This is a genomic window from Achromobacter sp. ACM01, assembly GCF_014851745.1.
Taxonomy (GTDB): Bacteria; Pseudomonadota; Gammaproteobacteria; order Burkholderiales; family Burkholderiaceae_B; genus Achromobacter; species Achromobacter aegrifaciens.
On the sequence record NZ_JACVAF010000006.1, the window covers coordinates 54535 to 277594 of the forward strand.

The window sequence follows — 223060 nt, forward strand, 5'->3', positions numbered from 1 at the left end:
TCCTGCTGCGGGTGGACGCTAACCGCAGGCATCGTCGTCTTCCAGCTTGGAGGCGCCCGCCTTGGAGCGCTCTTGCACGCGGACCACACTGAACTCTCCTGTTGCCTCCAGATAGGCTCTTTCGACCTCAGCCAGGTTGGCGACGCCTTTCAACCTTAGTTGCTCCATCAGTTCGCTGCGGGTGATGTGCTCTTTCCTGAGTCCATGGACCAGCACTTTGCCGGACCGGATCAGGCAGACGCGCTGTGGCTCAAGCAGGCGACGCAAGGGAGGAACGTAATAGCCCACCCGATCCAGCAGGTAGCTCCAGCCGACTATGGTGGCGACAACGATGATGCCGTCCCCCATGGAGTACGAATCGCCCGACATGGCATTGCCCGCGGCATCCGCCACCAAGACCAGCACCAGCATGTCCGCCATTCCCAGGGAGCCCATGTCACGTCTGCCGGAAATACGCAGCAACGCGTACAGCACCCAATACATGGTCGTGCCGCGGATGATCATTTCGGCAAAGCCCGCCTGCAACTCGAAGATTTGGGCGAATTTTTCCATGGCGTTTCGATAGCAAGCGCCGTGCCGCGTGCGGGCAGCGCCGGCACAGACGCAGTGGGGGCATGGCATTTGCTGAGAGGTAGTGATCCATCACGAGGACGACCGCCATGAAACCCAAAGACCGCAAACCCAATCCTTCGGCCGATGACACCGACCGGGAACTCCAGGCCAGCCACCGCGATGGGCAGAACCGGACCAAGAAGGAGGGCCATGTCAGCCAAATAGGCACCGGACAGGATCAGCAAAGCCGACGCAATCGAGGCGCTGGGGCGCGCAGCAAGGGCTGAGCGGCCGCTGCGTACCGTCCCGCCAACGCGTACGCCAGGCGGGACGTCTTCGAGTGGCCGGATGGGCATGGCGCTTGCTGAATAGGTCCACTCGGATCGAGCGCAAGAAATGGCGTAGCGATACAGCCATGACCGTGGTTCAACGTGGGGATGGTCCCCGCATAGGAGAGACGTATGGAGCATCAAACCAATATCGTTGGCGGCCCCAAGGATTCCGCTACCGGGCCTGGCCCCGAGATCATGGCGGCGGACACCCTTGACGGCAACGACGTCGTCAACGCCTCGGGAGAAAGCCTGGGGTCGATCAAGGACATCATGATCGACGTGCCCCGGGGACGCGTGGCCTACGCCGTGCTGTCGCGCGGCGGCATCCTGGGCATGGGCGACAAGCTCTTCGCGATTCCGTGGGCGGCCTTGACGCTGGACACCGACCGCAAGTGCTTCATCCTGAATGTCGACAAGGAGGTCTTGAAGAACGCGCCGGGCTTCGACAAGGACGACTGGCCCAGGATGGCGGACGAAAGCTGGGCGTTGAGCGTGCACAAGTACTACAACCAGGATCCCTACTGGTAGGGCGCAGCTCGGGAGGGCGGCCGCGAGCCGCCCTTTTTCCCCTCCATTTTTTTCCCTTTCTTCTTCCCATGCCGGTCGGCCGGCCCTTCCCATGCATACTCCTCTTACCCACGATGCTGTTCAGGCAATACGCCCGGCCCGGTTTTTGGGAAGACGCCACGGCGAACGAGCCCCTGTCTCCCTGGGCCGTCAGGCGGCGCTCAACGGCTTCAGCTTCCAGGCGCCGGCCGGTCTGGCCGCGCGTATCCGCCAGCGTATCGAGCAAGCCGAAAACGAAGCCTGGATGGCGCGTCTGTGGCAACGCGACGCCACGCTGTGGACCGGGACCGATGAGGATCGCTGGCTGGGTTGGCTGCAACCGGGCATGGCGCCCCGGGCGCTCGGCCGCATGACGGCAATCTGCCGCAGGTTGTGCGTGGCCGGGTTCTCCGATGCGGTGTTGCTGGGCATGGGGGGCGCCAGCCTCGGCGCGGAGGCGCTGGCCCGCACGCTGGGCGTGGCCAGCGGAGGCTTGCGCCTGCACGTGCTGGACTCCACCGACGCGGCCCAGGTGCGCGCGGTGCAGTCCGCGGTGGATCTCACGCGTTGCCTGTTTGTCGTCTGCAGCAAGTCCGGATCGACCCTGGAATCGCGCATGCTCGCTGCCTACTTCCATGAACAGGTGGCGCGGCGGCTTGGACGGCAGGAGGCGGGGCAGCGCTTTGTCGCCATTGCCGATCCGGGGTCTCCGATGCTGGACCGCGCGCGGGCGGACGGTTATGCCGCCGTCTTCGAGGGCGAGTCGTCCGTGGGCGGGCGCAACTCCGTGCTGTCGCCCTTCGGACTGGTCGCGCTGGCGCTGCTGGGGCACGATCCAGCGGCATTCCTGCGCAGCGCCCGCCCCATGGTGCGGGCATGCGCGGGGCAGGCCCAGGCGCGCACCAATCCGGGGTTGCTTCTGGGAGCGCTGCTGGGCGAGGCCGCATTGGACGGCCGCAACAAGCTCACCATCCTGGCCGCGCCCGGGCTGGAGTACGTGGGGTGTTGGCTCGAGCAATTGCTGGCCGAATCAACCGGCAAGAATGGGCGGGGCATCATTCCCGTGGCCCACGAGCCGGCCGGGGATGCGTGCGATTATGGCCGCGACCGCATGTTCGTCCATCTTGCGCGCAGCGATACGCCCGGCGCCGAGCTGGACACGCGCATGCGGCGGCTGGCCGCTGCGGGATTCCCGGTGGCGCGTTGCGAACTGCCGTCTGCCCAGTCGCTCGGCCAGGAGTTCTTTCGTTGGGAAATGGCCACCGCCGTGGCCGCCGCCGTGCTGCGCGTCAATCCGTTCGATCAGCCGGACGTGGAAGCCAGCAAGGCGCGCACGCAGGCCCTGGCGGCGCGCCACGAAGCCGGCATCGGCGTAGCCGACCTTATGCCCCGGCTGGTCGAAGGCGCGCTGGCCTTCCATGGCGAGGCCGAGGGGGCGACCGCGATCGAGCTGCTGGCGTCGTACTTTGCGGGAATGGATCAGGGCGACTACGTGTCGCTGCTGGCCTATGTCGCCCGGAATCCGGTCCATGACGCGCGCCTCGCCGGGATGCGCTGCCGGCTGCGCCAGGCGACCGGCGCTGCAACCATGGTCGGGTTCGGTCCGCGCTACCTGCATTCCATAGGCCAGCTGCACAAGGGCGGCCCCGCGGGCGGACGATTCCTGTTCATTACCGCGGACGCCGGGGAGGAGCTGGAAGCGCCCGGCCACGCCCTGGGTTTCGCCGCCATGCAGCGTGCGCAGGCCTTGGGCGACATGGAAGAGTTGGCCTCGCGGGGCCGGCCGTGCTTGCGCGTGCACATCTCGGGGCCGGTGGAGGCGGGGCTCGCCCGCCTGGCCGCGCTGCTGGACCGCGCGTTGGTCCCACCGGCGCTCCGCTAGCCGGCTTGCTCATCGGCGTCCTGCCGGGCGGGCGCCGGCAGGTGCACGATGCGTTCGGGGAGCGCCAGCGCGATGCCTGCCGTGTCCAGCTCGCGCATGATGCCCAGGTTGATCTCCTGTTGTATGTCCATGTAGCGGTTGTAGTCCGCTGTCATGACGTAGTAGACGGCTTCGTACTCCAGCGCGTTATCGCCGAAACGGGCCAGGTGCGCCCGGTCGTAGCGGGTGCCGGATTGGCGTTCGATCTGCTGTCGGATCAGCTCCGGCACGGTGGCGGCGCGGTCCACCGGCGTCATGTAGGTGATGCGGACGGTGAAGATGATGCGCCGTTGCTGCATCCGCTTGTAGTTCTGGATGGTCTGCTTGAGCAGCTCCGTGTTGGAACACACGATCTGTTCGCCGCCCAGGCTGCGGATGCGCGTCGTCTTCAGGCCCACGTGCTCGATGCTGCCCGCCACCTGTCCGAAGACGATGAAATCCCCAGCCTCGAAGGGCTTGTCGAGCCCGATCGAGATCGAGGCGAACAGATCGCTCAGTATGGTCTGGACCGCCAGCGCGACGGCGACGCCGCCGATGCCCAGGCTGGCCACCAGCGCGGTGATGTTCACGCCCAGATTGTCCAGCATGGCCAGCAGGGCGATGACGGCAACCAGTGTGCGCAGCAGGAACCGGAACAAGGTGGCGGTGACGGCATTGACCTGGCCGCGCGCGGCCAGTGCATGATCCAGTCCCACCTCGACTGCCCGGTCGAGCCACAGGGCGAGCTGAAGCGTCAGCAGCACGAACCAAAGATGCTGGGCTTTGCCCGCGCTCCAGGGCAGTGGGGCGCCGATGAATTCGGCGCCGATCAGGATGGACAGCAACAGCAAGATGACACTGTTGGTGCGCCGCAGGACCTCGGAGACCGAGCGCGCAAGAGGGTGGCCTGGCGTGTCGGCGCGCTGCCGCAGCCGCGACCGCGTGATCCGCAACGCGGCGCTCAGCGCGAAGAACAACGCGGCGCCCGCCGTCAGCGCCAATGCCCACAGCATCAGCGGATGGTCCGAAAGGCCCCGGACCTCAGGCAGCCAGTTTGCGAGCATGCCGTCTCCTGGAGGAAAGCCGCAACGCAGCAATTGCCGTGCCGTCCGCGCGGGCACGTGGTTTGCTGATAGCGAGGCGGCGGCATTCCGCCCGCCTTCAGGAGCAGCGTCATGGACAAAGAGCGCGATACGACGGCGGCGCCCGCCGAGATCTTGAGCGAAGGTGAACTGAGGGCGCGGCGCACGCTCGAAGCAGCGCGGCGCTTGCTCGATCCGCAGGCGGAACCAGCTGCCGCCGTCTCTTCAGTTGAGGCAGAACTCAAGCGCTACGTCAGGGAGGCGTACCACAGGCGCTCATATGGCTCCTATGGTTGAGCGTTACGGCTGCGGTTCGTCCCAGACTGACGCGTGCCGATATTGTTCGGCGCGCGCCAGCGTGCGATAGAAATCCGCGCCAACCCGTATCAGCCTTTCCAGCTCTTCGGGCTGCAGCCTGGGCTGCAGCGCCATCAGGCATTCCGCATAGTTGGCCAGCACCTCGGGCCAGTCATGGAAGTCCCGGTCGACCGCTGGCGTGGCGATCATTTGTGCCAATAGTTCCTCGCGATCCATATGCATGTTCCGCAGCAAGCGCACTGGTTGCAGATGCGCCCGCAGGTATGCGCATCTGTTCCTTCGCTGGTACTAATCCTCGGGAAGACTCCTATTTCTTGGCGGCATCCAGGCGTTGCTGCATGGCTGTCGCCATTTCCAGGTGTTGTTGCAGCACCGGCAGGGTCTCGATCGCGAATTGCTTGACGTCGGGATCCTTCACGTCGTTCGAGGCTTTCTCGAAGAGCTTCACCGCGTCCTGGTGCGCGGATACGCCAATCTCGTCCACATAGGCCTTGTCGAAGCTGTCGTCGCGCAAGCCCAGCGCCTTCAGTTTTGCCTGCTGCACCAGTGAGGGTTCGGTCGGCGCCTGATAACCCTTGCCTTGCGCGAGCGTGGCCAATTGCTGGCCGGCCTTGCCGTGGTCGTCGATCATTTTCTGGGCAAACGCCTTCACGTCCGGATCGCGGGCTTTTTCAAGAGCGAGCTTGCTGCCAGCGACTTCCAGGTGGCCGGCCTGGGCTGCGTTCTCCAGGAAGTCCCGGTCGGCGCTGTCCAGTTTCGCTGCCGCGGCCGTGGGAGGCGCGGCGGGCGCGGTTTGCGCCTGCGCAGCATGGGCGGCAGCCAACGTCAGCGAGGCGAGGATCGTGGCGGTCAGATAGCGGGTTTTCATGGAAACCTCCAGATTTGGGCGCGGTGCGCCGTTATGGGTGGGAGCCTGCAGCCACCAGCAATCGCTGTTCCCGCCCGTCAGCGACTTCAGCGGGGCTTGGGCTTGCCCGTCAGTTCGGCGTGGTACTCCACCAGACGCTGCAGGGCATAGCGGGCGCTGGCCAGGCGTATGCCGTTGCGGTTGCCGGAGAAGCGCCGGGTTTCGGCGTAGATTGCCGGCGCGGCATCGGCTTGGCCCGTCTTGAAGACCCAGGCATAGCACTGCGTGCCAGCGGGAATGTCGTCGTCGACCGAGTCGGTGACGCCTGTATTGGAAATGGCGATCAGCGCCGGGCTTTGCCGCGATGCGCCCAGCGCCATCTCCCGCGCTACCGGCTCGCTCGTGAGGTTGTGCCGCGCCAGGGTCGCAGGCGTCACCCCAAGGCAACGCATCTTTGCCTGCGGGGAATAGACCACGAATGCGCAGTCCAGCAGCGAACCTGCACCCGCCACATCCGCCAGCGTGGCGGCGATGAGGCCGGCCGTGCATGATTCCGCCGTGACCAGCGTCAAGGCGTGTTCATGCATGTACGCGGCGATGCGTTCGATCGCGTCCATGGCGGATGGCCCTTTCCGGTTGACGATCGCCTGGCCTAGCCGCCGTTGCGCACCGGGTCGGGCGGCTTGCGCGATACGCCGGCATGGTCTGCATCGGTGACCCGGTCCGCGCCTATGTCGGCGCCTTCGTGGTCGCGGTCGCGCGGGTTGGCGCTTTCGCGGTCGCCTGTGCCTTGAGCATCGCTATCGGTATGGACCAGGTCCTGAGGCAGGTCGCTGGCCGAGTCCGACGAATCGCTGGGACCCAAGTCGGGGCGGGGGGAGGGATCGGTCTGGGGATCGGGCAGGGAGTTGACGGGCGTGCCAGGCATGATGATTCTCCGTAGGGCTGCAATGGGCTCTATGAGACGTTGCGCAGCAAGCCGCGTGCCCGGCTGGCCCATCCTCCCGAGCGCCGCCGCGCATTACTGCGGATTTCGCACCTGGATGTTGTTGCGGATCTCCTTCACGCCCGCCACGCCCCGGGCCGCGCCGACGGCGGAGGCCGCGCTGTCTTCGTTGTCCGCAAAGCCGCTGAGCTGGACCACGCCCTGGTAGGTTTCAACCTGTATGGTGTTGGACCGTAAATTGGGCGTCTTCAGCAGCGCCTCCCGCACGCGCGCCGTGGTAGTGACGTCATCGGTGTACTGGCCCGTGCTGCGATGGCCGTCCTGCGCCGCGCAGCCTGCCAGCGCCAAGGCGAGCATTGCTGCGCCCAGGCCGTGAACTATGGATTTTCTGACCATGGATAGTGCTCCTTTGCCGTGGATGGCGGCAGGAAATGCCGCCCCGCGGGAAGCGAGCAACTCGCATGCCTGTGAGGGCCGCGCCCAGGCTCTCGCACCGATCATGCCTGGGCGGCCTCCCAGCGGCTGGCCGAGAACTTCTCCGCCATGATCAAGCCGCCGCGTCCCATCGCCATTTCGGCGATGACCTCGCCCACCGCCGGCGCGATCTGAAAGCCCCCGCCCGAGAAGCCGAAAGCATGCAGCAGCCGCGGCACTCTGGGGCTGAAGCCGATGACCGGGTTCTTGTCGTTGAAATAGCCTTCGATGCCTGACCAGCAGCGGATCACGCTGGCGCAGGCCAGCGCCGGGACCACGGTCGGAGCGATGCGGCCGAGTTCGGCGAGCGCGGCGCGGCCCGGCCGGCTGCGGTCTCCCGGCAGCGCGCTGCCGTAGCCGCCGCCCATGACCACATTGCCGCGCGCGACCTGGCGGGCATAGAAGCCGCCGCCTTCCACGCCCAACGACACGCCGATCTGCGGCGTGAGAGGCTCAGTGACCAGCATGGTCGGATACTTGACCTGCAGGGGCAGGTCGTCGCCGAACCAACGGGCCACCGCCGCGCCCCAGGCGCCCGCCGCATTGATGACGGTGTCGGCGCGTATGCGCCGGCCGTCGGCGGCGGTCAGCAGGAAGCCGCTACCCTGGGTGTCTGCCTGCGTGATGGCGCAATGTTCGAGCAGGCTGGCGCCGGCGCGCGCAGCGGCATGGGCGAAGGCGGGCGCGACCAGTCGCGGATTGGCCTGGCCATCCTCCGGACATAGCGAGCCGCCGGCAATGCCCGGACCCAGCGCGGGAAAGCGGCGACGCAGCTCGGCGGCGTCGATGATCTCCAGGCCCAGGTCGAAGTCGCTGACCTTGTCGCGGTAGGCACAAAGCTTGTCCAGGTCGGACTCGGAGCGCGCCAGCTTCAGGTGGCCGCTGCGCACGTATTCCGCATCGGTGCCGATGAGGTCCGGCAGGCGCGACCAGATGCCGTGTGCGCGCTGCGCCAGATACAGCTGCTCGATCGAGCGTCCCTGGCGGCGTACGCCACCGAAGTTGACGCCGCTGGCGCGTGCGCCGCTTGCGCCGCCGTCGATCAGCGCCGTGGCGACCCCCATGCGGCGCAGCGCCAGGGCGGCGCTGGCGCCCACCAGGCCGGCGCCGATGATGGCGACTTCCGTGTGCAGCGGGTTCATGGTTCCACCTTGCCGAGCATGGACAGGTTCAGGGGCTTGACGGGCGCCTGCCCGCGTAGCCGGCCTATGTCCGCCAAGGCCAGTCCGCGGCAGTCGGCCAGCAGCTCGGCCGCGCCCGCCTGGCACATGCGTCCCTGGCACAGGCCCATGCCGATGCGCGTCAGCGCCTTCAAGCGGTTGAGATCGTGGATGGCGTATTGCGCGGCCGCGGCGCGCAACGTGCCGGCGCGCACTTCCTCGCAGCGGCAGACCATGACGGAGTCGTCGCAGTCGGCGCCCGCGCCCGGCAGGGGAAAGGCCCGGTCCAGGCCGCGGCGGAATTGCGCCCAGCGCGCCTGGCGGCAGGCCAGCCACTGCACCCTGGCGGCGCTGACGTCGATGCCGCTGTCTGCCAGCATGGCCAGCGCGGCGCGTTCGCCCGCAAGCTCGGCCAGGACCGCGCCGCCGATGCCGGCGCCGTCGCCGGCCAGATAGACGCCGGTCGCCGTGCTGCGGCCGTCCGGGTCGCGGCGCGGCAGCCAGGCGCGCTGCGCGGCATCGAAGTCGAAGGCGCAGTCCAGCAGGTCGGCAAGCTGCGTTTCCGCGCGCAGCCCGTGGCCCACCGCAAGCGCGTCGCAAGCAATGGCGCGCTGCTTGCCGCCCAGGGTCGCAAGCGCGCGCTCGACGCGGCCCGCGCCCTCGGCCGCATCCAGCCGTGCGCCATGGTGCACCGGCACGCCGTGGGCGCGCAGCCAGCCCAGGTAGTACATGCCTTTGGCCAGCATGCCGGGCTGGCTCAGCAGCGCCGGCGCGGCGCGGACCTGGCTGCCTGGCGGCGCGCAGTCCAGCACGGCCTGCACCTGGGCGCCGGCGCGCGCATATTGGTAGGCGACCAGATAGAGCAGGGGGCCAGTGCCGGCGAACACGATGCGCGGCCCAAACGTACAGCCCTGGCTCTTCAGCGCGATCTGCGCGCCGCCCAGCGAGTAGACGCCGGGCAGGGTCCAGCCCGGGAAGGGCAGGACGCGGTCGGTGGCGCCGGTGGCGAGCAGCAGCCGTGAGTAGGGCAGGGTTTCCAGTTCGCCGTCGCGGACCAGGTCCAGGCAGCCCGGGGCGGCATTCCACACCGCGGTGGCGGCGCGATAGTCGGCGCGGGAGGCCAGGTCCGCGCCCGCCGCGTGGATGGCTTGCGCGCGCTTCCATTCGAAGCCATAGCGCTGGCGCGCGGTGCCGCGAGGGGCCGCGCCCTGGCGATAGATCTGGCCGCCAGGCAAGGCGGCTTCGTCCACGATCACCGGACGCACGCCGTGGCGCAGCAGCGTCTGCGCGGCGCGCACGCCCGCGGGCCCGGCGCCCACCACCACCATGCGCGGCGAGTCATCGGCGCCGGGCGGGTTCATTTGCATGCGAGTTCTCCGGGCTGGGCGCTGACCAGTTCCATGCCGTCTTCGACTGCGGTGGAACAGGCGCGCAGGCGTGCGCCGTCCGCCGTCTGCACCCAGCAATCCTGGCAGGCGCCCATCAGGCAGAAGCCGGCACGCGGCGCGCCTTCGCCCAAGGTGACGCGCAGGTGCTGCGCGGCCAGCAGCAACGCCGTCAGCACGGTGTCGCCCTCATGGGCTTGCAGCGGCAAGCCGTTCCAGGTCAGGCGCAGCGGCGTCGAGGCGGGCGCCGACACGCGGCGCAGCAGCGGTTTCATGCGGCGGTCTCCGCGCGGCGCAGTTGCGACAGGGTGCGGTCGGGCAGGATGATGTCGGCGTCGTAGCGCAGTTCCACGATGGCCGGCATGCGATGCTCCCGGGCATACGCCAGCGCGGCATCATAGGCCGGCGCAAAATCCTGCGTGCGCTCGACCGCAGCGCCGTAGCCGCCATAGCTGTGCGCGAGCCGCGCGAAATCGGGGTTGACCAGTTCCGTCGCCAGGGCGCGTCCGGGATAGGCGCGCTCCTGATGCAGGCGGATGGTGCCGAACAGGCCATTGTTGAAGACCAGCACCACAATGCCCAGCCGGTACTGCGCCGCGGTGGCCAGCTCCTGCATGGTCATCTGGAAACAGCCGTCGCCGGCGAAGCAGACCACGGCCGCATCTCGGTCGCGCAGCTTGGCCGCGATGGCTGCGGGCAGGCCGTAGCCCATGGCGCCGACGGCGGGCGCAAGCTGGCTGCCCGGTCCCTTGAAGGCAATGTGCCGGTGCGCATAGAGCGCGTAATTTCCCGCGCCCACCGTGACGCAGGAATGCGGCGGCAGCGTGGCCGCGACGTGGCGCGCCGCCGCGTTCAGGTCCAGCGGGCCGGGCGTGGGCGGCAGCGCAGGCGCTGGGGCGGCCGCTACAGTGCCCCGGCGGCGCGGCTGCCAGCCCGGCGTCGGCGCCAGTCCCGATGCGGCCTGGGCGAAGCCGTCCACACTGGCGACCATGCCCAGCGCCGGCGTGCACAGCCGCCCGATCTCGTTGGCGTCCGGGTGGATGTGGATCAGCGTCTGGCGCGGCGTGGGCGAGGCCAGCCATTCATAGTTGATGGTCGTCGGTTCGCACAGGCGGGTGCCCAGCGCGATGACGAGGTCGCTGTCCATGACGGCGCGCTTCTGGTGCGGCGGCATGCTGGCGCTGACCTGGCCCACGAAATTGGGATGGTCGTTGTCGAACAGCTCCAGGCGTCGCCAGGCGGTGGCCACGGGCAGGTCGAAGCGCAGCGCGAAGTCGCGCACGGCCTCGCGCGCGGCTTGCGGCCAGCGCGAGCCGCCCAGCAGCAGCAAGGGCCGCTCCGCCGCTTCCAGCAAGTCACGCAGGCGCAGCATGTCGGCGTCGGCCGGACGGGCGCAGGGCGGCTGTGGCGTAGCGGCCAGAGCCACGTCGGCGACGCTGGACAGCATGTCTTCGGGCAGGGAGAGGACCACTGGCCCGGGGCGTCCGCTAGTGGCGATCGCCCAGGCGCGCGCCAGGTATTCGGGAATGCGGTCGGCCCGCTCGATCTGCGCGACCCATTTCGCCAGCGGCGCGTACATGGCGCGGTAGTCCACTTCCTGGAAGCACTGGCGGTCGGCGGTGTCGCCGCCGACCTGGCCGATGAACAGGATCATGGGCGTGGAGTCTTCCCTTGCGGTGTGCACGCCGATCGCCGCATTGGTGGCGCCCGGACCGCGCGAGACAAAGCAGATGCCCGGCTGGCCGGTCAGCTTGCCATGCGCCTCGGCCATGTAGGCGGCGCCTCCTTCCTGGCGGCAGACCACCGCTTCGATCGCGTCGCGCCGGGCGTAGAGCGCATCGATGCATGGCAGGAAGCTTTCGCCCGGCACCATGAACACGCGCTCCACGCCATAGGCCTGCAGCTGCGCGACCAGCAGTTCGCCGCCGCTGCGGGGGCCGGGGGCAGGCGCGTTCATGCCGCGTCTCCTTGCAGCGCCAGCGCCACCCGTTCCGCGCCATAGTCGCGTTCGGCCGCGGCCCGGCTGACCTTGCCGCCCAGCACGTCGTTGCGGATGGCGGCCACGCTACGGTCAGCGGGCGCGCCGTAGCCGCCGCCGCCGGGCGTTTCCAGGCGCACGGACTGGCCGCTGGCCAGGCCGTGGCTGGCGATCTTGTTGGGCAGGCGCTGCTCGTCGGCGCGGCCGGGGTTCTGGATCACGCGCGAGGTGCCTCCCGCCAGGCCGCCGTTCAGGCCGGCCGCGCCAAACAGCGCGGCGTCGCAGCGGATGGTGCAGATCAGCTGATCATGCAGCGAACGGATCTGGCGCGCGATGCCCATGCCGCCGCGGTGGCGGCCCGCGCCGCCGCTGTCGTTGACCAGCGCGTACTCCTCGACCAGCAGCGGGTACTCGATCTCCAGCGCTTCGGCGGGCAGGTTGGAGGTATTGGTCACGTGCACCTGGATGCCGTCCATGCCGTCGCCCTGCGCGCGTCCGCCCGCGCCGCCGCCCAGCGTTTCCAGGTAGACGAAGGTGCCCTTGCCGTCCTGCATGGGCACGGAGAACAGCATGGAAGGCATGACGTCGTTGCACGAAGCCATGGCGCGGTCTGGCGGCAACAGCTGGCCCAGCGCGCCGATCACCGTGCCGGCCACGCGCTGCGCGGTGGTGACGCGCGCGCCCACCGCCGCCGGAAAGCGCGGGTTGGTAATGGTGCCCTCGGGGGCGGTGATGGTGATGGGCTGGAACAGGCCGTTGTTGGGCATGAGCTCGGGGTCGAGCATGGCCTTCACCGCGAAGTAGACGCTGGCGTTCAGGGCGCTGGCGGGCAGGTTGAATGCGCCGCGCGCCTGCTTGCTGGTGCCGGTGAAATCGACATGGAGCTGGCCGTCGCGCGCCTCTACGTTGGCCTGGATGGTGACGGGATCGCCGCCCATGCCGTCGTCGTCCATGCGCTCGGTGAAGGTATAGGTCCCGGTCGGCAGTTGCGCGATGCGGTTGCGCAGGCGTCTTTCGGTGTACACCATGATGCTGTCGATGGCGGACAGCACGGTCTCCAGGCCCGACTGCTGCACCAGTTCCAGCATCAGCCTGGCGCCCTTGTCGTTGGTGGCGATCTGGGCGCGGATATCGTGCATGCGGTTGTCCGGTTCGCGCGTGTTGTGCGCAATCATCTCCAGCAGGTCCATGTCCAGCTCGCCCTCGCGCACGATGCGCATGGCCGGCAGGCGGATGCCTTCCTCCCAAACCGTCTTCAGATGGTGCGACGTGGAGCCGGGAACGGCGCCGCCGACGTCGGTATGGTGGCCGATGTTTGCCGCGAAGAAACGCAGCACGCCTTCGTGAAAGATGGGAGTGATGACGGTGATGTCGGGCGCGTGCGTGCCGCCAGCCAGATAGGCGTCGTTGCACAGGAACGCGTCGCCCGGGCGCACGCCGGCCGCGCCGTAGCGCCGCAGCACGGCGTCTATGCCGCCGGACAACGATCCCAGGTGCACCGGCACGTGGGCCGCCTGCGCTACCAGGCGGCCGGCGGCGTCGAACAGCGCCACGGAGCAATCCTTGCGTTCCTTGATGTTGGTGGAAAAGGACGAACGGATCAGCGTGTTGCCCATTTCCTCGGTAATGGACAGCAGGCGGTTGCTGAAGACCTCCATTTCGATGGGGTCGAAGGTGTCCGTGCCGGCAGCGGAAGTCGATCGATTGGTCATGGCGTACGCCTTAGCTGTTGAGGTTGACGACGAGGTTGCCGTATTCGTCGGCGCGCGCCTGCTGGCCCGGCAGCACGACGGTGGTCGAGCTCATTTCCTCGATCACGGCCGGCCCGTCCACGGGCACGCCCACCGGCAGCAGGGCGCGGCGCAGAATGGGCGTGTCCACCCAGCCCGCCCCTTCGAAGTACACGTTGCGGCGTTCCTTCAGGGCGCCGGCCACGCTTTCGCCGCCTTGCACGCGGGCCAGGGGCGCGCGTGGCACCAGGCCGATGGCGCGCACCCGGCAATTGACGATCTCCACCGGACGGCCGGCGGCGTCATAGCCATACTCGCGCACGTGCGCCGCGCTGAATGCCGCGACGAACTCATCCAGCGGCATCAGCTGCATGCCATCCAGCGGCACGGCGATTTCGAAGTTCTGGCCCTGGTAGCGTGCGTCGATGACAGCGGACAGGCGCTGCTCCGAGTCGTTCACGCCTTCGCTGGACAGCCAGGCGCGCGCCTTGCCGGCCAGGGCTTCCAGCGCCTGCCGCACGGCGGTCCAGCCGTCCGCGGTGGCGTGCGCCATCAGCGTCTGCACGAAGTCCATGGAAATGTCGGACAGCAGGATGCCGCGCGCGCACATGGTGCCCGGCTCCTGCGGAATCAGCAGGGTGCCGATGCCGCAATCGCGCGCCAGTTCGGCGGCATGCAGGCCGCCCGCGCCGCCAAAGGCGCAGAGGGCGAACTTGCGGATGTCATGGCCCCGTTCGGTGGAGACCGCGCGTACCGCGCGCGCCATGTTGGAGTTGGCGATGCGCAGAATGCCGTAGGCGGCTTCTTCCACGCTCAGTCCCAGCGGGCGGGCGATCTGCGCCTCCAGCGCCTCGCGCGCCTGGCGCGCATGCACGGCCATGCGGCCTTCCAGCAGCGCGACTGGATTCAGCCGGCCCAGCACGACGTGGGCGTCGGTGATGGTCACGACCTGGCCGCCCCGGTTGTAGGCGATGGGGCCGGGCACCGCACCCGCGCTCTGCGGGCCGACCTTGAGCGCGCCCGCGTCGTCGATGCGCGCGATGCTGCCGCCGCCCGCGCCGATGACGTGCACGTCCACCATCTGGGTCTTGACCGGATAGTCGGCCACCAGGCGGCTGGAGGTGAACAACGGCCGCAGTTCGGCCACCAGCGACACGTCGGTGCTGGTCCCGCCCACGTCAAAGGTGATCAGGTTGGGCAGCGCAGCCACGCGGCCCAGTTCGGTCGCGCCGATTACGCCGGCGGCGGGGCCCGAAACGCAGGTGCGCACCGGAGCCGTCAGCACCGATTCCACCGACATCAGACCGCCATTGGAATGCACCGTGGTCGGCTCGGCCGCCACGCCCATGGCGCGCACCGAACTTACCAGGTTGCGCATGTAGCCAGCCATGCGCGGGCCGACATAGGCATTGAGCGCGGTGGTGGACATGCGTTCATATTCGCGGAACTCCGGCAGGATCTCGCTGGACACGCTCAGATAGACGCCCGGCAGGTGTTCGGCCAGGATGTCGCGGGTGCGGCGTTCGTGGGCATCGTTGCGGTAGCTGTGCATGAAGCAGATGGCGACCGATTCGACGCGGGCTGCAGCCAGCTCGCGCGCCACCGCCACCACCTCGTCTTCGTCCAGCGCCTGCAGCACGGAACCGTCGGCGCCGACGCGCTCGGTCACTTCGAAGCGCCACTCGCGCGGCGCCAGGGGTTGCGGCTTGGTGACGTTGTAGTCGTACAGATGGGGGCGTGTCTGCCGGCCGATCTCCAGCACGTCGCGAAAGCCGCGGGTGGTGACCAGCGCGCAGCGCGAACCCCTGCGCTCGATGACCATGTTGGTGGCCACCGTGGTGCCGTGGCCCACGTGCGCCAGCTCGGAGCCGGCGATCTCGTGTTCGCGGATTAGATGGGCCAGGCCCGTCTGGATGGCCTCGGACGGATCGTGCGGTGTCGAAGGCACCTTGAAATAATGCAGTTCACCGGTGTGCTCGGCGAGCAGGGTGAAATCGGTGAACGTGCCGCCTACGTCGAAGCCGACGCGAAAACGGCGGGCGCCCGGGGCGGATGCGGTCTGGGTCACGCTGGTCTCCAGGATGCTGGCGCGCAAGGCGCCGGGAGTGGGATGACCAGAATGCTATTGACGCACCATCATTCGGTCCAATCAAAGATTGGTATCAGTGATTATCACTGTTGTGAATGATTTGTCGGTACGGATCAGTACGGATGGGACTCTGCCGGCTGCGCCTGGTCGAACACCATTCCTTGCGCCTGGCAGACCTTGAGTATCTCTTCGCGCAGCCAGCGATGCGCGGGGATGTTGTCCGAGCGTTCATGCCAGATCAGGTTGACCGTGCGCGGCGCGAACGGGAAAGGCGCCTCGACGGCTTCCAGCAGATGGCTGTAGGGGCTGTTGCGCACGGTGTTCAGCGGCACCACGCAGATCAGGTCGGTTTCGGCCAGCAGGCGCGGCGCCAGGGCGAACTGGTTGATGGTGAGCACCACGTTGCGCTTGTAGCCGTGGGGCGCGAGCTCATGGTCGATCAGGGTCGGCGTGCCCAGCAGGCTGACCATCAGATGGCGCGCGCGCAGGAAGCTGTCCAGCGTGAAGCGTGGCTGCGCCAGCAGCGGGTGGCCCTTGCGCATGGCGCAGACGTAGGTCAGCGTTTCCAGCGGCAGGGTGCGCAGGGACGAGCCGAAGTTCGAATACACGCCCGCCGCCATGTCGACTTCGCCTTTTTCCAGCAGCACGCCGGCGTTGTCCAGCGAATAGGGATGCAGATGGATGCGGACATTGGGCGCCACCGTCTGCTGCTCCACGAACAGCGGCCGGATGACCTGGTCCGCCACGTAGTCGGACATGGCCATGCGGAACACGGCCTCGGAACGCGCCGGGTCGAAATCGTTGCGCTCCAGCGTGTCGGCGATGCGGGCCAGCGCGTCGCGGATCGGGGGCCACAGCAGTTCGGCGCGCTGCGTGGGCAGCACGCCGCCCTGGATCTTCACGAACAGCGGATCCTTCAAGGTCAGGCGCAGCCGGTTGATGGCGTTGCTGACCGCGGGCTGGGTCATGTGCAGCGCGGAGGCCGCGCGCGTGACGTTGCGTTCGGTCATGACCGCATCGAAGATGCGCAGCAGGTTCAAGTCCATCGAGGTCAGCATCGCAGTCCTGGGTGATTATCAACATTGGTGATAGAGATCTATTTTAATTGTTGATTAGCCATATAACGCGGGACCGCTTAATCTTCCCCGGGTGCAAGCGCAGTCGATACACCACGAGGGGAAATCATTGATGGTCAAGCATCTGAAAACTCTGGCCGCTGCCTGTCTGGCGGCCGGGATCGCCGCGCCCGCGATGGCCGCGGACACCTATCCCAGCAAGCCGATCACGATCGTCCTGCCCTACGCGACGGGCGGGTCCGCCGACATGCTGGCGCGCTTCGCCGCGCAGGCTTTACAGACTGAACTGGGCAAGCCGGCCATCGTCGAGGCCAAGCCGGGCGCGGGCGGCGTGCTGGGCACCGAGTTCGTCTCGCGCGCCGAGCCGGACGGCTACACGCTGGCGTTGACTGCGAGCGGCACCATGGCCGTCAACCCCTACGTCTACAAGCTGCGCTACAAGCCGCTGGAAGACTTCAAGCAGATCACGGTACTGGTCGACCTGCCTTTCGTGGTGGTCACGAACAATGAATTCCCCGCCAAGAATCTCAAGGAATTCATCGACTACGGCCGCAAGAACCCGAACAAGATCACCTTCGGCAATGCCGGCCTGGGCACCCAGCAACACCTGACCCAACTCATGTTTGCGCGCGCCGCCGGCATGCAGGTCAACATCGTGCCCTACAAGGGCAGCAGCCCGGCCATGAACGACCTGCTGGGCGGCCATATCGACGCGGTGCTGGACAATACCGGCGTGCAGACGCCCTTCATCAAGGCAGGCAAGGTGCGGCCCTTGTTCGTCACGAACCCGGAACGCGTGGCGGCCTTGCCCGATGTGCCCACCGCGCCAGAAGCCGGCCTGCCCGGGTTCTCCGCGGTCGCCTGGTTCGGCCTGGCCGCGCCCAAGGGCACGCCGGACGAGATCGTCGACAAGATCCAGCAGGCCCTGGCGCGCGAGTTCGCCAAGCCGGAAATGAAGCAGCGCCTGCTGGACCTGGCGATGATTCCGCGCGTGTCCACGCCGGCCGAGACCACGGCCCGGGTGAAGAGCGACCTGGAAACCTTTGGCAAGATCGCCAAAGAGGTCGACCTGAAGCCGATGTGACGGGACGGCTTTGCCGCGTCAGCGGCATGGCCTTCTTACACGCCACGGCGGATGGCGCGCGCAGCGTTCAAGCGCGCCGATCCGCCCTGATCTCACCGATCTCCAGTCCGTAAAAACCCGGGTTCCTTGGCTTTTTATATCGTACTACGATCTATTTTCGTATGACGATAAAAACACCAAGGAGCGGGGATGGAACTTATCGATAACCTCATGCTGGGGTTCTCCGTGGCGTTCACGCCGGAGAACCTGCTGTATGCGCTGTTGGGATGCGTCCTGGGCACGCTGGTGGGCGTGTTGCCTGGCTTGGGCCCTGTGCCCACCATCGCGATGCTGCTGCCGATCACCTATGTGCTGCCGCCCGTTGCGGGGCTGATCATGCTGGCGGGCATCTACTACGGGACACAGTACGGCGGCTCGACCACCGCCATACTCGTCAACCTGCCAGGCGAGACATCGGCGGTCGTCACCGTGCTCGACGGCCACCAGATGGCCCGCAACGGCCGCGGCGGCGCCGCGCTGTCGCTGGCCGCCATCGGCTCCTTCTTCGCGGGCTCTGTGGCCACCATGCTGATCGCGGCATTCGCGCCGCCGCTGGCCGAGGTCGCGTTCAAGTTCGGGCCGGCCGAGTACTTCTCGCTGATGACGCTGGGCCTGGTCGGGGCGGTGGTGCTGGCCTCGGGCTCGCTGGTCAAGGCGATCTGCATGATCCTGCTGGGGCTGCTGCTCGGCCTGGTTGGCACGGACGTCAATTCGGGCGTCGCCCGATATGACTTCGGCATCCCGGAGCTGCAGGACGGCATCAATTTCGCGATCGTGGCGATGGGCGTGTTCGGCTTTGCCGAGATCATGAACAACCTGGAACTGAAGGACAAGCGGGTCGAGATCACGGACAAGGTGGGTTCGCTGTATCCCAACCGGCAGGAGGTCCGCGAGGCGGCGCCCGCGATCGTGCGCGGCACCGCGGTCGGATCGATGCTGGGCATCCTCCCCGGGGGCGGCTCGGTGCTGTCGGCCTTCGCTTCCTACACTCTGGAAAAGAAGCTGTCCAAGGAACCCGGGCGTTTCGGCAAAGGCCACCCGGCCGGCCTGGCCGGCCCGGAGTCGGCCAACAATGCGGGGGCGCAGACGTCGTTCATCCCCTTGCTGACGTTGGGCATCCCGGGCAACGCGGTGATGGCGCTGATGGTGGGCGCGATGACCATCCACAACATCCAGCCCGGCCCCCAGGTCATGACCAGCCATCCCGACCTGTTCTGGGGCCTGATCGCATCGATGTGGATCGGCAACCTGATGCTGGTCATCCTCAACCTGCCGCTGGTCGGGCTTTGGGTCAAGCTGCTCAAGGTTCCCTACCGCGTCCTGTTTCCGGCGATTCTGGTGTTCTGCACGATTGGGGTGTATTCGCTTAACTACAACACCTTCGATCTGTACATGACGGCCTTCTTCGGGGTCGTCGGCTACATCTGGAGCAAGCTGCGCTGCGAGGGCGCGCCGCTTCTGCTTGGCCTGGTGCTCGGCCCGATGATGGAAGAGAACTTCCGCCGCGCGCTGCTGCTGTCGCGCGGCGATTTCACGACATTCGTGGAACGGCCGCTGTCCGCGTCCCTGCTGGGCGCGGCTGTGGTGCTGGTCGTGCTGGTCGCGCTGCCGAACATCCGCAAAAAGCGCGAAGAAGCGTTTGTCGAAGAGGACTGAGGCCGGGCCGCTTCCGCCTTTCGGCGGACCGGCCGTACTTTAGGCTGAAGACGTCCGGCTCCTGCGATCCGCGGTACAGATTGTCCATGCCCGGGCGCTTCCACAGCGCCAATCAGGTTTCTATACTGTCGGCCGCCGCGATGCTGAAGCCTATGGCGGTGGTCCGGTTGGCCGATCTGGCGTAGCTGCGGCCGCCGTGCATGCGGGCGATGGCGGCGACGATGGCCAATCCCAGTCCATGATGGTTGGCATCGAACTCGCGGGAGGTGTCGCTGCGGTAGAAGCGGTAGAAAAGCCGTGGCAGATGTTCTTCCGGTATGGGTTCGCCGGTGTTGCGCACGGCGATCAGGATTTCGCCAGCGTCGCCGCGGGAGATATCGACCTCGATCACGCTGCCGGAAGCGGCATAGCGTACCGCGTTCGAGACCAGGTTCGACACGGCGCGCTGGAACAGCGCGCGATCGACTTGTGCCGACGCATCGCCCACCACCGCGATATCGACCCCCGCGTCCAGGGCCTCGGCCTCGTGGTATTGCGTCACCTCCTGGACGATGGCGGCCAGGCTGGCCTGCCAGCTGCCCCGGGCCTGCGCGCCGCGGTCGGCCTGCGACAGGAACAGCATGTCGTTGACGATGCTGGAGAGACGCTGCAGTTCTTCCAGGTTGGAACCCAGCGTTTCGCGCAAGGCCTGCGGCGACGGGCGCGTGCTCAGCGCCAGCTCGGTCTCGCCGATCAGCGTTGCGAGTGGCGTGCGCATCTCGTGGGCCACGTCGGCATTGAATCCCTCCATCTGCACGTAGGCGCGCTCCAGCCGCTGCAGCACGGCGTTGAACTGGCGCACCAGGGGCCGGATCTCGCAGGGCTGGCCGCTTTCGTCGAGCCGTTCGCCGATGCGGTCCGGGGCTAGCTGCGCGGCCTGCTTGCCCAGCGCGTCCAGCGGCGCCAGCCCTCTGCGCACCAGCAGGGTTCCGACCGCCGCCACGACGATGGCGCCGGCCAGGGCGCAGGCGAACAAGGTCCAGGCCAGCGCCTTGCGCAGGAGGATATCGCTGGAGATGTCCAGCACCAGTTCGGCGTTCATGGCGTCGCCGGGCGCGCCGGGAAAGGGCAGCGTGAAAGCGATGCGCCGCTCATGCTTGAAGTCGTTGTCGCCGGCGATGGGGCTGCCGTAGTAGACCTTTTCGCCGTCGATCTCCAACACCAGCGAAAAATCGGGGCGGCCATAGAAGAAGTCGCTGAGCTTGTGGCGCAAGCGGGTGGAGTCCTGGCTGGCGGCGTTTTCCTCGACCAGGTGCCGTACGACCTCGACCTTCTGCTGCAGCAAGGCTTCCTGGCGGCTGGCCAGGTTGAGGTTGGTCGCGTAATAGACCACCGCGCATACCAGGCCGAGCGCGATGAAAGTCTGGATCGCCAGCCAGCGCGACAGCCAGCGGTGCAGCGATTTGGGGCGCTGCCCGGGCATCAGTCGCTCCGCGGTTCCAGCACGTAGCCCATGCCGCGCACGGTGTGCAGCAGTTTCTTGTCGAAGGGTTCGTCGACCTTGCCGCGCAGGCGGCGGATCGCGACTTCGACCACGTTGGTGTTGCTGTTGAAGTTGATGTCCCACACCTGTTCGGCCAGCTCCAGCCGCGACAGGACTTCGCCTTGCTTGCGCATCAGCAGGGCCAGCAGGGTGAATTCCTTGGCGGTCAGGTCCAGCCGCACGCCGTCGCGGCTGGCGCGCCGGCGCAGCAGGTCCAGTTCCAGCCCGTCGATGCGCAGCACGTTCTGGGCGATGGTCTCGGTCTGGCCGTGGCCGCTGCGCCGGCCCAGCGCCAGCACGCGGGCCAGCAGTTCCGACAAGGCGAAAGGCTTGGCCAGGTAGTCGTCGGCCCCGTCGCGCAGGCCCTTGACGCGGTCTTCGAGCTTGTCGCGCGCGGTCAGCATCAGGACGGGGACGCGGCTGGTCTTGCGGATCTCGGCCAGCACCGAAAAGCCGTCCATGGCGGGCAGCATCACGTCCAGCAGGACCAGGTCGTACTGGCTTTCACGCACCAGATGCAGTCCGGTGACGCCGTCCTGGGCCACGTCGACCACGTAGTTGTGTTCGGTCAGCGCTCGCCGCAAGTACTCGGCGAGTTTTTTTTCGTCTTCGATTACGAGTACTTTCATGTCAGCGGAAATAAAAAGAGTGCGCGGAAGTCCTCGGATGCTGCGTCTATTCTAGGCGGAATCGTTCTGGGGAATAAACGCAAACAGGGCGGCCCAGCCGCCCTGCGCAGCGCCGGCGGGCACGCGGGGCGCGTGCGCCACGGGCCCGGCGCTCAGCCCGGGGTGTAGATCTCGTCCAGGCGGGCGCGTTCGGCCGGCGTCATGGCTTCCAGCTCCGCCATCGCGTCGGCGCGGGTACGGGAGGTGCCCTGCTTGGCCCAGCCCGGCTTGGCGGCGTTCAGATTGGTCAGAAACCACTGCTTCGGGTCGGACTTGGCCACGGCCAATTCGGTCTTCACCTCGTCGCGCGTCTTGCCGCTGACGGCGTGGTCCGGCGCGATGGCGTAGCCGATCTCCGTGTTGGTCTGGTGCCAGGTGCTCGATGCGCTGGCGGCAAAAGGAAGGGCCAGGGCGGAACCCAGGGCGAGGGCAGCGGTGACGGTTTTGGTCTTCATGGATATCTCCCAGGTTGAGCGCGGCGCCGGTCGCGGTGTTGCGTCAGGCGCATACACGCTGTTTGTGTAGCGACGGTGACACTCTACGGACCCGTGCCCGTCAATTCGCCGACGCCCTGATTACGTTTTCGTAAGGCCGCGAACCTTACGGAAATGTCATTTTTCTGTCGCTCGATTGACGAACCCATCTGGATACATTGCCGGCTCGCCCCTTTCCTGGTTGAACCATGCATGTATCCGCTATGCCGCTGATCCTGGCGGCCTCGATGATCGCCGCGTCTGCTGCCGCATCCGCGCAGAACGCGGGCGCAGCCCGAACTTCCGTACCCCCGGCGCAGAGCGAGAACGGCGTCGTGCTGACGTTGGAGCGCGCCCTGGCCGCGGCGCTCGAACGGAATCCCGGCTTTGCCGCGGCGAAGAACGAGGCCGCGGCGAGCGAGGGCCTGCTCACGCAGGCGGGCGTGCTGCCCAACCCTTCCATCGACGTGAGCGTGGACGACACGCAATCGGCCACGCGCACCACCACCGCCATGTTGAACGTCCCGCTGGAAACCGGCGGCAAGCGCGCCGCGCGGGTCAAGGCGGCTGAGCTGTCCAGGGACATGGCGCGCCAGGGCGTCGCGGACACGCGGGCCGGCCTGCGCGCGGCAGTCATCGCGGCCTATTTCGATGTGGCGGTGGCGCAGGAGTCCGTGCGCGTGACGCGCGGCACCGTGGATATCGCCAGCGGCGCCTTGCGGCTGGCGGAGAGGCGCGTGGCCGCGGGCAAGGCGCCGCCACTGGAGGGCAGCAAGGCCCAGGTCGCGTTGGCCAACGCGCGCATCGAGGCGCGCGCGGCCGAGGCTGCGCTACTGGGCGCACGCCGCAAGCTCGGCCTGCTGTGGGGCGAATCAGAGCCGGGTTTTGCCAGCGTGGGCGCGGATCTGAACGCATTGCCGGAACGGGCGTCGATAGACGAGTTGCGGGCAGGCCTGGCCGCATCGCCCAGGATGCAGGGCGGCAAGCTTGCCGTCGACCTGGGGCAGGCGCAGCTGGAAGTCGAGAAGAGCAAGCGCTATCCCGACATCACGCTGAGCGCCGGCGTGGCCCGCGACAACGAAGCGGGCCGCGACAAGGCCCAGCTTGGCGTGTCCATTCCGCTGCCGATCTTCGACCGCAACCAGGGCAATGTCTACGCCGCCACCATGCAGGCCTACAAGGCGCAGGACCAATACCGCGAGCTGGAATCCGGCCTGATGGGAGAACTGTTGCAGGCCGTGACCCGATTCGATCTGGCAGCGGGTTCCGCGCGCGAGTATCGGAGCGCCGTGCTGCCGGGGGCCACCCAGGCCTATGAGGCTGCGCGCAAAGGCTTCGAGGCGGGGAAGTTCGGCTTCCTGGAAGTGCTGGACGCGCAGCGCACCCTCTCCGACGGAAACATCGCCTACCTGACGGTGCTGGCATCCGTGTACCAGGCTTCCGCGGATATAGACCGCATTCTCGGACGTTGAAACGAGCATAAGAAAATGGCAAAGCACAAGAGCAAGCAACCCCCCAAGATGTGGACCGCGGCCGGCCTGTGTGCGGCGCTGCTGTTGGCGTCCGTGTGTCCGGCGCAGGCGGCAGGCGAGGCGGAACACGGACATGCCGAGACCGGGCAGGGCGAGCAGGCCGAGAAGGAACAGGAAAAAATCGCGCTCACGCCCGAGCAGATCGCGGTGGCCGGCATCAAGTCCGAGGTCGCTGCGCCCGCCGCGCTGGCGACATCGGCGCAGTTCCCCGGCGAGATCAAGTTCAATGCGGACCGGACCGCGCACGTGGTGCCGCGCATGGCCGGCGTGGTGCAAAGCGTGTCGGCCGACCTGGGCCAGCAGGTCAAGAAGGGCGAACTGCTGGCCGTCTTGTCCAGCTCGGCGCTGTCCGAGTTGCGCAGCGAATGGCTGGCGGCGGCCAAGCGGCGCGACCTGGCCGCCCAGACCCACAGGCGCGAACTGCGCCTGTGGCAGGAAAAGGTATCAGCGGAACAGGACTACCAGGCGGCCCGCACCGCGCTGCAGGAGGCGGAAATCGCCGTGCAGAACGCGGAGCAGAAATTGCGCACCGTGGGCGCCGAGCCGCGCTCCAAGGACCTGGGCAGCCTGGAGATCCGCGCGCCCTTTGACGGCGTGGTGGTGGAAAAGCACATCGCACTGGGCGAAGCCTTGCCCGACAACGCCAGCATCTTCACCTTGTCGGACCTGCGCACCGTCTGGGCTGAATTCGTGATCGCGCCCAAGGATTTGCAGGATGTACGCGTGGGCGAAGCGGCCAGCGTGAGCTCCGCCGCGTTCGCCGGCAAGGCCGAGGGCACGGTCTCGTACATCGGCTCGTTGCTGGGGCAGCAGACGCGCACGGCCACTGCGCGCGTCACGCTGGAGAATCCGGACATGGCCTGGCGTCCAGGGCTTTTCGTTTCCGTCGACGTGGTCACGCGGATGTCGGACGCCGCGGTGACGGTGGCGGCCGACGCGGTCCAGACCATCGACAACCAGCCTGCCGTGTTCGTGGAGGCGCCCGGCGGCTTTGTGGTGCAGCCGGTGAAGCTGGGCAAGGCTTCGAATGACCGGGTAGAGGTGCTGTCTGGGCTTGCCCCCGGTACGCGCTATGCCGTCGAGAACACCTTCGTCCTCAAGTCGGAGCTGGGCAAGGCCGGCGCCGAGCACGCACACTGAGCCGGGGCGGAACATGTTTGAACGCTTGATCCGTTTCGCTATTGAGCAGCGCTGGCTGGTGCTGTTCGTCACCCTGGGCATGGCCGCCATCGGCGTCTACAACTATTCCCGGCTCGCCATCGACGCGGTGCCGGACATCACCAACGTCCAGGTCCAGATCAATGCCGGGGCGCCTGGGTACTCGCCGCTGGAGACCGAGCAGCGCATCACCTATCCGATAGAGACGGTGATGGCCGGCCTGCCGGGGTTGCAGCAGACGCGCTCGCTATCGCGCTATGGCCTGTCGCAGGTGACCGTTATCTTCAAGGACGGCACCGACATCTATTTCGCCCGCCAGCTGGTGAACCAGCGCCTGCAGGAAGCGAAGGAAAACCTGCCCGAAGGCGTGACGCCCATGATGGGGCCGATATCCTCGGGCCTGGGCGAGATCTACTTGTGGACGGTGGAGGCGCAGGACGATGCCAGGAAACCCGACGGCACGCCCTACACCCCCATGGACCTGCGCGAGATCCAGGACTGGATCATCAAGCCGCAGCTGCGCAATATTCCCGGGGTCACCGAGATCAACGCCATCGGCGGCTATGCCAAGGAGTACCAGGTAGCGCCCAGCACCGAGAAGCTGGCCTCCTACGGCCTGGCGCTGACCGACATCATGGCCGCGCTGGACAGGAACAACGCCAACACCGGTGCGGGCTACATCGAACGCAAGGGGGAGCAGTACCTGATCCGGGCGCCCGGGCAGGTCCGGTCCATGGACGACATCCGCGACGTGGTGCTGGCAACCGTGGAGGGCCAGGCGATCCGGATACGCGACGTGGCCGAGGTGTCCATCGGGCGCGAGCTGCGCACGGGGGCGGCGACCAGCAACGGCGAGGAGGTGGTGCTGGGCACGGTGTTCATGCTGATAGGCGAGAACAGCCGCGCGGTGTCCCAAGCCGTGTCCGTCAAGCTGGAAGCCATCAATAAATCGCTGCCGGCGGGCGTGCAGGCGGTGACGGTCTACGACCGCACCACCCTGATCGACAAGGCCATCGCCACCGTCAAGAAGAACCTGCTGGAAGGCGCGGCGCTGGTCATCGTCATCCTGTTCGTGTTCCTGGGGAACATCCGCGCGGCGCTGATCACGGCGATGATCATCCCGCTGTCCATGCTGTTTACCTTCACCGGCATGGTGAGCTACAAGGTCAGCGCCAACCTGATGAGCCTGGGCGCGCTGGACTTCGGCATCATCGTCGACGGCGCGGTCGTCATCGTGGAGAACTGCGTGCGGCGCCTGAGCCACGCGCGGGCGCACCATGGCAGGCCGCTCACGCGCAGCGAACGCTTCCACGAGGTGTTCGCGGCCGCGCGCGAGGCCCGCAGGCCGCTGCTGTTCGGCCAGTTGATCATCATGGTCGTGTACCTGCCGATCTTCGCCCTGAGCGGGGTGGAAGGACGCATGTTCCATCCCATGGCGCTGACCGTGGTGCTGGCGCTGCTGGGGGCGATGATCCTGTCCGTGACCTTCGTGCCGGCCGCCGTGGCGCTGTTCATGGGGAACAACGTCTCCGAAAAGGAGAATCGCCTGATGGCCTGGGCCAAGCGCCGCTACGAGCCCCTGCTCGACGTCGCGCTGCGCCGCACGCCGCTGATCCTGGCGGGAGCAACCGTCTTGGTGGTGTTGAGCGGGGTGCTGGCGGCGCGCATGGGCAGCGAGTTCATCCCCAACCTGAACGAAGGCGACATGGCGATCCAGGCGCTGCGGATCCCGGGCACCAGCCTCACGCAGTCAGTCGAGATGCAGAAGCAACTGGAGACCAGGCTGAAGCAGAAGTTCCCGGAAATCGAGCGCGTGTTCGCCCGCACCGGCACGGCGGAGATCGCCTCCGATGCCATGCCGCCCAGCATTTCCGACGGCTACATCATGCTCAAGCCGATGGACCAGTGGCCCAGCCCCAGGAAGACCCGCGCCGAACTGCTGGCGGCGATCCAGGAGGAAGCCGGCCAGGTTCCCGGCAGCAACTATGAGTTCTCCCAGCCGATCCAGCTGCGCTTCAACGAGCTGATCTCGGGCGTGCGCAGCGACGTGGCGGTGAAGGTGTTCGGCGATGACAACGATGTGCTGAATCGTACGGCAGCAGAGATCGCCGAGGTCTTGCAGACGATACCGGGCGCTTCGGAAGTGAAAGTCGAGCAGACCACCGGGCTGCCGATGCTGACGGTCAACATCGACCGCGCCCGCGCCGCGCGTTACGGGCTGAGCATGGCGGACGTGCAGGACACGCTGGCCATCGCCGTGGGCGGCCGAGAGGCGGGGACCTTTTTTCAGGGAGACCGGCGCTTCGACATCGTGGTGCGTCTGCCCGAAACCGTGCGCGAGAACCTGTCCGCGTTGAAGAAGCTGCCCATTGCCCTGCCCAGGCAGGACGGGCAGGCGCAGGCCGCCTACATCCCGCTGAGCGAGGTCGCCACCTTCGATCTGGCGCCGGGCCCCAACCAGATCTCGCGCGAGGACGGCAAGCGCCGCATCGTGGTCAGCGCCAACGTGCGCGGCCGCGACCTGGGCACGTTCGTGTCCGAGGCCACCGCGGCCATCGGGCAAAAGGTGCAGGTGCCGGCGGGCTACTGGACCTCCTGGGGCGGCACCTTCGAGCAGTTGCAATCCGCGGCCAAGCGCCTGCAGATCGTGGTGCCGGCGGCGCTGGTGCTGGTGTTCGCGTTGTTGTTCGCGATGTTCGGCAACGTCAAGGACGGGCTGCTGGTGTTCACCGGCATCCCCTTCGCGCTGACCGGCGGCGTGATCGCCTTGTGGATGCGCGGCATACCGTTGTCCATAACCGCCGCGGTGGGCTTCATCGCGCTGTGCGGCGTGGCGGTGCTGAACGGCCTGGTGATGCTGTCGTTCATCAGCGGCCTGCGCGTGGAGGGCAAGTCCGTGGCCGAGGCCGTGCGTATCGGGGCGCTGACGCGCCTGCGTCCGGTGCTGATGACGGCGCTGGTGGCCTCGCTGGGCTTCGTGCCGATGGCGATCGCCACCGGCACGGGCGCCGAGGTCCAGCGTCCGCTGGCCACCGTGGTGATCGGCGGCATCATCTCTTCCACCATCCTCACGTTGCTGGTACTGCCGGCCCTTTACCGCCTGGCGCACAGGAACGACGACGCCGACGAACTTGAACTGTCGAAACCGGCCTTGGCCCGGGAGTAGGTCCGTTACGGAGGCGATCCGATGAATGCCAGACCCGATCTCGATATCGCTGTGCTGGGCTCAATTAGCCCGATACAGCTATCCGTCATCATTCCATTCCTCAACGAAATGGAGGTGCTGCCGGCCTGCCACGAACGCCTGCGGCGGGTCTTGAAGACGTTGGGGCTGTCCTACGAGATCGTGTTCGTCGACGACGGCAGCAGCGACGGCAGCGCCGAATACCTGCAGACCCTGCTGCGCGAGGAACGCGGCATCAAGCTGGTCAGGCTGAGCCGGAATTTCGGCAAGGAGGCCGCGATGACAGCAGGGATAGAACATGCGGCCGGAGCCGCGGTCATCATGCTGGATGCCGATCTGCAGGATCCGCCCGAGGCCATCCCCGCCATGGTGCGGGCCTGGAAAGAGGGCGCCGACGTCGTCAGCATGCGGCGGCGCAGCCGCGCGGGGGAAAGCGTCCTGAAGCGGTTTTCCGCCTATGCCTACTACAGGCTGCTGAGCCGCTTGAGCAAGGCCGCGATCCCGCCCGACACCGGCGATTTCCGGCTGATGAGCCGGCGCGCCGTGACGGCGCTGCTGCAGCTGCCCGAACGGTGTCGCTACATGAAGGGCCTGTACGCCTGGGTGGGCATGCCGACCCGGATCATCGATTACGACCGCGAGCCCCGCGCCGCTGGCGTCACCAAATGGAGCTACCTGGCGCTGTTCCGCCTGGCCATGGAAGGCATCACCTCGTTCTCCACCGCGCCCCTGCGCTGGGCGACGGGGCTGGGAGCGGCCGCGGCCCTGGGCGGCGCGGTCTTCGGCGCCGCCATCATCTTCAAGACCCTGATGTTCGGCGATGACGTCGCCGGCTACCCCTCGCTGATGGCGATGATGACCTTCATGGGCGGCGTGCAACTCATCACCATCGGTCTGTTGGGCGAGTACGTGGGCAAGACCTATATGGAAAGCAAGCAGCGGCCGGTCTATCTGGTGCGCGACGTGCAGCACAGCGGAGCGGCGGGCATGGCGGCATCGGGCCATGGGAGGGATGCGGCTTGCAGCTGAGCGCGCGGACCATGGCCGCCGGGCTGGCGGCGATACTGGGCGTGCGCCTCTTGGCGATGGTCCTGGTGCCATTCGCCGACACGTCCGAGCCGCGCTATGCGGAGATCGCCAGGCTGATGGCGGAAACGGGCGACTGGATCACGCCCTGGTTCGCACCGGGCGTGCCGTTCTGGGGCAAGCCCCCATTGGGGTTCTGGGCCGAGGCGCTGTCGATCCGGTTGCTGGGGTTGAGCGAATTCAGCATCAGGCTGCCGTCGCTGCTGGCCACGGCGGCGACGCTTGCCATTCTTCATGCGCTGGGGCGCCGCCTGTTTACGCTACAGGCCGCCAGATGGACCGTGCTGGTGTACGCATCCATGTTCCTGCCCCTGGTCGCGGCCGGGGCAGTGTTGACCGATCCGTTCCTTGCCCTGGGCGTCACGCTGAGCATGGCGTCATTCATCCTGGCGCGCGGGCCGGCGGCGGGGTTTTGGCGCTACGGATTTTTCCTGGGACTGGCGATCGGCCTGTTGTCCAAGGGACCGCTGGCCGTGGTGTTGGTGGCGGGCGCCATCGTGCCCTGGATGCTGTGGCATGGGAACGTCCTGGCCAGCCTGCGGCGCCTGCCATGGGCAGCGGGAAGCGTGATGACGGCGGTCCTGGTGCTGCCCTGGTACGTGGCCGCGGAGATCAAGACGCCGGGCTTCATCCAGTATTTCATCGTAGGCGAGCACGTCCTGCGCTTCGTGGATCCGGGCTGGACCGGCGATCTCTACGGCTCGGCGCACAGCCGGCCCTACGGCGCCATCTGGCTGGACGGGATCGTGGCGTCGTTGCCTTGGGGAGTGTTCGGCGTCTGGCTGCTTGCCCGACGCTGGCGCGGGCCGGTGCGGCGGGCCGGCAGATGGCTGCGCCGGCCACGCTGGACCTATCTGTTGGCCTGGGGCGCGGCCACGCCGCTCTTCTTCACCCTGTCGGGCAACATCCTGTGGACCTACGCGCTGCCGGCCTTGCCGCCGCTGGCCTTGGCGATAGGCGCATGCCTGAGCCGCGCCCGCGCCCTGGCGCCAGCCCGCGTGGCGACGGCCTGCATGGCGTTGGGGCCGATTGCGGTGATTGTTTTCTGCGGCTTGCTGCTGGCCAAGCCGGAGCGGCTCAAAACGGAAAAACACCTTGTCGCCCGGGCCGACGCGCTGATGGCGCCCGGCGAAAAGCTCTACTTCGTCGACAGCCTGCCGTTCTCGGCGCGCTACTACTCGCGGGGCGCGGCCGCACGGGTGCCGCTGGAAGGTTTGGAGGCCGTATTGCCCAAGGACGGCAGGGTATTCCTGGCAGTGGAAAAAGCGGATCTGCGGCGAGTGCGCGAGCAGACGGGCGTGGAGCTTGAGCCGGTCTACACCAGCCGGCGCTACGTCTTGGTGATCGCGGGTACGCCGGCAGATCGCCGCCGGAGGCCGGCGGCGATGGTTTTATCGTCAAGGGCCGGGCCTGGATCCGGGCCCGGCCAGACTCAGAAGCCCACGGCCTGACCGTCGCGGCGCGAGTCGGACGCCGCCACGTAGCCGCCTTGCGGCAGGCGGCAGATCAGCTGCGCCGAACCGAATTCCAGGCTGTCGGCGGGCGCCACGGCGACGTTGTGGCCGCGTGCGCGCAGCGCGTCGACCACGTCCGCCGGCAAGTGCGATTCCACATTGACCACCGGGCCTTTTTCCACGCGGAAGCGCGGCGCGTCGCTCATGGCCTGCGGGTTCTGGCCGAACGCCGCCAGGCGCGTGACCATTTGCAGATGACCCTGGGCCTGCATCGATCCGCCCATCACGCCGAACGACATCAGCGGCTGGCCGCCGCGCGTGACGAAGGCGGGGATGATGGTGTGCATCGGCTTCTTGCGCGGCGCGACCTGATTGGCGTGGCCGGGCGTCAACACGAAGTTCAGGCCGCGGTTGTGCAGGCTGATGCCGGTGTCGGGCACCACCACGCCGGAACCGAAGCCGTGGTAGTTGGACTGGATGAAGGACACCATGGTGCCGCTGGCGTCGGCCGCCGTCAGGTACACGGTGCCGCCGGTGGCGGGCGTGCCCGCGACCGGCACGCTGGCGCGGTCCATGGAAATCTGGCGCGCGCGCTCGGCCAGGTAGCTGCGGTCCAGCAGGGCGGCGGCGCTGGTGCGCATGTGGCGCGGATCGGCGACGTGGTGGTGCAGGTCCGCGAAGGCCAGCTTCATCGCTTCGATGCTGACGTGATAGTAGTCCGCGCTGTCGCGGCCCATGCTTTCCAGGTCGAACTGTTCCAGCATGCCCAGCGCCATCAGCGCCGAGATGCCCTGGCCGCTGGGCGGGATCTCGTGCAGTTCGTAGCCGCGGAACGATTGCGAGATTGGCGTGACCCATTCGGGACGGTGCTCCGCCAGGTCCTCGGCACTGAGCGCGCCGCCGGTCTGCCGCGCGAAGTCGGCGATCTTGCGGGCGAGCTCGCCGCGGTAGAAGCTCTCGCCGCCGCTTTCGGCGATGGCGCGCAGCGTCTTGCCCTGCGCGGGAAAGCGCCACCATTCGCCGGCCTGCGGCGCACGGCCCTCGGGCAGGAAGGCGGCGGCAAAGCCTGGCTCCTGCGCCAGCTTGGGCGCTTGCGTGGCCCACTGGCGGGCGATGGTGGGCGATACCGCGAACCCTTCCTCGGCATAGGCGATGGCGGGTTCGAACAACTGCGCGAAAGGCAGCTTGCCGAAGCGCTCCGACAGCGCCTTCCACCCCGCGACCTGACCCGGCACGGTCACCGTGCCCCAGCCGGTGCCGGGCATGGCGTCGCGGCCGGCGAAGTACTCCGGCGTCCACGCGGCGGGCGCGCAGCCGCTGGAGTTCAGACCGTGCAGCTGGCCGTCATGCCAGACCAGCGCGAACATGTCGCCGCCGATGCCGTTCATGACGGGTTCGACCACTGTCAGCGCGATGGCGGTGGCGATGGCGCTGTCCACGGCGTTGCCGCCGGCCAGCAGCATGCGCAGCCCGGCTTGGGCCGCCAGCGGCTGGCTGGTGGCGACCGCGTTGGCGGCCAGGACCGGCATCTTCCGGGATGCGTAGGGGAAAGACCAATCGAAGGGTAAGGACATGGAAACGGGGAACTCGTAGTGAAAATTACTGCGGCGTGATGCCGGCCTGATCGATCAGCTGCTTGGTGCGCGGGATTTCGGCCTTGATGAAGGCGGCGAATTCCTCGCGGCTGCCGCCGCGGGGCTCCGCGCCAGCTTCCGCGAGCTTACTGCGCAGCGCCGGATCGGCAAGCACTTTGTTGACGGCGCGGTTGAGCTTGTCGAGCACCGGAGCGGGCGTGCCTTCGGGCGCGACCAGACCGTACCACGGCGCGATGTCGTAGCCGGCGTAGCCCTGTTCCGCGATCGTGGGAATCTCGGGCGCCAGCGCCGAGCGCTTGGCGTTGGACATGCCCAGCGCCAGCAGCGCGCCGCTCTTGGCCTGGGGCAGGCCGGTCATGATGGTGTCGAAGTACATCGAGACCTGGCCGCTGAGCAGCGCGGGGATGGCTTCGCCGGCGCCCTTGTACGGCACGTGCAGGATGTCGATGCCGGCCACGGACTTGAGCATTTCGCCCGCCATGTGCGAAGTCGTGCCGGTGCCGAACGAGGCGTAGGTCAGTTTGCCCGGGTTGGCGCGGGCGTAGGCCACCATTTCCGGCAAGGTCTTGAACGGCTGCGACGGATTGGCCAGCAGGATGTTGGGGGTGTACGCCACCATGGACACCAGCGCGAAGGCGTCGGGGTCGTAGGACAGGCGCTTTTGCAGGAAGCGGTTGGTGACGATGGCGGCGGGGCCGCCCATCAACAGCGTGTAGCCGTCGGGCGTTGCGCGTGCCACCGAAGCGCTGCCGATAGCAGCCGCGGCGCCCGGACGGGCTTCGACGACGAAGGGCTGGCCCAGTTCCGTCGACAGCGCGGCGCCCAGCTGGCGCGAAATCAGGTCGGTGGCGGAACCGGCCTGGAAGGGCACGACGATGCGCACCGGATGCTGCGGCCAGTCGGTCGCCTGGGCGCCCGCTTGGGCGGCAAAGGCCACGGCGGCGGCGCCTGCCAGCGCCCGGATGAAACGAAACTTCATGAATTCCCCTTGATCGCGTTATGGAGTGCGTGCAGGGATTAGACGCAAGCGGGCGCTGCAAGACCATTAGGATTTGCATCCATGGATCACTGGATCCAATTTGTGTTATTTTTGTGGTTATCTATCATGGCGGCTTTCGTGGGCCTATCCGTCGGCCCTAGCCCCGGGACTCCAATGCTGCAATTCCAAAAGACAGCCATCAGCGCCGAAGACGAGGCCTACCTGCATCTGCAGCGCGAAATCCGCCTGGGCCGCTACGCGCCCGGCCAGCGCCTGGTGCCCGAGGTGGTCGCGGCCGAAATCGGTACCAGCCGCATGCCGGTACGCGGCGCGCTGCGCCGGCTGGCCTCGGAAGGATTGGTCGAGATCCGCGCCAACCGCGGCGCGGTGGTGCGCGGCCTGAATCAGCAGGAAATGCTGGAAGTGTTCGAAATGCGGTCCGTGCTGGAAGGCCTGGCCATGCGTAACGCGGTGCTGCACATGGGCGCCGAGCATATCCGCCGCCTGTCGCTGCTGCTGGAACAGCTGGAGCAGGGGCCGGGCGAACACCTGGACTGGATCACCGCGCATCGCGAATTCCACGAATACCTGTGCAGCTTCTGCCAGCAGCCGCGCCTGCTGCGCCAGATCTCGGAGCTGCATTCCGTCGTCGAGCCCTATATGCGCCTGTGGGTGGCCCAGCCCGGCCGCGTCCTGCGCGTGCGCGAATCGCACCAGGAATTGATCGCCGCGTTGCAGACGCGCGACCCGGCGCGTTGCGAAGCGGCCATGCGCCAGCATGTGCTGAACACGGTGCCCGCCCTGCAGGCGTTTCTGGAGCAGGCGGCCTAGGACGCGCGGCTTTGCTCTAGACTGGCGCCATCCTCTACGCGCCCGTCCCGTCATGACCGCATCCGCCGATCTCATCCGCCGCCTGGACCTGCTGCCGCACCCCGAAGGCGGCTACTACCGCGAAACCTATCGCGCCGCCGATGCCGTGACGCGCGGCGACGGCGCGCGCCGCTCGGCCAGCACCGCCATCTACTACCTGCTATGCGACGGCGCCTGGTCGACCTGGCACCGCATCCGGTCCGACGAACTCTGGCATTTCCATGCGGGCGGGGCGCTGCTAGTCCACGTGCTGGCGCCGGACGGCGCTTACCGCTGCCTGCGGCTGGGCGACGCGCTGAAGGACCCTGAGGCCGCGTTCCAGGCGGTCGTGCCGGCCGGCAGCTGGTTCGCGGCAGAATTGGCCGACCCCGCCGGCTATGCGCTGGCCGGCTGCACGGTGGCGCCTGGCTTCGAGTTCAGCGAGTTCGAGTTGGCCGACGCCGCCGACCTGCAACGGCTGTACCCCGCGCAGGCCGGGGTGATCGCGCGCCTGGCCCGCTAGTCGGCGCCCTGTGCTTGCGGTTTTTTCCTGCGGGTGAACTTGGCCTCGCTTGCCAGTACGCCCGCCACGATCAGGCCGGCGCCTACCAACGCCAGCGCCGGGAGCCGGTCGCCGGCCAGGCGTCCCACGATGCCGCCCCACACAGGCTCGCCGGCATAGATGACGGTGGCCCGGGTTGGAGACACCGACTTCTGCGCCCAGTTCATGGTCAGCTGGATGATGGCGCTGGCCAGTCCCAGGCCGATGGCCGCGCCCGCCCACAGCCATGAGAATTCGGGCACCGCCTCGCCCATCACGGGCATCAGCGCGAACGACACCAGGCCTGCCGTCAACAACTGCACGAAGGTGACGCGGCGGCTGTCGACCTTCTTGGCATAGTGGCCGATCAGGATGATCTCCGCGGCGATCGCCGCGGCCCCGGCAAGCGTCGCCGCTTCGCCCACGCTGAAATTCAGCGCGCCCGCCTGCGGACCCGCCAGCAGGATCAGGCCCGCGAAGGCCAGCGCCACGCCCACCCAGCTCATCAGGCCTGGCGGCTTCTTCAGCACGGCCCATTGCAGCAGCGGCACGATGGGCACGTACATCGCCGTGATGAAGGCGGACTGGCTGCTGGTGATGGTCTGCAAGCCGTAGGTCTGCAGGAAGTAGCCCAGGAACAGGGCGCAGCCGATGGCGATGCCGGCGCCGACCTCCTGGCGGGTGATCGCAGCCATGTGCTTGCGGAACATCAGCAGCGCCATCAGGCCGGCGATGGTGAAACGCACGCCCACGAAGAACAGCGGTCCGCTGTGCTGCATGGCGATGTGGATGATGAGGAAGGTGCTGCCCCACAGCATGGTGACCAGCACCAGCGCGATTTCCTGGCGGGACAGGGCGAACATCGAGGTCTTGGACTTCACGGTCTGCTTCGGGCGCGACGAAATGGCGAGCACTATACAGCGCTTCGGTGACCGCTCACCGAACAGATTCCCCGATTCCGGGCGGAGCAGGCATATAGCCAGGAGTAATATGACGCGTCCGGCGTCGTCAGGCCGCCGGAGACGACAAGCCGGTGCACGCCTCGTTCTTCCCGCTCCCGCCGCGCCTTTTTGGGCGGCGCTGGCGAACCTGGGCGCGCCAAGCGGCCACAAGAAGATATCGAGGAGAAGCGCAAGTGGAGAAGCAAGAGTCGGGCGGCTGGTATTTCGGCTGGAACATCGTAGGCGCCGCTACGGTACTCACCCTGTTGACGGTCGGCCTGCGCATGGGGGTCGGGCCGTTCTTCCTGCCCATCGCCGACGCCCTGGGCTTCACGCGCAGTACGCTGTCCGGCATCGTCGCGATCGGCATGCTCTGCTATGGGCTGGCCATGCCGGTAGCAGGTTATCTGGTCGGCACGCGCGGCACCCGCTTCGTGCTGCTGACCGGCACCGCCATCGTCGTGTTGTCGATCATCTGGACGGTCTACGCGCGCGGCCCCATCGAATTCCTGCTGTCCTTCGGCGTGGCGCTGTCCATCGGCCTGGGCTTCACCAGCCCGGTAGCGTTGACGCCGGTGATCAGCCGCTGGTTCACGCGCCAGCGCGGCATGGCGCTGTTCTTCCTGTCCACCGGTTCCATGGCCGGCATCGCGCTGATGACGCCGACCCTGACCTTCGCGATCTCGGCCGTGGGCTGGCAGGAAACGCTGCTGGGCTTCGCCGCGCTGTTCGCGCTGCTGACCGTGCCGATGGCGCTCTTCGTCATGCGCGATGAAGCGCCCGAGCACACCGACCTGCTGCCGCACCAGATCATCGACAAGGCGGGACCGGCCAAAGCTGCGGCGAAGCAGCCGGCGCCCAATGTGCGCGCGGCGCTGAACTCGCTGCCGTTCTGGCAGGTGGCGCTGGGCCTGTTCGCCTGTGGTTTCAGCATGAACCTGCTGGGCACGCACGGCGTGCCCATGCTGATGGACCATGGCTTTGACGCCACCACCAGTTCGCTGGGCATCGGCCTGATCGGCCTGGTCGCCATCTTCAGCACCCTGGTGCTGGGGCGCATGTCCGACCAGGTCGAACGGCGCGCCATCCTGGCCGCGATCTATCTGGTGCGCGGGCTGGGTTTCTTCGCGCTGGTCATGGTGGGGGCGCATTGGGAACTGTACGCAGCGGCCACCCTGGGCGGCATCGCGTGGGCTGGCAGCATCGCCCTGTCGTCGGCCATTCTTGCGGACGTCTACGGCGTGCGGCTGGTGGGCGTGCTTTACGGACTGGTCTACCTGGGCCACCAGGTCGGCGGCATGATCAGCTCATGGCTGGGCGGCTGGGCCTACGAGACCTTCGGTACGCATTGGGTGGCCTTCGGGGCAGCGGGCGCGCTGCTGTTGGCGGCGGCCCTGATTTCCTTGCGCCTGCCGGCGCGGGGCCTGCCGCGCGCGGTAGCGGTGGCCGGCCGTTGATCCCCGCGGACTGTGGGCGATGCCGTCCGCAGCGTTTGCCATCGCATCCGTGACGCCGGATGCGATGGTCTCCAGGACCGTCCTAGCGGTCCTTCAACAGCGATACCAGTTCCGGCACGTAGCGGTCGCCGCCGCCCTGAGTGACGGCCTGGTCGAACGTGTGCTGCACGGCCGCGCCGATTTCCCGTACCGCGCCCGTTTCCGCGGCCATGGTGTTGTAGTAGGACAAATCCTTCTGCGCATTCGACATGAAGAACCGCAGCGAGGACGGATCCTGTTCCAGCAGGTAAGGCTTGATGCGTTCCAGTGCCACGCCGCCGCCGCCGCCCTTGGCCAGCACGTCGGCGAACACCGCCGGATCGATCTCCGCGCGCAGCGCGCAAGCTGCGGCTTCCGACAGCAGCGCGACCACGCCCAGCGACACGTAGTTGTGCAGCAACTTCATGCGATGGCCGGCGCCGATCGGGCCGGCGTGCGTGATGTTCTCGGCGAAGCAGGCCAGCAGCGGCTTGCATTCCTCGAACAGCGCGGCGTCGCCGCCCACCAGCAGATTGAGCCGGCCCTCGGCGGCTTCCTTGGGGGTGCGCGTCATCGGCGCATCGAGGAAGCGGCCGCCGGATTCCGTCACGGCCTGCGCCACCTTGACGGTGGAAGAGGGGATCGCCGTCGAGCAATCGATGATCACCGTACCGGGACGCAAGCCCGCCAGCACGCCGCCCTCGGACAGCAGCACGGCCTCGACCTGCGGGCTGCCGGTAACGCAGAGGATGATCACGTCAGACTGGGCCGCCAGCGTGGCGCCATCGGTCACGCTGGTTGCGCCCGCGGCCTTCAGCGCGTCCAGGGGCTGATTGCCCGGGTGCTCAAGCACGGTCAGCGCGTGCCCGTGCTTGACCAGATTGCTTGCAATGCCATGGCCCATGAGGCCGATACCAACCATGCCGACTTTCGCCATCTTCCACTGCTCCTGCCATGTAGGGGTTTGTTATGGCGTAAATCTTACTCTGACTTGCGGATCGTCCGCGCCGCGATCACAGGTCTGCGGATAGCGGTGCCGGCAGCAGACTTCTTTGCGATACTCGAGGTATTCCGCGTGAAAAAACCAGGCTTGAGCATGACAGACTCCATTCCTTCCGGTTTCGCGCCTTGGCGCCCCAGCAGCCCCTTCATGGAACATCTGGCCGACCTCGGCGCGCTCTACAAGCGCGATGCCGATTGCGTCCTGGCCCTGCGCGTGGGGATGGCGCACACCAATATGCACGCCATCGCACACGGCGGCCTGCTCGCCACGCTGGCCGACAGCGCGCTGGGCCATACCATCGCCGAGCAGGCGCAGGCCTCGGTGGTCACGGTGCAGATGTCGGTGGAATACCTGAACCCGGTCAAGCCCGGGGACTGGCTCGAAGCCCATGTCCGCATCGACAAGCAGGGCCGCCGTCTGATCTACGCCACCTGCCTGCTGCAGGTCGAAGGCCGCGTCATGCTCAAGGCCAACGCGGTCTTCGCGGTGCGCGCCGCGCCCGCGCCGGCTTCCGACGGTTGAGCTTCTTGCGGGTCTACAAGTAAGGCGTAGCCAGCCAGATCACCTTGTTGCGCAGGCGCTTGGCGAACGGCGCGCGCAGCAGGTTCTCCAGCGTCTCGCGCTGGCCCTGCGCGATCAAGCCGTCGACCCGTGCGCCGATCCAGCGCGCCACGCCGGGGTCGTAGATTTCAGTATCCAGCTCGAAGTTCAGCCGCAGGCTGCGCGGATCCAGGTTGGACGAACCCACATAGGTCCACGCGTCGTCCACCGTCATCAGCTTGGAGTGGTCGAACGCGCCATGCGAACGCCAGACCCGGCAGCCCGTGCGCACCACCTGGTCCAGCTGGGCCGTCATCGCGTAGTCCACCAGCCGCAGGTTGTTCTTCCCGGGAATCACGATGTCCACCACCACGCCGCGCCGCGCGGCCGTGGCCAGCGCGCCGATCAGCGTCTGGTCCGGCAGGAAGTAGGGCGACTGGATGCGCACGTGGCGCTGCGCCACCGCCAGCGCGCCCAGCAGCATATTGTGCGTGCTGCCCAGCGCGCGGTCCGGGCCGGACGGCACGCAGCGCATCGGCACGTCGCCCGTCGGCGGCAAGGCCTCGGGATCGAACCAGGGCCTGGCCGGCAGCGATTCGTGCGTCGTGAAGTTCCAATCGTGCGCAAACACCGACATCAGCTGCGTCACGATCGGTCCTTCCACCCGGAAGTGCGTATCGCGGTTGGTGCCATCGCCCGCCAGCGCGCTGACGAAGGCCGCGCGCACGTTCATCCCTCCGGTAAAGCCCAGGCGTCCGTCCACCACCAGCACCTTGCGGTGGCTGCGCAGGTTGGCATAGGGCATGCGCAGTACGCCCAGCGGATTGGTCATGAAGCGCGCCACTGGCACCCCGCCGCGCGACAGCATGCGCACGATGGGCGGCCGCGAATACTTGGAACCGATGGCGTCGATCAGCACCCGCACCTCGACCCCGCGCTCGCGCGCCTCGATCAGCGCCTGCGCCATCTCCCGCCCGATCGCGTCGTTGTCGAAGATATAGCTCTGCATCGCCACCGCGTGGCGCGCTTCGCGGATCGCCTGCAGCATCGCCGGATAGGCCTCGTCACCGCCGGCCAGCGGCCGCACCGCGTTGCCGCCCAGCAGGCGGAAGCGGCTGACGCGGTCGCCCAGCACCTTCAGCGACGCGAACTGCTGGCCCGAGATCGGCGCCACGTCCACCGGCGCGGTCTCGACCTGCTCCGCATCCACCACCATCGCCTCATCGCGCTGCTGCGACAGCCGCGTCTTGCGGATCCGGTTGATGCCCGCCACGAAATAAAACAACGCGCCGAACAGCGGCGAAAACAGCGCCACCCCCACCCAGCCTATGGCCGCCCGCACGTCCTGTTTGGTCATCGCGGCATGCACCGCCGCGCCCGTTCCGGCCACGATGCTGATGGCAAACACCAGATGGGGCCAGTAATCGATCAAGATTGCGTGTATGCGGTCCATGGCGATGGCGTAAGCGCGGCCTCCGTAGATGATCAATGGCGAAGGATAGCAAGGTGGCCCGCGCTGGCAAGTGGGGCGGCAGGGCCGGTTTCACACGGATTAAAAAAACGTGCTAGAATTCGGCCTCTTCGTTGTTGAGCAGCTTTCAAAAGCAGCGCAGCAAGGAAGAAAAGCAGTATCAGAGGTGGCTGTAGCTCAGTTGGTAGAGTCCCGGATTGTGATTCCGGTTGTCGTGGGTTCGAGCCCCATCAGCCACCCCAAAGAATTCAATGAAGATAAGGCACTTTCGCGAAAGCGAAGTGCCTTTTTTCATTTGCTGGCGCTTTACGCTTTCGGCGCATCTTGTGCTTCGCTTGCTCCGCAAGCGCGGGCTGAATTCCAGTCAAGAAAAAGCCATCCGGAGATGGCTTCTACGACTACCCGCAAGGCGAGGCCCCGAGACTTTCCATCACTCAGCCCGCCACTGCCCCGCCTCATCATCCCGCAACCTTGCCCCCGCCCACACGACCCGCCCCAACACCCGCACCGATGCCCCGTTCTCCAGCGGTATGTCATCGTGCAAGGAATTGAACGACCGCGCCACCCATTGCCCGGTTAGCCGTTCCCTGGCCACCGTCTTCACGATCATCTTGCCGTCGTAGTTGATGGCATAGACGCCGCCGGCGGCGATGTCCTGCAGCGTCAGGCTTTCGTTGGGGACCACCAGCAACGCAGCTCCGTCCCGGATGACGGGCTCCATGCTGTCGCCCTTCGCATACACCACGCGGCCTCGGCCGTTGTCCGCGCCTACCGACCTGAGGAAGGACTTGCGGAACTGGATCATGCCGGTCTGTTCTTCGGCATGGTTTTCGATGGGGTCGCCCGCAGCCAGGCGCACGTCGGACAGTTCCGGGACCTTCTCGAATCTGTCGTTGGCCGCGGGCGGTTCACCCACGCCCACATTGGCGACCACGCCTTTCTGGGTGCTGATCCGGACCCTGCCTTCGCGTTCGGTCTGGCGCGTGGTCTTGCCGCCTTCCCAGGGCGCTGCAGGCAGGCCATCGATGCGCATTGGGAACTCGTCTCGGGACAAGTAGGTGTCCACCAGCGAGTCGCTGCGCAGGACCGTCGGCATTCGTGGCGCGGCGGTAGCAGGGGAGACGTCAATCCCCAGCTTCAATTGCGCGATTGCCAACGCAATTGCGCCCTGTAATTTGTTCAGCTGATCCGGGGGCAATGCCCGCACCTGTTCTTCCGGGATGCCGGGGAAGGGCCACGGAGGGGGCGCCGGCACCGCTGCGGCCAGGGATCCATCGCTCGCAGGCAGTTTCGGGGCGGTGCCGTCATATAGCCATTGCGCGTTCACGCGCAGCAGCGGGGCGACCTTGATGCAGGTCGCCATATCCATGCCGTTGGACCCATTGAACCAATGCGTCGCCGCGCCGGAAGAGGCGCCGGCTGCCTTCCATAGGTCTGTCTTGGTAAGGCGCGGTTCGGCCGCGTCCGCACGACGGGCCGCTTCCTCGTTGAACGCCTGTGTGATTCGCTTCTGAAAGGTCATCTTAGGATGCTAAACAAAAACAATCTTAGTTGGCTTGCATTTAGAATCTTAGCATTCTAAGATTTAAAAATGATAGCGAGGTAAGACTGGCGGGGATGCAAAAACACGCATGAACTACTACAGCCACAACATCGGTGATTACGCGCAGGCCACAGCGCATCTGAGCTTGCTTGAAGATGCCATCTACAGCCGCCTGCTGCGCCGGTACTACGCCGAAGAGCAGCCCATCGTGGACAACCTGCAGCAGGTATTCCGGTGGGTGGGGGCCCGTAGCGAAGAAGAAAGAGAGGCGGCCGCGCAGGTGCTGGCCGAGTTCTTCGTGTTGCGCGATGGCCATTGGCACAACAAACGGGCGGACGTGGAGATTGCCGCGTATCACGTCAAGGCCGAGACCGCCAAGGCCAACGGCCGGCGAGGCGGCAGGCCCAGGCTGGCAGAGCGCAATCCGGAACAACCCAGCGGGTTTCCCATGGGTTTCGACGAGAAAGCCGGCCATGGCCCGGCAGATGGCGGATCGGAAGCTAACCAAGAACCAGGAACCAAGAACCAGGAGCCAAAAGAACACACCTCCCGCAAGCGGGGGACCGGATTCGACGCGTCCGTGATCGAACTGCCGGATTGGCTGGACCGCGAGGACTGGGTCAGTTGGATTGCCGACCGCAAGGCGCGCAAAAAGCCGGTGACGCAGGAGGGCGCCAGGCGTCAGCTGCAACAGCTTGCCGCCTATCTGGCCGCAGGGCATCCGCCAGGGGCCGTGATCGCGAACAGCATCGCGGGCGGGTACCAGGGCCTCTTCCCTCCGCGCACGCCTGCTACAGCGGGCCATCCGGCAGGCAGGGCGCAACGCCTGGCCGACTGGACCGAGGAGCTGCGAGAAGTACTGGCCGACGACGGCCGGCCGCGCGAGCGGTTCATGGGGACGATAGATGCAACCCGCTGACATTCCTTCCGCCGCCATGGGCGCGCTGGTGGTCAATGAAATGCTGCTGATGTACGGCGCCAAGTTCGCGCAGCAATGGCAGGGCCTGACTGCCCGTGAACTGAAGGATTCATGGAACCAGAAATTGGCGGGCCTGGACGAGGTGCAGGTGCGTCGCGGCCTGGTCGCCTGCCTGACCCAGGAATGGCCGCCGACGCTGCCGCAGTTCATCAAATTATGTTGCCCGTGGATGGTTCCCGAAGTGGCCTATCACGAGGCCGTGCGTGGCTTGTCAGCGCGCAGGCGCGGCGAGCCCGGTGTCTGGTCGCATCCGGCGGTGTACTGGGCCGCGGTGGGCGTCAGCACGGTGGATCTGCTGGGCTGCACCTACGGCGCCATCAAGGCGCGCTGGGAGAAGACGCTGAACGAGGAGCTGGCGAAGGGCGTGTGGGCGGATATCCCGTTGCCTCGTCCGGCGCTGCCCGCGCCCGGCCAGACGCTGGCCACGCGCGCCGAGGCCGAGGCGGCACTCAAGAAGATGGGCGCGCAAAAGGTGCTGCGGGACCGTGGGTGCCCGCCCCGGAGCTGGATCGAAAAGTGGGAGGCGCGCATCGCGCGCGGCGACCACCCGAGCAAGGGCATCGCCGACATGCTCAAGCGCGCCAAGGGCGAAAGCCAGGATACGGAGGGCCGTCTGCAGAACGGTTCCAGCGGCAAGACAGGTAAACAATGCGAGGTGGCTGATGAGTAAATTGACGGGTGACGATCTGATCTGGAACTGGGCCCGCTGGACCTGGTCCGGCGCTACGGTGGGAAACATGGAGGTGTACCTTTCCGAAGAGGAGGACTACCGGCCCATCAACCATCACCACGCCATGGAGGTCGAGGCGATGCATGCCGCGCTGCCCTGGCACGAGCGCATGATCATCATTGCCGAATACCCGCAGAAGAATGTGATGTTCGGCCAGCTGGATGGCCGCGCGCGCCGCGCCAAGGCGCTGGACTGGATTGCCGATACGACCGGCGTGGCCCTGACCGAAACCGAATACAAACTGTACCTGGGTCTTTTCCGCAGCCTGGTGGAAAGGAGGCTGGCGTGAAGTACGCACACGAGGTGATGGATCTGATGGCCTGCTATCCCGGCCGCTCATTCCGTTTGATGGAGCTGGTCCGTCATGTGTCGCGCGGCCGGCCTTTGTCTGTTCCTGAAAAGACGCGCCTGCAAAGAGGCATCCAGCGGGCCATGGATGCGCTGCAGGATACCGGCAGCGTGCTGATTCAAGAGCCCGAGAAAGGCGGGCACGGGCGAACCTACGCGTGGCGTGTGACGGTTCCGTCACAAGACCGCGCCCCATAGGTCACGCAATCGGTCACAATGGGTCCGGGGCATTGCGCCCCAAGCAAATGCAGCCCTGGCCACGCGCCGGGGCTTTTTGTTTTGGGCGCGTGGCCCCGGCTTTTTCACTGCTGGGGCAGGGGGCGAACTTCTTTGCACTGCATGTGACGGAACCGTCACAAGACCCCGCCCCAACGGTCACGCAATCGGTCACAATTTGTCCGGGGCATTGCGCCCCTGACAAATGCAACCCCGAAATGCAGCCCCGGCCACGTGCCGGGGCTTTTGCATTTGGGCGCGATGTTTCGGCGCCAGTCTTCTTCAGCAGGAATCCAACTCCATGAGCGTTCAGATCAGCATCACTGAAAACCAGCTGGTAGAGGACCTCGCCGCATTCTTCAAGACCTTGGTCGACTGCGACGTTGTCCGCGGTCTACCCGGTTGGGTTCCCGCGCCACCGCGCGAGTGCGTCGTCATCACTCCGCTGGCGGCGCAGGGACTTTCCGTGCCGGTCATGGCCTATGCCGATCCGTCGCCCGCGGCGGGGAAGCGGATCATGACCCAGGCCACGCAATGGTCTGCCCGCGTGGATGGCTACGGGGCGCGGGCCCTGGACCTGGCGCTTACGCTCTCGATCGCCCTGCGCAGCCAGTACGGGTGCGAGTTCCTGGGGAATCTGGGACGAACCCAGCCGTTGTACGCGGGCGAGCTCAAGCAAGTGCCCTTCGAGAGCGGGGAAAGCCAGACCTTCGAGCGGTGGTGGTTCGACGCCGTCCTGCAGTTCAACCCTTCCATCAGCGTGCCGCAGCAGTTTGCGGATCACCTTCACGTGGGCCTCATCGAGGCCGACACCACCTACCCTACGGGAGCTTAATCCTATGTCCATTCCCGCCAGTGAAATCGTCCAGGTAGTGCCTGGCGTGATCTCCGCCGGCGGATCGGCGCTCGATTTGAACGGCCTGATCCTGACCCACGATACCGCCGTCCCCATCGGCACCGTCCAGAGTTTCGCGACCCCGCGCGACGTACAGCGCTTCTTCGGTCCGACCTCGACCGAGGCCGCCCTGGCCGACGTCTACTTCAACGGCTTCGACAACTCGACCCGCAAGCCGGGCAATCTGTTGTATGCCCAGTATCCGGCGGCAGCGGTTTCCGCCTATCTGCGCGGCGGCTCGATGGCCGCGGTGACGCTGACCCAGCTGCAGGCGCTGTCCGGCATCCTGACGGTGACCGTGGACGGCGTGGCGAAGACCTCCGCCAGCATCGACCTGTCGACGGCAACGAGCTTCTCGAACGCCGCCACGATCATCGAAGCCGGGTTCACCGCCATGGGCGCCACCTGCACCTACGATGCGCAGCGTGCCGCTTTCGTGATCGTCTCGGCCACCGATGGCGTCGCCAGCACGATCTCCTATGGCAGCGGCACCCTCGCGTCGGGCTTGAAGCTGACGCAGGCCGCTGGCGCCAAGGTGTCGCTGGGCGCCGCGGCCGGCATTCCAGCGGTGGACATGGGCCGGATTACCGACCTGACCCAGAACTGGGCGGCGTTCATGACGACCTTCGAGCCCGATACGGCCGGCAAAGTGGCGTTTTCGGCGTGGACGAATGCCCAGGGCGACCGCTACGCCTACGTCGGCTGGGACACCGATATCACCGCTACCCAGCAGGGCAACACGTCCAACTGGGCGGCTGTCGTAAGCGCCAATGAATACTCGGGCTCCGTGCCGGTCTACAAGGACGTGCTGCATGCAGCCTTCGTCCTGGGCGCCGTTGCATCGCTCGACTTCGAACGTACCAACGGCCGCGCCACCCTGGCGTTCAAGGGCCAGTCGGGCCTCGCGTTCTCCGTGACTGACGCGACCACCGCTCAGACGCTGATCGACAACGGCTACAACTTCTACGGCGACTACGCCACCAGCAACGACCGCTTCCGCTTCCTGTACCCGGGCCAGATCAGCGGCAACTGGAAATGGGTCGACACCTACGTCAACCAGATCTGGTTGAACGCGGCGTTTCAGCAGGCGCTGATGACGCTGCTGACCCAGGTGAACGCCATTCCCTACAACATCGACGGCTACACGCTGATCGACGCTGCCTGCCTGGACCCGATCAACGCCGCGGTCAACTTCGGCGCCATCCGCGCCGGCGTGACGCTGTCGAGCCAGCAGAAGGCGCAGATCAACAGCCAGGCCGGTGTGGATATCTCCGACACGCTCCAGACCCGCGGCTGGTATCTGCAGATCAAGGACGCGACGCCGCAGGTGAGAGAGGCCCGCGGCACCCCGCCCATGACGTTCTGGTACCTGGACGGCGGTTCCGTCCAGCAGATCACCCTGGCCTCGCTGGCCATTCTTTAAGGATTCAACATGGCGACTTTGACCAGTGCCAACTCGGTTCTGATGCTTGCGGTGGGCGGCGTTTTTCCGGTGCCGCAGAAGATCGAGGGCTACGCTTCCGACAGCGCCTTCACCTTCGACGCTGCCCAGCCCGCGCAGGTAACCATGGGCGTGGACGGCCGCATGTCGGCCGGCTACGTGCCGGTTCCCCGCGTGCAGACCATCACGATCCAGCCCGACTCCCCGTCCATGCGCGTCTTCGAGATCTGGATGGCAGCCAGTGAAACGGCCCGCGAAGTGTTTTATGCAAACGGCACCCTCAACATCCCGTCGATCGACCGCAAGTACACGCTGACCCGCGGCGTGCTGACGCAGATTCCGCCGGCGCCGGATGCCAAGGCGATGCTCCAACCCATGGCGTTCCAGATCACCTGGCAGAACGTCTCTCCGGCGCTGGTGTGACATGGCCAGAAAGCAAATAACCCTGACCATCGGCGCCGAAGGGCGCGACAAGGGCAAGGTGTTCATCCTGACGGAGCTTTCTGCCTACGACGCCGAGGAATGGGCCGGTCGGGCGCTGTTTTCGTTGATGAACGCCGGGGTGGAAATCCCGGACAACATCGCAGAGGCCGGGCTGGCCGGCGTGGCCGCCATGGGCATGAAGGCCATCGCCAAGCTGCCTTTCGAGAGCGCCAAGCCGTTGCTGGACAAGATGATGGATTGCGTGCAGATCCAGCCCAGCCCGAACGTGACGCGCGAGCTCATGTCAGGCGATGTCGAGGAGGTGGCGACGCTGTTCACGTTGCGCAAGAAAGTCCTGGGCTTGCACCTGGATTTTTTTACGGCCGCCGTCCCATCGACTTCGGGCTCCAAGTCCACGACGGCGGCGCGCGCCTGATTCGCTACGCCAATATCCCCCGGATCATTGGCGTGGTGATTTCGCGGCACCCGGGCCTGCTGCACGACCTGCAGACGGTCTACGGTGCCGAAGACCTGTACAACCTGCTTGAGGTGATTGCGGTGGACGCACACAACAGGCGCGTCCTAGCTGAACCGAGGTAATTGCATGGCCACCATCATCGACGCCTTGCTCGTCACCGCGGGTTTCGATCCGAAGCGTTTTGCGGCGGATAGCTACTCCGGTGCGGCCGGTCTGAGCCAAACGGCCCAGAATCTGGATATGAGCACCGAGCGGCTGTCCGCGTGGCAGAAGGCGGCCGAGCGGGCAGGCGGAACTGCGGAAGCCATTTCCGCCCAATTGAGGGAATCCTCGGTCGAGGTAGCCAGATTCAACCGCGGATCCGCCGCGGACTCGCTACCCGGGTTCTTCCGCAACGGCGGCAATGTCGGCGACCTCAAGGACGGGAACACCTACCTTCTGGCCAGGTCGAGGATCATTGCCGATCTTTACCAGAAGGACAGGGCCCAGGCCGCGCTGGCCGCCCAGGACATGGGTATCAACGAGGGCCTGTTCAATCTGTTCAAGCGCGGGCCCGATGAGCTCGAGCGGTTGCTTCAGGTCCAGGAGAAGCGCGCCGCCATCTCCGGTAGCGATGCGCAAGCTGCCTCGCAGCTGCGCAACCGTTACCTGGATCTGCGCGATACCTTTGAATCGGTGAGCGTCAAGGTGCTGCTGGCGCTCATGCCGGCGTTCGAGCGGCTTATCTCGCTCGCACAGGGCTGGGGCGATTATCTGCTTGAGAACCGAGACGAAATCGTCGAGTGGGTCGACGGCGCGGCGCAGGCCATCGTGAAGTTCATTGATGCAGTCGATTCGGCGGCGCAGGCGGTGGGAGGATGGCAAAACGTCCTGCTAGCGCTGGGGGCGCTCAAGATTCTTTCCTGGGCAAATTCGCTGCTGAGCCTGGCATCTGCCTTGGGGGCCGTGGCTACGGCTCTCGGAACCCTTGGTGGCGCTGGCGCGGCGCGTGGACTGGGTGCGTTGAGAGGCTTGGGACCTGCGGCGTTGAAGTTGGCTGGGCGTGCGGCGGCTGGCGCTGCGCTGTTCCTGTTTAGCGAAGATCTGAATGGGGGCGAGCAAGAAGACCTGGCTGCGATGAGAAATCCCGCGCTGAAGCGCAAGGAAATTCTCGACGCAGTCAGGTACTTCGAGGCCAAGGACTACACCCGGGAGGCGGCCGTGGGGGTGGTGGCCAACCTGCAGGCCCAAAGCAACCTGGACCCCAGGGCCGTGGGCGCTGATGGCGTTTCCGCCGGCATCGGACTATGGAATCCGCGACGCCAGGCCGACTTCAAGCGCATATATGGCATGGACCTGCGCGAGTCCACGGTTGAACAGCAACTGGATTTCGTCGCCAGTGAGTTGGAGAGCACCAGGCGCAGGGCGGGAGTACATCTGGCCGCTGCCACCACCCCGGCCCAGGCCAGCGTGGCCGTGTACCGCCACTTCGGATTGAACAAGTCCGAAGGGGCCAGCTCAAGCGAAGAGCGCAAGCTCGCAGCCGCTGCCGGGGCAATTTATGGGACGCTTTTCCTCGAAGATCAGGAACGAGGCGCCGCAGCTGCAGCTATGACGGTCGCGGCAGCCCAAGCCAGCGCTGCCGCCATCCCGAGCAGCACCGCAACCACCAGCAATACGTCCGAAACCCATATCCACGGCCCCATTACGGTTATGACGCAGGCGACGGACGGCGAGGGAGTCGCTCGCGATTTGGGGCGTGTGGGGCGCTCCCAGAATCTCGTCCAACAAGGCAATACGGGGATGTTCTGATGCCGCTTATTCCTTTTCCCGATGTTCCGAGCAGTCCGGGCGTCCCCGCAGTCTTCCGCGCCGCGTTCCTTCCTTCGGTCTCCGAACCGGCAAGCTTCGAGCTTGCGGCGCTGACCGACAGGATCTTCGGTCCTCCTCGCTGGGGGCTGTATGGCGTCGATGGGCAGCAGATGCTGGTCTTCGAGACGTTCCTTGGAATCACCTTCAATCAGAGCGGCCAGATATCCAGCTATCCGGTTGAGCAGGGCGGATTCTCGTCCTTCAACAAGGTCGATGCGCCGTTCGAAGCGACCATCAAGCTGGCGCATGGTGGCGATCCAGTGTCACGCAAAGTCATGTTGTCCGTGCTGGAGCGCATCGTCGGCAGCACGGAACTGTATTCAGTGGCGACGCCAGAGATCGTCTATCCGTCGGCCAACCTGGTGAAGTACTCATACACCCGCGCCGACAAGAACGGCTCCAGCCTCCTGATCGTTGAACTGACTCTGCAGGAAGTCCGGCAGACGGCCGTCCAGCTATCGCCGGCCACGCAGGACCCCAGCGGCGCGAATGAAGTGAGCAATGGCCAGGTACAGGCGTTCGAGATTGACGCCTATCCCCGGCGCGATCAGAACAAGGTGGCCGATCTGGAGCCCATCCAATGAAGAGAATTCCCTTGAGGCCCGTTCCTGCACAAATGCTCAGCGTCGTGCTGTCCGGGCAGAACTGCCAGATCGCCGTCTACCAGAAGTCGACGGGACTCTATCTGGATCTTGAACTCGACAATGCGCCCATCGTGACGACGGTGCTTTGCCATGATCGAGTACGGCTGGTGCGGTCTGCTTACCTGGGCTTCGTTGGGGATCTGGCCTTTGTGGACACCCAGGGCCACGCCGACCCGCAATATCAGGATCTCGGATCGCGCTTCGTCCTGGCCTACCTGGAGCCGCTGGAACTATGAGCTTCATCAAGCGCCGGTTGGACGTGACCATCAGCCTGGGTAAAGGAAAGTTTGGCGACGAGCAGGGGCCGGAAGTAACGCTCAGCGGCTACCGGATGTCGGTGACCATTCCTGCCTATACGACCTTCGAAAACAGTCCGATGACCCTGCTGATCCACGGACTGAATCAAGACCTGATGAACAAGCTGACGACGATAGGGCCCGTCATGACGGAACGCCGGGGAAAGAATCTTGTCCGGATCGACGCAGGGGGGGAATCCGGTGCTCCCTGCCTGGTCTACGAGGGGGACATCGTTGAGGCCTGGGCTGGCTACGGAATGGGTGCAGAGGGCAAGGCGGCCGCAGGGGGCGTATTCACGGTCAAGGCCGAGGTGGCCGGGGCCAAGCAGGTGAAGCCCGCATCCGCCAGGTCGTTTCCCGGTGCGAAAAAAGCGCAAGAAATCATGTGCGATATCGCTGAATCGATGGGATACAAGGGCGAAAAAAGCGGGGAGGACTATGTGTTGGCCGATCCCTATTTTTCCGGAACCGACATGGACCAATTGCGCAGCTGCGCGAAGGCCGCCCGGGTCAACTTCACGATAGACCGCGGCGTCCTGTCGGTCTGGCCGGAGGGCGGATACAGAAAGGGCGATCCGATTCTCGTGGCGCCGGAAACGGGGTTGAGCGGATATCCGGCTTTTACGAGCAAGGGGCTCCAACTGACGACGCTCTACAACCCGCATCTGGGATTGGGAAAAAGAGTGCAGGTCATCAGCACCGTCGAACCCGCGCATGGCGAGTGGATCATTGTGAGCTTGTCCCACAAGCTGGATGCGGAGGTCCCCGGCGGCGTCTGGCAGTCGGTGGCGGTGTGCAAAAGGAACCTCAATGCCTGAGCAATACGGATACGCAGGGCTGGCGCAAGCCGGCCAGGGTGACAGCGAGTTCGGCGCCTTGCAGTTCCTGATCAGCCAGGCGCTGATCCGAGTCAGCACGGCGACGCTGGTCAAGGTGGTGTCGGTGACGAATGCAGGCGGGCTATCGCCCGTGGGCTTCGTCGATGTGCAGCCGCTTGTCAACCAGCTCGATGGCGCCGGCAATGCCGTGCCGCATGGCGTCCTGCATCGTCTTCCCTACTTTCGCCTTCAGGGCGGAGCGGACGCTGTCATCCTGGACCCGAAGGTCGGGGATATCGGGATGGCGGCTTTCGCGAATCGGGACATCTCGCTGGTGAAGACCTCGAAGGCGCAGAACAACCCCGGTTCCTGGCGGTCCCACGACATGGCGGACGGGCTGTATTTCGGCGGTCTGTTGAATGGAACCCCGGTGCAGTATGTGCAGTTCACGGCGGACGGCATACACATCGTGTCGCCCTCGAAGGTGACGGTGGCCGCGCCCAATATCGAACTGAACGCCAGCGCGCAGTGCGCATTGAATTCTCCACGGATCGTGCTGAACGGGACGGTGCAACAAGGCGGTGGATCCTTCGGCGGCACGTCTACCTGGCAGGGCGACATGCACACGCTGGGTACGCTGCGCAACAACGGCAAGGACGTGGGCAGCACCCACACGCATTCCGGCGTGCAGAGCGGGCCGGCAAACACAGGAGCGCCCAATTGAACACGATGCTGCTAGACCGGACGGCCTGGGACCTGGTGCTCGATGCCGCGGGGAATATCGCACTGGCGTCCAAGCCCTACGCCGTGGCGCAAGACGTCGCCAGCGCCATCAAGCTCTTCAAGGGGGAGCTGTTCTACAACACCGCCTCGGGCGTTCCGTACTGGGAAGAATTCCTGGGCCATCAGCCGCCGCTGGCGCTGGTGCGGGAACACGTCCGGCGAGCCGCGTTGACGGTCCCGGACGTGGCCGACGCGGCCTGCACGCTGACCTCCTATACCGACCGCGCCCTGGCGGGCTATGTCGCAATCACCCTGCAAGACGGAACGACGCAAACCGTCAGCTTCTGAGGAAACCATGCCGAACATCTCGAAAGTGCCGCGCGTGCAGTTCACGCCGGAAGGGCTGGTGCTGCCCAACGAATCCGCCATCCTTGCCGGCGTCCTGTCCGACATGGACGCGGCCTTCGGTGGCGGGCTGAATCCCGCGCTGGAAACGCCCCAGGGCCAGCTGGCCTCCAGCACCACCGCCATCATCGGCGACAAGAACAACGAGTTCGCGTCCTACGTGAACCAGGTCGACCCGGCTTATGCGCAAGGGCGGATGCAGGACGCCATCGGGCGGATCTACTTCCTGGACCGCAAGCCCGGTACGCCCACCGCCGTCATCGCCACCTGCACGGGCCTGGCGGGCGTGACGATACCGGTGGGCGCGCGCGCGCAGGCGGTGGATGGCAATCTGTACCTGTGCACGCAGGCGGGAACGATACCGGCCAGCGGACGCGTCGACCTGCCATTCGCCTGCTCGGTCGACGGGCCGGTGGATTGCGCGCCTGGCGCACTGAACCAGATCTATCAGGCCATTCCCGGTTGGGACTCGGTGTCGAACGCGGATGCCGGGACGGTGGGCAGCCATGTGGAAAGCCGGGCCGAGTTCGAGGAGCGCCGGCGGCAGTCGGTGGCGCTGAACGCCCGTGGTTCGATCCCCGCAATCTACGCCAACGTGGCGAACGTGGAGGGCGTCATCGACGCCTACGTGACGGAGAACGATCTCTCCGTGCCGAAGACGGTAGGCGGCGTCGTCCTGCGTCCACACTCCATCTGGGTCGCGGTGACGGGCGGCGAGGCGGCGGACATCGCGGACGCCATCTGGCGCAAGAAGAGCAATGGCTCCGACTACAACGGCAACACCTCGTACACCGTGGAGGACAAGGAGGGATATGCCTATCCCTACCCGTCTTATGTCGTGACATGGGAAACCCCTGCCGCGTTGCCCGTGCGTTTCGCGGTGCAACTGGCGGACAACCCGGCCCTGCCGTCGGACATCGTTGCCTTGACCAAGCAGGCGATCATGGACGCCTTCAACGGCGGAGATGGCGGGCAGCGCGCACGCATCGGATCGACCATTTATGCCAGCCGCTACTACGCGCCCATTTCGGCGCTGAGCCCGGTGGTCTCCATCCTGTCCCTGCTTCTGGGCTCCGATACGCCATCGGCCGCCAGCCTGGCCGTTCCGATCAACCGCCGGCCCACGATCACGGCCAACGATATTGCGGTGACATTGATATGAGCGTCGTGCCTAAGCCGGGGCTGGCGGTCCGGACTCTCATCAGCCAGTATGCCAACAGCCCCACCCTCGTCCAGTTGATCAACAACATGGACGACTACATCAACCCCGACGCCGATTTCGACGCGTTCCACGACTTCGTCTGGAACGTCGAGACCGCGCAGGGCTTCGGGCTGGACATCTGGGGCAGGATCGTCGACGTCGGCCGGATGCTGACGATACCGGGAGACGTCACCTATCTGGGGTTTGACGAGGCGCTGAATTGGCAGCCCTTCAATCAAGCGCCGTTCTACACAGGCGAGCAGGCCACGCAGACGTATCGGCTTGCCGATGACGCGTATCGCACGCTGATCCTGGTCAAGGCGCTGGCCAATATCTCGGATTGCACATCGCCCAGTTTGAACCGGCTGCTGTCGAACCTCTTTGCGGGGCGGGGGCGTTGCTACGTGTCGGACACCGGGAGGATGGAATTCCGCTACGTGTTCGAGTTCGCGCTGGCGCCGCACGAAATCGCCATCCTGACTCAGTCAGGCGCGATACCCAAGCCGGCCGCGGTGCTGGCGAACATCCTGCAGGTCGATCTTTCTACTACGTTCGGATTCAACGAGGCGCTGATGCAGCCGTTCGGCTCGGGCGTACTTTTCACTTCTTCGGGGCTTATCAATGCAAGCTAGCAATGCACCTATCAAATCGGCCGTCCCGTTTGCAGAAAGCGGGACGAAGAACACTATTCCGGTTGAGTCGCAGATTGGCGTGACGCCGGGGGCGGCGTCTTTCACGGATGGCTTTCCGCCGCTGACGATGACACCGTTGGCTGCGGGTGGCGTCCCGCCATACGGTGCTGACTTCAATGGCATCCTGAACTTTCTTAGCGCTGCCGCACGATGGCAACAGGCAGGAGGGGCGTATCCCTATGACTCTGCATTCAGCACAGCCGTTGGCGGGTATCCGCAGGGCGCGATGTTGAGAAAGTCGGTCGGCGCAGGCTACTGGCTGAACCTGGTGGAGAACAACACCGCAAACCCGGATGCGGGTGGGGCGAATTGGATCGCGCTGCCTGCGGGGATAGCCTCCACCGCGGAAGCAGAGGTAGGCACGGATGACACAAGAGCGATGACGCCGTTCAAGGTGTTCCAGGCCATCGCAAGAAAGGTGGTGCAAGCCACCGAAAGCGTGATAGGCGTCGCCAAGGTTGCCACGCCGGCGCAGACGAATGCCGGTGCCGATGACGCGACCATTGTGACGCCGAGAAAATTACGGCTCGGCGTGGCGATGTCGCTGGGCATCAACGGATACCTGGCGCTGCCTTCCTGGCTTGGTGGTGTCATTATCCAGTGGGGACGCGGTAGCGTGAACATGGGTACTGCGACCGGCAGCTACTACTCCGGATCTGCTTCTGTCTCGTTTCCATTGGCATTTCCGACGGCCGCTTGGGTGGCAATACCGCAAATCCAAAACAGTCCGAATGTCATGGATAGCATCAGCGTCGCGTCTTTCACCAACTCCTCGCTGCAGGTAGTCGGGTGCACCAGCTATGAAACCGGACAGGCGCCGGAATTCTATTTCATCGCCATAGGAAACTAGCATGGCCGAGACCTTCCAACCAATCCAGACCGAATTCCTGGACTACGATCCCGCTCTCCCTTATGTCTTTGATGCCAACACCCGAGCGCTTTATGCATTCGTCCTTCGGTCCCGCTATCGGGAGTCGGGTTCCTGGCCCGTAGACGGCCTGCCGGTACCGGAAGAATCGGCCCATGCATATATGAATGACCCGGAAAGGGACGTGAAAACCATTACCAAGTCCGGCAGCTCATTCACTATCACGGATGCGTAGCTGCGTCGTTCAGGTTCAACCGGTATCAAATGCCAGTCCGCCGCAAGGCGCTTTTTTCCATGAGGGAGGCGAAATTGGACCTCCAAGATTTCGACGCCCTTGCGGCAAAACTCGCAGGCGTGCTGGGCGCGGTGGTATCCATGCGCTACCTGCAGGGGTCGTGGCCGGCGCGTCTAAGCATGGCGGGTAGCGGCTCATTGGTCGCCTATTACTCATCGCCGTATCTGGCACTGCTGCTCGGCATCCCAGAAGGGTTGGCCGGCTTTCTGACCGGCATGTTCGGCATGGCCATCGTCTCCCGCGGATGGGAGGTGGTACAGACGGTCCCCATCGGCGCGCTGTGGCAGGCTGTAATCGACCGGGTACGCGGAAAAGGGGTTTGAGGTGCATGGTTCCATTCGTCCGGAGACTACATCCGTGGGCATGTTTCAGCTGTCCCAACGTAGCTTGAGCCGTCTGGTTGGCGTACATCCTGACCTGGCCGCAATCGTCAAATTGGCGATTCAGCGCACGCCGATGGATTTCACCGTGGTGGAAGGCGTTCGAACCCTCGCGCGACAGCGCGAGAACGTAGCCAAGGGTGCCAGCCAGACGCTGGCCAGCTACCACTTGCCGCAGGCGGATGGTTTGAGCCATGCCGTCGACCTGGCGCCTTTGATCGCTGGAGCGATTCCCTGGAACAACTGGCAGGCCTTCGCCGATCTGGCTCAGGTGGTCAAAGCCTGCGCGGCCGAGCTCGGCGTGCCGGTGGAGTGGGGCGGCGACTGGAAAACGCTCAAAGACGGCCCGCATTTCCAGATTCCACGCAACTGGAAGGGTCGCGCATGAACGCATCGCTGCGCGCGTTGGCGCCGTATCTGATCGGCGCCGTCCTGGTGGCCGCCGTCTTCCTGTGTGTGCGCTGGTATGGCGCCGTTCAGTACCGCGCCGGAGTCGATCGGGCAAACGCCGACTATACGCTGGCCGAGCTCACCGAGTTCCAGCGCCAGACCGCGCGCCTGGGCGGAATCTCCGAATCCCTGGAAGTCGCGCTTGCCGCGCTGCGCGACGCCAGCCCCAAGATCATCGAAAGGTACACCCGTGTCGAAGTCCAGAGTCCCTTACCTGCTGGCTGCCGCATTGACGCTGAGCGGCTGCGCCACATCAACGAGGCCGGCCGCCTGGCCAATTCTGCCGGCCAACCTGGCGCAGCCGTGCCCGCCAGTGCCCGAGGTGACGAGCGATAGCTGGGACGATCTGGCGCGCAGCTATATCGCGCTGGTTGCGTTGTACGGAGAGTGTGCGGCACGGCAACGTGCGGCGGTGCAGAGCTGGGAGAAATCCCGGTTCGGCCCGTCGTGAGACTGCGATCCGATAGGTCATGCTGCAACAGATAGCCCGCACTCCGCGGGCTTTTTTTCGTCCATCCAGGAGAAAGCCATGTAGACCTGATACGCGAACAGAGAATGCCCCCTAGCCCAGCAGCGGCAAATTTCCCGGAGATATCACATGACGATCAGAACTCTTTCCCTACAGCAACTGAAGCGCTCGGCCGAGAATTCGGCAGCAATGAAGCATCATGTCGATGATGATGCAACCGTTCTTCCGGAACCTCGCACTTCCAGTTCTCCGGGCAACATGACTGGGTATTCTGTTCAAGTCCAGGACCATGGCCCGATCGCGGATGGCACGCTCCATACGCTCGCGGAGCGTTACGCCACGTTGTCGGCCGCCCAAGTCGATTACCCATTCGTCACCTCCCTGGCCGAATCCATCGACGGTGCGGCCATTCAAGCCGCATTGGACGTGGCTTTCAACAGCGGGCTCGGTCAGGTGCAGTGCGCCGGCGGAACCTACGTCATCAATTCGTCTATCCAGATGCGCGCCGGCGTGGAACTGGTTGGCGACGGCAAGACCGTTATCACGCAGCCGGACGGTCTGAATCTGCTTATTCTGATCGACTTCGGTTTCGCACATGGCGCCGGGCTGCGCGGATGCACGGTCAACGGCAACCGCGGCACCAATGCTGCAGACTACAACGCGGTTCTCGTGCATGTGCGTGGGGCCGATGACGCAACGGTCCGTGACAACGTGCTTGTTGGCAGCTGCGGATACGGCATAACATGCAGCGCAGCGCGCATGAGCGTCGTCGGCAATCACATCGAGGACACGTTCATGCATGCCATCGGCGTGTATGGATTCGTGGGGCAGGAGGCGAGGCATCTGATTCTTCAGAACAGGATCGTTCGCCCGGGCGCGGGAGCGATACTGCTCGGAGCCGCGGACTACACCATCATTTCAAACAATACGATCTATTCCCCCATCATCGGCGGACGCGATGCCAGGCTGCGCGTGAACCTGACCGGCGCCACCGTGACGTGGCTTTCGGGGCCGAAGTTCACGAATGTGCGAATAGGCGAAGTGCTGGTTATCGACGGAGGCAGGGAATTCCGGATCATGGCGAGAATCAGCGACACGCAATTGACGATAGATCCAGAAGGTAGCTCCCCGGCGCTGACAAACGAACTGGCGACTATTGGGTGTGGCGACCTGATCGGCGTGATGAGTCAATTTTGCAGGATCACGGACAACGTCCTGGTTGGCGGCGCCACGTTCGGGATTGGTTGCACGGTGGGCGGCAACGCTGTAAGCACGGTCGGCAACGAGATCGTGGGAAACACCCTCAGGGGACAGGGTAAGCATGCGCTGGTCGTGGGCTGGGACGTGGGTGCAGGCGGCGTGTATGACACCGTTCTGCGCGGCAACATGGTCTACAACGCGGGCGACGCCGGAGGAAACAGCACATACGACCGCATCCCGATTTTTCTGTCTGGCCAGACGCTGGGAAAAGTAGGCGGCGTCTTGGTGGAAGGAAATTACATCGTCGGCCCGGATGGCGACAGCCGCTGCCCACACTGGATGGGCACGGACCTGAAGCTGGAATACGGATCAGTGCTGGTTGGACGAAACCACTCGATTCGCATGCTGAATCCCGGAATCTTCAATGACGTGGTGGCTGTGTCACTGTCCGGTTGGGGCGACGCGGCAAGCGCTACCGAAATTGTTTCCTACGGCCACTCCGTCCGCATGACGATCAATTGTGCTGGCTCCGGATTCACCGCCGGTCCGTCCTTCACGATTCACAAGATCTGCGACAGCGCGGAGCAACCCGCAATGGTCAAGGCCGACATTACGACCACCACCGGAACGCTGGGACAGATGTGGGGCGAACAGAGCACCGCGTCGGGGCAGTGGCGAGCCACGTACTACGGTACGCCGGCCGCTGGGAATACTTTCGTCATCACCACGCGGGCTTGAGCATGGCCTGAGTGCCACGTTGTGGCGGGCAGTTGCCCGCCTCCCAAACAAAAGCCCGCAGGCGCAAGCCGCGGGCTTTTCTTCGCTACCCTTCAAAAGGACTCTTTTTCTTCCGCCGATTCACTGGCCTGAGGATTTCGCCTGACTTCAGCCGGTACACATCTTTCCCTTCCCAGATCACGGCGCCGCCGGTGGACAGGCGGCATTGCAGCACTATGTGTGGATCGGGACTTTCGTCCGTCGCGGGTTCTTGAATGATATGTCGCTCGATCCGGTACTGGTCTCCTGCTGCCGAGACCGCAATCACATCCTCCAGTCGTCTGCATGAGATTGACATGATGAGCCTCCTTCACTGGCGCCACGTTGAAACCTGTGGCGCTGAGGTCATCGTCTCGACTGGCAAAATTCCTGTCAATGCTGCTGCGGCCCATCATCCAAGCGCATGCGCGGCGCGTCCCAGGGAAGCGTCGTGCAAAAGCATGAGGCGATGCATGCGTATGGTCTAGGCTATTTTCGAGGCCGCGTGCGCGTTGAAATGCTGCGGCGGTTTGAGGTATTGATCGATGGCCGCAGCAAGACCTGGATCAAAGGCTATTCAAGCTTCACGTTGGCGGACTGGATGACGCCGCGCCACTTCTTGTAATCCGCGGCGATGGTCTGGGAGAACTGCGCGGGGGTGGTCGGCATGGCGGTTGCGCCTTGCGCGGCCAGCGCATCCTGGACGTCTTTCATTGCGAGGATCTTGTTGAGCTCCGTGTTCAGCGTCTGGATGATGGGCTTGGGCGTGTTGGCGGGTGCAAGCAGTCCGTACCATACGCGCACGTCGAAGTCCGGATAGCCGGATTCTGCGACGGTGGGCACATCCGGCATGGCGGGGCTGCGCTTGAGGGAGGTCACGGCCAACGGGACGGCGCTGCCGGCCTTGATCTGCGGCGCGGCCGAGGGGATGGACGTGAAAATGACGGGGACCTGCCCGCCCAGCAGGTCGGCCATGGCCGGACCCGATCCCTTGTAAGGCACATGCACGAGCTTGATGCCCGCCTGGAGCTGCAGCAGTTCAGCGGCCAGGTGCGTGATGGTGCCTGCGCCGGGCGAGCCGTAATTGATGGTCCCGGGCGCCTTCTTGGCGGCGGCGATCAGGTCCTTGAGGGATTTGTACGGCCCGTTCTTGCTTGCGACGACCACCAGGGGGGCTTCGCCGACGATGCCTATGGGTTCGAAGTCCTTGGCCGGGTCATAGGCCAGCTTGGTGTAGAGCGAAGGCGCCACGGCCAGGTTGTCGACCTGGCCCATGACGATTTCGTAGCCGTCGGGCTTGGCGCGCGCGGCGGTGGTGATGCCTATGGTGCCGCCCGCGCCGGGCCGGTTCTCGGCGACGACGTTCCATTTGACCGAGTCGGACAGCTTGGCGGCGACGGTGCGCGACAGGAAGTCGGTGCCGCCGCCAGGCGTGAACGGCACAATGACGCGGATGGGCTGGTTCGGGTACTGCTGCGCGGCGGCGGGGGCGCAGGCGGCGAGCGCGCAGGCCGAGAACATTAGGGCACGTAGCATGGTTGTAGTCTCCATTCCTTGGTGGGCGCGTCCGGTCGTGATCGCCAGACGTCGGTTGCTGCGGATGCTGCTGACGCGTACTGCGGATTCGGTTGCGGCGGGCGGTTTCAAGCTCCCTGTTTGGCTAGACGGTTCCTTGTTCGCGTAGTTCCCTGATTCGGTCGCGCGACAGGCCCAATTCCTCCAGCACCGCATCGGTGTCCGCGCCCAATGCGGGCGCGGCGCTGCGGACCTGGCAGGGCGCTTCGGCGAACTTGATCGGAAAGCCCAGCATGCGCACCTGCTGGCCATCGGGATGGGCGACGTCCATGGCCATCTGCTGGTCCGCTACCTGCGGGTCGTCGAATACTTCCTGCAGGTTCAGCACCTGCCCGCAGGGCACGCCGTACTGGTTAAGGCGTTCGATCCAGTAGTGGCTGTCCTTCTGGCGAGTGCGGGCCTCGATGGCAGCCTTGATGGATGCGCGGTTCAGCATGCGGTCGGCGTTGGCCTGGAATTCCGGATGCACGCGCAGTTCGGGCAGTTCCAGCGCGTCCAGCAGCTTCTCGTACATGGCATCGTTGGACGGAGCGATCGCGACCTGGCCGTCGGCCGTCTCGAACAGCCCGTAGGGCGCGACGATGCCGTGGTCGTTGCCGGTGCGCGGAGGCAGCTCGCCGCTGGCGAAGTAGTTCGATGCCTGGAAGCTGAGCAACCCTATCATGCTGGAGAGCAGGCTGACGCTGATGGAGTCGCCGCGGCCGGTGCGCTCGCGGCGCAAGAGCGCGGCCACCACGCCCAGCGCGCCGTTCAGGCCGGCGGCCAGGTCGCTGATGGGCGGCCCCGCGCGCATGGGCGGATCGTCTTCGCCGCCGTTCAGGCTCATGAAGCCGCTCATGGCCTGGGCGATGAAGTCGAAGGCGGGCCGGTCGCGATAGGGACCGGACGCGCCGAAGCCGTTGATGCTGCAATGGATGATGTCCGGCCGCAACGCCTTCAGCGCTTCATCGCCGAAGCCCATCTTGTCCATGATGCCGGGCCGGTAGTTCTCGATCACGACGTCGCAGTGGGGTATCAGCTGGCGCAGGATGTCCTTGCCTTCGGCGCTGTACAGGTCCAGTGTCACTGACCGCTTGTTGCGGTTGTAGTTGGCGAAGTACCAGCTCAGGCCGTCCTTGAGCACGCCCTGGCGGCGAATGGGATCGCCTTCGCCGGGCGCTTCGATCTTGATCACTTCGGCGCCCATGTCGGCCAGTATGGATGTGCAGTAAGGCCCGGAGATGATGCGGGTCAGGTCCAGGACGCGGATTCCGGTAAGTGGCATGGTTTGCATCTGCTTGGATTTTGGTCAGCCGCCCAGTCGCGGCAGCCACAAGGTCAGGGGAGGAAAGGCGCAGATCAGCGCGAGCACGATCAGCGACCAGATGAAGAAGGGCACGATTTCGCGCACGATGGGGCCTATCGGCGTGCGGCCCACGGCGGACGTGACGAACAGCAGGATGCCGACCGGCGGCGTCAGCATGCCCGTCATCAGGTTCAGGATCAGGATCATGGCGTACTGGATGGGGTCCATGCCGAGCTGGGCGCCGATAGGCAGCAGCGCCGGCAGCGTGATGATCATGGCCGGCAGCGGCTCCAGGATCTTGCCCACCAGGATCAGGAACACGTTCACCGTCAGCAGCACCACCCAGGGCTGGTCGGAGATGCCCAGGATGCCCTTGGCGATGGTGGCCGCGACGCGCGATTCGCTGATCAGCCAGCTGAAGGGACCGGCGGCGGCCAGCAGGAACAGCACCACGGCCATGGTGCGCCCGGCCGAGTAGAACGCCGATCCCAGCTCGCCCGGCTTCAGTTCCCGGTACACGGCCAGACCCACGAGCAGGGCGTACACGGCCACGAACGCCGCGGCCTCTGTATCCGTCAGCAGGCCGAAGCGTATGCCGGCGATGATCAGGACGGGCATCATCAAGGCCCAGATGGACGCGCGCGTCACCCTGGCGCGCTCAGGCCAACTGGCCCGCGGACGCGATTGGTAGCCGTGGCGCCGCGCCTGCCAGGCGCATATGGCCATGTAGCCCGCCAGCAGCATGAAGCCGGGAATGATGCCCGCCAGGAACAGGCGGATGATGGACAGGTTGGCCAGCACCGCATAGACGATCATCGGGATCGACGGGGGCAGGATGGGACCCAGCATCGCCCCGCAGGCGATGACCGCCTCGGGGTAGCCGCGCCGGTAGCCCTCGCGCTTCATCGAAGGGATCATGGCGGTGCCGATGGCGCTGGCGTCGGCCACGGCGGAGCCGCTGATGCCTGCCATGACCAGGTTGGTGGTCAGCGAGACTTGCGACAGGCTGCCGCGCATATGCCCGACCATGGCCATGGACCAGTTGATGAGCCGCAGCGTGACGCCGCCGCGGTTCATCAGTTCGCCGGCCAGGATGAAGAGGGGGATCGCGACCAGGGCGGTCTCGTCTATGCCGCCCAGCATCGACAGCGGCGCCTGGGCGATATCGACCCCGCCGCCGCCCTTGAACAGCATACCTATCAGGGCGGCGGTGATCATTGCGAAGCCTATGTCCAGACCGGCCAGGATGAGCACGACGAAAAGCACGACGGAGAAGAGGATCATGGATGCGTTCCCGGGGTGTCGGACTCGCCGCGCGCGAAGGCGTCCTGCGGCGCGGGGGCGTCGGGGATGAGCAGACGCAGGGCCAGGAACAGCATGAAGAACACCATGCCCACGGTCAGCGAGGCGTAGCTGACGGCGTAGGTGAAAGGCGTTCCGACGATGTCCTGGAAGTTGCCCACGGCGACCACGTCCAGGCCCTTGTAGAACAGGGTGGCGGCCAGCGCCAGCAGGCAGGTGTCGAACAGGCGGTCGCGCGCGCGCCGCACGCGTTCCGGCAGATGGCGGTCGATGATGTCTATGACCACGTTGCGGCGCTCGCGCAACGCCATGGCCGCGCCGACAAACGCGCACCACAGCATGCCGATGCGCGCGACCTGGTCCCAGGCGTCGAACTGCGTCTTCAGCAGATAGCGGTCCAGAACCTGGGCGAAGCAGAACACCAGCACCATGGCCAGGGTCAGGGCGACCGCCAGCCGGCCGATCCAGCACACGGCGCGGTCGGCGCTCAGCGCCAGGCCGCGCCAGCCGGAGGCCGCGTGGGACGAGGCGCGCACGGTCGGCGCGGGCATGGGCGCGGCCATGGCTTACTCCTGCATCTTCTGGATGCGTTCGACCATGCCGGCCGGCCAATCCTTGCCTTCGTACTGCTGGTAGACGGTAGCCAGCGCCGCCTTGAACGCGGCCTTGTCGGGCTGCGTGTAGGTAACGCCGGCTTCCTTCAGGAGCTTGACTGCGTTGTCGTCCAGCTCCTGGTCCAGGCGGGTGGCGACCTTGCCGCCCGCCTTGGCCGCCTCGGTCAGCGCCTGGCGCTGCCTGGCGTCCAGGCCTTGCCAGACGCGTTCGGAAATGAACCAGCCGGTCAGCTCATAGGCGTGGTCGGTCGCCGCCCAGTATTTGGCTTCCTCGTGGAAGCGCAACGGGATCGACAGGTCGAAGCCGTTGTCCTGGCCGTCTATCATGCCGCGGCCCAGCGCGGTGTAGATTTCGGTCATACCTAGCGGCACGACCTGCGCACCCAGCTTTTCGAAGGTGGACTTCAGGATGGGAATGGCGGGAATGCGCAGCTTCAGGCCCTTGACGTCTTCGGGCTTGTTGATGGGCCGCGATACGGTCTGCAGCGCACGCGGCGAGCGTATGCCGAAGGCCGCAAACACCCGCACGCCGGATTTCTTGGCCACGTCGTCGAAGATCTGCGCGAACTCGTCGCTGTTGATGATGCGCTCGGCCTGCTCGCCGCTCTTGAACAGATAGGGCGCATACAGGATGTTCAGCGGTTGGGCGCCGCGCAGGAACACCACGGACCCGAGGCCGAAGTAGCCCATGTCCAGCGTGCCCAGCTGCATGGATGAGAGGATCTTGCTGATGTCGCCCAATTGCCCGTCCGTGTAGACGTGCACCTGCAGTTCGTTCTGGGATTGCCTGGCGGCCTCTTCGGCAAAGGCGCGCATGGCATGGTCCCAGGGACTGTTGGAGGCGGCGATGGTCGCGATCTTCATTTCCCGCGCCTGCGCCTGGCCTGCGGGCGCGAACGCGCCGGCGGCGGTGATCGAAAGCGCCAGCAGGGCTGCCGAGGCGCGGACCAGTTGCTGCGATATTTTCTTGTGCATGATGTCTCCTCCGGGATGCGGATCCGGCCTACCAGTTCCAGTGCACGGGCTTGAGCCCGGCGACCGGCGAATCGAACACCGCCAGGCGGGACCCATTGATGCAGCCCATGTAGGCGGTCTTGCGCTCTGGGCCCCCGAACGCCAGGCTGGTGATGTTCTGCAGCCGCTTGCTATGGTTGTCGTAAACCATGGGGCGGCTCAGGCGATTGGCCAGGTATTCGGCTTCCAGCCTGTCGATGTGCGCGGCGTCGCCGTCCTCCAGCATGAGCTGCTGCTGCCCTTGCGGGCTGACGCGTATGACCCGGTTGGAGACCACGCTGACCACCCAGATGTGGCCCTCTTCATCGACCGCCATGCCGTCGGGATAGGTACCCTTGCCGAATTCGGTGATGACGGCGCGTTCGCTCAGGTCGCCGTTGGCGCCGATGCGAAAGCGCAGCAGGCGCCGGCCGAAGGTTTCGTTGACGTACAGGTGCGTGCCGTCCGGATCGGTGCGGCATTCGTTGGTCCAATGCACGTCCTGGGCCACGACGCGGGTGCCGCGCTCGTCGCGCACGGCGATGAAGCCGTCGGCGATGTCGCGGCGGAACTGATGGTCGCCGCGACGCACGGTGCTGACGCAGATCCACAGGCGTTCGCGCTCGTCCAGCCAGACGAAGTTGACGCCGGGCAGGGCCACGCCGTCGATCTCCATGATGTAGGGCTCCGCCGTGCCGTCGCGCTGTACGCGCCAGACGCCGCCGTCGTCGGCCAGGTTGGCGACGGCAAACGAGCCGTCGCGCAACAGGGCGAAGCCGTTGGGTATCAGTCCGGACTGGGCGCCGATCAGGCGCGCGTCGCCGTTGGGCAGGATGTGGCTTATGCCGCCGGCCTTGTCCGACACGTAGAGATCGCCCGCGGCCGTGCTCAGCACGCATTCGGGGCGGTTCAAGTTGACGCCGGTCTCGCGCACCGCCGACAGGTCCAGGACCGCGCCGCCATTCGATTTGCTGTCCATGGGGGCTCCTCAGCCGATCGCGCCGGCGGCTACGGCATAGTCATGCAGGCGCAGGCGCGGCCCTGCCTTCATCAGCTGGCCGGGCAGGCCACGGCCGACGATGCCTTCCAGCCGCTGGGCTACCTTGATCAGCGCGCCCAGGTCGATGCCGCTGTCCACGCCCATCTCGTCCAGCAGGTAGACCAGGTCTTCGGTGCAGATGTTGCCGGTGGCGCCCGGCGCGAACGGGCAGCCGCCCAACCCAGCCAGCGAGGATTCGTAGGAGGTGACGCCGGCGCGCAGGCCTTCCACCACGTTCACCAGGCCGATGCCGCGCGTGTTGTGGAAGTGCAGCGATATCTTGACGCCGGGATGGTCGGCCCGCAGCGTCTCGACCGTGTCGCGCACCAGCCGGGGCGTGGCCATGCCGGTGGTGTCTCCCAACGTCACGGCGTCAAAGCCCTGGCGTGCAAAGTGGTCGAAGATGGTCCGGATGCGGCCCAGGTCCACGTCGCCCTCGAAGGGGCAGCCGAAGGCGACGGCAATGGCGCCCTTGCGCTTGATGGGGTGGTCTTTCAGCAGCTGCGCGATGTCCTCGATGTCGCGCAGCGACTGTTCGACCGGGCGGTTCAGGTTCTTGGTGTTGTGGCTCTCGGTGGCCGACAGGAACACGACGATCTCGTCGGCCTGCGACTGCAGCGCGCGTTCGACGCCCTTGCGGTTGGGCGCCAGCGCGCCCAGCACCACGCCCGGACGTTTGCGCACGCCCTGCAGGACTTCCTGCGCGTCGCGCATCTGCGGCACGGCGCGGGGTGAAACGAAGGAGGTGGCTTCGAAGTGCCGCACGCCTGCGTCGATCAGCGCGTTCAGGATCTGGATCTTGGTGTCGGTGGGCACGAACTCGGATTCGATCTGCAGTCCGTCGCGCATGCCGACTTCCACGATTTCGACTCGGTCTGGAAGGCTCATGGCTTGTCGTCTCCTGGCGCCCGGATCCTGCGCCCGCGAGGGCTTTGCGCGGCGATGTCCGGGACATGGGTGGTCGGCCACCATCTTCTGCGATGGACCCTGGCAGGACAAATCGTCAATCTTCGGCGGGGGATCGCGAAACGCGATGGCTCGGGGGCCAGGCGTCGCGCATGGGCAGGCTCGCGCGTCCTATTGCTGCGTTGCGGCTTCGGCGATCAGATGATCCAGCAGCAACCGGGCGGCGCCCGATAGCGATTCATTGCTGCGCACGCACAACTTGAGCTGGCGGTGCGCCCAGGCGTCAGTCAGCGGAATGATGCAGAGCGCGTCGCACACATAGGCGGACAGGGCCTTGGTGGGCACGATGCCGACTCCCAGGTCCGCGCGCACCATGGACACCAGCGCGTCGTAGGAGGTGACCTGGAAGCGCAGCCGCAGAGAACGGTTCATGGACGCGGCTTCGCGCGTGAACAGGTAGTTCGCGGCGCTGCCTCGGTGCATACCGACGTGGTCATAGTCCAGCGTATCGGCGAACGATACCTGCCGGTGTCGCGACAAGGGGTGTCCCGAGGGCGTCACCAGCGCCATGACGTCGCGGTGGTAGGGATATATGTCCAGCCCGTTTTCGTCGTCGGATTGGGTGTAGACGCCGATGTCGGCGGCGTTGTCGATCACCGCGCGGGTGACGCCGGCGCTGACGGACTCTTCCAGGTCGATCTGCACGTTGGGGTGCTGGGTCAGGAAGCGGCGCAGTTCCATCGGCAGGAACTGCGCAATGGAAGACAGGTTGGCCGCGACGCGCACGCGGCCGCGCAGGCCGGCGGAGTAGTCGCGGATTTCGGCGGCCAGGTCCTGGGTTTGATGTAGCAGCGTGCGTGCGCGCCGCGCCAACGCGTGTGCGGCGCTGGTCGGTTCGACGCCGCGCGCATGGCGCTGAAACAGTGGGACGTCCAGGACGCGTTCGAGTTCGGACAGGCGCTTCGATAGCGCCGATGCCGCGATATGTTCGCGCGCGGCGGCCGCGGCGATGCTGCCTTCTTCCAGCACGGCCAGGAACACCTGCAGGGTATACAGATCCAGACGAGGGGTCATGGGAAGTCGCGGATAGATACGTCCGCGAGGATAGCGGCAGTCGCGGGCCGCGGGCCTAGGGGATTACGCTTAGCCGATTTCCACCCATTCCTGCGCCGCGCCGCGCGCCAGCAGTTCGTCGACCGCGATGATGGAGATCCGGCCATCTGCCGTTCCCAGAGCCAGTTTTTCCTCATGGGCGTCCAGCGCGAAGACCAATGCAGGCAGGCCTTCCAGCCGCATCCTGGCGCGCAACCGGATCTCGCCCGACGCGGCATCCAGCAACAGCAGCCCGCCGTCCAGGAACGCGGCGGCGATCAGCCCGGGGCAGGGCATGAAGACGACCGCGCTGGCGGAGGCAGTGGTGGAATGTCGCCAGAGTTCGCGGTCACGGTCCAGCGGTTTGCGGTAAATGAAGCCGGCGCAGGCGACGTTGACGGCGGGAGCGTAGTGCCGCCCGCTGATGACCAGGCCAGCGCCTTGCGCGTCGTCGACGTAGCAGCCGGCAAGCTCCATGGCGTGGCTGTCGGGCTTGCCGTTGGCCTTGAGCACCGGCCACAGCGGCTTGGTCCGGCCGTCGGGCATGACCATGCACAGGCGTTTGGCCTCGTGGGAGCTTGCAGGCGTGCCTTGCACGCAGAACGGCGACGGCGCGCCGCTGATGCGGATGTAGTGATTGAAGCAGTCGTAGTGGCCCAGGTCCACGCGCCGTTCGGCGCCCGAGCCCAGGTCGCGCAGCAGGTCGCACGCGTTGCGGGTTGCGGGGTTGCGGTTCCTGCGGCCCAGCAATACGCCTTGCGAGGAGGCCGAGAACGTGTATTCGCCGTCGTACTCGCCGACGAGGTCCAGCCGGTCATCCGTCAGCGTATACAGCCGGGAATCCTGGTGCCACTTCATGTCGGGCCGCTTCGAGGCTTCCACGACGTGCACATGGATGCCCGCCGCCCGGATGATCTCGGCGCCATGGCCGGCGCCGGCGTATGCGGCGACCAGGCCGTCTTCGACGTCTTGGATTTCCAGCAGGCAGCCGCCATGCGCTACCGCGATGCGCTTGGCGTCCAACCACGCAAGATCATGGATGGCCTTGCGGCTTCCCAGTTGCGGCAGCCCTAGCCATTGCGCGAGGCGGGACTCTGGCGCCGGCGCGGGGGGATCTGCTGCCGGCGCGATGTCGTCGCCTGACAGTTCCAGTTCGCCGGGACCGGCATCGGACCAGGTCGCGGCGTCGTAGGGCGTGCGCACGACGAACAAGGTATTGAATGCGGCGTCGGGCGGATCGTCGGGCAGCCCTTCCCATTCTTCGTCCCAGGGCCGCACCCACGCCTCGATCCCGTCGCCCGAGGGGGTGAAGGCGCAATGCGCAACTTCAGGGATGTTGCGGAAGAACCGGCGCGAGAGCCCGCTGCGCCAATCCCAGACCAGCAGGTCGCCTTCGAACAGATAGCCGCCGTCATAACTGCCTGCGCCGATCGCGACCACGGATTGGGCGGGATGGAAAGCGATGTGGTTGACGGGATGGCGCAGTTGGTCGAAAGCCGCGAACGGGATGGGACTGCCGCGGCGGTACAGCGCCACGCGATAGCGCAACGTCTGGCCGCCATACGCCGCGCGGGCGCGAGGGTTCGCGAGCAGGGGAAACTCGGAGGCCACGGCCGCGATTTCCCCTGCAGGGTCGAAGAACACTCCGGTAATCTTGCCGCTGCCTCGCAGCGGCGGATCGGCGATCATGGCCATGCTGGTTTCCGCGAGACGCGCGCCATTGATCGCGAATGCGGGCGCTGGGCCATGGGCAGGCGGGATAAGCTTATTCGAGGAGCAGGCCGGGGCGCCCGGCCGGGCTCATGTGCGAGCCCGGCTGGCGGCCGGCGTCTCCTTCTTCGCGCGTGGCTTGGGCGCGGGTTTCGGGTCTTGGGCAGGAGCGTCGAACTCCTGTTTGTTGCGTTCGCCCCGCGGGGTATTTTCCGGATGCGGCTTGGGAAAAGCCCAGGGCTTGGTTTTCTGATCCATTGCATGTACTCCTTGCACAGGCGGAACAGTAGCATTAGCCGTGGCACTGGGTAAGTGAGGGTTGACGTCAATATTCATCACATCGTGATTTTCGGTTGAAAAACGCGATGAATTCGACCCGCTTTGGCCCGTTCTGTTCCGCCTTGATGGATCAAGACCTGTCAACTCTGACAGGAAGTTCCCGTCGGTGCGAGCGCAGCCTCTAACCGGCTTCCGGCTGGTCTTCCTGCCAGATGCGGTCGAACTGTTCGCGCGCGTTGCGCGCCCAGTCATCGATGGCGCTGCGCACGTCGTCCGCGGTGGGCTTGCGGTCAGCGGGGAGGTTGCCGCCCGTGACCGTGCCCAGCGAAGTGATCAGCAGCTCGTTGGTATTGGCGTCGCGCAGGGCGGCCTCGAGCAGCAGGCGCGCGGACTGGTCGCGGTAGCCGGCCGCCTTGACGGTCTGGCCGATCACGAAGCCGATGGGGATGTATTCCATCATCCTGGGGTCGCGCTCGTTGCGGAAGGTGCCGGTGATGGCGGCGCTCAGGCGCATTGCGTGTGGCGCGGGCCGTGTCAGCAGTTGGTAGCCGGCTTGTTCGAACTCGCGCCGGATCGCTTCGTTCAGGTAGGCCAGCGCGCGCTCGCGCATGGCGCTATCGGCTTTCATGTCCAGCTCGTCCGGTCGGTCGCCCTGGATGTATTGCACCGGTTCCAGAATGAGTTTTTTCTGGTACTGGCTGCCGATGGGCGGACCGGGGCGCACCCAGACCATGCCAGCGCTCCAGTCGGGATCCTGCTTGAGCCGGCTCTGGTTTTCACCCAGGGACGTGGAATAGTTCTGCGGCTTGGGCAGGTTGGTGCAGCCGGCAAGGCCGATCACTGCACAGCAGGCGGCCAGAGCGAGACGGATCTTCATATTCTTCTCTTCCTGAAAATGGCGCCCGGCGCGGCAGATGGAAAGGCCGTGCGCGTGTCGCGGGCGGCCCAATTATTGCCCCGTTTCGCGCCGCATTTTCCGCTTTGGCAGGGGTGGAAGCCCCGTTTCGCTGCAAAGCAGAATTCCATTTTGGGAAAACTGAAACGAAAGATCGGCGGGGCGTGGAAGACTCCATTGCGGGTAAGCCGTAATAGCTGCCGCGGAAAGCCGCCGCGGGACTACGATGGACGAGTGAACATAGGGAGACAACTATGGACACCGCCAAGCAATGGTATGCCGCCGTCAAGGACTGGCAGCGGGCCCGCGACGAGCTCACCGCCGCGATCGCCGCGATCAAGTGGCCGAATCCCACCCAGGATTGCCTGGACAACTATGACCGCGCCTACGCCAACGAAACCGGGGCGCGGGATCGCATGAACCAGGCATACGAACGCGTGCGACGATAAGCGCGCGCATCTCCTTGGGAGCGGCATTGCTACACTGCCGCGCATGACGGACCAACAACAGAAATTCATGATCAGGCCGAGCCGGCCTGAGGACGCAGTCTTGCTTGAAGACCTGCTGATGCGCACCTACGAAAGCACGTGGATGCCGGAAATGACGGCGGAAAGGGACGCCCAGTTTCGCGCAAGCGGCAAGACGGGCCAGTATGTGAGCGCCAGGGGCAGCCTTTTCATGGTGTGCGAAATCGACGGCGTGCTGGCGGGCATGGCGGATTGGGAAAACGACTTCATCTGGGCCTTGCATGTGCATCCCGCAAGGCAAGGGCAGGGTGTCGGCGGCGCATTGCTGGCCTGGATGGAAACGGCCATCCGCGCTGCGGGATTTGCTCAGGCGCGGCTGGAGACGGATTCCTTCAATATGCGCAGCCGCCAGTTCTACGGCAAGCACGGCTATGCCGAGATCGATACCTATCCTGACGAGGAATGGGACAGCGGCTTCACCACCATCCTGCTGGAAAAGCGCTTGCCAGCCTGACCGCTGGCTCCATGAAAAGAACCTGAGCTGGTCCTGGAAATGGAGCCACGATGGCGGTATGTTGTGGTTTTCAGCCGCTACCGCCGAACCCGCCATGTACCTGCCGTCCGCCTTTCGCGAAGACTCGCTCGAAGTCCAGCACGATTTCATCCGCGCCCATCCGCTGGGCGTGCTCACGACCAGCGGGGAGGGCGGGCTGATGGCGAACCACATTCCCTGTCTGCTGTATCCGGAAGGACCGCAGGGCTTATTGCGCCTGCATGTGGCCCGCGCCAACCCGCAGCTTGCCGACCTTGCTTCGGGCCGCGAATGCTTGGTCGTATTCCACGGGCCGCAGGCTTACGTCACGCCGTCGTGGTACCCGACCAAGGCCGAGACGCACAAGGTCGTGCCTACCTGGAACTTCGTTGCCGTGCACGTCTGGGGCGCGCCGGTGATTCAGGATGATCCGGCCTGGCTGCGCGCCCAGTTGGATGCGCTGACCGCCAGCCAGGAGAAAGCGCGCGCGCAGCCTTGGCGCGTGGCCGACGCGCCGGCGGATTTCATCGCGGCCCAGATGCGCGCCATCGTCGGCGTGGAGATTCCCATTGCGCGCATCGAAGGCAAATGGAAGGTCAGCCAGAACCGAACGGTTGCCGATAGGCGCGGCGTGGCCGAAGGCCTGGCCGGCGAAAACGGCGATGCCGTCATGGCTGGGCTGGTTGCCCGCCGCGGCGGGCTGGAGTAACGCGCCCCAGCGCGAAACAGGCGATGGCGGCGGCCTGCAGGCTGGCCGCCGCCGCCAGGAACCAGAGCAGTGGCTGCCCGGCCTGTTCGGACCATGCCCGCAGCATGCCGAACGACGCGGGCGCGAAGGCGTAGGCGCCTTGCGACATGGCGACAATCAGCGGGACCACGCGTTGCGTGTCTTCGCGGGCGAACTCAGTCTGCGCGATCAATGGCGGCAGCGAGGTCGCGTTCCCTATGCCTGATCCGAACAGCAGTACGCCCAGCCAGATGGCCCAGGCGTGCTCTGCGGCCAGCATCAGAACCAATGAACCGGCGATCTGGATGGCGTAGGCCAGGCAGGCCACTTTGCGCCGGTCGGTGCCGGCAGGCATCAGCCAACCGACGAGCGTGCGCCCGCCGATGGCCGCGGCCGTAGCCAGGCCCATTGCCAGGCCTGCGGTCTGTGCGCCCAGCAGCGGCGCCAGCAGGGACAGCAGATGCGCGATCAGGCCGATCTGGGCGAACAGGCCCAGCGCCATGCCGGCGGCCAGGGTGAGAAAGGCGCGGTTGCGCCACAGGCCCGCCAGCGGCGCGGGCGAGGCGATGCCTGCCGTGGCCGCCGGCGCTTGCGCTGCAGCGCAAGCGCCATCAGGCTCCTGGCCCAGCTGTTGCGGCGTCAGGGCAAACACCTTGCGCGACAGCACGGCGATCACGGCCACCATCGCCGTGCCTACCCACAAGGCCGCCTGGGCAAATCCTGCCTGGCCGATCAGGTAAACCCATAAGGGCGAAAAGACGATGCCGCCGACGCTGGCGCCGTTGTAGGCCATGCCCAGCGCGGCGGGGCGGCGGCGGACGAACCAGGGTGAGATCAGCGCATTGACGGCGGCGGCACCCAGCGTCACCCAGCCCATGCCCGAGAGCAGCGCCGCCGCATAGAGCTGCCAGGGCTGTGCGGCCGCGGCCCAGCCGCTCACGCCGAACGCGAGCAGCACGGCGCCGCCCAGCGTGACCGCCGGCACCCCGCAACGCCGGTACAGCCGCGGCAGGTTGGCGACCACCAGGGTGCCGCAAAGAAAGTGCAGCGTGACGGCGCCGGATACCAGGGCCACGCCCCACCCGGTACGCTGCGTCACGGCATGCAGGAACACGGGCGGGCCGTAGAAGCCGACGCCCCAGCCGAAGATCGCCAGCACGAAGGTGGCGTAAAGCACTGTCCAGCCAAAGAATTTCCGGGATGCGCGCATGGGTGTCCGGGCAGGCCGGCCGCTGTCTTGTTGCGTTGAGTCGCAGTATGCTTGACTCTGCACACAACACTTTGGTCTGTGACGAATCATGGAATCCGAGTTCGCCGACATCAATCTTTCCGCCGTGGCTGGCGCCATCGCCGATCCGGCCCGGGCGCGCATGCTGTGCGTGCTGCTGGACGGCCGCGCCCGCACCGCGACCGAACTGGCGGCCGCCGCCGACATCGGCGCCTCCACCGCCAGCAGCCATTTCCTGCGACTGCGGGAACAAGGGCTGGTGGAAATGGCCGTGCAGGGCAAGCACCGCTACTACCGCCTGGCCAATGGCGAGGTTGGACATGCGCTGGAGGCCTTGCTGGTGGTGGCCGGCGCGGAGCGCGTGCCGTTCAAACCCAGCACGCCCTCGGCGCTGCGCGAGGCGCGTACCTGTTATGACCACATGGCGGGCACCCTGGCCGTACGCATCCATGACGCGATGCTGTCGCGCCAATGGCTGACGGCGGACGGGCGCGATTACCTGCTGACGCCTTTGGGCGAGGCGGCCCTGGCGCAGATAGGCGTGGACGTGATGCAGGCGCGCCAACGCCGGCGGCGTTTCGCCTGCTCCTGCCTGGACTGGAGCGAGCGTCGCTCGCATCTGGGCGGCGCCTTGGGCGCGGCGCTGCTGGAGGCGCTGACGCGCCGCGACTGGATCAGCAAGGACTTGGATTCGCGCGCGTTGAGCGTGACGAAGAAGGGCGAAAAGCAGTTTCCCGCCTTCTTCGGGCCAGCGGATGAGCAGCCCGCCGCGAGCGCTGCGCGCCGGGACCGGAATGTCGCCGCATGAGCCTGCAATAAGGTGTGCATATGCAACAGATCTAGGGAAATCCCCGTGAACCCGGGTGGGGACGGGTTGCGGCAGCGCCCCGCGTTGCGCCGCAAGCCGCGTCAACCCTGGACATGCGGCGCGCGGATGGGCCGCGCGTAGCGTTCCTGGGAAACGGGGACGTACCTATCGCGATGCAACAGTGTTTCTATTTTCTGCCATCGTTACAAAACATATCCGAACTGTCATAGTCAAGCGGGGTATGCTGGATCGCACAAAGAGGGCATCCGAAGTGCATCAGAACAACTTGATCTACAAGGGATACCGGCTGACGGCCAAAGTGTCCCGGGGCGCAGACGCCGAGGTTCAGGCGCAATCCAGCGGCCCCGTATTCATAGCGTCGGTGATGGTGGTCCAGGCAGGCGCCGTGCTCGAAGGCGGCGACGAATATCCGGTTCCGCGTTTTGCCGAGGGTGGTTTTGTCTACAGTCCGCGTGAAGCGGTGCATGCAGCGATCCTGCACGGCCGCGAAATCGTCGACGGCCTGACCAACCTGCCAGCCTGACGCCGTCCTAGCCGGAAAAGACTTCCCGCCAATCGCGCGTCTTGGCCAGCGTCTGCACGGTCGCGGACTGTTCCAGGATGGTCACGGCCTTCTTGAATTCCTCGGCCGAGGCGCCGTCCTCCAGGATGACCATGCGCGAGTTGCGCGCGTCCGCCATTTTCACGTCCGACATCTTGCCGTGGGTCTGGTAGACCTGCGTCCAGTCCATTTTCTTGCCGGCCTTCAGGGCGATCGGTTCGATGTACGTCAACGCGGTGCTGCTGGCGGCGCGTACCGCGAAGGCGAAATCGGCCGTGTGGCCGCTGCTGCCCTTGGCGCGCGCGCCCTTGACCATGCGGTTCACGCCCACGCCCGCCGCCAGCGCCCGCCCGACCTGGGCGCGAAAGCGCAACTGGCTGAACTTCGGCATCCATTTGGCGCACTGGAACGACAGCGCCATCGCCAGCTTGACCGCGTCCCACAGCGCTTCCTGCAGCTGCTCGTTGGGACCGCTGGCGACGATGGCGCCGTCGCGGTCGAAGTGCGCCAGGCTGACGCCCGGGGTTTCATTCAGGATGTCGATGCGCTTGGCCGCCAGGTCGATGCCGTAGCTGGACGCGTGCATCGCGGTCTCACAGGCGTCGGTCAGGTAGAACGTGGACTCGTCGGGATGCGCGATGAAGAAGGCCGCGTGCTGCCCGTCCAGGCCCAGTGTCATGGGCGATATGGCGCGGATGGCGTGCTCGCCCGCCGGCAGGACGGTCCAGCCGGAGGCTTCCAGGAAAGTGCTCATAGGATCAGTTCGATTTGGCGGCCTTTGAGGGGATGCGCGAATCCGCCGGTGAGCGTCAGGTTCGCCCGCGGCAGGAAGTACTGCATCAGCGCGCCGATATTCTGCAGGGCGGGCACGATGGGCTCGGCATAACCTTCGCCATCATCCACCCAGATGTGTTCATGGCTGCGGTCCGCAAGCGGCTTGCGGTACTGAGGCCGGCCTTCGCCCACCAGGCTGGTGTGGAAGGAGTCGTCGGTGTCCACGCCGAACACGCGGTGCGGGCCTACGAAGAGGCTGGCGCAGAACGCTTCGGCCAGGAAAATCGTGGCCTGGCCGTGCACGGCCGTGCGCGCGCCGCGATAGGTGGCGCGGAAGATCACGTCTTCGCGCACTTCGCCCTTGACCCGGCAGGCACAGGCGAATTCCATCCATTGGAGATTGCTGGCGGCGGGCTTGGGCACCCAGGCGATCGGTTTTACGGTTTCCTTGGGTTCGGCAAGAATCTCTTGCACCTCATCAACGGTGATTAGCGGTTCGAACTTGTTGGCCATGGAACTGATCTAGGGTCTTGGAAATGCGCGCGCCGGGCAGCGCGCCTGGCAAGCGCCGCGCGGCGGCGGGCGCACGCGCAACACTGCGAGGGGGCGTAATCTTACAAGATGAAGACTGCGCCGCCCTTTTTGCTGTATGGATGTACAGCCCAAGGGCGGCGCGTCGCGGCTATAGCGAGCTGGCGCCGAACGTGTCGCACTGCTTGATGCTGCCGCTCTCCAGACCGCGCTTGAACCAGCGCACGCGCTGGGCCGAGGAGCCATGGGTGAAGGAATCGGGCACCACATAGCCCTGGCTCTGCTTCTGCAGGCGGTCGTCGCCGATCGCGGTGGCGGCGGTCAGGGCCTCTTCCACGTCGCCGCTTTCCAGGATGTTGCGGGCCGCGTTGGCGCGCTGCGCCCACAAGCCGGCGAAGCAGTCGGCCTGCAGTTCCATGCGCACCGACAATGCATTGGCCTGCGCAGGATTGCGGCGGCGCAGGTTGTCCACCTGGTCGGAGATGCCCAGCAGATGCTGGACGTGGTGGCCGACTTCATGCGCGATGACATAGGCTTGGGCGAAATCGCCCGGCGCCTTGAAGCGGTTCTGCAATTCGTCGAAGAACGCCAGGTCGATGTACACCTTGCTGTCGCCCGGGCAGTAGAACGGCCCCATGGCCGACTGTCCGGTGCCGCAGGCCGTGGGCGTGGCGCCGCGGAACAGCACCAGCTTGGGCGCCACGTATTGGCGGTTCAGGTCCTTCTGGAAAATGGCGCTCCAGGTGTCTTCGGTTTCGCCCAGGACCTTGGAGACGAACACTGCCTGTTTGTCGTTGGCGGGCGGACGCGTGGCGGGCCCCTGCTGTTGCTGCACGGGCGGGCCTTCGGCCATCTGCAGGACCACGCTGGGGTCCACGCCGAAATACATGGCGACCAGGGCCAGCACGATCGTGCCTATGCCGATGGTGCCGCGGCCGCCGATGCGTGGGCCGCTGGAACGGCGGTCTTCCACATTGTCGCTTTCGCGCGAGTCATCAAGGCGCATACTGTTTCTCCGGGCGGGTCGGCGTTCCCGCCATTTTGCATCGCCGCTCTGTACTGAGCGGCCTTCAAGAGTGTTAGGATAAACCCATGGCCTTGTATTTCGATATTCATCCCGCGAATCCGCAACCGCGCCTGCTGAAGCAGGCGGCCCAATGGCTGGCCGATGGCGGGCTGGTCGCAGTGCCTACCGATTCGAGCTATGCCGTGGTCGCGCGGCTGGACGACAAGAACGCCGCTGACGGACTGCGCCGCCTGCGTGGCCTGGATGAACGCCATCATCTCACGCTGCTGTGCCGCGACCTGGCTGAAATCGGCCACTTCGCGCGCGTCGACAACCGCCAGTACCGGTTGCTGAAGGCCGCGACGCCGGGACCCTGGACCTTCATCCTCGAAGCGACCAAGGAAGTGCCGCGGCGCGTGTCGCATCCGTCGCGCAAGACCATCGGCATCCGTGTGCCGGACCATCCCGTCATGCTGGGCCTGCTGGAGCAGGTGGGGGCGCCCTTGCTGTCCACCACGCTCATCCCCAAGGACGAGACCGAAGCGTTGAACGACGCGGAAGAAATCCGCGAACGCTACGAACACTCCCTGGCGGCCATCATCGACGCGGGCGCTTGCCCGCAATCGCCCACCACCGTGATAGACCTCACCGGCGACGAGCCTGTGGTCGTGCGTGTCGGACGCGGCGATCCTGCCACCCTCGGTCTTGCCTAGCGCGCCCGCCGCGCCGACCTGCACGCCGGCATGCGCCGGCGCGCGGCTCATCTACAATCCGGTTCGCCATGAATGACATCATCCAAACCATTGCGGTCTACGCGATACCGGTCATCTTCGCCATCACCTTGCACGAAGCCGCGCACGGCTACGTCGCGCGGATGTTCGGCGATCCCACGGCCTATCAGGCCGGACGCATCAGCCTGAACCCTGCGCGGCATATCGATCCCGTCGGCACGCTGCTGGTGCCGGTGGCGATCCTGCTGGCCTCCAAGCTTTTGGGTAGTCCGGGCATGCTGTTCGGCTGGGCCAAGCCTGTGCCGGTGGATTTCGGCCGCTTGCGCCGGCCCAAGCAGGACATGCTGTGGGTGGCGCTGGCGGGGCCTGCCGCCAACCTGTTCATGGCGGTCCTGTGGGCGTTTTCGCTGCGCATCTTCCTGGAGTCCGGCCTGCAGGAATCGTTCTGGTTCGAGATGGCCGTGGCCGGCGTGAACGTCAACCTCGTGCTCATGGCCCTGAATCTGCTGCCCATCCTGCCGCTGGACGGGGGACGCATCCTTTTCAGCCTGCTGCCCAATCGCCTGGCCTGGCAATACTCGAAAATCGAGCCTTATGGCCTGGTGATCGTCGTCATCCTGCTGGTGACGGATGTGCTCTGGCTATTGATGCGGCCGGTACTCTCTCTGGGGACGACCATCGTCCAGTGGTTTCTGTAGGATTTCAGCCAATATCCGTTAAACTCATCGGTTTCATTGATTCTGGCCCCGGGGCATCCCGCCGCGGGGTTTTGGAGCCCTACATTTATGGCATCCCCTGCAACCGCCGCAGGCGTTAATTTCCAAGGCAGCATGGTGGCTCTGGTCACTCCCATGCAGCCCGACGGCAGTCTGGACTACGCGGCCTACCGGTCGCTGATCGACTGGCATATCCAGGAAGGAACCGACGCACTGGTGGTGGTCGGCACCACCGGGGAGTCGCCCACGGTCTCCATGGAAGAACATGCGGAGCTGATCCGCGTCGCGGTCGAACACGCTGCGGGCCGCATTCCGGTCATCGCCGGCGTGGGCGCCAACTCCACCGACGAAGCCATCCACCTGACGCGCCACGCCAAGGCCGTGGGTGCGCAGGCCGGCCTGTCGGTCGTTCCCTATTACAACAAGCCCTCGCAAGAGGGTTTGTACCGTCACTTCCGCACCATCGCGGAAGCCGTCGATCTGCCCACCATCCTGTATAACGTGCCGGGCCGTACCGTTGCCGACATGAGCAACGAAACGGTCCTGCGCCTGGCGCAGGTGCCGGGCATCATCGGCATCAAGGACGCCACGGGCGACATCGCCCGCGGCGGCCTGCTGCTGCGCGAAGCGCCGGCCAGCTTCCAGGTCTTCAGCGGCGATGACCCCACCGCCGCCGCCCTGATCCTGCTGGGTGCGCGCGGCAATATTTCCGTTACGGCCAACGTGGCGCCCAAGCTCATGCGCGAGCTCTGTGCCGCCGCCCTGGCCGGCAATGTGCCCAAGGTGCGTGAACTTAACGCGCACCTGGCGCGTCTGAACAAGGCTTTGTTCGTTGAAGCCAACCCCATCCCCGTGAAGTGGGCGTTGGCCGAAATGGGCCGCAGCGCACTGGGTTACCGGCTGCCGCTGGTTGAACTGGGATCGCAGCACCACGCAACCGTGCGTGCCGCGCTCCAGGAAACGGGCCTGCTCTAAATATCGTGAGGATACGTATGAACAAACGTCATGCCGGTTTGTCGGCATTGATGTCTCTGGTGTTGTTGGCCGGCTGCAGCGAGGTCAATCAATTCCTGGGCAATGAAGAGTCCGTCAATTACAAGAGCGCAGTCACCCAGCGTGGAGAGCCCCTCAGCATCCCGCCCGACCTGACCCAGGCCAACAGCGATCCGCGCTATCGCGCGCCGGCTTCGGGCTCGACCACCTATTCGCAGTTCCAGCAGCAGGGCCAGGCGCAAGCCACCCAGCCCAAGACGAGCAACGTGTTGCCCGGCCGCCAGGACATGCGCGTCGAGCGCGACGGCGACCTGCGTTGGCTGGTGGTGGACCGTCCGCCGGAAGACGTGTTCCCGCGACTGGTGGACTTCTGGACCGAAAACGGCTTTACCGTCGCCAGCAACAATCCTGGCGCTGGCTTGATCGAAACCGACTGGGCTGAAAACCGGGCCAAGATTCCCGAAAGCTGGCTGCGTCAGGCGCTGGGCATGATTCTCGAATCGGCCTGGGACAGCGGCGAACGCGAGAAATTCCGTACCCGTGTCGAACGCGTCAATGGCCATACCGAGGTCTATGTCAGCCACCGCCAGATGCTTGAAAAGCGCGTGGGCAGCGACGGCATGCAGGTGCAGTGGCAGAACGGCAAGGAAGATCCGGGCCTGAACGCCGCCATGCTGGCCCGCATGATGGTCTACCTGGGTTCCGACGTCGACAACGCCCGCAAGCTGGTGCAGCAGGCCGAGGCCGCGCCGCAGAAGCCTGCCGTGCAGCAGGACGTCCGCGCACAGGGCGCCTCGCTGCTCGTCAGCGAATCGTTCGACCGCGCATGGCGCCGTGTTGGCGTGGCGCTGGACGGCGGCGGCTTCGCCGTGGACGACCGCGATCGCTCCGCTGGCGACTACTTCGTCCGCTATGTCGATACCGACACGGGCGAGAAGATCGACCAGCCGGGCTTCTTCAGCCGCATGTTCTCGGGCGACAAGAAGGCCGAGGCGCCGCAGTACCGTATCCACCTGGCTGCCAACGGCGACCAGACCGTGGTGACCGTGCTGGATGCCAATGGCGCGCGCGACAACAGCGCCACCGCCCAGCGTCTGCTGAGCGTGCTGAAGGACAAGATGTAAGACCAGACGGTTCTGCGCTCACGCGCAGCACCGCGCAAGAGAGGCCCCTGCGGGGGCCTCTTTTTTTGTTGGGCGCTTTGAAGATCTTGCGAGCCGGCAGGAAGGGCGAGCTTCCCGCCGCGAAGGCTTGCGGTTGCTGCGCCTTGCGCATATGCCCTCTGGACGCAAAAAAGCCCCGGCTGCAGCAGCCAGGGCTTTTTCTTGCGTCCTCAGAGCGGGGGTTCGTCGCTGAGTTTTTATTAGGACGCGGGGGTGGTCGAGCCGCCCGGGGTGGTCGAACCGCCACCCGGCGTGGTGTTGGGCGTAGGCGCCGGAGCCGGCGAAGTGGCCGGGGGCGTCGTGGTGGGGGCAGGCGTGCTTGCGCCCGGAGCGGGGTTGGTCGCGGGCGCCGGGGCATCTTCCTTCTTGTTGCAGGCGCTCAGCGCGACGGCCAGCACCGAGGCAATAATCAAGGTTTTGCTCATCATTTTTAGACTCCTGTAGATGACGACTCTTGAAACCCCATTAGGGGAAACCAGAGGTCAGGCTACAGGAACACGCGGGCGCAACGCGTATGAAAGTTAAAAAGGTCGCATCCTAACGGCAACAAACCTTTCAGCTTCGTGTTATCTCTTTCTTGATGTGTCCCGCGTATCAGACCTGATTTCCTTCTGTACAGGACTGATACGGGGCCGTGTCGGGATGCTACGCCGCGACGTAGCGGATCCAGCCGGAATCCAGCCAATCCGCCAGGCAGGAGCGGGCTTCGTCGCTCAACCGAGCGCAGGATGGGTCTGAGCAATCCAGGCTGCGCGCATCCGCCAGCGTGCGCAGGGCGGCGTCGGCGGGCACCATGGCGGTTTCGCCATTGATGAAGAGCTGCTTGCCGCGATAGAGCATGCGGCTGCGGCGGTCCAGCACCAGCCGGCCTGCGGTGGGCCAGTCTTCTTCCAGATCCACGTCCATGCCTTCGGGCGCGTCGAACACGCTGAGATTGCTGGGCTCGGTCAGCCAGCAGCCCAGGAAGCGCGAGGCCAGCGCATCGTCGAAGCGCAGCTTTTCCACGGTTTCCAGCGTGGCGGCCACCAGCGCGTCCGGCAGCGCGGCGGGGGTGTCGACCGCGGGCTGGCCGGGATCGCGATAGACGGCCGACAGCTTCGGGCCGGGCAGGGCGGGCTCGCCATAGGGGCCGCCCAAGAGGCCGACGCGCGCCATGACCTGATCCGCGGCCGCTTCGAGCAGCCCGCGCGCCAGCGTCGCCTGCGTGGGTGCGCGAAAACCGATGGAAATCGTCATGCAGCCGTCGCCCACGGCGACGCCGTCGTGGGCCGCCTGCGGCGGCAGGTAGAGCATGTCGCCAGGCGTCAGCACGGCCGTCTCTTCGGGCTCGAAACGGCTCAGGATCTTCAGCGGCAGGCCCGGTTCCAGCGACAGGTCCTTCTGGCGGCCATAGCGCCATTCACGCTCGCCCGCCGCTTGCAGCAGGAACACGTCGTAGCTGTCGAAATGCGGACCCACGCCGCCGCCATGGCTGGCGATGCTGATCATCACGTCGTCCAGGCGCGCATCGGGGATGAAGCGGAACAACTGCATCAGTTCGGACGCGGCATCGCTGTGCAGGTCCACGCTTTGCACCAGCAAGGTCCAGTCGCCTTCATTGTCCTTGGGCAGGCGCGCGAAGGGGCCGTTCTCCATCTGCCATTCGCCGTTCTCGCGCCAGATCAGGCGCGATTCCACATCGTCGCGGCGCGCCAGCTTCTTGATGGCGGCGATCGTGACCGGCGGCTTGAAGCCGGGAATGGCCTGGCGGATCAAGAGAGGCTTGCGCTGCCAGTAGCGGCGCATGAAGTCGTTGGGGCTCTGGTTGCCCAGCAGGGCCAAGGGATGGTCGAGGTTCATTGCAGGTGCTTCTTCAGGCGGTAGAGGGCGTCCAGCGCTTCGCGCGGGGTCAGGCTGTCGGGGTCGATGGCGGCGAGTTCCTCGCGCAGGGCGTCCAGGGCCTCGAGGTCGTCGGAACGGTCGGCTTCCGCATAGGCCTGGGCGTCGGCGTCAGCCGCGGCCGCGAACAGGCCGAGCTGCGGCGTGGGGGCGCCTTGCGCCTCCAGGCGTTCCAGTTCGCGCGAGGCTTGGCGGATCACGGCGGCGGGCACGCCCGCGCGCTGCGCCACCTGGATCCCGTAGCTGCGGCTGGCGGGGCCTTCGCGCACTTCGTGCAGGAACACGATGCCGCCGGCCGATTCCGCCGCGGCCAGGTGCACGTTGGCCGAGGCCGGCTGTTCCGCGGGGAGGCGGGTCAGCTCGAAATAGTGGGTGGCGAACAGCGTCAGCGCGCGGTTGTGGGCAAGCAGGCGGCAGGCGATGGCCCAGGCCAGCGCCAGGCCGTCATAGGTGGACGTACCGCGGCCGATTTCGTCCATCAGCACCAGGCTGTTGGGCGTGCTGGCCGACAGGATGGCGGCCGCCTCGGTCATTTCCATCATGAAGGTCGAGCGGCCGCCCGCCAGATCGTCGGCCGCTCCGATACGGGTGAAGATGCGGTCGATCTTGCCGATGCGGGCGCGCGAAGCGGGCACGAAACTGCCGATGCGCGCCAGCAGCACGATCAGCGCCACCTGCCGCATATAGGTCGATTTACCGCCCATGTTCGGACCGGTGATCAGCAGCATCCGACGCGCCGGCTCCAACCGGCAGCCGTTGGGCGTGAAGCGCTCGATGGCGTGTTCCACCACCGGGTGGCGGCCGGCATCGATGTCGATGTCGGCCTGCTCAGACAGTTCGGGCGCGATCCAGTCGTGGCGGCGCGCGTGATCGGCCAGCGCGGCCAGCGCGTCCAGTTCGGCCAACGCGGCGGCGCAGTCCGACAGCGGCCGCACGTGTTCGGCCAGCACATCGAGCAATTGCTCGAACAACCATTTTTCCCGAGCCAGCGAACGGTCCTGGGCGGACAGCACCTTGTCTTCCCAGGTCTTGAGTTCAGGCGTGATGTAGCGTTCGGCGTTCTTCAGCGTCTGGCGGCGGCGGTAATCCTCCGGCACCTTGGCGGTCTGGCCCTTGGTGACTTCGATGTAGAAGCCATGCACGCGGTTGAACTCCACGCGCAGGTTGCTGATGCCGGTGCGTTCGCGTTCGCGGGCTTCCAGCTGCACCAGGAAGTCGCCGCCGTCGGCCGCGAGGCCGCGCAGTTCGTCCAGTTCAGCGTCGAAGCCCGCCGCCAGCACGCCGCCGTCGCGGATGGCGACAGCGGGTTCGGCGGCAATGGCGCGCACCAGCAGGGCGGCCAGGGCCGGGTCCACCGACAGGTGCGAGACCAGTTCGCCCAGCCGCGGCGAATCCGCCATCGGCTCGACCTGGTCGCGCAGCGCCGGCAGGGCCTGCAGCGCGTCCCGCAGGCTGGCCAGTTCGCGCGGGCGCACCGAACGCAATGCCAGGCGGGCGGCGATGCGTTCGATGTCCGGGAAGGCGTTCAATGCGCTGCGCAAGGACTCCAGCAGCCCGGCCGAACCGAAGCCGGCCGCGCCGAAGGTCTGTTCCATGTCCATGCGGCCCGCCAGCAGCGCCGAGATGGCTTGCTGGCGCGCCAGCGCCTGTTCGTTCTCGCGTAGCGGATGGTGCAGCCAGCGGCGCAGCAGCCGGCTGCCCATGGGCGTGCGGCAGCCGTCCAGCAGCGAGAACAGCGTCGGCGAATCTTCGCCCGACAGCGTCTGCGTCAGCTCCAGGTTGCGGCGCGTGACCGGATCCAGCAGCACGTACTGCCCGGGGCGTTCCGCCGACAGGCTCTGCACGTGGGCCAGGGCCTGCGACTGGGTGCGTGCCGCGTAGCGCAGCAGCGCGCCCGCGGCGCAAATGCCGGCCGGCATGTCTTCGATGTCGAAGCCCGCCAGCGTATCGGTCTTGAAGTGCGCCAGCAGATGGGCGCGGGCGCTGTCGGCTTCGAAGTGCCAGTCGGGCACGCGGGCCCGCGCGCCTTCGAAGGGGAAGTCGAACTCTGCGCTGTCGGCGCAGACGATCTCGGCCGGCGCAATGCGGTGCAGCTCGGATTCCAGCTGCGCCGGCGCGCATTCGGTCACGCGGAATTCGCCGCTGGCCAGGTTCAGCCAGGCCAGCCCGGCGCGCGGCGCGCGCGCGGTGCCGCCCACGAACACGGCGGCCAGCGCGCGGTCCGCCTTGGCCGGCAGCAGCGCGTCGTCGGTCAGCGTGCCGGGCGTGACGATGCGCACGATGCGGCGCTCGACCGGACCCTTGGAGGTCGCCGGATCGCCGATCTGCTCGCAGATGGCGATGGACTCGCCCATGGCGACCAGCCGCGCCAGGTACTGCTCCATGGCATGCACTGGCAGCCCGGCCATCGGGATCGGCGTGCCGTTGGAAGAGCCGCGCTTGGTCAGCGTCAGGTTCAGCAGACGCGCGCCGCGCTCCGCGTCTTCGTAGAACATTTCATAGAAGTCCCCCATGCGGTAGAAGAGCAGCAAGGGACCGGCCTCCGCTTTCAGGCGGAGGTACTGCTGCATCATGGGGGTATGGCCCGGGTGGGCGTCGGCGGCGGTGTTTTGCGTTGCGGAATTCATGCCCGTGATTGTATCGGGCGCGTGAGGCGGATGAGAAACCAGAGTGTCGGATTTCTTCTCGGTTTCCTCGTGACACTGCGCACCCACGCAGAACCGACGGGACAGGCGGCGGCTGCCTGCGCCCGGAACGCTATTCCTCTTTTCTTGGTATCCGACGTAGCAATGCTTCCATTTCGGCCTTCATGTCCTGTCTATGTTGCTTAAGGCTGTGCTGGCCTTCTGGCGTCAGGACCCAAGCATTCCCTGCAAGGTAAGGGTCGTCCGGACTGACTGCAGCCAATCCGCCGGTGGCCATGAAACCCAGGAATTCAAATAGGTTTTCTTCAGCCAGCCCTGTAGGCGACCAATTGCCCCGGTGGTAATAGGTCTGTTCCTCGTCGACATAACCACACTCCACATAGCACTGGACAACGAACTCGGAGCAGAAATAGCCTTTACGGATGGTGCTCGCCCACGTCGGCTTCCGAGGCCTGCGCTTATCTTGTTTCCAATAGAAGAAATAATGCTTGCGTAGATTTAGATATTCGCGCAAGGGGACCAGGATGGCTCCCAAGAGGTTGTATCTAAGCCGGTATTCAACGCAGCGGCGGGCGAACTGGACGATCTTTTTCGACCGCTCCTCGTGCGCGCCGTGGCTGCGTGTGACGGCTATATAGCTGTAATCGGCGACAAACTGCTCCAGTGAGGTTTCGCGCATCCCGTTGCTTCGGGCATCCACTACGCTGCCGTTGCCTATATAGACTCCGCAGTGAACGTAAACACCGTCAGTGGTCTTCTGGATCAGTTCGGTACGCTTGTCCTGTTTGGATTGGCCGCAGAATAGTACGTCTCCCGCAAGAAGCCTCTCTCGAGTTAGCAATTCAGGCGCGTCACCCATCCAAAGCCCTTGGAACCGGCGATCGGTCGCTCTCTTCAACCTGTCCTGTTTCTTGCGTGTCCATCGATACATATGCGTTTTCATCTTTGTCTTTTAGCTGTGATGGATGGGGGGCGCGTTGCAGTCTTGGCGATGAGGAGAGCCGGGTTGGTAGTCGGTGAAGAATAATATTGCTCAGGGAAGCAAAGAGGTTTCCTGTGCCACCTCAAAAATCTAATGGAGAACCAAGCCGTGTCTACCCAGAAAGCCTCCGCGCTCAAGATTCCAGACGCCGTTCCCACCGGCGAAAGCCTTAGTTCAAAGAGTATCGACTGGCGCGAAGAGTTTCGTGCCGCGGCCGGTTTTCTCCGCGATCACTGGGCGTTGCTTGGTCTCACAGGCTTGGTGCTATCAGTCGTCGCCATGCACAGCTATTTGGTGCAAGAGGCAATTCCGCTGGGCATCGCATCACAGGAGATCATTACCAGCCTGCCGATGTTGTTCATTTTGGTCGTGATTGCGGTCGTGTCCCTGGGCGGCTCTATTATGCTGCCTACCGCTGTCATGGTCGGCCGCCACAAGGAGTTTTCGCAAAGTTTGCTGGATGAGGTTCTCCGGCAGGCGGGCGATGCCAAGGAGCGTCAGCGCGCGGCAAGGATGCGATTGCTGGCATGGTGGACATTTGGGCTCGTCACTCCCTCGGTTCTCGTCGTGCTTATCTTGCAATGGGACGGTTGGCAGTCCAACCCGATGGGCTATTTTGTCTTGCTCCCTTTGGCGACGCTGCTCTTCATGGGGAGCGTAGTGGTGGTGGTCAGTAGGACCGTGCCGGATACATGGCGTCAACACGTGCAGAAGCGATGGGGCGTCATTCTTTCCTGCGGATTTGCCCAGATGGTTGTCGTGGTGAGTCTGAGCGCCATCTTGGAAACTCGCTTTTTCAGTAGCGCTACCCCGAAGTTTTTCTTTTTGTTGCTGCTTGTGATGGTGCTGCTGGCCTTGGTGCAGGCGGCATTTGCGTGGATCGTGCGCGATCTTATCCAAGGACCTGGTGTGCTGATGCGCGCAATGGGAACTGCCGGCTTTGTTATGTTCACCGTGTGCATGTTGCCGCCGTTGAACCATTTTCTAGTTGGTTACGTCATGCAGAGTTCCGCGACGGGCGGAAGAGGCTGTACGGTCTTCACCTGGAAGGAAAAGGCTGATGTGTTGAAGGGCCTCAAACAGTATGGGCAAGGCCCGCAGAGCGTGCCATTGCGTGTTCCCATGGCGATTCCGGGCATTTACTTTGTGCGCCCCTGGGATGGCAGTTGGAGTACGGATATTGCGCTTGTCTCGGTGACCGACGTGGCCAAAGCCTCCAAATGCTCCCGATGACTGGGACGGCGTCCACCGTCCCAGTGCCGCGTGCCTCACTTGTTCATGATATTCCCCAACTTCTTGATTACCTCGCGCTCCGTCTCCGCGCTGGCGTGGGCGGCCTTGGTGTAGGCAGCCGTATCCATGTACTGCGGCGACACACCAGACTGGCGCAACAGGGCCAGGAAGGCTTCATCCTTGAGCGTGTCGCGGAAGGCGCCGTCGAGCTTGGCGATCACGGCCGGGTCCATGTCCTTGGGGCCGGCGATGCCGAAGGGCGAGGTGTGCACCACGGGATAGCCGGCTTCCTTCAGGGTGGGGACGTCCGGCAGGTCGGGGGAGCGCTTGTCGCCCAGCGACGCGAGGATGCGGACCTTGCCCGAGGCTACGTAGGGCAGGATGGTGCTGGCGCCGACCAGCACCTGGATGTGGCCGCCCAGCATGGCGGTCAGCGCGTCGGCGTCGCCCTTGTACGGCACGTGGGTCCATTTGGCCTGGGCGGCTTCGCCCAGTTGCACCATGGCGATGTGCTGGCTGCTGTAGGCGCCCGGCGTGCCGTAGGAGATCGTGTCGGGCTTGGACTTGGCGTAGGCGACCAGGTCGTCCAGCGTCTTCCAGGGCGAGTCCGCGGCGACCGCTACGTAATAGTTGTAGCCGGCGATCATCGAGATGTAGGTCAGGTCCTTGACCGGGTCGTAGCGCGTGCCGGTGATGTGCGGCATGCGGAAGATGCCGATGGGCACCATGGTGACGGTATAGCCGTCGGGTGCGGTGTTGAGCATCTGGGTCGCGCCCAGCGTGCCGTTGGCGCCGGTCTTGTTCTCGACCACCACGGTCTGGCCCAGGCGCTTGCCGGACTGCTCGGCCAGGGCGCGGCCGACCACGTCGGTGACGCCGCCGGCGGAGTACGGGATGATCAGGCGGATCGGATGGTTGGGAAAGTCCTGCGCCAGCGCGGGGGCGCTGCCTGCGCTTGCCAGGACCATCATGCCTGCTGCCAGGATCTTCTTCATGTCATTCCTCCTTTGTGTGCCGCCGGCTTGCCGGCCGTCTCCAGGTCTAGCGGGATGCCTGGTATTGAACGTCAATCGGTGATGCGCGCGCGGCTTGCGCCGAAGCCGATGCGCTGGAAACCCTCGCGGCTGCAATGGGCCGTCAGGGTGATTTCGTCTCCGGCCTCCAGGAACAGCCGGGTTTCGCCCGAGGGCAGGGTAATGGGTTGCGTGCCGCCGTGCGTCAGTTCGAGCAGGCTGCCGTGGCCGCTCTCGTCGGGCGTGGAGATGGTGCCCGAGCCCAGCAGGTCGCCCGGGCGCAGGTTGCAGCCGCCCAGCGTGTGCTGCGCGACCATCTGCGCGGGCGTCCAGTACAGGTGGCGCGCGTCGGATGCGGACAACTGCCGCGGCGCCTGCGCGCGTTCGCGCATGAGCGGCGTGGACAGCCATGCTTGCAGTGCGATCTCCAGCCCGCCCGTGGCAGCGTCCTCGGCGTTGCGCAGGTAGGGCAGCAGTTCGGGATCGGCGTCGCCGCGCGCCATTGCGGCGCGGCGGAACGGGGCCAGCGCCTCGCTGGTCACGATCCAGGGCGAAACCGTCGACGCGAAATTCTTGCCCTGGAAGGGGCCCAGCGGCTGGTATTCCCAGGCCTGGATATCGCGCGCGGACCAGTCATTCAGCAAGCCGTAGCCGGCCACGTGGCCAGCGGCGAGTTCCAGCGGCACCGGTTCTCCGAGCGCGTTGCCGGGACCGATCCAGATCGCCAACTCCAGTTCGAAGTCCAGTTGCGCCGAGGGCCGGAAGGCCGGGGTATCGACGCCGGCGGCGGTCCTGACCTGGCCGTGCGGCCGCCGCACGGGCGTGTCGGACGGGCAGATGGAGGATGCGCGGCCATGATAGGCGATGGGCACATGCCTGTAGTTCGGCATCAGCGGGTTGTTGGGGCGGAACAGTTTGCCCACATGGCTCGCGTGATGGATGCCGGCATAGAAATCGGTGTAGTCGCCCACGTCCGCGGGCAGCAGCAGTTCGCACTGCGCCTGGGGATGCAGCAGGCGCGCGCCCTGGACCTCGTGCCGCGCGCGGCCGGGGTTTGCGGCGTCCAGCAGGGCGAACAGCGCGTGCCGCACGGCCTTGCGGGTGGCGGCGGGCAAAGCCATCCAATCGTTGAGCCTGCGCGCCGACAGCGCCTGGCGCGTGGCCGGGTCCAGCCCTTCCAGCAGGCCCAGTTCCACGGCGGCCCGGACATCCAGCACCTGCTCGCCGATGGCGACGCCGATTCGTGGCGCGCCGCCATCGCGGCGGAACACGCCCATCGGCAGGTTCTGCACCGGAAAATCCGGATGGCCGTCTGCGCTGTCGACCCAGCTCTGGGCGGTGGGCGCGTGGGTGTGGTCCAGCATCTTGTACTCCTCGCGGGCGTTATCGGTATCGCTGCGCGCTGTGGCCCGGCCTGCGCGCATATTCAACTAAGGCCGTCGTTGCGGCTTCAGGCCGCGGTGGTGCCGCCGTCCATGGCCCAGGCCACGCCCCGGACTTCGTCGGCGTCGGGCGAGCAGAAGAATTCGCACAGCCCGGCGATCTGCTCCAGGGTGACGAACTTGCCCGAAGGCTGGCGCAGGCCCAGCAGCTTGTTGGTGGCTGCGGCATTGTCCAGGCCTTCGCGCTCGGCCAGCGCGTCGATCTGCTTCTGCACCAGCGGCGTATGCACCCAGCCGGGGCAGATGGCATTGCAGGTGATGGCGGTCTGCGCGGTTTCCAGCGCTACCGATTTGGTCAGGCCGATCAGGCCATGCTTGGTGGCGTTGTAGCCGGTCTTGCCGGCGCGGCCGCGCAAGCCGCTGATGGACGCCATGTTGACGATGCGGCCCCAGTTGCGTGCGCGCATGGCAGGCAACGCGGTGCGTATGGTGTGGAAGCTGGCGGACAGGTTGACCGCGATCATGTCGTCCCACTTGTCGACCGGAAAGGCTTCGATCTGGCTGACGTGCTGGATGCCGGCGTTGTTGACCAGGATGTCCAGCGCGCCGTAGGCCTGGTTCAGCTCGGCCATCATGGCCTCGATCTGGGCTGGCTTGCGCAGGTCGCAGGGCTGGAAACGGACCGGAACGCCATAGGTATCGCGGAATTCGGCGCAGAGGGCGTCGGCCGCCGAGGCGTCGGCCAGGCCGTTGAGCACCAAGGTCGCGCCGGAGCGCGCCAGGCGCCGCGCTACCGCCAGGCCGATGCCGCTGGTCGAACCGGTTACCAGGGCCACGCGCCCCGAAAGATCAGCCATGCTTGTCTCCACGCTGTGTCGTTATGGAATGCGTGGCAGGTTAGGACGTGGAGATTGAGTCGTCCAATTTATTATCGATGCATGATTTATATTTAGTGGATATAAATAGCCAGCAGCCTTGGAACCACTCATGGAATTGCGCCACCTGCAGAGCTTCGTGGTCCTTGCCACGGAACTGAATTTCACTCGGGCCGCCTTGCGCCTGCACATCGCCCAACCGCCCTTGAGCCAGCGCATCCGCGAACTTGAAGACGAGCTGGGCGTGAAGCTGTTCGACCGCAGTACGCGCAAGGTGACGCTGACGGTGGCGGGCCGCGTGTTCCTGGATAGCATTCAGCCCATGTTCCGGCAGCTCGATGGCGCGGTGGAGGCCTGCCGCAAGGCTGGCCGGGGCGAGACCGGCAGCCTGCGGCTGGGCTATACCGGACGCGCCAGCCATGTGCGCCTGCCGGGGCTGGTGCGCGATTGCCGGCGCCATTACAGCGATATCGCGCTGGATATCCAGGGGCCGCTGCCCACGGGTGAACTGCGCCTGAAGCTGCTGGACGGCACGCTGGACGCGGCCTTGTGTTTTCTGCCGCTGGAGGGCAAGCACATCGTGTCGCACGAGTTCATGCTCAGCGAGTTTTCCATTGCGCTGGCCGACGCGCATCCATTGGCCGCCAAGGCCAAATTGCGTGTCGCGGATCTGGCGCAGGAGCCGTTCATTGCCTATCCCTCGGGCAAGGGCTTCCACTTGCGCGGCGCCATGGATGCGATCTGCCTGGAGGCGGGCTTCCTGCCGCGCGTGGTGCGGGAAACGGAGGCTTCCCAGACTTTGCTGTGCCTGGTCGCGGCCGGCACCGGCGTGGCCATCATTCCGCGCGACATCGAATCCTTCAACATGGAGGGCGTGGTGTTCCGGCCGTTGCCCGCGGACGCCCCTAAGCTGCAGCACGGCATTGCGTGGCTGCAGACCAACCAGAATCCGGCGTTGGGGCGGCTGCTGGCATTGTGCGGCGTTGCCGCTGCGGCAGGATGAGCAGGCCGGCCTGCTTGCCCGCGCCCGTCCGCAAACGGCACAATCGCAGCGCGCGGCCCTGTTTCCGCCGCCGGAGTTTCTTATCCATGCAGGTTCTATCCGTCCCGGCCACGCTGGACGCCAGCGAGCGCATCACCATCTCCAGCGGTCCGCACCAGGCCGAATTCGCGCCGGGCGGCGGCGGCCGCCTGACGCGGTTGTCCACCGGCGGCCATGACTGGATCGTGCCCCTGACCGACACGCAGTGGCCCGCGGGACGCTGGCCGCGGGCAGGCTCCTATCCGCTGGCGCCTTACTCCAACCGCATCCGCGATGGCGTGTTCACCTTCAACGGCGCCAGGCACGCGCTGCAGTCGGTAGCCGGCCGGCCCCATGCGATCCATGGCGCGGGCCTGTACCAGCCATGGAGCGTGCGCAGTCACGGCCCGGACAACGTCGACCTGGTGCTGGAGCAGCCCGCCGGCGTGCTGGGCTGGCCTTGGCCTTTCGAATGCGTGCAGCGCTATCAGCTGGACGCGCGCGGCCTGAGCGTGGCGCTTGCCATCGTCAATCTCGGCGACACGCCCATGCCTTGTGGCCTGGGCCTGCACCCCTACTTCACGGCCGAGCGCGTCACGCTGCATGCGCGCCGCGAGTGGACGGCGGACGCCGACGGCCTGCCCAATGGCAGCAAGTCCGTCCATGTGCGCGAGCTGCGGCGTTCGGCCAGCGGCTGCGATACCTATCTGTCGCAGTGGGAGGGGCGAGCCACCCTGTATTGGCCCGATGGACATCAGCTATCGCTGCACGCCGACCCGGCGTTTGCGCACCTGGTGGTCTATACGGCGGGCGGGTCGGAGTTCCTGTGCGTCGAGCCGGTCACCAACGTGGCGGACGCGTTCAACCTGGCGGCGGGCGGCGAGACCCGCACCGGCATGCGGACGCTCGAGCCCGGCGCGCGCTTTACCGCGACCGCGTTGTTTGGCCTGGAGCCGCCCCGGGCCGCGCGTTCCTGACGCCCGCAAGCGGCGCTTTGAAAGCGCCGCCGCCTGCGGCGATAATCCGGGCAAACCAAGTCCAGGAGTCCTTCGATGAAAAAGCTCAGCACCGAACAATTGCAGGCCGCGGCCGAAACGCTGCGCCGTGTGCAGGCAAGGCTGGCGCGCGCCGGCAATCTGCCGCTTGAGCCCACCCTCTATGCCTGCGCGCAAGGATTCCGCCGCAACGTGCCCGACTATCTGTGGTCGTGGCTGTCAGGCCTGCTGGCGCCGCACAAAAGCCTGGGGGCGTGGATGGACGCACACCAGCCAGGCTGGCGCACGGGCAAGACGCCCGCCGCGGTGGTCTACGCGCGCAGCGAAAATGGCTGGTTGGAATGGCTGATCGCCGAACTGGAAGCCGAGATCAATGATCCCCACGCCCGCGCCAAGCGGGAAGGGCGCGCCTAGACCGGTGCATTGCCTGCGCATCCAGCGTCCAGTCCGGACCGGATGCCGGCCGGGCGCTTCAGGCCCGCTCGGCTCGCGAGCGGCGCAACAGAAGGAATAGCGTCTCCAACACGGCGGCCGCCAGCAGGGCGGCCAGCACCGAACCCAGCACTTGCGAGTCCCATAGGCGCGGCGGCCCTACGCGGAACTGCACCGTGTCGAAGACCAGTCCGGCCGTGATGCCGGCGACGATGGCGGCCTTCCATCCTTGCAAGGGAGCCAGCCGCAGCATCAGCAGGGTGAAGGCCACCATCCCCCAGAGCACGGGTTCAAGCGCCTGATTGAGAATGTGGTCGAGCAGAAGAGACTCCCGATTGGGTCGCGCATGCGTTTGCGCGCAGTCGAGTTTGTACTGCTTTCTGCTTGCAATTGCGAGATGCCCCGCCGCCGCGAGCGGCGAGGCATGGCCCACGGGTCCTAGAACCCTTCCAGCACGATCTTGCCCTGCGCCTTGCCGCTTTCGATGAAGGCGTGCGCCCGGCGCAGGTTTTCGGCATTGATCTTGCCGTAGTGCGCGCCCAGGGTGGTGCGCAGCGTGCCTTCGTCGATCAGGCGGGCGGCCTGGTTCAGCAGTTCATGCTGCGCGATCATGTCGGGCGTGCCGTGCAGCGGACGCGCGAACATGAACTCCCAATGCAGCGAGGCCGACTTGGACTTGAGCAGGCGCACGTCGATGGCTGCGGGGTCGTCGATCAGGGCGATCTTGCCTTGCGGCGCAATCGCTTCGGCCATCTGCGCGAAATGCTGGTCGGTCTGGGTCAGGCCGGCGATATGACTGACGTGTTCGAAGCCGATGCGCTTGAGTTCGGCGGCCAGCGGCTGGCTGTGATCGATCACGTGATGCGCGCCCAGCTCGCGCACCCAAGCCTGGGTTTCCGGACGCGAGGCGGTGCCGATCACCGTGAGTCCGGTCAGCTGGCGAGCCAGCTGCACCAGGATGGATCCCACGCCGCCCGCGGCGCCGATGACCAGCAGGCTGCCCTGGCTGGGCGCGGCGTTGTCCAGCACGCGCAGCCGGTCGAACAGCAGCTCCCACGCGGTGATCGTGGTCAGCGGCAGCGCGGCGGCCTGGGCGTAGTCCAGGCTGTCGGGCATGCGGCCGACGATGCGTTCGTCTACCACGTGCAGCTCGCTGTTGGCGCCGGGGCGGTTCAGCGCGCCGGCATACCAGACGCGGTCGCCCGGCTTGAACAGGCTGGTCTTTGCGCCCACGGCGCGCACCACGCCGGCGGCGTCCCAGCCTATGACTTCGGCCTGGCCATCCTTGGGCTTGCGGTTGGCGCGGATCTTCACGTCCACCGGATTCACCGAAATGGCGCGGACTTCGACCAGCAGGTCATGGTCGCCGGGCACCGGGTCGGCGACGGTGATGTCTTGCAGCGCCTCCGGGTGATCGGCGGGCAGGTTCTTGAAATAGGCGATGGCTTTCATGGCGGCTTGTCCGGATCAGATGATGGAACGCACTACGCCGCCGTCCACGCGCAGCGCCGCGCCGTTGGTGGCGGCGGCTTGCGTGGAGCAGGTGTAGACGACCATGTTGGCCACTTCTTCCACGGTGGCCAGGCGGCGCAGCAGCGAAGTGGGGCGGTGCTGGGCGATGAAGTCGCGCTCCATCTGGTCCTGCGTGACGCCTTGTTCCTTGGCCATTTCGGCAAAGAAGTCCGACACGCCTTCCGAGCGGGTGGGGCCGGGCAGCACCGCGTTGACCGTGACGCCGGTGCCGGCGGTCAGTTCGGCCAGGCCGCGCGACACGCCCAGCAAGGCAGTCTTGCTGACGCCGTAGTGGATCATTTCCGCGGGGATCTGCACCGCGGACTCGCTGGAGATGAACACGATGCGGCCCCAGCCGGCGGCCAGCATGCGCGGCAGGTAGTAGCGCGACAGGCGCACGCCGCTCATGACGTTGGTGTCCAGCATGTACTGCCAGTCGTCATCCGTGATTTCAGTGAAGGACTTGGGCGCGAAGTAGCCGGCGTTGTTGATCAGGATGTCGACGTCGGGATGGGCGGCCGAGATCGAGGCCGCGCCGTCGGCAGTGGCGAGATCAGCCTGCACGGTGCTCACGCGCGCAGCGGGAAACTGCTTGGCAAGTGATGCGGCGGCCTGGGCCAGCTTGTCGGCGTTGCGGCCGTGCAGCACGACTTCGGCGCCGGCCTCGGCCAGGCCCGCGGCGATGGCCAGGCCAATGCCGCCGGACGATCCAGTAACCAGGGCTTTCTTGCCGTTCAATTCGATTTTCATGAAGGGGACTCCTTGCGTGTCGGGGAATGGAGCCATGATTACCCAGCCCAAACCAGCGAAAAAGCGGCTAGCATCGCAGTCAGTTTCAATAATTTTTTGAAAATGAGGCCGGCATGGTGCGGTTCGAAGATCTGAAGATATTCATGGCGGCGGCGGACCAAGGCAGTTTTTCCGCCGCCGCGCGCGAACTGGATCTGACGCCCGCAGTCGCAAGCGCCGCGCTCAAGCGGCTGGAGCAGGCCCTGGATGCGCGCCTGTTCGTGCGTACGACGCGCAGCCTCAGGCTGACCAGTGACGGCGCACGCTATCTGGAGCATGCCCGCGCGGCGCTGTCGGCGCTGGACGCGGGCAGGAACGCCGTAGCGCGCAACAAGACGGAGATCTCCGGCACGCTGTCCTTGTCGATCCCGTCCGACCTGGGCCGCCACGTGCTGCTGCCGTGGCTGGACGAATTCCAGGAACAGCATCCGCGCGTCAATTTCCAGGTGCGCATCAGCGACCGCCTGGCCGACCTGTACCGCCAGCCGGTGGATCTGGCGGTGCGCTATGGCACGCCGAACGACTCGGGACTGGTGGCCCTGCCGCTGTCCGAGCACAACCGCCGCGTGGTGTGCGCCTCGCCCGCATACCTTGCGCGCCATGGCGTGCCGCAGGTGCCCGATGACCTGCGCCGCCACAATTGCCTGTCCTTCGTGCTGGGCGAAACCCTGCACGACCGCTGGGCCTTCCGGCACGAGGGCGCCGCGCTCACCATACCGGTCAAGGGCGACCGCGTCGGCGACGACGGCGAACTGGTGCGCCGTTGGGCCCTGGCTGGCCATGGCCTGGCCTACAAGTCGCGCTTTGACGTGCTGGCCGACCTGCGGGCGGGCAGGCTCATCGAAGTCCTGGCCGACTACACCAGCGAGCCCTCGCCGTTATACCTGCTGTGCGTGCACCGCATGCTGCTCTCGCCGGCGGTAAAGCGGCTGCGCGAATTCCTGCACGAACGCTTCAAGGCCTTCGAGGCGGGCTAGCCGGCCTTCTGGGGCTTCAATGCGCGTGGCTGGCCCGTTGGTTTGCCGCGCGCGTGCGGGCGGCTTTCTTCGCGGCAGCGGACCGGCCTGCAGCGCCCTTGGTGGCGGCAGCCTTCTTGGCGGCGGCCGAGCGGGCGGCGGCGCTGCGCTTGGAGGCCGATGCGCTGGCCTGCCGCGACAATGCGGTGCGCGAAGCGGGCTTGGCGCTTTCCTTCTTCAGGGCGGTGGTGGTGGCCTTGGCACGTTTGGTGGACTTGGCATGCCCATCATGAGACGCGTCGCTGTCCTGCTTCGCCTTGCGCTTGGTCGCCGCGCTGGCCTTCTTCGGCGTAGGCAGGGCCACGCCGGCGCGGCGCGCCTTGGACAGTCCGATCGCGATGGCCTGCTTGGTGGACCGCACGCCATGTTTGCCTTCGCGCACGTGGTCGATTTCCTCGCGCACGAATTCTCCGGCCTGCGTCGAAGCGGATTTTCCTTGCCGTTTGTCGCGCGCCGCTCGTTCCAGGGTTTTTCGTTCAGGCATGACGACACCTCCTTGCTTGCGTTGCGGGAACGGGCTCCGCCGCGCCGAGGCCGGTGCGACGGAACTCGTAACACCACTCTAACGCCGTGGGCGTATGCTGTGTGTTCGAATGGATTGCCGGTCGTAAGCGCCGGAACACCGCCGCCAGACCGACGATGCACGACTCACCCCCTAAGCGGAGACGAGCTATGTCGAATCATGTCTACAAGCAAATCGAACTGGTGGGCTCTTCCACCAAGTCCACCGACGACGCCATCACGCAGGCCATCGCGCGCGCTTCCGAGACGCTGCGCAACCTGGATTGGTTCGAAGTCACCGAAGTGCGCGGCCATATCAAGGATGGCAAGGTGGCGTACTGGCAGGTCGGCTTGAAGATAGGCATGCGGCTGGAAGGGAACGAGTGAGTCCGCTTGCTGCTTCTTTCTTGAGCACGCCTTCCAAGTGATTGTCGGATAAGGAGTTTTTCAGCTTGTTATCCGACTGTTCAGAGGCTTGTCCACATTCGGTGGGGACAAGCCTGTCTCGCTTGTGGCTGCGGCGCTCAAGGTCCGACGTGGCATCGTGAACCCGCCGGCTGTGGGCGTTTCTTGAGCGGCCCCTCCAAGTGCTTGGCCCACAAGGCTTTTTGCGTCCTGCCCTCATACTGTCCTCAGGCTTATCCACATTTGGCGGGGACAACCTCGGCGCCTCGATACAGCATTTGGGCCATTTTTGACCACCCCTTGCAGGCGCTTGATATGCAAGGGAATTTCCGACCTGCCCTCATACTGTCCTCATGCTTCTCCACAGAACGCGGGGACAAATCCACATTCAGGCGAGACCGCCGCGGAAGTCTGCCCGGGCATCCTGATTTCAGTGGATAAGTGCGTCAAAAATCATCCAAAAGGATGATTGCGCAATTTTTGACCGGCCCTTGCAAGTGCTTGGCGGGGCACGGATTTTTCATTCTGCCCCAAGGCTGTCCTCAACCTTCTCCACAGTTGGCGGGGATAAGTGTGAGCCCCCACGCCGCACTCGCTGCGCTCGCTTGCTGCCCCCCGAGGGGGCTGGCCCGCCTTGGGGCGGCCCGGCGGCGGGCCGGTGCCCTGGCGGCATTGGATGCGCCAGCGGCGACCGTCGTCGCTGAAAAAAAAGCCCCCCGACGTATCGGGGGGCTGGATCGCCCGGAGGTAGACGGGCGATCTCTGCCGGCCGGGAGGAGCCCGCGCCGGCAGCGGCGGCGATCAGGGGTTGAACTTCTTGATCCAGTCCACGTAGCGGTCCACCCAGCCTTGCAGGAATTTGCGGGTGCCTTCGTTGGTGATGTTGTACTGGTCATCGACCAGGCCTTCCGTGTATTGCAGGAAGACCTCGGGCGTGGTCAGGGCGTTGGCGCCCTCGGCGGCCAGGATGTTGCGCAGGTGTTGCTGCATCAACGCGGTGCCGGCAGCGCTGGGCGAAGTGCCGACGATGCCGACGGCCTTGCCGGTCCAGGAGTTCTGGCCCCAGGGACGCGAACCCCAGTCGATGGCGTTCTTGATGGCGGCGGGCACGGAGCGGTTGTGCTCGGGCGACACGAACAGGATGCCCTGGGCGTCGGCGATCTGCTGCTTGAGCTTGGCGGCGGGGCCGGGCAGGTTGTTTTCGTTGTCCTGGTTGTAGAGCGGCACGTCGCCCAGGCTCACGTATTCGAACTTGAAGTCCGCGGGCACCAGCTTTTCCAGCGCGCGGGCCAGCCGCAGGTTGAACGAGGCAGCGCGCAGGCTTCCGACGAAAACGGCAATCTTGTAGGTGCTCATGGGGCGCAGGCTCCAAGGGGTGGACGGGAATGTCAGTGTAGACCTGTAAGCAAGCCCGCTCAATCTCGATCGCGGATATGTTTATTCATGATCATGACGCGCTGATGTCGGCTGCGCGCGGGCTGGCGCATCAGCTCATCAGGCTGACATGGGCAGCGACCACGCGCCATCCTTCAGGCGTGCGCATCCAGGTCTGGCTTTGCCGGCCGATACGGTCGCTGCCGTCGCGCTGGAACTCCAGATTGGCCGTCGCGAAATCCTGCCCGTAGGTGGTGACGACCGTGCGCAACACGCGGCGGGCCAGGCCTTGCGGCGAACGCGCCGCGCGAAAGGCGCGGATGGCATCGTAGCCGTAGAGGTTTTCGCCGGCGCCATAGCGCAGCGTGTGAGGGCTGTTCCAGAAGAGCGCATCCAGCACTTCCACCTGGTTGTTCACCAGGGCGGTTTCGTAGCGGTCCAGGGCGGCTGTGACCTCCGCCACGACGTCGGGCAGATTGATATCCATGCGTGCGGCTCCAGTTGGCACCGTTCTGGTGCGAAATATAGGGGTAATCACCAATGTGGTGTGTCTTGCGGTGCGGCGCACCCATCTCCGCGGCCGCGGTCTTTCGGCCTCGTCGGGGGAGCGAGGCGCGACGATCCTGGCATGCCGCTTGCTAGGGTTAATACTGCATAACAAGCTACGCGCCGATCCAGGAGTTCCGCCATGTCCCGTTCCACCGTTCCCGCCCCGGTCACCATGCTGGTCACCCGGCACATCGCACCCGAACGCTATGGCGATTTCCTGTCCTGGATGCGCCAGGGGGAGATCCTCGCGGCAGGTTTCCCGGGCTTTCTCGGGTCCGGTGTGCTGCAGCCCGCCGAAGGCGGCGACCAGTACCAGATAGTCCTGCGTTTTGCCGACGCGGCCAGCCTCGCCCGCTGGGAAAACTCCTTGCCGCGCCGCATGTGGCTGGAACGCGGCGCGTCGCTGGTGCGCGCCAGCCACGAGCGCCGCGTCAGCGGCACGGATGACTGGTTCGCGCCCAGGACCAGCGCGCCGCCGCGCTGGAAGCAGGCCGTCAGCATCTGGCTGGCTTACTTTCCGGTGTTGCTGGCGTTTTCCGTGCTGGCCAGCGAACCGTTGAGCCTCTTGCCGGTGTTCTGGCGGGTGCTGATCACCAGCGTAGCGTTGACGCCCGTCATGGTGTTCATCTGCATGCCCCTGGTGGCGCGCATGCTGCAGCGCTGGCTGCGGGCGAGCTGAAGCAGGCATGCGCGGCCGGTTCAGGCCGCGCGCGCGCTGCGGGAGGAATACAACCGGTGCAGCGTGATCTTGCGCACCGCCGCCTGGCTGCCCTGGATATGCGCGTTCAGCAGCGCAACCGAGCGTGCGGCGTCGCCGGCCAGCGCCGCGTCGAGTATGGCCGCGTGCTCTTCGTAGGTCTTGCCGATGCGTTCGGGTAGCGTGAAGTCCAGGCGCCGCACGATGCGGATGCGCTCGGTGGCTGCGCGGTGCACGCGCGCGATCTCGGGGTTGCCTGCGGCGGCCACCAGATCGATGTGAAAGCGCTCGTCCAGGTCCGCCAGCCGCTCGCTGTCGGCGGATCGTTCGCTTGGGTCCACCAGCCAGATGTCGGCCAGCGGGCGCAGCGTGCGCTGGCGTTCGGCGGCGTTGGCCGTTGCGCACAGCGACTGCACCGCGGCCGCCTCCAGCACGCTGCGCAGCTCGTAGAAATGGTCCAGCGTGTTGAAGTCCAATGGCTTTACCAGCCAGCCATTGCGCTGGCGCACCTCCAGATAGCCTTCCCGCTCCAGCCGGAACAGGGCCTCGCGTACCGGCGTGCGGCTGACCTGCAGGCGGTCGGCGATCTCGGTTTCAGTGAAGCGGTCGCCCGGCGCCAGCCGGAAGTCCAGGATGTCCCGCTTCAGCGTGCCGTAGGCGGTGTCGGCCAGCGTGCGCGGTATGTCGATGACGGCGAAGGCGGTTCCCATGTAGTGGCCTCGGAGCGGTGGTTAAAGAGAGCGGAGGCGGGCAATGCCGGCCTGCTGCAGCGCATGAGCAGCGCGCAGGCAATCGGCTTCGCGCCATGGCGCGCCGATCAGTTGCACGCCCAACGGCAGGTGATCGTCCTGTCCGGCTTCGGGCCAGACCGGCGCGGCGCAAACCGGCAGCCCGATGCACGACACCGGCTGCGTCAGGATGCCCATGCTGGCGCGCGCCGGCAGCCGCTGGCCGGCCAGTGTCAGCCAGTCTGCGCCGATGGGCGTGGCCGGGACCGGCGTGGCGGGGGCGATCAGTACGTCGTAGTGTTCGAACAGCGTCAGCGCTTCGCGATAGACGCGATGGCGGATGCGCTGCGCCTGCTGCGCCCAGGTTGCGGGCACAAGGCTGCCTGCGACCAGCCGGTCGCGCGACAGCGGTTCGTAGTAGTCGTAGTGCGTAACGAGTTTGCGGCGGTGCAAGGCGCCGCCTTCCGCCGCGCTGATGACGAAGGCCGCGGCGCGGGCTTGGGCCGCGCCCTGGAGTTCGACGACGGCCGTGGCGTCCAGCGCGTGCGCCGCGATCTCGACGGCACGGCGGGCCTGCGGTCCGGCCCATTCGGCGAAGTAGCCGCCCAGCACCGCCACCCGCAGTCCGCGCATGCCGCCGGCCAGCGCCGCCAGCGTGGGTTCGGCCGGGCGTTGGGCGCAGGCCACGTCGTCGGCGTCCATGCCCTGCAGCGCGTCGTAGGCGGCGGCAAGGTCGCTGGCGCTGGCCGCGAACGGCCCCAGGTGGTCGAGGCTGCCGACGAACGGAAACGAGCCTGCGCGCGACAAGCGGCCGAAGGTGGGCTTCAGGCCGAACACGCCGCACAGCGAGGCGGGCACGCGGATCGAGCCGTTGGTGTCCGAGCCCAGCGTCAGCGGCACCAGGCCGCCCGCGACCGCGGCGGCGCTGCCGCCGGACGAGCCGCCGGCGATGCGGGTGGTGTCGTGAGGGTTGCGGCAGGGGCCGTAGTGGCTGTTTTCCGTGGTGAAGCCATAAGCGTGCTCGTCCATGTTCAGCGCGCCGACCAGCACCGCACCGGCCTCGCGCATGCGTTCGACCAGTCTGGCGTCGCGCCGCGCGGGCGGGTTGGAGGCGTTGACCCGCGCGCCGGCCAGGGTGACCTGGTCGGCGATGTCGAACAGGTTCTTGACCGCATAGGGCACGCCGGCCAGCGGCGGCAGCGGCTCGCCGCGGGCGCGGCGTGCGTCGATGGCCGCCGCTTCCTGCCGCGCCCGGCTTTCGGTGATGGCGGTGAAGCAGTTGTAGCGCGGATCGCGCTCGCGCACGCGCGCCAGCGTGGCGTCCAGCACCGCCATTGCGCTGCGTTCGCCGGCGCGGACCTGGCGCGCGATATCCTGCGCGGGGCCGCTCACGGGCGGAACACCGCGGCAGATTCCAGCTCCACGGCCAGCGGCTCATCGACGAAGCCGGCCGCGATGTCCTGGATGCGCGCGAACTGCTGCGCCACGTCGGCCACGGCCTGCTCGCGCAAGGCATAGCCGGCCAGCGCCAGGGCGCTGCGCACGTATTGGTCGATGGTTTCCTGGGTCATGGCGGACTCTCCGGTACGGGTGATTTACTTGCGCACTTCGCGCTGGAAGATTTCCAGGCTGAGCTTCTTCATTTCGATGAAGCTGGGTTCTGACAGCGTCGCCACCGTGCGGGGGCGCGCGTCGCGGTAATCCAGGATCTCCGCGACCCGGGTGGGCCGCTTGGTCAGCAGCAGCACCTGGTCGGCCAGGTACACGGCTTCCTCCAGGTCGTGCGACACCAGCAGCATGGTGGTGCCGGTCTGCATAAAGACCTCCTGCAGCTTTTCGCGGATGAACAGCGTCATCTCGAAGTCCAGCGCGGAGAAGGGCTCGTCCAGGAACAGCACCTCCGGTCCGGGCGCCAGCGCGCGCATGATCGAGGCGGTCTGCTGCTGTCCGCCGGACAGTTCATAGGGGTAGCGGTTCAGGTCGAACTTGACGTCGAACGAGGCCACCAGCTCGGCGACCCGCGCATCCACCTCGGCCTTGCTGCGGCCTTCCAGGCGCAGCGGATAGGCGATGTTGTCGATGGTGCGCAGCCACGGGAACATGGCCTCGCGGTAGTTCTGGAAGACGTAGCCGATCTTGGTCTGAGCCAGAGACTTGCCGTCGAACAGGATCTCGCCCGAGTCGATCGGAATCAGGCCGGCGATCATGTTGATCAACGTCGACTTGCCGCAGCCGTTGGGGCCGAACACCGAGATGATCTTGCCCTTGGGGATGTCGAGGTTGAAGTCCTCGTACAGCGGCCAGCCGGCGAAGTACTTGGTCAGCCCGCGTATGGTGATGTGGGTGCCCAGCGGGCCGGGCTCGAACGGCGCGGCGGCAGGGCCGGGGGCGATGACGGGATTGAGGACGGTGGACATCAGCGGCCGCTCCAGTGGACCACGCGCTTTTCCAGCACGAGAAAAAGAATGTTCAGCACATAGCCGAGCGCGCCGGCGGCGAGGATGGCCGCATACATGTCGCGCACGTTCAGCACCTGCTGCGCATTGATGATGCGATTGCCCAGGCCGCTGTCGGAGCCGATGAACATTTCGGCCACGATCACGATGACCAGCGCCATCGACACGCCGCTGCGCAGGCCCACGAAGGTGGGCTGCAGGCTTTCCCAAATCAGCACGTCCTTGAAGATGCGCCAGCGCGACGCGCCCATCACGCGCGCCGCCATGACACGCTGCTTGCGGGCGTTGATGACGCCGTAAGCGCTGTTGAACAGGATCACCAGCACCGCCGCGAAGGCCGCGATGGCAATCTTGTTCATGTCGGTGACGCCGAAGATCATCAGGAACAGCGGAATCAGCGCGGAAGAGGGCGTGGAGCGGAAGAAATCAATCAGAAACTCCACGCTGCGATAAGCCTTTTCGTTGCTGCCCAGCAGCACGCCCAGCGGCACGCCGATCACGCCCGCGATGAGGAAGGCCTGCAGTGTGCGGTTCAGCGACGCCAGGAAGTCCGCCAGCAGCGGGCCGCCCGCCATGCCCTTGACCAGCGCCGCAAGCGCCGCGCTGGGCGTGGGCAGCAGCACAGGGCTGACCAGTTGCAGGCGCACCACCAGGTCCCACACCACGAAGAGCGCCAGCGGGCCGATCAGCGGCAGCAGGCGGCTCGTGTCGAATTTGCGCAGGGGCCGCGCTGTCGCGGCCGGGCCGGCCGCGGTTGTTGCAGTGGTTGCGGTCATGGCTTAGCCCTTGTAGAGCATGGTCGAGACGTCGACCTTCTGGGCGAAGACGCCCTTGTCGGCGAACAGGTCGAAGAATTTCTGGAAGTGCTGGATGTCGCCGGGCGTGAACTCGTTGTAGAGGGTGTAGGCGGCCAGCGGCACTTCCTCGGTCATCGGACCTTCGATGGCGGTGTAGCCCTTGAGGTAGGGGCGGGCCTCTTCGGGCTTGCTGCGGATCAGTTCGATGCCGCGTGCATAGGCGGCGATGAATTTCCTGCTTTCCTCGGGATGCTTCTTCAGGAAGGCGGTGGTCAGCGATGCCGACCCGCCGAACCACGGCGCCATCGGATCGCCCAGCACGTACTTGGCGATGACGCCCGATTCCAGCACGCGGGTGGTGCCGTTCAGCCTGCCCACCGTGCCCGTGGGCTCCAGCGTGTAGCAGGCGTCCAACTGGCCGGCGGCGACCGCGGCGACGTGCTGGCTTATCGCCAGCTCGACCACGGTCGCCCCGGTTGCGCCGGCGCGCTCCAGCACTGCTTTGGCCAGCGTGGCGTTCTGGATGCCGGGTCCAGATCCGACCTTTTTCCCCTTGAGGTCTGCGATGGATTTGATGGGACTGTCTTTCGCGACGATGAACTCGTCCAGCACGTGCTTGGCGTTGCTGGGATTGGACGCAAAGATCTTGAACAGGCCGGGCGAGGCGATCTCGCCGATGGCCAGGTTGGCCGAGCCGGTGCCGTTGGCGCTGCCGTCCGCGCGGCCGGCCAGCATGGCTTCCATGACCTGCTGCGCGCCCGCGAATTTCAGCGGCTCGACGTTCAACCCGGCCTCCTTGAAATAGCCCTTTTCCAGCGCCGCGTAGAACGGCAGGCCGGCCGCCACGGGCCAGAAGCCGATGCGGATGACGGGTCCCGACTGCGCGCGCGTCAGCGCCGGCGCGGCCAACGTCGCGGCGCCCAGCGCGGCGCCCTGGATCAGCCGGCGGCGGGTGGCGTTGAAGGCATGGGGCGCGTTGCGGTAGATCATGAGGGAGCTCCTGGTGTGCAAGGAAAGTGGCGCTTGTAGACAAGCTGGCATACCAGGCATCAAGCAAGAGCCGTGCCAACTTCGTCCGGGGCGGCAGGCGCCCAGGGAGCGTGGCGGGCCGGCCTCGCGCTGGTGCCTCGCCTGAACCACATTGGTGCACGGCGCACCATTGAAGGGGACATAACCGGCCCTGTGTCGCGCTGCGCGCGATGGCGTAGCATGTGGGCGGATCGGAGCGTGCTGCTCCGGGTTCGTGAACCCTTGCGCGACGCCCTGGCTGCGTCATACCGAGATGAATACGCGTTTTGTCGAAGCCTTTCTGTGGTCGGCGCGCCTGGGCAGTTTCCGGGCGGCGAGCGACCGTCTGCACATTACCCAGGCCGCCGTGGCCAATCGCATCGCGTCGCTCGAAGAGGACATAGGCGCGCGCCTGTTCGAGCGCGACGCCAAGGAGCTCAGGCTGACGGCCACCGGCACCCGGCTGCTGGACTATGGCGAACGACTGCTGGAGATCCGCCAGCAGATCCTGTCGCTGGGCAAGGGCGGCGACGAGGTCTTTGGCCTGGTGCGTATCGGCGCCATCGAGACCGTGGTGCACACCTGGCTGATCGGCTTCCTGACCAATCTGCGCTCCACCTACCCGGGCATCGAGGTCCAGCTCACCTCCGAAACCACGCGCGCGCTGCACCGGGGCTTGCGCGAGGGCACGCTCGATATCGCGCTGCAGACGGACCTGCTGAACGACAGCGGCATCATCAGCACCGCCTGCCTGCCAATGGAGATGGGCTGGGTCGGACCGGCCGGCGACGAGGACGCTCTGAGCGCGCAACAGCTGCTGAGCGAGCCGGTGCTGACCATGAGCCCGGGATCGCAGCCGCACGAAGCGCTCAAGGCCCTGTACCGCGAAGTCGGCATGCCGCAGGGCAAAGTGCACTGCGTCAGCTCGATCTCCGCGCTGGCGCGGCTGGTGCGCAGCGGCTTCGGCCGGGCGCTGGTGCCGCTGCCGCCCATCTATGAATATGTGGCGCGAGGCGAGGTGCAGATCATCCGCTGCGACATCCCCGTGCCGCCCCAGCTGCTGGTGGTGAGTTATCTGGAAAGCGCCGGGTCGGACGCGATCCGCTTGGTGGCCGAACTCGCCAGCCGCGCTTCCGACCAGTTCACGTCCTCGGTCACTGCGCCGCGATTGGGTTCGGCGCAATAGTGTTATCCCTAGGGCGTCTTTCAGTAATTTTATTGCCGCGCAGAAGAATTACTCGTTTGTCCCGGGGCAGCCGGCCGGCTGAAGATGGAGCCTTCCGTAATCGAAGGAATTTCCTGTCTTCCGCCCATGAGCACGCGCACCGAATCCACTCTCCCGCCGCACGGCCTGCTGTTCGTCGCCACTGACGCCGACCCCGCCCACGAAGCCGATTTCAACCGCTGGTACGACCGCGAACACGTGGAAGAACGTGTGCGCATCCCCGGCTTTCTGTCGGGCGCGCGCTACCTGTCGCGCGCAGGCGGCCGCAAGTATCTGGGCCTGTATCGCACCGAATCGCTGGCCGCCTTCACCACGGCGGACTATCGCAAGGCGTTCGAGCGCCAGACCGAGTGGTCGGTGACCAACCTGGACCGCATGCGCGACCCCATGCGCCGCGTGTGCGCCGTGCGGGCCGTGACGGGCTTTGGCTCCGGCAGCGAGATCGCGGTCCTGCCTCTGCCGGCGACGAATGACAGCGAAGCGCTGGTGGCGCGGGCGCAGGCGCTGGGCGCCGAACTGGCGCAGGCGGACGGCTTCGTGCAGTCCTACCTGCTGGTGCCGGACGCGGCGCTCAGCACGCCGCTGCCGCGCGAGTCCGCCGAAAACCGCGTGCTGGCGCCGCTGTTCGTGGCGGAAGCGAGTTCCGCGGCCGCCGCTCGCGTCCTGCGCGACCGGGCTTGCAGCGCGTTCGATACCGATCCGGCGGGCGCCTGGCTGCTGGAACTGGGCTGGAAGCTGACGGCCGCCGACCTGCGCTGAGCCCATTGCGGCCAGTCACCAAACATCCGATTCAAGGGGAATCCCATGGCTGAACAAACGCTATACGGCGCCGCGGCGGTCAAGACCGCGGCAGCGCCCAACAAGATGCGCAGGCTGGCCCTGGCCAGCTCGGTCGGCACCACGCTGGAGTGGTACGACTTCACCATCTACAACCTGATGGCTGCGCTGGTATTCAACGCCATCTTCTTTCCGTCCTTCGACCCGCTGACGGGCACGATCCTGGCGTTTTCCACCTATGCCGTGGGCTACGTGTCGCGGCCCCTGGGCGGCTTCGTCTTTGGCCACCTGGGTGATCGGCTGGGACGCAAGTTCGTCCTGGTCGCCACCCTGGTCATCATGGGCGTGTCCACCGGCCTGATGGGGTTGTTGCCGACCTACGCGTCCTGGGGCGTGTGGGCGCCGGTGGCCCTGGTGGCCTTGCGCTTTGTACAGGGCGTGGCGCTGGGCGGCGAATGGGCTGGCGCGGTGCTGCTGTCGATGGAGCATGGCAAGCCGGACCAGCGCGGGCGCAACGCTTCCTTCACGCAGATCGGTCCGTCCTGCGGCACGCTGATAGGCACGGGCTTCATCGCCGCGGTCTCGGCCTTCCTGAGTCCCGAGGACTTCCAGGCCTGGGGTTGGCGCGTGCCCTTCGTCTCCAGCGTGGCGCTGGTGCTGTTCGGCCTGTGGCTGCGCCGCGGCGTGGAGGAAACGCCCGTGTTCCTGGAAATGGAGCAGAAGCGCGAAACCGCCGCCACGCCCATCAAGGAAGTGCTGGGCCAGTACTGGCGGCAGTTGCTGATCGCGGGTGGCTCGCGCATCGGCTCCGACGTGCTTTATGCGCTGGTGGTGGTGTTCACGCTGACCTACGTCACCACGGTGCTGCACCTGTCGCGGCCCATGGCGCTCACCGCGACCATGCTGGGCGCCGCGCTCAACGCGATAGCGGTGCCGCTGTGCGGGCATCTGTCAGACAAGATCGGCCGCCGTCCGGTGTATCTGGCGGGCGCGGTACTGGGCATGATCTGGGCCTTCGTCTTCTTCGTGCTGATGGACACCGCGCATCCCATCGCCATCTGCGCTGCCGTCGTGGTGGGCCTGCTGATCCACGCGCTGATGTACGGCCCGCAGGCCGCCTTCATCACCGAGCAGTTTCCGGGCCGTGTGCGCTATGCGGGTTCGTCCCTGGCCTACACCCTGGCCGGCATCGTCGGCGGCGGGTTCGCGCCGCTGATCATCGCCAGTCTGTTCAAGTCCTGGAACTCGACCTTTGCCATATCGCTGTACGTGGCGGCGGCGCTGATCGTGACGGCGGTGGCGGTGCTGGCTGCCAGGGAAACGGCGAAATCTCCGTTGCAACGCTGAGGCGCATCTAGGCCGGCCAGGCGCCGCCCGGACTGGAGTCCGGACGGCGCCTTACGGTTCAAAGAAATGTCAGGTATCTGACTTTATTCTGAACACCAAACGAAAATTGTTTACACTCTCATCCTCAAAATTCGAGGTTGAGCGGGCCGCCGTGGGGGCGGGATCCGTTCCTGTTACGGGAGAGAGTCGATGCGCAAGTTGTTGTTGGGAGCGGTGTTGGCCGCTGCGGTGTTCGGGGGGACGGCCCAGGCTGCGGCCGAGCCCAAGGCCGTGGTCGCCACGTATTCGGATCTGGCGCTGGCCGGCTACGAAGACTCGCTGACTTCCGCCAAAGCCCTGCGCACCGCCATCGACGCCCTGATCGCCAAGCCCAGCGCCGAAACGCTGAAGGCCGCGCGCGAGGCCTGGCTTGCGGCGCGCGTGCCGTACCAGCAGACCGAGGCGTACCGCTTCGGCAACCCCATCGTCGACGATTGGGAGGGCCGTGTGAACGCATGGCCGCTGGACGAAGGCCTGATCGACTACGTCGACGCCTCCTACGGCACGGAAAACGACGAGAACGCCTACTACGCCGTCAACGTCATCGCCAATTCCAAGATCTCGGTGGGCGGCAAGACCGTCGACGTCAGCAAGATCACGCCCCAGCTGCTGTCCGAAGTGCTGCATGAAGCCGACGGCAACGAAGCCAACGTGGCCACGGGCTACCACGCCATCGAATTCCTGCTGTGGGGCCAGGACCTGAACGGCACCGGCCCCGCGCCGGCAGACCGCAAGGGCACGCCGCAGGAACGCCATGCCGGCAACCGTCCGTACACCGATTTCGATCCGAAGCAGTGCACGGGCGGCCACTGCGAACGCCGCGTGCAGTTCCTGAAGGCCGTGACCGATCTGTTGGTGACGGACCTGGAAGAGATGGTCGGCAACTGGAAGAAGGACGGCGCCGCGCGCAAGGCCGTCGAAGAAGATCCGAAGGCCGGCCTGATCGCCATGCTGACCGGGCTGGGCAGCCTGTCTTACGGCGAGCTGGCCGGCGAACGCATGAAGCTGGGCCTGATGCTGCATGACCCCGAAGAAGAGCATGACTGCTTCTCGGACAATACGCACAACTCGCACTACTACGACCAGATCGGCATCCGCAACGTCTACCTGGGCAGCTACACCCGCATCGACGGCAAGACCGTCTCGGGCGCCAGCCTGTCGGAACTGGTGAAGGCCCGCGATCCCAAGCTGGACGCCGAGGTTCGCGCCAAGCTGGACGCCACCGTGGCCGCCATGCAGGCGATGAAGACGCGCGCCGAAACGGTCGAAACCTACGACCAGATGATTTCGGACGGCAACAAGGAAGGCAATGCCGTGGTCCAGGCCGCCATCGACCGTCTGGTCGACCAGACCCGCAGCCTGGAGCGCGTGATCGCCCTGCTGGACCTGGGCAAGGTGGCCATCGAAGGTTCCGACAGCCTGGACAAACCTGACGCCGTATTCAAGTGAAACTCGTTTTAGCCGCCGTACTGGCGGCGTCGGCCCATGCCGGCGCCGCCGCCGCTCCAACCGGGCGTGACGACCTCACGCCCGAAGATCTGAAACGCGTGACCGCCATCACGGCGCCCACGCGCGATTTCTCCAAGGTCGAGACCTTCGAGACCATGCAGGCTGGGGCCGCCACCACCAACAAACTCATCAACGCCGACATCTTTTCGCAGCCGTCGGCCAACATGAGCTTCGAAGGGCGCCAGGAATTCCAGGTCGGCAACGGCCTGTTCCGCAAGGACTGGGTCTCGGCGCCGGCTTCCACGCAGGCGTCCGATGGCCTGGGCCCGCTCTTCAATGCGCGTTCCTGCCAGGCCTGTCACACCAAGGACGGACGCGGCACGGTGCCGGGCTTCGATCCTTTGGAACGTACCGATGCGGTAGCGCTGTTGCTGCGCCTGGCGGTGCCGCAGGGCGCCGACCGCGGCCACCCCAAGCTCGCGCCGGGCGAGATCGCGGCCTTGCCCGAACCCGTTTACGGCGTGCAACTGCAGAACTTCGCGGTCGCGGGCCTGCCCGCCGAAGGCCGCATGGAGATCGAATACCAGCCGGTCCCGGTCGCGCTCAACGGCGGTGAAACCGTCACGCTGATGAAGCCGGCCTACCGCATCGAGAACCTGGGCTATGGCCCGATGCGCGCGGACACGCAGATCTCGCCGCGCCTGGCGCCGCCCATGATAGGCCTGGGCCTGCTGGAATCCATCCACGAAGCCGACATCCTGGCCAACGTGGGCGCGGACAAGCGCGACGGCATTGTCGGCAAGGCCAACTGGGTCACCGACGCGCGCACTGGCGCGCGCGTGCTGGGCCGCTTCAACCTGAAGGCCGGCCAACCCACGGTCGAGCAGCAGAGCGCAGCCGCTTTCTCCAACGACATGGGGCTGTCCACGCCTCTGTTCCCTCAGCATTCCGGCGACTGCACGCCTTCGCAGAAGCAGTGCCTGGACATGCCGCACGGCGCGCAGCCACGCTTCGGCCCCGAGGAAGTGCCGGCCAAGCTGATGGACTTCGTCACCATCTATTCCACCAACCTTGCCGTGCCGCAGCGCCGTGACGCCGACGATGCGCGGGTGCTGGCCGGCAAGAAGCTGTTTTACGAAGCCAATTGCGTCGCCTGCCACGTGCCCAAGTACGTCACCAGCCGCAACGCCAAGCAGCCCGAGCATCGCTTCCAGCTGATCTGGCCTTACACCGACATGCTGGTGCACGACATGGGCGACGATCTGGCCGACGGCGTATCGGACGGGCTGGCCAATGGCCGCGAATGGCGCACGCCGCCGCTGTGGGGCATCGGCCTGACCAAGACCGTGAACCCCAATGCCACCTGGCTGCATGACGGACGCGCGCGCACCTTGCTGGAAGCCGTGCTGTGGCATGGCGGCCAGGCCAAGCCGGCGCGCGATCGCGTGGTGGCGATGACGCCGGAAGAACGCGCCGATCTCATTCGTTTCCTGGAGTCGCTGTGATGGCCGGATTTGCAAAGCTGATGTTCAAGCGCGCCGCGGCCGCGACGCTGGTCCTGGCCGCACCCTCGGCCGCGCTGGCCGCGCCGCCCTCCGACCTGGGCGAGCGCCTGGCGCGCGATTACGCCCGTCCCGCCGTGGCCAGGATGGTTGACGCGGCGTCGGCGCTGGACGGCGCGCTGGGCGGCTGGTGCGCGCAGCCCGGCGCAGCCGACGCGAAGCGCGTCAAAGAGGCTTTCGAAAATCTGGCCCTGGCGTGGTCCGGCATCGAGTTCCTGCGCTTCGGCCCGCTGGTGCAGGCCAACCGCTACGAGCGCCTGGCGTTCTGGCCCGATACGCGCGGCGTCATGCCCAAGCAGGTGCAGGCGCTGATCACCGCCCAGGACGGCGCCTTGCTCGTGCCCGGTGCACTAGCGGGACGCAGCGTGGCCGTGCAGGGCCTGCCCGCGTTGGAATACGTGTTGTACGGCGAGCCGGCCTTGCTGCGGCAGGATGGCGGGCAGGTCGGCACCTACGCCTGCGATTACGCCCGGGCGGTGGTCGCCAACGTCAGGCAGATCTCGCGCGATGTAGCCCAGGCCTGGAGCGCCGAAGGCGATTTCGGCCGGCACTTTGCGCAACCCAAGGCCGGCAACGACCTGTACCGCGACCAGCAGGAAATCGCGGCCGAGGCCATGAAGTCGCTTTCCACGGGATTGCAGTTCGCACGCGACGTGAAGATCCTGCCGGTGCTGGGCGACACGCCGGAAGCGGCGCGGCCCAAGCGCGCCGCATTCTGGCGCAGCCAGCTGTCCACGCGCCTGCTGGCGGCCAACCTGGAAGGGCTGCAGGCCTTCTACCAGGCGGGCGCCTATGCGCTGCCCAAGGGCGATGCCTGGATGGCCGAGTCCGTGCGCGGTGAACTGGCCAGCGCGGCGCGCACGCTGCTGGATGTGCCAACGCCGTTGGAGCAGGCCCTGGCTCAGGAGGACGGGCGCAGGCAACTGACGCTGGCGGCGCTGACCCTGAAGAACGCCAAGGCCATCGTCGACGAGAATCTGGCGCCGGCCCTGGGCGTCACGATCGGATTCAATGCGCTCGATGGCGATTGACCGGCGCCGCTTCCTGTCGCTTGCGGCCGCGCTGGGCCTGGCTCCGGCGGCGGCGTTGGCGGCTGCGCCCAAAGACGGCGAAGTCCTGTACCTGAGCGCGCGCAAACGCGGCGGGCGCGACGAAACCGCGCTGCTGGACGCGGCCGGGCATGACCGGCTGGTGGTGCCGATGCCCGCGCGCGGACACAGCTTCGCCATCGATGCCGCGGGGGAACGCGCGGTCGTCTTCGGCCGCCAGCCGGGCTTCTTCGCGCTGGCCTTCTCGCTGCGCGGCGGCGAGCCCCAGGCCTTGCCCATGCACGAGGAACGCCACTTCTTCGGCCATGGCGCCTACGTGGACGGCGGCCGGCTGCTGGCCGCCACCGAAAACGATTTTGAAGCGGGCCGGGGCGTGCTGGGGCTGTACGACGCCTCGCCCGGGGGCGCATACCGCCGTATCGGCGAATTCGACAGCGGCGGCATCGGTCCGCATGAAGTCGTGCTGATGCCCGACGGCAAGACGCTGTGCGTCGCCAACGGCGGCATCCTGACGCATCCAGACTATGGCAAGCTGGAACTCAACCTGGACACGATGCGGCCCTCGCTGGCCTACATCGACGCGGCCAGCGGCGAGCTGCTGGAAAAAGTGGAGCTGGAGCCCGCCTTGCACCGCCTGTCCATCCGCCACCTGGCGCTGGCCGCCGACGGCTGCGTCTGGTTTGGCTGCCAGTACATGGGTCCGGCCTCCGACCGGCCGGCGCTGGTGGGACGGCACAGGCGCGGCGCGCAGCTGGAACTGTTCGAAGGACCCACGCAGGCGCTGCGCCAGATGCGCAATTATGTCGGTTCGGTGGCGGTGGATGCCGCGGGCGCCGTGGTCGCGACATCCAGCCCCGTGGGCGGGCAGGTGATCTACTGGGACGCGGCCAGCGGCCGTTGCCTGGGCACGACCGAACTGGCCGATGGCTGCGGCGTGGCGCCGGCCGCCGGAGACGGCTTCCTGCTGAGCAGCGGCCTGGGAGCGATGCTGCGCACCGACGCGTCCGGCAAGGAGCAGCCCGTGCTGGCGCCGTCGCGCGAGGTCTCCTGGGACAACCATTTCCGCAAAGTTCCGGCGCGGGCCTGAACCCGCGTGCTTACAAAGCTTGACACAACGGGGCCGCGATGCGGCCCTTATCGCAAGCGCCATCTGATAAAGTTTTCGGCTGCTTTTTTCAGGCCGCCAGGCGTCCGTTGCCGGGACGCTGCGCGGCCTCAACTTTTCCGCAGGAGTATCCATGGAAGAAGCCTTGAAAGAATTTAACGCCTGGGCTCCCAAGCTGGTCGACCTGGGCCTCAATCTGGCGGTTGCGCTGCTGATCCTCATCATCGGCTGGTGGGTGTCGTCGCTGCTGGGCAGCTGGGTCCGCCGCGCCGCGACGCGCTCCAAGAAGATCGATCCGACCATCGTGCCCATGTTCTACAGCACGGTGGTCTGGACGGTGCGCATCTTCACCGTGATTGCGGTGCTGGCGCGTTTCGGGGTGCAGACGGCCAGCCTGATCGCCGTGCTGGGCGCAGCCGGCCTGGCCGTGGGCCTGGCCTTGCAGGGCACGCTGCAGAACATCGCCGCCGGCATCATGCTGTTGATCCTGCGCCCGATACGCGCGGGCGAATACGTGGCGCTCAGCACCGGCGTGGACGGCACGGTGGAAGAGGTCGGCCTCTTCCTGACGCGCCTGATCCAGGTCGACGGCATCCATCTGACCTTGCCCAACAGCACGGTGTGGAACGCCACGATCACCAACTACAGCCGCAACAAGACGCGCCGCCTGGATATCCCGGTGCCGGTGCGCTATGGCGACAACCTGGAAGTGGTGGTGGCCAAGCTGCGCGCCATCGTCGACGCACGCCCGGAAACGCTGAAGGATCCTGAGCCGCTGGTGAAGGTGGTCGACTACAAGGAGAACGGCGTGGTCGTGAACGTGCGGGTATGGACCGAGTCGGCCAAGTACTGGGACCTGCGCTGGGGCTTGTACCAGGACATCCGCAAGTCGCTGGAAGACGCGGGCTTCCTGCCGCCGATCCCCATGCGCGAGATCCAGAACGCCAAGCCGGGAGCCGCGGCCTGAAGCAGGTGGCCTTCCCTGGAATGACAATGGGCGCCCCGCTGGGCGCCCCTTTTTTTTGCCGGCGGCAAGCAGGTCTCAGGCCTGCATCGACAGGCGCGCCAGTTCGTTCTTGATCCAACCGGCGATTTCGCGCTGGCGCTGGGCCGGCATGCGGTCGATGATGGCCGTGACGCTGACCGCCAGGATAGGCGCGCCCTGCGCGTCCAGCAGCGCGCAGCCCACGCCGAGCGCGCCGCGCACCGCGTGGTTGCCCACCACGGAATAGCCGCGGGCGCGGGTGTTTTCGATCAGGCGGAACATTTCCTGCGGCGTCATGCCGCCGTATTCGTCCAGCCGGCCCGAGTTGCGCTCGACGATGCCGCGCGCAACGTCGTCGGGCAGGGCGGCCAGCAAGGCCATGCCGCCCGATCCCACCCCCAGCGGCTGGCGCTTGCCGGCGTAGGTGGCCAGGATCTGCACCGGATAGCTGCCGATCTCGCGATGCAGGCTGATGGAGTCGTCCTCTTCGCGCACTACCAGGAATACCGCGTCGCCGGTGCGATCGGCCAGGCGCCGCAGCACGGGCAGCAGCTGGCGCACGCGCGGGTCGCGCGAGCGCGTGTCCGGGTCCACCGCCAACTGGGCGCGGTACTTCTTGGTGCCGGTCACGGCCAGCACCAGCCCGGCATCCAGCAGGGCGGCCAGCAGGCGGTAGATGGTGGGACGCTGTATGCCCGTGAGGCGGGCGATATCGGTCACGCTCAGGCCGTCAGGGCCCTGGTCCCGCAGGGCGGCCAGGACGGCCAATCCGCGCCGCAATGTGCGTGGGCCCGCGGCCGCGGCGTCGCTATCTTGCATGAAAATCTCTGAAAACTCGGGTTATTACGGAATATTCAAGGGAAAACCACTGTCCGTGCTGTGGACTCTACCTTGATGCAGTGCATGTGTATAGCTCAGAATGCTGCATCGAACAATTCAAATCGTCCATTCAATGGACAGTACCTGCACGGAGACTCTATGACTACAGGTCAAAAGCCTGGACTGCGGCGCATTGCCGCCACCCTTCTGGCTACCGCCGCAAGCGCATTCGCAATGGGTTCGGCCCATGCCGCCTATCCCGACAAGCCCGTCCGCATCGTGGTCGGTTTTTCCGCCGGCGGCACCACTGACGTGATCGCCCGCATCATGGCCAAGGAGCTGACCGAAAGCCTCGGCCAGTCCTTCGTGGTCGAGAACAAGCCGGGCGCCGGCAGCAATATCGCCACCGACCAGGTAAAGCGCGCAGACCCCGACGGCTACACGCTGCTGTTCGTGGCCGTGACCAGCGCCATCAACCAGACGCTGTACAAGAACGTCAATTTCGACCTGACCAAGGATTTCACGCCGGTGGCGCTGGGCGCCAAGGTGCCGAACATCCTGGTGGTGAACCCGACAGTGCCCGTGAAATCGGTGCAGGAACTGGTGGACTACGCCAAGAAGAATCCCGGCAAGCTGGCGTTCGCCTCGTCCGGCAGCGGCACGTCCATCCACATGGCGGGCGAGCTCTTCAAGATGCAGACCGGCATCGACGTGCTGCACGTGCCCTACAAGGGCAGCGCGCCGGCCGTGACCGACCTGATCGGCGGCCAGGTGCAGTTCATGTTCGACAACATGCCGTCGGCCTGGCCCCACGTGCAGTCGGGCAAGCTGCGCGCCCTGGCCGTGACCACGACCGAACGCTCCAAGAGCGCGCCTGACGTGCCGACCATGAAGGAATCCGGTTTCGCCAACTTCGACGTGTCTTCGTGGTTCGGCCTGATCGCGCCCGCCGGCACGCCGCCGGAAGTCGTGAACAAGCTCAACGCCGCCATGGTCAAGGCCCTGGACAAGCCCGAAGTGCAGCTCAGCTTCGAGAAGCTGGGCGCCGTGGGCGTGAAGACGACGCCGGCCGAATTCGGCCAGTTCATCAAGTCGGAAGTGGAAGGCTGGGCCCCCGTGGTCAAGGCCTCGGGCGCCAAGGTGGACTGATGTTCGATTTCCGGGCGGCAAGCCGCCCGGCAAACCTTGCTGGGGGACAGGCGTAAGCCTGCGCCCCTATTTTTTTGCCCCGCCGTTGCGGCGCGCCGTGGCCAGCATGGCGGTGCAGACACCGCGCATCATGTCCACCTCGTCGCGGCTCAGCGCAAGGCGGGAGTACAGGTGCCGCATGCGCGGCATCAGCTTCTTGGGGTGGGCAGGATCCAGGAACTGCACGCCGACCAGCGCTTCTTCCCAGTGCGCCAGGAAGGCCTGCACTGCCTCGCCCGAAGCCGGCGCCGCGCCGCGCGGCGCCTCTTGCGCGGTGGAGGCCGGCAGCAGCGCCGCGCCCTGGTCCACCAGCAGCGCGTAGCGCAGCTCCCAGGCGGCCAGCTGCAGGGCCTGGGCCACGTTCAACGAGCTGTACTCGGGGTTGGCAGGGATATGGCAGATGCGGTGGCACAGCGCGATCTGGGCGTTGGTGAGCCCGGCGCGTTCGGTGCCCAGCACCACGGCGGCCACGCCTTCGGCCGTTTCGCCCAGGTGGGCGCGGGCCAGTTCGGCCGCCTGGCGGATGTCGCAGGGCGGGGGGCCCAGGTCGCGTACCCGCGCGGTCAGCGCGAATGCCATGGTGACCGGCGCTAGCGCTTCTTCCAGGGACCCGTAGATGCGGGCGTTTTCCAGCACGTCCAGCGCGCCGCTGGCGAGCGCCACGGCCTCCGGCTGGCTTGTTACATCTGGAAATTTAGGCTCGACCAGGACCAGTTCGGAGAAGCCCATCGTCTTGATGGCGCGGGCCGCCGAACCCACGTTTCCGGGGTGGCTGGGGTTCACCATAACGAAGCGAACACGTGAAAATGCTTGAGTCATTTAAAATGGCACGTTTGGCTTAGTGCCTTCCTGGTTTTTTGGGTCGATTTCCCCCTGTCGGGGAACGGCGGACCGGGGGGCGGCAAGCGGCCTATCATCAAGCCAACTCATCGCATTCGTACGGAATTTTATGCACCCGATGCTCAACATCGCCATCAAGGCGGCCCGGCGTGCCGGCACCATTATCAACCGTGCCAGCATGGATTTGGAACGACTCAGCGTGGCTCGCAAGGGGCCGCGGGATTATGTCACGGAAGTCGATCGCGCCGCCGAGGAGTCGATCGTCGAGACGCTGCGCGCGGCTTACCCGGACCACGCCGTGCTGGGCGAGGAATTCGGCCTGCAAGGCCCCGACCAGGCGGAATTCCAGTGGATCATCGATCCCCTGGATGGCACCACCAACTTTATCCACGGCCTGCCCAACTACGCCGTGTCGATCGCGCTGACGCAGCGCGGCCAGGTCACGCAGGCGGTCATCTATGACCCGACCCGCAATGAACTATTCACGGCCAGCCGTGGCAGCGGCACCTTCCTGAACGACCGCCGCGTGCGCGTCTCGGGCCGTACCCGCTACCACGAGGCCCTGCTGGGTGCGCACTGGCCCAACTCCGGCGATCCGGAACAAGGCTCCGCGCGTTTCCGCCAGATGGCCGAAGGCAGCACCGGCGTGCGCCGCCTGGGCTCCACCGTGCTGGACCTGGCCTACGTGGCCTGCGGCCGCCTGGACGGCTTCTGCGGCGTGGGCCTGAAGGCCTGGGACCTGGCGGCAGGCAGCCTGATGGTGCTGGAAGCCGGCGGCCTGGTGGCCGACTTCGACGGCGAGCAAGGCTGGATGGACAGCGGCAACGTGCTGGCCGCCAGCCCCAAGATCTTCACGCAGATGCTGTCCTCGCTGAATCCGCCTTCGGCGGCTTGAGGCGGAACGCTTCCGCCAGAATGAAATAAACCGGCCATGGCCGGTTTTTTCATGCGCGGGCGCAGGCTCAGCCGGCCTGACCCTGCAATACCAACTGCCCATCCTCCGCCACAAACCACGCGCGCAGCCCCAGCTCCCGCACCACCGCCTGCGTCGTTTCCAGCGGCATGTTCGAGAAAGCCGTCGATAGGGCATCGGCCATGGTCGCGGACGGCGCCATGACGGACACGCTCAGGTATCGCGGTCGCGCGCGGCCGGTGCGGGGATCGAACAGATGCGTGTACCGGCCCGCGGGGTCGATGGCGGTGCCATAGCCGCCGGAAGTCGCCAGGGCCTGGTTCGTCATGCTGGCGCTTGCGAGCAGGCGCGCCGGGTCGCGCGGGTCGGCGATGCCGACCTTCCAGGGCTGCGGCGTAGCGTTGCCGTCCAGCCCCTGTATTTCGCCCATGTCTACCAGCGCCCGTTCCAGCCCGCCGCGCCTGAGCAGATCGGTGATGCGGTCGGTGATGTAGCCCTGGGCGATGCCGTTGAGCGTGATGCCCATGCCGGGCCGCAGCAGTTCGATGCGGCTGTCGTCCAGCATCACGTCGGCATGCGACACGCGCGATAGCGCCTGCGCGATGGCCTGGGCCGGCGGACCGTCGGCGGCGGCGCCGGGCTGCGAGAAGTGTTCGGCATACAGCTGCCACAGCGGCTGCACGGTGGGATCGAACATGCCTGAGGTCAATTCGCTGTAGCGCCGGCTTTCGCTCAAGAGCCGCAGCAAGTCGGCCGGCGGATTGTCCAGGAAGCCCTGGCGGTTCAAACGCGAAAGCGCGCTGTCGTCGCGATAGAGGCTGAAGATGGCTTCCAGCCGCCGCAGTTCCTGCAAGGACTGCGCGATCAGGCGCTGGGCCGCTGCGGCGTCGGGATGGTAGAGACGCAGCTCGGCATCGGCCCCCAGCGCCGTGCCTTGCCAGGTGACGGGTGCAATCGAGGCGGCGGCGCGGCGCGCGGCGACGGGGGCCAGTGCCAGCGCGCTGGCTGCGGCGGCGATGCCGATGAAACGGCGGCGGGTAGGGTTCATGGCGATAGGCCTGTAGAGGCGCGGGCTATTGGGCGAAGACATAGCTTTCCGGCACGTCGGCAAAGGTGACGACGCGGCCGCCGTGGGTATCGGCGAAAGCCTGCGCATGGTCGCGGCGGGAGAAGGGGATGGCATCTTCGGCGCCCATGCCGCCGATGTAGCGGCCTTCGATGACGTAGTACGCCTGCCGCGCGTCGATCCAGGCCGCCGGGTCCGGCGCGCCGCCCGCGCCCGCGGTGGACATGTCGTTGACGTAGATGGCGCTGATGCCCTTGGGTTCTTCGGGCAGCAGGGTGTAGGCGAAGACCTGCTTGATCGAGGAGAACCACACGGGCGCGGCCTGCCCCTTGACGAATATCTGTCCCTTGGGACCGTTGTGTTCGCTCAGCGCCATGCCGCAGTAATGGCCGACGGACTCCGTCGTCACGGCCTGCGGCGGAGGCGCGGTTTCGGGCGCGGCGCCGCTGCCGCAGCCCGCGGCCAGCAGCACGATGGAGGCGGCCAGCATGAGTCGCAGGGATTTCATAGCGGTTTGTTCCTGAAAGCCGCGGTCGCCAGCAGGAACGGCACGGCGATCCACAGCAGCAGCGCCGCGACCAGCGCGGCGAGCGGCAGGCTGGCCTGGTCGCTCACGCCCGCCATGCCGGCGTACAGCGAAATGTTCTCGAAGCCCGTCAGGTTGAGCAGGCGGTATACGTCGGACGGGTTGAGCAGCAGCAGCGCGTTGAGCAGGCCGGGGCTGACGTGGCGGCCCTGGTCGGCCGCCAGCACGCCCAGCAGCGCCATGTCGTAGATCACCACGAAGAACAGCCAGACGCCGACGGCGATGCCGGCGGCCGTGGCGCGCTCGCGCACCAGCGAACTGATCAGGTAGCCCATGGCGAGAAAGCTCGCGCCCAGCAGCACGCTGGCGCCGATCAATAGGGCGAACGGCTGCCAGGCGCTGGCGTCCAGGCCGCCGTAGGCCCATTGCAGCGCCAGTCCGGCGGAACCGTAGCCCGCGCCCGTGGCCAGCGCCAGGATGGCCAGGTGGCCGATGAATTTGCCGATCAATACCTGGCCGCGCGAAACCGGGTAGCTGAGCAGCAGCGCCATCGTGCCCCGGTCGACCTCGCCGACCACGGCGTCATAGGCCAGCAGCATGGCAATGAGCGGCACCAGGAAGATCGACAGGCTGGACAGGCTGACCACCGTGACGGTCAGCGGCTCGGCCTTGACGGTGCCCGTGGGCGAGCTGCCCAAAAGGCCCAGCGCCAGCGCCAGCGCGGCCAGCAGCAGGGCGGTCGCCAGCACCCAGCGATTGCGCAGGCTGTCGCGGATTTCCTTGCCGATGATGGTGCATACCGCGTTCATACGTCTTCCCGTTCAAGCAGATGTGCATAGATGTCGTCCAGGCCCGGGACCTGGATGTCGAGGTCGGCGATGGCCGACGACAGTGCGCCGATGCCGCGGATCGCTTCGACCTTGCCGCTCTCGGGGCAGGCCAGTTCAAAGCGCCCGGCATCGATGCGGCGCCAATCGCCGCCGGGCGGCGGCGCGCTGGCATCGGCAAAGGTCAGACGGATGCGGATGGGCAGCCCGGTGGAGCGCCGCAGCGCCGACATCGCGCCGTCGGCGATCTTTTTTCCCGCCTTCATCACGACGATGCGGTCCGCATGGCCGGCCAGTTCGGACAGGGCGTGCGTGCTCAGCAGTATCGTGGCGCCGGCCGCGCGCAGTTCGTGGACGATGTCGTAGAACATCAGGCGCGACGCGGGGTCCAGGCCGGTGGTGGGCTCGTCGAACAGCAGCACGCGGGGCTGGCCCAGCAGCGCCTGCGCCAGCGCCAGGCGCTGCCGCATGCCCTTGGAGTAGCCGCCCACTCGGCGGCGCGCGGCGCCGGCGATGCCGACCTTCTCCAGCAGCGCGGCGTTGCCCGACAGCGGCTGGCGCTTGAGCCTGGCGTAGAACGCCAGGGTTTCCTCGCCGGTCATCGAGGGATGCAGCGCCACGGTCTCGGGCAGGTAGCCGATCCGGCCGCGCAGGCGCGCCGCGGCGGGGCTGTGCGCGTCCTGGCCGAAGATCGCGACGCGGCCGCGGGTGGGACGTATCAGGCCCAGGATGAGCTTGATCATCGTGCTCTTGCCGGCGCCATTGTGTCCGGCGAGCGCAACGCATTCGCCTTCGCGCAGCTGCAGGTCCAGGCCGTCGATGGCATGATGCGCGCCATAGTGCTTGCTGACGCCGGTAAGCGCCACCAGGTCGGTGCTCATGGGGATTCCTTGGTGCTTGCGGTGGGCGGAGGCTGCATCAGCGGGGCGCTGTCGATCACGCCGCCTGGCAGGATGGCGGGAAACTGCGACTGGGCCCAGCGCACGATGGAAATCGACGGGCTGTTCAGCAGGATGCGGGCCGCCGGCGCGCGCCACAGCAACTGGTCGACCACGTCGTTCGGCCGGTAGGCGGTGTCGGCGATGCCGTCGCCGTCCAGGTCGAACGCGGTGTTGTCGCTCCAGTAATTGCCGCGCCCGTCCACCGACCAGTCCAGTGTGCGCGTGCCCACGTACTTCACCTGGTTGCGGTTGTTGATGAAGGCGTTGCCCGAGATCCGGTTGCCTTCGGACCCGGCCGTGAAATGCACGCCGATGTCGCAGTTGGAGAAATGGTTGTCCAGGAAGGTGTTGCGGTTGGCGTTGTAGATGAACACGCATTTCCCGGCGCGGTCCACCGTGTTGTTGGCGATCGTGGAATGGTTGGCGTAGTTCAACATCAGGCCCTGCTCCTGGCTGTCCAGCGCGACGTTGTCGCGCACCACCAGCCGGTGCGAATACATGATGGCGTAGGCGATGTCGGTGCCAGTGGATACGTTGCCGCTGATCTCGCTATCGTTGGTGTACATGTAGTGCACCGCGTAGCGCAGGTCGTGGAAGCGGTTGCCGCTGAACGTGTTGAGCTTGCTGGTGTTGACGAAGATGCCATCGCGGCCGGCGGATATGTCGTTGTCCAGCACGCGCGTGCCTGGCGTGTTCCACAGCGTCACGCCGTTGCCTCTCTCGGCCACGCGCAGCTCCTTGTTGCCCACGATGCGGTTGCCGCGGACGGTAGCGTCGGCTGGCCCCCAGACGTGCACGCCGACCAGGTTGTCCAGGACGTCGTTGCGCTCCACCAGCGCGCGGTGCGCCTCGCGGTCCAGGAAGATGCCGGCGTCCATGTCGGACAGGCTCAGGCCGGAACGCGTGACGGTCAGGTTGCGCAGCGACACGTCGGCGGCCGTGACCCAGACGGTGCGCCCCTGGCGCGTGCCGGCGATGACGGCCGAACGGTCCTGGGGGCCTTCCAGCGTCAGGGGCTTGTCGATGACGATGCCGCCGGCGTAGGAGCCGGGCGCCAGCCGCAGCACGTCGCCGGCCGCGGCAGAGGCGATCGCCGCCGTCAGGTCGGCGCCCGCGGCGATCTCCACGGTCGCCGCGGCCGCCGCGCCCGACAGCGCCAGCCCGGCGGCCGCCAGCAGCGCGGCGCCGGCGGTCCTGCTTGCGCTCATCCCAAGGATTGCGGCGAGCTTCATATGCGCTACGCGGTCTTCTTGGGATGGACGACCATCTGGCCGGACATCTCCATGTGCAGGGCGTGGCAAAACCACTGGCAGTAGTACCAATACACGCCCGGCCGGTCCGCCGTGAAGGTGACCGAGGATGTGGCCTGCGGCCCGATCTCCATGGCGATGCCATGGCCTTCGAGCGTGAAGCCGTGCGTCAGGTCCTCGATCACTTCCATGTTCGTGACCACCACGGTGACCTCGTCGCCCTGGTTGACCTCGAACTTCTTGATGCTGAACATGGGCGCGACCGCCATCATGTACACGCGCACCTTGTTGCCGTCGCGCACGACCTTGGCCGCATCGTCCAGCGAAACGCCGTCCTTCTTGGCCATCTGGCGGGCGTCTTCCCACATCGGGTCGTCGCGCTTCCAGACGCTTACCGGATGGACCTTGGAGCGGTGCACCAGGCACATGTCGTGCGGCTCGGCGAAGCTGGGGCCGTCATGCACCAGTTTCATCTCGTCGCCGGAAATGTCGATGAGCTGGTCGTTCTCGGGCTTGAGCGGGCCGACGTTAAGGAAACGGTCCTTCGAGAACTTGTTCAGCGACACCAGCCATTTGCCGTCGGCCTCGCGGGTCTCGCCCATGGTCGAATGGTTGTGACCGGGCTGATAGTGCACGTCCAGCTTCTGGATGATCGGGTCGACCTTTTCGCCCTTGTAGGCGCGCTTTGCCTTGTCGATGTTCCACTTGACCATCTGGCTGTCGATGAACAGCGTGGTGTAGGCGTTGCCGCGGCCGTCGAACGCCGTGTGCAGCGGCCCCAGGCCCAACTGCGGCTCCGCCACCACGCAGTCGCGCGGCTTGATCTTGTCGTCGAACAGATCGTCCAGCGTGCGCACGTCCAGCACCGTGACGGTGGGCGAGAGCTTGCCGTTGAGCACCAGGTGGATGCCGTCGGGCGCAGCGTTGCAGCCGTGCGGCGAGTTCGGCACGGGGATGTAGCGGGTGTACTTGGAACCGTGGCGTCCGTCGACGACCGGCACGCCGCCCATCATCTTGAAGTCGCCATTCTTGACGGCTTCCTCGATGCGCTTGATGTTGAACACCACGACCCAGTCCTGCTCGTTGGCCGAGGCTTCTTCCACCGTGACGCCCTTCTCCGAGTTGTAGCAGGTGGAGAACGAGTACTTGCCCTGGTAGTCGGCGTCGCCGTTGTCCAGGTTGCCGTCGACCAGCACCTGCCAGGCGACCTTCATGGTGTCGCCGTCCAGGGCGGTGTAGATGGCGAAGAAGTTCTTCTTGGGATCGTCCGTCACCTTGCCGTCGTTGGGCAGCGGGATGATGTGCTCGCCGTTGGCGAAAACGTAGCCCGTGCGCGGGTAGCGCTGCGGCCGCAGGCCATGCACGCCGGAGACGTTGGGTAGCTCGGTGATCTTGTCCGTCTTCATTACATCCAGGCGGATGCGCGCGACGCGGTTGTTGGCCTTGTCGTTGATGAACAGATAGCGGCCGTCGTAGGTGCGGTCGGTGAAGGACAGGTGCGGGTGGTGCGCGTCGCCGTTGATGAAGACGCCGCCCTTGTCCTTCAGGTACTCGCGGGTTTCGGGCGTGAGGCCTTCGGTCAGGATCTTGCGGCTTTCATTGGTGCGGCCCCAGCCGGTGGCGCTGCAATGGTTGAAGACCGGGATGCGCACCAGTTCGCGCATGGAGGGCAGCCCCAGCACGCGCACCTCGCCCGACTGGCCGCTGGAATTGAAGGCATAGTATTCGTCCAGCTCGCCGGGCGCGACGTGGCCCAGCACGCCGTTCGCGCCGCCCTTTGCATCCTTGCCGTGGGCGGTGGAGATCTGCGCCCCGGCCACCAGGCCGGCGGCGCCCGTGATGGCTGCGGTGCCGAGGAAGCTGCGGCGGGTGAGGCCGGCCTTGTCGGGATTCTTGTCTGACATGGATAACTCCTTGGTAGGGACGGCGCCCCGGGCGCCGCGGTGCGGAAAGCGGGATCAGGCGCCAGGTTCGCTATTCGGATTCGGCGCGCGGTGCATGACGATGACCTGCTCGGCGGGTTCGGCGGCGGGCGCGCGGCGGCGCTCCCGCTTGGCCTTCTTCTGGATCAGGTGTGGGCACTTCTGTTCGTGGTGGTAGAGCATCTGGCAGTGCAGGCATTGGATGCACTCGTTCGGATTGATCTCGCCGGTGGGGTCGATCGCCTGTACCGGACATTCGAGATTGCAGCGTTGACAGGGATTGCCGCAGTCGCGGTAGCGGCGCAGCCAGTTGAAGATGCGCAGCCGCGCAGGGATTGCCAGCGCGGCCCCCAGCGGACAGAGATAGCGGCAGAAGAAGCGCTCCACGAACAGGCCGGCGGCCAGCAGCGCCACGGCGAATGCGACGAACGGCCAGTAGCGCATGAAGCGCAGGATGATCGCGGTCTTGAAGGGTTCGACCTCGGACAACTGTTCGGCCAGCGCCAGGTCGTACAAGGAGAAGCCGAACAGCAGCAGGAAGATCACGTACTTCAGGGTCGACAGGCGCTGGTTCACGCCGTGGCTGATCTTGAGCTGGCGCACACCCAGGCGGCGGGCGACGCGGTTGCTGAGTTCTTGCAGCGCGCCGAAGGGGCATAACCAGCCGCAGAAGGCGCCGCGGTTCCAGAAGACCATGGAGATGGCCGTGGCGCACCACAGGATGAACACCAGCGGGTCCATCAGGAAGTATTCCCAGCGGAAGTCGCTGCGCATGGCCGAAAAGAAAGTCAGCACGTTGACCACCGAGAGCTGGGCCTGGCCGTACCAGCCGATCCAGAACAGTGCGAACGCCAAGAACGCCAGCCGCAGGCGGTCGTGCAGCAGCGGACGGCTGGCGAGCTGGTCCTGGAAGAAGAAGACGCCCACCAGCACCAGCAGCGCCACCGTCAGCACGGCGACCTGGCCGGCCTTGCCGCGCCAGATCTGTTTCCATAGCGCGGGCGCGGCGTCTTCTTCCTGCGCAGTCTGGGCCGGGGCGGCTTGATCGGCAGTCGGCGGGGGCGCGGCGGATGCCTGCGCGCCCGCCACCGGCCGGGTATAGGCCGCAGGCAATTCATAGCTCAGGTCGAAGGTCACGAAGGCCTTGTCGCTGACGCTGAGCACGCGTTGCACCATCAGCTGCAGGCGCCAGGGCGCGACCGGATCCAGCGCGGCGTCCTCGGGCACGACGAACAGGGCTACCTCGCGGAACGCGGGCGCGCCCTGCGCGGCCACGTCGGCCAGGCGCTGGTGATTGCGATCGCGGAAGCGGAAGCTGCTTTCATCCTGGATGATCTCGATGCGGTCGAAGATGCCGCCGCGCACGTAGCCCGAGCCCTTGAACGAGTAGGCGCCGTTGCCGGCCACCAGCACGGCCTGCTGGCCGGGCTTGAGCCTTTCCTTCAGGCGCTGCCATTCCGTGTCGCCCAGCAGGCTGCGGCCGATCGCGGGTACGCTGACCAGCGCGGCGTACAGGTCGATGAAGCCGTCCGCGTCCGTGCTGCCTTCTGTATTGGCTGCGGCGTCGTTCCTGCCCGATGCGCGGAAGGCCTGGTTCACGTCCTCGGGGTTCAGCCGCAGATTGCGCACCGCTCCGGCATCCAGCAGGTCCTGCCAGGACTGGACGGCATCGCGCGCATCGTCCACGACGCGGGCGGCAACGGGCGCGGCCGACGGCGCCACCGTGGCGGTCTTGTCGATGCCATGGGCGCGCGCCACGGCGATGGCCGAGCGCGTGATGCTGTCGCCGATCACCATCAGCGTGACGGTCGCGCCGCTGATGATGTCCACGGGCGGCGGGGCGCCATGGCGGGGAGGGGAGTCCACGAAGTTCAGCCCGACGTAGCCGCTGATGAAATGGTCGACCTTGGACTGCGGAATGCCGATGAGCACGATGGGCTCGTGGTGCTCCACGAGGCGCGCGCCGACGATGCGTCCGTCATTGGCCAGGCCGACCAGCACGTCGATGGGCTTGCTGGAGTAGCCGCGGGTGTTGACGACGTCGGACGTCAGATAGACCACGCCCAATTGGCGCGCGCCCGCATACACCTTGGCAACCATGGGCTTGCCGGCGGGCGGGTCGGCGCGGTCCGCGCCGGGGAAGATCTGTCCGATGGGGATGCTACCCAGGAAATCCGGCAGGCGTTGGGCCTGAGCGGCGCTGAAGACCCCCGAGCACAGCAGCAGCAAGAAAAGAAAGACTGCATGCACGAACCACTTGTACCGACTGAACCCGCGCCCCGCCGCTGTGCTGCCTTGCATTTTCGTACTCTGCTGATTGTGTTTGTTTGCAGGCATCCTAAGAATGCTTGGCATCGGTCGTATTGCGGTTTGTCAATCGGCGTACGCGCGCGGACCGTGCGGAGGCAATGCCCCTGCGTTTTGTAGGGGATATCCCCGTTTTGGAGAGGTTGAACGAGGCGCTATTGATGCCGGTCAATAGCGCGCTTTGCGCTGCGCCATAGACTTGTGCGTGGCGGCAGCGACGCTAGGCATGTGCCTCGCGCGTGTCGGAAGAGCCGCCAACGTTTACGGAGAATCTCCATGCTGGCAAAAGCCACCCTCGCCATCGCCCTGTCCGCAGCCAGCCTGCCCGCGTTGGCCGCTCAGTGCGAAGCAACCATAGAAAGCAACGACGCCATGCAGTACAACCTGAAGGAAATGGTTGTCGACAAAAGCTGCAAGCAATTCACCGTGCATCTCAAGCACGTCGGCAAAATGGCCAAGGTCGCCATGGGCCACAACTGGGTGCTGACCAAGGAAGCCGACAAGACGGCCGTGGCCACCGACGGCATGAACGCCGGCCTGCCGCAGGATTACGTCAAGGCGGGAGACACCCGCGTCATCGCCCACACCAAGGTCATCGGCGGCGGCGAGTCGGATTCGGTTACGTTCGACGTTTCCAAGCTCACCCCGGGCGAGGCCTATGCCTACTTCTGCTCGTTCCCGGGCCACTGGGCCATGATGAAGGGCACGCTCAAGCTCAGCGACTGATTGGCTGTCCTGGACCTGAAAGCCGGCTGCAAGCCGGTTTTTTTTTGTCCGCTCCGGCAATGGCGCCAGACCCCGGATGTCCTGGTTCTACAGGCCTAAACCGCGTGCGCCTCAGGCATAAGGACGGGGTTCGTCACCGGCGTGTCACGGATTTTCCATGTACGATTACCGGTCGTGTAACTTCTGGAGCTCCTGATGGAGTGGCTGCTGGACCCTACTGCGTGGGTCGGCTTGCTTACCCTGGTCGTCCTTGAGATCGTCCTGGGGATCGATAACCTGATTTTCATCGCCATCCTGGCGGACAAGCTGCCCCCTGCGCAACGCGACCGCGCGCGCATCATGGGCCTGAGCCTGGCGCTCATCATGCGTCTAGGCCTCTTGTCGGTCATGTCATGGCTGGTCACGCTGACCACCCCCCTGTTTTCCATCGGCCCGCTGTCGTTCTCGGGCCGCGACCTGATCCTGATGATCGGCGGCCTGTTCCTGCTGTTCAAGGGCACGATGGAACTGCATGAGCGCCTGGAGGGCTCCCAGCACGGCGGCTCATCGGGGCCGCGCGTGTACGCGAGCTTCTGGGTGATCGTCACGCAGATCGTGGTGCTGGACGCGGTGTTCTCGCTGGACTCGGTCATCACCGCGGTCGGCATGGTGGACCACCTGGCCATCATGATGATTGCCGTGATCATCGCCATCGGCATCATGCTGCTGGCGTCCAAGCCGCTGACGCGCTTCGTCAACGCCCACCCCACGGTGGTGGTGCTGTGCCTGGGCTTCCTGCTCATGATCGGCTTTTCGCTGCTGGCTGAAGCCTTCGGCTTCAAGGTGCCCAAGGGCTACCTGTACGCGGCTATCGGCTTCTCGGTCGCCATCGAGGCGCTCAACCAGGTGGCGCGCCGCAACCTGCTCAAGCTGGATGCGCGCCGGCCGATGCGCGAACGTACCGCTTCCGCCGTGCTGCGCATGCTGGGCAAGCGTCCGCCTGCCGACGAACCCGACCTGCCCAGCGCGAACGGCCCGGCCATCCCGGCTTTCGGGGTCGAGGAGCGCAATATGGTCAGCGGCGTGTTGACCCTGGCCGAGCGGTCGATCCGTTCGATCATGACGCCGCGCACGGACGTGTCGTGGATCAACATCGACGACGACCCGGAAACCATCCGCCGCCAGCTGACCGAGGCGCCGCACAGCTTTTTCCCCGTTTGCCGGGGTTCCCTGGACGAGGTGCTGGGCATCGGCCGCGCCAAGGATCTGGTGGCCGACCTGATCACCGAGGGCAGGGTGCGCCGCAACCGTCTGCGCGACCCCATCATCGTGCACGAGTCCATCGGCATCCTGCGCCTGATGGACACGCTCAAGCGTTCGCGCGGCCAGCTGGTGCTGGTGGCCGACGAGTTCGGCGCCATCGAGGGCCTGGTGACGCCGATCGACGTGTTCGAGGCGATCGCCGGCGAATTCCCCGACGAAGATGAGCTTCCCGACATCGTCGCCGACGGCGAGAACACCTGGAAAATCGACGGCGCGGCTGATCTGCACCATGTCGAGCAGGTGCTGGAAACCGAGGGCCTGGTCGATGACGCCCAGGATTTTTCAACCCTGGCGGGGTACCTGCTGTCGCGCTTCGGGCACCTGCCCAAGCCGGGCGACGTCTGCGAGTACGAGATCCACCATGAGCATTTCCGCTTTGAAGTCCTGGAAATGGACGGCCGCCGCATCGCGCTGGTGCGCGTCGAGAAGCGGCCGCAGGAAATGCTTGCGGACGACGAATCCCTAGCCAACGACTAACTGGACCGACCTGTCATCGTGACCGAAAACACCCTATATCTGATCAAAGCTTTCGTCCTGGGCATCATCGAGGGCCTGACGGAATTCATTCCCGTGTCCAGCACCGGCCACCTTATCCTGGTGGGCGACTGGATCAATTTCGAATCCAGCCAGGGCAAGGTATTCGAGGTGGTGATCCAGCTGGGCTCCATCCTGGCGGTGATGTGGGTGTTCCGCGCGCGCCTGCTGACGCTGATCCGCGGCACGCTGACCGGGGTGCCCACCGAGGTCGCTTTCACCCGCAACCTGATCATCGCCTTCCTGCCGGCCGCCGTCGTCGGCGCCATCTTCATCAAGTCCATCAAGAGCATCTTCTATCACCCGGCCGTGGTGGTCGTGACCCTGGTGCTGGGCGGCCTGATCATGCTGTACGTGGAGCGCAAGACGCACCATACGCCGGGTGACATGCCGGGCGCGGCCGACGATACCGCCTCGGATGAGCGCGCCACGGCCCGCACGCTGGAGCAGATCTCCTGGAAGCAGGCCCTCGGCGTGGGCGTGGCGCAATGCCTGGCCATGATCCCGGGCACCTCGCGCTCGGGCGCCACCATCATCGGCGGCATGATCGCCGGCATCCAGCGCAAGACGGCCACCGAGTTCTCGTTCTTCCTGGCCATGCCCACGATGCTGGGGGCGGCCGTGTACGACATGTACAAGAACTTCGGCGTGCTCACCCAGCACGACCTGTCGGGCATCGCGGTGGGCTTCATCGCCGCGTTCCTGAGCGCGATGGTGGTGGTGCGCGCGGTGCTGCGCTTTGTCGCCAACCATACCTACCGCGTATTCGCCTGGTACCGGATCATCTTCGGCGGCGTCGTCGCGGCCTGGATCTTCACGCGCTGATGGCGTGGCCGGCGGTTCGCCGGCAGCAGCAATGACAAGGGCCGCTTGCGCGGCCCTTGCTGTTTTCCGTCACGGTGCGCCCGAGGGCTACGCTTCCGTTTCCAGGTCGTAGAACTGCAGGCCGTCCTGGTCGATGACCAGCCAGCCGCCGCGGGCGGGCGACACGTGGTCGCAGTCCCAGTCGGGCAGGACCCAGCGCTCGCGCTTCTTGCCGTCCACTTCCAACACGTGGCGGGCGGGGCGATGGGTGTGGCCATGCACCAGCACGCGCACGCCCGTCTCGCGGAAGACGGATTCAATGGCGGCGGCGTTGACGTCCATGATCTCCATGGACTTCATCTGGTTGGCGGCCTGGCTTTCGCCGCGGGCCTGCTGCGCCATCGCCAGGCGTTCGGGGATCGTCTTGGCCAGGAATTCGGCCTGCCAGCGCGGATCGCGGACCATCTTGCGGAACTGCTGGTAGGCGGCATCGTCCGTACAGAACTCGTCGCCATGGGTCAGCAGGATTTGCCCGTAATCCGTTTCCAGCAGCGCCGGTTCGGGCAGCAGCTTGGCGCCCAGGGCCTGGGCCAGTTCTTCCCCGATGAGGAAGTCGCGGTTGCCGCGGCCCAGCCAGACCGGAATCCGGCTGGCGGTGTCGCGCAGCGCCGTCAGCGCCGTGGCGAGCCACGGCGGCGCGGCGCGGATCACGTCGTCGCCGATCCAGGCGTCGAAGATGTCGCCCGGCAGCAGCAGGGCGCCGGCTTCCTCCCGCGCGGCCTCCAGGAAGGCCAGAAAGGCCTCCGAGGTGGCCGGCGTGGCCGGTCCCAGATGCAGGTCGGATGCCAGCCAGATGGGGCCGGACAGCGCGATCTTATTCAAGAACTTCGGCCTTCTCGATGATCACGTCTTCGTTCGGGACGTTCTGGTGGAAGCCCTTGTTGCCGGTCTTCACGCCCTTGATCTTGTCGACCACGTCCGTGCCTTCGGTCACGGTGCCGAACACGGCATAGCCCCAGCCGTTGGGCGTGGGCGCGGTGAAGTTCAGGAAGTCGTTGTTGGACACGTTGATGAAGAACTGCGCCGTGGCCGAGTGCGGATCGCTGGTGCGGGCCATGGCCAGGGTGTACTTGTCGTTCTTCAGGCCGTTGTTGGCCTCGTTTTCGATGGGGGCATGGGTCTGCTTCTGCTTCATGCCGGGCTCAAAGCCGCCGCCCTGGATCATGAAGCCATCGATCACGCGATGGAACACCGTGCCGTTGTAGAAACCTTCCTTGACGTAGGTCAGGAAGTTTTCGACGGTCTTGGGCGCCTTGGCGGCATCCAGGGTGATGACCATGTCGCCTTGGTTCGTTTGGAGCTTGACGCGGGGGTTGGTGCTCATGGCTTTTGTGCCTTCAGAGGTGGAGGTGGAGGAATTGGCCGCGGGGGCGGCGCTGACGAGCGCTGGGGCGAATGCAGCCAGCGCGAACGAGCACGCCGTCAGGCGCAGCAGGTGTAGGGGGGAGTAGCGGGACATCATTTGCCGTGTTTATCCTTCAGCATGGTTTCGACTTCGCGGACCTTTTCCTGCATGCCGGGCACGCCATCGCGGGCGGCCTTCTTGTAGGTGTTCAAGGCCTGCAGAAGCTGCAGATCGCCCATATTGGCGCGGGCGGCGGCATAGTTGGGATCGGCGCGCAGGGCCATCGACAGGGCGTCCTGTGCGCGGTCGAGTTCGCCGCGCCCTGCATATAGAGCCCCCAGGTTGTTCCAAGGTTCCGGCAGCTCCGGAAAGCGGTTGGTCATCTCGGTGTAGACGTCGATGGCTTCGTTGGTGCGGTTCAGGGCCGCCAGCGCGCGGGCGTGCTGGAACATCAGTTGCACGTCGGTGCCGCGCTGGTCCTTGATCTGTTCCTGGCGCTTTTCGATCATGGCAAGCGCTTCTTCGTTGTCGCCGTGGTTCAGCAGGCGCTCGATGTAAGTCGTGATCTGCGAGGCCGAGGGCGTCAGGCGGGTGTCGACGCTGGGCTTGGCGGCTTCCAGCAGCTTGGCCAGACTGTCCCAGCCACCCTCGGGCGGGATGGGGTCCAGGGTGGTGCGGCTGGCGTTGGGGTTGGTTCCCCCGCCGCCGGCCATCGACTGGGCCAGAGAGGCTCCAACCGGCGCGCCCGCAAGGGCCAGGGCGAGCAGGGCGACGCGAAAGCGCGGCTTGATAGTCACTTGGGCATCCGTTAAAAGTCTTGGCAGGCCGACGCTTACGCGCGCGACCGGGCCGCTTGCTATACTTGACGACCGCCATTTTAGCCCCGGTTGAGTTTTGGCTCGACATCGGGGACGAAGCCCCGGGATATCGTTGATGGAATGCGGGCTCGGAATGCGGGTTCGGGGCGGTCGGCGCCAGTGGGATTATGGCCCGAGGCAGAGATCGGGATCGAAACCGCGGGACCGAAATCGCAGGACCGAAATCGGCGGGATTGGAATCCGACCCGGCGGCACGCGCCGAAGGTATTTTCCTTCGGCAGCAACTTTCCGCAACCGCCACGGAAAACTTAGATAAAGCCTATAAGCGCCATGCTGCAAATCTACAACACGTTGTCGCGTACCAAAGAACCGTTCAAGCCGGCCCAGGCTGGTCAGGTGCGCATGTACGTGTGTGGCATGACCGTCTATGACTTCTGCCATCTGGGCCACGCCCGCATGCTGGTGTCGTTCGACGTCGTGCAGCGCTGGCTGCGCGCCAGCGGACTGGCGGTCGACTATGTGCGCAATATCACGGACATCGACGACAAGATCATCCGCCGCGCCGTCGAGACCGGCCGCCGCATCGGCGAAGTCACCGACTTCTACATCGACGCCATGCACGCCGACGAGCGTGCGCTGGGCGTCCAGACGCCGGACCGCGAACCGCGCGCGACCGAGTACGTCGGCGAGATGCTGGACATCATCGGCAAGCTCGAGCAGAACGGCCTGGCCTACCAGGCCGACGACGGCGACGTGAACTACGCCGTGCGCGGCTTTCCCGGCTACGGCAAGCTGTCCGGCAAGACGCTGGATGACCTGCGCGCCGGCGAGCGCGTGGCCGTGGGTTCGGCCAAGCGCGATCCGCTGGATTTCGTGCTGTGGAAGTCCGCCAAGGCCGACGAGCCTGCCGACACCAAGTGGGAATCGCCGTATGGCCTGGGCCGTCCGGGCTGGCACATCGAGTGCTCGGCCATGAGCAAGTCGCTGCTGGGCCTGCCGCTGGACATTCACGGCGGCGGTCCGGACCTGAAATTTCCGCACCATGAAAACGAGATCGCCCAGACCGAGGGCGCTTTCGGTGGCGCGCTGGCCAACATCTGGATGCACTGCGGCCCGCTCATGGTCGACTCGGACAAGATGTCCAAGTCCCTGGGCAATTTCCGCACCATCCGCCAGACCATCGCCCAGGAAGAACCGGCGGCCGATCAGGCCGTCTACCGCGTCAACCCGCGCGAAGCGGAGATGGTGCGTTTCTTCATCGTGCGCAACCATTACCGCAGCTCGCAGAACTACACGCCGGACAACCTGATCGACGCGCAGAACGCGCTCGACCGCCTGTACCAGGCGCTTCAGAATGTGCCCGCCGACACGCAGGGCATCGACTGGAACGAGCCGCAGGCCCAGGCCTTCAAGGCGGCCATGGACGACGACTTCAACAGCTCGGGCGCGGTCGCGGCCTTGTTCGAACTGGCCTCCGACGCCAACCGCAACAAGAGCGCGCGCAGCGCCGGCCAGTTGAAGGCGCTGGCGTCCCTGCTGGGCCTGCTGCAGCAGGATCCCGCGGCCTATTTCCAGTCGCCCACGCGCTATTCGGCGGCCGCCATGGAGCAGGGCGAGCGCCGTGCGCTGGACGCCGAGGCCATCCAGTCCCTGATCGACGCGCGCGCGGCCGCCAAGGCCGCCCGCAACTTCGCCGAAGCCGACCGCATCCGTGCGGAACTGCGCGAAGCCGGTATTGAACTCGACGACAAGCCGGGCGGCGTGACGCAATGGCGTCGCGCTTGAACCCGCAGGACCCGCCCGCCATGTCCACCGTCGACCTCGAGATTCCCAAGCCCGAGTACTGGGAAGCCGCCGTAGCCCACCTGATGCGGCGCGACCGCATCCTGAAAAAGATCATTCCCCAGCATCCCGAAGTCTGGCTGACTTCGCGCGGCACGCCTTTCGTGACGCTGGCGCGGGCGATCATCGGGCAGCAGGTGTCCAGCAAGGCGGCCGACACCGTCTGGACCCAGTTCATCGAGGCCGTGGGCAAGCGCCCGACGCCCGTCGCCGTGCTGCGCGTCGGCCTGGAGGGCCTGCGCGCGGCGGGGCTGTCGCAGCGCAAGGCCGAGTACGTGCTGGACCTGGCCGTGCATTTCGGCGAACGCCGGGTCCATCCCGAGAAATGGGCGGCAATGGACGACGAAGCCGTCATTTCCGAATTGACCGCCATCCGCGGCATAGGCCGCTGGACGGCGGAGATGTTTTTGATTTTCAATCTGCAGCGGCCTGATGTCCTGCCGCTGGATGATCCTGGGTTGCTCAAGGCAATCTCGCTACACTATTTCAGCGGCGAGCCTGTCTCTCGCTTCGAGGCTCGCGAAGTCTCGTTGGCGTGGCAACCCTGGCGTACCGTGGCGACCTGGTATCTGTGGCGCAGTCTGGATCCGACTCCGGTCCAATACTGACGCAAGCCAGGCAGCCCATCTACGGAACCACACTACATGCGCAATACATTTCTGGAATTCGAACAACCGCTCGCCGAGCTTGAAAACAAGATCGAGCAGCTGCGCTACGTGCAGGCCGATTCGGCCGTAGACATCTCCGACGAGATCGGACGTCTGCAGCAGAAGAGCCAGACCTTGGCCAAGGAAATCTACGCCAAGCTCACGCCCTGGCAGACGGCCCTGGTCGCCCGCCATCCCCAGCGTCCCTACACGCTGGACTACGTGCGCGAAATGTTCACCGACTTCCATGAGCTGCACGGCGACCGCATGTACGCCGACGACCAGTCCATCGTGGGCGGCCTGGCGCGCTTCAACGGCACGCCCTGCATGGTCATCGGCCACCAGAAGGGACGCGACACCAAGGAACGCGCCGCGCGCAATTTCGGCATGCCGCGTCCGGAAGGCTATCGCAAGGCCCTGCGGCTGATGCGCCTGGCCGAGAAATTCGGCATCCCCGTGTTCACGTTCGTGGACACCCCGGGCGCCTATCCCGGCATCGGCGCCGAAGAGCGCGGCCAGTCCGAAGCCATCGGCCACAACCTCTATGCCATGGCCGAGCTCAAGGTCCCCGTGATCTGCACCATCATCGGCGAAGGCGGCTCGGGCGGCGCCCTGGCCATCGCCGTGGGCAATGCCGTGCTGATGCTGCAGTACGCGACCTACGCCGTGATTTCTCCGGAAGGCTGCGCCTCGATCCTGTGGCGCAGCGCCGACAAGGCGCCCGAAGCCGCCGAGGCCCTGGCCATCATCGCGCCGCGCCTGAAGGACCTGGGCCTGGTGGACCGCGTGGTCAACGAACCGGTGGGCGGCGCCCATCGCGACCCGCGCGTCATGGCCCGCCTGTTGCGCCGCGCGCTGGGCGATGCCCTGCGCCAGCTCCAGGGCATGACGCCCGAGCAGCTCGTGGAGCAGCGCGTCCAGCGCCTGCTGTCCTACGGCGCCTACCAGGAAGTGCGCGCCTGAAGCAGGCAGCGCGCCGGCATCCCCGCCGGCGCCGCGGCCTAGCGCCACGCGCCATCCCGCCATGAACGCCCGCCCAGCGTCCGATCCTCCGCATCGGGCCTCGGCGGGCGTAGTTCATTCCCTTCCCGTGTCGGCCGAGCTTGCCGCGGCCTTGCGCCGCGCCTTGCTGGCCTTGCCCGAGCGTCCGGCGCGCATCGCCGTGGCGTTGAGCGGCGGCGCCGATTCGGCCATGCTGGCCGTGCACGCGGCTCCCGTGGCGCGAGAACTCGGCATGGATCTGGCGTTGTTCCATGTGCACCACGGCTTGCAGGACGCCGCCGACGCATGGACGCAGCATGCGCGCACGCTGGCGGACATGCTCGCGCTGCCGCTGTCGGTGGCGCGCGTGGAGGTGGCGCAGGCCGCGGGCAAGGGCATCGAGGCGGCCGCGCGCGACGCCCGCTACGCCGCACTGGCGCAATTGGCGCGAGAGCAGGGCGTGACGCATATCCTGTTGGCCCATCATCGCAACGACCAGGCCGAAACCGTCCTGCTGCGTCTGCTGCGCGGCACCGGGCTGGTCGGCATGGCAGCCATGGCGCCGCTGTCCCGGCGCGATGGGCTGGTCTACCTGCGACCCTGGCTGGAAATCGGCCGCGAGGCGATCCTGCATGCGGCGGACGAGGTGGCGCAAGCCAGCGGCTGGAGTCCGGTGCAGGACCCCACCAATACCGATCCGCACTACACCCGGGCTGCCCTGCGCGAGCTGCTGGCGCCGGCGCTCGATGCCCGCTGGCCCGGATGGCGCGCCATCGTCGCGCGCCACGCGCGCCACATGGGCGAGGCGGCGGAGATCTTGGACGAGGTGGCGCGGGAGGATTTCGCCGCGCTCGATCCTTCTGATGACGGCGCCAGCTTTTCGCTGCAGGCGTGGCGCGGGCTGTCCGAGGCGCGGCAGGCGCACGTGTTGCGCCATTGGCTGGAACGCAATGGCGCCCGCATGCCGACCGACGGCAGGATGCGCGATCTGCTGCGTCAGCTGCGCGGGTTGCACAGCCTGGGCCATGACCGCCAGTTGCGGGTGGAACAGGCTGGCCACGTCATCCGCTGCCACCGGGGCAGGGTCTGGGTCGAACCCCGGGAATAAGCGGATCAGCGCCGCCAATGTCCCCAAATAATCGCGCTGTGGACAGAATTTTGCACAAGCTGCGCAAATTTTTACCGCCGCGCTAGAATATACGGCTTTGCCCGTCAACCTTTTGCGGCGGGTTCCCAGCCAGAGTACGAGATGTCCCTGATCGTTCACAAATATGGCGGTACTTCGATGGGCTCGGTCGAGCGCATCAAGAACGTGGCGCGTCGCGTCGCGAAGTGGCACGCTGCCGGCCACCAGGTTGTCGTTGTTCCGTCGGCGATGGCGGGCGAGACCAATCGCCTGCTCGGCTTGGCGCGCGAGATTACGCCGCAGCCCGACAGCCGCGAGCTCGACATGATCGCCGCCACCGGCGAACAGGCCAGCAGCGGCCTGCTGGCCATCGCGCTGCAGGCCGAAGGCGTGCCGGCGCGCAGCTATGCCGGTTGGCAAGTGCCTGTGCGCACCGATTCGTCGTTCACCAAGGCGCGCATCTCGTCGATCGACGACGAGCGCATCCGCGCCGATCTGGACGCCGGCCGCGTGGTCATCGTTACGGGCTTCCAGGGCGTTGACCCGGAAGGCCACATCACCACGCTGGGCCGCGGCGGTTCCGACACCTCGGCCGTGGCCGTGGCGGCCGCCATCAAGGCCGACGAATGCCTGATCTACACCGACGTGGACGGCGTCTACACGACCGATCCGCGCGTGGTGCCCGAAGCGCGCCGCATGGCCGTCGTTTCCTTCGAGGAAATGCTGGAAATGGCATCGCTGGGCTCCAAGGTCCTGCAAATCCGTTCGGTTGAATTCGCCGGCAAATACCGTGTGCCGGTCCGGGTCCTGTCCTCGCTGACCGACCCGCTTATCCCGCTCGCAGAAGAAATGGTCTCGGGCACGCTGATTACTTTTGAGGAAGACGAAAAAATGGAAGCCGCCGTTGTCTCCGGCATCGCCTTCAGCCGCGACGAAGCCAAAATCACCTTGCTGGCCGTTCCGGACAAGCCCGGCATCGCCTTCTCGATCCTGGGCCCGGTCGCCGCCGCCAACATCGACGTCGACATGATCGTGCAGAACCAGTCCGTGGCTGGCACGACCGACTTCTCGTTCACGGTCAACCGCAACGAATTCGCCCGCGCCGTTGATCTGCTCAAGCGCGAAGTCATCCCCGCCGTGGGCGCGCGTGAACTGTCCACCGACGAGAAGGTCGCCAAGGTTTCCATCGTCGGCATCGGCATGCGCTCGCACGTGGGCGTGGCCAGCCTGATGTTCCAGACGCTTTCGCAAGAAGGCATCAACATCCAGATGATCAGCACCAGCGAGATCAAGACCTCGGTGATCATCGACGACAAGTACATGGAATTGGGCGTGCGCGCGCTGCACAAGGCCTTCGGCCTGGACCAGGCGCCTGCCGAAAAGGCCTGATTCAAGACTCCGGCACGATTTTTTTTGCAATGAGTGCCCGATAGCGGGCAAGAGTGAAAAAAGTCGTGCTAGAATCTCGTTCTCTTCGGAGATGTGCCCGAGAGGCTGAAGGGGCTCCCCTGCTAAGGGAGTATGTGGCTAAAAACTGCATCGTGGGTTCGAATCCCACCATCTCCGCCAGATTCTCTCCGATCTGGCTTCGGTCAGCACCGGAGATAAAAAACCCGCAATCGCGCAAGTGATTGCGGGTTTTTTCATGGGCTCGCGGCGGGTCTGCGCCGCATGAGAAAATCGCTGATTCCCTTCCAGGCGCAGATTCCTTGAAACACCTGCTTGCCACGCTAGACCGGCTGAACGATTTCGATGAAGTCATCGATGTGCGCACGCCGCTCGAATTCGCCGATGACCATATTCCCGGCGCGATCAACGCGCCAGTGCTGAGCAATGAAGAGCGCGTGGTGGTGGGCACGCTGTACAAGCAGGTCTCGCCCTTCGAAGCCTCGCGCGTCGGTGCGGCGCTGGTGGCGCGCAATATTGCCGCGCATCTGGATACGAACTTTGCCGACCGGCGCCAGGGTTGGCGCCCGTTGATCTATTGCTGGCGCGGGGGCACGCGTTCCGGCTCCATGACGACGATGTTCAACATGATAGGGTGGCGCGCGCGGCAGCTGGACGGCGGCTACAAGACCTATCGGCAGGCCACGCTGGACGCGCTGGAAAGCCTGCCCGCGGGCTTGCGCTACATCGTGCTGGCCGGGCCCACTGGCAGCGGCAAGACGCGCTTGTTGAATGCATTGGGAGAGGCCGGCGCGCAGACGCTGGACCTGGAGCGCCTGGCCGCGCATCGCGGGTCGCTGCTGGGCGCCTGGGCCGGTGTTGCGCAGCCCTCGCAAAAGGGTTTCGACACGCGGCTTGCTCAGAGCTTGCGGGCGTTCGATGCGTCGCGGCCGGTGTTCGTCGAAGCGGAGAGCCGCAAGATCGGCGCGGTCGCGCTGCCCGCCGCGCTATTGAAGGCGGTGCATGCGAGCCCCTGCATCGAGGTCCGTTCCAGCCGCGAGGATCGCGCGGCCTTTCTGCAGCAGGACTACGCCCATCTGTTCGACGACCCTGCAACGTTCAAGGCGCAGCTTCAGCGCATGATCGGCCTGCACAGCCGCGAGCGCGTGAACGGCTGGCTGGCCTTGGTCGACAGCGGCGCGCGCGCCGAGCTGGCGCAGGAACTCATAGACCGGCACTACGATCCGGCCTATGCGCGCAGTTGCCATGCGCACTTCACGCAATTGCCGCAGGCGCTGCGCTTGGAATTCAGGCCCAATGACGGCGACGTGGTGGAGCAGGCTAGGGCGTTGCTGGCAAGAATGGATGCAAGGGCGGACGCCGCCTGACTGCGGTTCGTCGTGGGCGCCGTGGTCGGATAAATCGGTGCCCAACTTGCGCGCTTCACGAAATAACGCTATTATTCAAGGCTTGCTTTTAAACGCGAATGCGCCCGTAGCTCAGCTGGATAGAGTACCTGGCTACGAACCAGGGGGTCGTAGGTTCGAATCCTGCCGGGCGCGCCAAGTTTGAAGTAAGTGCAGTAGAAAACGCAGTAAAAACAAACGCAGTAAAAACGGCAAGATTTTCTGATATAATTTTGCCTCTTTGCCGGAGCGCCCGTAGCTCAGCTGGATAGAGTACCTGGCTACGAACCAGGGGGTCGTAGGTTCGAATCCTGCCGGGCGCGCCAAGTTCACTTGGCCAATACAGCAAAGAAAAATGGAAAGGCCTTTGATCTTGCATCAAAGGCCTTTTTGTTTTGCGCCGCCATCTAGAAGCGGATCGTCAGGCCCGCCATCGGCCCTTGCAGCACGGCGTCGAACTTGAAGCCGCCGCTGCTGTAGTCCACGCCCACTGCGCGATAGCCTATCGCCGCCGAGACATTCTTGCTGAAGTTGTAGCCGAGGCCGAGGCCGACATCCCAATCCGCTTCTGCGCCGCCCGCGCCGATCAGGCCCCAGCCGGTGATGTAGTACTTCGAGCTCAGCATGTAGTTTCCGCGCACGCCCACCAGGCCGTCGACCCAGGTGGCGCCGTCGCTGCGCGTTCTGCCGTTCAGGTGCGAGCCCTTGAGCGTGATGTCGGTGTCGACCGACCAGACGCGCAGGCCTGCGACGACGTCCAGCTGATGCGGTGAATTTTCCAGCAAGGAATAGCCGACGCCGAGCAGTCCCGCGAACGTGGATGCCTTTACGTCCGCACTGGAGGCCAGGATGCCGCGCGGCGTATCTCCCTGTGTGCCGATCTTGGTGTAGATCAGGTCGCCGAATACGCTGTAGCGTCCTTTGCGCGCCTCGCCGATGAGCATCGCGCCGAAGTCGAGGTTGTCGAACAGCTCGTCGAAGTCCGAGTGGATGTCGATGACGGGCGAGCGCGAATGGGATACCTTGCCGGAGAGGCCGGCAGCCCAGAAGTAGGGCGTGACCGAGAATTGCCATTCGTTCGAAGGCACGGTACCCGCTGCGGAAGCGGGCTCCGCTTCGGCGCCCAGCGCAGTCCCGGCTTGCAGCAGCCCGCAGATCAGGCAGCCCATGATTTTCTTTTTCATTGCAAACCCTCCCCAAACGGCAGGCGTGATGAATCGCATCCATCACGCCTGCGGTGAGCGCAAAACCGGCCAGGGGCCGGTGCGGCGTAACCCAGGTATCAGGTGACCCGTCTTACGGGAGGGATGGTCCAGGAGCCGTCGATGATCGACGGGTTGCTTTCATTGGGCCAGTAAAGACGCATCATCAGGATGAATGGGCCCTTGGGCGCAGGCAGCCAGTTCGACTCCATGTCCGGTCCGGGCGATTCATGCTGTATGAACAGGTCGATCGAGCCGTCGGGCTTGGCCTTCAGGGGCTGGCGCGCGCTGATCGAGTAGCGGTTCAGCGGGTTGTCGACGAAAAAGTAGCGCGCGTCATACATCGTCAGCGACCAGAAGCCCGACACTGGCGGCGTAAGCCCCTTCTTGAAGGTCAGCACGTACTTCTCCGAGCCGTTGTAGGTGCGCTTGATGGCGCCGGTGTCTGACTTCAGGGACGTGGGATAAACGGCGTCCTGGGGGCGGTTGGCGCCCAGGCCGATCGCGGTGACCAGCGCCCGTTGGAGGTAGTTGGTGCCGTATATGCCCGTCTTGGTCGTGAAGCCCCAGCCATCCACGTCCTGGATGTCGCCGCCGCTGGACTTGAAGTGCGTCATGATGCGTCCGAAGCCCACCTGCGGAACGCGCTTTGCAATGTCCGGGTCGAGCTTGCTCTTGTCGAAGTCCTGTCCTGGCACGATGCCTATCGAAGCCATCTTCGCGACGATGGGCGCGTCGGCGGCGCTGGGCGGATTGCGCTTGAGCAGCTGCGCAAACAAGCTGAAGTACTCGACCGCGTCCATGTTGTTGACCTGTTCGCGCACCGAGGTCTTCATGTCTATCGCAGGGTCGACCTTGCCCGCGGGCGGAGTCCAGTCCTTGCCCCATGCGCTCAAGGGACAGAGCTTCACTTCGTCCTGCAGCTTGTGCACTTGCGCATAGTCTTCCGGCGTGCCGGTGCAGTAGATGCGGCCCAGCAGCCACACGATGCTGGTGGGAGATTTGTACTGGACCATGCCTTGCGGAATCGAGCCCTCCCATCCGGGGCCGCTGACCACGAAGGTTTGCGCACCCGTGCCCGTGGTGCGCTTGCCAGGCACATCGAACACCGTGGTCCAACCGTCCAGCATCGGAAACAGGGCATAGCGTCCATTCATGTCGGGCAGGCTGACGACCCAGGGTTCGTCGCCGACGTCAAAGAAGGAAGTGGTGTACAGCGTGTCGGCGTTCGGCGCGGTCACGTCGCGGAACTTGGCGTCGGGATACTGGCGCAGCTTGATGAGATTCCCCATCGGCGCTCGCGTGCCCTTGGGCTCCGCAACGTTGGTGATGACTCTTCTGGTCATCTCCATGGTCACCAGGGGATAGGCGTAGATGTAGACATCGGTCGCCAGTCCGAACTGCTCGTCGCCTTCGGGCAGATCCGCGATCAGGCCATCGGCGGCCCGGGCGGCGGCGCCCAGGGCGCTGGTTGCGAGCAGAGCAAGACCACCTGCATTCAATGTGCGGCGCGTTAGCTTCATAGGATCACTCCAACGGACTCATGGGTTGAAAATCACGAAGTGCCGCGGCACAGGCCAAGCTGTGCCGCGAGATGCCTTGCTCTAGCGTTGTCGTACGTACTTGCCGATTTCCCGGGCTGCGCCCGAGGTCCATTCATCGATCAGCGGCTGCAGTTTGGACAGGCGGACGCCGCCCGCGCCCTGGGTGGCGTTGGCGACCTTTTCGCCCGTGCCACCCCGCACGGACGCATACAGCAATTCATCCGACATGCTGTCCGTGACCCGCGACTCGATGGCGACGCTGGCGTTGCGCGCCATGCCTCCTTCCATGGCGGCGCGGGCCTCGGTCATTACCAACGCGACGGGAATGTATTGATAGGCTCGCAGCGCCTGCTCCGAGGTTCCCACCGCGGTGATGGCGATGCGGATACGGGCGACGCCGGGCCCGGCGCGATCGACCAGCCTCACCTGTTCGCCGACCTTGCGCCGCAGCGTCTCGTTGACCGCCACGCGTATCTCCGTGAGGGTTTCCATGGAAACGTCCGCGGATGGCTGAGGCTCCGGGTAGTACTCGATCGGATCAAGCCACACCGCGGTATAGCGAGACGCGTTGAAATCAGGATTCAGGTAGACCAGGCGGGTTCCGCCGTCGGGGGCGGGCATCTGGTGCAGAAGCGAGTAATCCGACAGGAAGCCGGACTCCGTTGTTTTTGGTGCGGTGGAACAGCCTGTGGCCAGGATCGCGGCAGCGAGGCCCAGAACGAACGCGCCCGAGGAATTCTTGGTGTCCATGCAAGTTCCTTCTGACAGATGGGGGGCAGGAGAGCCCCGACTGCAGGCGTCGGCGAGAGGTCCTGTGCAAAAGCTGCTTCTCCGCTCGTGGGCGCATTTTTTGTCCTATATGCACAGGAAACCAATTATTTTTCCAAGCGTGAAATTTCGCAACGCGGACGAGTGAACCGGGCTTTCTGAACTATTCCCTTTGTGCGCGTTTTGTGGAAGGAATCGCGCGGCCGAGGCGGGCCACGAATCGCGGGCGCGTGATTCGGACGCGGCGCGGACACAGGCTTCGGCCTGTCCGATTTGCGCACCCTTAATTTTTCATGGTATAAACACGCCTCTTTCGGAGCGCCCGTAGCTCAGCTGGATAGAGTACCTGGCTACGAACCAGGGGGTCGTAGGTTCGAATCCTGCCGGGCGCGCCAAGCTTCTTGCTTGGATGAAATGGAAAGAAAACGGAAAGGCCTTTGATCTTCGATCGAAGGCCTTTTTGTTTTGCGGCGCGGATTGCGCTTCAGTGCGTGGAGGCTGGTGCCGCGGCCCGGACCTGGTCTCGGGCCTTGTCATCTTCGTCGTCGAATCCCCAGTCTCCAACCGTGTACCAATCGTCTCCCAGGGTCTCTGCGGGATGCATGGTGCGGCCGGACCCGTTGCCGCAGGCCATCGAGTCGGTGGCGCAATAGCGGTCGCAGCCCCAGCATATGCGTTCGGGGTGCTTCGGGTGCAAGGGAAACTTCTTGGCCATGCGAAATGCCTGTTGACGGAGGGCGCCGCGATGGCGGCGCCGATCTTTCCGGATATATGTCCAGCGTACTGCCGGGCGCGCCCGAAATTCCTTGATCTGGCTCAAGCGCAGAGCCTGCGGCCCGATGCGCGCAGTATTGCGCGTCGGGCCGCGGTTCTGGGGAATTGGGGTGGAGAAAGCGCCGCCCGGTGAGGCGCGGCGCCGGTCTCATGCGCCTAATGGCGTCGTCGGTCCACCGCCGTCAAGGATGTGCCGCTCTTGAGCAGCTGGTAGGTCTGTCCGCCCAGCCACGCGACTTTTTCGCCCGTGCTGGTGCGGCATACGCAATGCGTCTTCGGATCGAAGCGCGAGGTGCCCAGCGCGGAATACGCGTCGGGGTCTGAGACGAATCGTTCAATGCGGTAGAGCGTGCCGTCCGGCGCGGTGGCGAGGACGTCGGTCAATCGTCTTGCGGTGCCGAGCATATGCGATACCTCCATGCGCGGGCCATTGGATATACGGCGCCAAAGTCGTTCAGGCACTTCAGTATGCCAGGGCGGGAAGCTTGATGTTCCCGCATCAGGCGCTAATGAAGGTGCCCTCCAAACAATGAATCGTCGAGCTGGTCGGGAGTGACGCCCAGGGCTTCGGATACGCGGTCCAGGATAACCTGCCTGGGCCGCGGGCGCGGCCGTTCCAGTTCGATATAGATGGAGTGGTCCACCCCCAGTCGTGCAGCCATATCAGCGGTGCTGATTTTGAGATGCTCACGCCAGGCGCGTATCAGGCTCCAGTCGTTGCCGGTTTTTAGATTGACGACAGCTAATGGTAAATGACTCTGCCCCTGCGCGGGTGTTTTGCGCGGGGCGGATTTTCTGCGGGCGTCGCGCAGGCTGCTCTTGGCGGCAGCGCTCTTGCGGGAATCGCCGCGAGGCGTGGTGGTAGCGATTTCGGCGGTGAAAATGGCGCCGCCGTTCAATTGGCGATACTGGTTGTCGCCGATCCAATGCAGGGCTTCACCGTTGTCGAGCATGCACTCGCAGTCCAGGTGATAGTTGCTGGGCATGCTCTCGAGTTGGGCGATGGTTTCCGCGGTCGTGGCGTGGCGCACCACGCGGTGCAAGACACCGTCTGGCGAGCGCACGAATACGTCGGGAAGTCTCCAGGAAAACGGAATGATAATCTCCACGGCCAAACCTATCCCGCCACTGTATCCCGGGGTGCGGGTGGTGGGATTTGGGGTTTCCCCTCGCCTGACTTGAGCGGATGATTGTGCGCCACATCAGCCCTCAACATCTTCACAAATCTTCACGCCGCGCGAGGCTATCATCGCCGCGTTGCCCGGGGTTTTGGGCGTACTGTCCGAGTGTTGCCGATGTCTCTGGCCGCGGCTGGAATCGTGGATGCGCGACCGCGCGCGAGCAGGGCGGCGTGGTGGGCCGTGCTGGCGTCGTGCGCGCTGCATGCGATGGTGGCGGGGCTGTGGTGGCGCGACCGGATAGAGCCCGCAGCGCGCGCGCCGGAATTGCCGTTCTACGTGGATCTGTTGCCCGCCCGGTCGCCGCCCCTGCCACAGGAACAGCCGGCGAAGGACGAGCCTGCGTCCGGATCGGCGCCTGCTCAGCCTGCCCGCGTCGACACGCCGTCGCCGGCCGTGGCTGCAGGGCAACGATCCGGCGCGCGCAGGACACCCGCGCCATCCGCGCCGAGGCTGGACAGGACACCCGTGCCACCGTCGGGCGCTGCGGATCTTTCGCGCGATTTCGGTTGGCGCCCCGAAGATGCGCAAGCGGCGGGCATGCCGCGCGCACGTGGCGAGCCCGTCGTGCGACTCGGACCCAAAGCGCCGGTCGAACAATCCGAGATCGCGCGCGGCATCGCCAAGAGCGCGCGGCCGCCATGCAAGAACGCCCATGCGGACATGGGCTTGCTGGCCTTGCCGCTTCTGTTGGCGGATACCGTTACGGATCGGGGCTGCAAGTGGTGACGCCGAAGCCCTCGCTGCCTGCACGCGCGCCGCGGCGGCGCTGGAGGAATATCGAGATGCGTGCTTTTCATTTTCAATCTTGCCGCCAGTCCGATACGCTGCTCGCGCGGCCCGGGGCCTGTCAAGAATAGCCAAGCGCGATTACCTGGGTAGCGGCAGGGGCAAGCATGCGCGTCTGTCCTGAATCGTGGATACTATTTTTTCAATCTGGGATTTCCAGAATTCATGGAGAGACGCAATGCCCGAATCTCAAGGCGGCCTGGACAGGCTGCGCCGCTTCATCGCCGCGGCGACCCGGCTGGCCACGCCCACAGGCCTGGCGCAGACGCCGGAGTTGCAGGCTGCATTCGCCGACCTGGTGCGCCATGACGATTGGCTGCCCGAGGCCTGTACCGCGCCCCATCCGCAGTACTACCAGCAGTATCTGCTGCACTGCGATCCCCTGGAGCGCTTTTCGCTGGTGAGTTTCGTGTGGGGGCCGGGCCAGTTCACGCCGGTGCATGATCACGAGGTCTGGGGCTATGTGGGCATGCTGCGCGGGGCCGAGGTCAATCAACGCTATGTCCGCGGCAAGGACGGCAGCGTCGCGCCCGCGGGCGCCGCGACCACTTTGCAGCCGGGCGACATAGAATGCCTGTCGCCCGCCGAAGGCGACATCCACCGGGTCTCCAATGCCCACGCGGACCGCGTATCGATCAGCGTGCATCTCTACGGCGGCAACATCGGCGCCGTTTCGCGCCATGTGTATGACCCCGCGACCGGGCAGGCCAAGCCTTTCGTGTCGGGGTATTCGTCGGCCAGCTTGCCGAACCTGTGGGACCGCTCGGAAGCCGTGCGGGCCGCCATTGCCGGGGGCGCACGCTAGGGTCTGTTCGCGCGCGGCGTCCCATGCTATTTTCTTGTCCTAAATATTAGGAAAACAAAAAATGGACAAGACGCTGCTCAAAGGTCTGATGGTGCTGGAGGCGGTGACCGACGTGGACAATCCACCGCGCACCATCGATGCGCTGGCCGCCCGGGTCGGACTGACTCGCAGCAACACGCACCGCACCTTGCAGACGCTGATACATGCGGGCTATGTGACCAAGGACGATGACGGCGGCGGCTATCGCGGCGCGGTCCGGCTGTTCGAGCTGGCGGCGCGTCAGCTTGCCCAACTGGACGTGCGCAAGCTGGCCGCGCCCTACATGCGCACGCTGGCCGACCAGACCGGCGAAACCGTGCACCTTTCCGTGCTCGACGGTTTCGACGTGGTCTACGTCGACAAGATCGACAGCCCCCAGCCGATACGCGCCTATTCGATGGTGGGCGGACGCGCGCCCGCCTATGCCGTCGCCACGGGCAAGGCGTTGCTGGCCTACCAGCCGGAAGGCTATGTCGAGCGCTACGCCGACAAGCTCGTGCGTCATACGCCGTCGACCATCGTGTCCATGCCGCTCTTGAAGGACGAACTGCGCAAGATCGCCCGCACCGGCTATGCGGTCAATCGCGGCGAATGGCGCGAAGGCGTGGGCGGGCTGGCCGTGACCTTGTTCAACAGCCTGGACCAGCCCGTGGCCGCCATCGGCATCTCCGGTCCGCTGGACCGCCTGAGCGCCGCTAGGATGAAGCAGCTGGCGCCGGACGTGGCTGCCTGTGCCCAGTCCATCTCGCAGGGGATGGGCTATCGCCGGGGCTATCTGGACCAGTAGCGGGCCGCGCCAGCACCGCGCTGATGCGCTGCGCCTGATCGCGGGCCAGCCGCGCATTGACATCCATGGACGTAGTCCAGAAGTACGTGCCGCCCGCGAGGCTACCCAGCACCGAGATATCCGGCTCGATCCCGCCTGCGGCGTTCTTGAGGCATCCCGTGGCAAAGTCCAGCGCCAGGCCGCCATGGGGATCGGGCTGCGCATGGCCCTCGCGCAATAGCGCGGACACCAGCGGGTCCTGCGTGCGCGGCGTGTCCACCGAGAAGCTGGTGGCATTGATCAGATAGCGGCTGGCATGAGTGCAGACGGCGCCCGTCGCGTCGCGCAAGCGCGTGTGGAACAGGCCGCTGACGCTATCGTGGCGGCTGTCCAGATAACCGCCACAGACCTGCAGCTGGCCGTTCTGGAACAGGGCTTGCAGCTTCAATGCGTTGCGCATCGGAAAGGTGGCGCGCCGCGCCATCCACAGCGAACGCCATTGCGACTGGAAGCGGCTGCGCTCGGCTTGCGGCAGGAGATGCCAGATCAGGTCGACGGCGGCATTGGTGGCGGCCGCCACCGCCTGCCACGGGCGCGGGGCCTGGCCGGACCGACGTATCTCCTCGTCCAGTGCGACGTGGGCCTCGCCCTCCATGCCGAACACGTCCGCGGTTTCCAGGCTGCCGCCCAGCGCCAGGACTTCTTCCTGGAGCGCGGTGACGATGATGTCCAGCGACAGTGCGCCTCCATGCCTGGCGGCCAGGCGCGGAACGCCCTTCGGGCTCAGTTGTTGCAGCGTGTCTGGCGCGCGGTTGTTGGGGCTGCGCACGGAAGGCAGGCGGCCATTGCGCGATACGCACAGGATGGGGCCGCGATGGGCCGTCTGTTGCAAGGCGGCGATGGCGTCCACGGCGCTCAGGCTGGTGCCGATGATGCAGACCGGCGCGTCGGCGGCGATGCCGCGGGTCAGCGCCTGGACCGGGTAGGGGCTGTTGAAGTAGCCGGGCGCATCGCGTAATTCCGGAAACGCCTGCGAAGGCAGGTTGCCGTTGCACAGCACGGCGTAACGCGCCAGGAAGGGCGAACCCGGTTCCGCTTCGACCCCCACGCCTCCGCCAGGCAGCGGCGCCACGCGGCGGACCCGGCCGCGCACGTGCGTGAGCGTGATGCCCAGCGCGCGGGCTAGCCCGCAAGCCCGTCCGTAGACTGCGCGCATGTAGGCGCCGAACAGCGGGCGCGGCAGGAAGTCCGCTGGCGCTATCGAGTCCGCGCCCTGCGCGCGCAGCCAGGCGGGATCCTGGGCGCGCAGCCAGTCCACGAAATCCATCCTGTGATCGGCCCGCGCCGACATGTTGCCGGCGGGAATGTTGAGCAGGTTGCTGGGCAGATCCTCCTGGTAGGCCTCGCCCGCGCCCGGTTCGGCCTGCGGCTCGAACAGCGCGATCGTCAGCGCTCGTCCAGCGGCAGGTTCCAGCGAGAGCAGGAATTGATAGAGGAAGCTGACGGCCACCGAGCCGCCGCCGACGATGGCCAGGTCCGCCGCTTGCGGTGTCGTGTCGGGCGCCGTCATTTGGCCGCCGACAAGCGCACCACGTCGGCCCAGCGGGCGACTTCCTGCTTGAGCACGCGGCTGGTATCGGCGGGCGTGGTGGCCACGGCGTCGGCGCCCAGCTTCTGTGCGGCCTGCTGCACGGAAGCCATGGCCGCCGCCTTCTGCATGCCGGCCGAGAGCTTCTCCACCACGGCGGGCGGCGTGCCCGCGGGAGCCAGCAGCGCGTAGGTGGTCGCGACCGAGTAGTCCTTTACGCCCTGCTCGGCGAGCGTGGGCAGGTCCGGCAGCGCCGTGGCGCGCGTGGCGGTGGTGACGCCCAGCAGGCGGATCTTGCCGGTCGCGACCTGGGGCAGCAGCGCCGGCAGCGTTTCGATCACCATGTCGATCTGCCCGCCCAGCAGGTCGGTGATGGCGGGGCCGCTGCCGCGATACGGCACGTGCATGAGCCGGGTGCCGGTGACGACCTGGAAGAGTTCGCCTGCCATGTGCTGGGACGTGCCGGGGCCGGCCGAACCAAAGGTGATGGTGCCGGGCTTGCTCTTGGCCAGGGCGATCAGCTCCTGCACGTTCTTCGCGGAAATCTTGCTGCTGTTCACCGCCACGGCCATGGGCATGCTGGTGGCCATCGACACGCCGACGAAGGCGGTGCCGAAGTCGTAGCCGGGCTTGTCGGGCATGGCGGCATGGATTGCGTGGCTGCCCACGGCGCCCATCAGCAGGGTGTAGCCGTCGGCGGGCGATTTGGCCACGTACTCGGCGCCGATCTCTCCGCCCGCGCCCGCCTTGTTTTCCACCACCACGCTCTGTCCCAGGTAGTCGCCCAGGTGCTGCGCATAGATGCGCGCGGCCGCGTCCGTCGCGCCGCCGGGCGGGAAAGGGACCACCATGCGCACGGGTTTCGTCGGCCAGTTGTCGGCCGCGGCCGCGCCGCCTGCCAAAGCCAGCACCATGCCCGTCAGGGCAATGCGCCACATTTTTTTCATGGAAGTCTCCTTGGTGTCGGTGCGGGCCGTCCTATGCAGCGTCTCGGCCCTTTTTTTAAAATCCTAAAATATAGGATTCAAGTATCAATAAATGATTTACTTAGAATTCCACACGGTGCTATGCTGGTCAACAATTAAGCACATCACCTAGGGAATGCACTAGGATTGACGCCAAAATACGCGAGCATGCGCCAGAGATGGGCTGGATGATGCCAGTCTTGAAGGTCAGCTCTTATAATGTTTTCTTTGTCCCAAATATTGAATTTTCATAACGAGAGGTCAGACATGACACCCAGTTCGGCGCTGGCCGGCATCACGGTGCTGGAGATTTGCAATGTCGCGGCGGGGCCTTTTTGCGGCATGTTGTTGGCGGACATGGGCGCCGACGTGATCAAGATCGAAAACCCCGAAGGCGGCGACACGCTGCGCAGCTGGCCGCCCATTTCCGACGGCTACAGCGAAAACTTCGCGTCCCTCAATCGCAACAAGCGTTCGGTGACCTTGAACCTGAAGGATCCCGGCGACCTGGCCTTGGCGCGCGATCTGGCGCTGGCCGCCGACGTGCTGATCGAGAACAACCGGCCGGGCGTGATGGACCGCCTGGGCCTGGGCTATGCGCAGCTGCGCGAGGCCAATCCCAAACTGGTCTATTGCTCGATCTCGGCCTACGGCCAGTCGGGGCCCCGTTCGCAGGAAGGCGGCTTCGACCTGACCATCCAGGCCATGAGCGGCATCATGAGCGTGACCGGCGAAGCGGGCGGCGAACCCGTGAAGTGCGGCGTGCCCGTGGCGGACTTTTCGGCCGGCCTGTACGGCGCCTTCGCCATCGCGTCTGCCTTGCGCGCGGCCCAGGCCAGCGGGCAGGGCACGCATATCGACGTGCCCATGCTGGGCGCCACCTTGGGCATCGCGGCCTTGCAGACCTCGGAGTTCTTCGGCAGCGGCAAGGATCCGGTCAAGCTGGGGTCGGCCCATCCGCGCAACGCGCCGTATCAGGCATTCCGCTGCAAGGGCGGCTACTTCGGCATGGCGGCGGGCAACCAGGCCTTGTGGAAGGGCGTCTGCGCAACGGTAGGCCGCGAGGACCTGCTGGCCGATCCGCGCTTTACGGACACCAGCGCCCGTGCGCGCAACCAGACGGCGTTGCGCGAGATCCTCGAGGCGATCTTCGAAGCCGAGGACGCGCAGACCTGGCTGGCGCGTTTCCGTGCGGCGGGCGTGCCTTGTGCGCCCATCAACACCTATTCCGAGGTGCTGGCGGATCCGCAGGTCGAGCACATGGGTTGGGTGCAGCCCGTGGACCTGCCCAACAACGTGCGCACGCGCACCTTCGGCCTGCCGGTGCGCTTTGACGGCCAGACCACGGCCTTGCGCCGCCGGCCGCCGGCCTTGGGCGAACACAACGATGAAGTGCTGGGCGCGCTGCGCGCCGCCAGAAAGGAGACGGCGGCATGAGCGAGGTCCTGCGCATCGACAAACAGGGCGCGGCGCATGTGTTGACGCTGGCGCGGCCCGACAAGATGAATGCGCTCTCGGCGCCGCTGGTGGAGGCGCTGATCGCCGCATTGGACGAGGCCGAGGCAGGCGGCGCCCAGCTCATCGTCTTGAAGGGCGAGGGCAGGAATTTCAGCGCGGGCTTCGACTTCGGAGGTTGGCAGGAACAGAGCGAAGGCGACCTGCTGCTGCGCTTCGTGCGCATCGAGATGCTGCTGCAGCGGCTGGCGGCTTCGCCGTGCCTGACGCTGGCGTTGGCGCATGGCCGCAACTTCGGCGCGGGCGTGGACTTGTTCGGCGCTTGCAAGTGGCGCGTCAGCGCGCCCGACGCCACGTTCCGCATGCCTGGGCTGAAGTTCGGCCTGGTGCTGGGCACGCGCCGTTACGCGGCCCTGGTCGGCGCCGAGCGGGCGCGCGCGGTGCTGGAGCAGGCGGCCACGTTCAGCGCGGAAGAAGCCTTGCGCGACGGCTTCGCCAGCCGACTTTCCGACGCTCAGGATTGGCATGCCGTCGAACGCGAGGCGCTGGACGCGGCGTCAGCGCTGAGCTGCGCCAGCCGTGTCCAGCTGTATGCGGCGCTGTCCTCTGAAACGCCGGATACCGATCTCGCCCGCCTAGTGCGCTCAGCCGCCCTGCCGGGATTGAAGGAGCGGGTGGCGGCTTATCTGCAGGCGCGTTGACCTAAGAAGAACACGCAGGGAAGGAGACATCATGGCATCGGGTTTCAATCAGAAGAACAAGCAGTGCACGCTGGCGGAGCTGGCGGCGTTGGTGCCCAACGGCGCGTCGATCGCCTTGGGCGGCAGCTTCCTGCACCGCGGACCGTTCGCCTTCGTGCGCGAACTGATCCGGCAGGGCCGGCGCGACCTGGAACTGGTCAAGCAGTCGCCAGGCTACGACGTGGACATCCTGTGCCGCGCGGGCGCGCTGCGCCGCGTGCGCGCCGGCATCGTCGCCATGGAAGGGAACTTCGGCCTGGCGCCCTGGTACCGCAAGGCGGTGGAGCGGCGCGAAATCGAACTTGAGGAACACGCGTGCGCCAGCCTAACGGCCGGCCTGCGTGCGGCGGCCTTCGGCGTGCCGTTCCAGCCTTGCGGCGGCCTGCATGGCAGCGGCCTGCCCGAACTCAATGGCTGGAAATGCCTGGACGATCCCTACGGCAGCGGTCAGAAGACCTGGGTGGTGCCGGCGATCCGGCCGGACTTCGCCGTGATCCATGCGTCCGAGGTGGACGCGCTGGGCAATGTGCGGGTGCATGGTACGGCGCATTGGGATCGCATCATGTCGCGCGCCGCGGGCAGCGTGCTGGTGGTGGCCGAGAAGGTCGTCGACAGCGCGGTGTTCGAGGCCAATCCGGAATCCACGCTGGTGCCGTTCTTCATGGTGCAAGCCTATGCCGTGGCGCCGCAGGGCGCATGGCCGGGATCCTGCTGGCCTGACTACGCCATCGACTATCCGGCAGTGGAGGCATACATGGACAAACACAGCGATCTGCAGGCGCACATGGCTGCGGCGCCCGAAGCGCGGGAGGTGCAGCATGGCTGAGCAATGGTCGGGTTTTTCCTACATCGTCACCAATCTGGCGCGTTTCATCCGGCCGGACGAGATCACCTTCAGCGGCGTGAATTCCACCATGCCCATGCTGGCCTGCCTGCTGGCCAAGCGCGCCTACGATTGGGACTTCGTCTACATCAACGTGGCCGGCGGCGTGAACCCGCGGCCCTCGCATGTGCCGATCTCCAGTTCCGACCCGGTGCTGGCCGAGCACACCGCGTCGATCTTCTCCAACGAAGACTTCTACGACCTGTGCACGCGCGGCCGTATGGATCTGACCTTTCTGGGCGCGGCGCAGATCGACGGCGCGGGCTGCGCCAACAACTCCTGCATCGGCGACTGGCATGAGCCCAAGGTGCGCCTGCCGGGCGGCGGTGGCGGCGCGGTGATGCTGCCCACGGCCAGGCGCGCCTGCACCTGGCGCACCGAGCACTCGCGGCGCACCTTCGTGCCGAAGCTGGACTTCATGACTTCCTGGGGCGGCTTCCACGGCGTGGTCACGCCGATCGCCGTGTTCGTCAAGCGCGACGGCCGGCTGGCCTTGCAGTCCTGGCACCCGGAATCCAGCCTGTCTGAAGTGCGCGAGCGCACGGGGTTCGAATTCGATGCGACGGGCGCCGAGCCGTCCGCGCTGCCCAGCGCAGCCGAGGCGCGCGCCTTGCGCGAGCTGGATCCCGACGGGCAGTTTGAACGCGACGCGGCCGTCGCGCTGCGCTAGGAGACTGCCATGACGATCGCCGATGCCACGCTGGTGGCCGCGTTCGCGCGCCTGTGGAGCCAGCCGCAATGGGCCGGGCGGCCAGCCATCGTGACCGCGGACGGCGTCTTGACGTATGCGGGCCTGCAGCGCGAGGTCGGGCGCATCGCGGGCGGCTTGCGCGCCGCCGGCGTGGCGCGCGGCAGCCAGGTGGCGATCGCGATGGAGCGGTCGCAGGCGCAGGTGCTGGCGATCCTGGGCGTGATGGCGGCGGGCGCCTGCCCGTGTCCCCTGGAGCCGCGCCTGTCGGACGCCGAGACCGCCAGGCGCGTGGCGGCGGTGGGTCTGGGCTGGATGCTGCACGACGCGGCCAACGCGGCCACGGCCCGGGCCAGCGGCCTGGCGCCGCAACACCTGCTGGACGCCGCCGCCGTGGCGCAAGGCCCGCTGGATTGGACGGGCAGCGGCGAGGCCGAGCCCGGCGACGCGGGCCTGCTGCTTTTCACTTCCGGCAGCACCGGCAATCCCAAGGGCGTGCTGTTGAGCCACCGCGGGCTGGCGAACAACGCGCGCGGGGTGCTGGCGCACACGGGCTTGACGCCGGCAGACCGGCTCCTGCACGTGATGCCGCTGCATCACACCAACGCGCTCAACAACCAGATCTTCGCGCCGTTGCTGGCGGGCGCCAGCGTGGCGCTGGCGGGGCGCTTCCGGGCCGAAGACATGCCGGGCTTGCTGCGCGCGTTCCGGCCCACCCTCATCACCGGCGTGCCCACCATGTATGCGCGCATGCTGGAACTGGAGTTCGACCCCGCAAGCCTGGCCGCGTTGCGCTTCGCGCGCTGCGGTTCGGCGCCCATCACCGAAGCGCTGCACCGGCGCATCGAAGCCTTCCTGGGCTGCCCGCTGGTGGTGTCCTACGGCCTCTCGGAGGCCACCTGCACCTCGACCATGAACCCGCCCGCCGCGCGCCGCGTGGGGTCGGTGGGCACGGTGCTGGCCGGCCAGAGCGTGACCTTGCGCCTGCCGGATGGCAGCGAGGCCGCGCCGGGCGGCGAAGGCGAGATCTGCATCGCGGGCGACAGCCTGATGCTGGGCTATGTGGGCGTGGACAGCGCCGACGCGGGCGCGCCGCAGCTGTTGCGCACTGGAGACTTGGGGCGTTTCGACGAGCAGGGCTACCTGAGCATCACCGGCCGCATCAAGGACGTGATCATCCGCGGCGGCGAGAACATATCGCCGGCGCTGATCGAGGGGGTAGTGACGGGCCTGCCGGGCGTGGCCGCCTGCTGCGTGGTGGGCGCGCCCGACGAGGACCTGGGCGAAGTGCCCGTGATCTTCGTGCAGCGCGCGGGCGAGGCCGCGCCGGATGCGCCCGGCATACAGGCGGAGGTGCTGGCGCGCCTGGGCCGCATCTACGTGCCGCGCGAGGTGTTGTGGATCGAGCGCCTGCCCGAGAACGCGGTGGGCAAGGTCGACCGCAAGGCGCTGGCGCGGCAGCTCGCGCCCGCCAGCCTGCGTCCATGAAGCGTAGGGACGCCTCGGGCGTCCCGTTACGCTATTCGACCTTGCCGATCCGGTTGACCGCTGTCTCCAGCGAGGCCGTGTCCTGCTTCCAGTATGCGTCGAACGCGGGCGCGTCCAGGTACTGCACGGGGCTCCCAGTGCCGGCGATGCGCGCCTGGACTTCGGGATTGCTGGCGACGTCCTTGACGGCTTGGCGCAGCTTGTCGACGACGGCCGGCGGCGTGCCGGCCAGGGCGAATACGCCTGACCACTGCACGAAGCTGATGTCGTAGCCCTGCGATTTGAAGGACGGTACGTCCGGCAGGCTGTCGAGCTTGCCGTCGCCCCAATGCGCCAGCGCCTTGACGCGCCCCGCCTGGATCAGCTGCATGACGCTGGACGGCCCGGTGGCCAGGGCATCGACCTGGCCGCCTACCAGCGCCTGCACTGCGGGGCCGGCGCCGGTGAAGGGCACATGCATCATCTTGATGCCGGCCGCGTTCTGCAGCATTTCCATCGGCACGTGCATGGTGCCGTAGATGCCGGAAGAGCCGTAGCTGAACTTGCCGGACTGCTTCTTCGCCGCGTCGACGAATTCCTGCAGCGTCTTGTACGGCGCGTCCGCGCGCACCACCAGCACGGTGGGATCGGCGGTGATGCGCGCAATCGGCACGAACTGGTCCAGCTGATAGGCCGGCTTGCGTTCCAGCAGGCGGTCGGCTGCGGGCAGGATGGAAATCGACGACAGGCTCATCAGCAGCGTATAGCCGTCGGGCTTGGCGCGCCCGGCCTGGCCGATGCCGATGGCGCCGCCCGCGCCGCCCTTGTTTTCGATGACCACGGCCTGGCCCAGCTTGTCGCCCATGGCCTGGGCCAGCGGCCGCGCGATCGTGTCGGCGACGCCGCCGGGCGGGAAGGGCACCACCATGGTCACGGGGCGTTCAGGGTAGCCGGCAGCCAGCGCATTCGCGGCTCCCAGCCATAGCAAGGCGGCCGCGGCCGCCCGGTAGCAACGCAGATTCATGTCTCACTCCTTGTGCTTCCTGCTGCCGAGCCGCCCCGTGTTCATTCCGGGGCTTGTACTCAGACGAAGCGGTTTTCGATATGTCCGATGCCGTCGATTTCCACGCGCACCACGTCGCCGTGCTTGAGGAACCGAGGCGGGTTCAGGCCCTGGCCCACGCCGGCCGGCGTGCCGGTGGCGATGACGTCGCCCGGATACAGCGTGATGCCGCGCGAGCAGGTTTCGATCAGCGTGGGGATGTCGAAGATCAGGTCCTCGGTATTGCCGTCCTGGCGCAGTTCGCCGTTGACCCAGCAGCGCACGCGGGTCTTCTGGCCGTCCAGCTCATCGGCCGTCACCAGCCAGGGGCCCATGGGGCAGAAGGTGTCGAAGGACTTGCCCAGATCCCATTGCTGGTGGCGCATCTGCACGTCGCGCGCGGTGACGTCGTTGACCACCGTGTAGCCGATCACGTGGCTCATGGCCTCGGCGCGGGAAATGTTGCGACCGCCCTTGCCGATGACCACCGCCAGTTCGGCTTCGTAGTCGATCTTGTCGGACACGCCCACGGGCAGTTGCACGTCGGCCCAGGGGCCGACCACGGTCTGCGGCACCTTGGTGAACACGATGGGCCAGGATTCGGGATTGGCGTCGTTGTCCTTGAAGACCGAGTCGCGCAGTTCCTTGGCGTGGGCGTGGTAGTTGCGGCCTACGCAGAACAGGTTGCGCCGCTGCGCCGGCAGCGGCGCTTCATGTTCCACCTGGTCCCAACCGTAGGACGAGCCGATCTTGCCCGGCAGGGCGCGGCCTTCGGCCAGCCACTCCACGGCGGTCAGCGCGCCGGCCGCTGCGAGTTCGCGCGGGAAGTCCAGGGCGGTCACGCTGCCGCCGTCGTCGGAAACCACGCCGATGCGGCGTTCACCGTTGATCCGGAATACTGCAATCTTCATGCTTGCTCCCTGGGCGGTCCGGCCGCCCGTGCTTAATACCAAAAAGTACCAATTGAGTGAATAATCAGGCCCAATTGCGGAGAAGGATATACCAAATAAACCAATTTTCCTAACAGGATTAATAGTTTTTTAGGCGAGTATTGGTCTGTTTTGGTATCATCTGGCCGCTAGCCATTCTGGGACGGTCCATGGACAAAGCTTCCGCCTTGCGCGCGGTCATCATTGAAAATCTGCAATCCGGCGCCTGGCCCGCCGGCCATCGCCTGCCCACGGAACGCGCCCTGAGCGAACAATTCGGCATCAGCCGTTCAACGGTGCGCCGCACCCTGGCCGACTTGAAGGTCGAAGGCTTGATTTCGCAGCGCGTGGGTAGCGGCACCTACGCCAATCCGCCCTCGGTCCTGGCGCAGGCCGAAGGGCTGCTGCGCACCGAAGTGCTGTCCACCAGCCCGGCCGAACTGATGGCGGCGCGCTTGGTGCTGGAACCGGCGATTGCGGCCTTGGTAGTGCAGCATGGCAGCCCGGCCGATTTCGCCGCCATGCAGGACGCCTGCGCGCGGGCCGAGGCCGCCGACAGCTTCGAAGCGTTCGAGATCTGGGACGCCAAATTGCACGAATTGATGGCCACGGCCACGCACAATCTCTTCATCGAAAAAGTGTTCGCCCTGATGACGGCGGCGCGCTCGCAGGCGACCTGGGGCGCCTTGAAGCGCAGGAGCCTGACGCCCGAGCGGCGCCAGGCCTATCAGGTCGAGCATCGCGAGATCGTCGATGCGCTGCATGACCGGGACGCAGAACGGGCCATGGAGGCCGTGCGGCGGCATCTGCTGCACGTGAGGGACAACCTGCTGGGCTAGGGGTCGCAGCGTCCGCAGGTCGCAGGGGACTGCGGCGCGGCCGGGTCTTGGCCGCAGCAAGAGCGGCCGGCGCGGGCTGCGCGCCTCAGGGCTGCGCGCGCAGCCTGGCCAGTTCGGCGGAAAGCTCGGCCACCAGGGCCTGGGCGCGCGCCAGCGGATCGTGGCCCTCGGGCGCGGGCTCCGCGGGCGTGTCGGGCGTCTGCAGCCGGGGCTGCACGCTTTCATGACCCATGCTGACGTCCACGTCGAACACCAGTTGTTCGGCGCGGTGCCAGGTGGTGAACCATTCCAGGGGGCGGCCATGCTGGTCCATGCCCTGGCCTTGCAGCATCAGCAACGGCGTGCCGGCTTGCGTGCCCAGCAGTGCGGCCAGCGTCTGGTCGGCGGCAACCGCCCGGATCTGATTGCGCCCGGCGCCTGGACGCAGGCCGAAGCGGCGCGTCAGCACGCCATGCAGGGACGCGTCGGCGAGATCTTCGGCGCGCAGGCCCGGTACCGCGTCGGCGGGCAGCCAGGTGCGCACGTAGGCCAGCGGCGCGTCGGCCACATGGCGCAGACGCTCCAGCATCAGCAATTGCGTGGTGCCGAAGAAGGCGGCTACGTCCGCGGGCGGCTCGGCGCGCGCGAACGCGAGCACGCGGGTCTGCAGGGCCACGCCGGACTGCGCGAACTGCTCGTACAGGCCGGTGGAGCGCTGTACCAGCCGGCGGTGTTCCTGGGGCGCGGCCACGCTGGCGGGACGCCCGGTTTCGCGCTGGATCAGGCCTTCGGTGGCCAGGGCCGCCAGCGCCTGGCGCACCACGCTGCGCGCCACGCCGAAGCGTTCGCACAGCGCCGCCTCGCTGGGCAGCACGGCGCCGGCCGCGAGCTTGTTCGTGCGGATGTATCCGCGCAGCAGGGTCGCCACCTGGGCGTGCAGCGGGATATCGCCGGAGCGATCAAGTACGGGCAATGCGTCGTGCGTGGCGGGCGCCATGGGAATCAACCTCCGGTTTGTGCCCGCGCAGTTTCCCACACATGCGTCCAGCCCGGGGCCAGATGCGCGGCGCGCTCGGCGGCCAGGATCAGGCTGTCCTCGCGGGCGATGCCACGGCCGGCAATGTCGAAGGCGGTGCCGTGGTCGACGGACACGCGCACGACGGGCAGGCCCACCGTGATGTTGACGCCGTCGTCGCCGTAGACCGCCTTGAAGGGCGCGTGGCCCTGGTCGTGGTAACAGGCGATCACGAACTTCCACTTGCCGCGCACGGCTTGCGGGAACAGCGCGTCGGCCGGAATCGGGCCTGCGGCCAGGATGCCGGCGGCATTGGCTTCGGCCACCGCGGGCGCCAGGATGTCGGCGTCTTCGGTGCCGAAGATGCCGTTTTCGCCGGCATGCGGATTCAGGCCTGAGACTGCCACCGGCTGGTCGCCGCGGCCCAGCGCCTTGGCGAACGAGCCGGCCAGGCGCAGCACTGCGCGCATGCGCGCAGGGGTCAGGTCTTCGATGGCCTGGCGCAGCGACACGTGAGTGGTGGCGTGGAAAATGTAGAGGTCGCCGGCCGACAGCACCAGCGAGAAGGTCTTGACGCCGAACTCGTGCGCCAGCAGTTCGGTGTGGCCGGGCCACTTGTGGCCGGCGGCGTGCATGGCCGCCTTGTTCAGCGGGGCGGTGACGATGCCGTCGACCTCGCCGGCGCGCGCCAGGGCGCAGGCCGTGGTGACAAAGCGCACCGAGCCGTCGCCCGCGTCCGCGCTGATCTCGCCCAGCTTTACATGGGCCAGCGACGGGCCGGCCTGCAGCACTTCGATCGTGCCGGGCGTGTTGGCGCAGTCGGCCGCGCGGTCCAGCTTGCGCACGATGGCGGGGTCGCCGCCCAGGCCGCGCACGGCGTTGGCCATCACGTCGACGTCGCCGACCACAAGCAGGCGGGCCTTCTGGCGCAGTTCGTCATGGCCCATCAGCATCTTGGCCGTGATTTCCGGCCCGATGCCCGCCACGTCGCCCAGGGTTACGGCCAGCAGGGGCAGTTTGCCCGGTTGGGGTTGTGTCATCGCTTGAATCTCCTGTCGCGGATCGCGCGCACCGCGCGAACCAGTACATCTTCGGTGCCAAAGCCGCCGGCCTTGGTCACCACGGGCAGGCCGGCGGCCGTGCCTCCGGTCAGCGTGCCCAAAGGCACGCCGCCCATCACTTCATCCACCAGCGCGATGCCGCGGGCGCCCAGCGCCACCAGCACGCTGCGCGCGCCGTCGCCGCCGGTGGCGACCACGCCGGCCGCGTTCGCGCTGGCGATCAATTGCGCGGCCAGGCCGCCCAGGCGTTCGGCGACGGTCTCGGAATCCAGGCCGTCCAACTGGCCTTCGGGCGCCAGCAGCAGCACCGTGCCGGCTTGCGCGGGCGACTGGGCATGCGCCTGCAGCCGCGGCTGGCTCCAGGCCTGCCATGCTGCGTCGTCGGCCAATTGGGCCAGCGAGGGCGTCCAGGTGTCGGCGCCCGAGGCTTGCAGAGCCGCGGCTTGCGCGCGTGCCGCGCTGTGCTGCGAGGTCACCACCACCACGACCGGCGCGGTCTGGTTTGCGCCGGCCCAAACGCGGGCCAGCGGTACGGCAAGGCCGCCCGCGCCCACGGGCAGGGCGTGCACGCCCAGCAAGCCGATGGCGCGCGCCAGGCGTTCCAGGTCGGCTTCGGTGGCGGCGTCAACCACCACGGTGTTGCCGGCCGCGCGGATGCGCGCCGCCAGCGTTTGCGGCGTGTCGCCTGCCTGCGCCGCTACATGGGCGCAGCCCAGCAGGGTGGGGATATGGCTTTCGGTCACGGGGGTGACCGGATCGGTGGCCGCCGAGGTCTCGGTGACCGGCTTGCCATTGACGTAGAGCACGCCTTGTTCGACGGTGCGGCCGGTGGCCGGGAAAGCCGGGCAGATCACCGCAATGGTGTCCGGGCCCCAGGCCTCGCGCGCCGCATCGATCTCGGCCTTGAAGGCGCCACGCAAGGTGGAATCCACCTTCTTGTACAGGCGTGTGACGCCAGCCGCGCGCAGGCGGCGCACGTTTTGCCAGACGACTTCGGCCGCGTCGGCGGTCGACAGGGGGCGGCTGTTGGTCGTGACCGCCAGCACTTCCACGCCGGCGGCGCCTGGACCGGACAGCGCCTCGTCGGCGCCGCCGATGGACAGATGGGTGTTCCAGCCGGCGCGCACGAACTGCACCGCCGTGTCGCCGGACCCGGTCAGGTCATCGGCGACGATGGCGATGGCGGGATTCAAAGCGCCTCTCCGCGCGCTTCACGCAGGGCGGGCGCGACCGTGGGGTCGGCGTCCTCGGATTTGAGTTCGCCGGCGCGCTTGAGGAAGTACGAGGCCAGCATCGGCGCCAGGATCGAACTGATCAGCACGCAGGCGGCGACCTGCGCGGTGGCGGTCGACACGTACTGCTGGAAGTTGGGGTCTGCGGCCGCCACCACGGCCGGGGTCGCGATGGCGTTGCCGGCGGTGGTGCCGGCTGCGAAGCCCAGGCCGCTCTTGCCGCCGCGGCGCAGGATGTAGCGATAGCCCAGGTAGACCAGGCCGCCGGTGATGGGGCTGATGATCAGGCCCAGGATCAGGCCGCTGACGCCGCCGGAAACCACGGCGCCCAGGTTGATGCCGGTGCCCAGCGCGAAGGCGAAGAACGGGATGACGATGTTGGGCACGGGCTTGAGCACGTCGCGCCACTTGGGGTCCAGGTTGCCGACCACCACGCCCAGCAGGAACGGCACCAGCGCCGCCACCAGGGCGATCATGGGGATGTCGGCCAGGCCCGAGGCGCCCAGGAACAGCAGGCTGAAGAAGGGGCCGTCGTTGACCGCGCTGGCCACATAGGCGCCGCGGTCGCGGGCATCTCCGTACTGGCCGGTATAGGCCAGCCACAAGCCGCCGTTGCTGTTGTCGAAGGCGGCCAGCAGCGCCAGGATGGAGACGCCCAGCACGCCGTCCAGGCCGACGTAGCTGCCCAGGATGATGATGAGGGTGGCGGGCACCAGCGTCTTCATCAGCAGGATGGTGCCGGCGGTGGCCAGGATGGGGCCGCCGGTGCGCGCATTGACCTGGGTGCCGGTGGCGAAGATCAGCAGCGCGATCAGGGGCAGGGCGCTGTTCTTGAACAGTGCCGTGGTGAACCCGCCGATCGCCAGTGCGTCGGGAGCGAAGGTGCCGATCAGGGAACCCAGGATCAGCGGCACCAGCATCAATCCACCGGGGATTTTCTGCATCGTGCCAAAAAAGGGCGAGCGGGAAGTTTCGGTCGACACTATCGGAGTCTCCAGGACGGTTTTTCTGGGTTGCAGACGTTCGAGCGCGCGTCTGTCAGACGGTTGAACAGGGATGAAAAACCGTAGTGTACACCTGTACGTACAGCATGTACGTACAGGTTCCCAGGCCCGGAGGCAGTTCCGATTTTAGAAGCGGTAGGCGCCGCTCAGCATGACGGTGCGGCGCGCGCCGTAGAAGCAGTCGCCGCGATCCAGGCAGACCACCTCATAAGTGCGGTCCGCGATGTTGTTCACGTTCAGCGCATAGCGCCAGGGGCCATTGTCGTAGCTGAGCATGGCGTCGAACAGCGTGACCGCCGGGGTTTCCGGGGCGCCACCGTCGCGGAACGCCGACAGGTAGCGCACGCCCGCGCCCACCGCGAACCCGGGCTGGCCGGCCAGCGCGAAGCGGTACTTGCCCCACATGGAGGCGATGTGCTTGGGCTGGGCCTCAAGCTGCGGGTCCAGGTCGGTGTAGATATAGTTGGCGATCACGTCCAGTTCCTTGGTGACGCGGCCGCGCAGTTCCAGCTCCACGCCGCGGGTACGGGTCTTGCCGGCCTGGATCTGGTTGTTGGGATTGTCCGGGTCGTTGGTCTGGCGATTCTTCTCGCGCAGGTCATAGGCGGCCGCGGTGAATTCGATGTCGGCGTCCTTCGGCATGTACTTGATGCCAGCCTCCACCTGTTTGCCGCGCATGGGCTTCCAGCGCTGGTTGTAGAAGTCGGCGCCGGCGATGGGCGTGAACGATTCGCTGTAGCTGAGGTAGGGCGACCAGCCGTTGTCAGCGGCATACATGAGGCCGAAACGCTTGGTGGTGGCCATGTCGGTTTCCCGGTCCTGGCCTTCGGTGGTGCTGTCGGCGCGGTCGCGGCGGATGCCGGCCAGGAAAATCCAGTTCTTGTCGAATTTGATCTGGTCCTGCGCGTAGAAGCCGATCTGCTGCTGATTGATCTTGGGGTTGTCCGACAGTTCGTACTCGGGCACGTTGCCGTACACGGGGTGGTACAGATTCAGCGGCGAGCCCGCGCCGCTGGCCGTCTGGCTGGTCTCGCGGTAGCGCGAATAATCCATGCCGAAGATCACCGTGTGTTCCGTGCGGCCCCAGTTCAGCTTGCCTTCCACGTTCTGGTCCGCCAGCAACGTGCGCATGCGCGGCTTGTTGACATAGAAAATGCGGTCGACGGTGGTCTGTTCCGGATCGATGTAGGAATCGCCGCGGCGCGCGCCGTAGACGTTGGGATAGAGCGTCTTGTAGTCGACGCTGCTGACCGTATTGCGGAAGTTCTGCCGCACCTTCCAGGTGTCGTTGAACTGATGCTCGAACAGCCAGCCGACGCTGAACTGCTCCGTGTCGTAGGCGTCGAAGCCCGGTTCGCTGGCGAAGCGACGGGTCGGGATGCGGCCGTTGGGATTTTCCTGCACCGAGCCGCTCCACGGCAGGAAGGATTGCGTGGTGCCGGCGCGATCCTTCTGCCAGGTGGCCTGCAATGTCAGCGAGGTGGCTGCGCTGGGGCGCCAGGTCAGGGACGGCGCCAGCATCAGGCGGTCGTCCGGCGCGTATTGGACCTGGGTATCGCTGTCGCGTCCCACGGCGATCACGCGGTATAGCCACTGGCCGTCCTCGCTGGCCGAGCCCGTGAGGTCGGCCTGGATTTCGCGGCGGTTGTGATTGCCCAGCACCACGCCGATTTCGCGCTGCGTTTCCTCCTGCGGGCGTTTGCTGACCAAGTTGACGATGCCGCCCGTGCTGCCCTGTCCGTACAGCATGGAGGCGGGGCCGCGCAGCACTTCCACGCGCTCCATCGCATAGACCTCGGTGCGCGGGTTGTTGAAACTGAAGTACTGGCGCAGGCCGTCCAGGTACTGCACCGGCTCCACGCCCCGGACGCGCACGTAGTCGGCGCGGTTGTCCACGCCATACGCGTTGGGGCGCACGCCGGCCGCGTAGTTCATGGTGTCCTGGATGTTCTGCGCGCCCTGGTCCACGATCTGTTCACGCGGGATCACGGTGATGGCCTGCGGCGTTTCGGACAAGGGCGTGTCGGTCTTGGTCGCGGTGGCGCTGCGCGTGGCGACGTAGCCTTCTACCGGACTGGTCGCGGTTTCGCCGGTGCCGGTGACCTGCACGGCGGGCAGGATGGTGGCGGGTTCGCCGGATGCGGCGGGCTGGGCCTGCGCTGCGGCGCCCATGCAGGCGGCAAGCGCGGCGGCAGCAGGCAACAGGACCAGCGGCCGCGCGCGCCGGGCGGCGGGATCAGGGTGGCGTTTCAATGGATTTCCCCTTCGGCCTGAGTTCGGCCGATTTTGGATGCAAATGACAACGATAACTATTATTAATTTAATAGATCAAGGATGTCAGAAAATCCGCGGTCCGCAGATGTAAAAAAGCCGTGCAAAGCTTGCCGGGCGGTAAGGTGGACGACGAAAAACGCCGTCCTATCAGTAGCTTGGCGAGGTCTAGGAAAGGCGCGAGGGAGCCGCTCGCCTGTTGGCGAGGCGCGACAGAACGGCTCAGGCGTGGCGCGGCCGGCGGGTGCCGCCGTCGCGCCGGCTGGCTTTTTCCGAGACGATATTGCCCTCGGCCATGCGACGGCCGCGCTGTTCGATGCGGCCCAGAAGGTCGCGCAGCAAGGCGACCTCGTCGGCGCTCAGGTCCTGCACCAGCAGGTCGTTCAGGTGCGAGACTTCGGGCAGCAAGGCGTCGTACAGGGTGCTGCCTTCGGCCGTGGCTTCCACACGCACCACGCGGCGGTCGGCGCTGTCGTGCAGGCGGCGCAGCCAGCCTTTTTCGCATAGCGCGCCCAGGGTGCGCGAGGTGCGCGCCAGATCCAGTTTTGCAGCGGCCGCCAGTTCAGCCGAACTCATGATGCCGCCCTCGACGGCACAGGCCAGCACCCGCCATTCGCGCCGCGTGATGCCGAAGCGTCCTTCGCACAGGCGCAGGAATACGGGATTCGATTGCGACCATGCCTGGTATAGCCGGTACATCAGCATGTCCGAAAGCTGGCGCTGGCCGGACGCGGAATCGGTCGGCATGGCATCTCCTCCTGGTGGTGTTGCAGTTCGCGCTGCATATCGTTATGGGAAGTCCTGGATTAGATCAACAAATACGGGCGTTGCTAAAGTCAATTTTCCTATTTGAGTATCGGCCAGGCAGTGACAACCATAATCGACAGCGGGCCGCTGTCTCCAGGAGTTGACCATGCGTAAATGGATATCGGGCGCTGCCGCGGCGGCAATACTTGCGGGGGCCGCACCGTTGGCCGGCGCGCAGCAGGCCCCGCTGGACGGGACGCTGACGGTGGTGGTGGGTTATCCGCCAGGCGGCAGTTCGGACCGCATTGCGCGGCTGGTCGCGGACCGGCTCAAGGATCGGGTAGGCGTGCCCGTGGTGGTCGAGAACAAGACGGGGGCGGGCGGCCGCATCGCGGCGCAGGCGCTGCACACGGCGCCGGCCGGCCAGAACGTGCTGATGCTCGCGAACCCGGCCGTGATGGTGGTGGCGCCGCTGGTCTATGCCCAACCGGGCTACGACGCGCAGCGCGACTTCAAGCCCGTGTCGCTGGTCAGCAGCTATAAATTTGCGATGGCGGTGGCGGCGAATTCGCCGATCCAGGACCTGGCTGGCCTGCGGCAGTGGCTGAAGGCGAACCCCAAGCAGTTCGCCGTCGGCGTGCCGGCCACCGGCAGCCTGCCGCACTTCTTTGCGCTGATGCTGGGACGTGAACTGGGCCAGGAGCCGGAAGTGGTCGGATACCGCGGATCGGCGCCGCTGATTTCCGAATTGATAGGCGGCATCCTGCCGCAGGGCATAGACACGCTGGACACCTTGCTGCCGCAGCACCGCGCCGGCAAGATCCGCATCCTCGCCGTGTCCGGCGAGGCGCGCGATGCCGAACTCAAGGACGTGCCCACCTTCAAGGAAAGCGGGGTGAACCTTGCGGCAAACGGCTGGAACGCCTTCTTCGCACCGGCAGCGATGCCGCAGGCCAAGGCCGACAGGCTGGGCGCGGACATCGCGGCGGTGTTGCGCGAGCCCGCCATGCAGGAGGCCGTGCGCGCAGCCTACCTGGAGCCGGTATCGCTGGATGCGCGCGGCACAGCCGACGCCTTGACTGCGTACCGCGAGCAGTGGGAGCCCGTGGTGCGTGCATCCGGCTTCACGGCCACGCAATAGGAGGACGACGATGAGCGATGTGCAGAACGTGCTGTTCATCATGGCCGACCAGCTGCGGGCCGACCACCTGAGCTGTTATGGCCATCCTTATCTGCAGACGCCCAGCCTGGATGCGCTGGCCGCGCGCGGGGTGCGCTTTGACCGCGCCTTCGTGAACTCGGGCGTGTGCGGGCCTTCGCGCATGAGCTACTACACCGGCCGCTATCCCTCGCGCCACGGCGCCACCTGGAACCGCGTGCCGTTGTCGGTCAACGAGATCACGCTGGGCGAATACCTGGCGGGGCAGGGCCGCGAACTGGCTCTGGCCGGCAAGACTCACATCATCCCCGACAAGGCCGGCATGGAGCGGCTGTCGATCGATGGTTCCTCGGAGCTGGGCGCGCTGCTTGGCCGCGGCGGCTTCACCGAACTGGACCGCTACGACGGCCACCACACGCCGGGCGACGAAAGCGGCTATCCCGCCTTTCTGCGGCGCCACGGCTACGACAGCGCGGACCCCTGGACCGACTACGTGATCGCCGCGGTCGACGCCGCGGGACAGGTGGTCAGCGGGTGGAACATGCGCAATGCGCACCTGCCGGCGCGCGTGGCCGAGCCGCATTCCGAGACCGCCTACATGACGGACCAGGCGCTGGACTTCATGAAACGGCGCGGAAGCCAGCCCTGGGTGCTGCACCTGAGCTACGTGAAACCGCATTGGCCCTACATGGCGCCGGATCCCTACCACAAGCGCTACACCCCGGACCAATGCCTGCCAGTGCGGCGCAACCATGAAGAACTGGAGAACGCGCATCCGGTGGTCGCGGCCTACCGGCAGCAGGAAGAGAGCGTCAGCTTTTCGACCGACGAATGCGTGCGCGTGGTGCGTCCCGCCTACCAGGGCCTGATCCGGCAGCTGGACGACCATCTGGGCCGGCTGTTCGACTACATGGAAGGCGCGGGCCTGATGAAGAACACGCTCATCGTGTTCACCGCGGACCATGGCGATTTTCTCGGCGACCATTGGCTGGGCGAAAAGGAGTTGTTCTACGACACCGTGCAGCGCGTGCCCTTCATTGTCATGGACCCCTCGGCTGCGGCCGACGCCACGCGCGGCCGCGCGTTGGACGACATGGTGGAAAGCGTGGACCTGGTGCCCACGGTGCTGCGCGCGCTGGGCAAGCCCGGACCCGGCCATCGGCTGGAAGGCCGCGAATTGCAGACCTTGCTGCACGGCCGCGATGGCGCGACTCCTTGGCGCGATTGCGTGTATTCGGAGCTGGACTACAGCTTCCGCCAGGCCCGCCTGTTGTGCGGCAAGACGCCGCAGAACGCCCGCGCCTGGTCGGTGCGCACGGACCGCTGGCGCTACGTGTACTGGCTGGACGAGCGTGAACAACTTTTCGACCTGCATGCCGATCCGGACGAGTTCCAGGACCTGGGAGCGAGCAGCGCGCATGCGCAAACGCGCCTGGAGCTGCGCCAGCGGCTGCTGGAATGGATGCTGCGCGGCAAGCGCCGTACCACCATCAGCGACGAGGCCGTGGAAAAGGCGACCAACGCCCACAAGCGGGCCGGAGTGTTTTTCGGGCAGTGGTAGGCCGGGCTGGCCCCCGCCGCCGGCCCGCGTTCGGCGCGAGCCGGTGGCTGTCCAGGCCTAACCCGGCTGCCGGACTTGCGCCTGTACGGCTTCCTGCGCCGCCGGTTTCAGTTCGCGGCGCAGGATCTTGCCGACGTTGGTGCGGGGCAGGTCATCGCGGAACTCGATGTAGCGGGGCACCTTGTAGCCCGTCAGCTGCTTGCGGCAATGCGCGATCAGGGTCTCGGCGTCCAACGCCGGATCCTTGCGGATCACATACAGCTTCACGGCCTCGCCTGAGCGCTCGTCGGGCACGCCCACCGCCGCCACTTCGCGCACGCCGGGATGCAGCGCGGCCACGTCCTCGACCTCGTTGGGATAGACGTTGAAGCCGGACACCAGGATCATGTCCTTCTTGCGGTCCACCAGGAACACATAGCCCTTTTCGTCCACGTAACCCACGTCGCCGGTACGCAGGAACCCGTCGGCATACAGGACCAGCGCGGTTTCGTCGGGCCGTTGCCAGTAGCCCTGTGTGACCTGGGGACCGCGCACGCAGATTTCGCCGGTCTCGCCCACGCCCAGTTCTTGGCCCGCATCGTCGCGGATGGAAATGTCGGTGGATGGCACGGGCAGGCCGATGGAACCGGTGAACTCCTGCACGTCCAGCGGATTGATCGTGACCGCGGGCGAGGTCTCGGTCAGGCCATAGGCCTGCGCCAACGAGCGGCCGGTGACGGCGCGCCAGCGGTCGGCCACCGAGCGCTGCACCGCCATGCCGCCGCCCATCGTCAGGCGCAGCCGCGAGAAATCCAGGCGTGCGAAATCCGGGTTGTTGAGCAGGGCGTTGAACAGCGTGTTCACGCCCGTGAAGGCCGAGAACGGCACCTTGCGCATTTCCTTGACCAGCCCGGGAATGTCGCGCGGGTTGATGATGAGCAAGTTGCTGGCGCCCATCTTCATGAAGGTCAGGCAGTTCGCGGTCAGCGCGAAGATGTGATACAGCGGCAAGGCGGTCACGATGCACTCCTCGCCTTCGGTCACCAGCGGCCGGACCCAGGCATAGGCCTGGCTCAGATTGGCCACCAGATTGCCGTGGGTGAGCATGGCCGCCTTGGCCACGCCGGTGGTGCCGCCGGTGTATTGCAGGCAGGCCAGGTCGCGCTGGTCCAGTTCCACTTCCGTGAAGGGCGCGGCGGCGCCGGCGCGCAGCGCATCGCCCAGCCGGATGGCGCCGGGCAGCGACCACGCGGGCACCATGCGCTTGACGCGGCGGACCACGAAGTCCACCAGGCGTCCCTTGAGCGGTCCCAGCAGCTCGCCGATGGACGTCACCACCACGCGTTCTATCGCGGTGCCGTCCAGGGCCTTCTGCACGGTAGCGGCAAAGTTGTCTGCGACCACGATGACGCGGGCGCCCGAATCGGCCAATTGGTGCTGCAGCTCATGCGGGGTATAGAGCGGGTTGCAGTTGACCACCACGCAGCCGGCGCGCAATGCGCCGAACAGGCATACGGGGTATTGCAGCAGGTTGGGCATCATGAGCGCGACACGGTCGCCGCGGCCCAGGCCGTTGGCGTGCAGCCAGGCCGCGAAGTCGCGCGTCAGCCGGTCGAGCTCGGCGTAGCTGAGGGACTTGCCCATGCTGATGTACGAGGTCTTGTCGGCGTAGCGCCGGCAACTTTCGCGCACGACCGACACCAGCGTCGTCACGCCGTCCATTTCGATGTCCGCAGGCACGCCCGCGGGGTAGCTTTTCTGCCAGATTCGTTCCATATGCCGGATTTCCGTGTGTGGCCTGTACAGCAAGAGAGCCTTTGGGCCCTAGCCGCCCAGCAGGGCTTTTTTCAGGGAGGCTTGCGCGGGCTTGTCGCCCAGCCAGACCCTCAGCAGGGCGCGCGCGAACGCGGGGCTGTCGATGCGGCCTTGCGGCTTGCCGTTATCGGTGACCGCGACGCCGCGGGCGTCGAAATCCAGGTCGACCACGTCGCCTTCGCGCACTGCGCCGATTTCCGCCATCAGGGCGGACAGGCGGGCGGCCGGCGCCTTCAGCTCGGCCAGCTCTTGCGCTGATGTATTGTCGCGCAATCCGTCCTGCAGGGCTTCGTCCAGGCTTTTGCTGTCGACGTCGCGCAGCAGCAAGAGGCGCATGCGGCGCGGCTCGTCGCTGTTGACCAGCGCAGCCGCATCACCGCTTTTCGCGGTGGCGTACAGCGCCGCCACGTAGACCTTGACGACGAACTTGGTGCGTACGCCGGCGCCGTTCAGCACCAGCGCGCGGCCGCCTTCCGACAGGCTGTCCGGAACGCGCAGGCCGGCGACTTCGACGTCGGCGGCCTGTGCGGGGGCGCCGGCCAGGCAGGCGGCAAGCATGAGGCTCAGGGCGGCGATTCGCCCTCCGGGGATGCGACGCATGATTCTCCTCCAGTGTTCTTCTGCTTGTAGAACTTCTTGTCTGCGATATAGATCGTGCGTTCCACGACGGCGTAGACCACGCCGTCTCGGTCCTTGAGTTCCACCGTATAGGTCCGGGTGGTTTCATGGTCGCGCGCGAGGATTGCGCGGATTTCCGCGATTTCGTCGGGCGGGAGCCGGAAGTCCACATACAGCGTGGCGTACGCCGGCTTGCGGAAGCGTATGGTGGCCGCCTTGTCCCACACGATGTGGTCTGCGCCCAGCGCGGACATCAGCATCGTGGGGTGGGCGCCGTCGGTCACCGCGAACAGCGAGCCGCCGTACATCGAGCCGACGATATTGCGGGTGCGCCGCAGCAGCGGCAGCTTGATGCGGATGTGATGGAAATCCGCGGATACATGCACCACTTTGCCGCCGGTGGCGCGGAACGCGGGATGCAGGTTGAAGCCCACCCGCATCAGGCGCGCCCGCCAGGTCGGCGACAGGTTCTTGAACCAATAGGGCTTCATGTTCCGCGCCGCTCCGCCTACATCGCCTCGAACAGGCCGGCCGCGCCCATGCCGGTGCCGATGCACATGGTCACCAGGCCGTACTTGCCGCCGGTGCGACGCAGGCCGTGGGTCAGGGTGGCCGTTCGGATCGCGCCCGTGGCGCCCAACGGGTGGCCTAGCGCGATTGCCCCGCCCAGCGGATTCACCTTGGCCGGATCCAGCTTCAGCTCGCGGATCACCGCCAGCGATTGGGCGGCGAAGGCCTCGTTCAGTTCGATCCAGTCCAGCGCGTCCTGGCCGATGCCGGCGCGTTGCAGCACCTTGGGGATCGCGGCGACCGGGCCGATGCCCATGACTTCGGGCGGTACGCCGGCCACGGCGAAGCCGGCAAAGCGCGCCAGCGGGCTCAGATTGAATTCGCGCAGGATGCGGTCGGACACCAGGATCACGGCGGCGGCGCCGTCGGACATCTGCGAGCTGTTGCCGGCGGTGACGCTGCCGCGCGCGGCGAACACCGGCTTCAAGCGGGCCAGCGCCTCGGCGCTGCTGTCCGGGCGGGGACCTTCGTCCGTCTCGACCAGGCGGCGCGCGACGCGCACCGTGCCGCTGGCGTCGCCGGGCTGGCGCGACACCGTTTCATAAGGCGTGATCTCGGCGCGGAAGTGGCCGGCGGTGATGGCCGCGCAGGCCTTCTGGTGCGAGGCCAGGGCGAAGGCGTCCTGGTCCTCGCGCGAGACCTTCCAGCGTTCGGCGACCTTCTCGCCGGTCAGGCCCATGCCGAAGGCCATGCCGATGTTTTCCTGGTGTTCGAAGATGGCGGGGTTCATCGACACCTTGTTGCCCATGATCTGCGGCATGGCGCTCATGGATTCGGTGCCTGCGCCGATCATGATGTCGGCCTCGCCGGTGCGGATGCGCGCCGCGGCATCGGCCACCGCCTGCAGGCCTGATGCGCAGAAGCGGTTCACGGTGACGCCGGCCACGCTTTGCGGCAGGCCGGCGAGCAACAGGCCGATGCGGGCCACGTTCATGCCTTGTTCGGCTTCCGGCATGGCGCAGCCGGCAATGACGTCATCGATGCGCGCGGCATCCAGGCCCGGGACCTGCGCCAGCGCGCCATTGAGCGCGGCGGCCAGCATGTCGTCGGGACGGGTGGTGATGTAGGCGCCGTTGCGCTTGCCCACCGGCAGGCGCGTGGCGGCGACGATGTAGGCGTCTTGAATCTGCTTGCTCATGTCAGTTCCTCAGGGGCTTGCCGGTGTCGAGAGTGTGGCGGATGCGGGCCTGGGTTTCAGGCGTGCGCAGCAGCGCCACGAATTCCTTGCGCTCCACGGCCAGCAGCCATTCCTCGTCCACCTTGGCGCCGGTGTCGACCTCGCCGCCGCACAGGGCCACGGCGGCGCTGCGCGCCACGCGGTAGTCGTGCGCGCTGGTCATGCCGCCTTCGCGCATGTTGACCAGCACCATTTCAAAGTTGGCGATGCCATTGCGGCCCGCGACCGGAATGTCGCGCAAGCGGGGCGGCGGCGTGTAGCCGGCCTCGGCCGCGGCGCGGGCCTGGCCGATGGCGACGTACAGCAGCTCGTCCGGATGGAACACGACGATGTCATGCTCGCGGGCGAAGCCCGTGGCGATGGCTTCCAGCGCGCTCTTGGCGACCTGCGCCGTGGCGATGGTCTGGAATACCGGTTGCAGATAGGGGAAGACCTCGCCCGGCGTGGCTGTCTTGGCGGCCAGCGCCGCGGCGCGGCCGGCGAATTCCTTGCTGCCGCCGCCGGCCGGAATCAGCCCGACGCCGGCCTCGACCAGCCCGATATAGCTTTCCAGCGCCAGCACCCGGTGCGAGGCGTGCATCAGGAATTCGCAGCCGCCGCCCAACGCCATGCCCTGCACGGCCGCCACGGTGGGAATCTGCGCGTACTTGAACGACTGCGAGGCGCGCTGGAACTTTTCAACCGTGGCCTCCAGCATGTCCCATAGCCCGGCGGCGCAGGCCTCGGAGACCTGCTGCAGGTTGGCGCCCACGGCGAAGGGCGCGTCATGCCAGATGACCAGCCCGTCGTATTCGCGTTCGGCGCGCGCCACCGCCTGCAGGATGCCGTCGAGCACTTCCGCGCCCAGGGTGTGGTTCTTGGAGGTGACCGAGAGGATGGCCACGCCGGCGTCGACCTGCGGCAGGTTCCACAGGCGCACGCCTTCGTTTTCCCAGATCGTGACGCCGCGCTCGCTGGCGCCTTCGCCGTACACACGCTCGGGGAACAACTGGCGGCGGTACACCGGCAGCGTCGAACGCGGGCTCAGCTGGCCGGTACGCGCGGAGTAGGAGCCTTCGGGCGCATGCACGCCATTGCGGCCGGGTTCCAGCGCCCAGGCCGGCAGCGGCGCGTCGCTCATGGCCTGGCCGGCGGCGATGTCCTCGGCCACCGCGGCGGCGATGGCCTGCCAGCCGGCGGCCTGCCAGGTTTCGAACGGACCTTGGGCCCAGCCGAAGCCCCAGCGCATGGCCAGGTCCAGGTCGCGCGCATTGTCGGCCACGTGTTCGAGTTGCACGGCGCTGTAGTGGAAGATGTCGCGGAACAGGCTCCAGAGGAACTGGGCCTGGGGATGGCTGCTCGCGCGCAGCGCGGCGAAGCGCTTGCCCGGGTCGCGTTCCTTGAGCAGGGCGGCGACTTCGTCGGCCAGCTTGCCGGCGCTGGGCACATAGTCCTGCGCCTTCAGGTCCAGCACCTGGATTTCGCGGCCCTGCTTGCGGTAGACGCCGGCGCCGGTCTTTTGCCCCAATGCGCCCTTGGCGATCAGCGCGGAGAGCCACTCGGGCAGCTTGAAATAGCGGTGCCAGGGGTCGTCCGGCAGATTCTTTTCCATGGTGCCGACCACGTGGGCCAGCGTGTCCAGGCCGACCACGTCGGCCGTGCGGTAGGTGGCGCTCTTGGGGCGGCCGATCTTCGGGCCGGTCAGGGCGTCGACCTCATCGAACGCCAGGCCCAGGCGGGCCGTGTGGTGCATGGCTGCCAGGATCGAGAACACGCCGATGCGGTTGGCAACGAAGTTGGGTGTGTCCAGCGCGCGGATCACGCCCTTGCCCAGGGTCGAGGTCAGCCAGGTTTCGAGCTGATCCAGCACGGCGGGCTGGGTGTGCGAAGTGGCGATGATTTCCACCAGCCGCATGTAGCGGGGCGGATTGAAGAAGTGGATGCCGCAGAAGCGGTCGCGCAGGCCCGCGGGCAGGGCGTTGGCCAGCGCGTCGATCGACAGGCCCGATGTATTGGAGGCGATGATGGCGCCCGGGGCCACGTGCGGCGCGATGCGCTCGTACAGCGCGGTCTTCCAGTCCATGCGCTCGGCGATGGCCTCGATGACCAGGTCGCAGCCGCGCAGGCGTTCGAGGTCGTCGTCGTAGTTGGCGGGCGTGATGTACGCCAGGCGCGCCGCGCCGGCCAGGGGCGCGGGCTCCAGCTTCTTCAAGCCGGCGATCGCTTTCTTGACCGTGCCGTTGCGGTCGCCTTCGGGGGCGGCCAGGTCGAACAGCGTGACGGGCACGCCGGCATTGGCCAGATGGGCGGCGATCTGCGCACCCATGACGCCGGCCCCCAGGACGGCGACGTGTTTGACGACGAACTTGCTCAAGGCAGTCTCCTGAAAAAAACGAATGGCGGGCCGGACCGGGCCGGACCGCCATCCGGGGCGGGTTAGAAGCGGGACGACAGCTGTATGCCCAGGATGTGGGCATTGCTGTCATAGGTGCCCGCCACGCGGCCCTTGGTCAGCTGGTTGCCGGACGTGGTGTCGATGTCCGTCTTGCGCAGGTAGAGATAGGTATAGCCCACGTCCAGCGTGGTGTCCTTGGTGGCCTGCCACTGAATACCGGTCGAAAGCCAGTAGCGGTCGTTGTCCGGCAGCGAGGTCGGACGGTCGGCTTCCTTGTACACGGGCGATTGGTCGAAGGCGACGCCGACCTTCCACTTCCAGTTGGGCGCGAACTTGTAGTTGGCGCCCAGCGCGACGCGCCAGCTGTCGCGGAAGTTCAGCGGCAGGTCGTCGTCGCGCGCACCCGGCCCCGAGTTGCGGATCTTCAGATTCGGAATGCTGCTCCAGCCGGTCCACGAGACGTCGCCCAGCAGTTCCCAGCGTTCGTTCAGCTGGTGCGCCGCGCTCAGGATCAGGGTGTCGGGCAGGGACACGGTGGCCTTGGCGTCGAACGACACCGAGTTGCCGCGCGGATAGATGCTGGTGATGTCGGTGTCGCCCTTCGCGGTGTGCTTGATCTTCGAGCGGTAGGACAGGCCGATGCGGGTGTCTTCGGTGGGTTGCAGCATGAAGCCCACGTTCCAGCCCCAGGCATCGCCCTTGAGATTCAGGTCGGCATCGCCGGTCGTGCCCAGCGGCATGCCGGGAACCGGCAGTACGGTCTTCTTTTTGTAGTTGGCGTCGATGTGCTGCCAGTTCACGCCGAAGCCCATGGAGAACTTTTCGTTGACCTTGTAGGCGATCGAGGGGTTGACGTTGATCGTCTTGATCTCGAACTTGTTGGAGTGGTACTGGCCCACCCAGCCGTCGTCGTACTCGGTCATGAGCCCGAACGGGGCGCCCACGCCCAGGCCGATGAACCATTGCTCGTTCAACTGCCAGGAGGCGTACATATTGGGCACCACGCCGAGGTTGCCCGCGTCGCCGCCGTTGCCGCCGGTCGGGCGCGATCCGCCCAGTCCGGTGCCCGGCAGGCCGGGAATGCTGGGGTTGCGGCTGTCGCCGTTGTCTGAAAACTTGAATGACGGCTTGATCAGGTTGACGCCGCCGGACACATTGAAGCCGGGCAGGTAGGTCATGCCGGCCGGGTTGTAATAGATGATGCTGGCGTTCTCCGGATTCGCCGCAGAGCCTGCATAGGCGTTGCCCAGGCCGCTGGCGTTCTGCTCCAGGAGCTGAAAGCCGGCCGAGTGCGTTGCCGTGGATGCGCCCAGGCCGACCACGAGGGCCGACAAGGTGCTCAGGGACAATGAACGTCTGCTCATGGTACTGCCTCCTCGTGATGGATGATGTCTCTATGGCACTGCCGGTCTTGTCGTTCCGGTTTAGGTTGTACAGGTCCTAATCGGCCTCAGCCGGTCTTATACTCCGCACCGCGTTGCTGCTTTGGTAATGCAAGGGACCGCCCGTGAATGGCGCGAACCCCGTTCCGAAAATCACGCCCGCGTCGGCCAGGTCGGCGTCGGCGACGATGCCCGCATCCACGCGCTGGCGGGTGGCGTCGATCAGCGGTTGTATCAGGCGCTGCGCCAATCCGGCGGGCGCGCCGGACTGGCTGGCGCCCTTGACCGGTTTGCCGTCGCGCCAGGCGTAGAAGCCGCGGCCGCTTTTCTTGCCCAGGTCGCCGCGCGCCAGGCGCTCGGCCAGGCAGCGCGGCGGCTCGGCGCCGCCAGCAAGTTCCGCGCCCGCCGCACGGGCAATATCCAACCCCACGGTATCGGCCAGCTCCAGCGGCCCCATCGGCATGCCGAATGCGACCATGGCCGCGTCCACGGCTTCGGGCGCCAGGCCCTCGTCCACGCTGCGCATGGCCTGCAGCATGTAGGGCGCCAGCACGGCGTTGACCAGGAAGCCCGGCGCGCTCTTGACCGGCAGCGCCAGCTTGTCGATCTGGCCGACGAAGGCGCAGGCGCGGGCTTGCGCCTCGTCCGAGTCGCCGTCGGCGTGCACGACCTCCACCAGCGGCATCTTGGCCACGGGATTGAAGAAGTGGATGCCAACCAGCCGTTGGGGCTGCGCCAGATCCGCGCGCAAGGTCTCCAGCGACAGGCTGGAGGTGTTGGTGGCGAGCAGCGCATCGGCCTTCATGCGCGGCTCCAGCGCGCGGTAGAGCGCGCGCTTGGCTTCGGGCTGTTCGCTGATGGCTTCGATGACGATGTCGGCCAGCGGCACGCCGCCGCCTGCGGGATCCGGCACCAGGCGGTCGAACGCCGCGCGCGCGAGTCGCGGATCCTTCAGGCGGCGCGAGAACAGCTGGGCGGCGCGCTTGATGGCGGGCGCGATGCGCGCCATGTCCTGGTCCTGCAAGGTGACCGTCATGCCCTTGAGCGCGCACCAGGCCGCGATGTCGCCGCCCATCACGCCGGCACCGACCACGTGCACGTGGCGCGCGGGCGCAATGCCGGCCTGCTTGCCGTTGGCCTTCAGCCGTTCCTGCAGGCGGAACACCCGCAGCAGGTTGCGGGCGGTGTCGGAGGAAATGATGCGCTCGATCAGCGCAGGCGCCTGCAAGGCGTTGCCGCCGTGCTTTTCCCAGATCTCGACGATGGCGGGCGCGGCCGGATAGTGGCCCAGGGGATCCTTGGCCGCGATCTGCTTGCGGGCGCGGTTGGCGACGATGGCCTTGAGCGGCCAGCGGTTGGCCCAGGCGCCGAAGCCACGCGCGCGGCGTGGCGCCTTGCGCGACAGCACGGTCTGGCGCGCGGCGGCCAGCAGCAGGCGGGGCGGCACGCGCGCGTCCGCCAGGCCCAGCGCCGCAGCGCGGCGCGCGTCGGCGCCTCGGCCGGTCAGCATCATGTCCAGCGCGGCCGGTGCGCCGATCAGCCGCGGCAGGCGCAGCATGCCGCCCCAGCCGGGAAAGATGCCGAGCATGACTTCGGGCAAGGCGAGCGACGTGCCCGGCTGGTCCGCCACCAGGCGGTAGCGGCAGGCCAGCGCGAGTTCGAGGCCGCCGCCCAGGCAGTGGCCCTGGATCAGGGCCAGCGTGGGATAGCGGACCGCGGCCAGTCGGTTGAACAGGTCCCATCCGCGCGCCACCAGCGCGCGTGCCTGCTCGGGCGTGTCCAGGCTGGCGAATTCATTGACGTCAGCGCCCACGACAAAGCCCGTGGATTTGCCAGACCGGATCACCAGGCCCGCGGGCGGGGCCGCGTCCAGCGCGTCCAGCACCACCGCAAGTTCGTTCATGGTGTCGGCGGACAAGGCATTGACCGCGCTGCCGGCGCGGTCGAAGGTCAGCCACGCCAGGCCGTCGGCATCGCGCTCCAGGCGCCAGTGCGCAAGCGTGTCGATAGTCGTCATGAGCGGTCCTCGTCCAGGGTTTCGACCAGCATCGCGCCGCCTTGGCCGCCGCCGATGCAGATGGCCGCCATGCCGCGCCTGGCGCCGCGGCGCTTGAGGGCCGCCAGCAGGTGCAGCACGATGCGGGCGCCGGAAGCGCCCACGGGATGCCCGATGGCGATCGCGCCGCCATCGACGTTGAGCCGGGCCGGGTCGAGGTCGCCCCAGGCCGGCGTGCCGAAGTGTTCCTGGCAATAGGCATCGTCGCGCCAGGCCGCCAGGCAGCCTAACACCTGGGCGGCGAAGGCCTCGTTGATTTCCCACAAGTCCAGGTCATTGAGGCCCAGCCCGTGGCGCTGCAGGATGGGCGTGGCCGCATGCACCGGCCCCAGGCCCATCTGCGCGGGATCGAGGCCGGCCCATTGGCTGTCGAGGATGCGGCCCAGCGGCCGCAGGTTCCATTTGCGCACCGCTTCCTCTGAAGCGAGGACCAGCATGGCGGCGCCGTCGGTGACTTGCGAGCTGTTGCCCGCGGTGATGTTGCCCCAGGGCTTGTCGAAGACGGGTTTGAGCTTGGCGAGCTTCTCGGGAGTGGAGTCGTCGCGCACGCCGTCGTCATCGGGATACAGCTTGCCCTGCGTGTCGATCAGCGGCGAGATCTCGCCAAGGGCGCCGGCCGCGCGGGCCGCCCGCGCGCGAGCATGGCTCTGCGCCGCGTAGGCGTCCATCGCGGCGCGGTCGATGCCGAAGCGGGTCGCGACGTTCTCGGCAGTCTGCCCCATGGACAGGCCGACCACCGGGTCGGTCAGACCCTTGAGCAGACCGATGACGGGCGCAAGATTGCGCAGACGGAAACGGCCCAGCGCCGCGAGCTTGGCGCCCGCGCCGCGCGCGGCATACCAGCTGGCCAGCCAACGTACCATCTCGTCCGAATACAGCACCGGCGCGCGCGACAGCGCATCCGTGCCGCCGGCCAGCACCAGCTCCGAACGGCCGGACTGGATGTTGGCCACCGCCGAATCCAGCGCTTGCATGCCCGAGGCGCAATTACGCATGACGGTCCAGCCTGGCACCTTGTTGCCGCAGCCCAGGCGCAGCGCGATCACGCGGCCGATGTTCACTTCGTCGGGCGAAGGCGCGGCGCAACCCACGATGACCTCGTCCAGGTCGGTGGGCGCATAGGGCTGGCGCAGCAGCAGGGCGCGTCCCGCCTGCACGGCGAGATCGCCGGCGGAGAAGGGGCCCGGGCCGGTGCGCGCCTTCAGGAAAGGCGTGCGGGCGCCGTCGACGACGTAAACCGGTTTGAATGCCATCCGATTCCTCCTGTTCAGGCGGCCCTGCGTTCGGCGGCGGGGCTGCCCTGGTCCGCGGCGCGCAAATCAAAGGGGAAATCATCCACTTTCACCACCGTGTCGCGCAAGCGGTTGCGGCGTTTCACCACTGCATATTCTTCGGCGGTGATGCCGCCGATGGCGAAGGCGGCATCGGCGATATCGCGCACGTTGGCCTGTGGATTGCCGTCAAGCGCGCCGCGCTTTTCGAGTTCGCGGATCTTGGCTTCGATGGGCTCGGCATCCAGTGTGGCGGCCAGCGCCAGCTCGATCGCGCCCACCGGCTCGGCCTCGGTCGCGGGCAGGTGGCAGCCGGCGGTCAGGCGGTCGCGCGTCGCGCTGGGATTGATCAGCAATCGCGCCACGTCCTGGCCCAACTGGTCCGAGGGCAGGGCTTGCGTGCGGCCCCAGGGGAAGACCAGGCGGCGCAGGCTCCAGGCCACGAAACGGTTGGGGTAGTTGTCCAGCACGCCTTCGACGGCTTCCTGCAGCTTGTACAGCGCGTCCTGGATGGACCAGTGCGCCAGCGGCGCGTCGGCCGCCTGGCGGCCTTCGTCTTCGAAGCGCTTGAGCGTAGCGCTGATCAGGTACATCTGCGACAGCACATCGCCCAGGCGCGCCGACAGGCGCTCGCGGCGCTTGAGGCTGCCGCCCAGCACCAGCATCGAGGTGTCCGCCAGCAGCGCGAAGGCGGCACTGTAGCGGCTGAGCAGCTGGTAGTAGCGCTTCATCTCGGGAGCGACATCGGCGTTGACGCCGACCCAGCGCGCGCCCGTGAGCGCCGTGCCCAGCGCGCGCAGCTTGTTCTTCGCGACGAAGCCCACGTGGCCCCAGAAGGCGCGGTCGAAATCGTCCAGGCCCTGCTTGCGGTCGGACGATTGCGCGGCCTGCATTTCAGCCAGCACGTAGGGATGGCAGCGGATCGCGCCCTGGCCGAAGATGATCAGGCTGCGCGTGAGGATGTTGGCCCCTTCCACCGTGATGCCGATCGGAATCTGCTGGTAGGCGCGGCCCAGGAAGTTGGACGGGCCCAGGCAGATGCCCTTGCCGCCGATGACGTCCATGCCGTCGTTGACGACCTGGCGCGCGCGTTCGGTCACGTGGTACTTGACGATGGCGGACACCACCGATGGCTTTTCGCCCAGGTCCACCGCGCCTGCCGTCATGCTGCGCGCGGCGTCCATCATGTAGGTGTTGCCGCCGATGCGCGCCAGCGCTTCCTCCACGCCTTCGAACTTGCCGACGGGCGTGCGGAACTGGCTGCGCACGCGCGCATAGCCGCCCACCGCCCGGGTCGTCAGCTTGGACATGCCGGTGTTGGAGGAGGGCAGCGAGATCGAGCGTCCCGCCGCCAGGCATTCCATCAGCATGCGCCAGCCCTGGCCGGCCATGGCGGGACCGCCGATGATGAAATCCAGCGGCATGAAGACGTCCGCGCCGCGCGTGGGGCCGTTCATGAACATGGCGTTCAGCGGGAAATGGCGGCGGCCGGTGTCCACGCCCGGATGGTCGTGCGGCACCAGCGCGCAAGTGATGCCGAGGTCTTTCGCGCCGCCCAGCAGGCCGTCGGGATCGTACAGGCGGAACGCCAGGCCCAACAGGGTGCACACAGGCGCCAGCGTGATGTAGCGCTTGTCCCAGGTGACCCTCATGCCTATCACTTCGCGGCCCTGCCATTCGCCCTTGCAGACGATGCCGCTGTCGGGGATGGCGGCGGCGTCGGAGCCGGCCCAGGGGCTGGTCAACGCGAAGGCGGGCACTTCCTCGCCGCGCGCCAGGCGCGGCAGGTAGTGGTTCTTCTGGTCGTCGGTGCCGTAGTGCAGCAACAGTTCGGCGGGGCCGAGCGAGTTGGGCACCATGACCGAAACCGCCAGCGCCGACGAGCGCGTGGACAGCTTGGTCACGATTTCGGAATGGGCATAGGCCGAGAACCCCAGGCCGCCGTATTCCTTGGGAATGATCATGCCCAGGAAGCCCTGGGTCTTCAGGTAGCTCCAGACCTCGGCCGGCAGGTCGTGGCTTTCCTGCGTGACATGCCAGTCGTTGACCATGCGGCAGGCCTCCTCGGCCTGGACGTCGAGGAAACGCTGCTCGTCATCGTTCAGGCGCGGGCGGGGATAGGCCAGCAGGCGGCTCCAGTCGGGCCGGCCGCGGAACAGTTCGCCTTCCCACCACACCGTACCGGCCTCCAGCGCATCGCGCTCGGTGTCCGACATCTGCGGCAGCACCTTGCGGTACAGGTTGAAGATCGGCGCCGACAGCAGGGCGCGGCGGATCGGACGTACGCCCAGCAAGACCGCCGCCAGGAGCGCGACGATGACCAGAGCGTAGATGACTGCGTTCATTTTCTTGTCTCCGTGGAGGTTCTGTTCCGTCTGCGGGCGCTTGGCGTTCAGGGCACGTGCGGCAGGGGCGAGCGCAGGCCGCCGAGCAGAAAGCTCATCAGGCGCGGCAGCAGCAGGTTGGGGTTATCCGGTTGTTCGGCGTCGTCGATGGTCCAGCCCGTGACCGAGCGCAACAGGTCGGTGCCGATGATGGCGTACGAGGTGGCGCCCAGCATGAACTGGAAGCGCCACATGATTTCCGCGCGGGGCACGTCGGGCAGGGCTGCGAACAGCGCGTTGCGGTAGCGCTCCAGCACATCCGCGTACTCCTCCGCGAACAGCGCGCGGATGAAGTCGGAGGGATCCGTCATGGTGCGTTCGAGCAGCGGTAGGAAGGTGCTGCCGGCCTGCGCGGGATCGGCCGCCAGGCGCAGCAGCGTGCCGAAAAAGGCGTCCACGATCTGCGACGGCTTCAGGGGCCTGCCTTCGGCTTGCGCCTCCAGCTCATCCAAAAGTCGCAAGCGTTCGCGGTTCAGCACTTCAAGGCGACGTTTGAGCACCGCCTGCACGAGTGACTCCTTGGAGCCGAAGTGATAGTTCACCGACGCCAGATTGACGCCGGCGGCCGCGGTGATCTGGCGCATCGAGGTGCCATCGTGTCCTTGTTGGGCAAACAAGGCCTCGGCGGTGTCCAGGATGGATTCACGGGTGAGGGACGGTCTGATTTCTTGCATAAGGTTGAATTCAAACGTTCGTTTAAAAACAATTATGCGTGAGAGATGGCTGAGACGCGAGCCTCGGCTATCCCCAATAGGGTTTACCACTAGCGGGCCGCAAGTCCCGCGTTCAGGACCGGCCGGATTCTCGCCAATCTCCACCAGAGGGATGACGAAACTCATGCGGAGGGAGTAACGATTTCCTAGTGTTTGCGCATGACCTTGAGCCTTTCGTCCTCGGACTGCCGACCTAGGATGAATGTGGTCTGGAAGGGAGGCGCAAAACCCCGCAGTATCAGCGCGAGGAGTTGAATCTGTCGCGCCCCTGAATACGCAATGACAGGCCCTAGTCCGTTCGCCGTAACGGACGGAAGGCCGACAAGCCCTGGCACAGGAGCAGGAGAAATGAAAACCTACAGAGTGGGACTGCTGGTCGACGGGTACGAGCAACCCGGCTGGATGCATGAGATGGTGGATTGGCTCACGCATAGCCAGGATTTTGAAGTCGCTGCTTTGCTGGTGATGAGTGAGGAGGGCGGCGAGAAAGCGCCCCGGTTGGGGGCGCGCGCGTTGTTTGGCGCCTTGTCGCGCCTGGAAGCGCGGCTGCTGCCGGCAAAGCAGCGGCAGGCGCTTGCGTGCCGCGACATGCGGGAAAGCGTGTCATCGGAGACGGCTGCCGTCCTGTCGTTGACGCCTGGCATGCCCGCGGCCGAGGTGCAAAGCCAGGTTGCGGCGCTGGGCCTGGACCTGGTCATCACGCTGGGCGCATCGCCGGCCACCCGCGAACAAATGGCGGGCTGGGCGCGGCTGGGCGTATGGCAGCTGAGTTATTCGGATATTGCGGTGGCGACCAGCCGCTATGCCGGCTTCTGGGAGGTCTATCAGCGTGAAGATCACACCACGGTGAAGCTCTGGCGCGTGGGGCCGCGGGAGGACCAGGACGAATTGCTGGACCAGCGCAGTTTCAACACCGAAGTGTTCTGGTTGAAGAATCAGGCGCGCGCGTTCAGCCTGGGCAATTTCATGGTGTACGACGCGCTGCAGGCGCTGGCCCGCGTCAAGCAAGGCGTTGCGCCGCCGGGCATGCAGATCATGAGCGGCTTGCGGCGCGAGGATCCGGTGGAGTGGGATAGCGCCGCATATATTGCGCGTCAGGCCTGGTTAATGTCGGATTTGATTGTGCGGCGCGTCATGAAACGCAATGTGCGCTGGCGGATAGGCATGTTTCCTTCTGCCCGGCAGCAGGCGGTGGTATCCGAGGCCATGGTATTGCAGCCGCCCAAGGGCAGATTCTTCGCGGATCCGTTTGTATATACCCAGGATAAAAAGCCGTATATATTTTTCGAGGATTACGATTTTACCTCCCGCAAGGGCACGATCTCGGTTGCGACCTACTCCGACGGGGCTTTCCGCCTGCTGGGCACGGCCCTGAACCTGCCCTACCATCTGTCATTCCCATATATATTCGAGCACGAAGGCGTCACCTACATGGTGCCGGAGACCTGCGGCAATCGCAGTATAGAGCTCTGGAAATGCACCGATTTTCCGCTCAAATGGGAGCTTGATGTAAATTTGATGACTAATATATCCGCCGTCGACACCATTATTTTCAAACACGGCGAATATTGGTGGTTATTAACCAATATCGATCGGACCGACGGCCAAAGCCATTGCGACGAATTATTCGCTTTCTTTTCGGATTCGCCGCGCTCGACCGAGTGGACGCCGCATGCCTGCAACCCCATCGTGCGCAACCCGATGCGGGCCCGCAACGCCGGAATCGTTGTGTCGCCTGGCGGAGAGGTGATCCGCTGCGCCCAGTACCAGGGCTTCTGCCACTACGGCAAGGGCGTGTCGTTGAACCGGATAGAGGAACTAACGCCGTCCACCTATGTGGAAACGGACGGCGAAATCCACTACGCGAGCTTCCTGAGAAAACGTCATGCTTCGATGCACCATTGGCATCATCAGGGCGGGCATACGGTATTTGACTTCGCCTATATGGAGTAAATCGTGCCGGAAACGCAAAAATAAAAATGTTACCTATATTTCGATTACGAGAAAGACGCACGGGCTTGATGTGTCCGCGGAAACATATAGACAGTTATTGTCCTGATTCCGGAACTTCCAGGCCGCGCCCGGCGGATGCCGCGGCGCGGCTTTTTTACGCCTGTAACAGCGGCCTGCCTTAGCCTGCGACCCGCGCCGGACCTGCATCTTCCATAGGGAAAGCGCAAGCTCCTCATGGGGAATTCCTGGTGAAAACCCTAGCGCCGGAATGGATGAGATGCGCGTCTCGTCCAGATTTACGATGATGATTAAGGCTAACGAATGATTTCTGTTTTTGTCGGATTATATCGAGCCGAAACGTCTTGATTTTGACAATTTCGAACCATAAGATGGGTCCATGCCATCCGTTATGTTGGCTACCAAAGTCTCCCAGCCCAAATGCTCCGGTTCAGCTTCATTAGATATTCCGGAATATTGCGGACTCGCATCGCAGGGTTGGAAAAAAAATAGTCTTCAGCACAGCGAAGATCCCTTCTAGGCCCGTCGAAAAACCGGGAGGACACCATGGCCAAGATGGTCCTGATTGAAGCCCATCCGCTCCTGCGGTTGGGGTTGTGGCAGATTCTGAGCAAGTTGGATGATGTGTGGGAAATCGAGGGGATGGGTTTGGCTGACATCTCCAAGGCGGACGGCGTGCACGCGGGCGCCGACCTGTTGATCTATGGATTGCCGGTGGATACCGACGAAGCGTGGAGCGCGCTGCATGAAATCCAGCGCGTGCTCACGCCCAAGCGGATCCTGCTGCTGACGGACGTCATGCCCCTGCCCATGCCGGTACAAGGGTTGCCCGGGGCAAGCGTCTACGGTTGCCTCATGAAGACGGCATCGGTGGAAATCCTTGAAGCGGCCATCCGCCTGGTCATGGCGGGAGGGCAGTGCTTCCCCAGCGAACAGGCATTGCAGGCTCCCGCGCAAACGGTCTGCGCCTTGCCGGCCAGGGATGCCGACGATGCCGCTGCCAGCAAGGGTTCCATGCCCGTCAGCGCCGGCGCGCAGCTGCTGCAGATCACGCCGCGGCAATACGAAGTCCTGGTGTTGCTGGCGCGCGGCTATCCGATCAAGACGGTCAGCAGGATGTTGAACATTTCGGTGGCCACGGCCAAAACGCATGCGTGCACGCTTTACCAGCGCTTGCATGTGAAGAACAAGGGCGAAGCCGTATACGCGGCGCTGCAGCGTGGCGCGACCTTGGAATGGCATGAACCGAACGGCAGGGATGTGGATGCCGGGCAGCTTTATGGGCGCAAGCTCGGGTAGCCGGGATTGGTTTGCGCGGCCTGCCCGGCAGCCTGGAACGAAGGCGTTCCGTTGCTGCCGGGAGCGCGCATAGCCATCATGGCTAATTCATACACAGCAGTATCCGCGGTCGCAGTGCTGCTGCATTCCTCCACCAATCATCCTCCTGAACGAGATTCAGCGAACGTAGCCGCTGATAGCATGGGTTGTGTCCGCAAGACTGGATCGAGAAGGCGAACAACTCCGCCTCGCCATCGCGATTCCGTGCCGCGGACGAGATTCCCGTGAGGTCGGTGACGCCAGCAGCCTGCCGTTGCAGCAATGATGCGCCAGCGTCATGGGAACCGTGTATGGGCCATGCGTCACAAGGTTCCCCCCGGGATGACAACCGTACTGATCGAAGACTACGCTCTGCTCCGTGTCGCGATCCAGCATGTGCTGGAGCGTGCGCGGAACACCGACGACATTCTGGCCATCTCGCCAGCCCAATTGCTCACCATGTCCAGTTCGATCAACCGCCCGGTGGAGTTGCTGGTGATGGGTTGCAGCGGCCTGGCCGAGCAGGACGTCGGACTCCTGTCCCAATCGATGGCGTTCTTCATGCCGCGGCTGGTGCTGGTGCTTTATTCGGTGCTGGACCCGGGCGTCATGGCGGCGTGTGCGCGGGCAGGCGTCGCGGGCTACATGCCCAAGGCCTCCAGCCCCGATGCGCTGGCGGCGGCGGTCAGCCTCGTCATGGCGGGCGGCGAATGCTATCCGCAGCCCGCGGCCCGACCTCAGGGCGCCTCGCATCCGCCAACCCAGGAGCTGAGGGAGCTGACCCAACGGCAGGAAGAGATCCTGCAATTGCTGGTGCAGGGCAAGACCATGCGGGAGATCGGCCAGCAGGTCGGCATCTCGGTGGCCACCGTGAAGAGCCACGCGCGCACGCTGTACTGGAAGCTGAACGCGCGTAACCAGGCCGAGGCAGCCTACATCGCGGTGCAGATGGGACTGGTCAGAAGCGGCAACGGCGCAGCGCCCGCCAAGCACGACCCAGACGCGTAGGATGGGTCAAGCGCGAGAGACTTGATGCAAGCGCATCGGTCTCGAGTGCGCGTAACCCGTCGCCAACCGCCAAGAGAAAATTGAACTCATCGCAACGTTGACGGCCTGCGCGCAGCAGATGCGGCAGGCTTGTGCGGCGCCGTGCGGACGTTCAAACGCCCGCGCCGCGGGCCGCATGCTTGCCCTTGGCCGCTATCAGCGCTTCGAATTCCTGTTCCGCGGCAGCCAGCACGCTGTCCACGTGCAGATGCGTCTGCGCATACTGGCGCGCCGCGGCGCCCAGGGTTTCGCGGATCTGCGCGTTGTAGCTGAGCTTGCGCACCGCCTCGGCCATGGCCGCTCCGTCTTCCGGCGGCGTCAGCAGGCCGCAGCGCGCGACCACGCCGGCCAGCTCGGTGCCGGGCGAGGCACCGCACACCACGGGCCGGCCGCTGGCCAGCATGCCAGTCAGCTTGGACGGCATCACCAGGTCGGCGGCGCCGGCGCGTTGGGGCAGCAGATGGATGTCGGCGGTATTGAGCAATTCGCCCAGGCGTTCGGCAGGCTGCAGGTCCAGGAAGACGACGCGGGCCAGGCCCTCGCATTGCTGCTGCAGCGGCGCGCGTTCAGGACCCTGGCCGCAGAAGACGAACCACAGGCGCGTCTCGCGGCTGAGCCTGCGGGCCACGTCGGCCAGGGTCTGCAGGCCCTGCTTGCCGCCCATGTTGCCTGAATAAAGCGCAACGATCGCGTCGTGCGGAATGCCCAGTTCGGCGCGGTAGTTGCCGCCGCCGGCGCGCGGCGCAATCGCATCGACATCGATCCAGTTGGGCAGCAGCACCGCGCGGCCCGGGTCCACGCCCTTGGCCCGCGCCAGGTCCAGCATGCGGCTGGATATGGTCGACACGCGGTCGAAGCGGCGCATCAGCCAGCGTTCGGCCCTGAGCACCATGGCGCGCAGGCCGGCGCCCTTGAGCAGCCCCAGCTCGAACGCGGCGTCCACTTCATAGTCCTGGATGTGCAGCCAGGCGCGGGCGCCGCAAAGCCGCGCCGCCAGCCAGGCGGCGGGCGCGCAGAAGAGCGCGGGCTCCACCACCAGGATGATGTCCGGCCGCCCGGCGGCCGCGCGCAACAGCGAGGGCAGGCTGGACAGGGCGAAGCTGGCCAGGTGGATCAGGCGCTTGAGGCCGCCCGGCCGTCCGGGAACCCAGAGCGGCGCGCGGCGTACGGTGACGCCGCGCAGGGTTTCCTTGCGGTAACGGCTGGCGCGATAGCCTTCGTGCACCTGCCACTGCGGATAGTAGGGCGGGGCCGTCACCACGCTGACTTCGTGGCCGCGCGCGGCCAGCCATTCGGCCAGTTCGGCGCTGTATTTGCCGATGCCGGTGAGTTCGGGCGCGTAGTTGATGCCGTAGATGAGGATCTTCATGCCGGGCCAGCCTGGCGCGGGCGGATCGGACGGCATGGGTTGCCGTGGCACACCATGGCGGGCGGCATGTTGCGGAACACCGAGCTGCGTGCGCCGATCACGGCTTCACGCCCGACGGTCACGCCGGGGCCGATGAACACGTCGGTCGCCACCCACGCGCCGTCCTCGATGCGCACGGCGCGTTCGCGCAAGGGAAAGTCGGGTTGCGCCGCATCGTGGTCTGCAGCGCAGAGGTAGCTGCGCTGCGACACCACGGCGTGGGCGCCGATGTGGATGGGACCCAGGCTGTAGATGACCGCGTCGTCCCCAATCCAGGCGTAGTCGCCGATTTCGACCTTCCATGGATAGGTCACGGTGGCGGTGGGCCGGATCAGCACCTTGCGGCCGACCCGTGCGCCAAAGCACCGCAGCAGCCAGCGGCGAAAGCCATAGGCAACTTGCGGCGACCAGCGGAACAGCGTCGCCTGCACCGTCCACCAGAGCTGCACCGTCAGGGCGGAGCGGCCGCGCTGGCCGGGCGCCAGCGCAAAACGGTCGAGCTGTTGCAGGGCGCTCATTTGGCGGCTCCCGCCACGGCGTCGTCACGCGCCGCGGCGGCGCTGGCCTGCCGCGCCTTCTGGATCTCTTCGGTCTTGATGCGGATCTGCCAGTAGTACATGGCGCGCGCCACCGCGTAGTCGTAGCCCGCCTTGCCGTCCAGGAAGCCCAGGCGGAACACGTAGGAATGCAGGAACGAGATGGGCGCCTTGAACGGCATGGCCTGGAAGATGCGCTTGAGCAGGGCGCGCGCGCCCACGTTGGCCTCGCGCGGATCGTTCATCAGGCCCTTGGTGCGCAGGTTCGCTTCCCAATCGGAATAGCGGTTGTGCTTGTCGAAGTAGTGGAACAGCGAATCATGGTCGTTGTGCACCATGCGCTGGCGCAGGGCGAAGGTTTCGCCTTCGACCTGCGGCTGGTAATGGCCTTCGACCTCCCACATATGCGCCACGTCGAGATCGTCGTAGTCCAGGAAGCGCGAGCGGTCGCGCGCCAACAGGGCCAGCTTGTACACGCGGTGGCCGTGTTCCAGCTTCTTGCCGCAGAAGACGTAATCGAACGGCACGAAGGCGCCGCCCGCGCCCGCCGCGAAGCGCGGCAGGGCTTCGCGTATTTCCGCGGCCAGGCCGGGCGTCATCTCTTCGTCCGCGTCCACGTACAGCACCACGGGGTGCGAAAACGGCAGCTGTTCCAGGCACCACTGCTTCTTCTTGGGATACTTGCCGTTCCACTGGAAGTTCGAGACCTTGGCGCCCAGCGCCGTCGCCATCGCGCAGGTCGCGTCGGTGCTGTTGGAGTCCACCACGAATACTTCGTCGAATTCGACCAGCGCCTTCAGGCACTTGTTGATGTTGCGTTCCTCGTTCTTCGTCATGACGACGACCGATACCGGTATCTTCTGCATGATGCTGTCCTGTTCAGGGCGTGCCGCGCTGCATCAGCGGGCGGAAGAGGGCGATGACGTTGCGGCAGTGCCGTTCCAGGGAAAAGGCGTCGGCGCGTTCCGGGCCTTGCTCGGCAAACCGTTCACGCATCTCCGCGTCATAGGCCAGGCGGCGCACCGCCTCGGCCAGGGCCGCGGCGTCGCCCACCGGAACCAGCAGGCCGTAGCGGCCGGAATCCAGGATTTCAGCCGGGCCATGGGGACAGTCGGTGGAAATGACCGGCACGCCCAGGCACAGCGCTTCCACCAGCACATTGCCGAAGCTCTCGCGCAGGGAGGTCAGGGCGAATGCGCCGGCGCCCGCAATCACCGGGAACGGGTTGTCGATATGGCCCGCCAGGGTGACCGGGCTGCGTGAGCCGCGCTCATCGATGCGTTTTTGCAGGGCGGCATGCTCGGATCCTTCGCCCAGGATGGTGAAGCGGATGCCGGGGTCATCCAGCAATGCGGCCGCGTCGATCAGCGTCGCGTAATCCTTCACTGCTTCGAGCCGGCCCACGGCCACCACATGGTAGGGGGCGGGCTGCGCGGGGTCGTCGCCGCCGCGGCCGCCCTGCGTGCGCACATTTTCCAGCGGCACGCCGTTGTAGATGGTGTGGACCTTGCCGCGCAGCGGCGGAAACATGCTGACCAGGTCTTCCTTGACGCCGCGCGACACGCCCACCACCGCATCGTGGCGCCGGTAGGTCTGGCTGACCAGCCAGCATTTCAGGCGCCGCATGCGCGAGGCTCCGTAGTGGATGGCCGGGCTGCTGTGTTCGAAGGCGACGGTGGCGAACTTGCCGCGCAGCAGCTTCTTGGCCGCCACGACCAGCATGTTGCACAAGAGGCCGTGCGAGCAGACGATGGCGGGCTTGTCGCGCCGGATCTGCATGAGCAGCTTGAAAAAGGCCACGGGCAGCATCAGCCGCAGCGCGGTCGGGGATTCGTTGACAGGGAGCGCCCGGGTCACCTTCGGATTGGATACGGGATACTCGCGGATGCGCGAACGCAGCAGGAACAAGGCGGAATCCACCCCTTGTTCCGGCAAGGCATCCACGATGAAGGCGACACATCTTCCTACGCCGCCGTGCAGGTCTGGCGCGACAAACAAGACATCAGGCATGTGGGATCACTCTAGTTGGCGTCCGGCGCGCAACGTCCGGGCGGTGGCTGGGGGCGGATGTCGTTCTTTGTTCTGGCACGGGCATGATCTGGGCATTGCGCATGAGCGACAGGCAATAGCACAGCAGGAACCCGGTGAAGGCGGTCTTGGGCGCATAGGCCAGGCCGCCGGAAAGCGAGTCGATGAAGATATAGATAGGCGCGGTGGCAAGCAGGTATCGCCGGTGCAGCTCCAGGCCCGGATGCGCATATCGTCGCAACAGCGTGAGCAGCAGAATGAGCACGGGCGGAAGCATGATCATGATGGTGCCGACCACCCCGAATTTCATCAGGTAGAAGGCCCAGGAGTTGTGGGCGAAGGTGCTCAGCTCGAAGCCGTTCTCGCCCATGACCCAGCTGCGAAAGCCCGCGCCCTTGCCGAACACCGGACTCTCCGCGAAGAAGTCCATTTGCCCCTGCATTTCCTGGACGCGCGCGCCGTAGCTGGAGTCCTCGTCCAGGCGCTCGACGCTGAAGATGCGATTGGTGAGCACGTCCAGGTAGCCGATCGCGGCGAAGACCAGCACCCCGGCGACTGCCGCCGGCGCAAAGACCAGCACGGCGCGGCGCCGGATCTCGGGACCCGCGCCCAACAGCACGGCGATGAAGACCGAGATCGCCAGCTGCAGGTATTGGCTGCGGTTCAGCGAGAACACCAGGGCCAGCAGCATATAGACCGTCAGCGCGTAAGCCTTGGGTCCGGAAACGTTGAGCGTGCGCCGGAAGTACAGCAGAGACACCACGCCGAACGGAATGGCCCATACGCCCAGCCGCACGTTGCGCAGCGGATTCGCCACGCTGAAGCCTTGCAGCTGTTCGGCCAACATCAGCGTGGCCACGGCCAGGCAGGCCGCCACGATGTACTTCTGCAGCACCGCGTAGGCGGCCGGGCTGTCGATGTCCTTGTAGCAAAGAAAGGGCGTGCACAGAAAATAGAACACGATGCGCAGGTCCCGCGCGACATCGCCGGTCTCGATGCCGGGATGATGCAGCGACACCAGAAGCAGATAGATCACCGACACGCACTGGATTCCCAGCAGCATGCCCAGCATGCCGCGGGGCAGCGCATAGGCCGCGGGATCCGCGAGCCGCAGCATCTTGACCACCAGCATGGCGACGAACAGGAAATCGAAGGGCGACAGCTTGAAGCTGCCGACGCCCAGGACGAAGTGATCGTCGTTCAGGGCCAGCGCCGTGAAGGCGAACATGCCCAGCAGATGCAGGGTCGATAAGCGGCGGTGCGTGGTCATTGTGGCTCTTCCCGGTATGGACAGGCGCTAGTGCGAAGCCCAGTCGTCTCGTCCGAAAATCCTGGTGGTCAGCTTTTCGAACAGATAGGACAGGTCGCCCTGCCGTGCGTGGGCGGCCACCTTGGACGCCCGGCACGACAGTTCGAACAGCTTTCCCAGGCCCGGCTCCGTGCGGCGGATGCGCGAGACGATCTGCTCGCGCTCTTCGAGCAGCACGTCCTGCATCAGCGCCGTCTTGGTTTCGTCATGGGCGGTGTACACGCCCATTGCGTCCGGGACGATCAGGTTCTTGCCTTCGCGCAGCAGCCGGCTCCACAGCTCCAGGTCCATGCAGTAGCGCATGCTCTCCTGCAGGAGCCCGTACTTCTGCAGCAGGTCGCGGCGGAAGATCGCGGACTGGTTCGGGATGGACGCCTTCACCACCGTCAGCGTGCCGCGGTTGACCGGCGTGTAATGGATCTTGCGGAAGATCTTGTTGTCGGCGTCCGCCACGAACAGGTTGCCGCTGACGATGGGCGCGCGTCCCTTGGAGGCGGCCGCGCCCAGCTTGCGCAAGGCGCCGGGGAAGTACAGGTCGTCGGAGTTTTGCCAGCCCACATAGTCGCCGGTGGCGCGTTCGAAGCCCTTGTTGATGGCATGCGACTGGCCGCGGTCGGGCGTGCTCTCCCAGTACGTCAGGTAGCGCTCATACTTGCGGATGATGTCCACGCTGCCGTCGGTGGAGCCGCCGTCGATGATGATGTACTCCAGCCGCGGATAGCCCTGGTTCAGCACGGACAGGATGGTGCGCTCCAGGAAGCGGGCCTGGTTGAACGAGGGAGTAACGATGGTCACTTTCGGCAACAGGCTGCCGGCAATCGGCGCCGGCGGCCGCAACTCGCGGACGAAGTCGATGAGCTGACGTGAATACTCGTTATGACGCTTGCGCATGTAGGACCTCAGCATATGAGTTAACGGGTGGCCGCAGGCAAGGCGCCCGGAAATTCTGGGCGGGATTGACGGATGGCGAGGGCCACGCCGGCCAGCGTGATCGCCGCGTAGGCCATGCGGCCCCATGCCGCGGCGTGTTCCCCCGCCGCGTGTACCAGTCCCGCCATGACGCACAGCATCGCCAGGCCGCCCAGGCCGTTCAGGATGGCGACGGCGCGTGAATTGCCCAGGCCCAGCAGGGAAAAGTGCGCTGCGGCGTTCAAGGACAGCAGCCCGGAGGCCACGATCAGCAACTGGAAGGTGCCCAGATGGCCGCTGGCGACGTTGTCCCCCAGCAGCAGGTTCAGAAGCGGATGACTGACCGCCAGCACCGCCAGCGTGGCGCTGGCCGACAGCGCCAGGTTCCACAGCATCATGCGGCGGATCTCGCGTTCGACGGCGCCCGGATAGGGCGGCGAAACCGACAGGCGGGTGACGCGCGGCATGGCCTTCTGGAAGATCGCGACCGACGCGGTATGGATGATCTGGCCGACCTGCACGCCGACCGTGTAGATGGCCAGCGCCGCCGGACCCATGAGACTGCCGACCAGCACCCTGTCCACCGAACCGAAGGCCAGGGCGCTCAGGCTGTTCAGCCAGGACCAGCGGGAGAAGCGGAAGGCGTCCATCATGGCGGCGCGGTCGCGCACCGGGCGCACCAGGATGCGTCCATAGGTGCGCGCGAATACGCGCATCTTCACGCTGCCCGCGATCAGGAGTCCCAGCGCCTGCGCCAGGCCGGTCCAGGTGGGGGAGGCCGTCAGCCAGGCCGTGGCGCAAGCCAGCCCCATCGTGCCGGTGCGGCTGAAGACCTCGCACAGCGCCGTGGCGCGGAAGTCTTCACGCCCTTTCAGGCATCCGGAAAACAGTTGGTCATATTGCTGCGTCAGGTAGATGGCCAGGGCGGGCATGGCAAGCATCGTCACCGCCACGCCGCCGAAGGTGGCCGCCGGCCAGCCCAGGCCCACCACTCCCCACAGCAGCACTGCGGCCAGGGTCACGACCCCCAGCGCGCAGCCGATCAGCGACATGCTTACGCCGGCTGCGCGATAGGCGCCGCCCGGTTCGTGCATGCGTTCGGAAACCAGCTTGGTCGCCGTCACCGCCGCGCCCAGGTTGGCGGCATTGCCGAAGCCGGCCAGGGCGATGATCATCGAGTACTGGCCGAAGCCCACCGTTCCCAGCTGCCGGAACAGGATGGGCAAGGCCACCAGCGCCGCGACGGGGCCGATGCCATACTCCACCAGCCCCCAGAAGGAGGCATTGCCGGCGATGTGTTTCCTCAGGAATCCGAACATGGCTGGGGCCTGTGGGCATAGGGGTTCTGGCGAGGCCGTCAGGCCACGGGCAGCGCATGCTGGGTGCGTTCACGCAGGAAGTGCCCGTAGGCCAGCGTGATGCCATGCGTCAGTGAGATCTCCGGTTTCCAGCCCAGCGCCTGCATGCGGGCCGAGTCCATCAGCTTGCGCGGCGTGCCGTCGGGCTTGCTGCTGTCGTAGACGATGTTGCCCTCGTAGCCGACCACGCGGGCCACCAGCCTGGCCAGGTCGGCGATCGAGATGTCCTGCCCGGCGCCGATGTTGTAGATGCCTTCCGCCTGCGGATGCTCCATCAGCATGACGCAGGCCTGCGCCAGGTCGTCCACGTACAGGAACTCCCGCAGCGGCGCGCCGGTGCCCCAGATGCTCACGCTTTCCTGGCCAGATTCCCGCCCTTCGTGGAATTTGCGGATCAGCGCGGGCAGCACGTGGCTGCTTTGCAGGTCGTAGTTGTCATGCTGGCCATACAGATTGGTCGGCATGGCGCAGATGAAGCGCGCGCCGAATTCGCGCTGATAGGCCTCGCACAGCTTCAGGCCCGCGATCTTGGCGATGGCGTAGGGCTCGTTGGTCGCCTCCAGCGGCCCCGTCAGCAAGGCGTCCTCGCGGATCGGCTGAGGAGCTTCGCGCGGATAGATGCATGACGAACCCAGAAACAGCAGCTTGCGCACGCCGGCCGCATACGCGGCGCGGATCACGTTGCACTGGATCATCAGGTTCTTGTACAGGAACTCCACCGGATGCGTCTGGTTGGCGAGGATGCCGCCCACCTTGGCCGCGGCCAGGTACACCACGTCGACCGGCGTGGTCGAGAAGAAGCGGTTGACCTGATTCTGGTTTTCCAGATCCAGCTCTTCCCGGCCGCGGGTCAGCACGTTGCGGTACCCGCGGCGTTGCAGCTCGCGGGTGATCGCGGCGCCCACCATGCCGCGGTGGCCGGCGACGAAGACGCGTTGCTCCAGGTTCGTCATGTCGTGCTACTCCTTGTAGGCGTAGATTTCGTAGCCGTTCTGCTCGACCAGCGCATCGCGCCGGGCGTCGCGCAGATCGCTCTCGACCATTTCCTTGACCAGTTGCGCGAAGGAGGTGCGGGGCGACCATCCCAGCTTTTCGCGCGCCTTGGTCGGATCGCCCAGCAGGGTCTCCACTTCCGTCGGGCGGAAGTAGCGCGGATCCACCCGGACGATGACCTGGCCGGGCTTGACGTCATGGACCGGCGAGAACAGCACGGTGGCGGTCTCTTCCAGTCCTTCGCCTTCCCAGGCCAGCAGGATGCCCAGCTCGCGCGCGGCGGTATTGATGAATTCGCGCACGCTGTATTGCATGCCGGTCGCGATGACGTAGTCCTCGGGCGTGTCCTGCTGCAGCATCAGCCATTGCATTTCGACGTAGTCGCGGGCGTGGCCCCAGTCGCGCAGGGCGGACAGGTTGCCCAGGTACAGGCATTCCTGCAGGCCGAGCACGATGCGGGCCAGGCCGCGGGTGATCTTGCGCGTGACGAAGGTCTCGCCGCGCTTGGGCGATTCGTGGTTGAACAGGATGCCGTTGCAGGCATACATGCCATAGGCTTCGCGGTAATTCACGCTGATCCAGTAGGCGTACAGCTTGGCCGCCGCATACGGGCTGCGCGGATAGAACGGCGTGGTTTCCTTTTGCGGCGTCTCTTGCACCAGGCCATACAGCTCGGAGGTGGAGGCCTGGTAGAAGCGGGCCTTGTTCTCCAGCTTCAGGATGCGGATGGCTTCCAGGAGACGCAGGGTGCCCAGGCCGTCGGCGTTGGCCGTGTATTCGGGTTCCTCGAACGAGACGCCGACATGGCTTTGAGCGGCCAGGTTGTAGATCTCGTCGGGCTGCACCGACTGCACGATGCGGATCAGGCTGCAAGAGTCGGTCATATCGCCGTGATGCAGCACGAAATTGCGGGGCTGGTCATGCGGATCCTGGTACAGATGGTCGATCCGGGCGGTATTGAACAGCGAAGCACGCCGCTTGATGCCGTGGACCTCATAGCCCTTGGCCAGCAGAAACTCCGCCAGATAGGCCCCGTCTTGGCCAGTAACGCCGGTAATCAGTGCCCGTTTTGGCATGGTTGTATCCTTAAGACTTAGTGACTGCACGAAAGGAGCCGAAGGCTGCGGTACCAATGTGCAATGAGATTACTGTTGCACCAGCCGCTGAGATATCGGCCAAAAGGTCTAATAATTCAGCCTGTCGATAGGGAAAAAGGGACTGGATTGCTTCATCCAGCGCACCCAGCATGGCAATCGCCACCAAGGCCGTCAGCGCCGGGCGCCGGTTGACCGAGAAATAGATCAACGTGGTCAGGAAGGCGTAAGCCGCAAGATGCAGACGCTTGTCCCCAAAGGCGTCCGACATCTCGGCGGCCAGGCCCGGCAGGTTGCCTATCGTTACCAGTACGGCGAAGAACAGCCCGGCAAGCGGCAGGCAGATCCGGGCCATGCCCGGTCTGAAGAAGGGCGGGGGCACCTCTTTTTCAAACCCGGCCATACATGTCCTGGAATCTGACGATGTCGTCTTCACCCAGGTAGGCGCCCGATTGCACCTCGATGATTTCCAGCGGGATCTTTCCCGGGTTCTCCAGGCTGTGGATCTCGCCCAGCGGGATGTAGGTCGACTGGTTCTCGGTCAGCAGGTATTGCTTGTCGCCGTTGTAGATGCGCGCCGTGCCGGAAACCACGATCCAATGCTCGGCCCGGTGATGGTGCATCTGTGAGGACAGGCGCGCGCCGGGCTTCACCGTGATGCGCTTGACCTGGTAGCGCGGCCCCTGGCCGACCGAGTCGTAGGATCCCCAGGGCCGCTGCACTTCGCGGTGATGGTTCAGTTCCGAGCGGTGCTGCGTCTTGAAGATCTCGACCAGCCGCTTGACGTCCTGCGAGCGCGATTTGTGCGCCACCAGCACGGCGTCGGCGGTTTCGATCACGACGATGTCGTCCAGGCCCACCGAGGCCACCAGCCGGCTGGTGGAGTGGATCAGGCAGTTGCGCGAATCCTCCACCATGACGTCGCCGGTGGTGGAGTTGCCTTCCACCGTCTTCTGGGCGATACCCCAGACCGCGTCCCAGGCGCCCACATCGCTCCACGAGGCGGCCAGCGGGATGACCACGGCGCTGTCGGTGCGCTCCATGATGGCGTAGTCCATGGAATCGCTGGGGCAGGCCTCGAAGGACGGGCCGTCCAGGTGGAAAAGCGAATTCTCGCCATGTCCGATGGCCACCGCCGCCTGCACCTGTTCCAGCATCTTGGGCGCCAGGCGCGCCATTTCCGACAGGAATACCGAGGCCTGGAAGGCGAACATGCCGCTGTTCCAGTAATAGCCGCCATCGTCGATGAAGCGCTGCGCCACCTCGGGCGAGGGCTTTTCAACGAAGCGGCGCACGCGGCGGGCGGGGGCCATGACGCCGGGCTCGTCCGCCTGGATGTAGCCGTAGCCGCTGAGCGGCGCGGTGGGCGTGATGCCAAAGGTCACCAGGGCGCCTTGCAAGGCGGCCTTGTAGGCTTCGGCGAAGGCGGCGCGCAGTACCTCGCCGTCTTCCAGCACGTGGTCCGACGGCATGATCAGCATGACCGGGTCCTCGCCGTCGCGCATGGCGCGCAGGGTGGCCGCGGCGATTGCCGGCGCCGTGTTGCGCGCGAAAGGCTCCAGGATCACTTCCACGTCCTTGATGCCCAGCTCCAGCGCCTGCTCCGCCGCGATATAGCGGTGCGCGTCGTTGCAGACCAGGGTGGGCCGGGCCTGCGCATCCGCCGAACCCAGCCGCAGCAGGGTGTTCTGCAGCAGGCTGCGGTCATCGGTCAAACGGATGAACTGCTTGGGCAGCAGCTCGCGCGACAGCGGCCACAGGCGCGAGCCTGAACCGCCGCAGAGTATGACTGCCCGGTACGGGGGAGGGGGATTGGTCATGGCGCTCACTCCTTGAAGTAGGCCTGGGTGTAGGGGTGCACGCCGGGATCGGCGGCGAGGGCCTTCGCGGGCAGCCAGCGGTAGCTGCGGTGCTGGGCCTGGGGCAGGCTGGAAATGTCCAAAGAAAGCTCGGCCTCATAGGCGAGGACGACGTAGTGGGTGGAGCGTCCGGCTTCACCCGCAAAATTGGTGCCATAGAAGTGTTCGTACACGCCGCGCGGGGTCCAGGCCAGCTCGCTGACCGGGATGCCCAGTTCGTCGCGGGCGATGCGGCGCAGCGCGGCGTGCAGGGTCTCGTTCTTGCGGATCCGTCCGCCCGGCACGAACCAGGCGCCCTGGGCCGGGGGATTGGCCCGCAGGCCAGTTAGGTAGCGGCCCGCGGCATCGCGCAGCAGCAGGTCGATGGAAACCAGCGGCAACATCTCTACCGCCTGGCGGAACTCCGCCTGCGCCAGCAAGCCGTCGCGGGCCGCGGCCTTGCGTTGCTCGGGCCATCCCAAGGGTTTAGTAGACATTGCGGCCCGTCCATCCCGACAACGCCGTGCGGGCGATGATCTGCAGGTCCATCCTGAACGTCCAGTGCTGGATGTAGTAGATGTCGTACTCGACCCGGTCGCTCATCTTGCGCAGCGTGTCCGTCTGCCCGCGCAGGCCGTTGACCTGCGCCCAGCCCGTGATGCCCGGCTTGACGCGGTGGCGCATCATGTAGCGCTGCACCAGGTCCTTGTACATTTCGTTGTGTTCCAGCGCGTGCGGACGCGGACCCACCACCGACATGTCGCCCATCAGCACATTCAGGAACTGCGGCAGTTCGTCCAGGCTGGTGCGCCTGAGGAAGCCGCCGATGCGCGTGACGCGGGCATCGTTGCGCGTGGCCTGGGTGACCACGCCATGCTCCTGATGCACTGTCATGGTGCGGAACTTGTAGACATGGAAGACCTTGCCGTCCACGCCCAGCCGAGGCTGGGTGAAGAACACCGGGCCGCGCGAAGTCGCCTTCACCAGGATCGCCACCGTCAGCATCACGGGCGACAGCCCGACCAGCGCGCAGAAGGCGAAGCCGCGGTCGAAGAGTTCCTTGGCCCAGCCTCGCACGCCGGCGGCCGGCAGGCTGTTGAGCTGTATGGCCGGCAGACCCAGGAATTCGCCGATGCGGTGCCCCAGCAGCTGGATCGACATGACATCGGGAATCCAGCGGATATCCACCAGGTCGTTGCGCAGGTGATAGAGGACTTCGCGCAGTTCCTGGCCCGCTTCCATCGGCAGCACGATCCAGATCTCGCGGACGTTGTGCTCATGCACGAAGCCATGCAGCTCGTCCAGGTCATGCAGGCGGCGGACTTGCGGCGGCAGGTTCTCATGGGGCTCGGCATAGATGCCCGCCACTTCGTAGCCCGCGCCGCGGTATTGCTCGACGCGGCGCCACAGGTCATGGCCCAGCGCGCCAAAGCCCACCAGCAGTACGCGCTTGCGGTCCAGCCCGCGGTCGCGCGCCGCGCCCAGGATCGCGTAGACCGCAATGCGTAAGCCGGCCAGCGTCAGCGCCGACATGCCGAACCACGTAGCCGCCCATATGCGCGATATCGCCGCGGTCTGGTGCATGAGAAAACTGATGCAGATGCCCAGCGCGAACACCAGCGCCCAGGCCGCCAGGCTGCGCACGACCAGGTCGGTCAGCAGGCGGCCGCGCCAGGATACATAGAGGCGGAAGGCCGGGAATATGGCGACCACGCCCAGGCCGCACAGATACACAAGGAACAGATGGATCTGCGGAGGATCCGCCAAGGCATCGTCCGAGAATTTCAAGCCGGTGGCAGTCAGGCCGCAGGCGATCACGATCGCGGCATCGAGCAAGCGATAGAGATAGCTTGCTCCGCTGAATCTAGACGACGTGTCCGTTTGGGACGGGTCCATCGCGCACTCCTGTTCGTGGGGAGCCGCCGTGCGAAAGGCAAAGACAGTGCACCGCCGCAAAGCTTGTGGCTACCGACAAAATCTTATTGAGTGCGCAAGGCACCCGAAACCTCCAAACGATGTAGGAGAAGGCTTAGGACATCCGTCGAATGTGCGGGGCTAGGAAAAGAGAGTGGAATGTCGCAACCCGTTACGCATCGGGCTCACTCCAAGCAACGAAGTCATTCACAAGTGGATTTGCCATGACGACATTTTTCGGAACGTTGAGCCGAGGCATAGCAGCTATCGCGCTCGTGTCCTCGCTGGGCGCTTGCGCCTTGTCTCCCGGTATGACCTTTGACGCCAATCAACTTGCGGATCCGCTGGATCCGAACTCCAAGGCTGTAATCAAGGAAATCACGCCGTCGCTGGTGCTTGAAGACCAGCGCGCGCGCCAGGCATTGCTCGACAACGAAGGCGTCGACAAGCTCTATGGCAAGTCCGGGCCGTACCTGATCGGGCCCGGAGACATCCTCTCGATCGTAGTGTGGGATCACCCTGAACTCGTCCTTCCGACGCAAACCTACGCCATCGGGACTGGGGTAACGGAACTAGCCATTGGAGACACCGCCTCGGGCATTCCGGGCTATACGGTTTCATCCACTGGATATATCCAATTTCCCTATGCGGGATTGCTGAAAGTGGCCGGGTTGACGGAACTTCAGGCGCGCAATCTCATAGTGAATAGTTCGAGCAAGTACATCCAGGATCCGCAGATCACCGTACGCGTTCTGGGATATCGCAGCAAGCGTGTTTACGTCGATGGCGAAGTGAAGACGCCGGGCGCAATCGCGATCAACGATATCCCGATGACCCTGTTGGAAGCGATCAACAGGGCCGGAGGCATTCTGCCCACGGGCGATCGCAGCGCAGTCTACGTGATCCGTGACGGACGCCGTACTCGCGTGAACGTGCCTGCGCTGATCGAGCGTGGCCAAGACCTGAACCAGGTGCTGCTGAAGTCCGGCGACATCGTCAGGGTCACGCCGCGCGATGACAGCAAGGTGTTCGTGATGGGCGAGGTGACCTTGCCCACCGCGGCAGTGATGCGTGACGGACGCATGTCGTTGACCGAGGCGCTGGGCTTGGCCGGAGGACCGAACCAGCTGACCTCGAATCCGTCGCAAATATTCGTTGTGCGCAGCACTGAGCAAGCGACGCCGCTGGTGTTCCACCTGAACGCCGGATCGCCGCAGACTCTTGCGGTGGCGGAGAAGTTCGAGTTGCAACCCAAAGACGTGGTGTTCGTGGATACGGCGGCCCTGGTGCGGTGGAACCGCTTCATCAGCAATCTGTTCCCGAGCGCCCAGACCGTACAGACCGTGAAGTCCATAGATTAGTCCGCCTTAAACCACGCCTGGGGACGCCGCGACCGCGGCGGCGTCTTCTCTTGGAGAGCTGCATGTCGTTGCCCATCGAATCGTTCGAGCCGTCCGTGCCGGCTCGCCAGCAGGAAACTCCGTTGTCGTCCCATGTGGACGCCATCTTCTCCAACCGGTGGATGATCATCGCGATCACTCTGCTTGCATTACTGGGGGCGCTTACCTATGTGATGATCACGCCCAAGGTGTACTCGGCCGACATCATCGTGCAGGTGGAAGAGGAAATGCCGCAGGGGCAGAGCCGCAGCCTGCTCGGCGATGTGTCCTCCATGTTCGATACCAAGGCGGAGACCTCGGGCGAAATGGAAGTGCTGCGTTCGCGCATGGTGGTTGGACCCGCAGTCGACAAGTTCCTGCTGTACATCCAGGCCAAGCCGCGCTATTTCCCCGTGATCGGCGAATGGCTGGCGCAGCGCTACGAAAGCCTGCCGTATCCGTCGAGCCTGCCGCGCGGCGGTTATGCATGGGGCGGCGAAGCCATCGCGATCTCGCAGCTGGACGTGCCCAACGAATGGCTGGGCAAGCCCTTTCGCGTGACCACGCTGGGCGAAGGGCGCTACACGCTGAGCGACAAGTTCACGGGCGCGACCTTCAACGGCACCGTGGGCAAGCCCGAGCATTTCCGGCTGCCTGGCGGCGGCGCGATGGACGTGCATATCGACGCGCTGACGGGACGCCCCGGGACCGAGTTCACGGTGTCGCGCAGCTCGCGCCTGGCAGCCATCGAGGATGTGCAGGCGCGCCTGGGGATCTTCGAGCGCGGCCGCACGTCGGGGGTGATCGGCGTCACGCTGGAAGGCAATGATCCGGCGCTGACGACTGCCGTGCTCAACCAGATCGGCCAGGAGTACGTGCAGCAGAACGTGAACCGCAAGTCGGCGCAGGCCGAGAAGTCGCTGGTATTCCTTGAACAGCAGCTGCCGGTGCTCAAGGGCGAGCTGGACGCGGCCGAGACCAAGTACAACTCCCTGCGCAACAAGCGCGGCACCATCGACCTGAGCGAAGAAGCCAAGCTGATCCTTGCGCAATCGGTGGATGCGCAGACCAAGGTGATGGAACTGCGCTCCAAGCGCCAGGAGATGATCACCCGCTTCGCGCCAACCCACCCCAGCATCGTGGCGCTGGACCGCCAGATCGCCGGGCTGACCGGGGACGTCAACCGCATCGGCAACAACATCCGCCAGTTGCCTGACCTGGAGCAGGACGTGGTGCGCCTGGTGCGCGACGTGCGCGTCAACACCGAGCTCTACACGGCATTGCTCAACAACGCCCAGCAGCTGCGCCTGATCCGCGCCGGCAAGGTGGGCAACGTGCGCATCCTGGACTCGGCGGTGCAGCCGGACAAGCCGGTGCGTCCCAAGGCCGCCATCATCATCGGCGTGGCGACCGCCTTCGGCCTGATCTTCGGCATGCTGTGCGCGTTCGTGCGCAATGCGCTGTTCGGCGGACTGTCGGAACCCGACGACGTCGAACGCCATACCGGCCTGCCGGTGTTGGCCGCCATTCCCTATAGCGACATGCAGGACAAGCTGTGGCGGCGCAGCCGGCGCAAGAACGCCAGCGTGCCTGCGCTGCTGGCGCAGAGCCAGGGCAACGCGCCGCCCATCGAAAGCCTGAGGTCGTTCCGCAACGTGCTGCAGGCGTCGCTGCGCCAGTCGGCCAACAACATGGTCATGTTCACCGGCCCCGTGGCAGGCGTGGGGAAGTCCTTCCTGTCGGCCAACTTCGCCTTCATCCAGGGCGGCGTGGGCAAGCGCGTGCTGCTGATCGACGCTGACTTCCGCAAGGGCCAGCTCAACCGCTACTTTGGCGTGCCCAAGGAAGACGGCCTGTTCGAAGTGCTGTCGGGCACGATACCGCTGACCCAGGTCCGCAAGCACAGCGTGTCCGAGGGCGTGGACTTCATCGCCACCGGCGCGGTCACCTTCGACCCGTCCGAGTTGCTGGCCTCGCCGGTGTTCGGCGAAACCCTGCGCGAACTGGCCTCGCAGTACGACATGGTGATCCTGGACACGGCGCCCGTGCTGTCGTCTCCGGACGCGGCCGTGGTCGGCACGCATGCGGCGGCGGTGATGGTGGTGGTGCGTTCGGGCATGAACACCGTGGGCGAGATCCGCGAGACGGCCAAGCGCCTGATCCAGGCGGGCGCGCCGGTGGACGGCGTGCTCTTCAACGGCCTCAAGCTCCTGCCGGAACGCTTCGGCTTCCGGTCCAAGTACGGCAGTTACCGCTACTCCCGTGCGGCGTATTACGGCGATTTCAAACAGAACGGCCCTAAATAACGCCACCCGGAGAAACTGGCATGCACGGAACTTTTGGCTGGGACACGCCGCAAATTCTGGATGCGGTTTTCAAGGCTTATGACATACGCGGCACGGTGCCGGAAGAAATCGATGCGAGGTTCGCGCACAGCCTGGGGATGGCGGCGGGAACCCAGGCCCGCGAACAGGGGGCGCGGTCCATCGTGGTGGGGAGGGACGGCAGGCTGAGCAGCGTCGAGCTGGCGGCCGCCTTGCAGGCGGGCCTGCGCTCGGCGGGCATGCACGTCATCGACATCGGTATGGCGACCACGCCGATGGTGTACTTCGCGACGCGCCTGATGGACACGGGCGCGGGCATCGCGGTCACGGGCAGCCACAACCCGCCCGCGCACAACGGCTTCAAGATCGTGCTGGACGGCGCCTCGCTATATGGCGAAGGCATCACCGCGCTGCGCGATGCGATGCGCCTGCCCATCGAATCGGCCAGCGCCTCGGGCGGACGCACGCAGATGCAGATCATGCCGTGCTACACGGCGCGCCTGATGGGCGATATCCGCATGGCGCGTCCGATGAAGATCGCCATCGATTGCGGCAACGGCGTGGCGGGCGCCGCGGCGCCGGCGCTGTTCCGCGCCCTGGGCTGCGAAGTGGTCGAGTTGTTCTGCGAGGTCGACGGCTCGTTCCCGGGCCATCACCCGGATCCGGCCGATCCGCAGAACCTGCAGGACCTGATCTATTGCCTGCGCTATTCCGACTGCGAGGTCGGCCTGGCGTTCGACGGCGACGGCGACCGGCTCGGCGTGGTGACCAAGACGGGGCAGATCATCTGGCCCGATCGCCAGCTGATCCTGTTCGCGCGCGACGTGCTGTCGCGCAATCCGGGCGCCGAGATCCTCTATGACGTCAAGTGCAGCCGCCACGTGGCGCGCGCCATCACCGAGGCGGGCGGCAAGGCCACCATGTGGAAGACGGGGCACTCGCTGATCAAGGCCAAGATGCGCGAGACCGGCGCGCTGCTGGCCGGCGAGATGAGCGGCCACATCTTTTTCAAGGAGCGCTGGTACGGCTTTGACGACGGCATCTACGCCGCCGCCCGGCTGCTGGAGATCCTGTCCGGCGCGCCGGATCCCTCGGCCCTGCTGGAAAGCCTGCCGCAGTCCTGCGCTACGCCCGAAATCAAGCTGGAAACCGCCGAAGGCGAGCAGTTCGACCTGGTGGAAGCGCTGCGTGCGCAGGGACAGTTTCCCGGCGCGCAGTCCATCAACGACCTGGACGGCATCAGGGTGGATTACGCCGACGGCTTCGGCCTGGCGCGTCCGTCCAACACCACGCCGACGGTGGTATTGCGTTTTGAAGGGGACACCGTGGCCGCATTGGCCCGTATCGAGGAGGATTTCCGCAACGCGTTCCGACGCATTGCCCCTCATGTTCGTTTACCGTTTTAAGGAGCATCACGCGATGGGAAAGGCCAAGTATGCGATTGAGGCGCTAAGGGCGAATTCGGGCCTGGCGGACAGCCCGGAGTGGCAGGCGTTCGCGCAGGCCGCGCACGGCGCGGAATTGGACGGCGCGGCGCTGAAGGTCATCGAGGCGGCGGGTCTTTGCGTGGACCTGAGCATGCAACGGCAGTCGCCGGCGCTGGAAGCGGCGGCCATGTCGCTGCTGCAGGCGCGCGGCGTGGCGGATGCGCGCCAGGCATTGTTCGCGGGCGAGCCGGTCAACTGGACCGAAGGCAAACCGGCATGGCATACGGCGCTGCGCGCCGGGCGCACGCGGGAACAGCCTGACGGCCAGGACGCTGACTCCGTCTGCGAGCATTCGCGCATGACGGACTTCGTGCGGCGGGTGGACCAGATGGCCGATTTCAACACGGTGCTGCATATCGGCATCGGCGGCAGCGATTGGGGGCCGCGCCTGGCGGTCCAGGCGTTTGGCGGGGCGCAGCAGCGCCGTCAGATCCGCTTCGTGTCCAACATCGACGGACACGCGTTCCATGATGCGGTGGCCGGGCTGGACCCGCGCCGCTGCCTGGTGGTGGTGTCTTCCAAGTCCTTCACCACCGCCGAGACGCTGCACAACGCGCGCGCGGCCATCGCCTGGCTCAAGCAGGGCGGCGTGGCCGACGTGTCGGAACATCTGGCCGCGGTCACCGCCAACGTGTCGGCGGCACGCGCGCTGGGCGTGCCGTCCAGCCAGATCTTCAAGATGTGCGACTGGGTGGGCGGGCGCTATTCGGTCTGGTCGGTCGCCGGCCTGTCGATCGCGCTGACGGTCGGCGCCGACGTGCTGATCGGCATGCGGGCGGGCGCCGAGGCCATGGACCAGCATTTCCAGCAAGCGCCGTTCGCCTCGAATGCGCCGATCCAGCTGGCGCTGGCGGGCCTGGTCAACTGCAGCGTGCTGGGCCACAACTCGCTGAACATCGCGGCCTACAGCGCGCGGCTGCTGCACCTGGTCACCTATTTGCAGCAGCTGGAAATGGAATCGCTGGGCAAACGGGTCGCGGGCGACGGCGCGGCGGTCGGCGTGCCGACGGCTCCCATCATCTGGGGCATGCCGGGCACCGATGGCCAGCACACCTTCTTCCAGTGGCTGCATCAAAGCGAAGAGGGCGCGCCGGTGGACTTCATCGCCAGTCTGCAAGGCCATGCGGATAGTCCCGATGCGCACCGCATGCTGCTGGCCAACTGCCTGGCGCAGCGCCAGGCGTTGCTGCGCGGCAAATGCCTGGAGCAGGCGCTGATGGACGTGGCGCACATCGACGACCAGGAGCGTGCGCTGAGCCTGGCGCAGCACATGGTCCATCCGGGCGGGCGCCCTTCGACCCTGATCGTGTTGCGCCAGCTGGATCCGCGCGGCCTGGGCGCGCTGCTGGCGTTGTACGAGCACAAGGTGTTCGTGCAGAGCGTGGTCTGGGGCATCAATCCCTTCGACCAGTGGGGCGTGGAACTGGGCAAACGCCTGGCCACCGGCATCGAGCGCGAGCTGGCGGTGCCGGTGTCGGCCGGCGTGGTGGACTGGGGCCACGACGCGTCCACCTCGTACTGGATCGACCGCTACCGCAGCCATGCACAGGCGCCGCGGCCGCGCCATGCCTGGGTGCCGGGCGTGGCGGCGCATCTGTGAGGGAGACCATGCCGGATCTGCATGTGTTGGTGACGGGCGGCGCCGGCTACATCGGCACGCACACGCTGGTCGCGATGTTGGCGGCGGGCCAGCGGCCGCTGGTGCTGGATAACTTCAGCAACGGCAGCCGCGAGGCCGTGCGCCGCGTCGAGCGCCTCTGCGGCGTGGAGATTCCTCTGGTGGAAGGGGACATCCGCAGCCCTGGACTGGTCGAATCGGTGCTGGCCGAGACGGCAGCGCGCGGCGCGCCGGTGCAGGCGGTGCTGCATCTGGCCGGCAGCAAAGCGGTGGGCGAGTCGGTTGCCGATCCGCTCAAGTACTACGACAACAACGTCGGCGGCTCGGTGACGCTACTGCGCGCCATGCGCGAGGCGGGCGTGACGCGCATGGTGTTCAGTTCTTCGGCCACAGTCTACGGCGAGCCCCGCTACCTGCCGCTGACCGAGGCGCATCCGCTGGCGCCAACCAACCCCTACGGCCGCACCAAGCTGATGGTGGAGGAAGCGCTGCGCGATGTCTGCACGGCCGATCCCGCGTTCAGCGCGGTGACGTTGCGCTACTTCAATCCCATCGGCGCGCATCCGAGCGGCCAGATCGGGGAAAGTCCGCGCGACATTCCGAACAACCTGTTCCCGTACATCACCCAGGTGGCGGTAGGTCGCCAGCCTTTCCTGCGGGTGTTCGGCGACGACTACGAGACGGCCGACGGCACCGGCGTGCGCGACTATCTGCACGTAATGGACCTGGCGCAGGGGCATGTGCAGGCGCTGGCCTATTCGGAGCGCCACCCCGGATTCGTGGCGGTCAACCTGGGTACCGGGCAGGGCACCAGCGTGCTGGAGCTGGTGCATGCGTTCGAACGGGTCAACGGCTGCCGCATTCCCGTGCAGGCGCAGGCCAGGCGTCCCGGCGACGTCGAAAAGATGTGGACCGATCCCACGCTGGCGGCTTCCTTGTTCGGCTGGCATAGCACGCATGACGTGGATGCGATGTGCGCGGACGGCTGGCGCTGGCAGCAGGGCAACCCTCAGGGCTACGACCTCGGCACAGGGACATAACCCCTGCGCCGTATCGGATGGATTCCTCGAAACCGGCGCGAGCGGTTACAGTTGACGGAAATATTGCGAAGCAGCATTGCCCGGCGGCCTGGCCGCCGCGGCCGTGCACCGTCAACGAGGCGCACCCATGTTTGAATTCAATCCCTCTACCGGCCTCCTGCAGGAGCTGCAGTCATGAGCGGGCCGACCTACAGCGCGCCGGCCCACTGGAACCTGGACAGCATCGTGTCCGGCCTGCGCGAAGCGCGCGTGGCCTGGCGCGGTCCCCGCGGCCGCCTGCGCGAAGACGCCGGCCTGCGCGAATTCCCGTCGCAGGAAAGCCTGCGCCAGATCGTCAAGGATCTCTGTGGCGCGCTGTTCCCGATGCGCCTGGGTCCCATCGACCTGCGCGAAGAGGTCGAGGACTTCTACGTCGGCCATACCATCGGCGCGGCGCTGGACGCGCTGCTGCACCAGGTCTGCCTTGAATTGCAGTACGTGGGCCGGCCCGAACAGACCGAGCCCGCGGATGCGCGCCAGCGCGCCATCGAGATCGTGCGCCAGTTCGGCGCGGAGCTGCCGCGCGTGCGCGCCGCGCTGGACCTGGACGTGACCGCCGCCTATCAGGGCGACCCGGCCGCGCACAATGTGGACGAGGTCCTGCTGTGCTATCCGGGCGTGGCGGCGATGATCCACCACCGTCTGGCCAATGTGCTGTACCGCCTGGGCGCGCCGATGCTGGCGCGCATCGTGGCGGAAATCGCGCATGCGGATACGGGCATAGACATCCACCCGGGCGCGACCATTGGCCGCAGCTTCTTCATCGACCACGGCACCGGCGTCGTGATCGGCGAGACCGCCATCATCGGCGACCGCGTGCGCCTCTATCAGATGGTCACGCTGGGCGCCAAGCGCTTCCCGCCGGGTGAAAACGGCGAACTCAAGAAGGGCCTGGCGCGTCACCCCTTGATCGAGGACGACGTGGTGATCTACGCTGGCGCGACGATTCTCGGCCGCGTCACCATCGGCAAGGGTTCGACCATCGGCGGCAACGTCTGGCTGACCCGCAGCGTGCCGCCGGGCAGCAACGTGACCCAGGCCAGCCTGGTCAGCGACATGCCCGACTGCGGCCTGGGCGGCTGAGCAGCTTGAGGCCGCAGCCTTTCGCGCAGCGGCCGCCTTTTCGCGCGGGCGCCGATGGGCGCCCGCGTAACGGCCGGCCCTGAGGAGCCTGGATGGACACACGAGTCTCTGATCTGGCCGCGCTGCGCGGCTTTGTCGACCGCCACCCGCGGCTGTTCGTGCTGACGGGGGCGGGCGTCAGCACCGATTCCGGCATCCCCGACTACCGCGACACCGAAGGCGAATGGAAGCGCAAGCCGCCCATGACGCTGCAGACCTTCATGGGCGGCGAACTGGCGCGGGCGCGCTATTGGGCGCGCAGCATGGTGGGCTGGCGCCGTTTCGGCCACGTGCAGCCCAATGCCTCGCACCGGGCGCTGGCGCGGCTGGAATCGCGCGGCCGCGTCTCGGTGCTGGTGACGCAGAACGTCGACGGCCTGCACGAGGCCGCCGGCAGCCGCGACGTCGTCGACCTGCACGGCCGGCTGGACGAGGTGCGTTGCATGGCCTGCGACTGGCGCGGCGGCCGCCAGGCATGGCAAGAGGCGTTGCAGGACGGCAACCCGGAATGGACGCTGCTGGATGCCACGGATGCGCCTGACGGCGACGCCGACCTGGAAGGCGAGGACTTTGCGCAATTTCAGGTGCCGCGCTGTCCGCGCTGCCGCGGCATCGTCAAGCCGGACGTGGTCTTTTTTGGTGAAACCGTGCCGCGCGAACGCGTGGACCGCGCCAACGCCGGCCTCATGAACGCCGACGCGGTGCTGGTGGTGGGGTCATCGTTGATGGTGTATTCCGGCTACCGCTTCGTCAGCGCCGCGTCGCGCAACGGCATGCCGGTAGCTGCCATCAACCTGGGGCGCACCCGCGCCGACAGCATGCTGACGCTGAAAGTGGAACTGCCTTGCGCCGTGGCGCTGGACGCGCTGTAACACACCCCGGGGCCGGCCGGTTTTTGACCGGTCTAAGCAAGTACTTGCCCTGCAAAGGTTTTTTTCGGCTGTTACAGACCTTTCCATAGGGTTGTCCACAGGAACTGGGGATAACTCCTAGGGATAACCCCGAGTTTTCGACCTTTTTAGAGCAGCGTTTGTCAAGTCTCGGGGGCGTCCGCCATGTCCTCCATTAGCGCCTTGCGGGCCGCGTGCCAACTGCCGGCGTCCGGCGCATACAGCAGGCCGCCGGTGCGATGCGTGGGCTTGTAGGGAGAACCGTCGAAGTGGGCCGCGTAGCCGCCGGCTTCGCGGTGCAGCAGCCAGCCGGCTGCGTGGTCCCAGGCCGTCAATTGGTTGTAGAACGCGATGTGGCAGTGCCCGGCGGCCAGCATGCGGTACTCATGCGCGGCGCAACGCAGCGAGGCGGTGCTGCCCAGGCGCGACAGGTTGCTGTTGACGGTGGTACGCATCGGCTCGGGCAGGGCGCCGGTCGAGATCAGGCCGTCCATGTCTTCGGGCGGCGCGGGGCTGGCCACCGCGAGCTGGGCCTGCTTGCCGTTTTCATATTCCATCCAGGCGCCTTCGCCGCGCACGGCGAGCGCGCTGTCGCGGCTGACCGGGTCGTAGATGACGCCCGCGATCACGTCGCCGCGATGGCAGGCGGCGATCATCATGCCGAAGAGAGGCAGGCCCGCGACGTAGTTGCGGGTGCCGTCGATGGGGTCGATCAGGAAGGCCAGGTCGGCGTCGACCAGCATGTTCAGCAGCGCGGGATTGCGGGCCGAGGCCTCTTCGCCGATCAGCACGGCGCCCGGATGCAGCTTGGCCAGGCGCGCGGCGATCAGGCGTTCGGCGGCTTCGTCCGCGTCGGTCACGAGGTCGCGGGCGGAGCTTTTGCCGCGCACAGCGCCTTCCGGCAGATTGCGAAAGCGCGGCATGACTTCCGTCTGCGCGGTTTCGGCCAGGATGGCGGCAAGCCGGCGAGTGTCCTCGCGGGTGAAGGTTCTGCTCATACGGACTCGTTCGGTCAGGGAACGCGCAAATCTACCATGCCGGACGCGGGGCGGGATGCCACATATCGGACTCCCGGAAACCCGCGCGCCAAATGCGCGCGGCCCCCGCCGGCAGAAGCCTGCGGGGGCCGCGGCGCGCAAGGGGCCGTCAGGCGCCCAGGTCCACGCAGAGGTACTTGATCTCCAGGTACTCTTCGATGCCGTACTTCGAGCCTTCGCGGCCCAGGCCGGATTGCTTGACGCCGCCGAACGGGCCGACTTCATTGGAGATGATGCCGGTGTTGATGCCGACGATGCCGTACTCCAGCGCTTCGGACACGCGCCAGATGCGGGCGTAGTCGCGGGTGAAGAAGTAGGCGGCCAGGCCGAAGATGGTGTCGTTGGCCATGCCGATGACTTCCGCTTCGGTTTCGAAGCGGAACAGCGGGGCCACCGGGCCGAAGGTTTCCTCGGTCGCGAAGCGCATCGACTGGGTCACGTCGCGCACCACGGTCGGTTCGAAGAAGGTGCCGCCCAGCGCGTGGGGCTTGCCGCCGGCGATGACCTTGGCGCCGTGCGCGGTCGCGTCTGCGATGTGCTCCTGCACCTTTTCCACGGCGCTGCTGTCGATCAGCGGACCCTGGGTCACGCCGTCGGCGAAGCCGTCGCCGACCTTCATGGCTTCGACCTTGGCGACCAGGCGCTTGGCGATTTCTTCGTACACGCCGGCCTGCACGTAGATGCGGTTGGCGCAGACGCAGGTCTGGCCGGCATTGCGGTACTTGGAAGCCAGGATGCCGTCGACCGCGCGGTCCAGGTCGGCGTCGTCGAACACGATGAAGGGCGCGTTGCCGCCCAGCTCCAGCGACAGCTTCTTGATGGTGGGCGCGCACTGCTCCATCAGCGTGCGGCCGACTTCGGTGGAGCCGGTGAAGCTCAGCTTGCGCACCACGTCGCTTTCGCACAGGGCCGCGCCGATTTCGCGCGAGCTGCCGGTGATGACATGGAACACGCCAGCGGGCACGCCGGCTTCTTCAGCCAGCACGGCCAGCGCCAGCGCGGTCAGCGGGGTCTGTTGCGCGGGCTTGACCACCATGGTGCAGCCGGCGGCCAGGGCCGGGCCGACCTTGCGGGTGATCATGGCGGCCGGGAAGTTCCACGGCGTGATGGCGGCGGTGACGCCGATGGGCTGCTTGAGCGCCATCAGGCGTTGGCCGGCCTTGGGGCTTTGCAGGATGTCGCCGTCGATGCGCTTGGCTTCTTCGCCGAACCACTCCAGGAACGAGGCGGCATAGGCGATTTCGCCGGCGGCTTCGGTCACGGGCTTGCCCTGTTCGGATGTCATGATGGCGGCCAGGTCCTGCTGGTTCTGCATCATGAGCTGGGCCCACTTCAGCAGGATCGCGGCGCGTTCCTTGCCGGTCTTGGCGCTCCAGGCGGGCAGGGCGGCCTCGGCGCTGGCGATGGCTTGTTCGGCTTCCTTGCGGCCCAGCTTGGGCACGGACACGATAGTCTTGCCGGTGGAGGGATTGTCCACGGGGATGGACGGGCCGTTGCCGGCGGCTACCCACTTGCCGTCGATGTAGCAGGCGTCGCGCAGCAGATCGGGGCGCGCCAGGGGATGGGTCAGTGCGGTCATTGTTGGAGTCTCCTTGAAGGGAAGCGGTGGGCCAGGAAACGCTTGCGGGCGTGGCGGCAGATCCGCTACGCCCGCAAAACTTGTGCCTGCCCGCCGGAATACCGGTAGTTCAGGTCCTGTGCGTCAGGCGGCGAGCGCCTCGGACAGGATGGCCAGCGCGCGATCGAACTGGGCGTCGGGGATGGTCAAGGGGTACAGGAAGCGCAGGACGTTGCCGTACACACCGCAGCTTAGCAAAATCAGGCCCTTTTCGATGGCGCGGGCTTGCACACGCTTGACCGCTTCCGCGTCCGGCTTGCCGGTGGCGGGATCGTTCAGTTCCAGGGCGACCATGGAGCCCAGGCCGCGCACGTCGGCGATGCCCGGCACCTTGGCGCGCAGGCCTTCCAGGTGCGCGCGCAGCTTGTCGCCCAGGGTGACGGCGCGTTCGCACAGCTTTTCCTCGGCGATCACGTCCAGCACGGCATGCGCCGCGGCGACCGCCAGCGGGTTGCCGGCGTAGGTGCCGCCCAGGCCGCCGGCCGCAGGCGCGTCCATGACGTCGGCGCGGCCGACCACGCCCGAGATCGGGAAGCCGCCGCCCAGGCTCTTGGCCATGGTGATCAGGTCGGCCTGGACCGAGTGGTGTTCCATGGCGAACAGCTTGCCGGTGCGGCCGAAGCCGGTCTGGACTTCGTCGGCGATCAGCAGGATGCCGTGTTCGTCGCAGATCTTGCGCAGCGCCGTCATCAGTTCCGGCGGGGTGATGTTGAAGCCGCCTTCGCCCTGGACAGGTTCCAGAATGATGGCCGCGACGCGCTTGGGATCGATGTCGCACTTGAACAGCAGGTCCAGCCCCTTGAGCGAGTCCGCCACGGTGATGGACTGGGTGGCGTTGGGGAAGGGCACGTGATAGATGTCGCCCGGCATCGGACCGAACGACAGCTTGTACGGGGCGACCTTGCCGGTCAGCGCCATGCCCAGCATGGTGCGGCCGTGGAACGAACCCGAGAAGGCGATGACGCCCGAGCGGCCGGTGGCCGAGCGCGCGATCTTGATGGCGTTTTCGACGGCTTCGACGCCGGTGGTGAAGAAGGCGCTCTTCTTCAGGCCGTCGATGGGGGCGAGGCGGTTGATGCGCTCGGCCAGCGAGACATAGCCTTCGTACGGCACGATCTGGTAGGCCGTGTGCGTGAAGTTGTCCAGCTGCGCGGAGACCGCGGCCTTGATCTTCGGGTGCAGGTGGCCCGTGTTCAGGACGGCGATGCCGCCTGCGAAATCGATATATTCCTTGCCATTGGCGTCCCACAGGGTGGCGTTTTCGGCGCGCACCGCGTAGAAGTCGCACATGACGCCGACGCCGCGGGGCGTGGCCAGGGAACGGCGGGTATTCAGGTCCTGATTCTTCATCTCAGCCTCTGCGAGCATGATGGGGCGGGAAAACCTTATTTAATGCTACGATGGCCCCATTTGTGGGAACCACTTTTATAAATCGGGTAGAACCAATTGCGGTCCATAGTCGGTGACTTGCTGCAGCTGCGGCTGGCGGACGGCTCCAGCGAGCCCATGAACAAGCGGCTGTACCGCGGCATCCGCGAAGCCATCCTGGATGGAGCCATTGCCGCGGACTCGCGCCTGCCCGCCTCGCGGGACCTGGCGGCAGAGCTCGGCATCGCCCGCAACACCGTGGTCCACGTCTATAGCCAACTGCTGGCTGAAGGCTACACCCGCAGTCGCCAGGGCAACGGCACCTTCGTCAACGCCTCGGTGCCGGATTCCTACCTGGCCAGCGGCCGGCGCAAGCGCCAGCCGCCGCCCGCGCAGCCGCGCCCGGCGCTGTCGCCGCGCGGCGCCGCCATCGTCGACGGCGTCTCGGCCTCGCCCTACCAGTGGGGCGCCTTCATGCCCGGCGTGCCAGACCTGACCGAATTCCCGCACAAGAAGTTCGGCCGCATTTTCAGCGCCCTGTGGCGCAATCCCTCGCCCGACCTGCTGACCTACGCCTACGGCGGCGGGCTGCCGGCCCTGCGCGAGGCGCTGGCGCAGCATCTGGCGCTGACGCGCTCGATCGATTGCGATCCCGAGCAGATCATCATCACCGAGGGCTCGCATCAGGCCATCGACCTGACCACCCGCATCCTGGGCGAAGCCGGCGAGACCGCCTGGGTCGAGGATCCTGGCTACTGGGGCGCGCGCACCGTGCTGCAGGCCAACGGCCTGCACACCGTGCACCTGCCGGTGGACGAGGAGGGCATGCGCCTGCCGGAGACCGTGGGCACGCCGCCGCGCTTCATCTTCGTCACGCCCTCGCACCAGTATCCGCTGGGGCCGGTCATGTCGCTGACGCGCCGGCGCCAGTTGCTGGCGGTGGCGCGGCAAAGCGGCAGCTGGATCATCGAAGACGACTACGACAGCGAATTCCGCTTCTCCGGCCGGCCCATCGCTTCGCTGTTGGGCTTGGAACCCGACGCGCCCGTGATCTACATGGGAACCTTCAGCAAGACCTTGTATCCGGGCCTGCGCGTGGGCTACCTGGTGCTGCCCAAGACCCTGACCGCCGCGTTCCAGGCAGCGCACGCCGAGCTCTACCGCGAGGGCCACCTGATGACGCACGCGGCCCTGGCCACGTTCATCTCGGAAGGCCACTACGCCGCCCACATCCGCCGCATGCGCATGCTGTACGGACGCCGCCGCGCCATGCTGGTCAATCTGATTGAACGCAGGCTGGGGCCGGATTGGCTGCATCGCGACGCCAGCATGGCGGGGCTGCATCTGGTGCTGACGCTGCCCGAGGACATGGACGATCTGCGCGTGGTGGATGTGGCGCGCAGCAAGGGCGTGCTTACGCGCGCGCTGTCGCGCTACTACGTCAACGACGAGGGCCGCCGGCCGGGCCTGCTGCTGGGCTATGCCTGCGTGCCGGAGCACGACATTGCGCGCAAATTCGAGGTGCTGCTGGACAGCCTGAACGAAGTGGCGCGCGCGTCCGTCGCGCTGGCGGCGTCAGGCGGGCGCTAGCGCCGCCGCGAAGGCCGCGGCGTTGCGCATGCCCTGGTCTTCGAAGTTGGTGTTGAACACCGCGTGCGCCTGGGCGCTTTGCGCCGCCAGCCGCGCGAAGCGCTCGGCCAGTTCGGCCAGCTCCTGTTCCGAGTATTCGTATTGGAAGCGGCCCGAGGACGCGGCGCCGGACACGTTCCAGGCGGCCGTATTGCGTCCGTGCAGGCGCAGCAGCGTCAGCTCCGGATGGGTGCACTCCCAGACCGCGGGCACGGTGTTGTCGAAGCCTTGGGGGCTATCGACCACCGTATGGACCACGCCGAGATCGCGTTCGAAGGCCAGGGTGTCCGTGGTGGCGGAGGGCGACTCGAACCAGCTGCGGTGGCGGAATTCCACCGACACCAGGTGTTCTTCCATGCGACGCGCGCAGTCGGCCACCCGCGCCCGGCCGCGCGCGTCGCGCCGGATCCAGGGCGGAAACTGGAAATGCACCGCGCCCAGCTTGCCCGTCATGCGCAAGGGTTCCAGCGCAAGCTGGTAGCGGCGCCAGAGTTCATCGCGCAGGTCGGCGGGCATGCGGTCGTGGTAAATGACGGGTTCCGGCCAATCGGGCAGTTCGCGCCGGATGTCCGCGGGCAGCGCGGATAGCGGCGTCTGATGGCCGGTGAACAGCCGGAAGGCCTTGATGTTGAAGACGAAATCGTCCGGCGTGCGCTGCGCCCACAAGTAGGCGTTTTCGGCCGTGGGCATGGCGTAATAGCTGGAATCGACCTCGGCCATGGGAAAGCGCGAGGCATAGAAGCGCAGCCGCGCTTCGGCGCTGCGGACCTCCGGCGGGTAGAAGCGGCCGCAGGCCAGCAGGGTGGGATCGGTCCAGGAGGCGGTGCCGGTCAAGAGGCGCATGGCCACAGGCGAATCAGACTTTATTGAAAAAATTCTGTATAAATATACAGTGTTCATCCGAAGCCCGGCAATGTCCGGGCTCGCCGTTTTCAGCGGCTGCCTTGCTGCAGCCCCGCCCCATGTCCGACCAAACCGATACGTCCAACCCGTCCACCGAACGCCCTGATCCCCTGGCCGATCTCAACCCCGCCCAACGCGAGGCCGCCGAATTCGGCGTGGCCGGCGCGCCGGGAGACGACGGCCCCCTGCTGGTGATCGCCGGGGCAGGCTCGGGCAAGACCAATACGCTGGCCCACCGGGTCGCGCACCTGATCCTGAACGGCGCCGATCCCCAGCGCATGCTGCTGTTGACCTTCTCGCGCCGCGCGGCGCTGGAAATGGAGCGGCGCGTGGGCTCGGTGCTGCAGCGGGTGATGAGGCTGCGCGCCACGCAGCAGGCGCCGTCGCTGCCCTGGGCCGGCACCTTCCACGCCATCGGCGCGCGCCTGCTGCGCGATTGCGCGCAACGCATCGGCCTGTCCGAGGCCTTCACCATCCACGACCGCGGCGATGCCGAGGACCTGATGGGCATGGTGCGCCACGAACTGGGCCTGTCGTCCACCAAGTCGCGCTTTCCGCTCAAGGGCACCTGCCTCGCCATCTATTCGCGCGTGGTCAACAGCCAGACCCCGGTGGCCGACGTGCTGAAGACCTCCTTCCCCTGGTGCGCCCAATGGGAAGACGAACTCAAGAACCTGTTCCGCGCCTACGTCGTGGCCAAGCAGGACCAGCAGGTGCTGGACTACGACGACCTGCTGCTGTACTGGGCCGAGATGATGGGCGACCCCGGCATCGCGGCCGACGTGGGCGCGCGCTTCGACCACGTGCTGGTGGACGAATACCAGGACACCAACCGCTTGCAATCCGCCATCCTGCTGGCGATGAAGCCCGACGGCCGCGGCCTGACGGTGGTGGGCGACGATGCCCAATCCATCTATTCGTTCCGCGCGGCCACGGTGCGCAACATCCTGGACTTTCCGAACCAGTTTCCCAACCCGGCCAGGGTCATCACGCTGGACCGCAACTACCGTTCCACCCAGCCCATCCTGAACGCGTCCAATGCCGTGATCGGCCTGGCCACGGAACGTTACGCCAAGGACCTGTGGACCGATCGCCAGTCGTCCCAGCTGCCCGAACTGGTGACGGTCAGCGACGAAGCCGGCCAGGCGCGCTGGGTGGCCGACCAGGTGCTGGCGCAGCGCGAAGGCGGGGCCACGCTCAAGTCGCAGGCGGCGCTGTTCCGCACCGCCAGCCACAGCGCCGCGCTGGAACTTGAACTGACCCGCCGCAACATTCCCTTCGTGAAGTTCGGCGGGCTGCGCTTCCTGGAGGCCGCGCACGTGAAGGACCTGTTGTCGCTATTGCGCTGGGCGGAGAATCCGCGCGGCCGCATGGCGGGCTTTCGCGTGGCGCAGTTGCTGCCCGGCATCGGCCCGGCCACGGCGGGCAAGCTGATGGACGCCATGTCCGCCTCCGCCGAACCGCTGCGCGCGCTGCGCGAATTCAAGCCGGGCGCGGCGGCGCAGGAAGAGTGGGGCGCTTTCGCCGATACGTATGCGGCCTTGTGCGACCCCGCGCTGAAATGGCCCGCCGACGTGGACCTGGCCCTGCGCTGGTATGGCGCGCAGCTGGAACGCCTGTATGACGATGCGCGCGTGCGCCGCGCCGACCTGGACCAGCTGGTGCGCATCGCCGCGGGCTACGGCTCGCGCGAACGCTTCCTGACCGAACTGACGCTGGATCCGCCGGACGCCACCAGCGACGAGTCCGGCGCGCCGCATCGCGACGAGGACTACATGATCCTGTCCACCATCCATTCCGCCAAGGGACAGGAATGGAAGGCGGTCTATGTCCTGAACGTGGTGGACGGCTGCATCCCGTCGGACATGAGCACCGGCACGGCCGAGGAAATCGAGGAAGAGCGCCGCCTGCTGTATGTGGCGATGACACGCGCCAAGGAACGCCTGCAGCTCATCGTGCCGCAGCGCTTCTACGTGCACCAGCAGACCGGCATGGGCGACCGGCACGTCTACGGATCGCGCACGCGCTACATCACCAATGCGATGCTGCCGCTGTTCGACCACCTGCCCAAGCTGCCGGACCTGCCGGCCGGGCGCGCCGCGCCGAAAGAGCCTCAAGCGCCCAGCGTGGACGTGGCCAAGCGGGTGCGGAACCTGTTCTCGTAGGCTGGGCTATCATCGGCCGATACGCATAAGCTGTCCGGCAGGGATCGCATTGCAAAAGGGTGTTTATGTCTACTGAAGAACATACCGCCGACGACTCGAAACGAGAGGTCGTCGCATCGATCGCCTATGTGAACGGACGGCGGGAACGCGAGGTTCCCATCGACGAAGTCGCCCAGTACGTCAGCCAGGACCACGGCATGCTGTGGATCGGCCTGCGCAATCCGCGCCCGGAAGTGCTGGCGAAGGTCGCCAGCGAACTCGGCGCCTGCGACAAGAACCAGGAAGAAATGCTGGAATCCCACCGGCGGCCGAAGATCATCGACTACGGCAACATGATCCTCATCGTCGCCATCACGGTCGAGGTCGAGGCCGAGCGCCCCATCTTCGGCGAGACCCAGTTCCTGATCGGCGATGGCTTTTTGGTCACGGTGCGGCGCGGCGCCACCGCCGGCCATAGCCCCTTGCGCGAACGGCTGGAAGCCTCGCCCGACCTGCTCAAGCGCGGCAGCGATTATGTGGCTTCCGAACTGCTGGACTGGCTGGTGGATCGCTATGTCGCGGCCGCCGGCAAGATCGAATCCGTGGTCGAAGGCGCCGAACAGAAGCTGCTGATCCGAGGCGCCAAGGACTCGGACATCCGCAGGCTGTACCGGCAGCGCCGCGACCTGCTGCGCATCCATACCGTGGTGTCGCCGCTGGCCGAAATCTGCCGACGCCTGGCGCGGGTCGAGATGTCCGCGGTGGACGAGCATGCCCGTCCGTATTTCGGCGAGGTCGCCGACCGCGTGCTGCGCGTGGATGAACTTTTCAACTCGCTGCGCGAATCCCTGGCCTTCGCCTTTGAAGCCAGCCTGATGATAGGCCAGGCCGCGCAGAACGACACCACCCGCAAGCTGGCGTCCTGGGCCGCCATCCTGGCGGTGCCCACGGCCATTGCCGGCATCTACGGCATGAACTTTGAATTCATGCCCGAACTGAAATCGCCCTGGGGCTATCCGATCACGCTGGGCGTCATCGTGTCGATCTGTTCGGTCCTGTATTGGCGCTTCCGCAAGTCGGGGTGGCTGTAGCGGGCGACTCCACGCCTCGCCTTTATGGCAAACTGCCTGCGTTTTCCTTCCTGGAGCCTGGCTGGTGCGTGGCAAATCCCCTTTACGCGGCGGCAGCAAGCTGACCGCCCTGATCGTCGCCGTGATCCTTGCGGCGGCAGGCGCCATCGTCAACTGGCTGCAGCCTTCGGGAAGAGAGGGGCAGGACCGGGCTGAACGGCCGGCGCCTTCAGCCCAGGGCCGGCCCGGCGCGACGCTGGCTGGCGGCATTCCGCAGGGCAGCTATACGCTTACCGGCATGATCGTCAACGTGGCCGACGGCGACACCGTGACGCTGCGCGCGTCCGACGGTCAGCACCGCATCCGCATGGACAGCATCGATGCGCCCGAAGAGGGCCACGGGTCCGACCAGCCCGGGCAACCCTATGCCGAGGCCGCGCGCAAGAACCTGGCCGGCCTGGTCGCGGGCAAGACGCTAAGCGCGCAATGCTACGAGAAGGACCAGTACGGCCGGGAAGTCTGCGCCCTGATCCTGGATGACGGCCGTTCGGCCAACCGACTGCAGGTGGAGGCCGGCTACGCCTGGGCCTATACGGCGCGCCAGGGCGACTACCTGCGCGACAAGGCCATGCCGGACCTGCAGCGCCAGGCCAAGGCGGCCGGGCGCGGCCTGTGGGCGCAGCCCGGCGCCATGCAACCCTGGAAGTGGCGCTACGACTGCTGGCGGCAGCGCCAGTGCGGCTGAACCCGCGCGGGCCGGCCCGGAACGCCGCGCCCGAGCGCCGCCAGCCCTGGGGGATGCCTGGGTATGGTCCTCGGCCCGTGTTTGCTATCCTCTGTCGCAACGATTCGAAGGGAAGGTTTCCATGCGTGCATTGAAGCGGCTCTGGGCGGCGGCCATGCTGCTGTCGCTGGCGTTGGCGGGCTGCTCGCAAGAAAGCCCCATCAACAGCCCCTATCCGTCCGGCGCCGAAAGCCAGAACACGCTATTTTCCGCCTTCGTCAAGCGATCTCCGAAGTACCTGGATCCGGCCAGCTCTTATTCCGGCGACGAGACCCCTTATACGTACAACATCTATGAGACGCTGTACGGCTACCACTACCTGAAGCGGCCCTACGAGCTGGTGCCGCGCGCGGCGGCGTCGATCGACCCGCCCGTCTACCTGGATGCGCAGGGCAATACGCTGCCCGCCGACGCGCCCGGCGAGCAGATCGCGCAAAGCATCTACGACATCAAGATCCGGCCGGGGGCGCGCTACGCGCCGCACCCGGCATTCGCCCGCAAGACCGATGGCAGCTACGACTACTTTCCGCTGGCGCCGGGCGAACTGGACGACAAGTTCTACATTCCCGATTTCCCGCGCACCGGCACGCGCGAACTGACGGCCGACGATTACGTCTACGCGTTCCGGCGCCTGGTCAGCCCGCGCGTGGTGTCGCCGATCTCCAGCCTCATGACCGAGCACGTGACGGGCCTGAAGGAGTATGCGGACCGGCTGCGCCAGCGCGACCAGGCGCTGCGGCAAGACATGCCGGGCGGTGCCGGTGCGCCCTGGCTGGACCTGCGCGAGGCCGACGGCTTTACGGGCGTGCAGGCGCTGGATCCGCACACGCTGCGCATCCGCGTGAACGGCAAGTACCCGCAGTTCAAGTACTGGCTGGCCATGACCTTCACCGCGCCCATCCCCTGGGAAGCGGACCGCTTCTACAGCCAGCCCGGCATGGCGGCGCACGACCTGTCGTTCAATACCTGGCCAGTCGGCACCGGCCCCTACATGCTGGTGGAGTCGCTGCAGAACCGCCGCCACGTGCTGGGCCGCAACCCCAACTTCCACGGCGAACCCTATCCCTGCGAAGGCGAGCCCGGCGACGCGGCCGCGGGGCTGCTGGCCGACTGCGGCAAGCCCACGCCCTTCATCGACCGCGCGGAATTCAGCGTTGAAAAGGAAGCCATCCCGCTGACCGGCAAGTTCCTGCAGGGCTATTACGACGTGCCGCAGATCGAGCGCGGCGAGTACGGCGTGGCCATGCTGGTCGCGGCCGGCGACAGCCAGGACAAGGCGCGCCTGTACAACGAACACGGCATCAAGCTGCCCACGACCGTCGAGACCGCCAACTGGTACATGGGCTTCAACTGGCTGGACCCGGTGGTGGGCAAGGGCGACACGCCGGAGCAGGAAGAACGGAACCGCAAGCTGCGCCAGGCCATCAGCATCGCCTTCGACTGGGAAGAGTACGTCGCGGTGTTCGAAAACAGCCAGGCTTCAGTGGCCTACGGCCCGGTGCCGCCGGGCGTGCTCGGCTACCGCGAACCGCCCGAGGGCGTGAACCCGGTGGTCTACAACCTGGTCGACGGCAAGCCCGTGCGCAAGTCCGTGGACGTGGCCCGCCGCCTGCTGGCCGAAGCCGGCTACCCAGACGGCCGCAACGCCAAGACCGGCGCGCCGCTGGTGCTCTATTACGACTCGATGCAGGGCGGCGGCTCCAATCCGCAGTTCGACTGGATGCGGCGCCAGATGGCCAAGATCGGCGTGCAACTGGACGTGCGCGCCACCGACTACAACCGCTTCCAGGACAAGATGATGCGCGGGTCCGCGCAGATCTTCCTGTGGGGCTGGAACGCCGACTATCCCGACGCCGAGAACTTCCTGTTCCTGCTGTACGGTCCCAACGCCAAGGCCAAGGGCGGCGGCGAGAACGCGGCCAACTACGCCAGCCCCGAATACGACCGCCTCTTCGAGCAGATGAAGTTCCTGGACGATGGCCCTGAAAAGGAACAGCTCATCGCCAAGATGACCGCCATCGTGCAGCGCGACGCGCCCTGGATGTTCGGCTATTTTCCGATGTCGGGCGGCGCCTACCAGCAATGGGTCGGCAATGCCAAGCCGACCCAGATGGTACGCAATACGCTGCAGTACATGAAGATAGACCCGGTCCTGCGGCAGCAGAAGATCGACGAGTGGAACTATCCGAGGTGGTGGCCCATAGGCCTGTTCGCGCTGTTGCTGGCGCTGGCGATATGGCCGTCGTATGTGGCGCTGAAGCGGCGTGAACGGCAGACGGCATTCGCGCCGGCCCTGGGCAAGGAGCATCAATCATGATCGGCTACGTGATCCGCCGGTTGCTGTACGGCGTGCTGATCCTGATCGGCGTGAATCTTTTCACCTTCATCCTGTTCTTCGCTGTGAACACGCCCGACGACATGGCGCGGCTGGCCATCGGCGGGCAGCGCGCCAACCAGGAAGCCGTGGAGAAATGGAAGGTCGAGCGCGGCTACGACAAACCGCTGTTCTTCAACGCCAAGGCGCAAGGCGCGGCGCAGCTGACCGACACGGTGTTCTACCAGCGTTCGGTGCCCTTGCTGGTCATGGACTTCGGCGCGTCCGACGGCGGACGCGACATCGGCCGCGAGATCAAGACGCGCATGGGCCCCAGCCTGGCGCTGGCGGTGCCTACGTTTTTCCTGGGACTCTTCGTCAGCGTTGTCTTTTCCCTGACGCTGGTGTATTTCCGCGCCACGCGGCTCGATTTCTGGGGCGTGGTGGTCTGCGTGCTGCTGCTGTCCATCTCCAGCCTGTTCTACATCATCGCCGGCCAATGGGTCTTTGCGAAGCTGCTGCGGCTGGTGCCGTTCTCGGGCTTTTCGGGCGGGCTGGACGTGGTCAAGTTCCTGGCGCTGCCGGTACTGGTCGCGATCGTGTCGCGGCTGGGTCCGGAGGCGCGCTTCTACCGCACCCTGTTCCTG

Annotated in this window: 212 protein-coding genes and 5 tRNA genes (1 of these 217 cut by a window edge); 104 read left to right on the plus strand and 113 right to left on the minus strand. The window is 66.2% G+C overall.

The features are described from left to right. Positions 1–18 precede the first annotated feature (18 nt). Entirely contained in the window at positions 19–552 is a 534-nt protein-coding gene (locus tag IB268_RS25115; protein ID WP_192354968.1) for a DUF421 domain-containing protein, read from the minus strand. 107 nt (positions 553–659) lie between these two features. On the opposite strand from IB268_RS25115, the gene IB268_RS25120 reads away from it, so the two are divergent. From IB268_RS25120 to IB268_RS25130, 3 genes are all read left to right on the plus strand, one after another. Beyond that, positions 660–839, plus strand: a complete 180-nt coding sequence (locus tag IB268_RS25120) for a hypothetical protein (RefSeq protein ID WP_125472928.1) — start codon at positions 660–662, stop codon at positions 837–839. A 174-nt stretch (positions 840–1013) separates the two neighbouring features. Continuing rightward, positions 1014–1412, plus strand: coding sequence for a PRC-barrel domain-containing protein (locus IB268_RS25125; RefSeq protein WP_054453518.1), 399 nt, complete (start codon positions 1014–1016; stop codon positions 1410–1412). Between the two features lie 145 nt (positions 1413–1557). Continuing rightward, the gene (locus IB268_RS25130) at positions 1558–3312 is read left to right on the plus strand and encodes a hypothetical protein (RefSeq protein ID WP_192354969.1); all 1755 of its coding nucleotides are present in this window, start codon (positions 1558–1560) and stop codon (positions 3310–3312) included. Here the strand turns inward: IB268_RS25130 and IB268_RS25135 are convergent. Further along, on the minus strand, positions 3309–4394 hold the full coding sequence (locus tag IB268_RS25135) for a mechanosensitive ion channel family protein (protein ID WP_119449577.1): 1086 nt from the start codon (positions 4392–4394) through the stop codon (positions 3309–3311). The two genes, IB268_RS25130 and IB268_RS25135, sit on opposite strands and share 4 nt — an antisense overlap. Before the next feature lie 111 nt (positions 4395–4505). Between IB268_RS25135 and IB268_RS25140 the strand changes: the two genes are divergently transcribed. Next, complete coding sequence (locus IB268_RS25140; RefSeq protein WP_054453512.1) at positions 4506–4709, plus strand: hypothetical protein; 204 nt, start codon at positions 4506–4508, stop codon at positions 4707–4709. Between the two features lie 3 nt (positions 4710–4712). Here IB268_RS25140 and IB268_RS25145 read toward each other — a convergent pair whose 3' ends face one another. From IB268_RS25145 to IB268_RS25200, 12 genes are all read right to left on the minus strand, one after another. After that, complete coding sequence (locus IB268_RS25145) at positions 4713–4946, minus strand: hypothetical protein (protein WP_054453510.1); 234 nt, start codon at positions 4944–4946, stop codon at positions 4713–4715. Between the two features lie 91 nt (positions 4947–5037). Then, positions 5038–5598, minus strand: coding sequence for a DUF4142 domain-containing protein (locus IB268_RS25150; RefSeq protein WP_119449578.1), 561 nt, complete (start codon positions 5596–5598; stop codon positions 5038–5040). Positions 5599–5684: 86 nt separating this feature from the next. Continuing rightward, positions 5685–6194, minus strand: a complete 510-nt coding sequence (locus IB268_RS25155; protein ID WP_175214185.1) for a CinA family protein — start codon at positions 6192–6194, stop codon at positions 5685–5687. 35 nt (positions 6195–6229) lie between these two features. After that, positions 6230–6505 (minus strand): hypothetical protein, encoded by a 276-nt coding sequence (locus IB268_RS25160; protein WP_054453505.1) that lies wholly within the window; start codon positions 6503–6505, stop codon positions 6230–6232. A gap of 93 nt (positions 6506–6598) precedes the next feature. After that, positions 6599–6919, minus strand: coding sequence for a BON domain-containing protein (locus IB268_RS25165; RefSeq protein WP_054453503.1), 321 nt, complete (start codon positions 6917–6919; stop codon positions 6599–6601). Between the two features lie 101 nt (positions 6920–7020). Continuing rightward, positions 7021–8139, minus strand: coding sequence for an FAD-binding oxidoreductase (locus IB268_RS25170; protein WP_192354970.1), 1119 nt, complete (start codon positions 8137–8139; stop codon positions 7021–7023). Then, positions 8136–9524, minus strand: a complete 1389-nt coding sequence (locus IB268_RS25175) for an NAD(P)/FAD-dependent oxidoreductase (RefSeq protein WP_192354971.1) — start codon at positions 9522–9524, stop codon at positions 8136–8138. Before IB268_RS25175 ends, IB268_RS25170 begins: the two co-directional genes overlap by 4 nt. Beyond that, positions 9515–9817: a (2Fe-2S)-binding protein gene (locus tag IB268_RS25180; protein WP_054453500.1), complete on the minus strand. Its 303-nt coding sequence runs from the start codon at positions 9815–9817 to the stop codon at positions 9515–9517. Before IB268_RS25180 ends, IB268_RS25175 begins: the two co-directional genes overlap by 10 nt. After that, the gene (locus IB268_RS25185; protein ID WP_192354972.1) at positions 9814–11499 is read right to left on the minus strand and encodes a thiamine pyrophosphate-dependent enzyme; all 1686 of its coding nucleotides are present in this window, start codon (positions 11497–11499) and stop codon (positions 9814–9816) included. The genes IB268_RS25180 and IB268_RS25185 overlap by 4 nt, the downstream gene beginning before the upstream one ends. After that, entirely contained in the window at positions 11496–13232 is a 1737-nt protein-coding gene (locus tag IB268_RS25190) for a hydantoinase B/oxoprolinase family protein (protein ID WP_054453497.1), read from the minus strand. Before IB268_RS25190 ends, IB268_RS25185 begins: the two co-directional genes overlap by 4 nt. A gap of 10 nt (positions 13233–13242) precedes the next feature. After that, positions 13243–15318: a hydantoinase/oxoprolinase family protein gene (locus tag IB268_RS25195; protein ID WP_054453738.1), complete on the minus strand. Its 2076-nt coding sequence runs from the start codon at positions 15316–15318 to the stop codon at positions 13243–13245. A 134-nt stretch (positions 15319–15452) separates the two neighbouring features. Beyond that, a complete protein-coding gene (locus tag IB268_RS25200) occupies positions 15453–16397 on the minus strand; it encodes a LysR family transcriptional regulator (protein WP_054453496.1) in 945 nt (314 codons plus the stop codon). Between the two features lie 130 nt (positions 16398–16527). Between IB268_RS25200 and IB268_RS25205 the strand changes: the two genes are divergently transcribed. Then, the gene (locus IB268_RS25205) at positions 16528–17499 is read left to right on the plus strand and encodes a tripartite tricarboxylate transporter substrate binding protein (RefSeq protein WP_175161621.1); all 972 of its coding nucleotides are present in this window, start codon (positions 16528–16530) and stop codon (positions 17497–17499) included. A gap of 189 nt (positions 17500–17688) precedes the next feature. Then, complete coding sequence (locus IB268_RS25210; protein ID WP_192330847.1) at positions 17689–19194, plus strand: tripartite tricarboxylate transporter permease; 1506 nt, start codon at positions 17689–17691, stop codon at positions 19192–19194. Between the two features lie 112 nt (positions 19195–19306). Here the strand turns inward: IB268_RS25210 and IB268_RS25215 are convergent, their stop codons facing one another. The 3 genes from IB268_RS25215 to IB268_RS25225 form a co-directional block, all read right to left on the minus strand. Next, positions 19307–20656: a heavy metal sensor histidine kinase gene (locus IB268_RS25215; protein WP_192354973.1), complete on the minus strand. Its 1350-nt coding sequence runs from the start codon at positions 20654–20656 to the stop codon at positions 19307–19309. Beyond that, the gene (locus IB268_RS25220) at positions 20656–21345 is read right to left on the minus strand and encodes a heavy metal response regulator transcription factor (RefSeq protein ID WP_054453490.1); all 690 of its coding nucleotides are present in this window, start codon (positions 21343–21345) and stop codon (positions 20656–20658) included. The genes IB268_RS25215 and IB268_RS25220 overlap by 1 nt, the downstream gene beginning before the upstream one ends. A gap of 152 nt (positions 21346–21497) precedes the next feature. Beyond that, positions 21498–21839, minus strand: a complete 342-nt coding sequence (locus IB268_RS25225) for a DUF4148 domain-containing protein (RefSeq protein WP_119449588.1) — start codon at positions 21837–21839, stop codon at positions 21498–21500. A 227-nt stretch (positions 21840–22066) separates the two neighbouring features. Between IB268_RS25225 and IB268_RS25230 the strand changes: the two genes are divergently transcribed. Genes IB268_RS25230 through IB268_RS25250 form a run of 5 tightly spaced genes read left to right on the plus strand, consistent with a single transcriptional unit; the run spans position 22067 to position 30268 of the window. Then, on the plus strand, positions 22067–23329 hold the full coding sequence (locus IB268_RS25230) for a TolC family protein (protein ID WP_192354974.1): 1263 nt from the start codon (positions 22067–22069) through the stop codon (positions 23327–23329). A 15-nt stretch (positions 23330–23344) separates the two neighbouring features. Next, positions 23345–24529 carry an efflux RND transporter periplasmic adaptor subunit gene (locus IB268_RS25235; RefSeq protein WP_192354975.1) on the plus strand — a complete coding sequence of 395 codons (1185 nt, stop codon included), beginning with the start codon at positions 23345–23347 and terminating at the stop codon, positions 24527–24529. Positions 24530–24542: 13 nt separating this feature from the next. Beyond that, the gene (locus IB268_RS25240) at positions 24543–27713 is read left to right on the plus strand and encodes a CusA/CzcA family heavy metal efflux RND transporter (RefSeq protein ID WP_192354976.1); all 3171 of its coding nucleotides are present in this window, start codon (positions 24543–24545) and stop codon (positions 27711–27713) included. Between the two features lie 21 nt (positions 27714–27734). After that, positions 27735–28760 carry a glycosyltransferase family 2 protein gene (locus tag IB268_RS25245; protein WP_192354977.1) on the plus strand — a complete coding sequence of 342 codons (1026 nt, stop codon included), beginning with the start codon at positions 27735–27737 and terminating at the stop codon, positions 28758–28760. Beyond that, positions 28751–30268 carry a glycosyltransferase family 39 protein gene (locus tag IB268_RS25250; protein WP_192354978.1) on the plus strand — a complete coding sequence of 506 codons (1518 nt, stop codon included), beginning with the start codon at positions 28751–28753 and terminating at the stop codon, positions 30266–30268. The genes IB268_RS25245 and IB268_RS25250 overlap by 10 nt, the downstream gene beginning before the upstream one ends. Here the strand turns inward: IB268_RS25250 and ggt are convergent. After that, positions 30250–31845, minus strand: a complete 1596-nt coding sequence (gene ggt, locus IB268_RS25255; protein ID WP_054453480.1) for a gamma-glutamyltransferase — start codon at positions 31843–31845, stop codon at positions 30250–30252. The genes IB268_RS25250 and ggt overlap by 19 nt on opposite strands. Positions 31846–31870: 25 nt before the next feature. Next, positions 31871–32845, minus strand: a complete 975-nt coding sequence (locus IB268_RS25260; RefSeq protein WP_054453478.1) for a tripartite tricarboxylate transporter substrate binding protein — start codon at positions 32843–32845, stop codon at positions 31871–31873. A gap of 174 nt (positions 32846–33019) precedes the next feature. On the opposite strand from IB268_RS25260, the gene IB268_RS25265 reads away from it, so the two are divergent. Beyond that, the gene (locus IB268_RS25265) at positions 33020–33676 is read left to right on the plus strand and encodes a GntR family transcriptional regulator (protein ID WP_013395291.1); all 657 of its coding nucleotides are present in this window, start codon (positions 33020–33022) and stop codon (positions 33674–33676) included. 52 nt (positions 33677–33728) lie between these two features. Next, complete coding sequence (locus IB268_RS25270; protein ID WP_175161657.1) at positions 33729–34217, plus strand: cupin domain-containing protein; 489 nt, start codon at positions 33729–33731, stop codon at positions 34215–34217. Here IB268_RS25270 and IB268_RS25275 read toward each other — a convergent pair. Further along, positions 34214–35098: a DMT family transporter gene (locus IB268_RS25275; protein WP_119449606.1), complete on the minus strand. Its 885-nt coding sequence runs from the start codon at positions 35096–35098 to the stop codon at positions 34214–34216. The two genes, IB268_RS25270 and IB268_RS25275, sit on opposite strands and share 4 nt — an antisense overlap. 272 nt (positions 35099–35370) lie before the next feature. On the opposite strand from IB268_RS25275, the gene IB268_RS25280 reads away from it, so the two are divergent. Further along, the gene (locus tag IB268_RS25280) at positions 35371–36633 is read left to right on the plus strand and encodes an MFS transporter (RefSeq protein ID WP_054453472.1); all 1263 of its coding nucleotides are present in this window, start codon (positions 35371–35373) and stop codon (positions 36631–36633) included. A gap of 82 nt (positions 36634–36715) precedes the next feature. Here the strand turns inward: IB268_RS25280 and IB268_RS25285 are convergent, their stop codons facing one another. After that, complete coding sequence (locus IB268_RS25285) at positions 36716–37588, minus strand: NAD(P)-dependent oxidoreductase (protein ID WP_119449596.1); 873 nt, start codon at positions 37586–37588, stop codon at positions 36716–36718. Positions 37589–37747: 159 nt separating this feature from the next. Here IB268_RS25285 and IB268_RS25290 point away from each other — a divergent pair, with 159 nt between their 5' ends. Continuing rightward, a complete protein-coding gene (locus tag IB268_RS25290; RefSeq protein ID WP_054453468.1) occupies positions 37748–38176 on the plus strand; it encodes a PaaI family thioesterase in 429 nt (142 codons plus the stop codon). Between the two features lie 13 nt (positions 38177–38189). Here the strand turns inward: IB268_RS25290 and cls are convergent, their stop codons facing one another. Then, entirely contained in the window at positions 38190–39647 is a 1458-nt protein-coding gene (gene cls / locus IB268_RS25295) for a cardiolipin synthase (RefSeq protein WP_192354979.1), read from the minus strand. A 184-nt stretch (positions 39648–39831) separates the two neighbouring features. Between cls and IB268_RS25300 the strand changes: the two genes are divergently transcribed. Continuing rightward, positions 39832–39907: transfer RNA gene (locus IB268_RS25300), tRNA-His, on the plus strand. Positions 39908–40095: 188 nt separating this feature from the next. Here IB268_RS25300 and IB268_RS25305 read toward each other — a convergent pair. Then, entirely contained in the window at positions 40096–41187 is a 1092-nt protein-coding gene (locus tag IB268_RS25305) for a S24 family peptidase (RefSeq protein ID WP_192354980.1), read from the minus strand. A 109-nt stretch (positions 41188–41296) separates the two neighbouring features. Between IB268_RS25305 and IB268_RS25310 the strand changes: the two genes are divergently transcribed. From IB268_RS25310 to IB268_RS25415, 22 genes are all read left to right on the plus strand, one after another. Continuing rightward, complete coding sequence (locus tag IB268_RS25310; RefSeq protein WP_192354981.1) at positions 41297–42127, plus strand: YdaU family protein; 831 nt, start codon at positions 41297–41299, stop codon at positions 42125–42127. Beyond that, entirely contained in the window at positions 42114–42857 is a 744-nt protein-coding gene (locus IB268_RS25315; protein WP_125472844.1) for a hypothetical protein, read from the plus strand. Before IB268_RS25310 ends, IB268_RS25315 begins: the two co-directional genes overlap by 14 nt. Beyond that, a complete protein-coding gene (locus IB268_RS25320; protein ID WP_054453336.1) occupies positions 42850–43206 on the plus strand; it encodes a hypothetical protein in 357 nt (118 codons plus the stop codon). Before IB268_RS25315 ends, IB268_RS25320 begins: the two co-directional genes overlap by 8 nt. Beyond that, positions 43203–43463, plus strand: a complete 261-nt coding sequence (locus tag IB268_RS25325; RefSeq protein WP_054453334.1) for a hypothetical protein — start codon at positions 43203–43205, stop codon at positions 43461–43463. The genes IB268_RS25320 and IB268_RS25325 overlap by 4 nt, the downstream gene beginning before the upstream one ends. A 319-nt stretch (positions 43464–43782) precedes the next feature. Then, the gene (locus tag IB268_RS25330) at positions 43783–44316 is read left to right on the plus strand and encodes a hypothetical protein (protein ID WP_054453332.1); all 534 of its coding nucleotides are present in this window, start codon (positions 43783–43785) and stop codon (positions 44314–44316) included. Positions 44317–44320: 4 nt separating this feature from the next. Further along, positions 44321–45799 carry a DUF3383 domain-containing protein gene (locus IB268_RS25335; protein ID WP_054453330.1) on the plus strand — a complete coding sequence of 493 codons (1479 nt, stop codon included), beginning with the start codon at positions 44321–44323 and terminating at the stop codon, positions 45797–45799. Between the two features lie 9 nt (positions 45800–45808). Further along, on the plus strand, positions 45809–46240 hold the full coding sequence (locus IB268_RS25340; RefSeq protein ID WP_192354982.1) for a hypothetical protein: 432 nt from the start codon (positions 45809–45811) through the stop codon (positions 46238–46240). Between the two features lies 1 nt (position 46241). Beyond that, positions 46242–46676 (plus strand): hypothetical protein, encoded by a 435-nt coding sequence (locus tag IB268_RS25345; RefSeq protein WP_192354983.1) that lies wholly within the window; start codon positions 46242–46244, stop codon positions 46674–46676. Between the two features lie 168 nt (positions 46677–46844). Further along, positions 46845–48509 (plus strand): phage tail tip lysozyme, encoded by a 1665-nt coding sequence (locus tag IB268_RS25350; RefSeq protein ID WP_192354984.1) that lies wholly within the window; start codon positions 46845–46847, stop codon positions 48507–48509. Continuing rightward, positions 48509–49153 (plus strand): phage baseplate protein, encoded by a 645-nt coding sequence (locus IB268_RS25355; RefSeq protein WP_192354985.1) that lies wholly within the window; start codon positions 48509–48511, stop codon positions 49151–49153. Before IB268_RS25350 ends, IB268_RS25355 begins: the two co-directional genes overlap by 1 nt. Continuing rightward, positions 49150–49449 (plus strand): hypothetical protein, encoded by a 300-nt coding sequence (locus IB268_RS25360; protein WP_119450089.1) that lies wholly within the window; start codon positions 49150–49152, stop codon positions 49447–49449. Before IB268_RS25355 ends, IB268_RS25360 begins: the two co-directional genes overlap by 4 nt. After that, positions 49446–50327 carry a hypothetical protein gene (locus tag IB268_RS25365; protein ID WP_192354986.1) on the plus strand — a complete coding sequence of 294 codons (882 nt, stop codon included), beginning with the start codon at positions 49446–49448 and terminating at the stop codon, positions 50325–50327. Before IB268_RS25360 ends, IB268_RS25365 begins: the two co-directional genes overlap by 4 nt. After that, the gene (locus tag IB268_RS25370) at positions 50320–51051 is read left to right on the plus strand and encodes an oxidoreductase (RefSeq protein ID WP_119450087.1); all 732 of its coding nucleotides are present in this window, start codon (positions 50320–50322) and stop codon (positions 51049–51051) included. Before IB268_RS25365 ends, IB268_RS25370 begins: the two co-directional genes overlap by 8 nt. Before the next feature lie 5 nt (positions 51052–51056). Further along, on the plus strand, positions 51057–51398 hold the full coding sequence (locus IB268_RS25375) for a hypothetical protein (protein WP_225589106.1): 342 nt from the start codon (positions 51057–51059) through the stop codon (positions 51396–51398). 7 nt (positions 51399–51405) lie between these two features. Continuing rightward, on the plus strand, positions 51406–52617 hold the full coding sequence (locus tag IB268_RS25380; protein WP_192354987.1) for a baseplate J/gp47 family protein: 1212 nt from the start codon (positions 51406–51408) through the stop codon (positions 52615–52617). Beyond that, complete coding sequence (locus IB268_RS25385) at positions 52614–53288, plus strand: DUF2612 domain-containing protein (protein ID WP_192354988.1); 675 nt, start codon at positions 52614–52616, stop codon at positions 53286–53288. Before IB268_RS25380 ends, IB268_RS25385 begins: the two co-directional genes overlap by 4 nt. Then, on the plus strand, positions 53278–54198 hold the full coding sequence (locus IB268_RS25390) for a hypothetical protein (protein ID WP_175161711.1): 921 nt from the start codon (positions 53278–53280) through the stop codon (positions 54196–54198). Before IB268_RS25385 ends, IB268_RS25390 begins: the two co-directional genes overlap by 11 nt. Before the next feature lies 1 nt (position 54199). Continuing rightward, a complete protein-coding gene (locus IB268_RS25395; protein ID WP_175161713.1) occupies positions 54200–54451 on the plus strand; it encodes a hypothetical protein in 252 nt (83 codons plus the stop codon). Between the two features lie 74 nt (positions 54452–54525). After that, on the plus strand, positions 54526–54834 hold the full coding sequence (locus IB268_RS25400; protein ID WP_175161715.1) for a hypothetical protein: 309 nt from the start codon (positions 54526–54528) through the stop codon (positions 54832–54834). A gap of 34 nt (positions 54835–54868) precedes the next feature. Next, positions 54869–55279, plus strand: coding sequence for a M15 family metallopeptidase (locus tag IB268_RS25405; RefSeq protein ID WP_175181853.1), 411 nt, complete (start codon positions 54869–54871; stop codon positions 55277–55279). Next, complete coding sequence (locus tag IB268_RS25410) at positions 55276–55677, plus strand: hypothetical protein (RefSeq protein ID WP_192353415.1); 402 nt, start codon at positions 55276–55278, stop codon at positions 55675–55677. Before IB268_RS25405 ends, IB268_RS25410 begins: the two co-directional genes overlap by 4 nt. Before the next feature lie 262 nt (positions 55678–55939). Continuing rightward, complete coding sequence (locus tag IB268_RS25415) at positions 55940–57748, plus strand: right-handed parallel beta-helix repeat-containing protein (RefSeq protein ID WP_175161721.1); 1809 nt, start codon at positions 55940–55942, stop codon at positions 57746–57748. Between the two features lie 85 nt (positions 57749–57833). Here IB268_RS25415 and IB268_RS25420 read toward each other — a convergent pair whose 3' ends face one another. The 12 genes from IB268_RS25420 to IB268_RS25475 all read right to left on the minus strand — a co-directional run bounded on the left by IB268_RS25420 (position 57834) and on the right by IB268_RS25475 (position 69438). Then, positions 57834–58085: a hypothetical protein gene (locus IB268_RS25420; RefSeq protein WP_125472828.1), complete on the minus strand. Its 252-nt coding sequence runs from the start codon at positions 58083–58085 to the stop codon at positions 57834–57836. 254 nt (positions 58086–58339) lie between these two features. Continuing rightward, positions 58340–59302 (minus strand): tripartite tricarboxylate transporter substrate binding protein, encoded by a 963-nt coding sequence (locus IB268_RS25425; protein WP_192354989.1) that lies wholly within the window; start codon positions 59300–59302, stop codon positions 58340–58342. A 124-nt stretch (positions 59303–59426) separates the two neighbouring features. Next, entirely contained in the window at positions 59427–60605 is a 1179-nt protein-coding gene (locus IB268_RS25430; protein ID WP_225589088.1) for a CaiB/BaiF CoA-transferase family protein, read from the minus strand. Positions 60606–60629: 24 nt separating this feature from the next. Next, positions 60630–61910: a TRAP transporter large permease gene (locus tag IB268_RS25435; protein ID WP_054453293.1), complete on the minus strand. Its 1281-nt coding sequence runs from the start codon at positions 61908–61910 to the stop codon at positions 60630–60632. Continuing rightward, positions 61907–62491: a TRAP transporter small permease gene (locus IB268_RS25440; RefSeq protein WP_054453291.1), complete on the minus strand. Its 585-nt coding sequence runs from the start codon at positions 62489–62491 to the stop codon at positions 61907–61909. Before IB268_RS25440 ends, IB268_RS25435 begins: the two co-directional genes overlap by 4 nt. 3 nt (positions 62492–62494) lie before the next feature. Then, on the minus strand, positions 62495–63517 hold the full coding sequence (locus IB268_RS25445) for a TRAP transporter substrate-binding protein (protein WP_054453290.1): 1023 nt from the start codon (positions 63515–63517) through the stop codon (positions 62495–62497). Between the two features lie 28 nt (positions 63518–63545). Beyond that, on the minus strand, positions 63546–64514 hold the full coding sequence (locus tag IB268_RS25450) for an SMP-30/gluconolactonase/LRE family protein (RefSeq protein ID WP_175181857.1): 969 nt from the start codon (positions 64512–64514) through the stop codon (positions 63546–63548). Positions 64515–64523: 9 nt separating this feature from the next. Further along, the gene (locus IB268_RS25455; RefSeq protein ID WP_175161727.1) at positions 64524–65462 is read right to left on the minus strand and encodes a hydroxymethylglutaryl-CoA lyase; all 939 of its coding nucleotides are present in this window, start codon (positions 65460–65462) and stop codon (positions 64524–64526) included. 189 nt (positions 65463–65651) lie between these two features. Further along, the gene (locus IB268_RS25460; RefSeq protein WP_192354990.1) at positions 65652–66554 is read right to left on the minus strand and encodes a LysR family transcriptional regulator; all 903 of its coding nucleotides are present in this window, start codon (positions 66552–66554) and stop codon (positions 65652–65654) included. A 69-nt stretch (positions 66555–66623) separates the two neighbouring features. Then, entirely contained in the window at positions 66624–68267 is a 1644-nt protein-coding gene (locus IB268_RS25465) for a hypothetical protein (protein ID WP_192354991.1), read from the minus strand. A 105-nt stretch (positions 68268–68372) separates the two neighbouring features. After that, positions 68373–68540, minus strand: a complete 168-nt coding sequence (locus tag IB268_RS25470) for a hypothetical protein (protein WP_165867876.1) — start codon at positions 68538–68540, stop codon at positions 68373–68375. 202 nt (positions 68541–68742) lie between these two features. Next, positions 68743–69438, minus strand: coding sequence for a DUF3313 domain-containing protein (locus tag IB268_RS25475; RefSeq protein ID WP_054453280.1), 696 nt, complete (start codon positions 69436–69438; stop codon positions 68743–68745). A gap of 272 nt (positions 69439–69710) precedes the next feature. Here IB268_RS25475 and IB268_RS25480 point away from each other — a divergent pair, with 272 nt between their 5' ends. The 3 genes from IB268_RS25480 to IB268_RS25490 all read left to right on the plus strand — a co-directional run bounded on the left by IB268_RS25480 (position 69711) and on the right by IB268_RS25490 (position 71164). Then, a complete protein-coding gene (locus IB268_RS25480) occupies positions 69711–69905 on the plus strand; it encodes a hypothetical protein (RefSeq protein ID WP_054453278.1) in 195 nt (64 codons plus the stop codon). A gap of 43 nt (positions 69906–69948) precedes the next feature. Beyond that, positions 69949–70437 carry a GNAT family N-acetyltransferase gene (locus IB268_RS25485; RefSeq protein ID WP_054453276.1) on the plus strand — a complete coding sequence of 163 codons (489 nt, stop codon included), beginning with the start codon at positions 69949–69951 and terminating at the stop codon, positions 70435–70437. Between the two features lie 94 nt (positions 70438–70531). Beyond that, complete coding sequence (locus tag IB268_RS25490; protein ID WP_192355018.1) at positions 70532–71164, plus strand: FMN-binding negative transcriptional regulator; 633 nt, start codon at positions 70532–70534, stop codon at positions 71162–71164. Here IB268_RS25490 and IB268_RS25495 read toward each other — a convergent pair. Beyond that, positions 71124–72392: an MFS transporter gene (locus IB268_RS25495; RefSeq protein ID WP_192354992.1), complete on the minus strand. Its 1269-nt coding sequence runs from the start codon at positions 72390–72392 to the stop codon at positions 71124–71126. The genes IB268_RS25490 and IB268_RS25495 overlap by 41 nt on opposite strands. Before the next feature lie 88 nt (positions 72393–72480). Between IB268_RS25495 and IB268_RS25500 the strand changes: the two genes are divergently transcribed. Further along, complete coding sequence (locus tag IB268_RS25500) at positions 72481–73218, plus strand: helix-turn-helix transcriptional regulator (RefSeq protein ID WP_054453272.1); 738 nt, start codon at positions 72481–72483, stop codon at positions 73216–73218. A gap of 271 nt (positions 73219–73489) precedes the next feature. Then, on the plus strand, positions 73490–73762 hold the full coding sequence (locus IB268_RS25505) for a hypothetical protein (protein ID WP_054453716.1): 273 nt from the start codon (positions 73490–73492) through the stop codon (positions 73760–73762). A 7-nt stretch (positions 73763–73769) separates the two neighbouring features. Here IB268_RS25505 and IB268_RS25510 read toward each other — a convergent pair whose 3' ends face one another. The 3 genes from IB268_RS25510 to IB268_RS25520 form a co-directional block, all read right to left on the minus strand. After that, complete coding sequence (locus tag IB268_RS25510) at positions 73770–74534, minus strand: DUF1828 domain-containing protein (protein WP_054453270.1); 765 nt, start codon at positions 74532–74534, stop codon at positions 73770–73772. Further along, positions 74531–75067, minus strand: a complete 537-nt coding sequence (locus IB268_RS25515; RefSeq protein WP_054453268.1) for a hypothetical protein — start codon at positions 75065–75067, stop codon at positions 74531–74533. The genes IB268_RS25510 and IB268_RS25515 overlap by 4 nt, the downstream gene beginning before the upstream one ends. Before the next feature lie 169 nt (positions 75068–75236). Then, positions 75237–76091, minus strand: coding sequence for a neutral zinc metallopeptidase (locus IB268_RS25520; RefSeq protein WP_054453266.1), 855 nt, complete (start codon positions 76089–76091; stop codon positions 75237–75239). An 86-nt stretch (positions 76092–76177) separates the two neighbouring features. On the opposite strand from IB268_RS25520, the gene IB268_RS25525 reads away from it, so the two are divergent. From IB268_RS25525 to bamC, 4 genes are all read left to right on the plus strand, one after another. Continuing rightward, positions 76178–76804, plus strand: a complete 627-nt coding sequence (locus IB268_RS25525) for an L-threonylcarbamoyladenylate synthase (protein WP_054453264.1) — start codon at positions 76178–76180, stop codon at positions 76802–76804. Positions 76805–76872: 68 nt separating this feature from the next. Then, positions 76873–77520, plus strand: coding sequence for a site-2 protease family protein (locus IB268_RS25530; protein WP_054453262.1), 648 nt, complete (start codon positions 76873–76875; stop codon positions 77518–77520). 87 nt (positions 77521–77607) lie between these two features. After that, entirely contained in the window at positions 77608–78513 is a 906-nt protein-coding gene (gene dapA / locus IB268_RS25535; RefSeq protein ID WP_054453260.1) for a 4-hydroxy-tetrahydrodipicolinate synthase, read from the plus strand. Positions 78514–78530: 17 nt separating this feature from the next. Then, positions 78531–79655, plus strand: coding sequence for an outer membrane protein assembly factor BamC (gene bamC / locus IB268_RS25540; RefSeq protein WP_054453258.1), 1125 nt, complete (start codon positions 78531–78533; stop codon positions 79653–79655). 239 nt (positions 79656–79894) lie between these two features. Here the strand turns inward: bamC and IB268_RS25545 are convergent, their stop codons facing one another. The 4 genes from IB268_RS25545 to IB268_RS25560 form a co-directional block, all read right to left on the minus strand. Next, the gene (locus IB268_RS25545; protein ID WP_013395215.1) at positions 79895–80122 is read right to left on the minus strand and encodes a hypothetical protein; all 228 of its coding nucleotides are present in this window, start codon (positions 80120–80122) and stop codon (positions 79895–79897) included. Between the two features lie 217 nt (positions 80123–80339). Continuing rightward, positions 80340–81533, minus strand: coding sequence for a cupin domain-containing protein (locus tag IB268_RS25550; protein ID WP_175161734.1), 1194 nt, complete (start codon positions 81531–81533; stop codon positions 80340–80342). Continuing rightward, entirely contained in the window at positions 81530–84199 is a 2670-nt protein-coding gene (mutS, locus tag IB268_RS25555) for a DNA mismatch repair protein MutS (protein ID WP_225590524.1), read from the minus strand. The genes IB268_RS25550 and mutS overlap by 4 nt, the downstream gene beginning before the upstream one ends. 130 nt (positions 84200–84329) lie before the next feature. Then, positions 84330–85160 (minus strand): YiiX/YebB-like N1pC/P60 family cysteine hydrolase, encoded by an 831-nt coding sequence (locus IB268_RS25560; protein WP_125471994.1) that lies wholly within the window; start codon positions 85158–85160, stop codon positions 84330–84332. 147 nt (positions 85161–85307) lie between these two features. Between IB268_RS25560 and IB268_RS25565 the strand changes: the two genes are divergently transcribed. After that, a complete protein-coding gene (locus IB268_RS25565) occupies positions 85308–86432 on the plus strand; it encodes a hypothetical protein (RefSeq protein WP_125471995.1) in 1125 nt (374 codons plus the stop codon). Positions 86433–86467: 35 nt separating this feature from the next. On the opposite strand, the gene IB268_RS25570 is transcribed toward IB268_RS25565, so the two are convergent. The 3 genes from IB268_RS25570 to IB268_RS25580 form a co-directional block, all read right to left on the minus strand. Beyond that, positions 86468–87427, minus strand: a complete 960-nt coding sequence (locus IB268_RS25570) for a tripartite tricarboxylate transporter substrate binding protein (RefSeq protein ID WP_125471996.1) — start codon at positions 87425–87427, stop codon at positions 86468–86470. Positions 87428–87498: 71 nt separating this feature from the next. Beyond that, positions 87499–88809 carry a fumarylacetoacetase gene (gene fahA / locus IB268_RS25575; protein WP_192353405.1) on the minus strand — a complete coding sequence of 437 codons (1311 nt, stop codon included), beginning with the start codon at positions 88807–88809 and terminating at the stop codon, positions 87499–87501. Between the two features lie 86 nt (positions 88810–88895). Further along, complete coding sequence (locus tag IB268_RS25580) at positions 88896–89684, minus strand: 3-hydroxybutyrate dehydrogenase (protein ID WP_054453250.1); 789 nt, start codon at positions 89682–89684, stop codon at positions 88896–88898. A 130-nt stretch (positions 89685–89814) separates the two neighbouring features. Here IB268_RS25580 and IB268_RS25585 point away from each other — a divergent pair, with 130 nt between their 5' ends. From IB268_RS25585 to IB268_RS25595, 3 genes are all read left to right on the plus strand, one after another. Further along, positions 89815–90705 (plus strand): LysR substrate-binding domain-containing protein, encoded by an 891-nt coding sequence (locus tag IB268_RS25585; protein ID WP_054453248.1) that lies wholly within the window; start codon positions 89815–89817, stop codon positions 90703–90705. An 86-nt stretch (positions 90706–90791) separates the two neighbouring features. Further along, on the plus strand, positions 90792–91700 hold the full coding sequence (locus IB268_RS25590; protein ID WP_192354993.1) for an aldose 1-epimerase: 909 nt from the start codon (positions 90792–90794) through the stop codon (positions 91698–91700). A gap of 75 nt (positions 91701–91775) precedes the next feature. Continuing rightward, complete coding sequence (locus IB268_RS25595; protein ID WP_054453246.1) at positions 91776–92132, plus strand: hypothetical protein; 357 nt, start codon at positions 91776–91778, stop codon at positions 92130–92132. Between the two features lie 58 nt (positions 92133–92190). On the opposite strand, the gene IB268_RS25600 is transcribed toward IB268_RS25595, so the two are convergent. The 3 genes from IB268_RS25600 to IB268_RS25610 all read right to left on the minus strand — a co-directional run bounded on the left by IB268_RS25600 (position 92191) and on the right by IB268_RS25610 (position 94412). Beyond that, positions 92191–92424: a hypothetical protein gene (locus IB268_RS25600; protein ID WP_054453243.1), complete on the minus strand. Its 234-nt coding sequence runs from the start codon at positions 92422–92424 to the stop codon at positions 92191–92193. 164 nt (positions 92425–92588) lie between these two features. Further along, complete coding sequence (locus IB268_RS25605; protein WP_054453241.1) at positions 92589–93602, minus strand: zinc-binding alcohol dehydrogenase family protein; 1014 nt, start codon at positions 93600–93602, stop codon at positions 92589–92591. 15 nt (positions 93603–93617) lie between these two features. Further along, positions 93618–94412, minus strand: coding sequence for an SDR family NAD(P)-dependent oxidoreductase (locus IB268_RS25610; protein WP_119450069.1), 795 nt, complete (start codon positions 94410–94412; stop codon positions 93618–93620). Between the two features lie 113 nt (positions 94413–94525). Between IB268_RS25610 and IB268_RS25615 the strand changes: the two genes are divergently transcribed. After that, positions 94526–95428 carry a LysR family transcriptional regulator gene (locus IB268_RS25615; protein WP_054453237.1) on the plus strand — a complete coding sequence of 301 codons (903 nt, stop codon included), beginning with the start codon at positions 94526–94528 and terminating at the stop codon, positions 95426–95428. A 16-nt stretch (positions 95429–95444) separates the two neighbouring features. Here the strand turns inward: IB268_RS25615 and IB268_RS25620 are convergent, their stop codons facing one another. Next, positions 95445–95951: a DUF6496 domain-containing protein gene (locus IB268_RS25620; protein WP_054453235.1), complete on the minus strand. Its 507-nt coding sequence runs from the start codon at positions 95949–95951 to the stop codon at positions 95445–95447. 188 nt (positions 95952–96139) lie between these two features. On the opposite strand from IB268_RS25620, the gene IB268_RS25625 reads away from it, so the two are divergent. Next, positions 96140–96355 (plus strand): dodecin, encoded by a 216-nt coding sequence (locus tag IB268_RS25625; RefSeq protein ID WP_054453233.1) that lies wholly within the window; start codon positions 96140–96142, stop codon positions 96353–96355. Between the two features lie 819 nt (positions 96356–97174). Here the strand turns inward: IB268_RS25625 and IB268_RS25630 are convergent. Both IB268_RS25630 and hpxZ read right to left on the minus strand, forming a co-directional pair. Beyond that, on the minus strand, positions 97175–97729 hold the full coding sequence (locus tag IB268_RS25630; RefSeq protein ID WP_054453230.1) for an NADPH-dependent FMN reductase: 555 nt from the start codon (positions 97727–97729) through the stop codon (positions 97175–97177). A gap of 130 nt (positions 97730–97859) precedes the next feature. Next, positions 97860–98234 (minus strand): oxalurate catabolism protein HpxZ, encoded by a 375-nt coding sequence (gene hpxZ / locus IB268_RS25635; protein WP_054453228.1) that lies wholly within the window; start codon positions 98232–98234, stop codon positions 97860–97862. 201 nt (positions 98235–98435) lie between these two features. Here hpxZ and IB268_RS25640 point away from each other — a divergent pair, with 201 nt between their 5' ends. After that, on the plus strand, positions 98436–98975 hold the full coding sequence (locus IB268_RS25640) for an antibiotic biosynthesis monooxygenase (protein WP_054453226.1): 540 nt from the start codon (positions 98436–98438) through the stop codon (positions 98973–98975). 20 nt (positions 98976–98995) lie between these two features. Here the strand turns inward: IB268_RS25640 and IB268_RS25645 are convergent, their stop codons facing one another. Genes IB268_RS25645 through IB268_RS25670 form a run of 6 tightly spaced genes read right to left on the minus strand, consistent with a single transcriptional unit; the run spans position 98996 to position 103964 of the window. Next, on the minus strand, positions 98996–99703 hold the full coding sequence (locus tag IB268_RS25645) for a GntR family transcriptional regulator (protein WP_192354994.1): 708 nt from the start codon (positions 99701–99703) through the stop codon (positions 98996–98998). A 21-nt stretch (positions 99704–99724) separates the two neighbouring features. Next, positions 99725–101113 carry an AtzE family amidohydrolase gene (locus IB268_RS25650; RefSeq protein WP_192354995.1) on the minus strand — a complete coding sequence of 463 codons (1389 nt, stop codon included), beginning with the start codon at positions 101111–101113 and terminating at the stop codon, positions 99725–99727. Beyond that, the gene (locus tag IB268_RS25655) at positions 101110–101292 is read right to left on the minus strand and encodes a DUF4089 domain-containing protein (protein WP_054453222.1); all 183 of its coding nucleotides are present in this window, start codon (positions 101290–101292) and stop codon (positions 101110–101112) included. The genes IB268_RS25650 and IB268_RS25655 overlap by 4 nt, the downstream gene beginning before the upstream one ends. Before the next feature lie 24 nt (positions 101293–101316). Then, positions 101317–102138 (minus strand): ABC transporter ATP-binding protein, encoded by an 822-nt coding sequence (locus IB268_RS25660; protein ID WP_192354996.1) that lies wholly within the window; start codon positions 102136–102138, stop codon positions 101317–101319. Further along, complete coding sequence (locus IB268_RS25665) at positions 102138–102953, minus strand: ABC transporter permease (protein ID WP_054453219.1); 816 nt, start codon at positions 102951–102953, stop codon at positions 102138–102140. Before IB268_RS25665 ends, IB268_RS25660 begins: the two co-directional genes overlap by 1 nt. Positions 102954–102956: 3 nt before the next feature. Next, on the minus strand, positions 102957–103964 hold the full coding sequence (locus IB268_RS25670) for an ABC transporter substrate-binding protein (protein ID WP_054453217.1): 1008 nt from the start codon (positions 103962–103964) through the stop codon (positions 102957–102959). A 292-nt stretch (positions 103965–104256) separates the two neighbouring features. On the opposite strand from IB268_RS25670, the gene IB268_RS25675 reads away from it, so the two are divergent. From IB268_RS25675 to IB268_RS25710, 8 genes are all read left to right on the plus strand, one after another. Then, positions 104257–105168 (plus strand): LysR family transcriptional regulator, encoded by a 912-nt coding sequence (locus IB268_RS25675; protein WP_054453214.1) that lies wholly within the window; start codon positions 104257–104259, stop codon positions 105166–105168. A 126-nt stretch (positions 105169–105294) separates the two neighbouring features. Further along, positions 105295–105966: a DUF4286 family protein gene (locus IB268_RS25680; protein ID WP_192354997.1), complete on the plus strand. Its 672-nt coding sequence runs from the start codon at positions 105295–105297 to the stop codon at positions 105964–105966. 45 nt (positions 105967–106011) lie between these two features. After that, the gene (locus IB268_RS25685; RefSeq protein ID WP_054453211.1) at positions 106012–107331 is read left to right on the plus strand and encodes an MFS transporter; all 1320 of its coding nucleotides are present in this window, start codon (positions 106012–106014) and stop codon (positions 107329–107331) included. A gap of 189 nt (positions 107332–107520) precedes the next feature. After that, a complete protein-coding gene (locus tag IB268_RS25690) occupies positions 107521–108819 on the plus strand; it encodes an imelysin family protein (RefSeq protein WP_175161752.1) in 1299 nt (432 codons plus the stop codon). After that, positions 108816–110324 (plus strand): di-heme oxidoredictase family protein, encoded by a 1509-nt coding sequence (locus IB268_RS25695; protein ID WP_054453208.1) that lies wholly within the window; start codon positions 108816–108818, stop codon positions 110322–110324. The genes IB268_RS25690 and IB268_RS25695 overlap by 4 nt, the downstream gene beginning before the upstream one ends. Further along, on the plus strand, positions 110324–111412 hold the full coding sequence (locus IB268_RS25700; RefSeq protein WP_192354998.1) for an imelysin family protein: 1089 nt from the start codon (positions 110324–110326) through the stop codon (positions 111410–111412). The genes IB268_RS25695 and IB268_RS25700 overlap by 1 nt, the downstream gene beginning before the upstream one ends. After that, positions 111402–112517, plus strand: coding sequence for a DUF1513 domain-containing protein (locus tag IB268_RS25705; RefSeq protein WP_054453204.1), 1116 nt, complete (start codon positions 111402–111404; stop codon positions 112515–112517). The genes IB268_RS25700 and IB268_RS25705 overlap by 11 nt, the downstream gene beginning before the upstream one ends. A 151-nt stretch (positions 112518–112668) precedes the next feature. Then, positions 112669–113502 carry a mechanosensitive ion channel family protein gene (locus tag IB268_RS25710; RefSeq protein ID WP_192354999.1) on the plus strand — a complete coding sequence of 278 codons (834 nt, stop codon included), beginning with the start codon at positions 112669–112671 and terminating at the stop codon, positions 113500–113502. Positions 113503–113577: 75 nt separating this feature from the next. Here IB268_RS25710 and IB268_RS25715 read toward each other — a convergent pair whose 3' ends face one another. After that, on the minus strand, positions 113578–114339 hold the full coding sequence (locus IB268_RS25715; RefSeq protein WP_054453200.1) for an IclR family transcriptional regulator: 762 nt from the start codon (positions 114337–114339) through the stop codon (positions 113578–113580). A 159-nt stretch (positions 114340–114498) separates the two neighbouring features. On the opposite strand from IB268_RS25715, the gene IB268_RS25720 reads away from it, so the two are divergent. Beyond that, positions 114499–115488, plus strand: a complete 990-nt coding sequence (locus tag IB268_RS25720) for a tripartite tricarboxylate transporter substrate binding protein (RefSeq protein ID WP_054453198.1) — start codon at positions 114499–114501, stop codon at positions 115486–115488. Between the two features lie 66 nt (positions 115489–115554). Here IB268_RS25720 and IB268_RS25725 read toward each other — a convergent pair whose 3' ends face one another. Continuing rightward, positions 115555–116346: an RNA methyltransferase gene (locus IB268_RS25725; protein WP_119450064.1), complete on the minus strand. Its 792-nt coding sequence runs from the start codon at positions 116344–116346 to the stop codon at positions 115555–115557. Positions 116347–116476: 130 nt separating this feature from the next. Here IB268_RS25725 and IB268_RS25730 point away from each other — a divergent pair, with 130 nt between their 5' ends. Next, entirely contained in the window at positions 116477–117262 is a 786-nt protein-coding gene (locus IB268_RS25730) for an inositol monophosphatase family protein (protein ID WP_054453195.1), read from the plus strand. A gap of 67 nt (positions 117263–117329) precedes the next feature. Here the strand turns inward: IB268_RS25730 and IB268_RS25735 are convergent, their stop codons facing one another. Genes IB268_RS25735 through IB268_RS25765 form a run of 7 tightly spaced genes read right to left on the minus strand, consistent with a single transcriptional unit; the run spans position 117330 to position 126113 of the window. Continuing rightward, a complete protein-coding gene (locus IB268_RS25735; protein ID WP_192355000.1) occupies positions 117330–118328 on the minus strand; it encodes an FAD:protein FMN transferase in 999 nt (332 codons plus the stop codon). A 25-nt stretch (positions 118329–118353) separates the two neighbouring features. Further along, complete coding sequence (locus tag IB268_RS25740) at positions 118354–118854, minus strand: nitrous oxide reductase accessory protein NosL (RefSeq protein WP_054453193.1); 501 nt, start codon at positions 118852–118854, stop codon at positions 118354–118356. After that, positions 118851–119681 carry an ABC transporter permease gene (locus tag IB268_RS25745; protein WP_192355001.1) on the minus strand — a complete coding sequence of 277 codons (831 nt, stop codon included), beginning with the start codon at positions 119679–119681 and terminating at the stop codon, positions 118851–118853. The genes IB268_RS25740 and IB268_RS25745 overlap by 4 nt, the downstream gene beginning before the upstream one ends. Continuing rightward, complete coding sequence (locus IB268_RS25750; RefSeq protein WP_192355002.1) at positions 119678–120580, minus strand: ABC transporter ATP-binding protein; 903 nt, start codon at positions 120578–120580, stop codon at positions 119678–119680. The genes IB268_RS25745 and IB268_RS25750 overlap by 4 nt, the downstream gene beginning before the upstream one ends. Then, positions 120577–121848, minus strand: a complete 1272-nt coding sequence (locus IB268_RS25755; RefSeq protein WP_225589090.1) for a nitrous oxide reductase family maturation protein NosD — start codon at positions 121846–121848, stop codon at positions 120577–120579. The genes IB268_RS25750 and IB268_RS25755 overlap by 4 nt, the downstream gene beginning before the upstream one ends. A gap of 29 nt (positions 121849–121877) precedes the next feature. After that, a complete protein-coding gene (gene nosZ, locus IB268_RS25760) occupies positions 121878–123794 on the minus strand; it encodes a TAT-dependent nitrous-oxide reductase (protein WP_054453182.1) in 1917 nt (638 codons plus the stop codon). 54 nt (positions 123795–123848) lie between these two features. Continuing rightward, on the minus strand, positions 123849–126113 hold the full coding sequence (locus IB268_RS25765) for a NosR/NirI family protein (protein WP_225591493.1): 2265 nt from the start codon (positions 126111–126113) through the stop codon (positions 123849–123851). Between the two features lie 282 nt (positions 126114–126395). Between IB268_RS25765 and azu the strand changes: the two genes are divergently transcribed. The 3 genes from azu to IB268_RS25780 all read left to right on the plus strand — a co-directional run bounded on the left by azu (position 126396) and on the right by IB268_RS25780 (position 129506). Continuing rightward, positions 126396–126845, plus strand: coding sequence for an azurin (gene azu, locus IB268_RS25770; protein WP_054453180.1), 450 nt, complete (start codon positions 126396–126398; stop codon positions 126843–126845). Between the two features lie 195 nt (positions 126846–127040). Further along, positions 127041–128624: a TerC family protein gene (locus IB268_RS25775; RefSeq protein WP_054453178.1), complete on the plus strand. Its 1584-nt coding sequence runs from the start codon at positions 127041–127043 to the stop codon at positions 128622–128624. An 18-nt stretch (positions 128625–128642) separates the two neighbouring features. After that, positions 128643–129506 carry an undecaprenyl-diphosphate phosphatase gene (locus tag IB268_RS25780; RefSeq protein WP_054453176.1) on the plus strand — a complete coding sequence of 288 codons (864 nt, stop codon included), beginning with the start codon at positions 128643–128645 and terminating at the stop codon, positions 129504–129506. Between the two features lie 87 nt (positions 129507–129593). Here IB268_RS25780 and IB268_RS25785 read toward each other — a convergent pair whose 3' ends face one another. The 3 genes from IB268_RS25785 to IB268_RS25795 all read right to left on the minus strand — a co-directional run bounded on the left by IB268_RS25785 (position 129594) and on the right by IB268_RS25795 (position 131687). Beyond that, complete coding sequence (locus IB268_RS25785) at positions 129594–130367, minus strand: UDP-2,3-diacylglucosamine diphosphatase (protein ID WP_088141681.1); 774 nt, start codon at positions 130365–130367, stop codon at positions 129594–129596. Then, positions 130360–130869, minus strand: coding sequence for a peptidylprolyl isomerase (locus IB268_RS25790; RefSeq protein WP_042794482.1), 510 nt, complete (start codon positions 130867–130869; stop codon positions 130360–130362). The genes IB268_RS25785 and IB268_RS25790 overlap by 8 nt, the downstream gene beginning before the upstream one ends. 134 nt (positions 130870–131003) lie before the next feature. After that, on the minus strand, positions 131004–131687 hold the full coding sequence (locus IB268_RS25795; protein WP_054453172.1) for a tetratricopeptide repeat protein: 684 nt from the start codon (positions 131685–131687) through the stop codon (positions 131004–131006). Positions 131688–132038: 351 nt separating this feature from the next. Here IB268_RS25795 and cysS point away from each other — a divergent pair, with 351 nt between their 5' ends. The 9 genes from cysS (at position 132039) to IB268_RS25840 (ending at position 139422) form a co-directional block, all read left to right on the plus strand. After that, positions 132039–133493 (plus strand): cysteine--tRNA ligase, encoded by a 1455-nt coding sequence (gene cysS, locus IB268_RS25800; RefSeq protein ID WP_175164063.1) that lies wholly within the window; start codon positions 132039–132041, stop codon positions 133491–133493. 20 nt (positions 133494–133513) lie between these two features. Next, positions 133514–134158, plus strand: a complete 645-nt coding sequence (locus tag IB268_RS25805) for a DNA-3-methyladenine glycosylase (protein WP_054453697.1) — start codon at positions 133514–133516, stop codon at positions 134156–134158. A 36-nt stretch (positions 134159–134194) separates the two neighbouring features. Beyond that, positions 134195–135160 (plus strand): acetyl-CoA carboxylase carboxyltransferase subunit alpha, encoded by a 966-nt coding sequence (locus tag IB268_RS25810; RefSeq protein WP_042794478.1) that lies wholly within the window; start codon positions 134195–134197, stop codon positions 135158–135160. A 151-nt stretch (positions 135161–135311) separates the two neighbouring features. After that, complete coding sequence (gene tilS / locus IB268_RS25815; protein ID WP_370540038.1) at positions 135312–136286, plus strand: tRNA lysidine(34) synthetase TilS; 975 nt, start codon at positions 135312–135314, stop codon at positions 136284–136286. A 141-nt stretch (positions 136287–136427) separates the two neighbouring features. Further along, complete coding sequence (locus IB268_RS25820) at positions 136428–137693, plus strand: aspartate kinase (RefSeq protein ID WP_054453165.1); 1266 nt, start codon at positions 136428–136430, stop codon at positions 137691–137693. 87 nt (positions 137694–137780) lie between these two features. Beyond that, a tRNA-Ser gene (locus tag IB268_RS25825) sits at positions 137781–137873 on the plus strand. A gap of 140 nt (positions 137874–138013) precedes the next feature. Next, positions 138014–139078, plus strand: a complete 1065-nt coding sequence (mnmH, locus tag IB268_RS25830; protein WP_192355003.1) for a tRNA 2-selenouridine(34) synthase MnmH — start codon at positions 138014–138016, stop codon at positions 139076–139078. Positions 139079–139178: 100 nt separating this feature from the next. Further along, positions 139179–139255: transfer RNA gene (locus IB268_RS25835), tRNA-Arg, on the plus strand. Between the two features lie 90 nt (positions 139256–139345). Further along, positions 139346–139422 (plus strand) — tRNA-Arg (locus tag IB268_RS25840). Positions 139423–139503: 81 nt separating this feature from the next. Here the strand turns inward: IB268_RS25840 and IB268_RS25845 are convergent. From IB268_RS25845 to IB268_RS25855, 3 genes are all read right to left on the minus strand, one after another. After that, positions 139504–140280 carry a hypothetical protein gene (locus IB268_RS25845; protein WP_054453162.1) on the minus strand — a complete coding sequence of 259 codons (777 nt, stop codon included), beginning with the start codon at positions 140278–140280 and terminating at the stop codon, positions 139504–139506. A gap of 98 nt (positions 140281–140378) precedes the next feature. Continuing rightward, positions 140379–141821, minus strand: coding sequence for a DUF1254 domain-containing protein (locus IB268_RS25850; RefSeq protein ID WP_054453160.1), 1443 nt, complete (start codon positions 141819–141821; stop codon positions 140379–140381). 81 nt (positions 141822–141902) lie between these two features. Beyond that, positions 141903–142592 carry a DUF3313 domain-containing protein gene (locus tag IB268_RS25855; protein WP_125473825.1) on the minus strand — a complete coding sequence of 230 codons (690 nt, stop codon included), beginning with the start codon at positions 142590–142592 and terminating at the stop codon, positions 141903–141905. A 336-nt stretch (positions 142593–142928) separates the two neighbouring features. Here IB268_RS25855 and IB268_RS25860 point away from each other — a divergent pair. Beyond that, positions 142929–143005, plus strand: a tRNA-Arg gene (locus IB268_RS25860). Positions 143006–143094: 89 nt separating this feature from the next. Here IB268_RS25860 and IB268_RS25865 read toward each other — a convergent pair. From IB268_RS25865 to IB268_RS25875, 3 genes are all read right to left on the minus strand, one after another. Further along, positions 143095–143325 (minus strand): DUF3079 domain-containing protein, encoded by a 231-nt coding sequence (locus tag IB268_RS25865; protein WP_192355004.1) that lies wholly within the window; start codon positions 143323–143325, stop codon positions 143095–143097. A 215-nt stretch (positions 143326–143540) separates the two neighbouring features. Continuing rightward, complete coding sequence (locus IB268_RS25870; RefSeq protein ID WP_054453154.1) at positions 143541–143768, minus strand: hypothetical protein; 228 nt, start codon at positions 143766–143768, stop codon at positions 143541–143543. Between the two features lie 122 nt (positions 143769–143890). After that, a complete protein-coding gene (locus IB268_RS25875) occupies positions 143891–144493 on the minus strand; it encodes a helix-turn-helix domain-containing protein (protein ID WP_054453692.1) in 603 nt (200 codons plus the stop codon). 186 nt (positions 144494–144679) lie between these two features. On the opposite strand from IB268_RS25875, the gene IB268_RS25880 reads away from it, so the two are divergent. The 3 genes from IB268_RS25880 (at position 144680) to IB268_RS25890 (ending at position 146982) form a co-directional block, all read left to right on the plus strand. Beyond that, positions 144680–145291 (plus strand): hypothetical protein, encoded by a 612-nt coding sequence (locus IB268_RS25880; protein WP_147400231.1) that lies wholly within the window; start codon positions 144680–144682, stop codon positions 145289–145291. Positions 145292–145529: 238 nt separating this feature from the next. After that, on the plus strand, positions 145530–146156 hold the full coding sequence (locus tag IB268_RS25885) for a cysteine dioxygenase (protein ID WP_192355005.1): 627 nt from the start codon (positions 145530–145532) through the stop codon (positions 146154–146156). Positions 146157–146217: 61 nt separating this feature from the next. Further along, positions 146218–146982 carry an IclR family transcriptional regulator gene (locus IB268_RS25890; RefSeq protein ID WP_082400883.1) on the plus strand — a complete coding sequence of 255 codons (765 nt, stop codon included), beginning with the start codon at positions 146218–146220 and terminating at the stop codon, positions 146980–146982. On the opposite strand, the gene IB268_RS25895 is transcribed toward IB268_RS25890, so the two are convergent. After that, positions 146891–148531 (minus strand): FAD/NAD(P)-binding protein, encoded by a 1641-nt coding sequence (locus IB268_RS25895; protein WP_192355006.1) that lies wholly within the window; start codon positions 148529–148531, stop codon positions 146891–146893. The two genes, IB268_RS25890 and IB268_RS25895, sit on opposite strands and share 92 nt — an antisense overlap. Further along, entirely contained in the window at positions 148528–149496 is a 969-nt protein-coding gene (locus IB268_RS25900; protein ID WP_054453146.1) for a tripartite tricarboxylate transporter substrate binding protein, read from the minus strand. Before IB268_RS25900 ends, IB268_RS25895 begins: the two co-directional genes overlap by 4 nt. A 285-nt stretch (positions 149497–149781) precedes the next feature. Here IB268_RS25900 and IB268_RS25905 point away from each other — a divergent pair, with 285 nt between their 5' ends. Genes IB268_RS25905 through IB268_RS25925 form a run of 5 tightly spaced genes read left to right on the plus strand, consistent with a single transcriptional unit; the run spans position 149782 to position 154768 of the window. After that, on the plus strand, positions 149782–150951 hold the full coding sequence (locus tag IB268_RS25905) for a CaiB/BaiF CoA-transferase family protein (protein ID WP_192355007.1): 1170 nt from the start codon (positions 149782–149784) through the stop codon (positions 150949–150951). Beyond that, a complete protein-coding gene (locus IB268_RS25910; RefSeq protein WP_175214148.1) occupies positions 150948–151670 on the plus strand; it encodes an enoyl-CoA hydratase/isomerase family protein in 723 nt (240 codons plus the stop codon). The genes IB268_RS25905 and IB268_RS25910 overlap by 4 nt, the downstream gene beginning before the upstream one ends. 31 nt (positions 151671–151701) lie before the next feature. Continuing rightward, entirely contained in the window at positions 151702–152535 is an 834-nt protein-coding gene (locus IB268_RS25915) for a CoA transferase subunit A (RefSeq protein ID WP_054453140.1), read from the plus strand. After that, complete coding sequence (locus tag IB268_RS25920; RefSeq protein ID WP_054453138.1) at positions 152528–153262, plus strand: CoA-transferase subunit beta; 735 nt, start codon at positions 152528–152530, stop codon at positions 153260–153262. Before IB268_RS25915 ends, IB268_RS25920 begins: the two co-directional genes overlap by 8 nt. 9 nt (positions 153263–153271) lie before the next feature. Then, the gene (locus IB268_RS25925) at positions 153272–154768 is read left to right on the plus strand and encodes a class I adenylate-forming enzyme family protein (protein ID WP_119450043.1); all 1497 of its coding nucleotides are present in this window, start codon (positions 153272–153274) and stop codon (positions 154766–154768) included. Between the two features lie 31 nt (positions 154769–154799). Here the strand turns inward: IB268_RS25925 and IB268_RS25930 are convergent, their stop codons facing one another. Further along, positions 154800–155771: a tripartite tricarboxylate transporter substrate binding protein gene (locus IB268_RS25930; RefSeq protein ID WP_054453135.1), complete on the minus strand. Its 972-nt coding sequence runs from the start codon at positions 155769–155771 to the stop codon at positions 154800–154802. Positions 155772–155830: 59 nt separating this feature from the next. After that, positions 155831–156700, minus strand: a complete 870-nt coding sequence (locus IB268_RS25935) for a fumarylacetoacetate hydrolase family protein (protein ID WP_054453133.1) — start codon at positions 156698–156700, stop codon at positions 155831–155833. A gap of 188 nt (positions 156701–156888) precedes the next feature. Between IB268_RS25935 and IB268_RS25940 the strand changes: the two genes are divergently transcribed. Beyond that, on the plus strand, positions 156889–157557 hold the full coding sequence (locus IB268_RS25940) for a FadR/GntR family transcriptional regulator (protein ID WP_054453132.1): 669 nt from the start codon (positions 156889–156891) through the stop codon (positions 157555–157557). Between the two features lie 85 nt (positions 157558–157642). Here IB268_RS25940 and IB268_RS25945 read toward each other — a convergent pair whose 3' ends face one another. From IB268_RS25945 to IB268_RS25970, 6 genes are all read right to left on the minus strand, one after another. Further along, positions 157643–158533: a GntR family transcriptional regulator gene (locus IB268_RS25945; RefSeq protein WP_054453130.1), complete on the minus strand. Its 891-nt coding sequence runs from the start codon at positions 158531–158533 to the stop codon at positions 157643–157645. Between the two features lie 5 nt (positions 158534–158538). Beyond that, positions 158539–159591 carry a 4-hydroxythreonine-4-phosphate dehydrogenase PdxA gene (pdxA, locus tag IB268_RS25950; protein ID WP_054453127.1) on the minus strand — a complete coding sequence of 351 codons (1053 nt, stop codon included), beginning with the start codon at positions 159589–159591 and terminating at the stop codon, positions 158539–158541. Beyond that, a complete protein-coding gene (gene dtnK / locus IB268_RS25955; RefSeq protein ID WP_192355008.1) occupies positions 159588–160805 on the minus strand; it encodes a D-threonate kinase in 1218 nt (405 codons plus the stop codon). The genes pdxA and dtnK overlap by 4 nt, the downstream gene beginning before the upstream one ends. Next, the gene (locus IB268_RS25960; protein ID WP_082400881.1) at positions 160802–161827 is read right to left on the minus strand and encodes a 2-keto-3-deoxygluconate permease; all 1026 of its coding nucleotides are present in this window, start codon (positions 161825–161827) and stop codon (positions 160802–160804) included. The genes dtnK and IB268_RS25960 overlap by 4 nt, the downstream gene beginning before the upstream one ends. Positions 161828–161974: 147 nt before the next feature. Next, positions 161975–164020, minus strand: coding sequence for a TonB-dependent siderophore receptor (locus IB268_RS25965; protein ID WP_225590530.1), 2046 nt, complete (start codon positions 164018–164020; stop codon positions 161975–161977). A gap of 321 nt (positions 164021–164341) precedes the next feature. Next, entirely contained in the window at positions 164342–164866 is a 525-nt protein-coding gene (locus tag IB268_RS25970) for a MarR family winged helix-turn-helix transcriptional regulator (protein ID WP_054453118.1), read from the minus strand. A 166-nt stretch (positions 164867–165032) separates the two neighbouring features. On the opposite strand from IB268_RS25970, the gene IB268_RS25975 reads away from it, so the two are divergent. Further along, entirely contained in the window at positions 165033–166007 is a 975-nt protein-coding gene (locus tag IB268_RS25975; RefSeq protein WP_054453116.1) for a Bug family tripartite tricarboxylate transporter substrate binding protein, read from the plus strand. A gap of 10 nt (positions 166008–166017) precedes the next feature. Then, on the plus strand, positions 166018–167586 hold the full coding sequence (locus IB268_RS25980) for a sulfatase-like hydrolase/transferase (RefSeq protein WP_192330943.1): 1569 nt from the start codon (positions 166018–166020) through the stop codon (positions 167584–167586). A 57-nt stretch (positions 167587–167643) separates the two neighbouring features. Here the strand turns inward: IB268_RS25980 and IB268_RS25985 are convergent, their stop codons facing one another. The 10 genes from IB268_RS25985 to IB268_RS26030 all read right to left on the minus strand — a co-directional run bounded on the left by IB268_RS25985 (position 167644) and on the right by IB268_RS26030 (position 181886). Next, the gene (locus IB268_RS25985; RefSeq protein ID WP_119450037.1) at positions 167644–169341 is read right to left on the minus strand and encodes an AMP-binding protein; all 1698 of its coding nucleotides are present in this window, start codon (positions 169339–169341) and stop codon (positions 167644–167646) included. A 48-nt stretch (positions 169342–169389) separates the two neighbouring features. Continuing rightward, positions 169390–169980, minus strand: a complete 591-nt coding sequence (locus IB268_RS25990) for a chalcone isomerase family protein (protein ID WP_175181881.1) — start codon at positions 169978–169980, stop codon at positions 169390–169392. After that, a complete protein-coding gene (locus IB268_RS25995; RefSeq protein WP_054453108.1) occupies positions 169944–170489 on the minus strand; it encodes a PaaI family thioesterase in 546 nt (181 codons plus the stop codon). Before IB268_RS25995 ends, IB268_RS25990 begins: the two co-directional genes overlap by 37 nt. Before the next feature lie 17 nt (positions 170490–170506). Next, positions 170507–171706, minus strand: coding sequence for an acetyl-CoA C-acyltransferase (locus IB268_RS26000; RefSeq protein WP_119450035.1), 1200 nt, complete (start codon positions 171704–171706; stop codon positions 170507–170509). Between the two features lies 1 nt (position 171707). Next, on the minus strand, positions 171708–174098 hold the full coding sequence (locus tag IB268_RS26005) for a 3-hydroxyacyl-CoA dehydrogenase/enoyl-CoA hydratase family protein (protein ID WP_192355009.1): 2391 nt from the start codon (positions 174096–174098) through the stop codon (positions 171708–171710). A 62-nt stretch (positions 174099–174160) separates the two neighbouring features. After that, complete coding sequence (locus IB268_RS26010) at positions 174161–175483, minus strand: OmpP1/FadL family transporter (protein ID WP_054453102.1); 1323 nt, start codon at positions 175481–175483, stop codon at positions 174161–174163. Positions 175484–175559: 76 nt separating this feature from the next. Beyond that, positions 175560–177518 (minus strand): 3-hydroxyacyl-CoA dehydrogenase NAD-binding domain-containing protein, encoded by a 1959-nt coding sequence (locus IB268_RS26015; RefSeq protein ID WP_192355010.1) that lies wholly within the window; start codon positions 177516–177518, stop codon positions 175560–175562. Then, positions 177515–178810 carry an acetyl-CoA C-acetyltransferase gene (locus IB268_RS26020; protein WP_119450033.1) on the minus strand — a complete coding sequence of 432 codons (1296 nt, stop codon included), beginning with the start codon at positions 178808–178810 and terminating at the stop codon, positions 177515–177517. The genes IB268_RS26015 and IB268_RS26020 overlap by 4 nt, the downstream gene beginning before the upstream one ends. A 14-nt stretch (positions 178811–178824) precedes the next feature. Beyond that, positions 178825–181173 carry an acyl-CoA dehydrogenase gene (locus IB268_RS26025; protein ID WP_054453097.1) on the minus strand — a complete coding sequence of 783 codons (2349 nt, stop codon included), beginning with the start codon at positions 181171–181173 and terminating at the stop codon, positions 178825–178827. A gap of 47 nt (positions 181174–181220) precedes the next feature. After that, complete coding sequence (locus IB268_RS26030) at positions 181221–181886, minus strand: TetR/AcrR family transcriptional regulator (protein ID WP_119450031.1); 666 nt, start codon at positions 181884–181886, stop codon at positions 181221–181223. A 387-nt stretch (positions 181887–182273) separates the two neighbouring features. On the opposite strand from IB268_RS26030, the gene IB268_RS26035 reads away from it, so the two are divergent. The 3 genes from IB268_RS26035 (at position 182274) to IB268_RS26045 (ending at position 186221) form a co-directional block, all read left to right on the plus strand. Continuing rightward, a complete protein-coding gene (locus IB268_RS26035) occupies positions 182274–183878 on the plus strand; it encodes a hypothetical protein (RefSeq protein ID WP_192355011.1) in 1605 nt (534 codons plus the stop codon). A 564-nt stretch (positions 183879–184442) separates the two neighbouring features. Further along, positions 184443–185195 (plus strand): response regulator transcription factor, encoded by a 753-nt coding sequence (locus IB268_RS26040; protein ID WP_054453091.1) that lies wholly within the window; start codon positions 184443–184445, stop codon positions 185193–185195. 360 nt (positions 185196–185555) lie between these two features. After that, positions 185556–186221 (plus strand): response regulator transcription factor, encoded by a 666-nt coding sequence (locus tag IB268_RS26045; RefSeq protein WP_054453089.1) that lies wholly within the window; start codon positions 185556–185558, stop codon positions 186219–186221. A 151-nt stretch (positions 186222–186372) separates the two neighbouring features. On the opposite strand, the gene IB268_RS26050 is transcribed toward IB268_RS26045, so the two are convergent. Genes IB268_RS26050 through IB268_RS26110 form a run of 13 tightly spaced genes read right to left on the minus strand, consistent with a single transcriptional unit; the run spans position 186373 to position 199629 of the window. After that, positions 186373–187629 carry a glycosyltransferase WbuB gene (locus IB268_RS26050; RefSeq protein WP_054453686.1) on the minus strand — a complete coding sequence of 419 codons (1257 nt, stop codon included), beginning with the start codon at positions 187627–187629 and terminating at the stop codon, positions 186373–186375. After that, positions 187626–188186 (minus strand): putative colanic acid biosynthesis acetyltransferase, encoded by a 561-nt coding sequence (locus IB268_RS26055; protein ID WP_054453087.1) that lies wholly within the window; start codon positions 188184–188186, stop codon positions 187626–187628. The genes IB268_RS26050 and IB268_RS26055 overlap by 4 nt, the downstream gene beginning before the upstream one ends. Further along, positions 188183–189070: a glycosyltransferase family 2 protein gene (locus IB268_RS26060; RefSeq protein ID WP_054453084.1), complete on the minus strand. Its 888-nt coding sequence runs from the start codon at positions 189068–189070 to the stop codon at positions 188183–188185. Before IB268_RS26060 ends, IB268_RS26055 begins: the two co-directional genes overlap by 4 nt. A gap of 13 nt (positions 189071–189083) precedes the next feature. Then, a complete protein-coding gene (locus tag IB268_RS26065; protein WP_192355012.1) occupies positions 189084–190214 on the minus strand; it encodes a glycosyltransferase in 1131 nt (376 codons plus the stop codon). Further along, positions 190207–191502 carry an O-antigen ligase family protein gene (locus IB268_RS26070; protein ID WP_054453079.1) on the minus strand — a complete coding sequence of 432 codons (1296 nt, stop codon included), beginning with the start codon at positions 191500–191502 and terminating at the stop codon, positions 190207–190209. Before IB268_RS26070 ends, IB268_RS26065 begins: the two co-directional genes overlap by 8 nt. Positions 191503–191529: 27 nt before the next feature. Next, positions 191530–192432, minus strand: a complete 903-nt coding sequence (locus IB268_RS26075) for a glycosyltransferase family 2 protein (RefSeq protein ID WP_054453076.1) — start codon at positions 192430–192432, stop codon at positions 191530–191532. 20 nt (positions 192433–192452) lie between these two features. Further along, the gene (locus IB268_RS26080) at positions 192453–193769 is read right to left on the minus strand and encodes an oligosaccharide flippase family protein (RefSeq protein ID WP_175182353.1); all 1317 of its coding nucleotides are present in this window, start codon (positions 193767–193769) and stop codon (positions 192453–192455) included. A gap of 38 nt (positions 193770–193807) precedes the next feature. Further along, positions 193808–194761 carry a GDP-L-fucose synthase gene (locus IB268_RS26085; protein ID WP_054453071.1) on the minus strand — a complete coding sequence of 318 codons (954 nt, stop codon included), beginning with the start codon at positions 194759–194761 and terminating at the stop codon, positions 193808–193810. Between the two features lie 6 nt (positions 194762–194767). Continuing rightward, positions 194768–195877, minus strand: coding sequence for a GDP-mannose 4,6-dehydratase (gmd, locus tag IB268_RS26090; protein ID WP_054453069.1), 1110 nt, complete (start codon positions 195875–195877; stop codon positions 194768–194770). 10 nt (positions 195878–195887) lie between these two features. Then, a complete protein-coding gene (locus tag IB268_RS26095; RefSeq protein WP_054453684.1) occupies positions 195888–196250 on the minus strand; it encodes a VanZ family protein in 363 nt (120 codons plus the stop codon). Between the two features lie 34 nt (positions 196251–196284). Continuing rightward, positions 196285–197715, minus strand: a complete 1431-nt coding sequence (locus IB268_RS26100; protein ID WP_054453067.1) for a mannose-1-phosphate guanylyltransferase/mannose-6-phosphate isomerase — start codon at positions 197713–197715, stop codon at positions 196285–196287. A gap of 5 nt (positions 197716–197720) precedes the next feature. Continuing rightward, entirely contained in the window at positions 197721–198173 is a 453-nt protein-coding gene (locus tag IB268_RS26105) for a GDP-mannose mannosyl hydrolase (protein ID WP_054453683.1), read from the minus strand. Positions 198174–198219: 46 nt separating this feature from the next. Next, complete coding sequence (locus IB268_RS26110) at positions 198220–199629, minus strand: undecaprenyl-phosphate glucose phosphotransferase (RefSeq protein ID WP_125471884.1); 1410 nt, start codon at positions 199627–199629, stop codon at positions 198220–198222. Between the two features lie 242 nt (positions 199630–199871). Here IB268_RS26110 and IB268_RS26115 point away from each other — a divergent pair, with 242 nt between their 5' ends. The 7 genes from IB268_RS26115 to IB268_RS26145 all read left to right on the plus strand — a co-directional run bounded on the left by IB268_RS26115 (position 199872) and on the right by IB268_RS26145 (position 209528). Then, the gene (locus IB268_RS26115; protein ID WP_054453063.1) at positions 199872–201008 is read left to right on the plus strand and encodes a polysaccharide biosynthesis/export family protein; all 1137 of its coding nucleotides are present in this window, start codon (positions 199872–199874) and stop codon (positions 201006–201008) included. A gap of 62 nt (positions 201009–201070) precedes the next feature. Then, positions 201071–203332, plus strand: coding sequence for a GNVR domain-containing protein (locus tag IB268_RS26120; RefSeq protein WP_054453060.1), 2262 nt, complete (start codon positions 201071–201073; stop codon positions 203330–203332). Positions 203333–203352: 20 nt separating this feature from the next. After that, entirely contained in the window at positions 203353–204756 is a 1404-nt protein-coding gene (locus IB268_RS26125; RefSeq protein WP_054453058.1) for a phosphomannomutase/phosphoglucomutase, read from the plus strand. 13 nt (positions 204757–204769) lie between these two features. After that, complete coding sequence (gene pgi / locus IB268_RS26130) at positions 204770–206437, plus strand: glucose-6-phosphate isomerase (RefSeq protein WP_192355013.1); 1668 nt, start codon at positions 204770–204772, stop codon at positions 206435–206437. Between the two features lie 8 nt (positions 206438–206445). After that, complete coding sequence (gene galE, locus IB268_RS26135; protein WP_119450026.1) at positions 206446–207495, plus strand: UDP-glucose 4-epimerase GalE; 1050 nt, start codon at positions 206446–206448, stop codon at positions 207493–207495. A gap of 174 nt (positions 207496–207669) precedes the next feature. Beyond that, a complete protein-coding gene (gene epsC, locus IB268_RS26140; protein ID WP_054453050.1) occupies positions 207670–208617 on the plus strand; it encodes a serine O-acetyltransferase EpsC in 948 nt (315 codons plus the stop codon). Between the two features lie 92 nt (positions 208618–208709). Further along, positions 208710–209528, plus strand: coding sequence for an NAD-dependent protein deacetylase (locus IB268_RS26145; protein WP_192355014.1), 819 nt, complete (start codon positions 208710–208712; stop codon positions 209526–209528). A gap of 161 nt (positions 209529–209689) precedes the next feature. Here the strand turns inward: IB268_RS26145 and IB268_RS26150 are convergent, their stop codons facing one another. The 3 genes from IB268_RS26150 to IB268_RS26160 form a co-directional block, all read right to left on the minus strand. Next, positions 209690–210544, minus strand: a complete 855-nt coding sequence (locus IB268_RS26150; protein WP_192355015.1) for an inositol monophosphatase family protein — start codon at positions 210542–210544, stop codon at positions 209690–209692. A 148-nt stretch (positions 210545–210692) separates the two neighbouring features. Beyond that, entirely contained in the window at positions 210693–212162 is a 1470-nt protein-coding gene (locus tag IB268_RS26155) for an NAD-dependent succinate-semialdehyde dehydrogenase (protein ID WP_054453045.1), read from the minus strand. Positions 212163–212285: 123 nt separating this feature from the next. Beyond that, complete coding sequence (locus IB268_RS26160; RefSeq protein WP_054453043.1) at positions 212286–213551, minus strand: 4-aminobutyrate--2-oxoglutarate transaminase; 1266 nt, start codon at positions 213549–213551, stop codon at positions 212286–212288. A gap of 96 nt (positions 213552–213647) precedes the next feature. Between IB268_RS26160 and IB268_RS26165 the strand changes: the two genes are divergently transcribed. Continuing rightward, on the plus strand, positions 213648–215159 hold the full coding sequence (locus IB268_RS26165) for a PLP-dependent aminotransferase family protein (RefSeq protein ID WP_367648240.1): 1512 nt from the start codon (positions 213648–213650) through the stop codon (positions 215157–215159). Here IB268_RS26165 and IB268_RS26170 read toward each other — a convergent pair. Beyond that, positions 215145–216041, minus strand: a complete 897-nt coding sequence (locus IB268_RS26170) for a DUF72 domain-containing protein (RefSeq protein WP_054453679.1) — start codon at positions 216039–216041, stop codon at positions 215145–215147. The genes IB268_RS26165 and IB268_RS26170 overlap by 15 nt on opposite strands. Positions 216042–216160: 119 nt before the next feature. Between IB268_RS26170 and IB268_RS26175 the strand changes: the two genes are divergently transcribed. From IB268_RS26175 to IB268_RS26195, 5 genes are all read left to right on the plus strand, one after another. Further along, on the plus strand, positions 216161–218266 hold the full coding sequence (locus IB268_RS26175; protein ID WP_192355016.1) for an ATP-dependent helicase: 2106 nt from the start codon (positions 216161–216163) through the stop codon (positions 218264–218266). Positions 218267–218331: 65 nt separating this feature from the next. Then, positions 218332–219336, plus strand: a complete 1005-nt coding sequence (locus IB268_RS26180; RefSeq protein WP_054453040.1) for a magnesium and cobalt transport protein CorA — start codon at positions 218332–218334, stop codon at positions 219334–219336. A 61-nt stretch (positions 219337–219397) separates the two neighbouring features. Further along, on the plus strand, positions 219398–220060 hold the full coding sequence (locus IB268_RS26185; RefSeq protein WP_054453038.1) for a thermonuclease family protein: 663 nt from the start codon (positions 219398–219400) through the stop codon (positions 220058–220060). Positions 220061–220181: 121 nt separating this feature from the next. Continuing rightward, a complete protein-coding gene (locus IB268_RS26190) occupies positions 220182–222416 on the plus strand; it encodes an ABC transporter substrate-binding protein (protein WP_119450021.1) in 2235 nt (744 codons plus the stop codon). Then, a protein-coding gene (locus IB268_RS26195; protein WP_192355017.1) for an ABC transporter permease crosses the window boundary here: on the plus strand, positions 222413–223060 show its 5' portion. It continues 330 nt past the right edge of the window; 648 of the gene's 978 nt are visible here — the first part of the coding sequence; the start codon lies at positions 222413–222415; its stop codon lies beyond the right edge, outside the window. The genes IB268_RS26190 and IB268_RS26195 overlap by 4 nt, the downstream gene beginning before the upstream one ends.

What these genes read in the sequence shown, in the direction of transcription:
- hpxZ (WP_054453228.1), bottom strand. Translation starts at nt 98,234, where the DNA reads ATGGATATCAATCTGCCCGACGTCGTGGCGGAGGTCACAGCCGCCCTG.
- IB268_RS25945 (WP_054453130.1), bottom strand. Translation starts at nt 158,533, where the DNA reads ATGGCGCCCGCCACGCACGACGCATTGCCCGTACTTGATCGCTCCGGC.
- IB268_RS25615 (WP_054453237.1), top strand. Translation starts at nt 94,526, where the DNA reads ATGGTGCGGTTCGAAGATCTGAAGATATTCATGGCGGCGGCGGACCAA.
- IB268_RS25175 (WP_192354971.1), bottom strand. Translation starts at nt 9,524, where the DNA reads ATGCAAATGAACCCGCCCGGCGCCGATGACTCGCCGCGCATGGTGGTG.
- IB268_RS25715 (WP_054453200.1), bottom strand. Translation starts at nt 114,339, where the DNA reads ATGCAAGATAGCGACGCCGCGGCCGCGGGCCCACGCACATTGCGGCGC.
- gmd (WP_054453069.1), bottom strand. Translation starts at nt 195,877, where the DNA reads ATGCCAAAACGGGCACTGATTACCGGCGTTACTGGCCAAGACGGGGCC.
- IB268_RS25890 (WP_082400883.1), top strand. Translation starts at nt 146,218, where the DNA reads ATGGACAAGACGCTGCTCAAAGGTCTGATGGTGCTGGAGGCGGTGACC.
- IB268_RS25365 (WP_192354986.1), top strand. Translation starts at nt 49,446, where the DNA reads ATGAGCTTCATCAAGCGCCGGTTGGACGTGACCATCAGCCTGGGTAAA.
- IB268_RS25440 (WP_054453291.1), bottom strand. Translation starts at nt 62,491, where the DNA reads ATGGCCGCGCCCATGCCCGCGCCGACCGTGCGCGCCTCGTCCCACGCG.
- IB268_RS26145 (WP_192355014.1), top strand. Translation starts at nt 208,710, where the DNA reads ATGGACACACGAGTCTCTGATCTGGCCGCGCTGCGCGGCTTTGTCGAC.
- IB268_RS25640 (WP_054453226.1), top strand. Translation starts at nt 98,436, where the DNA reads ATGTCCCGTTCCACCGTTCCCGCCCCGGTCACCATGCTGGTCACCCGG.
- IB268_RS26015 (WP_192355010.1), bottom strand. Translation starts at nt 177,518, where the DNA reads ATGACGACTATCGACACGCTTGCGCACTGGCGCCTGGAGCGCGATGCC.
- IB268_RS25755 (WP_225589090.1), bottom strand. Translation starts at nt 121,848, where the DNA reads ATGAGCGCAAGCAGGACCGCCGGCGCCGCGCTGCTGGCGGCCGCCGGG.
- IB268_RS25115 (WP_192354968.1), bottom strand. Translation starts at nt 552, where the DNA reads ATGGAAAAATTCGCCCAAATCTTCGAGTTGCAGGCGGGCTTTGCCGAA.
- IB268_RS25205 (WP_175161621.1), top strand. Translation starts at nt 16,528, where the DNA reads ATGGTCAAGCATCTGAAAACTCTGGCCGCTGCCTGTCTGGCGGCCGGG.
- IB268_RS25570 (WP_125471996.1), bottom strand. Translation starts at nt 87,427, where the DNA reads ATGAAGAAGATCCTGGCAGCAGGCATGATGGTCCTGGCAAGCGCAGGC.
- IB268_RS25165 (WP_054453503.1), bottom strand. Translation starts at nt 6,919, where the DNA reads ATGGTCAGAAAATCCATAGTTCACGGCCTGGGCGCAGCAATGCTCGCC.
- IB268_RS26110 (WP_125471884.1), bottom strand. Translation starts at nt 199,629, where the DNA reads ATGGACCCGTCCCAAACGGACACGTCGTCTAGATTCAGCGGAGCAAGC.
- IB268_RS25550 (WP_175161734.1), bottom strand. Translation starts at nt 81,533, where the DNA reads ATGAACCTCGACCATCCCTTGGCCCTGCTGGGCAACCAGAGCCCCAAC.
- IB268_RS25360 (WP_119450089.1), top strand. Translation starts at nt 49,150, where the DNA reads ATGAAGAGAATTCCCTTGAGGCCCGTTCCTGCACAAATGCTCAGCGTC.
- IB268_RS25885 (WP_192355005.1), top strand. Translation starts at nt 145,530, where the DNA reads ATGCCCGAATCTCAAGGCGGCCTGGACAGGCTGCGCCGCTTCATCGCC.
- IB268_RS25580 (WP_054453250.1), bottom strand. Translation starts at nt 89,684, where the DNA reads ATGGCTGATCTTTCGGGGCGCGTGGCCCTGGTAACCGGTTCGACCAGC.
- IB268_RS25520 (WP_054453266.1), bottom strand. Translation starts at nt 76,091, where the DNA reads ATGCGCCTTGATGACTCGCGCGAAAGCGACAATGTGGAAGACCGCCGT.
- IB268_RS25425 (WP_192354989.1), bottom strand. Translation starts at nt 59,302, where the DNA reads ATGCTACGTGCCCTAATGTTCTCGGCCTGCGCGCTCGCCGCCTGCGCC.
- IB268_RS26000 (WP_119450035.1), bottom strand. Translation starts at nt 171,706, where the DNA reads ATGAGCAAGCAGATTCAAGACGCCTACATCGTCGCCGCCACGCGCCTG.
- IB268_RS26010 (WP_054453102.1), bottom strand. Translation starts at nt 175,483, where the DNA reads ATGAGCAGACGTTCATTGTCCCTGAGCACCTTGTCGGCCCTCGTGGTC.
- IB268_RS25935 (WP_054453133.1), bottom strand. Translation starts at nt 156,700, where the DNA reads ATGAAGATTGCAGTATTCCGGATCAACGGTGAACGCCGCATCGGCGTG.
- IB268_RS25475 (WP_054453280.1), bottom strand. Translation starts at nt 69,438, where the DNA reads ATGAAGATCCGTCTCGCTCTGGCCGCCTGCTGTGCAGTGATCGGCCTT.
- IB268_RS25595 (WP_054453246.1), top strand. Translation starts at nt 91,776, where the DNA reads ATGAAAAAGCTCAGCACCGAACAATTGCAGGCCGCGGCCGAAACGCTG.
- IB268_RS26065 (WP_192355012.1), bottom strand. Translation starts at nt 190,214, where the DNA reads ATGCCTGATGTCTTGTTTGTCGCGCCAGACCTGCACGGCGGCGTAGGA.
- IB268_RS25610 (WP_119450069.1), bottom strand. Translation starts at nt 94,412, where the DNA reads ATGAAAATCGAATTGAACGGCAAGAAAGCCCTGGTTACTGGATCGTCC.
- IB268_RS25750 (WP_192355002.1), bottom strand. Translation starts at nt 120,580, where the DNA reads ATGAGCACCGACCTGGTGGCGCTTACCGGCGTCAGCAAGCACTATGGC.
- IB268_RS25415 (WP_175161721.1), top strand. Translation starts at nt 55,940, where the DNA reads ATGACGATCAGAACTCTTTCCCTACAGCAACTGAAGCGCTCGGCCGAG.
- IB268_RS25910 (WP_175214148.1), top strand. Translation starts at nt 150,948, where the DNA reads ATGAGCGAGGTCCTGCGCATCGACAAACAGGGCGCGGCGCATGTGTTG.
- IB268_RS25370 (WP_119450087.1), top strand. Translation starts at nt 50,320, where the DNA reads ATGCCTGAGCAATACGGATACGCAGGGCTGGCGCAAGCCGGCCAGGGT.
- IB268_RS25590 (WP_192354993.1), top strand. Translation starts at nt 90,792, where the DNA reads ATGCAGGTTCTATCCGTCCCGGCCACGCTGGACGCCAGCGAGCGCATC.
- IB268_RS25970 (WP_054453118.1), bottom strand. Translation starts at nt 164,866, where the DNA reads ATGCCGACCGATTCCGCGTCCGGCCAGCGCCAGCTTTCGGACATGCTG.
- IB268_RS25510 (WP_054453270.1), bottom strand. Translation starts at nt 74,534, where the DNA reads ATGAGCACTTTCCTGGAAGCCTCCGGCTGGACCGTCCTGCCGGCGGGC.
- IB268_RS25375 (WP_225589106.1), top strand. Translation starts at nt 51,057, where the DNA reads ATGCTGCTAGACCGGACGGCCTGGGACCTGGTGCTCGATGCCGCGGGG.
- IB268_RS26045 (WP_054453089.1), top strand. Translation starts at nt 185,556, where the DNA reads ATGACAACCGTACTGATCGAAGACTACGCTCTGCTCCGTGTCGCGATC.
- IB268_RS25655 (WP_054453222.1), bottom strand. Translation starts at nt 101,292, where the DNA reads ATGACCCAGGAAACCATCGACCAATACGTGCGCAGCGCCCTGGCGCTG.
- IB268_RS25460 (WP_192354990.1), bottom strand. Translation starts at nt 66,554, where the DNA reads ATGACCCCTCGTCTGGATCTGTATACCCTGCAGGTGTTCCTGGCCGTG.
- IB268_RS25630 (WP_054453230.1), bottom strand. Translation starts at nt 97,729, where the DNA reads ATGAGCACCTACAAGATTGCCGTTTTCGTCGGAAGCCTGCGCGCTGCC.
- cysS (WP_175164063.1), top strand. Translation starts at nt 132,039, where the DNA reads ATGCTGCAAATCTACAACACGTTGTCGCGTACCAAAGAACCGTTCAAG.
- IB268_RS26030 (WP_119450031.1), bottom strand. Translation starts at nt 181,886, where the DNA reads ATGCAAGAAATCAGACCGTCCCTCACCCGTGAATCCATCCTGGACACC.
- IB268_RS25670 (WP_054453217.1), bottom strand. Translation starts at nt 103,964, where the DNA reads ATGATCTACCGCAACGCGCCCCATGCCTTCAACGCCACCCGCCGCCGG.
- IB268_RS25700 (WP_192354998.1), top strand. Translation starts at nt 110,324, where the DNA reads ATGGCCGGATTTGCAAAGCTGATGTTCAAGCGCGCCGCGGCCGCGACG.
- IB268_RS25975 (WP_054453116.1), top strand. Translation starts at nt 165,033, where the DNA reads ATGCGTAAATGGATATCGGGCGCTGCCGCGGCGGCAATACTTGCGGGG.
- IB268_RS25470 (WP_165867876.1), bottom strand. Translation starts at nt 68,540, where the DNA reads ATGGATCAGAAAACCAAGCCCTGGGCTTTTCCCAAGCCGCATCCGGAA.
- IB268_RS25160 (WP_054453505.1), bottom strand. Translation starts at nt 6,505, where the DNA reads ATGCCTGGCACGCCCGTCAACTCCCTGCCCGATCCCCAGACCGATCCC.
- IB268_RS25495 (WP_192354992.1), bottom strand. Translation starts at nt 72,392, where the DNA reads ATGCGCGCATCCCGGAAATTCTTTGGCTGGACAGTGCTTTACGCCACC.
- IB268_RS25225 (WP_119449588.1), bottom strand. Translation starts at nt 21,839, where the DNA reads ATGAAGACCAAAACCGTCACCGCTGCCCTCGCCCTGGGTTCCGCCCTG.
- IB268_RS25685 (WP_054453211.1), top strand. Translation starts at nt 106,012, where the DNA reads ATGGCTGAACAAACGCTATACGGCGCCGCGGCGGTCAAGACCGCGGCA.
- IB268_RS26125 (WP_054453058.1), top strand. Translation starts at nt 203,353, where the DNA reads ATGCACGGAACTTTTGGCTGGGACACGCCGCAAATTCTGGATGCGGTT.
- IB268_RS25850 (WP_054453160.1), bottom strand. Translation starts at nt 141,821, where the DNA reads ATGAAGCTAACGCGCCGCACATTGAATGCAGGTGGTCTTGCTCTGCTC.
- IB268_RS25660 (WP_192354996.1), bottom strand. Translation starts at nt 102,138, where the DNA reads ATGTCCACCGTCCTCAATCCCGTCATCGCCCCCGGCCCTGCCGCCGCG.
- IB268_RS26040 (WP_054453091.1), top strand. Translation starts at nt 184,443, where the DNA reads ATGGCCAAGATGGTCCTGATTGAAGCCCATCCGCTCCTGCGGTTGGGG.
- IB268_RS25530 (WP_054453262.1), top strand. Translation starts at nt 76,873, where the DNA reads ATGAATGACATCATCCAAACCATTGCGGTCTACGCGATACCGGTCATC.
- IB268_RS25125 (WP_054453518.1), top strand. Translation starts at nt 1,014, where the DNA reads ATGGAGCATCAAACCAATATCGTTGGCGGCCCCAAGGATTCCGCTACC.
- ggt (WP_054453480.1), bottom strand. Translation starts at nt 31,845, where the DNA reads ATGTCCTTACCCTTCGATTGGTCTTTCCCCTACGCATCCCGGAAGATG.
- IB268_RS25210 (WP_192330847.1), top strand. Translation starts at nt 17,689, where the DNA reads ATGGAACTTATCGATAACCTCATGCTGGGGTTCTCCGTGGCGTTCACG.
- IB268_RS25140 (WP_054453512.1), top strand. Translation starts at nt 4,506, where the DNA reads ATGGACAAAGAGCGCGATACGACGGCGGCGCCCGCCGAGATCTTGAGC.
- IB268_RS26025 (WP_054453097.1), bottom strand. Translation starts at nt 181,173, where the DNA reads ATGAACGCAGTCATCTACGCTCTGGTCATCGTCGCGCTCCTGGCGGCG.
- IB268_RS25665 (WP_054453219.1), bottom strand. Translation starts at nt 102,953, where the DNA reads ATGACCGCAACCACTGCAACAACCGCGGCCGGCCCGGCCGCGACAGCG.
- IB268_RS25320 (WP_054453336.1), top strand. Translation starts at nt 42,850, where the DNA reads ATGAGTAAATTGACGGGTGACGATCTGATCTGGAACTGGGCCCGCTGG.
- IB268_RS25215 (WP_192354973.1), bottom strand. Translation starts at nt 20,656, where the DNA reads ATGCCCGGGCAGCGCCCCAAATCGCTGCACCGCTGGCTGTCGCGCTGG.
- azu (WP_054453180.1), top strand. Translation starts at nt 126,396, where the DNA reads ATGCTGGCAAAAGCCACCCTCGCCATCGCCCTGTCCGCAGCCAGCCTG.
- IB268_RS25965 (WP_225590530.1), bottom strand. Translation starts at nt 164,020, where the DNA reads ATGGGCGCCGCAGCGCAGGCCCAGCCCGCCGCATCCGGCGAACCCGCC.
- IB268_RS25900 (WP_054453146.1), bottom strand. Translation starts at nt 149,496, where the DNA reads ATGAAAAAAATGTGGCGCATTGCCCTGACGGGCATGGTGCTGGCTTTG.
- IB268_RS25285 (WP_119449596.1), bottom strand. Translation starts at nt 37,588, where the DNA reads ATGGCGAAAGTCGGCATGGTTGGTATCGGCCTCATGGGCCATGGCATT.
- IB268_RS25310 (WP_192354981.1), top strand. Translation starts at nt 41,297, where the DNA reads ATGAACTACTACAGCCACAACATCGGTGATTACGCGCAGGCCACAGCG.
- dapA (WP_054453260.1), top strand. Translation starts at nt 77,608, where the DNA reads ATGGCATCCCCTGCAACCGCCGCAGGCGTTAATTTCCAAGGCAGCATG.
- IB268_RS25145 (WP_054453510.1), bottom strand. Translation starts at nt 4,946, where the DNA reads ATGGATCGCGAGGAACTATTGGCACAAATGATCGCCACGCCAGCGGTC.
- IB268_RS25220 (WP_054453490.1), bottom strand. Translation starts at nt 21,345, where the DNA reads ATGAAAGTACTCGTAATCGAAGACGAAAAAAAACTCGCCGAGTACTTG.
- IB268_RS25305 (WP_192354980.1), bottom strand. Translation starts at nt 41,187, where the DNA reads ATGACCTTTCAGAAGCGAATCACACAGGCGTTCAACGAGGAAGCGGCC.
- IB268_RS25135 (WP_119449577.1), bottom strand. Translation starts at nt 4,394, where the DNA reads ATGCTCGCAAACTGGCTGCCTGAGGTCCGGGGCCTTTCGGACCATCCG.
- IB268_RS25810 (WP_042794478.1), top strand. Translation starts at nt 134,195, where the DNA reads ATGCGCAATACATTTCTGGAATTCGAACAACCGCTCGCCGAGCTTGAA.
- IB268_RS25390 (WP_175161711.1), top strand. Translation starts at nt 53,278, where the DNA reads ATGCAAGCTAGCAATGCACCTATCAAATCGGCCGTCCCGTTTGCAGAA.
- IB268_RS25605 (WP_054453241.1), bottom strand. Translation starts at nt 93,602, where the DNA reads ATGAAAGCCATCGCCTATTTCAAGAACCTGCCCGCCGATCACCCGGAG.
- IB268_RS25895 (WP_192355006.1), bottom strand. Translation starts at nt 148,531, where the DNA reads ATGACGGCGCCCGACACGACACCGCAAGCGGCGGACCTGGCCATCGTC.
- IB268_RS25270 (WP_175161657.1), top strand. Translation starts at nt 33,729, where the DNA reads ATGACCGCATCCGCCGATCTCATCCGCCGCCTGGACCTGCTGCCGCAC.
- IB268_RS25410 (WP_192353415.1), top strand. Translation starts at nt 55,276, where the DNA reads ATGAACGCATCGCTGCGCGCGTTGGCGCCGTATCTGATCGGCGCCGTC.
- IB268_RS26190 (WP_119450021.1), top strand. Translation starts at nt 220,182, where the DNA reads ATGCGTGCATTGAAGCGGCTCTGGGCGGCGGCCATGCTGCTGTCGCTG.
- IB268_RS25740 (WP_054453193.1), bottom strand. Translation starts at nt 118,854, where the DNA reads ATGAAATCCCTGCGACTCATGCTGGCCGCCTCCATCGTGCTGCTGGCC.
- IB268_RS25190 (WP_054453497.1), bottom strand. Translation starts at nt 13,232, where the DNA reads ATGACCAATCGATCGACTTCCGCTGCCGGCACGGACACCTTCGACCCC.
- IB268_RS25710 (WP_192354999.1), top strand. Translation starts at nt 112,669, where the DNA reads ATGGAAGAAGCCTTGAAAGAATTTAACGCCTGGGCTCCCAAGCTGGTC.
- IB268_RS25265 (WP_013395291.1), top strand. Translation starts at nt 33,020, where the DNA reads ATGCTGCAATTCCAAAAGACAGCCATCAGCGCCGAAGACGAGGCCTAC.
- IB268_RS25585 (WP_054453248.1), top strand. Translation starts at nt 89,815, where the DNA reads ATGGAATTGCGCCACCTGCAGAGCTTCGTGGTCCTTGCCACGGAACTG.
- IB268_RS25170 (WP_192354970.1), bottom strand. Translation starts at nt 8,139, where the DNA reads ATGAACCCGCTGCACACGGAAGTCGCCATCATCGGCGCCGGCCTGGTG.
- IB268_RS25450 (WP_175181857.1), bottom strand. Translation starts at nt 64,514, where the DNA reads ATGGACAGCAAATCGAATGGCGGCGCGGTCCTGGACCTGTCGGCGGTG.
- IB268_RS25240 (WP_192354976.1), top strand. Translation starts at nt 24,543, where the DNA reads ATGTTTGAACGCTTGATCCGTTTCGCTATTGAGCAGCGCTGGCTGGTG.
- IB268_RS25235 (WP_192354975.1), top strand. Translation starts at nt 23,345, where the DNA reads ATGGCAAAGCACAAGAGCAAGCAACCCCCCAAGATGTGGACCGCGGCC.
- IB268_RS25385 (WP_192354988.1), top strand. Translation starts at nt 52,614, where the DNA reads ATGAGCGTCGTGCCTAAGCCGGGGCTGGCGGTCCGGACTCTCATCAGC.
- IB268_RS25500 (WP_054453272.1), top strand. Translation starts at nt 72,481, where the DNA reads ATGGAATCCGAGTTCGCCGACATCAATCTTTCCGCCGTGGCTGGCGCC.
- IB268_RS25335 (WP_054453330.1), top strand. Translation starts at nt 44,321, where the DNA reads ATGTCCATTCCCGCCAGTGAAATCGTCCAGGTAGTGCCTGGCGTGATC.
- IB268_RS25350 (WP_192354984.1), top strand. Translation starts at nt 46,845, where the DNA reads ATGGCCACCATCATCGACGCCTTGCTCGTCACCGCGGGTTTCGATCCG.
- IB268_RS25445 (WP_054453290.1), bottom strand. Translation starts at nt 63,517, where the DNA reads ATGCACAAGAAAATATCGCAGCAACTGGTCCGCGCCTCGGCAGCCCTG.
- IB268_RS26020 (WP_119450033.1), bottom strand. Translation starts at nt 178,810, where the DNA reads ATGGCATTCAAACCGGTTTACGTCGTCGACGGCGCCCGCACGCCTTTC.
- IB268_RS25790 (WP_042794482.1), bottom strand. Translation starts at nt 130,869, where the DNA reads ATGAGCACCAACCCCCGCGTCAAGCTCCAAACGAACCAAGGCGACATG.
- fahA (WP_192353405.1), bottom strand. Translation starts at nt 88,809, where the DNA reads ATGCTGGACCACACCCACGCGCCCACCGCCCAGAGCTGGGTCGACAGC.
- IB268_RS25765 (WP_225591493.1), bottom strand. Translation starts at nt 126,113, where the DNA reads ATGCAAGGCAGCACAGCGGCGGGGCGCGGGTTCAGTCGGTACAAGTGG.
- IB268_RS25515 (WP_054453268.1), bottom strand. Translation starts at nt 75,067, where the DNA reads ATGGCCAACAAGTTCGAACCGCTAATCACCGTTGATGAGGTGCAAGAG.
- IB268_RS25620 (WP_054453235.1), bottom strand. Translation starts at nt 95,951, where the DNA reads ATGCCTGAACGAAAAACCCTGGAACGAGCGGCGCGCGACAAACGGCAA.
- IB268_RS25980 (WP_192330943.1), top strand. Translation starts at nt 166,018, where the DNA reads ATGAGCGATGTGCAGAACGTGCTGTTCATCATGGCCGACCAGCTGCGG.
- IB268_RS25485 (WP_054453276.1), top strand. Translation starts at nt 69,949, where the DNA reads ATGACGGACCAACAACAGAAATTCATGATCAGGCCGAGCCGGCCTGAG.
- IB268_RS25345 (WP_192354983.1), top strand. Translation starts at nt 46,242, where the DNA reads ATGGCCAGAAAGCAAATAACCCTGACCATCGGCGCCGAAGGGCGCGAC.
- IB268_RS25290 (WP_054453468.1), top strand. Translation starts at nt 37,748, where the DNA reads ATGACAGACTCCATTCCTTCCGGTTTCGCGCCTTGGCGCCCCAGCAGC.
- IB268_RS26160 (WP_054453043.1), bottom strand. Translation starts at nt 213,551, where the DNA reads ATGAAGAATCAGGACCTGAATACCCGCCGTTCCCTGGCCACGCCCCGC.
- IB268_RS26075 (WP_054453076.1), bottom strand. Translation starts at nt 192,432, where the DNA reads ATGCGCAAGCGTCATAACGAGTATTCACGTCAGCTCATCGACTTCGTC.
- IB268_RS26055 (WP_054453087.1), bottom strand. Translation starts at nt 188,186, where the DNA reads ATGAGCGCCCTGCAACAGCTCGACCGTTTTGCGCTGGCGCCCGGCCAG.
- IB268_RS25920 (WP_054453138.1), top strand. Translation starts at nt 152,528, where the DNA reads ATGGCTGAGCAATGGTCGGGTTTTTCCTACATCGTCACCAATCTGGCG.
- cls (WP_192354979.1), bottom strand. Translation starts at nt 39,647, where the DNA reads ATGGACCGCATACACGCAATCTTGATCGATTACTGGCCCCATCTGGTG.
- IB268_RS26155 (WP_054453045.1), bottom strand. Translation starts at nt 212,162, where the DNA reads ATGACCGCACTGACCCATCCCCTGGCGCGCCCCGATCTGCTGCGCGAC.
- IB268_RS25805 (WP_054453697.1), top strand. Translation starts at nt 133,514, where the DNA reads ATGTCCACCGTCGACCTCGAGATTCCCAAGCCCGAGTACTGGGAAGCC.
- IB268_RS25315 (WP_125472844.1), top strand. Translation starts at nt 42,114, where the DNA reads ATGCAACCCGCTGACATTCCTTCCGCCGCCATGGGCGCGCTGGTGGTC.
- IB268_RS26115 (WP_054453063.1), top strand. Translation starts at nt 199,872, where the DNA reads ATGACGACATTTTTCGGAACGTTGAGCCGAGGCATAGCAGCTATCGCG.
- IB268_RS26180 (WP_054453040.1), top strand. Translation starts at nt 218,332, where the DNA reads ATGTCTACTGAAGAACATACCGCCGACGACTCGAAACGAGAGGTCGTC.
- IB268_RS26095 (WP_054453684.1), bottom strand. Translation starts at nt 196,250, where the DNA reads ATGGCCCGGATCTGCCTGCCGCTTGCCGGGCTGTTCTTCGCCGTACTG.
- IB268_RS25600 (WP_054453243.1), bottom strand. Translation starts at nt 92,424, where the DNA reads ATGGTGGCCTTCACCCTGCTGATGCTGCGGCTGGCTCCCTTGCAAGGA.
- IB268_RS25465 (WP_192354991.1), bottom strand. Translation starts at nt 68,267, where the DNA reads ATGGCCATGATCGCCGATCCGCCGCTGCGAGGCAGCGGCAAGATTACC.
- IB268_RS25705 (WP_054453204.1), top strand. Translation starts at nt 111,402, where the DNA reads ATGGCGATTGACCGGCGCCGCTTCCTGTCGCTTGCGGCCGCGCTGGGC.
- IB268_RS25275 (WP_119449606.1), bottom strand. Translation starts at nt 35,098, where the DNA reads ATGTTCGCCCTGTCCCGCCAGGAAATCGCGCTGGTGCTGGTCACCATG.
- IB268_RS25395 (WP_175161713.1), top strand. Translation starts at nt 54,200, where the DNA reads ATGGCCGAGACCTTCCAACCAATCCAGACCGAATTCCTGGACTACGAT.
- pgi (WP_192355013.1), top strand. Translation starts at nt 204,770, where the DNA reads ATGGGAAAGGCCAAGTATGCGATTGAGGCGCTAAGGGCGAATTCGGGC.
- IB268_RS25905 (WP_192355007.1), top strand. Translation starts at nt 149,782, where the DNA reads ATGACACCCAGTTCGGCGCTGGCCGGCATCACGGTGCTGGAGATTTGC.
- IB268_RS26085 (WP_054453071.1), bottom strand. Translation starts at nt 194,761, where the DNA reads ATGACGAACCTGGAGCAACGCGTCTTCGTCGCCGGCCACCGCGGCATG.
- IB268_RS25675 (WP_054453214.1), top strand. Translation starts at nt 104,257, where the DNA reads ATGAATACGCGTTTTGTCGAAGCCTTTCTGTGGTCGGCGCGCCTGGGC.
- IB268_RS25120 (WP_125472928.1), top strand. Translation starts at nt 660, where the DNA reads ATGAAACCCAAAGACCGCAAACCCAATCCTTCGGCCGATGACACCGAC.
- IB268_RS25340 (WP_192354982.1), top strand. Translation starts at nt 45,809, where the DNA reads ATGGCGACTTTGACCAGTGCCAACTCGGTTCTGATGCTTGCGGTGGGC.
- IB268_RS25330 (WP_054453332.1), top strand. Translation starts at nt 43,783, where the DNA reads ATGAGCGTTCAGATCAGCATCACTGAAAACCAGCTGGTAGAGGACCTC.
- IB268_RS25480 (WP_054453278.1), top strand. Translation starts at nt 69,711, where the DNA reads ATGGACACCGCCAAGCAATGGTATGCCGCCGTCAAGGACTGGCAGCGG.
- IB268_RS25775 (WP_054453178.1), top strand. Translation starts at nt 127,041, where the DNA reads ATGGAGTGGCTGCTGGACCCTACTGCGTGGGTCGGCTTGCTTACCCTG.
- IB268_RS25625 (WP_054453233.1), top strand. Translation starts at nt 96,140, where the DNA reads ATGTCGAATCATGTCTACAAGCAAATCGAACTGGTGGGCTCTTCCACC.
- IB268_RS25735 (WP_192355000.1), bottom strand. Translation starts at nt 118,328, where the DNA reads ATGAACCCTACCCGCCGCCGTTTCATCGGCATCGCCGCCGCAGCCAGC.
- nosZ (WP_054453182.1), bottom strand. Translation starts at nt 123,794, where the DNA reads ATGTCAGACAAGAATCCCGACAAGGCCGGCCTCACCCGCCGCAGCTTC.
- IB268_RS26120 (WP_054453060.1), top strand. Translation starts at nt 201,071, where the DNA reads ATGTCGTTGCCCATCGAATCGTTCGAGCCGTCCGTGCCGGCTCGCCAG.
- IB268_RS25185 (WP_192354972.1), bottom strand. Translation starts at nt 11,499, where the DNA reads ATGAACGCGCCTGCCCCCGGCCCCCGCAGCGGCGGCGAACTGCTGGTC.
- IB268_RS26100 (WP_054453067.1), bottom strand. Translation starts at nt 197,715, where the DNA reads ATGACCAATCCCCCTCCCCCGTACCGGGCAGTCATACTCTGCGGCGGT.
- IB268_RS25150 (WP_119449578.1), bottom strand. Translation starts at nt 5,598, where the DNA reads ATGAAAACCCGCTATCTGACCGCCACGATCCTCGCCTCGCTGACGTTG.
- IB268_RS25865 (WP_192355004.1), bottom strand. Translation starts at nt 143,325, where the DNA reads ATGGCCAAGAAGTTTCCCTTGCACCCGAAGCACCCCGAACGCATATGC.
- IB268_RS26170 (WP_054453679.1), bottom strand. Translation starts at nt 216,041, where the DNA reads ATGCGCCTCTTGACCGGCACCGCCTCCTGGACCGATCCCACCCTGCTG.
- IB268_RS25925 (WP_119450043.1), top strand. Translation starts at nt 153,272, where the DNA reads ATGACGATCGCCGATGCCACGCTGGTGGCCGCGTTCGCGCGCCTGTGG.
- IB268_RS25200 (WP_054453496.1), bottom strand. Translation starts at nt 16,397, where the DNA reads ATGCTGACCTCGATGGACTTGAACCTGCTGCGCATCTTCGATGCGGTC.
- IB268_RS25380 (WP_192354987.1), top strand. Translation starts at nt 51,406, where the DNA reads ATGCCGAACATCTCGAAAGTGCCGCGCGTGCAGTTCACGCCGGAAGGG.
- IB268_RS25245 (WP_192354977.1), top strand. Translation starts at nt 27,735, where the DNA reads ATGAATGCCAGACCCGATCTCGATATCGCTGTGCTGGGCTCAATTAGC.
- IB268_RS25845 (WP_054453162.1), bottom strand. Translation starts at nt 140,280, where the DNA reads ATGAAAAAGAAAATCATGGGCTGCCTGATCTGCGGGCTGCTGCAAGCC.
- IB268_RS25995 (WP_054453108.1), bottom strand. Translation starts at nt 170,489, where the DNA reads ATGAAGCCCTATTGGTTCAAGAACCTGTCGCCGACCTGGCGGGCGCGC.
- IB268_RS25490 (WP_192355018.1), top strand. Translation starts at nt 70,532, where the DNA reads ATGTACCTGCCGTCCGCCTTTCGCGAAGACTCGCTCGAAGTCCAGCAC.
- IB268_RS25155 (WP_175214185.1), bottom strand. Translation starts at nt 6,194, where the DNA reads ATGGACGCGATCGAACGCATCGCCGCGTACATGCATGAACACGCCTTG.
- IB268_RS25690 (WP_175161752.1), top strand. Translation starts at nt 107,521, where the DNA reads ATGCGCAAGTTGTTGTTGGGAGCGGTGTTGGCCGCTGCGGTGTTCGGG.
- IB268_RS25915 (WP_054453140.1), top strand. Translation starts at nt 151,702, where the DNA reads ATGGCATCGGGTTTCAATCAGAAGAACAAGCAGTGCACGCTGGCGGAG.
- IB268_RS25355 (WP_192354985.1), top strand. Translation starts at nt 48,509, where the DNA reads ATGCCGCTTATTCCTTTTCCCGATGTTCCGAGCAGTCCGGGCGTCCCC.
- IB268_RS25725 (WP_119450064.1), bottom strand. Translation starts at nt 116,346, where the DNA reads ATGACTCAAGCATTTTCACGTGTTCGCTTCGTTATGGTGAACCCCAGC.
- IB268_RS25645 (WP_192354994.1), bottom strand. Translation starts at nt 99,703, where the DNA reads ATGGGAACCGCCTTCGCCGTCATCGACATACCGCGCACGCTGGCCGAC.
- IB268_RS25930 (WP_054453135.1), bottom strand. Translation starts at nt 155,771, where the DNA reads ATGAATCTGCGTTGCTACCGGGCGGCCGCGGCCGCCTTGCTATGGCTG.
- IB268_RS25720 (WP_054453198.1), top strand. Translation starts at nt 114,499, where the DNA reads ATGACTACAGGTCAAAAGCCTGGACTGCGGCGCATTGCCGCCACCCTT.
- IB268_RS25260 (WP_054453478.1), bottom strand. Translation starts at nt 32,845, where the DNA reads ATGAAGTTTCGTTTCATCCGGGCGCTGGCAGGCGCCGCCGCCGTGGCC.
- IB268_RS25730 (WP_054453195.1), top strand. Translation starts at nt 116,477, where the DNA reads ATGCACCCGATGCTCAACATCGCCATCAAGGCGGCCCGGCGTGCCGGC.
- IB268_RS25940 (WP_054453132.1), top strand. Translation starts at nt 156,889, where the DNA reads ATGGACAAAGCTTCCGCCTTGCGCGCGGTCATCATTGAAAATCTGCAA.
- IB268_RS26035 (WP_192355011.1), top strand. Translation starts at nt 182,274, where the DNA reads ATGAAAACCTACAGAGTGGGACTGCTGGTCGACGGGTACGAGCAACCC.
- IB268_RS25560 (WP_125471994.1), bottom strand. Translation starts at nt 85,160, where the DNA reads ATGAAAACGCATATGTATCGATGGACACGCAAGAAACAGGACAGGTTG.
- bamC (WP_054453258.1), top strand. Translation starts at nt 78,531, where the DNA reads ATGAACAAACGTCATGCCGGTTTGTCGGCATTGATGTCTCTGGTGTTG.
- IB268_RS25745 (WP_192355001.1), bottom strand. Translation starts at nt 119,681, where the DNA reads ATGAACGCGGTATGCACCATCATCGGCAAGGAAATCCGCGACAGCCTG.
- IB268_RS25545 (WP_013395215.1), bottom strand. Translation starts at nt 80,122, where the DNA reads ATGATGAGCAAAACCTTGATTATTGCCTCGGTGCTGGCCGTCGCGCTG.
- IB268_RS25455 (WP_175161727.1), bottom strand. Translation starts at nt 65,462, where the DNA reads ATGAGCCTTCCAGACCGAGTCGAAATCGTGGAAGTCGGCATGCGCGAC.
- IB268_RS26060 (WP_054453084.1), bottom strand. Translation starts at nt 189,070, where the DNA reads ATGCAGAAGATACCGGTATCGGTCGTCGTCATGACGAAGAACGAGGAA.
- IB268_RS25680 (WP_192354997.1), top strand. Translation starts at nt 105,295, where the DNA reads ATGAGCACGCGCACCGAATCCACTCTCCCGCCGCACGGCCTGCTGTTC.
- IB268_RS25855 (WP_125473825.1), bottom strand. Translation starts at nt 142,592, where the DNA reads ATGGACACCAAGAATTCCTCGGGCGCGTTCGTTCTGGGCCTCGCTGCC.
- IB268_RS26175 (WP_192355016.1), top strand. Translation starts at nt 216,161, where the DNA reads ATGTCCGACCAAACCGATACGTCCAACCCGTCCACCGAACGCCCTGAT.
- IB268_RS25880 (WP_147400231.1), top strand. Translation starts at nt 144,680, where the DNA reads ATGTCTCTGGCCGCGGCTGGAATCGTGGATGCGCGACCGCGCGCGAGC.
- pdxA (WP_054453127.1), bottom strand. Translation starts at nt 159,591, where the DNA reads ATGACACAACCCCAACCGGGCAAACTGCCCCTGCTGGCCGTAACCCTG.
- IB268_RS25990 (WP_175181881.1), bottom strand. Translation starts at nt 169,980, where the DNA reads ATGCGTCGCATCCCCGGAGGGCGAATCGCCGCCCTGAGCCTCATGCTT.
- galE (WP_119450026.1), top strand. Translation starts at nt 206,446, where the DNA reads ATGCCGGATCTGCATGTGTTGGTGACGGGCGGCGCCGGCTACATCGGC.
- IB268_RS26070 (WP_054453079.1), bottom strand. Translation starts at nt 191,502, where the DNA reads ATGACCACGCACCGCCGCTTATCGACCCTGCATCTGCTGGGCATGTTC.
- IB268_RS25435 (WP_054453293.1), bottom strand. Translation starts at nt 61,910, where the DNA reads ATGATCCTCTTCTCCGTCGTGCTTTTCGTCGTGCTCATCCTGGCCGGT.
- IB268_RS26050 (WP_054453686.1), bottom strand. Translation starts at nt 187,629, where the DNA reads ATGAAGATCCTCATCTACGGCATCAACTACGCGCCCGAACTCACCGGC.
- epsC (WP_054453050.1), top strand. Translation starts at nt 207,670, where the DNA reads ATGAGCGGGCCGACCTACAGCGCGCCGGCCCACTGGAACCTGGACAGC.
- IB268_RS25420 (WP_125472828.1), bottom strand. Translation starts at nt 58,085, where the DNA reads ATGTCAATCTCATGCAGACGACTGGAGGATGTGATTGCGGTCTCGGCA.
- IB268_RS25985 (WP_119450037.1), bottom strand. Translation starts at nt 169,341, where the DNA reads ATGGAACGAATCTGGCAGAAAAGCTACCCCGCGGGCGTGCCTGCGGAC.
- IB268_RS26080 (WP_175182353.1), bottom strand. Translation starts at nt 193,769, where the DNA reads ATGTTCGGATTCCTGAGGAAACACATCGCCGGCAATGCCTCCTTCTGG.
- IB268_RS26150 (WP_192355015.1), bottom strand. Translation starts at nt 210,544, where the DNA reads ATGAGCAGAACCTTCACCCGCGAGGACACTCGCCGGCTTGCCGCCATC.
- IB268_RS25180 (WP_054453500.1), bottom strand. Translation starts at nt 9,817, where the DNA reads ATGAAACCGCTGCTGCGCCGCGTGTCGGCGCCCGCCTCGACGCCGCTG.
- IB268_RS25430 (WP_225589088.1), bottom strand. Translation starts at nt 60,605, where the DNA reads ATGCCACTTACCGGAATCCGCGTCCTGGACCTGACCCGCATCATCTCC.
- mutS (WP_225590524.1), bottom strand. Translation starts at nt 84,199, where the DNA reads ATGAATTCCGCAACGCAAAACACCGCCGCCGACGCCCACCCGGGCCAT.
- IB268_RS25230 (WP_192354974.1), top strand. Translation starts at nt 22,067, where the DNA reads ATGCATGTATCCGCTATGCCGCTGATCCTGGCGGCCTCGATGATCGCC.
- IB268_RS25525 (WP_054453264.1), top strand. Translation starts at nt 76,178, where the DNA reads ATGGCCTTGTATTTCGATATTCATCCCGCGAATCCGCAACCGCGCCTG.
- IB268_RS25820 (WP_054453165.1), top strand. Translation starts at nt 136,428, where the DNA reads ATGTCCCTGATCGTTCACAAATATGGCGGTACTTCGATGGGCTCGGTC.